The sequence below is a fragment of the Burkholderia sp. EMB26 genome (assembly GCF_024730645.1).
GTDB lineage: Bacteria > Pseudomonadota > Gammaproteobacteria > Burkholderiales > Burkholderiaceae > Burkholderia > Burkholderia cenocepacia.
This window is the reverse complement of record NZ_CP078072.1, coordinates 57,672-286,229: the sequence shown is the minus strand read 5'-3', so window position 1 is coordinate 286,229 and position 228,558 is coordinate 57,672. Positions and strand designations below refer to the sequence as shown.

The window sequence follows — 228,558 nt, the reverse complement described above, 5'->3', positions numbered from 1 at the left end:
GACGATGCGGTAGTGCACGTAGCCGAGATAGATCGCCAGTTGCGCGGCAAGCGGGCCCGGCGCGAGTTGCGCGAGCGCCAGGCCTTCCTTGTAGTCCGCGTCGGCGATCCATCGACGCGTGTCCACGAGATCGCGATGCATGTAGCCGGCGAGCGCGACCGGTCCGCCGAAACCCGTCGCGCCGAGCCACGCGAAGTACCTGATCAGTTGCCACAACGTATAAGCCGGGCGGTCGCGATGTGTGTTCATGTTCGGGCGAGCAACAAGGTCAGGGTTGGCGGTTGCCGCGGAAATGCACGTACAACGAATCGAGTACGGCGCCGATCTCCGTCAACAGCGCATCGTCGTCGGCGAGACGCTTTCGGGCACCGGCGAGAATGGCCTCGAACCCGCCGGCTTCCGGCACGGTCGCGCCGCCCACGTCCAGCGCATGCACCATGGCGCCCAGCCGGACGAGTCCGTCGTTGTCGCCGAGCCCGAAGCTGGCGACCAGTACTTCGAACGACACGCGGTCGCCCACGTGCGTGAACGGCGCGCCGTCGAAATCGAAACCGAGCGCGTCGGGCGGGCAATCGGCGAGGTTGTCCAGCCACACGAAGCGTGCATGCGGATCGATGAAACGCTGAATCAGCCACGCGCTGGCGACGCGATCCACCCACAGGTGACGGCGCGTCGCCCACAGCCTGCCCTGATACTGCGCAGGGTCGCGGCGTGGAATGCCGCGCTGGGCGGCATGCGGCTCGCCGGGCGAGCGCAACGCTTCGATCGCAGCGGTGAAATCCCGCCATTGCGCATGCGCGCGCAGCGAGGTTTCACCGGGAAAGAAATCGATGCGTCGAATCGCCTCGTACGTGCGAGCGTGGCGGCGTTGCATGCGATTGAGATCGGCTGCCGCCAGTTCTGGCAGCGTCTTGCGAGCCTCCGAAAGCTCGGCGAGCCAGTCCGTGTAATCGGCCGCGCGATCGAACAGCGCCTTGTACGCGTCTTCGTCCGCGGGGTCGTCCGCACGGACATCCAGCAACCACGCCTGCCCTTCGCCGTTACGGGCCTCGTCGGCGAGGTTACGCAACTGCGCCGCCTGCTCGGCATGCGCGGGCAACAGGTAAGCGCCGTCCCGCAGTGCGCCGCAGCCGAGCGCCTTGACGGTACGCCAGATGCGCATGCGCGCGGTCGCGCCGGCAGTCGGCAGACTGACGATCAACAGGAGCCAGGAAGTCGGGACCGGATTCATGAAGGCAGCATAATGGGCCGTCACGAACACTGCAATTCAGTAGATATCGCTACAACGTTTCGTCAGCCGGAAGCCCCACTCGACGCATGGAGCGCGCGCGCCGCACCTGACGACCGGATCGCTCTCGTCGCCGGACCGCAACGCGCACGCCGACCGAAACCGGATACGCAATCGCCCCCGCACGGGATCGTTACGATATCCTGCGAATCGAGCGGTTCAACGCATAGACTGAACACACATCACGGCGAACGCCCGTCACTCCATCGCACGCTTTCCCCGCCGCCGTTCCGAATGCAGCCGGGCGGCAAACGCAGGCCCATCTACGAAACCGCTCCAATGACAATCGATCCCGGCTCCATTCCTTACTATCTCGTCCTTCGGGCCGGCTGGCCACCGTATGTGCTGAATTCGGATCGTCAAGTGCTGCGCCGCCAGGCGAGTCCGCTATTGCTGGCATTCGCGCGCACGCGCGGCGCAATCGCGCATGTCGACGACAGCGCGTGGAACGTCTTCTCCGATAGCGAGGGGCTCACGGTAGTCGAACGTCGCGAGACCGGGTTCTTTTCGCTGGTCGCGGGCGACGAGACCGAACGTCAGTTGCATTTGCTGACGACGCTCTGACGTCGTCGCCGGGCGTGCCGCTGCGTACTTGCGGCCACCGAATAAATCGACCGCTCGGCAAACGATGCGCGTATGATGGGTCCATCCGCGCGATCAGCCGTCCTTTGGCCGTTCGCCCCTCCACCCGCCCGCTTGCTGCATCGCCCCGCCTTCGCGCTGCAACGTTGTCCCCTTCACCCACTGGCCCGTCCCACAACGGAAATACAGGCCGGATGTGTTCGCCCATGCGACTCGTCGTGGCCGAACGCCAGGAGTTCGTCATGAGCATGCACGTCTATCGTGGATTCGAGATTTATCCACTGATTTACCCTCACGTGGCCGCGCCGCATGGCTGCCCGCACAACTACGACGCCGGGTTCGACGCGGCAGTCAAGATTTGCCTGCGCGGCACCACCGATACGCTGACGCAGAGCCAGACCTTCAGACTGCGCGACACGTCCCCCTTCGACAACGCCGGTGACGCGCGTCGTGCGTCGGTCCGCTATGCCGAGAACATCATCGACGACAATCGCGGCAAACAGGGATTCTTCGCCAACGCGAGCTGACGCGGCTCGTCAATGCCATACACTTTTTCGGTATTTTGGAGGTCGAAATGATCATCGACGAACTGCTCGGCTTGATCAGACGGCGTGAAGTCACCCGGCTCGACACCGCCGTGCCCGCCGGAATCGCCGATTCAGCGATGTGCCATCAACCGGAGCTGCACATGTTCATGGCGGTACGTGCGCTATCGATCGGAGCAGGCTATTCGGAATTCGAATCCGACGAGATAGCCAGCGCCGTCATGACACGGCTCGGCTAGCCTTCCGTTCCAACCGCTTTCCAGACAGGATCTACATGACGACAATTACGCCGAAGCTCAACGAACCGATCGATGTCGCACTGCGGCGATTCCGGCGCGACATCGAGAAAACCGGGCTGATTCGCGAGCTGCGCAGTCGCACGGGCTATGAGAAGCCCACGACGGAGCGCAAGCGAAAAAAGGCCAGCGCCGTTGCCCGACAGCGCTTGCAGACGAAGCGCCTGCTTCCGCCCCGAAAAATGTACTAGGAGCCCATCGTGTACGACATGCCGGCCGACGCGCTTCCGTTCTTCCCGTTGACGAAATGCGAAGTCGATTTCGATCGGCAGAACGACATGGTGACACTGCTGCCGAGCTTCTATGCCTTCGGGTGCGAGTACACCAGCCGCGGGTTTCTGATCGCGCGCGGCGATGCGTTCAAGCTGATTGCCGCGCTCGAGAAGGCGCTCAGCGTGCAGGGGTGAGCCGGCACCGGCACGGCAGCCCGCTCGTCGGATTGCCGGTGTCGATGTCCTGCATCATCAGGCAGTCGCCGCGCGCGAGAATCCCCAGCCCGACACGCGCCGCCGACAGAAGCGCCTCGTTGTCGTTGCCGATCATGCTGCAGCCTGCGTTGATCGCATGTTGCTCGCCGTCCGGCGTCCGCTTCCCCTGCGGATACGTGTGCAGCCCGGTGACAGGATGCAGCGACCGCCCATGAAGGCCGCGGGCCGACTCGACGTCTCGTCGTCTCCGCGCAGGCACGCCCGCACATGCGATCCACGACGTCCGGTGATAAGCTCGGCATCGACGCACCGTCGCGCGTCCGTCACCCGACCGACCCCATGCCTCCCGCGAGTCCGCTCATGCCCATCGCTCCCGCTGTCGTCTCCGCCTTCACGCCCACCGGCAAGCTCCGCGCCTCGATCAACCTCGGCAATCCGATCCTCGCGAACCGCGACCCGGCGACGGGCGAACCGTTCGGCGTCTCGATCGACCTCGCCCGCGCCTTCGCCGAGCGCCTGTCGGCCGACCTGGAACTCGTGGTGTTCGACGCCGCCGGCAAATCGGTGCAGGCGCTGACCGACGAGCGCGCCGATTTCGGCTTCTTCGCGGTCGATCCGCTGCGCGGCGAAACGGTCGCGTTCACCGCGCCGTACGTGCTGATCGAAGGCTTCTATCTCGTTCCCGACGCCTCGCCGATCCGCACCAACGCGGACGTCGACCAGCCGCACAACCGCTTGGCCGTCGGCAAGGGCAGCGCCTACGACCTGTTTCTCACCCGCGAACTGAAGGCCGCGCAGATCGTGCGCGCACCGACGTCGCAGGCGGTCGTGCCGACGTTCGTCGAACAGCAACTGGAGGTGGCGGCCGGCGTGAAGCAGCAGCTCGAAGCCGACGCCGCGAAAACACCCGGCCTGCGCCTGCTCGACGAGCGCTTCATGGTGATCCGGCAGGCGATGGGCGTGCCGAAGAGCCGCGGCGACGCGGCCGCGGCGGCCCTGAACGCATTCGTGGAAGACATGAAGGCGTCCGGCTTCGTCGCCGATTCGCTGCGCCGGCACGGTATCACGGGTGCATCGGTCGCGCCGGCCGGCTGATCGAAAACCGTGGGCCGCCGCGCGCAACGCGCGCATTCGCCGACCGCCGGGATCGTCCGGTGCGTGGCGCAGGCCCGCGATTTCAGCACGAGGCAGCGGGATCTCCGTGCGCATGACCGGGGCGAAACGCGCGGCGCCGGTCGTCGCAATGCGGCGGCCTTCATACAGGCGACGTGCTGCTCCGCACAAACCGGCATCGGGTTGCACCGGCGTCGGGCACGAAGCGCGGTGCAATCGCCGTCGCCCGGACCGGCCATCACCCGGCGCTAGCGCAAACCCGAACCCGGTTGCACTGTTCATCGTCATTCTGGTCCTGTATCGTCCTTCCATCCCCCGATTGCGAAACCGCTGCATGGGAGGCTCACGATGCGCAAAAAGAATGCTGCAGCCGTCTGGATCCTGATCGCGATGGTGGCAGGCATCGCGATCGGCTACATGGTCTTCACGAGCTTTCCGGACAAGAAGGCCGCCGCCGAAGTCGCCGGGTACATCTCGCTCGTCTCCGACGTGTTCCTGCGCCTGATCAAGATGGTGATCGGGCCGCTCGTCTTCTCCACGCTGGTCGTCGGCATCGCGCACATGGGCGACGCGGCGTCGGTCGGACGCGTGTTCGCGAAATCGATCGCCTGGTTCATCACCGCGTCGCTGGTTTCGCTGCTGCTCGGGCTGCTGATGGCGAACCTGCTGCGGCCCGGCGACAATCTCGGCTTGCCGCTGCCGGACATCGGCGCCTCCGCGAACCTCGCGACGTCCAAGTTCACGCTGAAGGATTTCGTCGGCCACATGGTGCCGAAGTCGTTCGCCGAGGCGATGGCGAACAACGAGATCCTGCAGATCGTCGTGTTCTCGATGTTCTTCGGCGTCGCGCTCGCCGCACTCGGCGACCGCGGCAAGGTCCTCATCGCCGCGATCGACCAGCTGTCGCACGTGATGCTCAAGATCACCGGCTACGTGATGAAGCTCGCGCCGCTCGCGGTGATGGCCGCGATGGCCGCGACCGTCGCGGTCAACGGGCTGTCGGTACTGCTGAAGTTCGCGGTGTTCATGGGCGACTTCTACGTGAGCCTGTTCCTGCTCTGGGCACTGCTCGTCTGTGCGGGGCTCGTGTTCCTCGGGCCGCGCGTGTTCAAGCTGCTGGTGCTGATCAAGGAAGCGTTCATGCTGTCGTTCGCGACGGCCAGCTCCGAAGCCGCGTACCCGAAGATCCTCGATGCGCTCGACCGCTTCGGCGTGAAGCGCAAGATCTCGAGCTTCGTGATGCCGATGGGCTATTCGTTCAACCTCGACGGCTCGATGATGTACTGCACGTTCGCGTCGCTGTTCATCGCGCAGGCGTACAACATGCACCTGTCGCTCGGCACGCAGATCACGATGCTGCTGGTCCTGATGCTCACGTCGAAGGGGATGGCCGGCGTGCCGCGCGCATCGCTCGTCGTGATCGCGGCCACGCTGCACCAGTTCGGGCTTCCGGAGGCCGGGCTGCTGCTGATTCTCGGCGTCGACACGTTCCTCGACATGGGCCGCTCGGCCACCAATGCGGTGGGCAACTCGATCGCGAGCGCGGTGGTCGCGAAATGGGAAGGCCAGCTCCTGTCGGAAGCGGAAGCCGAAGCCAACGCGGCGCGCATCGAAGCGGAACAGGAAGCGACGATCGCACATCCGACGGAAGTCTGACGGAGGCCCGGCGATGAAGATGCAGCGATTCTGGCGTGCGCTCGCGCTCGCGGGCCTGCTGGCGACGGGCGCGACCGCGCGCGCGGAAGATGCGCCTTCGACGCTGCCGCGCGTCGAGCCGTTCGCGCCGGCCCAACTGACCGGCACGCTCGCGAAGGTGCACGGCAGCGGGACGATCGCGCTCGGCTATCGCGACGCGTCGATACCGTTTTCGTACCTGAACGCGCGCAACCAGCCGATCGGCTATTCGATCGAGCTATGCAAGGCGCTCGTGTCGTCGATCGAGGATGCGATCAACCGGAGCCTGACGATCCGCTGGGTGCCGGTCACGTCCGACACCCGCATCGACGCGGTGGTCAGCGGGAAAGTCGATCTGGAATGCGGCTCCACGACCAGCAACCTCGAGCGCCAGAAACGCGTGGCGTTCTCGCCGATCATTTTCGTGGCCGGCACGAAGGTGATGGTGAAACGCGGCGCGCCGATCCGCTCGTTCCGCGACCTCGCGGGCAAGAAAGTCGCGGTGACGGCCGGTACGACCAACGAGAAGGCGCTGCGCGACCTGAACGACAAGTTCCGGCTCGGGATCCAGCTACAGGTGGTGCCGGACCATGCGCAGGGTTTCGCGCTCGTCGCGAATGGCGGCGCCGACGCGTTCGCGACGGACGACGTGCTGCTGTACGGCCTCATTGCCGAGAATGCGGGCAAGGGTGGCCAGTACGACGTGGTCGGCGACTTTCTTTCGTACGACCCGTACGGAATCATGTTCCGCAAGGACGATCCGCAACTCGCGCAGGTCGTGAAAACCACGTTCCAGGAATTGGCCGCCGACGGCGAGATCGCGCGTCAGTACAAGCGCTGGTTCCTGCGCCCGCTTCCGTCGGGCTTGAGTCTGAACCTGCCGATGAGCCCGCAACTGGAGACCATCATCGAGACGATCGGCGTCAACGGGAGTTGAGCGCGTCGACATGAACGACGAAACACGCGCGGCTCCGATGCCTCGCCAGGCACCGGGGCCGCTCACCGGACACGATGCGTTCAGCCGACCCGCGCCGCGCCCTGCTGCTCCGCTTCATCGTCTTCGCTGGCCGTTCGTGCGAGCACCGGCTTCAACGCCTGCCCCGTATGGCTCGCGCTCACCTTCGCGAGCGCTTCCGGCGGCGCCGCCGCGACGATCGTGCCGCCGCCCACGCCGCCTTCCGGCCCAAGATCGATGATCCAGTCGGCTTCCGCGATCACGTCGAGGTCGTGCTCGATCACGACGACGCTATGCCCGGCATCGACCAGCCGATGCAGCACACGGATCAGCTTCGCGACGTCGGCCATATGCAGGCCGACCGTCGGCTCGTCGAGCACGTACAGCGTATGCGGCGCCTTCTGGCCGCGCCGCGTGATGTCGTCGCGCACCTTCGTCAGCTCGGTGACGAGCTTGATGCGCTGTGCTTCGCCGCCGGACAGCGTCGGCGACGGCTGACCGAGCGTCAGATAGCCGAGCCCGACGTCCTTCATCAATTGCAACGGATGCGCGATGTTCGAAATCGGCGCGAAGAACTCCACCGCCTCGTCGATCTCCATCGTCAACACGTCGCCGATGTTCCGGCCGCGCCACGTGACGGCAAGCGTTTCCGGATTGAAGCGCTGCCCGTGGCACACGTCGCACGGCACCTTGACGTCGGGCAGGAAGCTCATGCCGATCGTGCGCACGCCTTGCCCTTCGCAGGCAGGGCAGCGCCCGTCGCCGGTATTGAACGAGAAACGCGATGCCGTATAGCCGCGTGCGCGCGCCTCGAGCGTATCGGCGAACAGCTTGCGGATCGTGTCCCACACGCCGATATAGGTGGCCGGACACGAACGCGGCGTCTTGCCGATCGGCGTCTGGTCGACTTCGAGCACGCGATCGATCTGCTCCCAGCCGCTCAGCGATTCGCAACCCTGCCACGCGTGCGTGACGTTCAGCAACGGCCGCGGTGCGCTGCGCGCCAGGACGCTCGAACGGCGATTGGTGGCCGGCGCGTCCTGCTGCGCGGCCTTGCGCGCACGCCGCGTGGCCGGCGACGACAGCACCGAGCGGCCGACCGCATCCAGCAGGTTCGTCATCAGCACGTCGCGCGCGAGCGTCGACTTGCCCGACCCGCTGACGCCCGTGACCGCGACGAGCCGCGCAAGCGGAATGCCGACCGTGACGTCGCGCAGGTTGTGCAGCCGGGCGCCATGGACGGTCAGCCACGCTTCCGGCACGGCCGCACCGCCCTTCTTGCCCGGCAGGCTCACGCTGCGGCGCGGCTGCAACGGATGCGTCATCGGCTGCGCGAGCAGGCGCCCCGTCACCGAATCGGCCTGCGCCGCGAGGTCGGCGACGGCGCCTTGCGCGACCAGCGTGCCGCCGCGCTTGCCAGCGCCCGGGCCGACGTCGATGATGTGATCCGCGCGGCGGATCGTGTCCTCGTCATGCTCGACGACGACCAGCGTATTGCCCTTGTCGCCGAGCTTGCGCAATGCGTCGAGCAGGATCTGGTTGTCGCGCGGATGCAGGCCGATCGTCGGCTCGTCGAGCACGTAGCACACGCCCTGCAAGTTGCTGCCGAGCTGCGCGGCGAGCCGGATGCGCTGCGCTTCGCCGCCCGACAGGCTCGGCGCCGCACGATCGAGGCTCAGATAGCCGAGCCCGACCTCCTCGAGAAACGCGAGGCGGCTGCCGATCTCGCTGACGATGTCGCGCGCGATCTGCGCGTCGCGCCCGGTGAGTTCGAGCGCATCGATCCAGCGGCGCGTATCCGACACAGTCCATTGCGCGACCTCGACGATCGGATGCGCGTCGAACGTGACCGCGCGTGCGGACGGATTCAGCCGCGTGCCGTGGCAGTCCGGGCACGGCTCGTTGCCGACGCCTTCCGGTTCCTGCTCGTCCGACGGCAAGGTTTGCTCGCGGCCGCGATCGTCGCCGGCGAGCACCGTGTCGTCGTACGCGGCGCGCTGTTCGCGCGTGAGCGTGACGCCGGTGCCGACACAGGTCGTGCACCAGCCGTGCTTGCTGTTGTACGAGAACATCCGCGGGTCGAGCTCCGGATAGCTCGTGCCGCACACCGGGCACGCGCGCTTGACCGACAGCACCTTGACCGCGCCGACCTGCGCGGTCGAATGATCGTTCCGCATCGCATCGTGCAGCCCGTCGAGCGGCGCGAGCAGGTGCATCACGCCCTTGCCGAGCTCGAGCGTCTCGTCGAGCCTGCGCCGCAACTCGGCTTCGTTGTCCGGCGACACGACGATATCGGCCACCGGCAATTCGATCGTGTGCTCGCGGAAGCGGTCGAGCTTCGGCCACGGGTCGACCGTGACGAACTCGCCGTCCACCCGCAGATGCGTGCTGCCGCGCGCCTTCGCCCACTTCGCGAGATCCGTATACACACCCTTGCGGTTGACGACGAGCGGCGCGAGCAGCCCGACGTGCTCGCCGCGATGATCGCGCAGCAACTGCGCGGCGATCGATTCGACGGATTGCGACGTGACCGGCGTGCCGTCGTGGATGCAGTGCTGCAGGCCGAGCTTCACATACAGCAGCCGCAGGAAATGCCATACCTCGGACGTGGTCGCGACCGTGCTCTTGCGCCCGCCGCGCGACAGCCGCTGCTCGATCGCGACGGTCGGCGGGATGCCGTACACCGCGTCGACCTCGGGACGGCCGGCCGGCTGCACGATCGAGCGCGCATACGCGTTCAGCGATTCGAGGTAGCGGCGCTGGCCTTCGTGGAACAGGATGTCGAACGCGAGCGTCGACTTGCCGGAACCCGATACGCCGGTGATCACGTTGAACTTGCCGTGCGGGATGTCGACGTCGAGCGACTTCAGGTTGTGCTCGCGCGCGTTGACGATCCGCACGACGTCCTCGCCTTCGATCGCCCGGCGCGCGCGCGCCGCGTTCAGCACGGCCTGCAGCGGCACGCCTTCGTCGGCGCGCACCGCCTCGCCATCCATCTCGCGGTCGTACTGCAGCAGCGCCACGCCGGTATGCGATGCGGCGCAGGCCTTCACGTCGTCGGGCGTGCCCGCGCACAGCACGAGGCCGCCGCCGTCGCCGCCTTCCGGGCCGAGGTCGATCAGCCAGTCGGCCGCGCGGATCACGTCGAGGTTGTGCTCGATCACGATCAGCGAATGACCGGCCGCGAGCAGCTTGCCGAACGCCTGCATCAGCTTCGCGATGTCGTCGAAGTGCAGCCCGGTGGTCGGCTCGTCGAACATGAACAGCTTCGCACGCGCGATGCGCGCTTCTTCCGTCGCGACCCGGCGCCCGTTGGCCGCCGCCGCCGATTCGGCGAGGAAGCCGGCGAGCTTCAGGCGCTGTGCTTCCCCGCCCGACAGCGTCGGCACCGGCTGGCCGAGCTTCACGTATTCGAGGCCGACGTCGACGATCGGCTGCAGCACGCGCAGCACCTCGGCATCGGTCGCGAAGAACGCGGCTGCCTCGCTGACGGTGAGATCGAGCACGTCGGCGATGTTCAGCGCGCGGCCGTCGCGCTCGATGCGCACTTCGAGAATCTCGGCGCGGTAGCGGCTGCCGTCGCAATCCGGGCAACGCAGGTAGACGTCGCTCAGGAACTGCATTTCGATGTGTTCGAAGCCCGAGCCGCCGCAGGTCGGGCAACGGCCGTCGCCCGAGTTGAAGCTGAACGTGCCGGCGCCGTAGCCGCGCTGCAGCGCGAGCGGCGCCTTCGCGAACAGCTTGCGGATTTCGTCGAATGCGCCGACGTAGCTCGCTGGATTCGAGCGCGTGGTCTTGCCGATCGGCGACTGGTCGACGAACACGACGTCGCCGACCTGGTCGGCGCCCGTGAGGCTGCGGTACGCGCCCGGCGACTCGGTCGCCTTGCCGTGGTGCCGCGCCATCGCCGGATACAGCACGTCCTGCAGCAGCGTGGATTTGCCGGAGCCGGATACGCCCGTCACGCACACGAGCCGCTGCAGCGGAATCTCGACCGTGACGTCGCGCAGGTTGTGTTCGGTCGCGCCTTCGAGCACGATGCGCGGCGTGTTGGCGTCGACCACGCGGCGCGCCCAGTTCGACGCATGCGCGACCTGCTTGCGGCCGCCGAGATACTCGCCCGTCAGCGTGTGCGCGGACCGGATGTCGGCCGGCGTGCCGTCATAGACGATCGTGCCGCCGCGCTCGCCCGGGCCGGGGCCCATGTCGATCAAGCGATCGGCCGCGAGCATCACCGACGGATCGTGCTCGACCACGACCAGCGTATTGCCCGCGTCGCGCAGCCGCTGCATCGCCTCGACGATCCGCGTGAGGTCGCGCGGATGCAGCCCGATGCTCGGTTCGTCGAGCACGAACAGGGTTTTCGTGAGCGACGTGCCGAGCGCCGTCGTCAGGTTGATCCGCTGCACCTCGCCGCCCGACAGCGTGCGGCTTTGCCGGTCGAGCGTCAGGTAGCCGAGCCCGACGTCGCACAGATATTTCAGGCGCGTGCGCACCTCGGCGAGCAACAGCTTCAATGCGTCGTCGAGCAGCGCGCTCGGCAGGACGATGTCGTCGAAGAAGTGCCGGATGCGCTCGATCGGCAACAGCATCAGGTCGTGGACGGTCAGGCCAGGCAGCGCTTCGAGCTGCGCGCGGCTCCAGTCGACGCCGCGCGGCATGAAGCGGTCGGCCGGCGCGAGCACGGCGTCCGCGTTCTCTTTCGAGCCGAGCCGCCATTGCAGCGATTCCGTCTTCAGGCGCGCACCGCCGCACACGTCGCACGGCGTATAACTGCGGTATTTCGACAGCAGCACGCGGATGTGCATCTTGTACGCTTTCGATTCGAGATAACCGAAGAAGCGCTTCACGCCGTACCACTGGCTTTGCCACTTGCCGTTCCAGTCCGGCGACCCGTTGACGACCCAGTCGCGCTCGGCGTCCGTCAGCTCGGACCACGCCACGTCGCGCCGGATGCCGGCCTTCGCCGCGTAGCGCATCAGGTCGTCCTGGCACTCTTTCCATGCGGGCGTCTGCATCGGCTTGATCGCGCCGCCACGCAGCGTCTTGCGCGCGTCGGGAATCACGAGGCCGAGATCGACGCCGATCACGCGGCCGAAGCCGCGGCAGGTTTCGCACGCGCCGTACGCCGAGTTGAACGAGAACAGCGCGGCTTGCGGCTCCGCGTAGCGCAGGTCGCTGTCGGGATCGTGGAGCCCGGTGGAGAAGCGCCAGATCAACGGCTCGGCCGTCGCGTTTTCCGCTTCCGCCGCCAGCACGTACACGTTCACGCGGCCGCCGCCGCGCTTCAGCGACGCCTCGATCGCCTCGACCACCCGCACCTTGTCGGCCTGCTGCACGCGAAAGCGGTCGGCCACCACGTCGAGCATCTTGCGCGGCCCGGTGGGCGACGCGACTTCGCGCTGCGCCTGCACGCGCGTGTAGCCGCTCGCCGACAGCCACTGCGCGATTTCCTCGTCGGACACCGCTTCCGGCAATTCGACCGGGAACGTGACGACGACGCGCGGATCGTCCGCCTGCGTGCGTGCGACGAGCTCCGCGTAGATCGTCTCCGGCGTGTCGTGCCGCACCTGCCGCGCGGTCTTGCGGTCGAACAGCTCGGCCGCGCGCGCGTACAGCAGCTTCAGGTGGTCGTTCAGCTCGGTCATCGTGCCGACGGTCGACCGCGAGCTGCGCACCGGGTTGGTCTGGTCGATCGCGATCGCGGGCGGCACGCCGTCGACGCGCTCGACCTGCGGGCGATCCATCCGGTCGAGGAACTGCCGCGCGTACGCGCTGAAGGTTTCGACGTAGCGCCGCTGGCCTTCCGCGTACAGCGTGTCGAACACGAGACTCGACTTGCCGGAGCCCGACGGGCCGGTCACGACCGTCATTTCACCGGTGCGCAGGTCGAGATCGAGATTCTTGAGGTTGTGCTGACGTGCTCCGCGAATGCGGATCAGATTGCTGGATGACAATTTGCCTGCCCGTCTGAATGAGTTAGCCAGAGTTCACGGTGCCGGAACGCTGCGGCGGATGCCCGCAGGCGCGGCGCACGGGCCGCAAGGGTTGGACCTGCGCGGCTCGAGTTCGACGGGTACTATACTGTATATTCATACAGTTTTCCATGACGACCCTGCGGGCGTCATGGACAGGCGGCGGGGAGGGGCCCGTCCTGTCGGTTGCGCCTCCCGGGGAATCGACGAGTCGACCGGCGTTTCGCGGTGCAAGCCCGGCGGCGCACGTCGATCGCGGCGGCTCCTGCCACCTCCTGCCTCGGCAGCGCGGCTCATGTTTCCACGTGTGTCGCGCCCAGTTCCCTGTACGTCTCGGCAATCCAGTCGGCGATATAGTCGCGAACGTTCGTCACGTTGTCCGCGCTGCAGTGCTCGACGCCCCCTTCCGCCGCGGTGAAGAATTTCAACTCGCGCTTCGGGCTGTTCACCGCACCCTGATACTGCTGGATCGCGTATTCCCGCGGAATCTGCCGGTCGGCGTCCCCGTGGACGATCAGGAACGGAACCGTGACCTCGTCGATGACCGGAGCCAGCGTGATCCGCTCCGAGAAGGCCATGAATTCTTCAAGCGTGGTCTTGCCCCATACCCATCGGACATGATCCCAGTAATGCGGCACCGGATTGTCGCCCTCCCGCGCGAGACGGCGTCGCTGCAGTTCGCCCCAGTTGAAATTCGCGCCGCACGCGACACACAGCCGGAAACGCTTGTCGATCGCGACCGCGCGCGGCGCGTAGTACCCGCCGAGCGACCACGCGCACATGCCGAGCATCCGACTGTCGACGTCGTTACGTCGCGCCAGGTAGTCGGCGACGGCCCCCGCCCACACCTCCGATTCGATCAACGCGGTCAACCCGTTCACGCGCAGCGCTTCGCCGGTGCCCGGTTGATCGATCGCAAGGCTCGAAATGTTGCGCGCCGCGAGCGCCTGCTGCACGCCGCTGCCGTAAATCGTCTCCTTGAAACTGTCCAGACCGTTGGCGAACACCACGCACGGCGCGGCGGCCGATGCGTTGTCGTGCGCCGCGACGAACACGCCGGCGAGCGTGGTGCCGCGATACGGGACTTCGACCCGCTCGCAATTTTTCTCGTGAAGCTCGGCGAACCGCGCGAAACAGCGCAGCGCCTTCGCATAGGCAGCCCTGCGGGGTTCGAAAGACGGATGCGTCATGCGCTCGCCCGTCAGGTAGTACACCGCCGCACGGCCGAATTTGGCGCCGGCGCTCAATCGTCGGCCGGCAGCCAGGTCGGCTTCCGCCAGCCCACGAAGACGATCGCCCAGCCCGCACCAAGCCAGAAAGAAGGCTTCGGTTGCGCCGTCGTCGCTTCGTGTCGACGCGTCGATCAACGGACGGCACACCGCGTCGATCTCGCCGCTGTTTCCGCCCGACGCCAGTGCGATGTTGACGGACAGGTTCCATACATAGTTGGTGGGGAAATATTCGACCATTGTTTGCTCGACGGGATTCGACCGCATCCCGCATAACGTGACGACAGAAAGAAACAGCGATGCAGATGACGCGCGGCGCCATGGAATGCCGGCGTTCCGCTCGATCAGACCGACGCTCCGCCCGCCCGAATGCCCGCGGTAATGAACGTCACCAGATGCGCGGTCTTGCTCTTCAACGCGCCGGCCTTGATCTTGCCGTTCGAGATGCGCTCGATGCGGCTATCGAACGCGCTCATCACCAGCGCGCCGACGGCGAACAGGTAGGCCCAGTGGGCGTAGCTGGCGCCATGGCCGGGGAGCGCCTTTCTGATCGCGCCGACGAATTCGGCCGCAAACGGGTCGAAATATTCGGCGACGATGCCGCGCTCCGCTTCGCGCGGATCGGATGCTTCGCGTGCCACGAGCTTCGCGTACGCAAGACCGGCGTCCGTACCCTGGATCTGCATGACGGGCAGCACGAACGCGCGCACGATGTGCTCGAGCGGATCCTCCCCCGCGGCCACCGGCTCGCGCAGCATCGCCAGCCGCGCGTCGAGCACGGTTTTGCGGCGCTCGAACAACGCACGGTACAGCCCCATCTTCGTCTCGAAGTGATACACGATCAGCGGCAAGCCGACGTCTGCCGCCGACGCGATATCCCGCATCGACACCCCGTCGAACCCTCCTGCGGCGAACAGGCGCTCCGCCACGTCGAGGACGCGCTCGCGCTTGCTCGTCTGCCCCGCGTCCTGCGTTCGCCCCCCGCCCCGCGTGCCGGGCGCCTTCTTCGTGGTTTCCTTTGCTTGCATGGTCCTCCCCATTCTGTGCAGGTCTTCGCACCTGTCGTTCCGGTCATCGGGCAACGACGGTTTGCATTCGCATCAAACTGACTGTACGATCGTACAGTCAATCATAACACGAGCGAGGGCGCCCCCGGTCGTCGCGGTTGACCGCACACGCGAATGCCCGTCGCGTACCCGGACTGCAGAGCCGGCGGCCACGGTCGCACCCTCCAACCACGAGTACCCGAACATGACACGACGCTTCGTCGATCTTTCGATCTATCTGGAAAACGACGTCATTTCCGATCCGCCGGGTTACGGCCCCACGATCCAGTATCTGGCGCACGAGGAGACGGCCAAGAGCGTGACGGCCTTCTTTCCCGGGTTGCAGGAACACGACCTGCCGGACAGCGAAGGCTGGGCGATCGAGCACATCCGCTTGAGCACGCACAACGGCACCCACCTCGATGCGCCTTATCACTTTCACAGCACGATGAATGAATCGACCGGCGAGCGCGAACGTGCGATCACCATCGACGAGGTACCGCTGGACTGGTGTTTCCAGCCGGGCGTGAAGCTGGATTTCACCGACCGGGCCGATGGCTACGTCGTTACCGCCGCCGACGTCGAAGCGGAACTTGCGCGCATCGATCACGTCCTCAAGCCGCTGGAAATCGTCGTGGTCAACACCCGCGCGGGGATGCGCTACGGTCAACCCGACTACGTATCGAGCGGTTGCGGCATGGGCCTCGACGCCACCCTGTACCTGCTCGAACGAGGCGTCCGGCTGACCGGCACCGACGCGTGGAGCTGGGATGCGCCGTTCGTGCATACGGCCCGGAAATACGCCGAAACGCACGACGCGTCGCTGATCTGGGAGGGGCACAAGGCTGGCCGCCATATCGGCTATTGCCATCTGGAGAAGCTTCACAACCTCGAGGTGCTGCCGCCCCACGGTTTTTTTGTCTCGTGCTTCCCGCACAAAATTCGCGGCGCCTCCGCGGGCTGGACCCGCGCGGTCGCCATCTTCGACGATGCACTCAACGCCACGGCTTGAGACCGCATCGAACCGCTTCATGCGAGGAATATCGATGGAACTGAATCACACGCACGACGTCACCCGGCGCAGCTGGGTGGATACGGCCAACGAGGCCGGAACCGACTTTCCGTTGCAGAATCTGCCGTTGGGTATCTTTCGGCGCGCGGGACGGGACGAACCCTGGCGCGGCGGAGTCGCCATCGGCAACCAGATCGTCGATCTCGCGGCGTTGCAGCAGGCAGGCGTGCTCGACGGTCTGGCCGCCGACGCCGTTCGGACCGCCACGGCAACGACGTTGAATGCGCTGCTCGATATGGGCCCCGCCGCGTGGCAGGCGTTGCGCCATGCGCTGTTCGCATTGCTGGAAGCAGGCAGCCCGCACGAAAAAACCGTGCGTCACATGCTGGTGCCGCAGACGGAAGCCGAACATGCCGTGCCCGTGCGCATCGGCGACTACACCGACTTCTACGCCTCGCTCGATCACGCGTTGAACTGCAGTCGCCCGCTCGGGATGGCGATCAGCCCGAATTTCGACTGGCTGCCGATCGCGTATCACGGCCGCGTGTCGTCGATCGACGTGAGCGGCCAGCAGGTCTATCGGCCGGTGGGACAGTATCGGCCCGATCCGTCGTCCGCGCCCGTTCGAGGCGCGTGCCGCCAGCTCGACTACGAGCTGGAAGTCGGGGCGGTGATCGGCACCGGCAATTCGCGCGGCACCGCGATTCCGCTGGCCGATGCCCAGCAACACCTGTTCGGAATGTGCCTGCTGAACGACTGGTCCGCTCGCGATATCCAGGCGTGGGAAATGCAGCCGCTCGGGCCGTTCCTGGCGAAGAACTTCGCGACGACCCTGTCGCCGTGGCTCGTCACGGTCGAGGCGTTGTTGCCCTATCGTACGACGTGGTCACGTGTGGCCGATCGTCCGCAGCCGCTCGACTATCTGGATGCCGAGGCCAACCGGCAGGCCGGCGCGTTCGATATCCGGCTCGAGGCGTCGATCCTCAGCGCGCGGCAGCTCGCGCAAGGGCAGCCACCGCGTACGTTGACGCACACCAGTTTCCGACACCAATACTGGACGCTCGGGCAAATGATCGCGCATCACACGATGGGCGGCTGCAATCTCCAGAGCGGCGACCTGCTCGGCAGCGGCACCGTTTCGGGACCGTCGCCGGGCGAAGCCGGCGCGTTGATCGAACTCACGTCGGGGGGAACACGCCCGGTGGACATCGGCAACGGCGAAGCACGCGCGTTCCTCGAGGACGGCGATACCGTGATCTTTCGTGGCTGGTGCGAGCGTGACGGTTTTGCGCGAATCGGGTTCGGCGCCAACTATGGCACGGTACTGCCCGCGCCGGTCGCGGACAGCGGACGCTGATCGGCACGCGTCTCGCGCCGGTCAGCGCGCGGCGTGGGGGCCGGCCCGGATGTCGAGCCGTACGCGCCGATGTGCTCATGAAATCGCCGCGAGCCATGCCGCTCGCGGCGATTTCCATTCGTGACGGACGCGCAGCGCTCAAAAGAGATGCCGCGCACCAACGACGAAACTGGCGCTGCCGCCGGTCGGCGCGTAGAGCGCGCCGTTCACCGTGAACCCCGTATGCATCGACCCATGGTTGTTCACGAAGGCCGCGGCGCCATACAACGTCGTTCGCTTCGACAGGAAGTAGTACAGCCCGGCGGACGTCAGCAGCGCATGGCTGGCCGGATCGTTGCTGTCCCGCATGTACCAGACACCCGCGTCGGTGGACAGCGCGGGCGTGATCAAATACTCGCCGCCGACCGAGTACACCTTCTCGTTGAAGGAATGGGCGATCTTGTAGCTCGTATACGAGCCCTTCAACGTCGCGGCGCCCCACGTGTACGCCGCGCCGATCGTGCGGCCCGCGAATTCGACCGTCGATGGAAACGGCGTGGACGTACTCGCCGAACCGCCGGGATTGCCGCTGAAGAGCGCCGCGTTGGCCACCAAGTTTCGCCACGCGTATCTCAAGCGCGCCGCGTATTGACGGCCGGCCTGAAATTTTCCGGGATCGCCGCCCAGCGCCAGCAGCGCGCTCGCCTGGAGACCGGCCACGGTCGGGCTCGTATACGACACGGCATTGGCGACGAAGATGCCCGTCGCAAAAAAATTGCCCATGTAGATGCCGGCCTGACTGCCGAAGAACGATGCGTGCCGCGCGTCCGTGTCGACGATCGCAAGCCCGAACGGCGAGTACTGCATGCCGGCCTTGACGGTCCCGAATCGTCCCGAAAGGCCGACGAACGCCTGTCGTCCGAACAGGTTGCCGTTCGAATTGCCCAGCGCGCCGTTGTTCATGGTGAAACCGCTTTCCAGCGTAAAGATCGCCTTGGTGCCTGCGCCGAGATCTTCTACGCCGGTTATCCCGAAGTGGGAGCCGGACATCCCGCCGTCCGCCATCGAGATCCGATGGGCGCCGTTCGTCCCGGTTCCCGCGTCGAAGCTGCGACTCGTGTACATGACACCGGCATCGACGACGCCGTACAGCGTGACCGTACTTTGCGCATGCGCACTCGCGCCGACCACCAACATGGCGGCTGCCGCCTGCATCCGCATGAGCGAACCGCCTCCCCTTTTCCGATTCATGATCCGATATCTCCTTTAATTTAATAGGTATGCTTATTAATATTCTTAAAAAAACTTATGCGCGACACACGACGAAAGCCATCCTGGCGATATCGATCCGTCGTTTTATCAGTCATCCATATCGATATGCATCGATACTGCCCTGCCACTGAAAGCGTGACGAAACATGACGGCGCTGCGCTGGACTGCCCGCCCGCAACGGGCGAGCCCGCGGAAAGTCATGCGTTCACGGAAAAGGCCAACGGCATCAAGTCGTCCGGTTGCGTCCGCGTGAGGGCGTAGAGCTCGAACCAGTTGTACCACTCGACCATCAGGTGGTCCGCGTGACCGCGAATCAAGTCGTCCGGCGTGGTCGACGGCCAGAAAATTTCCAGCCGTGCATCGAACCCCGGCGACGTATCCCTGAATTGATGCAGCAGATACCCGACCGTCTCCCCGTCGATCGACTCGATTCGCCCCATCATGCGATGCGGCATATCGGGCGCCAGTTCGATCGGGACACCGCTCCAGTCGTCCAGATGTCGGAACTTCAGCAACGCGGGGAACTGCGTATGACCCGGCACTTCGAGAATGCCCACGCGCTCGCCGGGAAGCGATAGCGCGCCGAGATGTTCGGGGTGAGCGCGCAGCATCGCGGCGCTGTTCGGGCCGCGGTAGCCGTCCCAGAACCACTTGATGAACGCCGCACCGTCGCCCGCCGCGACGTGCGCCTCGGCCACCGACGAACGGAAGCGACCATTGGCGCGCCGCGACCAGTCCCGCTCGTTCGCCTCGTGTGCCGCGATCTCCTTCGCGAACACCTTTACCATGCCGTCCGCCCCGAGCTTGTCCATCAACAGGGCCATCATGTGCCGCGCCCTTTTGACTTCCATCCTGAGGATGTCTTCGCCGGTTACCTCTGTCCCGGCTTTGAAAAACGTCACCGATTTCAATTCAACCTCCTGAGCGCTATCGAACGAGACGACATGTTTTCGCATCTCGCCCGCTAATGCAAGTAAACTTGCATTAGCGTTTACCGCAAGCGAGCCCGTCCCGGCTCGGTCGGGCACGGGTTCGACATGGAACGTCCCGCCATCAGCCCTCGACGCCGCGTGTAAAATCCGCTCATGCCCAATTCCGCCGAACCACAATCGCCATCGCGTCGCCGCCGCCCTGGCGGCCGCAGCGCACGCGTCCGCGATGCCGTGGTCGCGGCAACCATCGCCCAATTGCAGGAATCCGGTTTCGAGCGGCTCAGCATCGGCGCGGTCGCCGCGCTTTCCGGCGTGAACGAGAGTTCGATCTATCGCCGCTGGAAGAGCAAGGAAGGGCTGGTGATGGAGGCCGTGTTCGAGCTTTTTGCCGAGAACATCGTGATCCCCAATCGGGGTTCGCTGCACGCGGATCTCGTCGCGCTCATGTCGGCAACCGTGCGCTACTTGCGCACCGGGGTGGGCCGGTCGGCGATCCAGTTCGTGCTCGCCACCTACAACGACGCCGGCGTCACCAGCGAGTTGCACCGGCTGTGGACCAACCGGTTTTCCGCGGTCCAGCAGATTTTCGAACGCGCGACGCAGCGGGGAGAGTGGCAAAGGGATGCGGACCCGATGCCGTTGCTTCACTGCCTCATCGGCGCGGTGTATCTGCGAACGTTCCTGCTGCGCGAACGCGTCACGGTCAATCAGCTCCGGGAATTGACGCTGTGGCTGCTGCGCGGGCAAAACGCCTGAACACGCAGATCGGTTGGACGCGAAGGAAGTCGCGGGACCGTGTTCGGGCAACCGGCTGGGCGCGACGCCGTGCTACGCGGGTTTGCGCAACGGCTCCAGCAGGTGCCGCAAGCCGTTATGGTCGATCTCGTGCATGAGCGCGAGCTGTCGGCCGAGTTCGCCGCGCGGGAACCCTTCGCGCGCCAGCCAGTTGAGGTAGGGGCCGGGCAGGTCGGCGATGAGTCGGCCCTTGTATTTTCCGAAGGGCATGGTGACGGCGACAAGGCATTCAAGATCGGGGGCTCGCATGCGCGTATTGTGCACGGCTTTCCGCCCTGCCGCGCGCATCACGGCCGCCGCTTCGCGCCCGCCGATCCACGGCTGCGAATCCGGCCCTTCACGGCGAGCCGAATCGACGAACCGGCCCCGATTGACGGCCGGAATTCGCGTCGGCCGCCGATTTCGTTGCTGCCTGCTAGACTGAAATTTCCCCCTGCAAACCCTGGAGGGAATCATGACGTCCATCTATGTCGTGAAGACCGGCGAGCAGTTCCTCTGCACCGCCGAAGACGGCGACATCGGCATGGCGCCGGCCATCGAGGATGCCGCCTCCTTTGGTTCGTATGACGAAGCGGAGAAGGCCGCGAGCGCGCATGCCGACCCGGGCTACGAGATCGTGGCCGTCTGCGTGATCAGGCACTGAGCGTCGATCCACGGCCCGGTGCGAATGGCGATCCACGTGCCGGACGCAAGGCAGCATGCGGGGCGTCGTCGCCAGGCGACGGACTCCGCATGCACACGCAGCGACGGATCTTCCCTCCCGCCGCCGTCTGCGTCGTGCATCATCGCCGCAAGCGAGCCGCCAGGCTTCGACGGCCACGCTTGCGGCAATTTTGTCGCAGCGCCCTACTTCTGCAGCGAGATTTCCACGCGACGATTGCGCGCCCGTCCTTCGACCGTATCGTTCGATGCCGCCGGATTCGCTTCGCCGTGACCGTTCGCGGCAAACGAATCCGCTTTCAGCCCGTGCTCGCGCAAATATCCGGCGACCGCATCCGCCCGGCGCTTCGACAGCGCCTGATTGTGCGCATCCGAGCCGGTCGCGTCGGTATAGCCGTCCACTTCCACGCGCGCGAAATGGCGGTCGCCTTGCTGGTTCAGCAGCTTGTCGAGCGCGGCGGTGGCCGCGGGCGTCAGCGCGGCCGAGTCGGTCGCGAAGTACGCATCGCCGGTCAGGCTCACCTTCTCGACCGGCGCGGGCGCCGGCGCGACAGCCGCGGCGGCCGGCGCGGGCGCCGCACCGCACTGGAACACGATCGAATGCGGATCGGCGCCGTCGCGGTACGGCGTGGTGGTGTCGACCAGGCGCACGGGTTCGTTGCCGCACATGCGCGTCGCGACCTTCATGCAGGTCTTCGCGGTCGACAGGATGCCGTGGCAGTCGACCTGGAACGTCCGGATGCCGTTTCGCGACTGCAGTTCGTATGCGTTGTACGTCGGCCCCGACGCACTCGAGCAGGCCGTGAGGGAAACGACGGACGCCAGCAGGACAAGATGGTGTTTTTTCACTTGATGACTCCGAGAATGCGATGAGCACGGCGCGTGCGGCGCGAGGTCGCGACGCATCCGCGCACGTTTGCGTTCGGCGCGGTCCGCTCCGGCAGCGCGTGCCGGAACGAACCGCTGCGCGCGATCACTTCCACTGATACAGCATGCCCGCGCCGACGACGCGCTGGCTGCCGGCGAAACCGCCGTTCAGCGTCGCCTTCAGGTTCTCCGTGACGCGCGCCTGCACGCCGACCGCCATGGCCTTCTGGCCCTGGAACGTCGCCGTGCCGACCCCCATCGCGAAGTTCGAATCGCGGTCCATGTGCGGAATCGACGCCATCGCGGCGGTCGCGGCGATCCCCTCGCGGGCCATCGAATCGGTCTGCTGGATCTGCTGCTGCATCTGCGTGAGCTGGTTGTTGACCGTGTTCAGCGACTGCGTGAACTGGTTCGATACCGCATTCAGCTGATTCACGTTCACAGCGTCCGTGCCCTGCGTGCCCGCCGCGACGTTCACGACCTGCCGCGCCGAATCGGCCGAGCCGACCGCGACCACGTTCGAGCGGCCGCCGTCGTTGCTGCCCGTGCCGAGCGCGGTCGAGTTGTTGCCCGATGCCGTCGAGCCCACGCCGATCGCCGTAGAACCGTTGCCCGATGCGAGCGAACTGTTGCCGACCGCCGTGCTGTTCGAGCCCGATGCCACCGCGCCCGAACCGCCCGCCGACGAGTTCGCCCCGGTCGAGCCCGGCGGCACGTTCGCGCCGTTCGGGTTCGTCGTGTACTGCCCGCCGAGGTTGGTCGTGCGCTGGTCGATCAGCGTCGTCAACTGGTTCGCGATCGAATCGAGCTGCGACACGTTCACCGCATCCGTACCGTTCTTGCCGGCCGCGAGCCCCGTGATCTGCCGGTTGCCGACGTTCACTTCGCCGGCCGACGACTGCGGGCTGCTCAGCCCGTACGCGACGTAGTTCGTCAGCGCGCCGACCGTGGTCAGCGAACCGGCGCCCAGCGCGACGCTGTTCGCGAACGTCGCCGACGCACCGGCGCCGAGCGCGAGCGCATCGGTCGCCGTGCTGCGCGCACCCGAGCCGAGCGCGACGCTACCCACGCTGACCGCCACCGCGTTGGCGCCCTGCGCGACCGACTGCGCGCCGGTCGCCGTCGCGCCGCTGCCCAGCGCGATCGCGTCGGCCTGCGCGGAACTCGCCGCCTGCCCGATCGCCACGCCGCCCGGCGCGGTCTGGTCGACGATCGCGCCGTTGCCGATGCCCACGCCGTGGTCGCCGTTGACGACCGTCGTCGGCCCCACCGCGACCGATTCCGCGCCGGCCGCGAGCGAATCCGCCGCGGTCGAATTCGCGTGGAAGTACTTCTGGCCCGTGACCGCGAACGACTGCAGCGCGCCGGTCAGCTGCCGCACCGTCACCGCGTCCTGCTGGCCGGTGCCGTCCGCGACGTTGGTGATCTGGCGGTACGTCTTGTTCGTCGCATCGCCGACCGACACCGCGCCGAGCAGCGTCTGGTCGGTCGTGTCGAACGGGATCGACGCGCTGCCGTTGCGCAGGACGCCCGACGACGGCACTACCGCGCGGTCGGCCACCGAGCCCGAGCCGAGCGCGATGCTGCCGTCGACCTTGGAAATCGCGTTCGGTCCGATCGCGACGCTGTCGACGCCCACGGCCTGGCTGTCCGGCGCGGTCGAATTCGCGTGGAAATACTTGATGCCGTGCGCGTTGATGTTGTCGATCGCCGAGCCGACGTTGTTGTTGATCGTGGTCGACCCGTCGCTGTTGTAGGTCACGTACGACGGCGCCGAGATCGTGCCGGTGGTCGGATCGTAGGTCGCGCCGCCGCCGATCGCGCCGGCCGTGCTGTTGCCGAGGTTCGTGTTGTTGTTCGCGATCGAGCTCAGGCCCGTCGACAACGAACTGATCCCGGTCGACGTGGCGGTCGACAGCGAGGTCAGGTTGCTGTTCGTCGAGCTCAGGCCGGTCGACAGCGAGCCGACGACCGTCGAGGTCGACGTGGACAGCGACGTGATCGAGCTGTTGGTCGAGCTCAAGCCGGTGGACAACGAGCCGACGACGGTCGACGTCGACGTGGACAGCGACGTCAGGTTGCTGTTCGTCGAACTGAGGCCGGTGGACAGCGAGCCGACGACGGTCGAGGTCGAGGTCGACAGCGACGTGATCGAACTGTTCGTGCTCGACAGGCCGGTGGACAGCGAGCTGATGCCCGTCGAGGTCGACGTCGACAGCGACGTCACCGTGCTGTTGGTCGAACTCAGGCCGGTCGACAACGAGCTGATGCCCGTCGACGTCGACGTGGACAACGACGTCACCGAACTGTTGGTCGAACTGAGGCCGGTGGACAACGAACCGATGCCCGTGGACGTCGACGTGGACAGCGACGTCACCGCGCTATTGGTCGAACTCAGGCCCGTCGACAACGAACCGATACCCGTGGACGTCGACGTGGACAGCGACGTGACCGCGCTGTCGGTCGAACTCAACCCGGTGGACAGCGAATTGATACCCGTCGACGTCGACGTGGACAGCGACGTCACCGCGCTGTTGGTCGAACTCAGGCCCGTCGACAACGACGAAACCCCGGTCGACAACGACGTGATGCTCGACGCCGTCGACGTCGACAGCGAATCGAGCGCCGTGTTCGTCGCGGCAAGCTGCGAACCGTTGATCGCATCCGTGCTCGCCGAATTGACGCGCCCGGCCGCGACGTTGGTGATCTGGCGCTCGGTGCCCGCCGCGCCGACGCTGACGACGCTCGTCGGATTCGTACCGTTGTAGTTGTACGTGACGCCGCCGAGCGTACCGGTCGCCGTCGGATGCGGCACGTCCGTCACTGAACCGGAGCCGAGCGCGACATCGTTTGCATTGTTCGCGACGGCCGACGCGCCGAACGCGATCGCGCCCGCGGCTGCGGCGGTCGACGTGTTGCCGAGTGCGAGCGAACCCGTGCCCTGCGCATTGTTCGTATTGCCGATCGCCACCGCGCCGTTGCCGTTCGCGGTGTTGTTCGAGCCCATCGTGACCGCACCGGTGCCGATCGCGCTGCTCGGATCGCCGATCGCGACGGCGCCGTCACCGCTCACGGTCTGGCCCTGGCCGAGCGCCACGGCGCCGGTCCCGCCCAGCACCTTCGAGTTGTTGCCGCCGGCGATCGAACCGGCGCCCGCGCCGGCCGCGACCGAGTTGGTCGCACCGATCGCGACGGTCCAGTCCGCCGCCGCCACGCTGTTGATGCCGATCGAGGTTGCCCCGACGGCGGATGCAGTCGCGCCGGGGCCTAGTGCGGTTGCCGACGTGCCGGTCGCGAGCGCGAGATTGCCGAGCGCGACGCCGAACAGCGCCGTCGCGGTCGATTGCACGCCCATCGCGATCGAGCTGACGCCCGACGCGTTCGCGTTCAGGCCGAATGCCAGCGCATTGTCCGCGCCGGCCGTCGTGTTCGAGCCCATCGCGATCGAGCTCGTACCGAGCGACTGCGTGCCCGACCCGGGTACGCCCGCGGTGCCGCCCCAGCCGATCGCAATCGACGACGTGCCCTTCGCCCCGCTGTTGACGCCCATCGCGACGCCGGAATTACCGCTCGTCAGCGCACCGCTGCCAACGGCCACGCCGGCCGCGCCCGAACTCGTCGCCTGGTTGCCGACGGCGACCGCACCGGTGTCGGTTGCATGCGTTGCATAGCCGAGCGCCACGCTCTGCGCGCCGGCCGCGCTCGCGCCGAGACCGAGCGCGGCCGCATACTGGCCGGAAGCCAGCGCGTTGTTGCCGAGCCCGACCGCGGAAACGCCGGTCGCCGCCGCGCCGCTGCCCATCGCCACCGCACCGCTTTGGGTCGCGCTCGACAGGTTGCCGATCGCGACCGAGTAGTTCCCCGATCCGATCGCCTGAACGCCGAGCGATGCACTGTTGACGCCGGTCGCTTGCGCATTGATGCCGATGGCCGTCGATCCGTCACCCATCGCGTGCGCACCCGGGCCCAGTGCCGTGGCTGATGTGCCTGCCGCCGTGGACAGGTTACCGAACGCGGTGGAATTCACCTGCGTGGCCACCGAACCGTTACCGACCGCGATCGAACTGGCGCCGCCGGTCGCGGAGCCGCCGCCCGCCGAATACTGCGCGTGCGCGCCGGCCTGAAACAGCCCGAGATACGCGGCCGCCAGCGTCATCACGATACGCCGGGGGGACAACCCTGCATGCGCGCCCGGGCGCACGGCGGCGCCCGCCTGCGCGACGTGCTCGGCCGCCCTTCTCGACGACGCCACCCGCTTCCCGCGCGCCCGGTCAAGTTCCGAAGCCGCAACCCAGGCTCCCAGTGCTTCGTTCCAGATCGACTTGAACGACTTGTTCATCTCGTGTTCCCTCGGTTCTCATGTGCTGGATGACGCAACAGCGAACGCGACATCAGGCGCGGCGCGGACCCTCTCCGCTTTCGCCTGCCCCGCGACGCTCCGCTTGCTACTTCGCATTACTAATAAAAACTACGAACAGCGTTGCTCGACACGCTCGACACCATCGCAACGGCACGGCCGATCGACGCGCGTGCCCGTTCGGCACGACACGCGATCACGATCGCCGGCTAGCGGCTCATGGAAATCGACTTCGCCGGCCCGGCGGCGACACGGTGCATGCCGCGCTGCGAGACCGCACGCGCGTCCACCGTCGCACCCGCCGACGGGCGACTTCGAATCTCATCGGAAAAGCGTCGCTCGGACGCTGGACGAACGGAGGCCGGCCCGCATCGCGGGCGGCCCGTCATGTGTCATTCAGGCGGCGAAAGGCGCCATGCTGTCCCCGGGTCTGAAGCATGCGCCGCCGGATCGCTGACGCTGACAGCCGGCACCGGATCGATCGACCCGAGGCCCTGACCTGCCATGCTTGTCGTATTCATATTTTTCGTATCCGCCTGATTCGATAGAGCGCCGCGCACGGCCTTCGGATCGATCAAACCGCCCGGCGGCCCACGCGAAACCACTCACCCCTTTCCGTCCGGCGGGCGACCCGTTTTTCCGGATTTCCGGAAAAAACCGGCTACTCGACGAACGACCCCGGCATCGAATTAATCGATCGAATTTGCTTGACGATTTCTTCTCGCTCGATGCCTTTCACCCACACCCACGCCGTCATTTCTCGATTCGCCTTGTATATCTAGCATTTCACGAATCATGACGTTTTCATTACCCTCGTGCCTGTTATTCTTTTGTCATCGCCCTCTCATCATATGAGAATGCCATCATTCAATGTGACATTGAATATCGGCTGCCATGGAGGCGACGGAAACAGCAATTTTCGTGGCAACCGGAGTCGGGGAAAGAACCGATTCCAGCCGCGTCGGGGCTAGTGTGCCGGCATTCGCTCAAACAAACCTTTTCCGCAGCGGACAAATCCTTTTCCCGAGCGGACAGCATTTACATTCATACACATTCGCAGGAAATTCGATTTTCCGGAAAGCGGAATATCCCCGCGACATCAACGAAAACTTAATCACCACGACAATGAATTAGCAGATTCAATTCAGACCGCACCATCGAATTTCGACAGCACGCTCACAAATTCATCATTCGGGCCATTTCGATTCCACCAGTCCATATGACCGGAAATAAAGACCGGAATTATCAAAATCGATTCGGCACATTTTTCCGAATCATTTCGTCGGCAGCGAACCACCTCGCCGGGCCGTTCCCGCGCCCGCCCGACAAGTCCACACGCGCCGCACGGAATCCTCACAGGCGATACTGTTGTCGGCATATAATTTTTTGCAACAATCGTGCAGATAGCGATGCCTCCGACCTGACAGGCCATTCCCTTCCAACGCGTTCGCAACCATGCCATCCCGCTTGTCCAGTTCGGCGTCGCCACGCACCACGCCGGATCTCGCTGGCGCACATATCCTCATCGTCGACGATCGCCCGAACGACCTGCGGCTCCTGACCGAAATCCTGCGCGCCGCGCAGTGCCGGATCAGCGTCGCGTTCGACGGGCTGCAGGCCTATCACCGCGCGCAGGCCATCGCGCCCGACCTGATCCTGATGGACGTGCGCATGCCGCGCATGGACGGCTTCGCCGCGAGCCGGCTGCTGGCGTCGACCCCGTCGACGCAATCCATTCCGGTGATCATCCTGACGGCCGCCGGCGATCTCGAGGATCGCATCGCGGGGCTCGAAACGGGGGCGCTCGACTACATCGTCAAGCCGTTCGAACCGGCGGAAGTCATCGCGCGCATCCGCAATCACCTGAAGCGCGGGCGGCGCAGCCAGCCGTTCGCGCATCTGCCCGAATTGCCCGACAACCCCGACGCGGCGCTCGTGCGCGCCGCGAGCGACGTGCTGCTGCGCGACCTGCGCCATCCGCCGGCGCTCGAGGAACTCGCCCGGCAGGTCGGCACGCACGAAAAGCGGCTGTCGCGCGTGTTCCGCGATCATCTCGGCCAGACCGTGTTCGAGTACCTGCGCGACACGCGGCTGCGCGCCGCGATGCACTTCCTGTCGGAAACGTCGATGGGGATCGGCGACATCGCCGAGGAAATCGGCTTCTCCACGCCCGGCAATTTCGCGACGGCGTTCCGCGAACGCTTCGGCATCACGCCGTCCGACTGGCGGCGCCAGCGCCACGCGGTCGGCGCGCCGGCCGCACCCGGGGGGCACCACGGCGATGCGTAGGCAATACGCGGCATGGGCAGCGGGATGTCGCGGATTGCTCCTGCTGCTGGCGGCGCTGGCCGTCACGTGCGCGACGGCTCGTGCCGCAACGGCGCCGAATCCCGCGCAACTCGAAGCCGTCGCGGTCTTCGAAGACGCCGGCACGACGCTGTCCGTCGCCGACGTGGCCGCCCGGCTCGACGATGCGCGCCGCGACGCGGCCACGGCATCCCGCCCGTCGTTCAACGTGACGTTTTCGCGCTCGGCGTGGTGGGTCCGCGCGACACTGATCAATCGCGACAGCGAAACGCGTCCGCTGGTGCTGGCGATTCGCGATGCGCGCGTCGACCGGGCCGACTTCTATGTCGAGCGGCACGGTCGCTGGCTGCCCGACCACAGCTTCCCGGCCGATCGCGGCGACGCGCGCGAGGCGCCGTCGCGCTACCCGACCCTCGACGTCACGCTGCACGCGGGCGAACAGCTCCCCGTGCTGATCCGCATCACGTCGCGCAAGGAAATGCGGCTCGCGCCGATCGCGTTCACCCGCGACGCGTGGATCGCGCAGGAGTTGCACGCGTCGATGTGGAACTTCGGCTTCTTCGGCGGGCTGCTTGCACTCGTCTGGTGCGCGCTGCTGATCGGCTTTTTCTCGCGCAGCGGCGTGTTCCACGTGCTGGCCGTGCTGACCCTGAACACCGCGCTGTTCGAAGCCGCGTACCGTGGCTATCTCGCGATGGCCCTGTCCCCCGCCGCCCGAGAATGGTCGACGCGCGGCGAAACGATCTTCGCGTACCTGTCGGTCGCGTGCTTCATCGTCTTCATCCTGATGGTCGCGCATCGCGAGAAGGCGAAGATTCCGATGCGCGCGGTGTACGTGGTATTTCTCGCGCTCGAATGCGCGGGAATCGCCGGCGCGGCGTTCGGCGATCTGGGGACCTTCGCACGGTTCTGCCTGTGGCTGAACACCGCGCTCGCGATCGTCAACATCAGCCTGGCGCTGATGCTCGTGATCCGGCGCACGCCGACGGGCCGCGTGATGCTGATCGCGGTCGCGTTCGCGACGTTCAACATGCTGATCCGCATGCTCGATGGCCGCGACGCGTTGCCGTCCGTGCTGTCATGGATCCGGTCCGACGTCTTTCCGAACCCCGTCATCGCGATCATCGGGCTCGCGACGCACCTGCTGGTGCTGGCCGCGTGGATTCACCACGTGGGCAAACAACGCACCGAGGCGCGCAAGCGGCTCGAACACTGGCAGCTCACCGAACAGGACCGGCTGCGCGACGAAGTCGCGCGGCGCACGGTGGCGCTCAACGATGCGTTGCAACAGTCGAAGACGCACCTGCAGCAGAAGATCGAGACGCTCGGCTATGTCAGCCACGACCTGCGCGCGCCGCTGTCGACGATCAACGGCTATGCGAAACTGCTGCTGCAAGGCGCGACGCGCGGCCAGGCGCGGCTGATCCGGTCGATCGACCGCAGCATCCGCTACCAGCTCGCGCTGATCGACGAATTGCTCGCGTTCACGAAGGCCGAACTGCAGCCGCTCGGCGTCGCGCCCGACCGCACCGACCTGCCCGGGCTGCTGGACGACATCGGCCACTACGCGCTCGCGCTGTGCGCGCAGCAGGACAACCGGTTCGTCTACCAACCGGTCACGGCGCTGCCGCGCACGGTGCTGATCGACGGCATCCGGCTGCAACAGGTGCTGTTGAACCTGCTGTCCAACGCATCGAAATTCACGCGCAGCGGCACGGTCACGCTGTCGGTTCACGCGTCGCGCGAAGGCGACGCGTGGCGCCTGCTGTTCGAGGTCGCCGATACGGGCATCGGCATCGACATCACCGCGACCACCGACATCTTCCGCGCGTACCAGCAGGTGCAGGCCGTGAACGGCGGCACCGGGCTCGGCCTGTTCATCGCGCAGCGGATCGTCGCCGCGATGGGCGGCGAGCTGGCCGTCGCGAGCCAGCCGGGCGTCGGCACGTCGTTCTCGTTCGCGGTCGTCGCGCCGGCCCTCGGCCATGCGCTCGCACCGGCGTCGGGGCTCGTCAGGCGGTTTCATCCGGCCGACGAAGCGCAGCCGGCCCGCGCCGCGCCCGCGATGCGCAGCCCGCCCGCCGATGCACTCGCGGAACTGATCGCGCTCGCCGGCGAAGGCCGGCTGACCGATATCGAGGAATGGCTCGGCCAGTATGTGGACGAGCCGGATCACGCGCCGTTCGTACACGAAATGCGCGCGCACCTCGACGCACTGGACTTGCACGCGATCGAAAAACTGGCCGGCTCGCTGAAACGCACGCGCGTCGCGGATACGTCCTTCGACACCGAGACGGACGCGACCGGGCCGGCCTGACGGCGCGAACCCGTACGCGTCATTTCACCGCGGTACGCTCGCGCTGCCGATCGGCCCGCTCGACCACGCGGGTCAGCCGAATGATGTCGGTCAGGCCGAATTCGCCGGCATCCGGGCGCGGGCGACCATGCTCGTCGGCCACGCGCATCGCGAACGCCAGCGCTTCGGAACGTTCGCGCAGCAGCACCCGCAGCGCATCGGCCACGATCCGGCAGTCGCGCGCGTCGCCCAGGTCGAGCAGCGGCCGGCGGCCGTGCTCGATAGCCAGCGTATCGGCCACGCCCGCCGTCATGTCATCACGCTTCATGCCGTTCTCCTCGCGCAAAGGGGGCGCGGTCGCACTACGACCGCCGCATCGTCGAGACCAGCGCGATGTCCTCTTCCGGCGGCGCCGGCCGCGCGGGGGCAGTATCGCGCGTCGGCCGCCGCGCGCCGAGCCCGGTGCCGCCGGTACGCCGCCGCGTCGCATGCCGCTCGATGACCCGCTGCAGCACGCAGAACACGCACAGCAGCGCGCCGATCACGATCCGCGTCCACCACGAACTCAGCGTGCCGTCGAACGTGATCAGCACCTGGATCGTGCCGAGAATGCCGACCCCGAACACCGAACCGATCACGTAGCCCACGCCGCCCGTCAGCAGCGTGCCGCCGATCACGGTCGCGGCGATCGCGTCGAGCTCCATTCCCTGCGCCTGCAACCCGTACCCCGACAGCACGTACAGCGTGAACACCACGCCGCCGAGCGCCGAACAAAAGCCGCTCAGCGCGTAGACGCCGATCTTCGTGCGCGCGACCGGCAAGCCCATCAGCAGCGCCGAGCGTTCGTTGCCGCCGACCGCATACACGTTGCGACCGAAGCGCGTGAAATGCGCGACGTAGATCGCGACGGCCAGCGTCGCGAGCGCGATCAGCGCCCCGGCGCTCAGCGTGCCGCCGCCGACCGGCACGCTGATGCCGGCGATCGCATGAAACGCCGGCTGGTTGATCGTGATCGACTGCGTCGTGATCAGGAAGCAGGCGCCGCGCGCGAGAAACATGCCGGCGAGCGTGACGATGAACGGCTGCAGCCGGAAATAGTGGATCAGCGCGCCCATCGCGGCGCCGTACAGCGCGCCGAATGCGAGCACGAGCGGCACGATCACCCATACCGGCCAGTGCAGCCGTTCGGCGCCCACCGCGCAGAAGATCGTTGTCAGCGCAACGACCGAGCCGACCGACAGGTCGATGCCGCCGGATACGATCACGAACGTCATCCCGATCGCGACGATCAGCAGGAACGCGTTGTCGACGAGCAGCCCGGTCAGCACCTGCATCGAGAAAAAGCCCGTGTACATCACGGACCCGAAACCGAACAGCGCGACGAACAGCACGATCGTCACGACGATCGGCAGCGTGCGCGGATCGGCGAGGCGGCCAAGGAAACGGGTCATCGCGGCGTCGCTCCGGTGGTGGTGGCGCGCGATCGCGCGGAAGGCAGCAGCCGCGACGCGTGCCGGACCAGCAGCGCGCGCGCCGCGTCCGACTGGATCAGCGTCACGACGATCACGACGACCGCCTTGACGACGAGCGTCGCCTCCGGCGGCACGCCGATCGAGTAGGTCGTGTAGGTGAGCGTCTGGATGATCAGCGCGCCGAGCACCGAGCCCGCGAGACTGAAGCGGCCGCCGAGCAGCGACGTGCCGCCGAGCGTCACCGCGAGGATCGCGTCGAGTTCGAGCAGCAGCCCCGCGTTGTTGCCGTCGGCGCTGCGCACGTTCGAACTGGCGAGGATGCCCGCGAGCGCCGACATCACGCCCGAGCACAGATACACGCCGAACACGACCGCGCCCGAACGCAGCCCGACGAGCCGCGTCGCGACCGGGTTCACGCCGATCGCGCGAATGAACAGCCCGAGCGCCGTGCGGTTCACCAGCAGCGCGGTCGCCCCGATCGTCGCGAGCGCGATCCACACCGCGCACGGCACGGTCGCGAGATAGCCGCCGCCGAGCGCGAGATAGCCGGGCGCGCCGATCGGGATGATCTGGCCGCCCGTCAGCAGTTGCGCGACGCCGCGCCCCGCGACCATCAGGATCAGCGTCGCGATGATCGGCTGCATCCCGACGAATGCGACCAGCAGCCCGTTCCACGCGCCGGCCAGCAGCCCGACGCCGAGCGCGGCGGCCAGCGCCATGCCGACCCGCGACGGATCCGCCTCGAGCACGATCGCGGCCGCCGCGCCGGCGATCGCGACGATCGCGCCCACCGAGATGTCGATCCCGCGCGTCGCGATCACGAGCGTCATCCCGAGCGACACGATCACGAGCGGCGCCGCGCGATTGAGGATGTCGATCGGCGCGCCGAACAGGTGGCCGTCGAGCAATGCGATCGACAGGAAGCCCGGGCGATGCGCGACGTCCAGCGCGAACAGCAGCGCGAGCGTCAGCACCGGCCACGCGAGCGGATGACGAAACAGCGTGCGTAACCGCGTCATGACTGGCCTCCCGCGATCAACCGGTAAACCTGCTCCTCGGACGCATCGGCGCCCGTCAATTCGGCGACCTTGCGGCGGTCGCGCAGCACCGCGATCCGGTGGCTCACGCGTACGACCTCGCCGATCTCCGACGAGATGAACAGGATCGCGAGCCCCTGCGCGCACAGCGCGAGCACACGCTCCATGATGTCGAATTTCGCGGCGACGTCGATGCCGCGCGTCGGCTCGTCGAGAATCAGCAGCTTCGGGTCCGTCGCGAGCCAGCGCGCGAGCAGCACCTTCTGCTGGTTGCCGCCCGACAGCAGCCCGATCGGCTGCTCCGCGTCGCGCGCCTTGATGCCGAGCCGGGCGATGTACGTGTCGGCGATCTCGCGCTGGCGCGCCCGCCCGATCAGCCGCCACCAGCCGCGCCGCGCCTGCAGCGCGAGGACGATGTTCTCGCGGATCGACAGCGCGGCGACGATGCCCTCCTTCTTGCGGTCCTCCGGGCAGTACGCGATGCCGTGGCGCACCGCATCGTGCGGCGATGCGAGCCGCGTGCGCGCGCCGCCGATCTCGATCGCACCGGTATCGGGGCGCGCGGCGGCGAACGCCAGTTGCGCGGTTTCGGTGCGGCCCGAGCCGAGCAGCCCGGCCAGCCCGACGATCTCGCCGGGGCGCATGTCCAGATCGAGCGCGCTCATCATCCCGCGCCGGCCGACCTGCTGCATCGACAGGAACGGCGCGGGGGTCGCGGTGTCGCGCTCGACCGCCGCGGCGCCCGCCTGCAGCGTCTCGGACATGCGCTCGCGGCCGGTCATCTTCGCGACCAGCAGGTCGACCGGCAGGTCGCGCGCGAGATACTCGCCTTCGCGCTCGCCGTTGCGCATCACGGTGATCCGGTCGGACACCGCATAGGTCTGCTCGAGAAAGTGCGTGACGAACAGGATCGCGATGCCCGACGCCTTCAGCCGGCGCAGCACGTCGAACAGCCGCGCGACCTCGCCGTCGTCGAGGCTCGAGGTCGGCTCGTCGAGGATCAGCACGCGTGCGTCGACCGACACCGCGCGCGCGATCGCGACCATCTGCTGCACCGCGATCGGATATGAATCGAGCGAGCGCGTGACGTCGAGCGCCAGGTCGAGTTCGGCGAGCGCGTCGCGCGAGCGCACATGGATCGTCTTCCAGTCGATCGCGCCGCGCCGCATCGGCTGCCGGCCCGCGAAGATGTTCTCGGCAACCGACAGGTTCGCGCACAGGTTCACTTCCTGATAGAGCGTCTGGATGCCAGCCGCCTCGGCCTCGCGCGGCGCGGCGAAGTTCACCGGCGCGCCGCCGACGCGAATCTCGCCCGCATCGTGCGCATGCACGCCGGTGAGCACGTTGATCAGCGTCGACTTGCCCGCGCCGTTCTGGCCCATCAGCGCGTGGATCTCACCCGGAAACAGCCGGAAGTCGACGCGCTGCAGCGCGCTGACGCCCGGAAATGACTTGTCGATGCCGATCATCTCGACCACCGGCGAACTCTGCATGCAGCCTCCCTCGAAGCGTCCCCGGACGGTGGCCGCCAGGCCGCCGTCCGGGCGGACAGGTCAGTACTTGCGGGTCGGCAGCACCTGCGCCGCGACGTTCATCGGAAACACCGTTTCGTTGGTCACGATGCGCTTGGGCAACTGCTTGCCGGCGACGACGTCCTTCACCGCGGTCATCAGCTGCGGGCCGAGCAGCGGGCTGCATTCGACGTCGACGTTGATCTTGCCCGCGACCATCGCCTGGAAGCCGCCCTTGGTCGCGTCGAACGACACGACGCTCACGTCCTTGCCGGGCTTGATGCCGGCCTCTTCCATCGCCTGGATCGCGCCGAGCGCCATGTCGTCGTTGTGCGCGTAGACGACGTTGATCTGCTTGCCGTAGGTCTTCGCGAATGCTTCCATCACCTGCTTGCCGCCGGCGAGCGTGAAGTCGCCGCTTTGCGACGCGATCACCTTGAATTTCGGATTGTTCTTGATCACTTCGAGCAGGCCCGCGCGGCGGTCGTTGGCCGGCGCGGAACCGACCGTGCCCTGCAGCTCGACGATGTTGATCGGGCCCGCGTCGTTCCTGTAGCGCTCTTCCAGCCAGTGGCCGGCGCGCCGCCCTTCCTCGAGGAAGTCGGAGCCGATCATCGTCACGTACAGCGACGGGTCCTTCACGTCGACGCCGCGGTCGGTCAGGATCACCGGGATATGCGCGGCCTTCGCTTCGGTCAGCACCGGCTCCCAGCCCGATTCGACGACCGGCGAGAACGCGATCACGTCGACCTTCTGCGCGATGAACGAGCGGATCGCGCGAATCTGGTTCTCCTGTTTCTGCTGCGCGTCGGAAAACTTCAGGTTGATGCCGGCGTCCTTCGCCGCGCTCTTCACCGACACGGTGTTCGCGGTGCGCCATGCGCTTTCCGCGCCGACCTGCGAGAACCCGAGCGTGATCGGCTTTTGCTGCGCGTGCGCGCCGCCTGCCAGCACCGTCGCCGCGGCGACGATCGCGCCGGCCGCCAGCTTCCTGATGAATGTCATGGTCCGTCTCCGATGATGTCGTTGTGTGCCGCGGCGCTGTTGTGTTTCTGCGTGGCGCTGGCGCGGATCGGGCTGCGCCGGCCGGCGTGTTCGGCCGGCGCGGTATACAGGCCCCGCATCAGTCTAGAAACAAGTCCGATAACCTTCCAATGAAATATTGGATTGAGCCGATGTCGGAATCGGCATACGTATAAACACCTAAGCGCGACACCCCGCGGGCGTGGCGTCTCGGCACGCCGGCCGCCTTGAACGGAGGCCGGATATCGACGATGACGAAAGCATCAGCGCATCACGCCCCTGGCGCGCAGTTCACGGCCGATACGCCCGATTTCGCGCTCGCCTTCCACCAACGCGGCGGCGCTCGTGTGCACCGAGTAGGCGCCCAGATGAAGATCGTGCGGATGCGGAATCGCCGTACCGACCACGAAGCGCGCGTCGGTCACGGCCTCGAATTCGATCGGCGCGTCGGACGCGTCGAACACGACCAGCTCGCCCCGCCCGACCGGGTCCGGCGTGCGCAGGCGGCCGTCCATCACGGCGGTCCAGCCGACCCGGTGGCCCTGCGGCGGCCGGCAGGTCCAGCGCTCACCCGCCTTCAACTGCACGACGACGTAGTTGATGCCCGGCGGCGCATCGACCGAGCTGACCGCGTCGCCGTGGCGGCCGAGCAGCACGCGGGCCGGCCCGTCCGTCGGGATGTCGTCGATCGACAGGTGCTGACTGAACGCCGGCGCCAGCTCGCGCCCCGGCGGCAACGCCACCCACAGCTGGAACGCCTTGACCGGCGGCACCACGGAACCCGTATGCCAGACGCCGCGCCCCGCGCTCATCCATTCGATGTCGCCGGCCCCTATCGGGCCTTCGTGGCCCGTCGATTCCACATAGGTGCCGTGCCCGTCGAGCATGAGCGTCAGCGTGGCGATGCCCGAATGCGGATGCCAGCCGAAGGCCGGCTTGCCGAGCGGCGCCCGCGTATCGATCAGGTCGAGGAACACGAACGGCTTGATCATCTCGCCCACGTCGGACGGGCTGACCATGCGGACGACCGGCCCGTGCGCGTTGCCGCGCGTGCGGAACACGACACGACGGCCGGCGACGGTGGTCGAGGGAACGGAATCGAGGGTATTCAACATCGGTTCTCCGGTGGCCGGTATCCGGCGTATTGCGTCAGGCCGCGAGGGCCGCTGCCGCTTCCTTCGCCGATGCAATCGCGCCCGTGCGCTTGTCCGCCCCCATCGCGACGCCTTCGGCACGAATGAACGTGATGTCGGTGATGCCGAGAAAACCGAACGCGTCTCTCAGATAGGTTTCCTGATGATCGAACGACGCGAACGGCGACCCGACGCTGTACACGCCACCACGTGACGACGCGATGACCAGCTTCTTGCCGCCGCACAGGCCGACCGGCCCGTTTTCGTCGTAGCGAAATGTCGTGCCGGCCACCGAGATGCGATCGACCCACGCCTTCAGTTGCGACGCGATGCCGAAGTTGTACATCGGCGCGCCGATGACAACGATGTCGGCCGCAAGGAATTCCTCAAGCGCGCGCTGGCCGATCTCGACGTCCGCCTTCAGCGCGTCGTCGACCGGCGCGCCTTGCGCGGCGGCAAGGTGTTCGGCGGCCAGATGGCCGAGCGGCGTGGCGGCGAGGTCGAGGTGCGTGACCGTGAGGCCGGGATCGCGGGCGCGGAAGCGGGCGACGATTTCCGCCGACAGTTCGCGGCTGACCGAGCCCTGGCCGAGGATGCTCGAATCGATGTGCAGCAGTTTCATGCAGATTCTCCTTGAGACGGATGGATTCGCCGGTAGCGTGAGACCAGTATGGAGATCGATTCGGCTTTACACTAGATGGATAAACAGGATTTGATTAATCCATTTCTGGAGTAATCCCATGCTCGATCTGAATGATCTCGCGCTGTTCGTCCAGGTCGTCCGCGCCGGCAGCTTTTCGGAGGCCGCACGACGCCTGCGCATGCCGGCCAATACGCTGAGTCGGCGCATCGACCAGTTCGAAGGGCACATCGGCACGCGCCTGCTGCATCGCTCGACCCGCAAGCTGGCGCCGAGCACCGAGGGCCTGGCGCTGTTCGAGCGCTACGCGCCGGCACTCGACCGGATCTTCGAGATCGAACGGCAGCATGCGGACGGGCAGGAACCGGCCGGAACCGTGCGCGTGGCGGCGATGGCCGGCCTGTTCGAAGTGATCAAGCTGGAATGGCTGGCCGAGTTCTACGCGCGCCATCCGCGCATCAGCATCGACTTCCTGCTCGACGACACGCCGTCCGACCTGATCGCCGAGCGCATCGACCTCGCACTGCGCATCGGCATCGAGACCGGCGGCAGCTTCCGCGTGCGCCGGATCGCGCCGGGCACGATGATCCTCGCCGCCAGCCCCGCTTATCTCGAACGACGCGGCACGCCCCGCACGCCGCGCGAGCTGGCCGACCACGATTGCCTCACGGTGTCGAGCCGCCAGGGACGCAGCATGTGGCGCCTGCAGGGGCCGCGCGGCACGCAGGAGATTTCGATCGACAGCCGTTTCTCGGTCAACGACATGCGCGTGGTCATGCAGGCGTGCCTCGCCGGCCTCGGCATCGCGCTGGTGCCGCGGGTGCTCGCCGCGGCGGCGATCGACGAAGGCAAGCTGGCGCGCGTGCTGCCGGCCTACCAACGCTCCGGCGCCGGGCTCGGGCTGCAGCTCGTCTATACGAGCCGCCCGCCGCTGCCGCCCGCGGTGACGGCCGTCGCCGAGTTTCTGCTGGAGAAGCTCGACCAGGGGATGTCGAGGTGTCCCGAGCCCACGGCCGGCCGATGACGTTTCGTCGTCGCCGCGAACGGCATTTCCCGGCCGCTCTGCCGTCGCGTCGTACGGCCAGCCGGCGCACGATTCTTGCTCCCGTTCCGCAACGACCGCTCATGCCGTGCTGCAGGTCGCCGTCCGCGCCCATTACGAACAAGGGAGCAAACACATGACCGCCGCCCACGAGCACGGGTCGCCATCCGTCGCCATCGCCGTCTCCATCGCCGCCAACCGGCACACGCGCGCATGAAGCAGCCCGCTTCGAGCACGGCCGCGGCGCTGCGCCACGTCGACGACCGCCAGCCCGGCTACACGCGCCGCCGCCTGCGCAACGGCTTCGCGTATTACGCGCAAGACGGCACGCGGATTCGCGATGCCGCGGAAATCGCGCGCATCAACGCGCTCGCGATCCCGCCCGCGTACACCGACGTGTGGATCTGCGCGGACCCGCTCGGCCACCTGCAGGCGACGGGCCGCGACGCGCGCGGCCGCAAGCAGTATCGCTACCACCCGCAGTGGCGGGCGACCCGCGACGCGAACAAGTACGCACGAATGGCCGCGTTCGCGCGGGCGCTGCCGCGCATCCGCGCGCGCGTCACGCGCGACCTGGCGTTGCCGGGCATGCCGCGCGACAAGGTCGTCGCGACGATCGTGCGCTTGCTCGACACGACGCTCGCGCGGATCGGCAACGCGGAATACGCACGCGAAAACGGCTCGTACGGGCTGACGACGCTGCGCAAGCGCCATTTGAAGATCCAGCCCGGCCAGGTGCGGCTGCGCTTCACCGGCAAGAGCGGGATCGAACACGACGTGACGGTCGACGATGCGCGGGTCGCGCGGATCGTGCGGCGCTGCGCGGAACTGCCCGGTCACGAGCTGTTCCAGTATGTGGACGACGACGGCGTGCGCCATCCGGTCGGGTCATCCGACGTGAACGACTACCTGCGCGAAGCCGGCGGCGCCGATTTCACCGCGAAGGATTACCGGACGTGGGCCGGCAGCGTGCACGCGCTCGGGTTGCTGCGGCGCGTGGAGCACCGCGGCGTCACGCATGCCCGCAAGCAGATCGTCGAAACCGTGCGCGCGGTGGCGGACCTGCTGCGCAACACGCCGGCCGTGTGCCGGCGCTGCTACATCCATCCGGTCGTGCTCGACGCGTTCGAGTCGGGCGCGCTCGCCACGCTGGCGGTCCGGCGCTCGCCGCGCGGCCTGCGCGCGGATGAAGCGGCGTTCGTCGCGTTGCTGGTGTCCGCGAGCCGGCGCGCGGCGAGATGACCGTCCATGCCGCGCCCCGCCCGCCGGGGTGCAATCAGGACGACGTCCCCGCGTGTCGTTTACCACCGGTTTCCGGGCGCATGACCGATAGCCGCTCGCGCCCGTTTCTCTAAACTGGTTCGCACAATACACCTGCCCGGTGTCGTCCCGCTGCGCGCGTCACGCCACCGGCATCGAGGCATCCCCGAGACATCCGCCTTCGCAGTCCGCCGGCCCGCACGACCCCGCTGCATTCCCGCCGGCCGGTTGCCAAGGCCATTCCAGGAGAGTTCATTGAGCCCGTCGCAAGCGCACCCCGCGAAAGCCCGGTCTTCGCGCAAGTCCGTCAAGCTGGATGACATCACGATCGTCGACCCTGCCGTCCTCAAGCGCGCGGTCGGCGCGATGGCGTTCGGCAATGCGATGGAATGGTTCGACTTTGGCGTCTACAGCTATATCGCCGTCACGCTCGGCAAGGTGTTCTTCCCGTCCAGCAGCCCGTCCGCGCAATTGCTCGCGACCTTCGGCACCTTCGCGGCCGCGTTCCTCGTGCGCCCGCTCGGCGGCATGGTGTTCGGCCCGCTCGGCGACCGCATCGGCCGCCAGCGCGTGCTCGCCGCGACGATGATCATGATGGCCGTCGGCACCTTCGCGATCGGCCTGATTCCGAGCTATGCGTCGATCGGCATCATGGCCCCGATCCTGTTGCTCGTCGCCCGCCTCGTGCAGGGTTTCTCGACCGGCGGCGAATACGGCGGCGCGGCAACCTTCATCGCCGAGTTCGCGACCGACAAGCGTCGCGGCTTCATGGGCAGCTTCCTCGAATTCGGCACGCTGATCGGCTATACGCTCGGCGCGGCCACGGTCGCGCTGCTGACGGCCACGCTGTCGCAGGACGCGCTGCTGTCGTGGGGCTGGCGCGTACCGTTCTTCATCGCCGGTCCGCTCGGCCTCGTCGGCCTCTACGTGCGGCTCAAGCTCGAGGAAACGCCGGCGTTCAAGAAGGAGGCGGAAGCTCGCGAAGCGGACGAACGCGCGCGGCCGAAGCAACGCTTCGCGACGCTGCTCGTCGAACAGTGGAAGCCGCTGCTGCAATGCGTCGGTCTCGTGCTGATCTTCAACGTGACCGACTACATGGCGCTGTCGTACCTGCCGAGCTACCTGTCGGCGACGCTGCACGTTCGCGAATCGCACGGGCTCTTCATGGTGCTGCTCGTGATGGTGCTGATGATGCCGATGACGCTGTACGCCGGGCACCTGTCGGACAAGGTCGGCCGCAAGCCGGTGATGATGGCCGGCTGCGTGGGCCTGCTCGCGCTGTCGGTGCCGGCGCTGATGCTGATCCGCACCGGCGGCATGCTGCCGATCTTCGGCGGGATGCTGATCTACGGCGTCCTGCTGTCGACGTTCACGGGCGTGATGCCGTCCGCGCTGCCCGCGCTGTTCCCGACGCGGATCCGCTACGGCGCGCTCGCGATCGGCTTCAACGTGTCGGTGTCGCTGTTCGGCGGCACGACGCCGCTCGTCACCGCGTGGCTGGTCGATCGCACCGGCGACCTGATGATGCCCGCGTACTACCTGATGGGCGCGTCGTTCATCGGCATCGTGTCGGTGCTTGCGCTGCGCGAGACCGCGCGCCAGCCGCTGCCCGGCTCCGGGCCGTGCGTGGCGAGCCGCGCGGAAGCGTTGAGCCTCGTGCGCGGCAGCGCCGACGAAGCGCGTGTGCGCGGCCGGAGGTTCACACCGGTCAGCGAGCGCGCGTAACGCAGGTCGATGCGACGCCGCACGGCCTGCGCGCATGTCGCCGGTCGCGCGGTCGTCAGTTCGCGTGCAGCGGCTGCGCGTCGAACCAGTCGAGCAGCGTGCGCGTGACGAACGCGGGATTTTCCAGGTTCGAAATATGGCCGGCGTCCGGCACCAGCGCATGCGCGCAGCCGATCACGCTCGCCATCTTCACGGTTTCCGACGGCGGCCGCGCCATGTCGCCCGCGCCGCACATCAGCAGCGTGCGTTCCGCGTCGAGTTCGGCCAGTGCGGACAGCGTGTCGGGCCGGCCGAAGATCAGCCGACCGAGCGGCGCGATCGATTGCCGCAACCGGTCGGCGGGCAGGTTCGCCAACGCATCGCGAAACGCGGTCGGCACCGGATCTTCCAGATTCACGTCCGGCCGGAAGAACAGCGGCACGATCGCGTCGAGCAGCGGCGGCGCGATGCGGCCCGCGGCCTCGATCGCATCGAGCATTCCGAAGTAGCGGGCGCGCGTCGCGTCCGGCTCGGCGTCGAGCGACGCGTCCATGATCACCAGCGAGCGCACGCGCTGCGGCTCGCGCAACGCGAGCCGTGCGCCCCACATGCCGCCGACGCTGAGGCCGACGACCGCGCACTGTTCGATTTCCAGCGCGTCGAGCAGCGCGCTCGCCTGCGTGGCGAGATCGTCGAGCGTGTGCGTGCCGTCCGGCAGCGCGCCCGATGCGCCATGCCCCCACAGGTCCGGCACGATCACGCGATACCGGCGCGACAGTGCGTCGATCTGCGGCGCCCACATCGTGGCATCCCACAGATAGCTGTGCCCGAGCAGCACCGGAAACCCGGTGCCGTGATCGAGGTAATGCAGGGTACTGCCTTGAATGCCGTGTGCGGGCATGCTGTCTCCGGGAGGTCAGGACTCGGCGGTGGCCCGGAACCGGGCGTCGCGGTCGGTGGCGTTCCGTGACGAACGCGAAGCGGCGCATCATCGCACAGGTTGCAGGTATTGCGCATGACGCCGCGCACGACGCATTCGCCGGGCCGCACTATCCGACGCGATACATCGGCAGCACGTTGCTGCCGGCCGTGTCCTGCTCCGGCGCGAGCGCGGGGCACGCCTGATCGAGCAGCCAGTTGGTCAGCACCGCGATATCGAATTCGTTGCACGCGTCGGGGTTCTGCACGAGCACGTAGCTGCCCGACGCAACGGTGCAATGCGGGAACAGCTCGACGAGCCGCCCCTGCTTCAGCAGCCCGTCGACCAGCGGCCGCCTGCCGATCGCGATGCCGTGCCCGTCGACCGCGGCCTGGACCAGTTGATCGTACTGGCTGAAGTGCAGCGCGCCGGCCGGCCGCAGCCGCGGCACGCCGAGCTCCTTCAGCAAATGGCTCCACCCGTGCCACGGCCATTCGCCGCGCGGGTCGTCGAGATGCAGCAGCACGTGCTTGTCGAGATCGGCCGGCTTCATCGATGCGGCGTCGCCCATCGCCGTCAACAGGCTCGGGCTGCACACCGCCACGACACGCTCGCGAAACAACACGTCCGTATCGTCGGTCGACGTATACGGGCCGGCATAACGCACCGCCAGGTGCAAACGTTTGCGTTTAAGATCTTCAATTTCGCTCGTTGCCGACACGCGCACGTCGATGTCCGGATAGCTGGCGCGGAACGAACCGAGGCGCGGAATCAGCCACAGCGCGGCGAACGAAACGGTGGTCGACAACGAAATGGCGCGCTGGCCGACGCTCGACGACAGCTTGCCGACCACCGATTCCAGATCGGACAACGCGAACGAGATCGCGTCGTACAACTCGCGCCCCTTGTCGGTCAGCGTGAGCGAACGAATGTGCCGATGAAACAGCTCGATCCGGAGCTGCTCTTCGAGCGCCTTGACCTGCCGACTCACGGCCGATTGCGTGACGTTGAGCTCCTGCCCCGCACGCGTGAAGCTCAAATGGCGCGCCGCGCATTCGAAGCCTCTCAGGAAATCCAGCGAAGGCAGACTTCTCAATCGCTTTGCCAATCTCACATTAGCCATACCGCCGCCTCAAAGTTGCACCCATCGACAGACAAGTTGCCGTTCGTCTCCCTGGATCGTCTCTCCTATTTGGATTCGGAAACGATTTTATATTGAAGCATGGATGCATATCATTCTTATTTTCAATCGTGACACTTGTATTTATCTATCAATTTTCATCGCATCGATACGCTTACACGAACATTATCAAGTAGTGATTTTGTAAATTAATATGCGAACGAATCGAGCGTACCAAAAGGGTTGATAAATTGGCGTAAAAACAGGCGATTGCCGGCAAAATTCGACGTCATCGCATCCATATCGACGTCATGACAGAGGAACCATCCGATACCTACAAATCGATTTCAATCAGCCGACTTTTCATTTTATTTTCCGGATTGCGAAAACAAACAGTCTGCAACATACATACAAAATGCCATTCAAATCCGGAATTTAGCGTTTATTAAAATATACTAAACGGATGAAATCCGGTATTTTCATGCCGCCTCGTGAAACTGACGAGCCGATTATGTCCGGAAATGCATAATCCGCCGGCCGGCAGCGCCGGTCGGTGTGCATTCGATGCGCATGTCGGGCGGAATTCGGGCCGCGCCGCGCGACGACCGTCAAGATGAATCCGCTACGGACCGTCCGCCGCGCCATTCGCGCGCGCGGTCACTTCGCGGCGATAGCGGTTCAATTCCTGAGCGGTCGCGAACGTGCGCTCGAACAGGATCGACAGGTTGTGCAGGATCCGCTCGACGACCTTCTTCTCCCACTCGCCGTCGAACCGGATCTGCTCGTCGAGCCAGCGCTCGAGCCATTCCGGATCCGGCAGACGCGACTGCACGGTGTCGCGCGGGAACAGCGCCTGGTTCACGTGCAGGTTGGTCGGGTGCAACGGCTTCTCGGTGCGGCGCGCCGACGCCATCAGCACGCCGATCTTCGCGAATGCGGCACGGGCGACGTCGCCGCAGTCGTTCAACGCCTTCTTCATGTAGCGCAGGTATGCGCCGCCATGACGCGCTTCGTCGCGCGAAATCGTTTCGTAGATCTGCTTGATGACGGGCTCGGTGTGCCAGTCGGCCGCGCAGCGGTACCAGTGGTTCAGGCGGATCTCGCCGCAGAAGTGCAGCATCAGCGTCTCGAGCGGCGGCGCCGGATCGAACTGGAAGCGCACCGCGTGCAGTTCCTCTTCGGTCGGCACCATCTCGGGCTTGAAGCGGCGCAGGTATTCCATCAGCACCAGCGAATGCTTCTGCTCCTCGAAGAACCACACGCTCATGAACGCGGAAAAGTCGCTGTCGTGCTGGTTGTCGCGCAGGAACATTTCCGTCGCGGGCAGCGCCGACCATTCGGTGATCGCGTTCATCTTGATCGTCTTCGCCTGCTCGTCGGTGAGCAGCGAAGCGTCGAACTTGTCCCACGGAATGTCCTTCTCCATGTCCCAGCGGACCGCTTCGAGCGACCTGAACAATTCCGGATAGAGCATCGTCGTCACCGTCGTCGCAACGCGTGGCGCGGTCATGCCGATTGGGTCGAGGCCGGCGCGGCCGCTTCGGCATCGGGCTCGCGATCGTCCCGGTCGTCGTCCACCGCACGCGGCGACAGCCGGCCGCGCAGCAACGCAGAGTAGAACTGCCGATACGTGCGGTGGTAATAGCGGATGCGCGGCGCGATCGCGCCATGCAGGTCGTGCAGCCGCTCGATCGGCAGGTTCGGCATCATGTGATGCTCGACGTGATAGTTGTTGCCGTTCGTGAACCACGTCATGAACGCGTTGCTCTCGATCGTCCGCGTGTTGCGGAACGGGTCGGTGCTCGTCAGGTCGCAGCGGTAGTGTTCGGGCATCTCGACCAGCGCATGCACGGGCGCCGCGACCGATACGAGCGGCACGACCCACACCCAGACGACGAACCACGTGTGCAACGCGAACGACAGCGCGGCCAGCAGCGCGATCGCGGCGGCCATCAGTAGGTAGTCGCGGCGGATCGCGCGCGACACGAGCGCATTGTCGCCGAAGCGCGCGCCCGGCACGACGAGCTTCGCGACGTTCTTCGCGAACTGGATATAGTGCGCGGCCATCGACAGCCGCCACATCCACAGCCCGACGTTGACGACGGGGCGTGCGCCGTACTGGTCGCCGTAATCGAAGAACTCCTTGTTCTCCGGTGTGCCGAGCAGCCGGTGATGCCGCAGGTGGCTGTCCTGGTACGCATGAAACGACACGAGCATCGGCATGCCGAGCAGCACGCCGAACACCATGTTCAGCCGCTTGCTGCGGAATCCCTGGTAATGCAGCGCCTGATGCTGCAGCTCGACGCCGTGCGCGTACATCGCGCCGATCAGCAGGATGCCGACGATCTTCAGGATCACGAGCGTCGACAGCGCGAACATCATCCCGTGCGCGATGAGCGCGACGTAGACCGCCAGCTTCAGCGAGAAGACCACGCCGCTCGGGCGGCTCTTCATGTCCGCAACCGGTTTCGGGCGGGCGACAAGCGATGAGGTGACGGACAAGACGCTCTCCTTGAGCCGGACTGCCCCGGCACGATGACGCGGCGACGCTGGCGCGCTGCCGGGTTGCAATTCTTCTGTGAGTCGATGTTTCGGACAAACGAATTTTCCGAACGCATTGCATGACGCCTGCGCATGAGCGCACCACATCGTGAACTAGACGACCGGTCGAATGAGACCGACCAGTCACCTCGTGGATGCGCGCTGCTCATGCATAGCCTGCATAGATTCCGTTTGTCGCCGCCGATCGATCCGGCAAGAATCCTCCTCACTCGACGAACGGCGCCGCCGGCACCGTGGCGCGAGCGGCCGTGTTCCTCAAGGGGAGAATCCTCGTGACGAAGTGCGCTTCCACCATTCACCGTCTGATCGAATCGCTCGAGGACGTCGCGGGCGCCATGCATCGCATGACGTTCGTCGACGACGCGGGCCACGAAGCGGGCATCACGTACCGGCACTTCGCGGAAGCGGTGTTTCGCCAGGCCGGCGCGCTGCGCGAGCTCGGGGTGCGCGAGAACGACCTGGTGATGCTTGCGCTGCCGGCGTCGGTCGAGCATGCGGTCGCGATGATGGCGTGCGTGATGACGGGCGCGCTGCCGTGCACCGTGCCCGTTCCCGCGCGGCGTGCCACGGCCGGGCGGCAGGTGGCGGACGTCGCGTGCGAGCTGTACCGGCCGCGCCTCGTCATCGCCGCCGACGCGCAGGCCGCGGCCTGGCGCGACGACGCGTTTCCCGCGGCCGCCACGCGCGTCGTCGATCTCGCGACGCTGTCGAGCGCGGCGGATGCCGGCGCGCGCGCGCTGATCAGTTCGAAGAGCGGCCGCGATCCGCATCATGTGCAGCTCACGTCGGGTTCGACGTCGTATCCGAAAGCCGCGGTGCTCAGTCACGAGAACGTGATCGCGAACGTGCTCGGCATCGGCGGATCGGTGCGCTTCGACATCGCGGCCGGCGACGGCACCGCGTCGTGGCTGCCGCTCTATCACGACATGGGGCTGCTCACGCTGCTGTCGAACCTGCATTACCGCGCGCCGTTGCTGATGATGCAGCCGAACAGCTTCATCCGGAATCCGCTCGGCTGGCTCAAGCGCATCGCGTCGGCGCGCGCGACGACGACGTCGGTGCCGACCTTCGCGCTGCGCTACTGCGTGCGCCGCTTCAATGCCGCCGCGATGGATGGCGTCGACCTGTCCGCGTGCCGCAACATCTTCATCGGCGGCGAACGCGTCGACGACGCGACGCTGCGCGATTTCGCCGCGACGTTCGCGCCGTACGGCCTCGCGGCGTCGGCGCTGCAACCGTGCTACGGGATGGCCGAATCGACGCTCGCGGTATCGATGCATCGTGCTTGGCACGAAGGCGCGGTCGATGGCGCGCCGTACGTGATCGCCGATACGCTCGACCGGCGCGCGCTGATCGAGCGCCGCGACGCGCAGCCGGCCGCCGCGAACGATGGCCAGGACACGGAGACCGAAACGGTGCTCGCGATGGGCACGCCGATCGACGGGATGGCGTTCCGCATCCTCGACGACGGCGACCACGCGCTGGCCAATCGCGCGGTCGGCGAAGTCGCGATCCGCGGCACGTCGGTGATGCTCGGCTACCTGAACCCCGACGACGGCACGATCGCCGCGCCGCTGACGGCCGACGGCTGGTTCCGCACCGGCGACATCGGCTACGTCGCGGACGGCCAGTTGCATATCCTCGGCCGCAAGAAGGAAGTCATCATCATTCGCGGCAGCAACTATTTCCCGCACGAGATCGAGGAAGCGTTGGCCTCGCACTGCGCGCTGCGCAAGAGCACCTGCATCGCGTTCGGCCTGCCCGATCCCGAAACCGGCACCGAGCGGCTGGTCGTCGCGATCGAGGCGCGGCCGGTCGACGCGACGCCGCAAACGCGCACCGAGTGCCAGCAACTGCTCACGTCGCGCATCGGCTTCGCCGCGCAGGATCTGTGTTTCGTCGAGCCCGGCTCGCTGCCGCGCACGACGAGCGGCAAGCTGCAGCGCCTGAAGTGCCGCGATCTCTATGCGAACGGCGCACTGCCCGTGATCGCCGCGCCGGTTGCCGCCGAAGCCGGCCAGGGAGCGTTCGCATGACGGCCGTCCCGCTCGACTCCGTGCTCGAACTGCGCGACGTCACCCGCGTGTACGAAGGCGCGGGCCGCGTCGTCGCGGTGCGCGGCGCGACGATCTCGATCGGCCGGCGCGACGTCGTCGCGCTCGTCGGACCGTCGGGCAGCGGCAAGAGCACGCTGCTCAACCTCGCCGGTTTTCTCGACGTGCCGAGCAGCGGCGAACGCTGGCTCGAAGGCCGCCGGATCGACGACGCGCCGGACACGCTCGAACGGATTCGCCGCGAGCGCATCGGCTTCGTGTTCCAGCAATTCAACCTGATTCCGGTGATGTCGGCGCTCGAGAACGTCGAGCTCGGCTGCTTCGCGTGGGGCACGCCGCGCACGCGGCGCGAACGCGCCCGCGCGATGCTCGACGCGGTGGGCCTCGCCGCGCGCGAACGGCACCGCCCCGGCGAGCTGTCCGGCGGCGAGCAACAGCGCGTCGCGCTGGCCCGCGCGCTCGCCAAGGAGCCGGCCATCGTGATCGCGGACGAGCCGACCGCGAGCCTCGACAGCGCCAACGCGCGGGCGGTCGCCGAGCTGATCCTCGACACCCAGCGCACGCTGGGCACCGCCTTTCTGATTGCGTCGCACGACGATCGTCTGTGCGCGCACCTGCCGCGCCGCATCGAGATGCGCGACGGCGTACCGGGAGTGAATCGTGAACTGGTCGACGTTTGCGTGGCGTAACCTCTGGCGCAACCGGCGCCGCACCGTGCTGACGATGGCGATGATCGGCGTCGCCGCGTTCGCGTCGAGCCTCGCGCTCGGCTACGTGATCGCGACGTTCGACGCGGTGCGCGAAGGCTCGATCGACAGCGGCGTCGGCCACGTGCAGGTGCTGCATCACGGCTATCTCGACCTGATCGGCGAACGGCCGCTGCAGTACGGGCTGAGCGCCGACGAACAGGCTGCCGCCACGCAGGCGATTGCAAAGCTGCCCGGCGTCGCGACGACCGCGCGCGGCATCGACTTCGACGGACTCGTGTCGAACGGCGATCTCAGTTACGGGTTCGTCGGCGAAGGGATCGAGCCGAACCGCGAACCGCCCGGCTTCTTCGACTATCACACGGTGCTGTCGGGCCGCTACCTGTCGCCGACGAACGCCGGCACCGAAGTCGTCGTCGGCGCCGAGCTCGCGCGCAAGCTCGGCGTGCACGTCGGCTCGGTCGTGCAGCTGATGGCGTCGACCGCGCACGGCGGGATCAACGCGACCGACGCGCAGATCGTCGGTGTGATGAGCACCGGCAACAAGGACGTCGACGAGCGGATCGTCAACGTGACGTTCGCGGCCGCGCAGGCGCTGCTGCGCACCGACCGCGCGTCGCGCATCGCGGTGTTCCTCAAGGACACCGCCGGCACGCCGGCCGCCGCCGCGACGCTGCGCGCCGCGCTGCCGACGCTCGACGTGCGGACCTGGGACCAGCTGGTGTCGCTCTATCACCAGGTCGTCGCGCTGTACAAGAACCAGTTCTCGGTATTCGGCGCGATCCTCTGCGTGACGATCCTGCTGTCGATGAGCAACTGGATCCTGATGAGCATCGTCGAGCGCCGCCGCGAGATCGCGACGCTGCGCGCGCTCGGCGTGCCGGCCGCGACGGTGCGCAGCGTACTGATCCAGGAAACCGCGCTGCTCGGCCTGCTCGGCGCGGCCGCCGGCATCGCGCTCGCGCTGCTGACGATGGTCGCGCTCAATCACGCGCAGATCCACCTGCCCGCGCCGCCCGGCCGCGTGAAACCGATCCTGCTCGAATTCACCGTGTCGCCCGTCGCCGTGGCTGCCGTCGAAGCCGCGTTCGTCGTGCTCGGCGTGGCCGCGGCGCTGCTCGCGACGCTCGGGCTCGCGAAACGCAACATCCTCGAAGGACTCGCCCCATGAATCGCATTCGTCTTACGTTCGCCGCGTTCGTCGCGTGCGTGCCGCTCGCCGCCCACGCGGCCGACGCGCCGCCGGCGCAGACCATGCTCGCCCGTGCCGATGCTTACCGCAGCACGGCCGCCGATACGCAGACCAACATCGAGATCACCAACGAAGTCGGCGGACAATCCGGCGACGCGACGCGCTATCTCGTCTACACGCGCGGCAACGGCGACACGCTCGCGCTGACGCGCAGCGGCGAGAACGACGGCCAGAAATACCTCGCGACGACGCGCGGGCACTGGTTCTACGTGCCGAACACGCGCAGCGCGGTGCGCATCAACGGAATGCAGCGGCTGCAGGGCGAAGTCGTGATCAGCGACATCACGCGCACGCACTGGGCCGACAGCTATCGCGCGACGGTCGCGCCCGGCACGACGCCGATCGCCGGCAAGCCGGCCACCGAGCTCGATCTGACCGCGACCGATCCCGACAACGTGTACCCGACGATCAAGCTGTGGGTCACGCCCGATACCGACGTGCCGCTGCGCGCGCAGTTCTTCCTCGCGAGCGGCCTGCTGTTTCGCAGTGCGGATTTCTCCGCGCCGGTCGACGCGAACGGCCGCAAGGTGATCCGCAAGATCACGTATCGCAACGAGGTCGAGAAGCAGCGCGCGAGCGTCGTCGACATCCTCGACGGCCAGCCGCGCAAGATTCCGTCGGGCTGGTTCAATCCCGACACGCTCGCCGATGGCCAGTGAGTACGACGCCGATGCCGACGCTCATCGTGACCGCCGCCGTTCATCGCCCGAGCGCGCCCGTCGCGGCTGGCCCGGTGTGGCGCTCGCCATCCCGCTCGCGCTCGGCTGCACGCTCGCGCACGGAGAATCGCTGATGGACCAGCTCGGCACGCTCAACGGGATCGGCTACGCGCGCTCCGTCGACAGCATGGACGGCCACGCGCTGCTCGGCCGCCTGATCGGCGATTCGCCGCGCAACCAGCAGGAAGCCGGGCTGCTCGCGCGCATCGACGGCGAGAACCTGTTCGTGAATGCGCGCGTGGTCGCCAGCAACCATTCGCTCGGCGCGCAGGCGAGCCGCTTCAACGAAGCCGGCGTGCGCTACGCGTTCGACAACGGCATCACGCTCACGGCCGGCAAGCGGATCGATACGCTCGACACGTCGCAGGCGTTCTTCCCGCTCGGCTTCTTCCAGAAACGGGCCGCGACGGCCGACATCTACGATCGCTACGGCGACGTCGAAGGCACACCGCTCGTCGAAGCGAAATGGGCCGGCGAGCAGACCACGCTGCAGTTCATCGCCGGCGAGAACCGCACCCTGCGCAACGACGTCGACAACCGCGACGTCGAAGGCGCGACGCAGCTGGTGCGCGGCGCGTACAACTGGTCGGGCGGCTCCGCCGCGCTGCTCGCCGGCCGTCACGCGGGCCGCGGCGGCGCGGGCGCGACGCTGTCGTTCGACGTCGCGCGCTCGAACACCGTCTACGCGAGCGCGTGGCTCGAACGCGGCACGACGCGGCCGCTGCCCGCCTTCATCGCAAACGGCACGCCGCTCGATTCGGCGGCCGCGTACGACGCCGTCGATCGCCGCAACGATCGCCAATACATGTGGCGCAGCGCGCTCGGCATGCAGAGCGCGCTGCCCGGCAACCTGTCGCTGATCGTCGAGTGGTCGCACGACGAAGCGCGTTACGACGCGAGCCAGTGGCGCCGGATGGTCGGCGCGGTGCAGGCGAACAATGCGCTGCTGCCCGTCGCGCCGGGCGCCGCGCTGGCCGGCCTCGGCGGCACGGCCAGCTTCGTGAGCGTCGACGGCAGCCTGCGCGACTACCTGTTCGCGCGGCTCGGCAAGAAGGTTGGCCGCATCGAGTATTCGCTGCGCGGCGTCTATTCGCCGCAGGACAAGGGCCTGCTCGCGATCGCGCAGGTCGTCGCCGACGTGAACACACGCGTGAGCGTCGATGTCGCGCTCACCCATGCCTTCTCCGACAGCCAGTCCGAGTACCGGATGGTCGGTCTCGGCACCCGCATCGACGCCGCCGTGCGCGTGCGTTTCTGACAGGAACCCTGCCATGTCCACGCTTTCCGCCCCCGCCCCGCTCGCACCGTCGCTGCTCTTGCGCGTGGCCGATCAGGCCGCGTATCCGGTGCTGCGCCACCTCGACGCGATCGGCACGCCGCCGCGCGCGGCCGCCCGGCTCGTCGAGGCTGCCGCCGTGCGGCTGCTCGACAGCGAGATGGTGATCGCGTTGCGCGCGTCCACGCCCGACGTGCTGCCCGACGCATCCGCGTCGACCCCGCTGCGGCACGACGAAGCGCCGCTCACCGAAGCGCTGCTCGAGCAGATCGGCCGCGAAGGGTTTCATCACCTGTTCAAGCCGTTCATGCGCGCGTTCATCCGCATCATGTTCGGGCTGTTCTTCTCGGACGACCAGAACCGCCGCGCCTGCGAGTGCATCGACGCCGGCCACAACTTCGCGTTCCTGATGAGCGACGGCGGCGGCCCGACGCTGGCCGCGTGGCGCACGGTCGTACGCAGCGACGACAACGGGCTCGCGCTGACCGTCGACAAGGTGTGGGGCATCGAGGCGCATCGCGACTGCATGGCCGTGGTCGCCGCGCGCTTGCCGGGCGTGATGTTCCCGGCCGCCTACCTCGTGTGGCCCGACGAATACCGGAAGCTGAAACGCTCGACCTGCGGCGCGCCGTTCCTCGCGGGCAACCTGCAGCTCGCGAACGTCGGCGGCCAGGTGCGCGTCGCCGCCGAGGACCGCCTGCGGATCGGCGGCCCGACCGTGTTCAACAAATACCTGACCGTCGTGCGGCCGTACTTCGTCCGCGCGCTGATGGCGCACGTCGGCTGGCTCGAGCGGACCGGCCGCGTCGAACTCGACGCCGACGCGCGCGCCGTGCACCGCTTCATCGCGGACGCCGCGCGCAGCCAGACCGACGATGCGCACTACAGCTTCGGCAAGGTGCAGCGCGTGCTCGCGATCAAGCTGCTGTCGAACGAGTTCCTGACCGCGCTCGTGCGCGACGGCAAGGTGCCGCTGTTCGACGACCAGCGCGACCTGCTGGCGTTTTCGAAGATGGAAGGCAGTTCGTACCGTTGTTATCACGAGCTTCGCAAGAGCCTGCGCTGCGAAGCCGGCAATTGATCCACGCGACAGGCCGATCGATCCCGATCCAATCCACTCAACTTCAGGAGCTCCCCTCATGACGACCCAGAACGTTCCGGCCGACGCGCTCGACATCCTGTCCCGCGAAGTCGCGAAGATCCTCAATGTCGAAACCGTCGACACCGACGCCGGCATCGGCGAACTCGGCATCGATTCGCTGAACATCGTCGAGCTGATCGTGTTCTGCGAACAGCTTTACGGCTCGATCGATCCGGAAGCGCTGAACATCACGCAGTACACGACGCTGCAGCAGCTCGACGCGCAACTGCGCAGCCAGCAGCACGCGGCCTGATCCGACCATGCTCGCGCCCCTTGCCCCCGTGGCGGCCGCCGCCGTCCAGCCGGCCCCGGCGACCGCGCTGACCGTGCAGGCGCTCGCGTACCGGCGCGTCGCGCCGTCGCGCGACGGCGCGGCCGTGCCGCTCGACGACACGGCCCGCGCGATCGGCACGCTCGCGTGCGCCGAACGCGAGCGGCTGTGCGGTGCGATCGGCGCGGACGACTACGTGGTCAGCTCGACGATCCTGTCGATGCTGCTGATGAACGATTCGCCGCAGCATCGCGTGTTCGCGCAGGCCCTTGCCGGCGCGAACGACTACACGCCCGACTGGATGACCTGCTCGTACGAATGCGCGGGCTGGGGCTACGTGCTGCGCCGCACGCTCGCGACCGCGGCGGAAACCGGGCCGCGCACGCTGCTGCTGCAGATCGTCGACATCGACGTGCACGGCTACACGTACTGGCACGGCAACCCCGCCTGGGGGCGCTCGGGCTTCGGCGTCTGCACGCTGCTCGTCGACGTCGGCCGCGAACCGGCGCAGTCGGTCATTGCGGACGCCGCGCCGCCGGCCAGCGCGGTCGTGCGGCTCGGCCGCGACATCCGCACGTTCTGCGCGGCGCGCCCCGGCCTGCACGCGGCGCTGCCGTTCTTTCCGGCCACGTCGCGCCGCGCGCTGCTCGCGTCGGTCGGCAAGACGCCGCTGCTGCCGGACGGCCACGGCGTATTCGGCCATGCGTTCGGCAGCGACCCGTGGCTGTCGGTGCTGCTCGCGCACCGCGACGGCGATACGCCGCGCCGCGCGGCCGTCTGCTCGCTCGCGCTGAACGGCTATTACGCGATCGCCGACGTCGCGTTCGCGCCGGACGCGACGTTCGCTCTCGACGGCGAGGCGTGACATGGTGCGACCCGTTCACTTCACGTACCGGATCGAGCGCGACGCGCGACAGCCTGTGGCGGTCGCGGCCAGCGCGTACCGGATGCCGCTCGACACGCCGGCCGATTACGCACGCGCCGCGCTCGCGGAAGCGGCCGGCGATGCGTACGACGCGGGCAATACGTACGACGTGGCCGGCGGCGAGCGCCGCGTGCTGCTCGATCACGTGCAGTATTTCGCGTTCCTCGCGGAAATCACCGCGCGGATTCGCGACGCCGTGCATCCGGACGCACGCCTGTTCATCGAAGTGTGCGCACCGTATTTCGGCGCGCTGCCGGCCGAACTGCTCGCGCCGCACGTGCTGCTCGGCGTGCACCTGTACGACGAAGCATTGCGCGACGCATCGCGCGGCGCGCCGGTCGTATGGATCGGCGACCGCATCCTGCGCGACGCGGAGTTCGCCGGCGACAACCGCGTGTGCTGCGCGATCTTGCCCGCGCGGCTCGCCGACGCGTTCGACGCGCAATTGCGCGGCGCGTGGCCGTCGTTCGCGATCCGCGTCCAACCGCACCCGGGCGCGTCGCGCGCCGCCACCCCGTTCACCGATTCCGCTCATCATTCCGGCGCCGCCGCGCGGCCGGGGAGACCCTGACATGAATGACACGCTTACCGTGATGCAGGACACGGCCGATATCCGCTGGTCGATGCCCGTCGACGCGCTGATGTCGAACGACTACGCACTGCGCGAAGAGGCGCTGAACCGGCTGTACGAGAAGGCGAAGGCCGCGCAGTGGGACGTCGCGACCGACGTCGACTGGCGCCACGACCTCGACCCGGCGAACCCGCTCGGCATGCCCGATCCGACGCTCTTGATCTACGGCACCGAGCTGTGGGGCAAGCTGGCCGACGCGGACAAGCGCGAGGTGCGCCATCACGCGCAGGGCTGGCTGTTGTCGCAGATCCTGCATGGCGAGCAGGCCGCGCTGATCTGCGCGTCGAAGCTCGCGTCGGCCGAGAATGGTCTGAGCGCGCGGTTGTGCGCAGCCGCGCAGATGATGGACGAAGCGCGCCACGTCGAGGCCTACGCGAAACTCGTCAACGAGAAGCTCGACGTCAGCTACCCGATGAGCCGCTCGCTGAAGGGGCTGCTGCACGACACGATCACGAGCAGCGCGCTCGACATGACGAACCTCGGGATGCAGGTGCTGGTCGAGGGCATCGCGCTGTCGATCTTCCAGAGCGTCGTCGCGTACAGCACCGATCCGTTCATCAAGGACCTGTTCCTGCGAATCCAGCGCGACGAAGCACGCCACTTCGCGGTCGGCCGGATCACGCTGTGCCGCGTGTACGCGGAGATGAGTTCGCACGAACTGCGCGAGCGCGAGGAGTTCATCTGCGAAGGCGCGGCCGTGCTGTACGACCACCTGTGCGCGGACGACATCTGGGAACCGATGGGTCTGTCCAGGCGCGAATGCAGCGCGATGGTGCGCGAATCGCCGGTGTCGAGCTCGATCCGCCGCTCGATCTTCCGGCGCCTGGTGCCGACGATCCGCGAGATGGGGCTGCTCACGCCGACCGTGCAGGCGACCTTCGAAAAGCTCGACGTCCTCGACTACGCGGCGATGCCGCTCAACTGAACCATGACGACGACCTCCTCCCAAGCGTCACGCGATTTCTGGATCGGCATCGACGCGGTGGCCTACGAGCTGCCGGGCCCGCCGGTCGATATCGAGGCCTGGGCCGCCGAACGCGACTATCCGGCGCAGCGGGCGGCCGCGATCGCGCAGTCGGGCAGCCGCTATTTCCACATGGCGCTCGACACGAGCGAGACCGATCTCGCGATCGCGGCGGTCGGCCGGCTGCTCGACACCGCGCGCGTGCATCCGTCCGACGTCGGTGCGATCGTGCACGTCCACACGCAGCAATTCAGCGTGCCGCCCGCGCCGCGCAGCCTGCCGCACGAAGTGGCCGCGCAATTCGGCATCGAGCCGCTGTGGCTCGGCTCCGTCGCGCAACTGAACTGCGTGTCGGTCGCGGCCGGCATCGAGACCGTGCGCGCGCTGATGTGCCGCCATCCGCAGCTCGACGCGGCGCTCGTCGTGTCGTCCGACCGCGTGTACGGCGAGGATTACCGGATGCGGCAGATGACGGGCGTGCAGTGCGACGGCGCGGCCGCGATGCTGATCGCGCGCAACAGCACGAAGAACCGGCTCGGCGGCATCGCGATCGAGACGCACGCGAAATGGCATCGCGGGTCGGACACCGTCGCCGCGAACGAGGCCGACCTGATCATGATGGAGTGGCCGTACACGCGCCGCGCGATCGACGCGGCCGTCGCGCTCGAGCCGCATGCGCTCGACGCGTACGACCTCGTGCTGCCGCACAATGCCGACCTGCCCGGCTGGAACGCGCTGTGCCGCGCGATGCGCGTGCCGGCCGAGCGGCTGTATGCGGACAACATCCATGCGCGCGGCCACGCGTGCTGTTCGGATTTTCCGATCAACCTGGCCGACGTCGGGCTCGACGCGGTCGCGCACGGCAAGCGCGTGCTCGGCGTGATGCAGTCGAACTGCGGCGCGTATGCGGCCGCCACGCTCCATCCGGTGGGCCGCCATGACGCCTGAGCGCCCGCTTCCATCCGCCGGCGATCACGCGTGGATCGCCGATCTGCGCACGCCGTGCTACGTGTACGAGCCGGAGGTCGCGATCGCCCGCTACCGGTCGCTGAAGGCGCGCCTCGGCACGCGGCTGATCGTGTCGCTGAAGGCGAACCCGAACCAGGACATGCTCGCGCGCTGCGCGCATGCGTACGAGGACGGCGTCGAACTCGCGAGCCGCGGCGAACTCGACGCGGTGATCGGCCGGATCAAGACGGCGCGCTACCTGAACAATCCGTCGATGGACGAGATGTTCATGCGTGCCGGGCTCGCGTCGCGCTGCCATTTCGTGCTCGACAACCCCGACGCGGTCGCCCGTTTCGTGCCGCTCGCCCGCGAAGCGGCGGCCGGCGGCAGCACGCCGGGCGCCGTCCTGCTGCGCGTGAATGCCGGCGCGCTGGCAGGCGTTCACGCCCGCGCGCAGTGGCACGACCACTTCGGGATGACGCCGAACGAGGCGCACGACGCGGTGCGCACGCTCGCCGCCGCCGGCCTGCCGGTGGCCGGGCTGCACGTGTTCTCCGGCCCGCATTCGTTCATCCGCCAGGACCCGACGCAGCCCGACACGCTCGTGCTGCCCGAGCGGCTCGCGGCGCTGGCCCGCGATCTCGCGCCCGCCAACGGCGCACCGCTCGGTTCGTTGAGCCTCGGCGGCGGGTTTGCCGACGATCATCCGGGCGATGCCGCGTTCGAACGCTATGCCGCCGCGCTCGCGCCGCTGGCCGGCCGGTATTCGCTCGCGCACGAATCGGGCCGCGCGATCTTCGCCGATGCGGGCGTGTTCGCGACGCGCGTCGTCGCGGTCAAGACGTGGCAGGACCGCACGATCGCCGTTTGCGACGGCGGCCTGTCGCATGCGTTCCTGCTCGCGCAGACCGAATCGGTGATGCGCCGCCTGGCCGCGCCGTCGCTCGTGCGCCGCATGCCCGCGCCGCCGTCGCGCGGCGTGCCGACGCTCTACGTCGGCAGCACCTGCAGCCGCGCGGACGTGATCGGCCGCGACGACGCGGGCGCGCCGCCGCAGGTCGGCGACATCGCGGTGTTCGAACGCTGCGGCGCGTATCACCGCACGTACTCGATGGCGCATTTCCTGTCCCACGAAGCCGCGCACGTGTACGTGCGGCCGGCCTGAACCCGAGGAGCCGATCATGAACGCATTGATCAGCATCGCCGACCTGCTCGAACACGGCGCCGAGCGCTGGCCGCATCATCCGGCGTATGCCGACGGCGGCGGCACCCTGACTTACGACCAGCTCGCCCGCGCGGTCCGGCGCGCCGCCGCCGTGCTCGCGGCGCGCGGCGTGCAGCCCGGCGAACGCGTCGCGATCTACGCGCCGAAGCGCGTCGAAACCGTGGTCGCGATGCTCGCGGCCAACGCACTCGGCGCGATCTTCGTACCGGTCAATCCGCAGTTGAAGGAAGCGCAGATCGAACACATCGTCGCCGACAGCGGCGCCGCGCTGTTCGTGACCGGCGCGCAACGGCTCAAGCGCCTGCCGGCGCTCGCCGCGCTCGTCGGCGCGCGCACGCTGCTGATCGAGGAGCTGGCCGATGCGATCGATTCGCCGGCCACCGACACGCCGGCGTCGGCAGCGGCCCCCGCCGGCCGGCCGGTCGACGACGATCCGGCCGCGCTGCTCTACACGTCCGGCTCCACCGGCAAGCCGAAGGGCGTCGTCGTATCGCACCGCAACCTGGTGTCGGGCGCATTCAGTGTCGCCGCGTACCAGCGGCTCGCCGCCGACGACGTCGTGCTCGGCGTGCTGCCGCTCAGCTTCGATGCGGGCCTGAGCCAGCTCACGACCGCGCTGGCGTCCGGCGCGTGCTACACGCCGCTCGACTTCCTGCAGCCGGCCGAGGTGCCGCGCCATTGCGACGCGTTCGGCGTCACGTCGATCACCGGCGTGCCGCCGCTGTGGATGCAGCTCGCGTCCGCCGGCTGGAGCGACACCGCACGCACGCGGGTCCGCCGCTTCGCGAACACCGGCGGCCATCTCGCGACGCCGCTGCTGCACCGCCTGCAGGCGCTGTTCACGCAGGCTTCGCCGTACCTGATGTACGGGCTGACCGAGGCATTCCGCTCGACCTACCTGCCGCCCGCGGATGCCGCGCTGCGCCCGACGTCGATCGGCAAGGCCGTGCCGAACGCGGAGATCCTCGTGCTGCGCGCGGATGGCAGCGAATGCGCGGCCGACGAACCCGGCGAACTCGTGCATCGCGGCGCGTTCGTCACGCTCGGCTACTGGAACCGGCCCGAGCTGACCGCGCAGCGTTTCCGCCCGCTACCGCGCCGGCACGGCGAGATTCCGCGCCCGGACGTCGCCGTGTGGTCGGGCGACATCGTGCGGCGCGACGCGGACGGCTACCTGTACTTCGTCGCACGCGGCGACGACATGATCAAGACGTCCGGCTATCGCGTGAGTCCGACCGAGGTCGAGGACGTGCTGTTCGCGCTGCCGCACATCCGCGAGGCCGCGGTGTTCAGCGTCCCGCATCCCGCACTCGGAGAAGCGATCGCCGCATGCGTCGTATCGACGCTCGACGCCGACGCGTGCCGCGCCGACATCGCCCGCGCGTGCCGCGATGCGTTGCCCACCTACATGAACCCGCTCGTCGTCGAGCCGCTGCCGGCGTTGCCGCGCAACCCGAACGGCAAGATCGACCGACCGGCGCTGAAAGCGCAGTATCGCGACGCGTTCGCGCGCCCGAACCTCGAGGAGACCGCCGCATGACCCTGTCGACGCTCGATGAAACCTGTATCGGCGCGCCGCGCGTCGCCGCGCCCGGTACGCTCGCGTTGTCCGGCGGCGTCGTGGTGCTGCCGCCCGCCGTCGTGTTCAGCGCGATCCAGGCGCAAGAGCGCCACCCCGGCTACCGGCACCTGCTGCTGCCGCAGGCGCGCTTTGCGCGGCCGCGCGGCATGGGCGCGCTGACGCCCGACGAAGGCACGCGCCTCGCGCCCGGCGGCCGGCCCGCGCTGCGCGTCGCGCCGCCCGGGCGCAGCCTCGCCGACCTCGCCGCCGACGCGGCGCTGGACCTGCGCGACCAGCTCGGCTCCGGCGCGCTGGCGCGCACCACGCACGTGATCGTCGCGAGCTGCGCGCTCAACGAAGGGATCGGCGACTCGGTCGTCGGCCGCATGCAGTACGAACTCGGGCTGCAGCGCGTGACGCCGTTCGCGCTCGGCCAGAACGGCACGCTCGGCTGGTATTCGGCGCTGATGCTGCTCGACGGGTTGCTGCTCGACGAGGGCGACCAGGCGCTCGTGATCCTCAGCGACAAGTGGCTCTACCCGTTCTTCCGCCAGTTCGGCGACCTGGTCGGCTACGGCGACGCGGCCGCCGCGCTGCTCGTATCGCGCGCGGGCCCCGCGCCGGAGCCGGCCGCGTGGGGCGGCGTGCGCGCCGTCGCGCTCGAATTCGGGCCGTCGGTCACGGATCCGTGGGCCGATGCGCCGGCCGCGCTGCGCGACACGCTCGCGCCAGTCGCGGCCCGCGCGATCCGCCGCGCGCTCGAGCAGGCGAACCTGCGCGCGAACCAGATCGACTGGTGCGTGCCGCCCGGCTTCGATCCCGGCTTCGCGGCGCGTGTGGCCGACGCCGCGTCGATTCCGGTTGCCGCGCGCATCCAGCACGACGGCTCGGGCCATCTGTCGTCGGCCGAATCGGCCGCCGCGCTGATCCGGCTCGCGGGCGCGCTCGACGAAGGCGAGCGCCGCACGGTGCTCGTCTGGGACGCGGCGCTGCATGGCGGGGCCGCCGCCGCCGTCGTCGACCTGGCCGGCGGCCTCGACGCCGCGCTCGACATCGAAGGAGACGCATGATGAGCGCATACAAGGTGAGCCTGCGCGAGCTGCGCTTCTTTCTGTGGGAACTGTTCGAGGCCGACAAGCGGTTCCTGGCGGAGCACGGCCTGTACGGCACGCACGATCGTGCATCGATCGACGCGCTGCTCGAACGCGCGCGCGACTTCGCGCTCGACCTCGGCCGCAGCTATCAGCAGGCCGACGTCGAGGGCTGCACGCTGCTCGACGACGGCCAGGTCCGGATTCCGTCGCATTTCCACGCGCTGTGGGCGCGCTTTCGCGACGAATGGTCGAACACGCTGTTCGGCACCGCGCACGGGCTGCCGCCGATCGTCACGCAGATGATCTACGAGATGTTCATGGGCGCGAATCCGTCGTTCATGACCTACGGCGGCTTCACGCGCCCCGCGATCAAGCTGCTGCAGATGCACGGCACGCCGCACCAGAAGGCGCTGATTGCGCCGCTCGAAGCGTACCGCTGGGACGCGTGCTTCTGCGCGACCGAACCGCAGGCCGGCACCGACCTCACCGCCGTGGCGCTGCGCGCGACGCCGATCGAACGCGACGTCTACGCGATCGACGGCGAGAAGGTCTACATCTCGGCCGGCATGCACGAACTGACGGAAAACACGCTGTATTTCGTGCTCGGGCGCATCGATACCGCGTCGCCGGATTCGTTCTCGCTGTCGTGCCTCGTCGTGCCGCGCTTCTGGCCCGACGACGAAACCGGCGAGCTGCAGCCGAACCATGTCGACTGCATCGGCCTGCCGCGCAAGATGGGGCTGAAGGGCTGCGCGAACACGCATCTGGTATTCGGCGCGAACGGCACGACGAAAGGCTGGCTGCTCGGCGGCCGGCGCAACGTCGGCCTGCTGCAGCTGATGCCGCTGATGAACCAGGCGCGGATGAGCACCGGGATGTTCGGCGTCGGCGTCGCGTCGAGCGCGTACCTGCACGCGGTCGAGTATGCGGGCCGCCGGCTGCAGGGCCGGCCGATCGAGCGCGCGTCGAACACCAATGCCGCGCGCGTCGCGATCGTCGAGCACGCGGACGTGCAGCGCATGCTGGTCGACATGAAAAGCCGCGTCGACGGCTGCCGCGGCCTGCTTGGCAAGCTCGCGGCGACCGCGACGCGCGCGGCGATGCTCGAGGCGACGCCCGACGCCGACCCGGCGGAGATCGAACGCCATCGCAAGCTGCAACTGCTGCTGACGCCGATCTGCAAGGCGTTCATCTCCGACCAGGCGTGGCGCATCTGCGAAACGGCGATCCAGGTGCACGGCGGGCTCGGCTATACCGACGCGAGCCCCGTCGAGCAGAACGCGCGCGACGTGAAAATCCTGTCGATCTGGGAAGGCACGAACTACATCCAGGCGCAGGATCTCGTGCGCGACAAGCTCGGCTTCGGCCGTCATTCGCGGCTGATCCAGTACTACCGCGACGAACTCGACGCGTTCCTCGCGCAGCAGCATCACACCGCCACGCATGCGGAATTGCGGCCGCTGTTCGATGCGCTGCGCGCGGGCGCCGACCGCATCGCCGCCGCGCTCGACGACATCGCGCGCGACGTGCAGGACGGCCACACGCATCGCAGCAGCCAGTTCTACACGCGCTTCCTGGAGATGTTCGGCGTGGTCACGTCGGCGTGGGTGCTGCTCGAATCGGCGACGATCGCCGCGCGCCGGCTCGATGCGCCGGAGACGGCCGACACGCCAGCCGAACTCGCGTTCTATCGCGGCAAGCTGAAAAGCGCGCGCTACTACTTCGCAAACGTGCTGCCCGTCGTCGACCAGCACGCGGCCGTGATCGCCGCGATGGCGCACGCGGCGATCAGCGTCAGCAGCGACGAACTCGCCGCGGTGGAATGACATGGATACGACACTCGACTCCAGCGTCCCCGCCGCGAAGACCGGCGATGCGCCGCGCAACCTGCTCGGCCGGCCGACGACGCGCCATCGCGGCACCGACATCGACGGCGCGACGCTCGACCCCGAAGCGCTCCGCGTGCGCGATCTCGACCTGAACGCGCTGATCGGCGCGACGACGTTCGAAGGCGCGCTCGCGCATCTGTGGTTCGACGTCGCGCCCGGCCGCGCGGACCACCGCACGCACGAGGCGACGATCGGTGCGCGGCTCGCGGCGTTCGCCGACGCGCTCGCGCCGGGCTCGGTCGCGCAGTCGATCGCAGCCGAGCTCGGTGCGGCCGGCGTCGCGCCGGTGTTCGCGGCCGCGTCCGGCCTGCTGCGCGGCCTCGACGACGTGACCGACCGCGTGCGCGGCCCGGCGCCGGACGATGCCGATCTCGACACGATGCTGCTGTGCGCGGCCGCCGCGCCGTTCCTGCTGCACGCGGCGATCGAGGGGCGGCCGTTCGCCGCCGGCCCGCACGCCCGCGGCGGCACCGCGCTCGATGCAGCGCGGACGCACGCGCAACGCATGCTCGTGCTGACCGGCGCGACACGCCACGACTCGCCGGCACAAGCGGCGATGGACATGCTGCTCGTCGCGTGGCACGCCGGCTTCGGCTACATCACGCCGACCGTGCTCGCGCCGCGCGTCGCGATCGGCACCGGCGTCACGCTGACGCAGGCGATCGCGTCCGGCTTCCTCGCGAGCGGGCCGTCGCACGTCGGGGCGGCGCTCGAAGCGATGCAGTGGCTCACGACACTCGCGCGATCCATACCGGGCAGCGCCGGCGCGCCGGCCGCCGCGCTCGACGCGGCCGGCCGCGCGGCGATCGATGCGGCGCTCGACGCGAAACGCACGCTGTACGGCTTCGGCCATCCGCTGTTCGTCGCCGATCCGCGTCCGCCGCACATGCGCGGCCGGTTCGCCGCATGCGGCTTCGACGGCGGCTACGTGACGCTGTTCGACGCGTGCTGCGCACAGGCCGACGCGCGCCGCGCACTGCGGCCGAACATCGATTTCCTGACCGCCGCGACGCTGCTCGAACTCGGCGTCGCCGCGCCGTCGTGGGGCGTCGGCGTCGGGCTCGGCGCGCGCATCGCGGCGATGGCCGCGCATGCGGTGGAACGGCGCCGCCGCCCGGCGTTCGGCGTCAACAGCGCGACCGCGCGGCGGCTCCTGGCCGCCGTGCCGGTCGGCTGGCTGTGAACCCTCACCCTTTTCGCACAAGGAACGTCATGCTGCTCAAGAACCTGCGCCCGGCGAACGACTACGATCGCTTCGCCACCGAAACGCTCGAACCGTGGGACCTGCTGTTCATCAGCCGCATCCGCCAGCTGGCGCGCGGAATGACGGCCGGCACGATCGCCGACATCGGCACGGCCACCGGCGTCGTGCCGGTGCGGCTCGCGACCGATCCGGCGATGCGCGGCTGGCGCTACGTCGGCATCGACCTCGATCCGGCGATGCTCGACGAAGGCCGCCCGCGCATCCACGAACTCGGGCTCGACGACACGATCGAGATGCGCGTCGGCGACGCGCTCGCGCTGCCGTTCGACGACGGCACGCTGACGATGGCGGTTGGCCGTGCGACGCTGCATCACCTGCCCGACAAGGCGCTCAGCCTGACCGAGATGTACCGCGTGCTGGCGCCGGGCGGCATCGCGCTCGTGCACGACATGCGCCGCGACGCGCCGCAGCACCTGCTCGACCGCTTCACCGCGATGCGTGCGGCCGCCGACTATCCGCCGACCCACGTCGAGGAAAAGATCACGCTCGACGAAGCGCATGCGCTCGTCGCCGAGGCCGGTCTGGCCGAAGTTGCGTCGATCTACAGCCCGAGCATGGGGCTCGGCGCGCTCGGCTTCGAAATCCTGCTGAAGAAACCGGCGCTGGCCTGAGCGATGACCGATCTCGCCTTCCTCGCCGCGCATGCCGCCGCGCGCCTCGGCGCCGACGACGTGCACTGCGCGGCGGTCGCGCCCGGCGCGACGCTGCCGCTGTGCGTGACGCCGCGCAGCGCCGAACTCGCGACGTCGCCGGAGATGTTCGTCGCGTGGTACCGCTCGCGACTCGACACGATCGACACGCTGCTCGACGCATGCGGCGCGCTGCTGTGGCGCGGCTTCGCGGTGCCCGACACCGCCGCGTTCGGCCGCCTCGGCGCGCTGTATCCGCCGCACGCGAACGGCTACACGGCCGGCGCCGCGCCGCGCCGGCAGATCGACGGCCAGGTCTACGAGTCGACCCGCATGCCGCCGCCGTTCAGGATCGGGCTGCATCAGGAAATGGCCTACATGCCCGCGTTTCCGCGCCTCGTCGCGTTCTACTGCCGGCTGCCGGCGGAAGCCGGCGGCGAGACGCCGATCTGCGACATGCGGCGCGTGACCGCGCGCGTGCCGGCCGCGCTGCGCGAACGATTCGCCGAACGCGGCGTGATGTACCTGCGCAATTTCGCGGCGCCGGGCGACCGCGTGGACAGTCTCGCCGCGAACCCGAACCTGCCGTTCGCCGCGTACCACCGGCCGTGGGACGACGCATTCGGGACGACCGAGCGCGACGAAGTCGAGCGGCTGTGCGTGGAACGCGGCGTCGGCTGCCGCTGGCTCGACGACGGCAGCGTGACCGTGTCGCACGTCGGCAGCGCGCTGCGCACGCATCCGCGCACCGGCGAGACGGTGTGGTTCAACCAGGCGAGCGCGCAGCACCCGAACCCGCGCTCGATGGGCGAGCTCAGCTATCGCTACCTGCAGCGCATGTACGGCGCGCGCGCCGCGTTCCCGTACGAGATCCGCTACGGCGACGGCGCGCCGATGCCGTTCGACGATCTGGTGGCGATCTACGACGCGCTCGACGACGAGGAATTCGCGTTCCCGTGGCAGGCCGGCGACGTGCTCGTCGTCGACAACATGCTGGTCGCGCACGGCCGCAACCCGTACCGGGGCGCGCGCGACACGCAGGTCATGCTGTTCGACTGAGGATGCCGACGATGAGCGTTTCGTTTCTTGCGTCCGTGCGCGCGATGTTCGGCCCGTCCCCCGCGTTCGATCGACCGCAGCGCGCGGGCACGCCGCCGCGGCCCGACGCGCATGCGCCGGGCGCGGCGCTCGGCGCGCGCGCGATCGACGTCGCGGCCGGCGATTTCCGCTTGTCCGCGCGCCACGTGCGCTTCCGGCTCGGCGCGATCACCGCGATCGTCGGGCCGAACGGCTCGGGCAAGACCACACTGCTCGAAACGCTGCTCGGCTTCCGGCGCGGCGGCAGCGACGTGCGCGTGCTCGACGTGCCGGCCGAACGCTTCATGCGCGATTCGCGCTCGCTACAGCGGCTCGGCGCGCAATTGCAGAAGGTCGAGTATCCCGATCATCTGCGTGTATCCGAAATCGTCGCGCTGCACCGCGCGATGTACGCGCACACCGATGCGGCGATCGCCGACGCGCTCGGCATCGCCGAACTGCTCGACAAGCCGTGCCGCGCGCTGTCGAAGGGGCAGCGCCAGCGCGTCGACCTGTACGTCGCGCTCGCGCACCGGCCCGAGCTGGCCGTGCTCGACGAGCCGTTCACGGGCCTCGACCGCCGCTATGCGGGCGTCGTGATCGACCTGCTGCGCCACCGCGCAAGCGGCACGAGCGTCGCGATGATCTGCCATTCCGAGGAAGAACTGAGCGTGGTCGACGATCTCGTCTGGGTGCGCGACGGCGGCGTGCGCTACCAGGGCGACCGGGACACGCTGCGCGCCGAGCTCGTCGGCGACGCGCGCGCGGTGCTGCATTGCCGCGACGAAGCCGATGCGCGCGCGCTGCGCAAGCGGCTCGCGGCGCTGCCCGGCGTGACCGGCGTGCGCGTGTCGGCCGCGCACGTGGTCGAGGCGTTCGGCGACGCGACGCTGCATCCGAACGTGCACCGGATCGTCGGCGAACGCGGCATCCAGCATCTGGCGCTCGCGCCGAGCACGCCGGGCGACCTGCTGCGCCTGTGCACCGAGGGCCCGACCCATGACTAAGGTGTTCCTGATCCTCGTGCGCAACGAGTTGCTCGGCTATCTGCGCAGCCGCTCGTCGCTGTTCTGGACGCTCGTGTTCCCGGTGTTCCTGCTGAGCGTGATGCTGTTCGCGTTCGGCGGCTCGGGCTCGCTCGGCACGGCCGACATCGCGTTCGACGTGCCCGGCGGCGCGACGCCCTACAGCCGCGCATGCGAAGCGCAGATCGTCGCCAGCCTGTCGCACAGCGACACGGTGAAGGCCACCTTCGGCGGCCGCGGCGCGCCGGCCGATCGCGTGACCGTCGTGCTCGGCGCCGACGAGCGCACGCCGGCGACGATCCGCTACGACTTCAACGGCCCGCTCGCGGTGAAGGCCGCATCGCGGGTCGTCGAGATCGCGCTTGCGCGCTGCGCCGCGCAGCGGCTCGGGCTGCCGGCCGCGCAGGCGCGCTTCGAGAATGCCGCGCCGACGCGCCGGCCGTTCGACTACGGCGCGTTCTTCGCGACCGGCATCCTCGTGATGGCGTTCATGGCAATCGGCCTCAATTCGACGACCACCGCGATCGCCGCGCTGCGCGAGCGCAATACGTTCAAGCTGTACGTGTGCTTTCCGGTGTCGCGCGGCGTGTTCCTCGCCGCGCTGATCGTCGCGCGGATGGCGATGATGGCGCTGTCGGCGCTCGTGCTGCTGACGGTCGCGCGCGTCGCGTTCGGCATCGCGCTGCCGATCGCGACGCCGGACGGGCTGCGCGCGTTGCCGATCGTGCTGCTCGGCGCGGCGATGGTGCTGAGCATCGGCGTGCTGCTGGCGAGCCGCGCCCGCTCGCTCGCCGCGGCCGAACTCGCGTGCAACGTCACCTACTACCCGCTGCTGTTCTTCAGCGACCTGACGATCCCGATGCACGACGCGCCCGCGTGGCTGAAGGCCGGGCTCGCGTTCCTGCCGACCAACCAGTTCGCGGTCGCGCTGCGCGGCGCGCTGGTCGACGGCGCGCCGTACGCGCAGCTCGCGCCGCAACTGCTCGGCATGACCGCGTGCACCGCGCTGTTCCTGTTCGCCGCCGTGCGGCTGTTCCGCTGGCACGACGCTTGACGCGTCGCCCCGCTGTTTCGACGAAGGAGAATCATCGATGAAATCGAACCATCCCATAACCGGCTACCTGCTGCACGCGAGCAATTTCCTGCCGGCGATCGTGTTCCTGTTCTACGGCCGGCTCGGCCCCGAGCAACCGGACCTGCGCTGGACCCACGCGTTCCTGATCGGCGGCGTGCTCGCGCTCGTGCACGGCGCGTGGCTGATGCGCCGCGCGGAACGCAACAGCATCGCGCTCGGCGTCGACCTGTTCCTCGTGATCGGTGCGGTGCTCGCGCTCGTCTCGCCGACAGGTAGCCGTCTGTGGGGCGAGGAACTCGGGCCGGCCGCGATGCTCGTCTGCGTGCTGGTGGTCGGCATCGTGCATACCGCGTGGTCGGACGGCGGCTTCGTCGACGGCACGTTCGTCGACCATGCGCGCGCGCGTTCGCTGTCGCTCGTGCTGCTCGCCGTCACCGTCGTCGCGCTCGCGGTGTCGATCACGATGCGCCACAGCCCGCTGTGGGGCGGCGTCGTGCCGCTGATCGCGCTGGTCGTCGTGCGCGGCCGGCTGCGCAAGCAGCTCGCGCGGGCAAGCTGACGATGAACGCGCTGCCCGCACACGCAGCCCACGCCGCGCAGCGGCACGCGCTCGCCGCGGCACTCGGCGACGGCTGGCTCGACGGCGCGGCCTGCGAGCCGTATGCGACCGACGTCGCGCGATACGGCGGCGTGCCGCTCGGCGTCGCGCGGCCGGCGTCGACCGTCGACGTGCGCGCGCTCATCCGCGTCGCCGTCGCGCACCGGATCGTGCTCGTCGCCCAGGGCGCGCGCACCGGGCTCGTCGGCGCCGCCGTGCCCGATCGCAGCGGCACGCAATGCGTGGTGTCGTTCGAGCGGATGCGCGCCGTTCGCGGGTTCGATCCTTCGAATCGCAGCATCACCGTCGACGCCGGCGTGCGGCTGTCCGACATCAATCGCGTGGCGGGCGAAGCCGGGCTCTGCGTGCCGATCGATCTCGGCAGCGATCCGGCGGCCGGCGGCCTCGTCGGCGCGAACGCGGGCGGCAGCCGCCTGATCAAGTACGGCGACGTGCGCCGTCACGTGCTCGGCGTCGAAGTGGTTCTTGCGGATGAAGCCGGCACCGTGATCGACGCGCTCGCGCCGCTGCGCAAGCGCAACGCGGGCTTCGACGTCGCGCAGTGTTTCATCGGCGCGAATGGCGCGAACGGGCTCGTGACGGCCGTGTCGTTCGCGCTCGCGCCGCTCGAGCGGTCGTCGTGCGCGGCGTTCGTCGCGTTCGCGTCGTACGACGCGGCGCTCGCCGGCCTGCTCGCATTCGAACGCGCGTTCGGCGAGATGCTGTCGGCGTTCGAATTCATGTCGGCGGCGGCGGTCGGTTGCGTCGCCGCCGCGTTTCCCGCGTTGCGCGCGCCGTTCGACGCGAGCGCTGCCGCGTGCTACGCGCTCGTCGAGATCGCGACCGGCATGCCGGGGCTCGATGCGCTGCTCGAGGAACGCACGGTCGCGACGCTCGACGCGCTCGCAAGCGAACGGCGGGTGCTCGACGCGGCGTGTGCGCCGGCGGAACGGTTCTGGCGGATTCGCGACGCATTGCCGGTCGCGGTCGCGCAGGACGGCGTGCCGCTGTCGTTCGACGTGTCGTTTCCGCGCGGCGCGCTGGCCGGATTCGTCGCCGACGCCGAGCAATGGCTCGCCGCCGCGCATCCGGCGCTGCGCTGCCATGCGTTCGGGCATTTCGGCGACGGCGGCTGCCATCTCGTCGTATCGATTCCGCATACCGAAGCAGAACGCTACGGGCCGTTGCAGCAAGTGGCGCTGCGCGGCGCGCTGTACCACCGCGTCGTGCGCGCGGGCGGCTGCTTCAGCGCGGAACATGGCGTCGGGCCGGTCAATATCGCGTACTACCGCAAGCACGTGCCGGCCGCGCACCGGCAACTCGCCGGCGCCGTCCAGCATGCGATCGATCCGCTCGGGCTGGTCGGGCGGGTCCGTTACTGATGCGCCGCTTCACGGCGCCACGGAGATTTCGCATGATGTTTCGACACCCGCCCGGCCCGGGCACGCCTTCCGAACCCGACGCCGATCCTTCGTCCTCGGGCATCCCGGCCACGCTGCCCGACTCGGGCGTGGTGGTCAACGTGCGGGGCGTCGCTTGCGTGATCCCGTTGCCGCCGCGCGACCATGCGCGCCCGGCGCTGTGGCGCGAACTGGCGGACTGGCGTGACGAACGGTCGATCGCTCGCGACCTCGAACCGGATGGACGGCAGGATTGAGCAGCCGGCTCGCGACGGCGCGGCAAGCGCGCCGCGCATGCAACCGCGGCGCCGGACCACCTCGGTCGTCCGGCGCCGCGACGGGCGAAACGCGCAACGCAATCAGAACACCGCGTGCCCGCTGATCAGGCTCGGCAGCCACGTCGAGAAGAACGGCATGTACGTGACGATGTTGATCGCGCTGAAGATCGCGAGGTAGTACGGCCACGCCATCTTCGTGGTCTCGCCGATCGATACGTTGCCGATCGCGCAGCCGACGAACTGCACCGACCCGATCGGCGGATGCACGAGGCCGAGCGAGCAGTTCAGCAGCAGCATGATCCCGAACTGCACCGGGCCGACGCCGCACGCCATCGCGATCGGCAGGAACAGCGGCGTCGTGATCAGGATATGCGCGGCCATGTCGACGAACGTGCCGAGGAACACCTGGATGATGTTGATGTACAGCAGCATCAGCCACGGCGCGGCGGTCGACTGCTTCAGCAGCCCTTCGATCGCATCCGGGATCTCCAGGTACGACATCTGGAAGCGCAGCATGTTGGACACCGCGATCAGCAGCAGCACGACGCCCGTCGTGCGCGCCGCATGCGACAGCGCGCGGCGCAGCTTCTCGGCCGTCAGCGTCCGGTAGATCACCGCGGTCAACACGAGCGAGTACACGACGGCGATCGCGGCCGCCTCGGTCGCGGTGGCGATGCCCTTCGCGACGCACACGAGGATGATCGCGATCACCATCAGCCCGGGCACCGCGCCGACGAAGCTGCGCAGCACCGCATACCAGCCGGGAAACCGCGGCAGCGCGGACGAGCCGTCCTCGCGGCGCGGATAGCCGTGACGCACGGCCTGCCAGTACGCGGCGGCGAGCACGAAGCCCATCACCCACAACACCGGCAGGAGGCCCGAGAACAGCAGGTCGCCGATCGACACGCCGCTCACCGGCTGGCCGTGCAGCATCCCGGTGATGCCCTGCGCGGCGAACGCGTAGATGATCATGTTGGTCGACGTCGGCATCAGCGCGCCGGCGAGCGACGCATGCGTGGTCACGTTGACCGCGTACGCGGCGCTGTAGCCTTCGCGCTTCATCAGCGGAATCACCACGCCGCCCATCGCCGACGTATCGGCGGTCGGCGAGCCCGACACGCCGCCGAACAGCGTGCACGCGACGACGTTCGCCATCCCGAGGCCGCCGCGGAAGTGGCCGACGGTCGCCTGCGCGAAGCGCAGGATCCGGTCCGCGATGCCGCCGTGCAGCATCAGTTCGCCGGAAAAGATGAAGAACGGCACCGCGAGGAACGAGAACGCGTTCATCCCCGAGATCATCGCCTGCATCGCGGTCGCGATCGGCAGGCCTTCGACCAGGTAGGTGAGCACGCACGCAATGCCGAGCGCGAACGACACGGGCACGCCGAGCACGAGGAAGATCAGAAAACTGACGGACAGGATCGCGAGTTCCATGGCGTTATTGTCCCGACGAAGTACGACGAAGCGCGAGCAGGTGCTCGAGCGAGAAGAAGATGATCGCAACCGCCGCGGGCATCGTGATCAGGTAGCGCACGCCTTCGGGCAGCCCGATGATCGGGATGCGGTCGCCCATCGTCTCGGCGGCCATGCTGCCGCAGCCGATCATGATCATGATCGCGAACGCGATCAGGCTCAGGTGCTGGATCGCGATGACGACCGTGCGCGCCTTCGGCGACAGCCGGCGCACCAGCGAATCGAGGCCGATATGGCCGCCGTCGCGCACCTTCATCGCCGCGCCGAACATCGCGATCACGATCACGAGCAACAGCGCGATCGGCTCGACGAAATCCGGCGCATTCTCGAACACGTAGCGCATCACGACCGCATAGAACACCAGCACCGTGAGTACCGCGAGGCATGCTGAAGCGATTCCCGCCAGCACGCGGAACAGCACGTCGTTCACGCAGCGCAGCAGCGGCGCGGCGTGCGGCCGCGCCGGCGCCGCGCCGTCGGGGGCGGCGGCCGACGCGCCCGCGGCCGCCGCGCTGTTCAGGGAAGTGCGACGCGTCACTTGGTGGCCTCGATCTCGTCGACGATCTGCTTCATCTGCGGCGTCTTTTCATACTTGGTCCACAGCGGCTGCATCGCCTTCACGAACGCCGCGCGGTCGATCTGCGCGGCCGGCAGGATCTTCGCGCCGCCCTTCGTCACCAGCTGCTGCGCGGACGCCTCGCGCGCGGTCCACAGCTTCTGGTAGTACGGCACCGAATCGGCCGCCGCCTTGCGGATCGCCGCCTGCTCCTGCGGCGACAGCGTGTCCCAGATCTTCTTCGAGAACACCAGCACTTCCGGCGTCATCGCGTGCTGCGTCTCCGAGTAATCGGGCGCAACTTCGTAGTGCTTGGTTTCCTCGTACGACGGCAGGTTGTTTTCCGCCGCATCGACGAGGCCCGTCTTCAGGCCCGTGTACACCTCGGCGAACGGCATCGGCGTCGGCGTGCCGCCCATCGCCTTGATCTCGTCGACCATCAGGTCGGACGGTTGCACGCGCACCTTCAGCCCCTTCATGTCGGCCGGCGAGCGCACCGGGCGCTTCGCGTAGATCGAGCGCGCGCCGCTCTCGTAGAACGTCAGCGCGATCATCCCCTTCGCGGTGAACGCATCGAGGATCTTCTGGCCGGCCGGCCCGTACATCGCCTTGCGGAAGTGCGCGACGTCGCGGAACAGGAACGGGAACGACGGAATCAGCGATTCCGGCACGATCTCGTTGAACGACGCGCCGTTCACGCGCGCCATGTCGATCGCGCCGATCCGCACCTGGTCGACCGTGTCCTTCTCGGAGCCGAGCGCGCTGTTGCCGAACACCTTGATCGAATCCTTGCCGCCCGTCTGCTTCGACAGTTCCTCGCCCATGAACTTCACGGCCATGTTGGTCGGGAAGGTGTCGCCGTGCACGTCCGCCGAGCGGAACACGCGCGCCTGCGCGGACATCGCGAAACCGGCCATCAGTGCGACGGCCAGGGCGGTACGGGAGCCGGTGAATCGGTGCTTCATGGTGAGTCTCCTTGATGGTCGATCGTTGTTGTGCGGCGATCCGTCGGCAGGCGCCTGCGTCGTCGGTACGCTTCCTTGAACCGCAGAGTCATACGTCGTATGACGTGTCGAGCGAATGTACGTCGGTTAACCGTTTAACTCACTTGGTGCATACCCCTATAACCGCTGCCATCAAGGGCTTTTGACGGGAATCGAGGAATCGCATTCTCTGTTTCCGCGCTTTTTCGCGAAACGTTTTCCGGAACCGGGTCGGCATGCAAACAGGATACCGACGTGGCGGTTTCCCGACATCCTGCGGCCTTGTTTCGCTTCGCTTGTCGTCGTTATAGGATGACTGACCACGATGTTGTCACGCCGCCGCGGCGCCACGAGCGCGCGCCGGCCCGCATCCCGCACGACGCGATTCGCGTCGGTGGCGCCCGGCTCGACGACCCGCGCCGGCGGCCGCTCCCGCCCGCTTCAGCGTTGCCCGCTGCCCGTCAGCCCCCGCGCTCGCGTCGCGGCGACCCGCGCCGCCCGAACGACCCGATACCAACCCGGCATCGCGCAGCCGATGCCTCTTCAGGAGATCTCCGTCATGACACTTTCCGTTGCCCGGCCACATTCCCGGCCGAATTCCCCGCCCAGCCGACGCCCGCGTGCGCTCGGCCTGCTCGCCGCGCTGCTCGCCACCGCCGCCGCGCTCACCGCGTGCGGCGGCGACGACGCGAGTACCGGCGGCGGCGCGGCGTCGACCGCACCGCCCGCGACCAGCGTGTTCCAGGTCGGCACGACGACCGTCGACCCGAACCTGCCGCCCGAACCGGCGTTGCCCGCCGACACGCAGGTGTGCAGCACGCTCGAAGCCGCCAATACGCTCGTGAGCCGCCCCGACGGCTCGCTGCCGCCGGAGGCCGATCCGTCGACGGCCGGCGTCGGCAAGGCCGTGTCGACCGCGACGGCCAACCCCGACCAGGCGCGCATCCAGGCCGCGCTCGACGCCTGCGGCGCGGCGGTCGACGCCGAAGTGGGCGCGACGATCGCGGCGGCGGACGCCGCGGCCACCGCCGCGCAGAAGACGGCCGCCGCGCCGAACGCGAACCTCGCCGGCGCGTCCGGCGAGGAACTCGCGAAGCCGAAGTACCGCGCGAGCAAGTTCGCGGTGCGGCTCGTCGTCAATCGCGCGGGGCCCGGCAACGGCTTCATCAGCGGGCCGCTGACGCTGCCGTCCGGCGTCACGCTGTGGATCGACAAGGGCGTCACGCTGTATGCGTCGCGCGACGTGAAGGCGTATTCGCCGAACGCCGCCGGCCCGTACTGCGGCAACACGGCCGTCAGCGCGACGAAAGCCGGCAGCTCGTCGAACTGCGCCGCGCTGATCACCGGCACCAACCTCGTCAACGCGGCCGTGGTCGGCGACGGCCGGATCGACGGGCGCGGCTACGCGGAGCTCGTGACGTCCGATGCGAAATACCCGCTGATGAAGGTCGACCTGACCTGCTCGAACACCTACGCGGCGTACAAGAGCGGCACCGTGGCGCCCGACGGCACCGCATGCGACGACGGCGGCACGGTCGTCGATTCGAAATCGACGGTGCGCAACATGACGTGGTGGGATCTCGCGTATCTCGGCAACATGGTGCAGAACGGCACGACCGGCTTCGGCTCGCAGTCGAATTTCCGGCTGATGGTGTTCAACTACGCGAAGAACCTCACGCTGTACCGCATCACGCTGAACAACAGCCCGAATTTCCACGTGGTGCCGAGCGGCGTCGACGGGCTGACGATCTGGAACGTGAAGGTGCAGACGCCGACGCTCGCCGCGTTCGCGAACCCGGCCGGCAACGGCAACCCGCTGTACAACGGGCAGACGTTCAACGCGGACAACGTGAAGAACACCGACGCGTTCGACCCGGGCTCCGCGTCGAAGCCGACGTCGGTGGCGCTGTCGACCGGCAGCACGACGACGTCCGCCGCCGCGATCTCGTTCGACGGCTACCTGAAGAACTTCGTGTTCGCGTACAACTACGTGAGCACCGGCGACGACGATATCGCGCTCAAGGGTAGCAACAATCCGGCGCCCGCCGGCTCGGGGCTGTTCGGCATCGACGGCAATCGCGACGTGCGCGCCGATCGCAAATGGGGCGTCGTGATCGCGCACAACCACATCTACTGGGGGCACGGCATCTCGATCGGCAGCGAGACCAACGGCGGCGTGACCAACGTTCAGGTGTACGACAATGCGTTCCGCGATTCGGAAGAAGGACTGCGCATCAAGTCCGACTATGCGCGCGGCGGCGAAGTGAGCAACATCCACTACGCGAATATCTGCATCCGCGATGCGAAGAACGCGCTGCTGTTCACGCCGTACTACAGCACCAAGGCCGTGCCCGCGAGCGGCCCGCTGTATCCGAACTTCCACGACATCTCGCTCGCGAACGTCGTGATCGAGGGCGCGGCCGGCGTGAAGCTGCAGGGCTTCGAGGCGAACACCGGCGGCTACGGCGAGCCGGCGTTCCCGCTCGTGATGTCGCTGACCGACGTGGTGGCCGATACGCCCGACGGCATCGCGACGATCGCGTCCGACGCGAACCTCACGCTGCGCAACGTGAACCTGCCGGTGTTCCCGTCGACCGCGAACCGGGTGGTCGTCAACGGCAGCGCGGTCCATGCGATCGATCCGGCCAGCGTGCTCGACTGCAGCAAGGCGTTCGTCGACTTCCCGGGCATCGACCAGTCGAACCCGTTCGGGTCGACGTGGGCGCCGGCGCTGTAACGCGCGGCCCTGCCGTCGCCGTCGCGCGTGCCGGCTCGCGGGCACGCGCGATGCTCGCCGTGACATCACGCAACGCGAAAGGAGCCTGTGATGTCGACCACGAAGCCATCAGCGACCCCCGACCCGGCTGCCTCGCCGAACGCCGGCGACGAAGGCCCGGCCGACGCGCCGGGCATCGGCGAGGACACGTGCCGCGTCTGCCGCGGCACCGGCCGGGTGGAGGGTCAGCCATGCACCGTCTGCGGCGGGACCGGCAAGATACTGCAGGGAATCGGCGGCGGATAGGTCAAAACGCCGCCGCGCGCGCGGGCATCGATCGTTCAGGTCTGCATGACGAGCGACGTCAGTTGCGCGGCGCGCGCGACGTCCGTCTTCGTGTAGATCGACTTGATCTGCGCGCGGACCGTGCCGATCGAAACGCCGCGCAGCGCCGCGCACTCCTGCGGCGAATGCCCGTCGCAGCACAGCAGCACGGCGAGATCGGCTTCGGCCGACGACAGCCCGTAGAACACCCGCAAGCGCTGCGCGCGCGCCGCCGGCGAGCGCAGGTCGGCGGCCGTCATCAGCGCCGCGACGCCGGGCCGTTCGCGCGCGAGGCGCGACTGTTCGGGAACGGGAATCAGCGCGAGCGGCAGCGGTTCGCCGGTGGTACGCCGCAGCAACAGCCCGCCGCGCGCGAACGCGTGCCGCCATTGCGCATCGTCGACGCAGCCTTCCGGCGCGAACCGGCCGTTCACGATCCGCAGCGCCGGTTCAGCGGCGATCAGCTGCTGGGCGGCGCGATTCATATAGCGCAGCTCGCGCTGCGCGCCGAGCAGGAATACCGGCACCGGCACCGCATCGAGCGCCGACTCCGCGGCGGCCACGCGCGCTTCGAGCTCGCCGATGCGTGCGTGGATGCGCAGCGCGCGGCTGATGTGGGCGCCCATGATTTCGATGGTGCGGCGCTGCGCGTCGGACAGCCCTTGCGCTTCCGGGCCGCCCTGTACGCTCAGGAACGCGCCGGCGCCTTCGCCGCGATGAATGTACAGGCCGGAGATGCTGCCGAGCCCGAACGGCTGCAGGAATTCCCGGTAGAACACGCCATGTGTGCGCTCGCGCACCGACAGGTGCTTGACGTCCTCGAACCAGCGCCCCGCCGGCCAGTCGGCGGCAACCGGCACGACCGGGTCGTACAGGTAGAACTCGGTGTTGTAGCTGTGGTGGCACGCGGCGACCCACGACGGATCGTCGCCGGCCGCCTGTTCGATCGCCGGCAGCCTCGCCGCATCATCGAACGACAGCAATGTGGCCATGCGTGCGCCGACCGACAAGCGCAGCCCGTCCAGCACCGCTTCCCATCGTTGATCGCCCAGTGCCGCGGCGTAGATGTCATCGATCCATGCCGATGGAATCAACCCGTTCATCTGCATCTGGCCACCCCGCGCCGTGCGTTTTCGTCGAACGTCGTTCGGGCATCTTACTCAATCGGCCTCATTGTTCAAATTGCCGATGCGGGTTTGATCGAAATACCACGTTTGTTACCGTTTCTCGTCTGACGTAATGGTCGTTTTTGACACGGCGGCCGTGGAATCGGCGTTGACGCAGACGGCGGATGGCGGCCTGCGCGGGTGGCGCGGGTGGCGCGGTTGGCGCGGTTAGCGCGGAACGAAAGGTTGTCGCAAGTGGCGGCGTTCGAGGCCGATCGTGATGCGATGGCACGCGGTTCGGCGCCTGCTCCCGACGATGCACTTACTTCATCGTCGCGAATCGCGCTTCCATCTCGTCGATCTTCGCGAGCACCGCTTCGCTCAGCTTTCTGACGTGACGCGGCACGTCGGGCGTCGACAGCAGTTCCTCGATGCGTCCGCGCCAGTAACTCGGATGCCTGACGCGTCCCGCGCCCGACATCGACACGTCGTCGACGTCCGTCTCGCTGTCCAGCAGCGCCACCATGCGCTGGATATGCGAGAGCTCTCGTTCCACATAGTCTCGTGCGAGCATATTGATTGAAATTCCCCGAAATACGACATCAGGCCTTCCGTCATCAACGCGCCGTCGTTCGCGGCGCCAACGACGCACCGCCTACGTTGCACGTCAGCGTACGCGACGGCTGTGACGATCGACCGTGCGGACGTTCACGGCGATCGACACGGAACGACAGGCCTGCTCGATTGTTCTGGTGATATCCGGTCCCCGGTGCCTTGTTGATCATCGTAGGCGTACCGCGCGGCGCCGGCATCCCCAAAAGTGGGGATGCCGGTTGATATCGGTCAGGTCGCGGCTTCCGGAAATGACGGGGATGAAGACAGGAGCGGGACGCTACCGCACGACGAATCGCGCGCTTTCACATCTGACGAATCGACCGCCGGGAGCGACGTGCCGCTTCGTCGCACGCGATGCCGCGCACGTCACACGTCAGTCCGGCGGCTCCAGCGCTTCCCGCCCGTCCGGACGCCCGGATGCACCACCGGGCTTCGTGATGTTCCAGCGCGCGGCATCGTTCCAGTCGTCATCCATTCGATAGGAAAGCCGAGCATTGGCGCGAAACAGCGCGCCGCGGAATTTCCTGCCGTCGCTCGCGAGCGCGTCGTGCAGAGACGGTCCGATGCGCATGACGCCGTCGATCCGATCGCGTGAATGGCGCTCGCATGAGCCTGCGTACGTCGCGACGCTGTCGCGCCCTGCATGTCGATTGGCACGCTTTGCGAGTGAAGTGGCGCGCAAAAGGCGGCATCATGGCGCATCATCTCTGCAACGGAATCCCGTCCATGAATATCGATACCGACCTGCCCGTCATGGTGACGGGCGCAACCGGCTACGTCGCGGGCTGGCTCGTGCAGCGGCTGCTCGAGGCCGGCCTGACGGTCCATGCGGCCGTGCGCGACCCCGACAGCCCCGACAAGCTCGAGCATCTGCAGCGCATCGCGGCCGGCAAGCCCGGCACGATCCGCTATTTCCGCGCCGACCTGCTCGAACCCGGGTCATATGCCGACGCGATGGCCGGTTGCGGGACCGTGTTCCATACCGCGTCGCCGTTCACCGTCACGGTCACCGATCCGCAGAAGGAGCTGGTCGATCCGGCGCTGCTGGGCACGCGCAACGTGCTCGAGACGGCCAACCGCACGCCGTCGGTGCGGCGCGTCGTGCTGACCAGCAGTTGCGCCGCGATCTACGGCGACAACGCCGATCTCGCCGCAACACCCGGTGGTGTGTTCACCGAAGCGATCTGGAACACCAGTTCGTCGCTGACCCATCAGCCCTATTCGTATTCGAAGACGGTTGCCGAGCGCGAAGCGTGGAAGATCGCCCGCCAGCAGCAACGCTGGGATCTCGTGACCGTCAACCCGTCGCTCGTGATCGGGCCCGGCATCAACCCGTATGCGACATCGGAAAGCTTCGAGATCGTGCGGCAGATGGGCAACGGCACGATGAAGGCCGGCGTGCCGGATCTCGGCCTGGGCGCCGTGGATGTCCGCGACGTGGCCGACGCGCATCTGCGTGCGGCGTTCCTGCCGAACGCCAACGGCCGCTACATCGTGTCGGCGCACGACACGAGCCTGCCGGCGATGGCCGCCACGCTGCTGGAACGGTATGGCGCCGACTACCCGATTCCGCGGCGCATCCTGCCCAAATGGCTGGTGTGGCTGGTCGGCCCGCTCGCGAACAAAAGCGTGACGCGCCGCGTGGTCGCCCGCAACATCGGGCTGCCCTGGCGCGCCGACAACAGCCGCAGCCGCAACGAACTGGGGATCCGCTATCGCCCGCTCGCCGAGTCGATGAACGATTTCTTTCAGCAACTCGTCGAAACCGGGCAATTGCGGCGATGAACCGCTTCGCGATTTCGCCGGGCTGGCAGGTCGTGATGGTCGACCTCGGCCTGCGCGCCGACGAACTGCTGCGGCACGCGCAATTGCCTGCCGATCTGTTCACGCGGCCGGAGAACGGGCTGACGACCCGCGAGTACTTCCGCATGTGGCGTGCGATGGAGGACATGGCGAACATGCCGGCCGTCGCACTGCGCATCCTCGATCTGCTCTCGGTCGAAGCCTTCGATCCGCCGCTGTTCGCCGCGTTGTGCAGCCCCAACCTGGAGATCGCGATCCGGCGGATCGGCCAGTTCAAGCCGCTGATCGGCCCGATCCGGTTGCGTGTGTCGCACGAGGCCGACGCGCTCACCCTCGCCGTCGACTTCCTGGAACGCGAGGTGCCGCCGCCCGGCATGCTGGTCGCGGCCGAACTCGGCTTCTTCGTGAAACTGGCACGGCTCGCGACCCGCACCGAGTTGCCGGCGCGCGCCGTCACGCTGCCGCGCGACGTTCGCCCGCACCCCGGCTATGCGCGCTTTTTCGGCGTGACGCCACAGTACGGCGATGCGCCTTCCGTCAGCGTGGCGCTGCAGGATGCGCGGCGTCCGTTCGTGACCGCGAACCATGCGATGTGGCAGATTTTCGAGCCCGACCTGCGCCGCCGCCTCGACGCGTTGTCGGCCGAAGCCGGCATCGTCGAGCGCGTGCGCGCGGCGCTGCTCGAATTGATTCCGGGCGGGCTCGCGACCACGGACGGCGTCGCCCGAACGCTCGCGATCAGCAAGCGGACGCTGCAGCGGCGGCTCGGCGACGAAGGCGCGAACTTCAAAACGCTGCTCGCGGAAGTTCGCGAGAAGCTCGCGTGGCATTACCTCGATCGCTCGGATCTGCCCTACAGTCAGATCGCTTTCCTGCTCGGCTACCAGGATCCGAATTCGTTCTTCCGCGCATTCAGTGAATGGACCGGAATGACGCCCGAAGCCGCCCGTTCGCGCACGGCGCGCTGATCGACGCCAGGCGGCGCGTTCCGTCGCCCAGCCACGGCGAATCAACCAGCGGCACCGCCGCGGTTCAGCCCGAAAATGAAATCCGCTTCGACCGATGCACCCTTCGGCAATTGCAGCACGCCGACCGACGAACGCGTATGGACGCCGGCGTCGCCGAGCACCGCGTACAACACGTCGGACGCGCCGTCGGCCACTTCGCTTTGCATCGTGAAGCCGGGCGCGCTGCGCACGTACACGGTCATGCGCGGCACCGTCGCGATCGCATCGAGCGTGCCGCAATGCTTGCGGATCAGCGACAGCGCACGCAGCGCCGAGATGCCGGCCGCGCGGCGGCCATCGTCCAGCGAAACGGATTCGCCCACGACGCCGACGAAATGCACCACTTCCCCGATACGCGGCACCTGGCCGGCAATGTAGGCCGTGCTTCCGTCGACCAGCACGGGCGTGTACTTTCCGCCGATCCTGATCGTTTCGTCCGGATCGAATCCGAATTCGGCTGCAACCTGTTTCAGCGTGTCATCCCTGTTCATCAGTGAATTCCCCAATCCCTCTGAAAAAAGATAAAGAATAATTGAGTCTCCGCAGCGTGTCTCGCCGGAGAAGATCGGACGCAAACGATTCAAGTCAAACCACTTCTCAGGTGTTCGAAGCAGTCGTGCATTGCCATATCGGCAATGGAATTCGTAGTCGGCGCAATTTTCTTTATCATTTCAGGTTGAAACCGCTATCATGTATGGACACAACCTGAAGAGTGATATATGGCAACTTACAAGGAACTGAAAGCTCAAATGGACGCTTTGGCCGAGAAAGCCGAAGCAGCGCGCGTCGCTGAATTCCAGGCGATCGTCGACGACATCCGCACCAAAGTCGCGGAATACGGCATTACCGAAAAAGACATTTTCGGTACGCGCCGCGGTCGGCCGGCCAAACAAGCGGGCGCTCCCGTGCAGGCAAAGTATCGCGATCCGAAGACCGGCGCGACCTGGTCGGGCCGCGGTCGCGCGCCCGCATGGATCAAGGATGCGAAGAATCGCAATCGATTCCTGATCCAGGAATAAGATTGCCGGCATGATCCGGCGCGCGATTCAACGCGCTGTCCGGCGATTTGGGCATTGAGTCGGGCATCGATACCGGCGGGTTTCCAAGGCCGTTCCGGTTGACGAGGTTTTGCCCGATCGGCGTGTCGCGCACGGGTCAATCGACCGATCGTGCCGCACGCCAATCCTTTCTTCAGCGTTCGTAATAGATCGCAAGCCAGACGGTTTGCATTTCGTCATGCGTCCACGCGACACGATGACGGCAATGCGGCTCGATCAGCACGTAATCTCCCGCGCGCATATCGAGCCGCGTTGCATCCGCTTCGAATTCGAGCACGGCCGCGCCGGACAGCAGCACGACCCATTCGGCGCGCGAGTCGTCATACCAGAACCCGTCCGGGCTCGCATGCCCCATCGATACGATTCGCTCGACGTTCACGTGCGGGCCCGTGACCAGCATGTCGATTCGCTCGTCGCCGCCGCGCCGCCCTTCGGCGCTGAATAAATTACCGGTTTGAAGTAGCATCGCCACGCCTCGTCGTGGATGGTCGGGTAAAGATGCGGGTTTAAAGGCGACGGGAAATGTTCGCTGCGGCCCGACATCGCCCGGGGTTGCACGCGCGTCGTTAAATGTTTTGTAAAAAAGATGAAGAATGAGTGCAACTTTATCCACGCTCATTCACAGGTGCGATAAAGCACATCGCAACGATCTTTTAGCGACGCGCACGCCATCATGCGCCATTTCGGCAAAGCCGGTCGAAATCTGCCACGCCCGTGCGTCTGGCCGGCTATCCGGTATTGCCCTTGCAACACTCAGGTTTGCACGCAATGGTGACGATGTCGATCTTTGCGCCAACTCTGTTCGTCGCCTGCAATGTCGATCGCGACGGCTTGTTCCCGGGAAACCCCGCGTCGCGTGCAATTGAATTCGGCAAAGACCAGTCTGGCATCTGCGTCGATCAATGCCGACGAGCGTAGCGCGGAACCACTGCGCTGCCCATTCCGGATACAGAGACAGTCGTCGCTCCCTGCCCAAGGCGACCTTGAAGCCGCTCGACGAACTTGCCACAATCCAAAAAATCCGCGAGTGCTATATCGTCGACTGAACTTTCCTTGCGCTCGGGCAGCGCGATCAAGATCGTGCATCAGCCTGTTTGACGAACGACGCGAACGTTCAGCCCCAGGCTGCAAGCCACGTGACTATCTTCGAGTGGCGGGACAGCGGCGACTACGGTATCTGATATCGGTACATCGGGAACTACCATGCGATATCCGCAAACTTCTTTCATTCTGTCGGCCATCGACGCGGATCTGCTTTACCCGTGCCTGGAAGTTCGCTTCGAAACCGACGACCTCGATACGCTGCGACGACTCGTCGATCCGGACGCACCCGAGGAGGCGGAACTCGACGACTGGTATCGCCTGACTCCGGCGCAGGTCATCGCCGTGTGCGAGGTCTTCGGGATCGAGTTCGGACATGATTCGCGCCAGGGATACCTCCGCAGGCATGTCGATACCGGCGCTCACATGCCTTACCTGGTCCATACCGGTTACGAACTGGCTTTGATGGTGCACGGGCGGAAGCCGTTCGGGTTCGTTGAATTCAACAGCGAATGGTTACCGTCGGTGGAACTGAAGGCACGTTTCGACGCGTATGTCGCTCGAGGTGTCCTGCACGCTCACGAAATCATCCAGGACGCTCCGGCTCGCCCGGATCGTCCCGCTCGTCGTATCGGGCAAATCTTCTATGCGCGCAAAGGTGAGGAGTGGCGCTTCCGCGCGCTGGAATTGATCCGGCAGCACATCAACCTGGAAGGGGACGGTTGCGAGAACATGGAACGCCTCGAGGGCGCGTTGCTCGGATACGAGCGATGGCAGAACGACTGGTGGATCGACCACCTCGCGCGCAGTGGTATCGGCCTGTACGGTGCATCCTGTATCGTCAAGGCGAACCGGACGCAATTCGAGCGGCTCGTTCATGCAGGTTTCCGGGCGCTTCCGCCAGTCGACACGCCCACGTTCACGCTGTATTGGTCACACTGGGTCGATGATGACGCGATGAAAGCGGCCATCCGGGACGACCCGGACATCGAAGCATTCGTTCAGTTCAACGTCGGGTTGGTTCATATCATGCACGTAGCCGATTTTCGAACTGCCGGCCCTCACGAGATTCCCGCCTCGCTGATTCCGACGATCAATCGCCATCTCGTGCGGGCGGTACGAGTCCTGGTTCAACGCGACGACCGGTCCGTGCCGGTCCGTTGACAGCGGCGAGGCATGCCACGCCTGCCATCGCCTGAATCACCCCGGCGCTTCGGGCACACGCTTCGCCGCCTGTTTGAAGGCCCGCTTGGCAACCGCCGTCAAACCCGTCCCCTCAACCAGCCCAGCAACGCCGCCTGCGCACTCCCGTCCGCCACCGGCGCCGGCGTCAACAGGTAGTAATCGGATCCATCCTCGACGAACCCCATCGGCGCAACCAGCACACCGCTTTCGATGTCGTCGCGCACCAGATGCCACGGCCCGATCGCCACCCCAAGCCCCGCGACGGCCGCCTGCAGACTGAAGTAGAAGTGATCGAACCGCTGCCCGCGCCCGTTCGCGGCCGGCTGCTTCGCCGCCGCCGCCCACGCGTGCCATGCGTCCGGCCGGGTCCGCGTATGCAGCAGCGCAGCGTCGGGCTTCAACGCGCGGCCGCCGCGACGCGATGCAAACCACGCGCCGACCCTGTCCGGCCGGCAAACCGGCCCCACCCGTTCGGCGAACAGACGTTCCGCGTGATACCCGGCCGGCCACGCGAGATCGTTGCGACGAATCGCCATGTCGATACCGTCGTCGAACGAGAACGGCCCGCCCGCGGCGGCCAGATGGATATCGACGCCCGCATGCCGCGCCTGGAAATCCGGCCAGCGCGGAATCAGCCAGCGCATCAGGAGCGTCGGCTCGCACGACAGGACCGGACGTCGCGCACGGGCGGCCTCGGTGCGCAATGCGTGGGCGGCGTGACGCATCAGCCCCAGGCCATCATGGACGGCCTGGGCGAGCGTGCGGCCGGCATCGGTCAGGAACACGCGACGACTGCGTCGCACGAACAGCGCCACGCCCAGGTCGTCCTCGAGCAGACGTACCGCGCGGCTGACCGCGCCATGGGTCAGGCACAGCTCGTCGGCCGCGCGGCTGAAATTCTCGTGACGCGCCGCCGCCTCGAAACAACGCAGCGCCATCAGCGACGGCAGGTTCGCCCGAATCGACTGTGATCCAGACTCACCATTCTGGTCAGAAAACATCGTTTTCCCCGATGAAGCACGATGGATACGATTGTGCCATCAACCCATTCATCGCTGGAGCAACACCATGACCGAACTGATAGTCGTAGTCACCATTACGCTGCTGGCCGTCATCAGCCCGGGGCCTGACTTCGCGATGGTCACGCGCAACAGCCTGATGCTGTCGCGTCGTTCCGGCGTGTTCACCGCATGCGGGATCGGGCTCGGCGTGACGGTCCACGTGAGCTACACGCTGCTGGGCGTCGGGCTCCTGGTCCGACAATCGCTGTGGCTCTTCAACGCCGTCAAGCTGATCGGCGCGATGTACCTGATCTACCTCGGCGCAAAGATGCTCATGACGAAAGCCGGCGACGCGCAAGCCGACACCCGCGTGGCGCCGCTGTCCGATCTCGCCGCGCTGCGCACGGGCTTTCTGACCAACGCGCTGAATCCCAAAACCACGGTGTTCATCGTCAGCCTGTTCATGCAGGCCGTGCGCCCCGACACGCCGCTGATCGTGCAGATCGGTTACGGCGCATTCATCGCGGCCGCACATGCCGGCTGGTTCAGCCTCGTGGCGATCTGTTTCTCCGCCACGGCCGTCCGCGATCGCCTGCTGGCGCTGCGGCACTGGATCGATCGCACGTTCGGATGCCTCTTGGTGGGCTTCGGCGTCGCGCTCGCCGTCGCACGCGGCGGGCGCTGACCCTCGGCTCGCACGGATGCAGCGCGCGGCGACGTCAGAACGTGCGCGCAATCGCCCGAGCTTCGTCGATCGCGCGGCTGCGGTCGACCTTCCCGTCCGGGAACAACGTGCGCTCGACGACGATCCCGGTGACGTCCGTCACGCCCACGAACCTGAGCCACGTTTCCATGTAAGGGCGCTGCAGATCGAACTCGGCAGCCGGCGTCAACGACCCCGGCGACTGATAGGCCAGCCCGCGCGCGTAGACCACCGCCGCCTTTTTGCCGATCAGCTTGCCGGCAAACCCCGCCGCATCGAACGTGAACAACACATCCTTCTGCGAGATCACGTCGATCAGGTGCTTGAGTTTGTACGGAATGCTGAAATTCCACAGCGGCACGCCGAACAGGAACTTGTCCGCTGCGTGGAACGGCGCCGCGAGCCGCTCGATCTGCCGCCACGCTGCCGCCTGCTCCGGCGTCAATGCCGTGCCGCTCAATCCCGCATATTTCGCGGCCAGCGCGGCGGCATCGAACTCGGGCATCGGCAGATCCCAGATATCGAGCTTCCGAATCTCGTGATCGGGATGCACTTGCCGGTATGTGTCGAGAAACGCGTCGCATACCTCGATGGACGCCGAATATGCCTTGTTGGGTGAGCCTTCGATATAGAGCACGCATGTCATGACGCCGGTCCTTGCCAGAAGTGACGACGGCGCGCGGGATGCGCGCTCGCCCACTGCACTTCGCAGCCTAGCGGGTCGGCCTATAATCCGGAAACGATATTAATTGATCGAATTGACCCGGATTGGTGATGAATGAACCCTCCTCTCGACACCGCGCTGCTTCATACGTTCGTTGCAGTCGCCGACGTGCGCAGCTTCACCGGCGCCGGGCGCCGGCTGAACCTCAGCCAGTCCGCGGTCAGCGCGCAGATCGTGCGCCTCGAGCAACAGGTCGGCCAGACACTGCTCGTGCGCAATACGCGCAGCGTGACGCTCACCCCACACGGCGAAACGCTGCTCGGCTACGCGCGTGCGATGCTCAACCTGAGCGCGGAAGCGCGCGCCAGGCTGGGAACGGGTAACGCGGTCGACGTCAAGCTGCGGATCGGCGTGTCGGAGGATTTCGCAGGCGGCTGGCTGCCGGACCTGATGCGCCGCCATGGCGCCGCGCGACGCGGCCTGCGGCTGGAGCTCGTCGTCGATATCGGTGACAGCCTGTTTCGACGGCATGCCGACGGCGAATTCGATCTCGTGATCGGCAGCCGGTGCTCGCACTCGGGCCATGGCGCGACGCTGTGGCAAGAGCCGCTCGTCTGGGCGTTCGCGCGGCATGAGCCGCTGCCGGAAGGCGACGTGCCGCTCGCGTGCTTCCCCGATCCATGCCCGTATCGCGGCGCCGCCATCAAGGCGCTCGCGCTGGCCGGCATGCGTTACCGGATCGCGTGCGAAAGCCCGAGCGTGACCGGCATCCGCACCTTCGCACGGGCCGGCATCGCGATCGCACCGGTGCCGCGCAGCGCGATCGACGACACGCTTCGCGAACTCGGCTTGCCCGAAGGCTTGCCGGCACTGCCGGAGATGGAATTCGTGATGATGCACGACGCGCGGATGCCGGCGGCTGTCGAATTCGCCGCAATGATCCTGGACGAAACGGCCGCCCGCGCCGGAGCAGGCACGCGCAACCGGGCATAGCGGGCAGCGCCTGCGTGCGTCCCGCCGGCGCCGGCCCCTGCATGGCGTCCCGCCCGGCTCGAATAGCGGATGGCGACTGCCTTCAAATCACCTCGAAACGCAACCCGGCATGGCGAACCAGGCGCTCGATATAGCGCTCGTCGAACATCGTCGCGGGCGTCCAGAAACCGCCGCCGCGGCCGGTCTTCACGCCGTCGCGGCGGCAATCGAGCGCGAGGCCGAGCGCGGCCTGACCGAGCATCTTGCCGGTGGAGCCGTAGCCGGGATCGCGATCGCCGGTGACTTTCACGCGCAAGATTCGCCCGTCGTCGGTGCGGCCGAAGAAGCGCAAATCGTAGCGGCCGGCCCGTTGGGCGTCGACGCTCGGCCCCTCGCCGGGTTTCGGCAGCAGGAAGCGCGCCATCAGGCCGCGCACCGGCCCGATGAGGACGCCCACCATGAATGCGCCGAGGCCCGCCACCATCGTCAGCGCGGTCACGCGTCCTTTCAGGCCCGTGCCCGTCATCACGGCCTCGTCATAGGTGAAGCGGCTGCCGTACGCATTGCCCGCCAGCGCATTGGAGCGGTGCACGACGCGCTCGTTGATCGCGGCCATCACGAACGGTGCGATCCACGCGCCGCAGTCGCGATCGAATTCGGCGGATCGCACCGCGTGCTGCCGCACCGTGAAACCATGCCGTTGCGGGCACAACGAATAAGGATCGAGCAGTTCGCGGCGCAATGCCGGATCCGCCGCCGCCTCGCGCACGACGTTGATCACGCTGGCCACGGTGCCGCCCGACGCACCGCCCTTCAGCGTTTTGACGCGCATCTTCACATGAGCGGCCGGCTCGCCCCACTGCTGCCGCGCCTGTTGCTGCAGGAAGAACACGCCCATGTCGGAAGGCACCGAATCGAAGCCGCAGCAATGCACGATGCGCGCGCCCGATTGCCGGGCCGCGGCTTCGTACCGGTCGATCATCCGCCTGATCCACTGCGTCTCGCCGGTGAGATCGCAATAGTCGGTGCCGGTTTGCGCGCAGACCCTGACCAGCGGCTCGCCGTACAGCGCGTAGGGGCCGACGGTGGACACGACCACCCGCGTTTGCGCGCACAGTGCCTGAAGCTGCGCTTCGTCGGCCGCGTCGGCGACGATGATCGGCACCGACTGCCCGGCCGCGCCGAGCGTATCCCGGACCTGCCTGAGCTTCGCGTCGGAGCGGCCCGCGATCGCCCAGCGCAACGTATCGCCGGCGCCCGCGTCCGACAGGTAGTCGGACAGATAGCGGGTCAGGATTTGCCCGACGAAACTGGTGGCGCCAAATACGACGAGATCGTAGGTCGGTTGAGGCATGGACGACTCCTTCCGTGCGCGCACGTCGCACGCATCCGTATCGTTAGCGTGGCTTTCCGGATTCGTCGAACGCCCTCAAAGGCGTCGGCAGATTCAGGACCAGTTGCGCATCCTTGACCACGTCGAGACGCATGATTGTGGATGCGCCGAGCCCGTCGAGCAACTGGCTCAGCGGCCCGCCGTGCCGCACCAGCTCGACGTTGCGCGGCAACAGGCGCTGCGCGAACGACAGCATGTTGGTCTGCACCGACGACTGATGCCATTCGCCGTCGATGCGATTGACCATCGTCGTCGTACCCATGTGCGATTGCGACGGGACGTGGGTCAGCGTCGGCAGCGGCACGCTCAGGCTCAGATCCGGCCGCCCGCCCGGGCCGGCGATACGCGCGCGCGCGGTGGCATCGATGTTCACGTCGATCTCGGCGAGCCACTTCGGCAACTGATAGCCGTGTACGCCACGTACCCGCGCAATGTCCGTCGTGACCGGCAGCGCCAGCACGTGCGCGAAGAAACTCCGGCGCCGCATCGAGTCGATCAGTTCCAGCGCGTGCGAACCTGTCGCGCCGGGCCGGCGAATGACCACCGCGACCGATACTTCGTCATACGGATCGTTGTCGCAGACCGAATACGAAAAGAACGTCAGCGCGACGAGCCCGTATCCGGGCAGCGCCCGCAGCGGTTCGAGCGGGATCGGCAGCATGGTCCGCAAGCGGTCGAGCGGTGCAAGGAACAGCAGTTGAATGCTGCTGGAACGGTAGTAGAAGTTCGGCGCCCAGGTCGGGCCCACGCGTGATGCCACCTGACGCTTCGGAATTCGCCGGAAAAAATCGATGTTCCCCGCCGCGGGATCGCGCGCCACCGCGTCCAGGTCCGGATTCATCCGGAACCGGTCGTAGTACCCGCCCTCGGGCACGTCGACCGTGTGCGGCCCGAATTCGACCTGTGTAAAACGTCTGTCCATGTTCGTCGCCTCTCGTCGATGCTCGACCGTGGCAGGCGAAATCCACAGCCTGCCGATTCACTGCCGTCAGCAAGGACTCTAAGCTTCAAGTCAGCTTCAAGGTCAAGGCGATGAGTAGAGGAAGATGTCGGACTGCGGTGGCGCGACGGCTCGACCCGTACACGGCCGGCATTCGGTCACCGTCGGCGGAACCCGCTTGGCTTATAGTGCGGAGTGCCCATTCAACGAGGAGAATGCCAATGAAACTGCAGGCCAGCGGTCCATTCGAAGTAAAGCTGAATCCGGAATCCCTGAGTCGCGTCGCCGAATCCAGCGGGCTCGGCCGCATGTCGCTGGACAAGCATTTTCACGGCGATCTGGAAGCCGTCAGCCAAGGCGAAATGCTCGCGTTTCGCAGCAGCGTTCAGGGTTCGGCCGGGTACGTGGCGATGGAAACCGTCACAGGCGTGCTCGGCGGACGCAAGGGCAGTTTTGTCCTGCAGCACAGCTCCACCATGACGCGCGGGCAGCCGGCGCAGTCGATCACGGTCGTGCCCGATTCCGGCACGGACGAGTTGCTCGGGCTGTCCGGTTCGATGCACATCGACATCGACAACGGCCGGCATGCGTACCGCTTCGACTACGCGTTGCCCGACGCACCGCAATAAGCGCGCCCGTCACGCGAGCGCCGCTTCGCGCAGACGGAACTGCGCGACCGCCGCACTCAGCCGCGCGCCCTGTTCGTCGAGCGACAGCGCCGCGGCCGCCGCCTCCTCGACCAGTGCGGCATTGCGCTGCATCATCTGCTCCATCTGGATCACCGCGGCGTTCACCTGTTCGATGCCCGACGACTGCTCGTCGAATGCCTGGCTGGTTTCGCCCATGATCGTGTTGACGCGCTCGACCGCCGCAACCAGCTCGGCCATCGCCGAGCCGGCCAGGGCGACGAGGCCGCTGCCGTCTTCGATGCGTCGCGCGGAATGGCCGATCAGATCGCGGATTTCCTTCGCCGCCGCCGCGCAACGTTGCGCGAGCCCGCGCACCTCGCTCGCGACGACCGCGAAACCGCGCCCTTGCTCACCCGCGCGCGCGGCTTCGACGGCGGCGTTCAGCGCGAGGATGTTGGTCTGGAACGCGATGCTCTCGATCACGCCGACGATGCCGGAGATGCGTGTCGAGCTGTGCGAAATTTCCGACATCGTCTCGACGACGCGCTGCATCGCTTCGCCGCCGCGCGATGCAATGCCGGCCGCGCCCTCGACGTAGGTGCGCGCATCGCGCGCGTTGTCCGCGTTCTGGCGCACGGCCGCCGTCAGTTGCTCGACGCTCGCGGCCGCCTGCTGCAGCGACACGGCCTGCTGCTCGGTGCGCGCGGACAGGTCGACGTTGCCGCTCGCGATCGTGCGCACGTCGCCGACGATCGTCTCGGTGCTCGCGCGCACCTGGCTGACGGTCTCGACGAGGCCGTCCTGCATCCGCTTCAGCGCATTCAGCAGATACGCCATCTCGTTCTCGCCCGGCACGACGACGGTGCCGGTCAGGTCGCCCTTCGAGATCTTTTCGAACTGGTCGACCGCGAGATTGATCGGCCCGATGATCGCCTTCGCGAGCACGCGCTGCGCAGCGAAGCCGACGACGAGCGCCAGCACCGCGACCGCCCCCATCCCCCATACGATCCGGTGGAAATTCGCACCGGCCGCATCGTAGCGCGCCTTCTGACGCGTGACCTGGAACGATTCGAGCGCGTCGATCGCCTCCTGGTAGGCGGCGAACAATGCCGGCGGCGCGGTGCGCTGGGTGTCGAGGAAGTTGAACGCGTCGTCGCCGTCGAGCTGCGACAGTGCCTTCAGGAACACGCGATCGAGCAGCGCGCGCCGGCGATTCTGCAGCGTGTCGAACAGCGCCTGCTCGCCGGCGTCGCGCGGATGCAGGCGCGTGTACGCGTCCAGCTCGTCGTCGCTCTGCTTGAGCAGCGTGTGGAGTTGCGCGACTTCCGCCTTCGCGGGCTGGCCGGCGCTGATGATCTGCGCGACGTCGCTCATGCGTTCGCGCAGCACCAGCATTCGCTCGGAGCTGGTCTTCAGATGCAGCAGCGACGCGGTATCGTCGCGGTACATCGCCTCGAGCGAACCGTTGCCCATATAAAGCGCCGCGATGCCTGCGCCGACCACCAGCACGAGCAGCACGGTGTAGCCGGCGATGGTCGCGACGAGTCCACCACGGATAGTGAGTTGTTTTCGCATGACGTTCCCTTGAGCCGGCCGGGCACGGCCAGCGGCGGATGTGAATTCCGGAACACGAACGACGCGCGCCGTGACGCAAGACGAGGCGCGGGGGCTGCGAACGGGTTAACGGCGCGGGGAACGGGCGGCTTTTATCCGCACGCGACGCGAATCTTGACGATTGCGACAGAGGGAAGGAGGCAGCAGCGCGGCTACCGGCAGCCGCCGAGCCTGGAACGAATCTCGTCGATCGACAGGTCGCGCTGGTGCGTGGCGATCTGCCAGACCTTTCTCCACGCAGCCTTCACCATCGGCCGCCGGTCGCGGTACGGCATGTCGGCGGGCGCTTCCAGCGGGATCGCTTGCGCCGCGAGCGCCCGCCCACAAGTCGAATCGGTGTCCTGGACATACACGTGCAAAAACGCCGGCATCGGACCGCGCAGGCCGTCTGCGCCGCCGATCACCACGACGGCGGCCGATCCGGATCTCGGCAGGCAAACCGGTACGGAATCCGCCCTCCGCGTCGAACACCGCGCGGATGAAGACGATCAGGTTGCGCGGATCCGCAACGACGATCCGCGGCGTGACGGTATGCCGTCCATCGGGCTGGAATGGGGCCATGACGTGCGACCGCCGACGAGGGTCCAGGCTGGATTGTCCTCCTCGAGCGGCAGCCTGCAAAGCGGACACCGGGTATCGACCACGCACGTCCGCGTGCATCGCCTCATGCGTCGGTCTCGTAAAACAGCCCGTATTCGCCGTGCGTTCGCCTGATGCGCGCGAAGCCGGGTTCGCCCAGATGCATGCCGGCGATCAGCAGCCCTTCCGAGCTGACCCGATCCAGCAGCCGCGAACGCGTCGTCGCCGCTTGCGACGCATCCTGATCGAATGCGATCGCGACGTCCGGTCGTTCGATCTGGATGTGCGGAAAATGCACGATATCGCCCCACACGAGCAGGCCCCGATCGCCGGATTCGAGCAGGTAGCCGGTGTGTCCGTCGGTATGTCCCGGTAGGGATATCGCAGCGATCCCCGGGAGCACCTCGCCTTCGTCGACGGTCCGGAGCGCGTCGCCGTACGCATCGAATGCGTGACGCGCGATCCGGAAATTGCCACGGGCGCGCTCGCTTGCGCGGCTCAGGTTGCCGTCGTCGCGCCAGAATCCGACCTCGCGTCGATGCGCGACGAGTTCCGCATTCGGAAACGCAACCTGTCCGGCGGCATTGAGCAGCCCGCCGACATGGTCGGGATGGGCGTGGGTGAGCAGGACGGTGTCGATCGCGGCAGCGTCGATGCCGGCCAGCCGCAAATTGTCCATCAGGCGGCCGCCCCATTGCCTGATGCCGCCGGCCCCGGCGTCGACGAGAATCGTGCGGCCCGCACCGCGCACCACGTAGCAGTTGATATGCACGGCGGACGGCTCGTGCTGCCCGGCCGCGCGCTGCATCGCGGTAGCGTCGGACACGTCGATATTCGACAGGAAATCGAGGCTGGCCGTGAGGTAGCCGTCGCTGATCGCGGTGATCGTGAAATCCCCGACACGCCGGCCGGGAAACGTAACGTTGGACATCCTGCTTCTCCGCAGCGGCTAGTTTCGGGCGTGAAGGTTCGGCGCGGCATGACCGAAACAACGGATGCGCGCCGTCAGGCCCGTGCGGCGAACGATCGCGCGATCCAGCGCTTCCATGAACGCGCTCATGACCGCGAGCGGGCGACACGACGCCTCGCGATACTGGATTTCCGCGTAAACCGGATGCCCGCATCCGTGCCGGACCGCCACGTAAATGACGTGGACGTTCCGGACTTCTGCCTGGAGAACCGCCGTACAGAGTTCGACGCAGTCGGCGGACAGTTCGGCGAGGCGCGCATCGGGCGGCATGCGGTCCGCATCGATATGGAACGTCACGTTAGGCATCGCGGGCCTGCTTCGTCAGTTGCGGCGTCATCGGCGCATACAGGTCGAGGCCGGCCGGCAGGTTCCCGGCAAGCGCGGCGTCGCGGCGCGGCAGGACCGCGAGCCAGCGACGCGCCGGGCACTGCGCCAGCGCCACGGCTTGCATGGCCAGCGGCTTCAGGCCCAGCCCGATCAGCGGATCGGGCCCGCCGGCACTCAGCGCGAGCAATTCGCCGGCATCGACCGCCGGTGCCCGACCGATATCGCCGTAGAGATTGCGGTGCCAGTCGGTGATGTGTTGCTGCCAGCGCGCGAAATTGCCGCCGCCCTTCTGCCGATATTCGTCTCCGGTCAGCACGTCGAGGCCGTCGATCGTGTGAATGGCCAGGTAGACGGGGCAGCCGTCGCTTACCGCCCTGAAACGCTGCGACGTGTGGAAGCCGGTCACCGAGATGAGGGCCGGCAGCTTGTCGGCACTGTAGAAGTCATTCCATTCGGCTTCGCTGGCAGGGTCGGCGAAGCTGCATTCCACGGTGTAGATCATCGGATTGTCCTTCGTGACGGATGTGCATCCTGGGCTTCGAATGCGGGATATTCAGTGCAGTGACGTAATGCTAATCTGCTGTTTTCCGCGCAGATATCGACTTAAAATCAGCCTTCAGTGATATTTGATCAAGCAGGCCGTCGAGCGCACTCACCAACTCGATCCCGATGCGACGCAAGATTCCGAGCAATTCCGCGCTCCTGGCCTTCGAGGCGGCGGCCCGACACGGCAGTTTCGCCCGCGCCGCCGACGAACTGGCCCGCACCGAGGGCGCCGTCAGTCGCCAGATCGGCCGGCTGGAGGCGTTTCTGGGCGTGACGCTGTTCGAGCGCGTCGGCAACCGCGTGCGGCTGGCGCCCAACGGCACGCGATACGCGGTGCAGGTGCGCGAGATTCTCGATCGGCTGGAACGGGACAGCCTGTATCTGATGGGCCAGCCCGTGGAAGGCGCGAGTCTCGATATCGCCGCGATTCCGACCTTCGCGACCCGCTGGCTGATCCCCCGGCTGAAGCGCTTTCAGGATCGGCATCCGACCATCACCGTGCACATCGCCGAACGGATGGAGCCGTTCCTCCTGGCCGGCAGCGGATTCGACGCAGCCATTCATTTCGCGCATCCGGCGTGGGCCGGCATGCATCTGCATCCGCTGCTGGAAGAGGTGCTGGTGCCCGTCTGCAGCCCGTCGCTCCTCGAAGACGCTGGCGCGAACCCGTCGCTGGATGCGCTCCCGCGCCTTCACCGGCGGCAGAATCCGGATGCGTGGCAGATCTATGCGCAGGAGGCCGGCATCGTGCTGACCAATTCGGCGGTCGGCCCGCGATACGATCTCCATTCGATGCTGATCGAGGCCGCGCTGGCCGGCCTCGGTGTCGCACTGGTGCCGCGCCTTTACATCGGGGCCGAGCTTGAGCAAGGGCGTCTGGTCGCGCCCTGGCCGGACGGCAAAGCGGTGACGAAAAACTTCTGCCTCGTGCTGCCCGAGCCGATCGAATTGAGCGCGGCGCCGGTACAGGCGTTTGCGGAATGGGTGCTTGGCGAGGCGCGGGATTCGGTACGTTGATGCCGTGCCCGAAGTTCATCACCACACGGATCAGGAACGTCATTCACACATGATGCAGACGGAAATCGAAATACCGGGGCCTGTCGGCCCGCTGAGCGGCACGCTGTCGTCTCCAGCGGCGGGCGATGCTCCGGTGGTGCTGATCGTGCCGGGATCGGGTCCGACCGACCGGAACGGCAACGGACCAAACGGCCTTCAGGCATCGACTTACCGGTTGCTCGCCGAAGGATTGCTCGGCCAAGGTATCGCGTCGGTTCGCATCGACAAGCGCGGCATGTACGGTAGCGCTTCGGCGATCGCGGAAGCGGACGACGTCACGATCGACGACTACGCGGCAGACGTCCGCGCGTGGGTGGCGGCCATCCGTGCGCGGACCGGTGCGCGCCGCGTATGGGTGCTGGGGCATAGCGAGGGAGGATGGGTCGCGTTGTCGGCGGCGCGGCAAACCGCCGACATCCGCGGCCTGATCCTCGTGTCCACGCCGGGGCGGCCGCTCGGACAGGTGTTGACGCAGCAACTGCGGTCGAACCCCGCGAATGCCGCCGTTCTGGGCAACGCGATGTCGATACTCGAATCGCTCGAAGCCGGGAAGACGGTCGACGCAGCCACGATCGATCCTGCACTGATGCCGTTGTTCAGGCCGCAGGTTCAGCGGTTCCTGATGAGCGAACTGGCCATCGATCCGGCGGCCCTTCTGGCCGGGTATGCGAAACCGGTGCTGATCGTGCAGGGCGCGCGCGATATTCAGGTGGGCGTGCAGGACGCGCAACGGTTGAAGGACGCGAGTCCAGGCGCCCGGCTGACGATCGTCGCGAATGCCAATCACGTGCTCAAGGCCGTTCACACGGATACGCTCGACGACAATCTTGCCGCGTATTCGAACCCGGATCTCCCTTTGGCAAGCGGTGTGGTGGAAGCCATTGCGGCGTTCGTTCAGGCATCGCCAGACGATCGGTGCGCGCGCCACGCGTTTCCGCAACAAAAAACCGAGCGATGATCCACACGATTCGATTCCGGGTTCGACCGGTTTATCACGGTAGCGATCTGCTGGTCGAAATACTCGACGACCATCGTGCGGCCGACTTTCCCGACGTCGCCGCCATGCTCCGGGATGCGCTGCATTCCGTCCGGCTCGCGCATCCGGACGGCCTCGACGACCCGCAGATCGCCGGGTCGCAGGACCGCTATTTCAGCTATTGGTCGTATGCCCGCGGCCACTATGAAATCGACGACGATCTCTGGGGATGGTGCGTGACCGCGCCGGTCAACAATCGGGCCATCGTCGCTGACATCGAACAGGCGCTGCTGGCGACCGGACGATTCGTCAAGGAAGCCGCGGATGTCGGCAAGTTTGCATAACGCCAACGGACCACATCCCCCGACACGTCGCCCCTACCCCGCTAATCCAGATACGGCGCCAATACGCCCCCGATCCAGTCCATGAAAGCCCGCACGCACGGCGAAAGGTTGCGCCGATGAGCGACGGCGAGCGATGCGGCGAGCGGCTCGGGCCGCCAGTCCCCGGCAACACCTCGACGAGCGCGCCGCGTCGACATAGGCGCAGCCGCACTTCATCGTGGCTTCGGCACGGGGACTTGCACTTGCAGAGCGATCTGTGTCAAAGCCGGCGTGCCTGCGATGCGCGCTTACATCCGGTAGCCCGGTTTTTTGTACAGCGTTGCGGCACGCGCCTCGATATCCGGACGATAGACTTCTTCCTTCCACCTATCCGAGGGAATTTCCTCGAAGCCGACTGACACGGACTCCTGACCATAACCGAGTATCGTCATCACGTCGCGTGTGATGGCGTCCGCCAGACGTTGCTTCTGCTCCTCGGTTTTCCCGGGCCACGCTTTGACGATGATGTGGGGCATAGCGTTCTTCTCCGACATTCGACAACGGCCGCATGCGCGCGGCCGTACTCAATAGGCCTGATTCGTGGGCCGGAACAGCACTTCGTTGATGTCCACGTCGTCGGGCTGGCTCATCGCGTATTCCACCGCGCGCGCGAACGCCGATGCCGGGATGGCCTGCTGATACACCTGGCTCATGCCCTTCGCGACGTCCGGGTCGGTAATGGTCCGGGTCAGCTCGGTCGCCACCGCCCCCGGCGACAGGATGGTCGTGCGGATGTTGTGCGGCTTGACCTCCTGCCGCAAGCCTTCGGTCAGCGCGCGCACCGCATGCTTGGTCGCCGCGTACACGGCGCCGCCCGGGCCGACCTTGTGCCCGGCCACGGACGACACGTTGATGATGTGCCCGCCCTTCTGCCGGATCATGTGCGGCAGCGCGGCGGCGATGCCATACAGCACGCCCTTGATGTTGACGTCGATCATCCGGTCCCATTCGTCGACGTGCAGGCGTTCGAGCATCGAGCTCGGCATCAGCCCCGCGTTGTTCAGCATCACGTCGATGCGGCCGTGCAGGTTGACCGCGCGGTCGACCAGGCGCTGGACTGCGTCGCGTTCGGTGACGTCCGTTTCGAGCATCGCTTGCCGTCCCGCGCCGATTTCGTCGGCGAGCCGCTCCAGCCGGTCCACGCGACGCGCGCCGAGCACCAGCTTCGCACCACGTTGCGCCAGATGCCGCGCGGTTTCTTCGCCGAGGCCGCTGCTCGCGCCCGTAATAACGACGACCTTGCCGTCGATGTTGCCGGTCATGATGTTCCTCTCTTCAGTTGCGCGCAGGTCACGCCGCGCGCCGTGAAAACACGTCCTTGAACACGGGCATCGCCGAAAAGACGTTCGGCCATCCCGCGTAGAACGCCAGTTGCGTCAACGCCTCGGATGCCTCGGCCTGCGTGAGCCCGTTGTCCATCGCGCGGTTCAGGTGATACGGGATCTGCGCCACCTGGCCGTTGGCGACGAGCGCACTCACCGTCACCAGGCTGCGGTCACGCGGCGCGAGCCCCGGGCGAAGCCACAGGTCGCGAAACAGCGCATCGGTCGTGTACTCGACCACGCCCGGCGCGACGGCGCCGAAGTTTTCCGCGACCGTCCGTGCGCGCTGCGCCTCGGCCGCCTCGTTCAGCGGCAGCGGCGTGGCGTCCGCCGGCGCAAGCTGATCGGGCCCGATGCCGCGTTCGTCATAGACGTGCTTGACGACGATCGACGCGGCGCTCGCGTTGGCCCATCCCGCGTAAAAGGCCAGGTGCGCGATCATTTCCGATATTTCCGCGGGCTTCACGCCGTGATCCAGCGCGAGGCGGACATGCAGCGGCATCTCGACGGTCTGGCCGCGGGCGATCAGCACCGACAGCGTCACGATGCTGCGATCGCGCGGCGACAGGTGCGGCCGCTTCCACAAGCCGTCGAACACGGTGTGCGTCGTGTATCGCTCGAAGGCCGGGGCGACCGCTTTCAAATCGGGGGAAGACAAGGGTTCCTGCATGGTGTCGGTCCTTTGCATGTGAGTGCACGCGGCGGCGAGCAGCGCCAGGCCCGTCGCGGCGACGAACCGCAACGGGCGACGCGTGCGATCGTCACCGTGCGCCGTATTGCACATCGGTGACGGGTTCGGGCCAGTTGACGTTGCGTCCATCGCTTTTCGCCCCGTCAACCGACGCGGCCAACGACCTCCAGCCGGCATCGGAGTCAGGGCAGCGGGCGCGTTCATTGCGGTTCGCCGCTACCGAGGTATTGCTCGTCCGTCACCTTGTCCAGCCAGTCGACGTTCTTGCCGTCGAGCGCTTCCTGAATCGCGATATGGGTCATCGCGGTGGTCGACGTCGCGCCGTGCCAGTGCTTGTGACCGGGCGGGCACCAGATCACGTCGCCCGCGCGGATCTCGACGCGCGGCTCGCCGTCGCATTGCGTCCAGCCACAGCCGGCGGTCACGAGCAGCGTCTGGCCGAGCGGATGCGTGTGCCATGCGGTGCGTGCGCCCGGCTCGAACGTCACGCTGGCGCACGACACGCGCGCCGGCGGCGGCGGTGCGTTCAGCGGGTCGATCCGGACCGTGCCGGTGAACCATTCGTCGGGGCCCTTGATCGAGGGCTGCGAGCCCGCGCGCTTCAGTTCCATGATGTCGTCCTCTACCGAAAAAGGTGCCGCATGGATCGCTCCGGCGGCCAGCCATCCCACTTTAATGACTCGCGATTCATGCGACTAGATGGCAAAATCGGCATAGGCCTATGCTGTGGTGCATGAATCAATGGAAGACTTCAACGACCTGGCGGCGTTCATGACCGTCGCGCGCGAGCGCAATTTCACGCGGGCGGCCGCGCAACTCGGCGTGTCTCAATCGGCGTTGAGCCGAACGGTGCGCGCGCTGGAGGGGCGCATGGGCATTCCGCTGCTGACGCGCACGACACGCAGCGTGTCGCCGACCGAGGCCGGCCAGCGGTTGCTGGAATCGATCGCCCCACGCTTTCAGGAAATCGAGGTGGAACTGGAATCGCTGCGCGCGATGACGGACCAGCCGGCCGGCAACGTCCGGATCACCGCGACCGACTATGCGGCGAACGAGTACGTGTGGCCACGGCTGCAACCGCTGCTGCGCCGGTATCCGGCGCTCAAGGTCGAGCTGGTGAACGACTATGGTCTGACCGACCTCATCGCGGGCCGCTACGACATCGGCATACGGCTCGGCGACCAGGTCGCCAAGGACATGGTCGCGCAGCGTATCGCGCCGGACATGACGATGTCGATCATCGGTTCTCCCGATTACCTCGCGTCCCGGCCCGCGACGAAAACGCCGCAGGACCTGACACAACACAACTGCATCAATCTGCGGTTGCCGACCAGAAACGCGCTGCTATCGTGGGAGTTGAGCAAGGGACGCCGCGAGTTGCAGGTTCGCGTCGAAGGGCAGTTGACGTTCAACAACGTCTATCAGATGGTCGACGCGGCGCTCGCCGGCTTCGGGCTCGCATATGTGCCGAAGGATCTGGTCGCGCATCACGTCGAAGCCGGCCGGCTCGGCTGGGTGCTGGAGGACTGGTTTCCGACGTTCGTCGGGCATCACGTCTATTACCCGAGCCGGCGCAAATCGTCGCGGGCGGTGGAGCTCGTGGTCGACGCGCTCAGGGCCGGGTATCAACGCAACCCGCGGCAAGGATGAGCGGTCACGCCCGTGGGTCAACAGTCGGCAGCGTCCGAAAGGCCATGCCCCATGCACGCGCTGCCGCGGGATCGAACCGAGCGGGGTTGAGTCCCGGGCAAACGTGATCGGCCATCACGACCTCGATACGCGTGGCACGTCGAACCCCGCCGTCGCGCGACAGAATCTCGCCTGACGACATCGATCCCGTGCCCCGCATCACTTCGGAAACACGCCCCTGCTCATCGCATCGAGCTGCCGGACGATTTCCGCGCGCAATTCGGCCGATATCTCGATGCTGTCGAGCAGTTCGGAAATCCACAACCCGTCGGCCGCGAGCCGGCAGATCATCAGCGTCGCGGCCTGCTCGAGCGGCACCGGGTCGGGTCGCGTCCATTCTCGCATCGGCACCGACCAGCGCGCGCGCGTGTCCTGCTCGGTGATCATCGACGCGACGAGCACACGCAGCACGTCGGTACTCGCGGCCGGATTGGCCGCATCGAGCACCGCATGCAGATACGCGCGCGCCGCCGCGCCGTCGCCGCCGGAATCCACCGCCATCCGCGCGGCCATCTGCGCGCCGAACCGCTCGGTCGCCTGCCCGAACAGCGCATCCAGCAGCCCCTGCTTGTTCGCGAAGTGATATTGCAGCGCGCCTTTCGTCACGCCGGCACGCTCGGCCACCGCATCGAGCGTCAATGCGGCCACGCCGTGATGCGTCGCGATCTCCGATGCAGCCGCCAGCAATTGCGCGCGCACCTGGTCCGGCGCTTTTTTTCGCCGCACGCCGGCCACGGCGGCAGCCGGCGGCGCCGATGATCCTTCAGGGGCCCGTGCATCGGGCGCTCCGGCCGGTTCGACGGGCGCGGACACGTCGCGCGGCGCGGGTTCGAGGCGTTTTTTCATGGTGCGGATGGTAGCACTGCACGTCTCGAGATAAACATTCCGGCTGGATGGTATGATCCGCCGCATGAACAAATCGGCCCCCTCTCCCTGGTCCACGCTCGACACTGCCATCGCCCGTGGACGCGACGCACTCGTGCGCCTTCAGCAGCCCGACGGCAGCTGGTGTTTCGAACTCGAATCCGACGCGACGATCACCGCGGAATACATCCTGATGATGCATTTCATGGACCGGATCGACGACGTGCGCCAGGAGAAGATGGCGCGCTACCTGCGTGCGAACCAGCGGCTCGACACGCACGGCGCCTGGGATCTGTACGTCGACGGCGCGCCGGACGTGTCGTGCAGCGTGAAGGCGTACTTCGCGCTGAAGGCGGCCGGCGACAGCGAACAGGCGCCGCACATGATCCGCGCGCGCGACGCGATCCTGAAGCTCGGCGGCGCGGCGCGCTCGAACGTGTTCACCCGCATCCTGCTCGCGACGTTCGGCCAGGTGCCGTGGCGCGCGGCGCCGTTCATGCCGATCGAATTCGTGCTGTTCCCGAAGTGGGTGCCGATCTCGATGTACAAGGTCGCGTACTGGGCGCGCACGACGATGGTGCCGCTGCTGGTGCTGTGCTCGCTGAAGGCGCGTGCACGCAATCCGCGCAACGTCTCGATCCGCGAGCTGTTCGTCACGCCGCCGGAACAGGAACGCCGCTACTTCCCGCCCGCGCGCGGCATGCGCCGGCTGTTCCTCGCGCTCGACCGCGCGGTGCGGCATATCGAGCCGCTGATGCCGAAGCGCCTGCGGCAGCGCGCGATCCGGCATGCGCAAGCGTGGTGCGCGGAACGGATGAACGGCGAGGACGGGCTCGGCGGCATCTTCCCGCCGATCGTCTACAGCTACCAGATGATGCAGGTGCTCGGCTACCCGGACGACCATCCGCTACGCCGCGATTGCGAAAACGCGCTGGAAAAGCTGCTGGTCACGCGGCCGGACGGCAGCGTGTATTGCCAGCCGTGCCTGTCGCCGGTCTGGGATACCGCCTGGAGCACGATGGCGCTCGAGCAGGCGCGCGGTGTCGCGGCGCCGGAAACCGGCGAGACGGCTGCCGGCACGCTGCGCGAACTCGACGAGCGCATCGCACGCGCGTACGACTGGCTGGCCGCGCGGCAGGTGAACGACGTGCGCGGCGACTGGATCGAGAACGTCCCGGCCGACGTCGAACCGGGCGGCTGGGCGTTCCAGTACGCGAACCCGTACTACCCGGACATCGACGACAGCGCGCTCGTCACCGCGATGCTCGATCGCCGCGGCCGCACGCATCGCCACGCGGACGGCACGAATCCGTACGCGCCGCGCGTCGCACGCGCGCTCGACTGGATGCGCGGGCTGCAATCGCGCAACGGCGGCTTCGCGGCGTTCGACGCCGACTGCGACCGCATGTATCTGAACGCGATCCCGTTCGCCGATCACGGCGCGCTGCTCGACCCGCCCACCGAGGACGTATCGGGCCGCGTACTGCTGTGCTTCGGCGTGACGAAGCGCGCGGAAGACCGCGCGTCGCTCGCGCGCTGCATCGACTACGTGAAGCGCACGCAGCAGCCCGACGGCAGTTGGTGGGGGCGCTGGGGCACGAACTACCTCTATGGCACGTGGAGCGTGCTGGCCGGTCTCGCGCTCGCGGGCGAGGACAAGTCGCAGCCCTATATCGCCCGCGCGCTCGACTGGCTGCGCGCGCGGCAGCACGCGGACGGCGGCTGGGGCGAGACGAACGACAGCTACCTCGACCCGACGCTGGCCGGCACGAACGGCGGCGAGAGCACGTCGAACTGCACCGCGTGGGCGCTGCTCGCGCAGATGGCGTTCGGCGACTGCGAATCCGATTCGGTGAAGCGCGGCATCGCGTATCTGCAGTCGGTGCAGCAGGAAGACGGCTTCTGGTGGCACCGCTCGCACAATGCGCCGGGCTTCCCGCGCATCTTCTACCTGAAGTATCACGGCTATACCGCGTACTTCCCGCTGTGGGCGCTCGCGCGTTATCGGCGGCTGGCGGGTGCTGCCGCGGCGCCCCCGGCCGCGGTGGCGGCCGCCGACACGGCGCTCGCCTGAGCGGTCGCGCGCCGGGGTGCGCCGACGCCCCCGGCGCGACCGCCGCGGCCATTCCTTCCCGGCCGGATCACCCGGCCCCCTGCTCCCGCATCCTGGCGAACGCGTCGCGCAAATCCGCGCAGAACGCGTCGCCGATCATCGACAGCGGCTGCGACGCGGACGTCACCAGATAGAAGTGATCGGGCACGGCCGGCTCGAACGGCTTGACGGCCACGCGCTGGCCCGCATACGCGGCCGTCACCGGATCGATCAGCGCGACGCCCGCGCCGTTCGCGACGAACGCGACGATCGTCTGCGACAGTTGCGCCTCGATCGACAGCACGCGCGACACGCCGGCTTCCACGAATACGCGATCGATCGCGCTGCGCGCCTCGAAGCTCGGCGGAAACGAGATGAACGCTTCGTCGCGCAGGTCGGCCGGCTGCACGACGCGCTTGCGCGCGAGCCGGTGCCCGCGCGGCACGATGCAGCACATCGCGGCTTCCGCGAGCCGCTCGCCACGCACCGCCGGGTGCGGGACGGGTTCCGCGATCAGCCCCACATCGCATTGCCCGGACGCGACCTTGTCGACGACGGTGGACGCGCTGTGCGCGAGCAGCGTGATGTCGACCCCCGGATGCGCGTGCGAGAAACGCGTGACGAGTTCGGGCAGCAGATCGAGCGCGACGGCGGGCGAGCCGGCCACGCGCAGCGTGCCGCGCCGCATCGCGCGGATCTGCTCGGCGGCCTGCGCGACGCGGTCGAGCCCGACGAACGCGCGTTCGACCTCCTCGTACAGCACGCGCGCCTGCGCGGTCGGCGTGAAACGCCCCTGCTGCCGCTCGAACAGCACGAAGCCGATCCGGTCCTCGAGATCGGCGATCAGCCGGCTCACGGCCGGCTGCGAGATATGGAGATCGCGTGCCGCGCGTGTGACGGTATGGCGCTGCATCACCGCGCGAAACGCTTCGATCTGACGAATCCTGAGCGAGGGCGTGGTCATAACACTGGATTATGGAGCGTTGATCAAGCTGTATTGGACAGCACATTTTGCCTGTCCGAACATCGGTTCCGCAACGTACTGAAAGCAAGGAGCCGCGCCGCCATGGGATATAACACGCAACCGCCTCACCCGCGACACCGGAGCCGCGCATGACCGTGCGCCGCTTCGACGTCGTCGTGGCCGGCGGCGGTCTCGTCGGCATGGCCATCGCGTGGGGCATCGCGCGTCTCGGCCAGCGCGTCGCGGTGTGCGACGGCGACGACATCGCGTTTCGCGCGGCGCGCGGCAATTTCGGGCTCGTGTGGGTGCAGGGCAAAGGCGGCCGCTGCGTGCCCTATGCGCGCTGGTCGCGCGAATCGTCCGAGCGCTGGCATGCGTTCGCCGCGCAGTTGCAGCGCGAAACCGGCGTGGATTGCGCGTTCGAACGCCCGGGCGGCATCGAGCTGTTCGAACACCGCGCGGAACTCGACGGCGCGACCGACCTGCTCGAATCGCTGCGCCGGCAGGAAGCCGCGCTGTCGTACGAAGTCCTCGATCCGGCGGCGCTGCGCCGGCGCATTCCGTCGGCGTCGCCGTCGCTGGCCGGCGCGCTGTGGTCGCCGAACGACGGTCACGCGAATCCGCTCTATACGCTGCGCGCGATGCTGCAGGCGTTTCAGCGGTGCGGCGGTGTCTATCTGCCGCGCAGCGAGGTCAGCGAAATCCGCCCGCACGCGGGGCGCTTCGAGATCGACACGCGCCACGCACGGCTCGAAGCCGGGCGCGTGGTGCTCGCGGCCGGCCTCGACAACGCGCGGCTCGCGCCGATGGTCGACCTGCGCGCACCGATCTCGCCGTTGCGCGGCCAGATCATGGTCACCGAACGGCTCGCGCCGTTTCTCGACTATCCGACGCTCGTCGTCCGGCAGACGCCGGAAGGCTCGGTGCTGCTCGGCGACTCGGCCGAAGACGTCGGCTTCGACGACGGCCAGACGCGCCCGGCGATGGTCGACATCGCGCGTCGCGCACGCACCGCCTTCCCCGCGCTCGCGCATGCACGCATCGTGCGCGCGTGGGGCGCGCTGCGCATCATGACGCCCGACGGCCTGCCCGTCTACGAGGCGTCGACCACGCATCCCGGCGCGTTCATCGCGATCTGCCACAGCGGCGTGACGCTCGCGGCAACCCACGCCGATCTCGTCGCGCCGTGGATCGCCGGCGGCGCCGCGCCGGCCGACCTGTCCGCCTTTACCACTGCGCGCTTTGACGCGCCCACGGAAGCCCGGCATGTTTGAATCCCTCGTCCCCGCCGCCGCGACGCTCGAACGCGTGCGCATCCATATCGACGGCACGCCGCACGACGTGCCCGCGCAATACAGCGTCGCGGCCGCGATGCTCGCCGCCGGTTCGGCCGCGTGCCGCACGAGCGCCGTGAGCGGCGCGCCGCGCGGCCCGTTCTGCATGATGGGCGTGTGCTTCGACTGCCTCGTCGAAATCGACGGCGTCCCGAACGTGCAAGGCTGCATGACGCCCGTCGCCGACGGCATGCAGGTGCGCGCGATGCACGGCAAGGCGAGGCTCGCATGACGCGCCGCCAGTGCGACCTGCTGATCGTTGGCGCCGGGCCGGCCGGGATGGCGGCAGCCATCGCCGCGCGCACGGCCGGCTTGTCGGTCGTCGTCGCGGACGAAGGCCGCGCGCCCGGCGGCCAGATCTACCGCAACGTGGCCGATGCGCCGGCGCCGCTCGCGCAATGGCTTGGCGCCGACTATGCGGCCGGCCGGCCGCTCGTCGACGGCCTGCTCGCCAGCGGCGCGCATTACCTGCCGCGCAGCGTCGTGTGGCAGGTCGCATTCGAACCGACACCCGTCGCGATGCTCACGCAGAGCGGCCCGTCGCGCGGCACGCTCGAAATCGGCCCGCGCGCGGTGCTGATCGCGACCGGCGCGCAGGAGCGGCCGTGGCCGGTGCCCGGCTGGACGTTGCCCGGCGTGATGGGCGTCGGCGCCGCGCAAACGCTGCTGAAAGCGTCCGGCCTCGCGCCGTCGGCCGACGCCGTGCTCGCGGGCAGCGGCCCGCTGCTGTGGCTGTTCGCCGCGCAATTGCTGAATGCGGGCCGGCGCGTGCGCGCGCTGGTCGATACGACACCGCGCGACGCGTGGCGCCGCGCGCTTCCCCATGCGCTGCCGGCACTGCGCGGCGTCGACTATCTGCTCAAGGGCTGGCGCATGCTGCGTGCGGTGCGCGACGCCGGGATTCCCGTCCATCGCGGCGCGACCGACATCCGCATCGACGGCGACGATCGCGCCGAACGCATCCGCTTTCGCGACGCGAAAGGCGTCGTGCAAGCGCTCGACACGTCCCTCGTGCTGCTGCATCAGGGCGTCATTCCGTCGACGCAGCTCGCGCGCGCGTTCGGCTGCGCGCATGAATGGGACGAAGCGTCGGCATGCTGGCGCCCGCAGCGCGACGCGCGCGGCCGCAGCAGCGTGCCGCACGTCTGGATCGCGGGCGACGGCGCAGGGATCGGCGGCGCACAGGCGGCGGCACTCGCCGGCGAAGTGGCGGCGCTCGACATCGCCCGGCAACTCGGTGCGCTCGACGCGCAACGGCAGGCCGCACGCGAACGCCCGGTGCTGCGTGCATGGCGCCGCCATCTCGCGGTGCGCCCGCTGCTCGACGCGCTGTATACGCCGCCCGCCGCGCTGCGCCGCCCCGACGACGACACGATCGTGTGCCGCTGCGAGGAAGTCACGGCCGGCGAGATTCGCCAGCTCGCGGCGCTCGGCTGCCAGGGGCCGAACCAGATGAAGGCGTTTACGCGCTGCGGAATGGGTCCGTGCCAGGGGCGCTGGTGCGGCACGACGGTCGGCGAACTGATCGCCGACGTGCAGCAGCGCGGCATCGGCGACGTCGGTCACTACCGGATCCGCGCGCCGATCAAGCCGGTCACCGTCGGCGAGATGGCCGACGCCCTCGAACTGTCGAACGATTTTCAGCGCGGCGAATTCCCGAGCTGACGCGCACGCCCACTCTTCCCCACACGAACGGAGCCAGACCATGAAGACGCGCCTCACGATTCTCCTTTCCGCCGCCGCGATGGCTGTCGCGTCGCTGGCGTCGGCGAAGGAATGGACGACCATCCGCATCGGCGTCGACCCGACCTACCCGCCGTTCGAGTCGACCGCGACCGACGGCAGCGTGAAGGGCTTCGACATCGATCTCGGCAACGCGCTGTGCGCGAAGCTGAATGCGAAATGCGTGTGGGTGTCGAGCAGCTTCGACGGGCTGATTCCGGGGCTGCAGGCGCGCAAGTTCGACGTGATCCTGTCGTCGATGGCCGCGACCGAACAGCGGCGCCAGCAGATCGACTTCACCGACCGCCTGTACCGCAACCAGACGCGGCTGATCGCGCGTACCGGGTCGGGGCTGCTGCCGGACGCGGCAAAGCTCGCCGGCAAGCGCGTCGCGGTCGAACAGGGCACGGTCCAGGAAACCTATGCGCGCGAGAAGTGGGCGGCCGCGAAGGTCGAGGTCGTGCCGTATCCGAGCTACGACCAGGCGTATGCGGATCTGGTCACCGGGCGCGTCGACGGCGTGCTGATGGATGCCGTGCAGGGCCAGCTCGGGTTCCTGGCGACGCCGCGCGGCAAGGGCTTCTCGTTCGCGGGCGGCGTGGTGTACGACGCGAAGATCATGGGCAACGGCGATGCGGCCGGCGTGCGCAAGGCCGACACCGACCTGCGTGACGCACTGAATCGCGCCATCGCGCAGATTCGCGGCGACGGCACGTACAACGCGATCCAGTCGAAGTATTTCGACTTCGACATGTACGGAAATTGACCGCATGCGCGGGTGATCCGAAGGCCGGAAAACCCGCGATTTCTTGGCGATCCTCAGGATCGTTTATGGGCCGGACGGGCTATAATGCGCGCTTTCGGTTTGGTCGTTGCCATGAAGCCGCTGGCCGTTCCCTCCCTCGCCAATATCGCGTCGCGCCTTCGCCTCAAGCAGCTCAAACTGCTGATCGCGCTCGAAAACCACGGTTCGCTGCACAAGGCCGCCGAAGAGATCGCGATCTCGCAGCCCGGCGCCACCAAGGTGCTGCGCGAGATCGAGGACATCCTCGGCATGCCGCTGTTCGAGCGGCAACCGAAGGGCCTCGTCGCGAACGACCTCGGCCGCTGCGTCACGCGCTACGCGCGCCTCATCTACAGCGACCTCGAACACCTGCACACCGAAGTCCTCGCGCTCACGCAGGGGCATGGCGGCCATCTCGCGGTCGGCGTGATCATGGGCGCGGTGCCGCTGCTCACGCGCGCGCTCACCGACCTGCGCCGCCGCCAGCCGAACCTGTCGGTCGAGATCGTCGAAGGCACCAGCGCGAGCCTGCTCGCGCTGATCGACGACGGCCGCATCGACCTCGCGATCTGCCGCAACGGCAACAGCCGCCGCCCGGAAGCGTACGACTACCTGCCGCTGAAATCCGAACCGCTCGCGGTCGTGACCGCGCGCACGCATGCGCTCGCCGGGCGCGACACGCTGACGCTGCGCGATCTCACCGATGCGGAATGGGTCGCGTATCCGGTCAACACGCCGATGCGGCTCGCGCTCGAACGCGCACTGGCCGACGCCGGCATCGAGGTGCCGCGCTATCCGATCGAAACCGCGTCGACGTTCGCGACGCTCACGCTGCTGCAGGCAGACCCCGAGCTGGTGGCCGTGATCCCGCGCGAAGTCGCCGAGTTCGGCGAGCGCTTCGGCCTGATTGCGTGCCTGCCCGTCGCGATCCCGGCGCTCGACGAGCCGTACGGCGTCGTCGCCCGTACCTTCGCGCACCTGTCGCCGGGTGCGCGCCTGCTCGTCGAAACGCTGCAAGGTCCCCTGCTTACCTGATCGGCGAGAACGCGGCCGGGCGCAGCAGCTTCGACTCCATCTTCTCGAGCATCGGGAACGCCTTCGGCACGAACTTCTCGAGCCAGTCCGGATCCTCGTACAGCGCGGTACGGCGCTTGATGCGATCGTCGAGGCTTTCGTATGCCCAGATGTGGACGACCTGGTTCAGTTCGCCGATTTCCGTGTACCACCAGCCGACCAGCGTCGCATAGCGGGAGATCACCGGCAGCCCTTCCTTCTCGAAGTGCCGCAGGTATTCGTTCATCTTGCCGATCTGGACCGTGTAGGTCCGCATTTCGTAATACATGACTGCTCCTGGTTGAATCGATTCGGGTAATCGCACTTCGCGCGGGTCGCGCGATCAGAGTTCGCCGCCGTACGCGGCGCGGATGATGCCTTCGACGTCGCGCGCGGTCGTCAGCCGCGGGTTGACCAGCACGTTGCCGCTGCGCATCGAGTCGGCCACCATCTGCGGCAGGTGCGCGAGATCGACGCCGAGCTCGCGGATGTTCGACGGAATCGCGAGCGCGCGATTGAGTTCGACGATCTGCTCGACCAGTGCGCGCGCGGCCGTTTCCGCATCGACGCCGGTCACGTCGCCGCCGAGCGCTGCCGCGATGTCGCGATACAGCGCCGGGCAGGCCGGCCGGTTGAATTCGATCACGTACGGCAGCAGCGCCGCGTTCGCGATGCCGTGCGCGATGTTGAACACGCCGCCCATCGTGTGCGAGATCGCGTGCACGTTGCCGAGCTTCGACTGCGAAAACGCGACGCCGGCCAGGAACGAGCCGAGCAGCATGTCCTCGCGCGCCGCGAGATCGGAGCCGACGTAGAACGCGTTGCGCAGGCTGCGCCCGATCAGGCGGATCGCGCCCAGCGCGAGCGACTGGCTCACCGGGTTCGCCTGCTTCGACACATACGATTCGATCGCATGCGTCAGCGCGTCCATGCCGGTGGCCGCGGTGATCGCGGCCGGCAGCTTCAGCGTGAGCTCCGCGTCGAGGATCGCGAGCTTCGGGAACAGCTTGTGGCTGACGATCACGGTCTTGAACAGCGTTTCCTGGTTCGTGAACACCGTCGACGCCGTGCATTCGCTGCCGGTGCCCGACGTGGTCGGGATCGCGAAGATCGGCAGCGGTTCGTCCGGGATCTTGTTGTAGCCCTCGTAGTCGAGAATCGTGCCGCCGTTGGTGGCCATCGCGGCCACACCCTTCGCCGTGTCGATGCTGCTGCCACCGCCGACGCCGATCACGGCGGTGCAGCGATGCTCCTTCAGGAACGTCAGCGCGCTGTCGAGCACGGCCGTGCTCGGGTTCGCCTCGACGCCCGAGAAGATTTCGTAGGCGACGTCCGCGTCGCGCAGCGATGCGAAGAATCCTTCGAGCACGCCGCTCTTGATCAGGCCTTCGTCGGTCACGACCAGCAGCTTGCCGCTGAACAGCGGCTTCAGCAGTTCGCCGGCCTGCCGCGCGAGGCCGTTGCCGAATTTCAGCGTGGTGGGAAAGAAATATTGGAATGGGCTCATGGTGCTTTCTCCGTGTGAAGTCTCCGCACCGAACACTACAAGCGGCCGATTGCCGCCGGTAATGAAAAAACCGGATCGCCCGATAACGTCCGCTTATTCCCCGCGCGCCGCGCCGTTTGGTTATCACGCGATCACGAAGCGTCATTAGGCAAGACGCGGCCATGCCCCTACAGTCGCTGCACGGCGACGATGCCATCGCCCCCGCAACCATAACGACGGAGACACGCATGCCCCCCTCGACTTCCCCCGCCGTCCCGGCCGCCGCGCCGACTTCGCTCGACGCGGCGGCGCGGCCGACCAACGTCCGCTGGCGCATCTTCCTGCTCATGCTGCTGCTGGTCGCGATCAACTACATCGACCGCGCGTCGCTGTCGGTCGCGATGCCGCTGATCGCACCGGAATTCAACCTGTCGCCGGCGCTCGAAGGCCTGATGCTGAGCGCGTTCTTCTGGTCGTACGCGCTGATGCAGATCCCGGTCGGCGTGATGCTCGACCGCTATCACACGCGCGGCATCATCGCGACCGCGACGCTCGCATGGGGCGCGTTCCAGGCGCTCGGCGCGGCATCGCACAACTGGATCCTGCTGATGCTCACGCGCATGGGCCTCGGCTTCTCCGAATCGCCGGTGTTCCCGGCCGGCGCGAAGCTGATCGGCACGTGGCTGACGCCGCACGAACGCGGCCGCGGCGCGGTGCTGGTCGACGGCGGCGCGCCGCTCGGCAGCGCGCTCGGTGCGATCCTGATTTCCGGGCTGATCGCGTGGTTCGGATCGTGGCGCATCGCGTTCGTGATCGCGGGCGTCGGCACGATGCTGGTGGGCGTGCTCGTATGGCGCTACATCCGCAACCATCCGTCCGAGCATCCGGGCGTGAATGCGGCCGAGCTCGAACACATCACGCGCGCGAATGCGCCGACGCAAACCACGGGCGAACGCGTGCCGCTGCGCGAACTGGTGAAGGATCGCTCGGTGCTCGCGATGTTCGCCGGCTACAGCTGCATCCTCGCGGTGTTCTACGGGCTGCTGACGTGGATGCCGAGCTACCTGCACAAGACCTACGGCTTCAACATCGCGACGACGGGCGGCGCGACCTTCATCATCTTCATGTCGGGCTTCGTCGGCGAACTGATCGGCGGCACCATCGGCGATCGCTGGAAGGCGTCGGGCGCGTCGCCGAACCTGGTGATGCGCACGATGTTCAGCGGCTCGTCGCTGATCGCGGCCGCGTGCATCCTCGCGGCGGCCTATATCGCGAACGCAAACGCCGTGGTGCTGCTGCTGAGCATCGCGATGTTCTTCATCCGCTTCTGCGGGATGTACTGGAGCCTGCCGGCGATCGTCGGCGGCCCGGAACGCGCCGGCGTGCTCGGCGGCACGATGAACTTCTGCGGCAGCATGGTCGGCGTCGTGGTGCCGATCCTGATCGGCGTGATCGTCCAGTGGTCGGGCTCGTACTTCCTCGCGCTGCTGTTCTTCGTCGCGATGGCCGTGCTGATCGCGGTGTTCTCCAGCCTGATCGATTACCGGCCGCGCACGCACGGCTGACGGTCACGCAGCCGAGCTTTCCTTCTGCCGAAACGACGAGGCCCGCGCGAGCGGGCCTCGTCGCGTCGTCAGCGGCCAGACGGACTCGGCGGCGCTGACCGAATCAACGATCGATCGGCAGCGGCGCATCGGCCGCGACGAGCTGCTGCTCGCGCATCTCGCGCCAGAAATCGGCGGGGATCTCGAACGTCAGCGCCGCGGCATCTTCCGCGATGCGCTCCGGGCGGCTCGCGCCCGGAATCACCGCGGCCGTCGCCGGATGCGCGAGCACGAACTGCAGCGCGGCGGCCTTGACCGGCACGTCGTGGCGCGCGGCGATCGCGTTGATCCGCTCGACCTTCGCGACGACCTCGGGCGGCGCCTTCCGGTATTCGAAGTGCGCGCCGCCGACGAGCACGCCCGAGCTGTACGGGCCGCCGACGACGATCCCGACGTGACGGGCCGCGGCGGCCGGCATCACGCGCTGCAGCGCGCGTTCGTGATCGAGCAGCGTGTAGCGGCCGGCCAGCAGCATGCCGTCCGGTTGCGGTTCGGCGAGGTCGAGCAGCAACTCGATCGGCTCGACACGGTTCACGCCGAGGCCCCACGCGCCGATCACGCCTTCCTCGCGCAGCTTGCCCAGTACGCGAAATGCGCCCTTGCGCGCCACCTCGAACTGCGCGAGCCATTCGTCGCCGTAGATGTCCTGCGCGACGTCGTGCACCCACACGATGTCGAGACGATCGGTGCGCAGCCGCTTCAGGCTGTCCTCGATCGAGCGCAGCGTCGCGTCGGCCGAGTAGTCGCTCACCAGCCGGTTCGCGCGGCCGTGCGCGAAGATCCCGCTCTTCTCGCCGTAGTCGCGGGTGGCCGCTTCCTCCAGATCGTCGAGCACGATGCGGCCCACCTTCGTGCTGATGAAGTAGTCGTCGCGGCGCCGGCCGGCCAGCGCGTCGCCGAGACGCGCTTCCGCGAGCCCCGCGCCATACGACGGCGCGGTGTCGAAGTAGCGGATGCCGCGTGCCCACGCGGCTTCGACGGTCGCGTGCGCTTCCGCGTCGGGAATGTCGCGGAACATGTTGCCGAGCGGCGCCGCGCCGAAACCGAGCCGGTTGTCGGCGGGCAGCGTGTCGTTGAGAGCCATGCGTTTCTCCGGATGGGACAGGAAAGTGCGCCCAGTCTAGGTTGCATGAATAAGTCTGTCCAAGACATAATTCATCACACTTGAGTCCCATAAGGTCTTACATGCTCGACATCCGCCAGCTTCAATATTTCATCGCGGTCGCGGAAGAGGAACACGTCGGCCGCGCGGCCGAACGCCTGCACATTTCGCAGTCGCCGCTCAGCCGCCAGATCGCGCAGCTCGAGGAAAAGCTCGGCCTGACGCTGTTCGAACGCAGCCAGCAGCGCATTCGTCTGACGCGTGACGGGCGCACGTTCCTCAGCGAAGCGCATGCGTTCCTGCGCCATGCGAACCGGCTCGAATCGCTCGCGCGCCGGCTCGGTCGCGGCGACGAAGGCGGTCTGTGCATCGGCTATCTGGAAACGGCCACGCACTCGGGCGTGCTGCCGCGCGCGCTGAAAACGCTGCGCGCGGAGCGCCCGTCGGTGCATATCGCGCTGTACAACTATCCCTGCGCCGCGCAGCTCGAAGGCCTGCGCGAGCGCAGCCTCGACATCGCGCTCGTGACCGAGCCGCCCGCACCGGACGATCCCGAACTCGATTCGACGATGGTGCTGAACGATCCGATGCTGCTCGCGCTGCCCGACGGGCATCCGCTCGCGAAGAAGAAGACGCTGGTCGCCGACGATCTTGCCGCGCAGGCGTGGATCGGCGTCACGCAGCAGGAAAGCGCGCCGCGGCACGGCGCGTTCGTCGCGGCCTGTGCGAAGGCCGGTTTTTCGCCGGACATCTCGGTGGAAGCGACCGAGCCGCTCGCCGCGCTCGGGCTCGTCGCCGCCGGGCTCGGCGTGACGATGATCCAGCAAAGCCTGCGTCACCAGGTGCCGGAAGGCGTCGTGCTGCGCGAGCTGCCGTGGTTCAGCTACCGCACGCCGCTGTGGGCCGCGTGGCACAAGGTCAACCTGCGCCCGCTGGTGGGCATCTTCCGCGAGATCCTGACCGGCGAGGAGGTCGTCGCGGCAGTCGGCAAATAAGGCCGTGAAAACGCCGGGCGCCGGTGCGTCGCGACGCCCCGCCTGCCATTCGCTCGCCGCTTACCGCGCGAGCGTGAGCTTGCCGTCGAGCAGGCGGTTCAGCGCCCACGGGTTGCTCGTTCGCAATGCGTCGGGAAGCAGCGCATCCGGCATGTCCTGATAGCTGACCGGCCGCAGGAAGCGGCGGATCGCGAGGCTGCCGACCGACGTCGAACGCCCGTCCGCGGTAGACGGATACGGGCCGCCGTGCACCATCGCATGCGCGACCTCGACGCCGGTGCCGAAGCCGTTGACCAGCACGCGGCCCGCGCGCCGCTCCAGCGCCGGGAGGAATCGGCGCGCGTCCGCGTAATCGGCTTCGTCGAGATGAATCGCCGCCGTCAGCTGCCCTTCCAGCGACTCGACCAGCGCGAGCATCGTGTTCAGGTCCGGACACCGAACGATCAGCGACGCCGCGCCGAAAATCTCCTCGTGCAATGCCTTCGATTCGCGGAATGCGTCGGCGCTCGTCACGAACAGCGCGCCCTGCCCCTGGTTCGCACCGGCAGGCGCCTGGGCGCGCGCGACGGTCCGCACCTGAGGATGCTGCGCGAACACCGCGACCGCACGCTCGAACGCCTGGTGAATACCGGGCGTGAGCATCGTCGCGGCCGGCGCCTGCGCGAGCCGCCCGGCCGCCGCCGCGATGAAGCGTTCGAGCGCCGGCCCTTCCACCGCGAAGATCAGCCCGGGGTTCGTGCAGAACTGGCCGGCACCGAGCGTCAGCGACTGCACGAATGCCTGCGCGATCGCGTCGCCGCGTTGTTCCAGCGCGTGCGGGAACAACAGCACGGGGTTGATGCTGCTCATCTCCGCATAGACGGGGATCGGTTCGGGCCGCGCGTTCGCGATCGCGATCAGTTCGGTCCCCGCATGGCGCGAACCGGTGAAGCCGACCGCCTTGATGCGGCGGTCGCGCACGAGCCCCTGGCCGATTTCAAGGCCGCTGCCGAACAGCAGCGAGAACGTGCCTTCCGGCATCCCGCATGCTTTCACGGCCTGCTGCACGGCCATCCCGACGAGTTCCGACGTGCCGGGGTGCGCCGAGTGCGCCTTCACGATCACCGGGCAGCCGGCCGCGAGCGCGGACGCCGTATCGCCGCCCGCCACCGAGAACGCGAGCGGGAAGTTGCTCGCGCCGAATACCGCGACCGGGCCGACGCCGATATGACGCAGGCGCAGATCGGGGCGCGGCGCGGGTTGGCGTTCCGGCTGCGCCGGATCGATGCGCGCTTCGAGGTAGTCGCCCGCGCGCACCACGCCGGCGAACAGGCGCAACTGGCCGACCGTGCGGCCGCGCTCGCCTTCGACACGCGCGCGCGGCAGGCCCGATTCGGCGACGCAGCGCTCGACCAGCGCATCGCCGAGCGCGAGGATGTTCGCCGCGATCGCTTCGAGAAACTGCGCGCGTGCTTCGGGCGGGGTCTCGCGATACGCGTCGAAGGCCGCCCAGGCCAGCGCGCACGCTTCGTCGAGATCGACGACGGTCGCGCCGCCGAAAGCCGGCTCCATGCGTTCGCCGCTCGCCGCGTCGATCGCATACGTGACGCCCTGGGTGCCGCGCCGCGCGCGCTGACCGATCAGCAAGTTGCCTGCGATGTTCATTTCCGTTTCCTGTGTGGATCAATCGACTGGATGCGTTGGCGTCGACGCGCATGCAGCGCCGCCACGATCGACCACGATGGTTTCAAACCCGCCCGACCCGCGTCAATACTTCGCGCATGACAGCTTTTCATAGCGCTATGAGCGGCTCTCAATACCGGATGGGCGGCGCGATTTCTATACTGGCCCGACGTCGCGCCGCACCGGGCGCGCCCGTCCGATGCCGAATGCCCGCACGGCAAATCGCCCCCGGGTTCGCGTCGATCACAACGATGGAGACGAACATGTGTGTGCAGAAACCGGCCGATGGCCCCGACGTCAAGCGCCTGCTCGACGGCCTGCCGACCAACTGGGGCAAGTGGGGCCCCGACGATGAAGTCGGCGCGCTGAATTATCTCCAATCCGAACAGGTGATGCGCGGCATCGCCGCCGTGCGCCAGGGCCGCACCTTCACGCTGCAGGTGGACATCGGCCACGCGAAGGGCGAGCCGCTGTTTCCGGGCCGGCGCCCGTCGATGCGGATGAACGTGCTCGACAAGGGCCATTTCCTCGCGGGCAAGGCGCACTTCGACGGCAACGTCGAATACGCGGACGACGTGATCTTCATGCACGTGCAGGGCTCGACGCAGTGCGACGCGCTCGGGCACGTGTGGTACGACGATACGCTGTGGAACGGCTACGACGCGCTGAGCACGGTCGGCGGCCTCGAACGCGCGAGCATCCTGCCGATCGCCGAGCGCGGTATCGCGGGCCGCGCGGTGCTGATCGACATCGCGCGCCATCGCAACAAGCGCGTGCTCGACAAGGGCGAGACGTTCGATCATCACGACCTGCTCGACGCGGCGCGCGCGCAGAACGTGACGGTCGAGCCGCGCGACATCCTGCTGATCCGCACCGGCTGGATCGGATCGTTCTACGAGCGCGACGAAGCCGAGTTCTATCGCGACTACGTCGAGCCGGGGCTCACGTTCAGCCGCGAGCTCGTCGAATGGTTCCGCGAGATGGAGATTCCGAACCTCGTCACCGATACGATGGGCAACGAAGTGACGGTCGACCCCGTGTCGGGCGTGATGATTCCGCTGCACAACGCGCTGATGCGCAACCTCGGCGTCGTGTTCACCGAGGTCGTGCTGCTCGATGCGCTCGCGGAAGATTGCGCGCGCGACGGCCAGTGGCAATTCCTGTACACGGCCGCGCCGCTGAAGATCGTCGGCGGCACCGGTGCGCCGGTCAATCCGCTGGTGATCAAGTAACGCGGGCAAGCCATGCCCGGGCGCACCGTGCGGCCCGGGCATCCCGCGACGAACGCCGCGCGATCAGAACGTGCCCGGATATGCGCCGCCGTCGAGCAGCACGTTCTGCCCGGTCAGGTAACCGGCGTGCGCGCTGCACAGGAACGCGCAGACCGCGCCGAATTCGTCGGCCGTGCCGAAACGCCCGGCCGGCACGTTGCGGCGCTTCGCTTCACGCGTCGCTTCGTAGTCCGCCCCTTCTGCCCGCGCGGACGCTTCGGTCGCCTTCTTCAGACGGTCGGTATCGAACAGCCCCGGCAGCAGGTTGTTGATCGTCACGTTGCGCGCCGCGATGCGCTTCTGCCGCGCGATGCCCGCGATGAAGCCGGTCAGCCCCGTGCGGGCGCCGTTCGACAGGCCGAGCACGTCGATCGGCGCTTTCACGGCGCTCGACGTGATGTTGACGATGCGCCCGAAGCCGCGCTCGGTCATCCCGTCGACGGTCGCCTTGATCAGCTCGATCGCCGTCAGCATGTTCGCGTCGAGCGCCGCGATCCAGTCGTCGCGCGTCCATTCGCGGAAATCGCCCGGCGGCGGGCCGCCCGCGTTGTTCACGAGGATGTCGACTTGCGGCGCGGCCGCGAGCGCCGCCGTGCGGCCCGCGCTCGTCGTGATGTCGCCGGCCACGGCCACCACCGTGACGGCCGGGTTGAGCGCGCGCAGTTCGCGGGCGGTCGCGTCGAGCGCGTCGCTGCCGCGCGCGGTGATCACGACGTTCACGCCCTCGGCGACGAGCGCCTGCGCGCACCCCTTGCCCAGCCCCTTGCTGGCCGCGCAAACCAGCGCCCAGCGGCCTTCGATGTTCAGATCCATGTGTGCTTCGCTCCTGGCATCCAGCGCGTGTCGTCCGGGTGCGACCGCAATCGACACGGCAATAAGTTCAAGTTATAGTGAGTGCACCCGCTTTCCGCCGCACGTCGGCGGCATCCCGGTTCACCCATCCAAAAACAGCTTGATAAAAAGGCTCGACGGGCCAGCATAAGGAATCGCAATCGTCGAGACAATTGACGGGACGTGATACCGGTATAACTTTTCGTCACATCCATGACCCCGCCGCTTCACTCCATCATTTCCCGCCTTCACCTGAAGCAGCTGCGCCTGCTGATCGCGCTCGCCGACCAGGGCTCGCTGCTCAAGGCCGCGCAGCAGGTCGCGCTCACGCAGCCGGGCGCGAGCAAGGCGCTGCAGGAGATCGAGACGACCTTCGGCACGCCGCTTTTCAATCGCACCAACCGCGGGCTCGAACCGACCGAGGTCGGCGATTGCGTGATCCGCTACGCGCGGCTGATTCATACCGATCTCGCACATCTGCGCGAGGAAATCGTCGGCATCCTGCGCGGACATGGCGGGCGCGTGAGCGTCGGCGTGATCATGGGCGCGGTGCCGCGGCTGACCGATGCGATCTCGACGCTCGTCGCACGCCATCCGGAGATGTCCGTCGAGATCGTCGAGGACACCAGCGAAGCGCTGCTGAGCGAGATCGACGCAGGCCGGCTCGATCTTGCAATCTGCCGCACGACGATCAGCCGCACGCCACAGCTCTACGACAGCGTGAAGCTGCAGGACGAGACGCTCGCGGTGGTCGCGAACGTGCGCCATCCGCTCAAGGGCGCAAAGAAGCTCGCGCTGCGCGACCTCGCCGAATACAGGTGGGTCGTGTATCGCGCGAACATGCCGATGCGGCTGCTCCTGGAACGCGAATTCCTCGAAGCCGACATCCGCTTTCCGCCGCATCTGCTCGAAACGACGTCGGCATTCGCGACGCTCGCGCTGTTGCAGGGCAATCCGTCGTTCGTCGCGCTGGTGTCGATCGACGTCGCCGAATTCTTCGCGCGGCACGACATGACGCGCATCCTGCCGCTGCGGATCGGTTCGCGCAGCGAGCCTTACGAACTCGTCACGCGCAAGGGCGCGCCGATCTCGCCGGGCGCGCGGCTGCTGATCGACGAGCTGCACGCCGATGGCGGCGGCCCGTCGGTGTAGAACCACGCCGACGCGCTCACACCTGCACCCACGCCCACGCCTTCGCCGCAGGCGACACCCGCGGCGAAGGCGTGGCGGGAGCCGGACGCCCCGCCTCCATCACACGATGCGACGTGTCGCCGTCAGGCCACCGCGAAGCGCTTCGCCAGTTCCGCGAGGCCGTCTTCGTAGATGCCGCGAAACAGCCGGACGGTTTCGTCGTCGGTCGCGCCGTGCGGCGTGAACGTGCCGGACCACTCGACCTTCGACGCGTTCGGGCCGTTCTCGCGCACGCGCAGCGTGGAGCGATAGTTCACGACCGGGAACGGTGCTTCGAGGATCGCGTACGTATAGCTGCGCTCCGCTTCGTCGAACGCAACCAGCCGCTCGACGATCGCATCGCCCGCCGGATTCGCGAGACGCCGCACGCGCCCGCCCTCGCTCAGCTCGCTGGCCGGAATGTACGAAAGCCAGTCGGGCAGCGACCCGAAGCCGCCGATCAGTTGCCAGACCGTGTCGGCCGAAGCCGCGATCTCGATACTTGCATGTGCCTGTGCCATGTCATCACCTTTCAGGATCAACGATCGGTCGGCAGCGGCGCATTGGCCGCGATCAGGCCTTGTTCACGCATCTCGCGCCAGAAGTCGGCCGGAATCGCCACGTTCAGCGCGGCCTGGTCTTCCGCGATCCGCTCCGGACGGCTCGCGCCCGGGATCACCGCGACGGTCGCCGGATGCGACATCGAGAACTGCAGCGCGGCGGCCTTGATCGGCACGTCGTAGCGCGCGGCGATCGCCTTGATCCGGTCGACCTTCGCGAGGATTTCCGGCGACGCCTTCTGGTATTCGAAGTGCGTGCCGCCCGCGAGCACGCCCGAGCTGTACGGGCCGCCGACGACGATCCCGACGTTCTGCGCGGCCGCCGCCGGCATCACGCGTTGCAGCGCGCGCTCATGATCGAGCAGCGTGTAGCGGCCGGCCAGCAGCATGCCGTCCGGTTGAGGTTCGGCGAGGTCGAGCACCAGTTCGATCGGTTCGACGCGGTTCACGCCGAGGCCCCACGCCTTGATCACGCCTTCCTCGCGCAGCTTGCTCAGCACGCGGAATGCGCCCTTGCGCGCCACTTCGAATTGCGCGAGCCATTCGTCGCCGTAGAAGTCCTGCGCGATGTCGTGCACCCACACGATATCGAGGCGGTCGGTGCGCAGACGCTTCAGGCTGTCCTCGATCGAGCGCAGCGTCGCGTCGGCCGAGTAGTCGTTGACGATGCGGTTCGGCCGGCCGTGTTCGAACAGGCCGCCCTTTTCGCCGAGATCGCGCGCCGACACGTCTTCGATTTCGTCGAGGATCACGCGGCCGACCTTCGTGCTCAGCACGTACTCGTCACGCGGATGGTTCGCGAGCGCGTCGCCGAGGCGGATTTCCGCCAGGCCGGCGCCGTAGAACGGGGCCGAATCGAAATAGCGGATGCCGTGTTGCCACGCGGCTTCGACGGTGGCCGCGGCTTCCGCGTCGGGGATGTCGCGGAACATGTTGCCGAGCGGGGCGGTACCGAAACCGAGGATCTTGTTGCCGGGCAGCTTGTCTTTGAGACTCATGATTTTCTCCAGGGAGTAAAGGAAAGCGAGTTCAGTCTAGGGAGACCGGTTAAGTCTGTCCAAGACGGAATTCGACACACTTGAGTCCCGCGAGGTCTAATGGGCCGATTGGCGGCCTGTTTCGATCACCGGCCCCTAGCCACTGTTCGGGCCAGACGCCCGGCCGGCAAGGCTGCCGACCGAATTCACGTTCGATTCGTGACTCAGAATCAAAAATGATTTGGTCCGGCAGCCGTTTTTCCCGGGCGTCGGCGTACCTATATTGGCTGCACGCGCAACGACATCGACGTGGTCGACGTTGGTTGCGGCTCACTCAACCACACAGGTACCCATGATGAAAACGCTCGTTTCTTCCACCCTTGCCGCCCTGATCCTTGCCGCACCGGCGCTGTCGTTCGCGCAGCAGGCCGACCATCAGCTGACCCGCGCCGAAGTGAAGGCCGAGATGGCCCGCCTCGCGGCCGTCGGCTATACCCCGGCGCTGGACCACAACCAGTATCCGGCCGCGATCCTCGCCGCCGAACAGCGTGTGCGCGAAAACGCCGTCGCGCAATCCGCCCCGAACGCCATCCCGGCCGCGAACACGACCGGTTACGGCAGCGAAACCCGCACGACCGGCGAATCCGGCCGCGCGATGTCGGTCAACGGCCGCGACTCGATCTATCGCGGGCATTGAGCCACGTCGGCGTGCAAGCAAGCACGCCTTCCGATACGCGCAATCGCGCGTCCGCCCCCTCCGCATGGCCGGCCCGAATCGCCTGAACAGGCATTCGGGCCGCGCGTCGTCGCTGCCCTTCCGCTTGCTCGCCGTGCTCCGCGAAACCGGCTCGCCGGTCGCCGATGCAGGCAGCGATTCGTGACTGCGCAGTACAAGTTCTTATGCCGCTTCGTCCGTTTATCCGCCGCGCGCCGCGCCCGATACTTCGCACCGTCCGGCGCCACGCGCCCCACTCGACATCTCGTACGCATATGAACCGATATCCAGGATTGAAACGCATCGCGCGATCGGCCGTGCTGGCCGCCGTTCCGCTCGCCGCGCTCTTCGCGTTGGCCGGCTGCCAGTCGGACGACAAGGCCCCGGCCGCGACGCCCAACGTGATCGTCAGTGCGCCCGTCGTGCGCGACGTCCACGACGTCGACGTCTACACCGGCCGCTTCGAAGCGGTCGACACCGTCGACGTGCGTCCGCGCGTGAGCGGTTATCTCGACAAGGTCGCGTTCCAGGACGGCGCGACCGTCCGCAAGGGCGACCTGCTGTTCGTCATCGACCCGCGCCCGTACCAGGCGGCCGTCACCGCCGCGCAGGGCGCGCTCGAACGCGCGCAGTCGCAACTGAAGCTGAGCCGGCAGGATTTCGAGCGCGCGAGCATCCTGATCAAGACCGATACGATCGCGCAGAGCCTCTACGACCAGCGCAGGCAGGCCGTGCAAGGCGCGCAGGCCGAGGTGACGAGCGCACAAGGCGCACTCGAACGCGCGCGCCTCGACCTGTCGTTCACGCGCATCGTCGCGCCGATGTCCGGCCGCATCAGCCGCAAACTCGTGAGCGAAGGCAATCTCGTGAAAGGCGGCGACAGCGACGCGACCGTGCTGACGACGATCGTGTCGCAGGATCCGATCGACATCTACTTCGACGTCGACGAGGAAAGTTACCTGCGCTATACGCGCGAAGCGCGGACAAGCGGCGGCAACGCGTCGTCGCGGCAGGTCGCGATCGCGCTGCCGGGCGATGCCCGGCCGTCGCTGACGGGGACGATGGATTTCGTCGACAACCGCCTCGACGACTCGACCGGCACGCTGCGCCAGCGCGCACGCGTCGCGAATCCGGACCGGCGCCTGAGCCCCGGCCAGTTCGGCCGCGTGTACCTGTCGAGCCGCGTCGCGCACCACGCGCTGCTCGTGCCCGATGCGGCCGTCGCGACCGATGCGACGCGCCGCGTGCTGTACTTCGTCGACGCGAACGGCACCGTCGCGATCCGCCCGGTGACGCCCGGCCGCCTGTACGACAACCTGCGCGAGATCGATGCGGGGTTGAAGGCGGGCGATACCGTGATCGTCGACGGCTTCCAGCGCGTGCAGGCCGGCGACAAGGTCAAGGCCGTGCCGCGCGCGATCGAAGCGGCCACGGTGGCCCACGCGGCGAGCGGCACGATGGGGAGCGCGCAATGAACCTCGGCCGCCTGTCCGTCCAGCAGCCGGTGCTCGCGATCGTCCTGTCGATCGTGTTGACGATCGCCGGTGCGCTGGCCTATTTCTCGCTCGCGGTGTCCGAGTATCCGGACATCGCGCCGCCGACCGTCGTGATCCAGGCGACCTATCCGGGCGCCTCCGCGGAAACGGTCTCGCAAACGGTATCGACGCCGATCGAACTGGAAGTGAACGGCGTGGAAGACATGCTGTACATGTACAGTCAGGCGACGTCGGACGGCAGCCTGACCATTACCGCGACGTTCAAGCCCGGCACCGACGTCGACAAGGCGCAGGTGCTGGTGCAGAACCGCGTCGCGCTCGCGACGCCGCGCCTGCCCGAACCGGTGCAGCGCAGCGGCGTGTCGGTACGCAAGTCGTCGCCGACGCAGCTCGGCACGATCTTCCTGTACTCGCCGGACCAGCGCTACGATCCGCTGTACGTATCGAACTATGCGATCCGCAACGTCGCGGACGTGCTCAAGCGGATCGAAGGCGTCGGCGACATCAACGCGCTCGGCGCGCGCGAATACTCGATGCGCATCTGGCTCGACCCCGAGCGCGTCGCGTCGTTCGGCCTGAGCCCGGCCGACCTGATCGCCGCGGTACGCGCGCAGAACACGCAGCTCGCGGGCGGCGTGGTCGCGCAGGCGCCGATCACGAACCAGGCATTCCAGCCGAACCTGATCTTCGAGGGGCGGCTCAAGCGCCCCGAGGATTTCAGCGACATCGTCGTCAAGCAGGGCAAGGATGGCAGGCTCGTGCGGCTGAAGGACGTCGCACGCGTCGAAATCGGCGCCCTCGCGTATGCGACCGACAGCTACATGCTGCGCCACCCGACGATCGCGCTGCAGGTGCTGCAGCAGCCCGGCGCGAACGCGGTCGCGACGATGGCCGCGGTCGAGAAGAAGATGGCCGAACTGTCCAGGGACTTCCCGAAAGGCATCGTCTACAACATCGGCTACAACCCGACCGCGTTCATCGGCGACAGCATCCACGAACTCGTCAAGACGATCTACGAGGCCGTCGTGCTCGTCGTGTTCGTCGTGCTGCTGTTCCTGCAGGGCTGGCGGCCGTCGATCATCCCGATCCTGTCGATTCCGGTGTCGCTCGTCGGCACGTTCGCGGCGATGGCCGTGCTCGGCTACTCGATCAACAACCTGACGCTGTTCGGCCTCGTGCTCGCGGTGGGGATCGTCGTCGACAATGCGATCGTCGTGGTCGAAAACGTCGAGCGGCACCTGTCGGCCGGTGCGGGGCCGCGCGACGCGACACTGCTGACGATGAAGGAAGTCGGCGGCGCGCTGTTCGCGATCACGCTCGTGCTGTGCGCGGTGTTCGTGCCGACCTCGTTCATTCCCGGCATCTCGGGCCAGTTCTTCCGCCAGTTCGGCGTGACGATCGCCGTGTCGACCGCGATCTCGTTCTTCACGTCGGTAACGCTCGCGCCCGCGCTGTCCGCGATGATGCTGAAAGCGCACGCCGGTGACCATGACGCACCGACGCCGACATCCCGCATGGCCGCGCCGTTCGCGCCGGCGATGCGCGTCGCGCGACGCTTCTCGAACGCGTTCAACCGCCTGTTCCAGCGGCTGTCCGATGCGTATGGCCGGCTGGTCCGGAAAGTCGTCCGGATCATTCCCGCCATGGCCGCACTGTACGTGGTACTGATCGCCGCGACCGGCTACCTGCTCGTGTCGAGCCCGAAGGGCTTCATTCCCGCTCAGGATCGCGGCTACCTCGTCGTGCTCGTGCGGATGCCCGACGGCGCGACGCTCGAACGCACCAGCGCGATCGCGCGCAAGATCGAGGACATCGCGCTGTCGGTGCCCGGTGTCGCGCGCGTGCCGGTGTTCTCCGGCGTCAACGCGGCGACCGGCACGAACTCGGCGAACAGCGCGGGCCTGTTCCCGGTGTTCCAGCCCTGGCCGGAACGCAAGGCGCGCGGCCTGACGATCGACACGATTGCCGCCGAGATGCGCAAGCGGCTCGCGACCATCACCGAAGCGTCGATCGTCGTCGCGATGCCGCCGCCGGTGCAGGGTCTCGGCAGCACGGGCGGCTTCGCGATGCGGCTCGAAGACCGCAACGGCCTCGGCACCGCCGCGCTCGCGAAGGCCACGCAGGATCTCGTCGCGGCCGCGAACCGCACGCCCGGCATGGTCGGCGTCTACACGCCCTACTCCGCGACGAGCCCGCAGGTGCACGTCGAACTCGACCGCGAGAAGGCCGAGATGCTCGGCGTGCCGAGCCAGGCGATCAACGACGCGGTCGAGACGTATTTCGGTTCGACCTATATCAACGACTTCAACATCGTCGGGCGCACCTATCGCGTGACCGCGCAGGCGGACCTGCCGTTCCGCGTCGGCGCGTCGGATCTCGCGCGGCTGAAGGTGCGCAATCGCGACGGCGAGATGGTGCCGATTGGCAGCGTGACGCGTATCGACGACATGCTCGGCGTCGATCGCGCACCGCGCTACAACCTGTATCCGGCCACCGAAATCAACGGCGATACCGCGCCGGGCCTCGGCTCGGGCTTCGCGATCAAGACGATGGAAACACTGGCGAAACAGGTGCTGCCGCCCGGCATCTCGTTCGAGTGGACCGATCTGTCCTATCAGCAGACCACGGCCGGCAACACGGGGCTGCTCGTGTTCCCGCTGTGCGTGCTGCTCGTCTATCTGGTGCTCGCCGCGCAGTACGGCAGCTGGAGCCTGCCGGTATCGATCCTGCTGATCGTGCCGATGTGCCTGCTTGCCGCCTCGCTCGGCGTGCGCGCGCTCGGCCAGGACGTGAACATCCTCACGCAGATCGGCTTCATCGTGCTGGTCGGGCTCGCCGCGAAGAACGCGATCCTGATCGTCGAGGTTGCAAGACAGCTGGAGGCCGACGGCGCCGAGCTCGTCGAGGCCGTCGTCGAAGCATGCGTGCAGCGGCTGCGCCCGATCGTGATGACGTCGCTCGCGTTCATCCTCGGCGTGCTGCCGCTCGTGATCTCCGAAGGCGCGGGCGCGGAAATGCGCCAGGCCGTCGGCGCGGCGGTGTTCTTCGGGATGATCGGCGTGACATTCTTCGGGCTGCTGTTTACGCCCGTGTTCTATGTGATGGTTCGCCGGCTCGCGATGCGCAAGACCGCTGTCGCAGCCGTCGCGACGGAGGCTGTGCAATGAAGTTCGTTCGACTCGTGGCCGCGCTGTCCGCAGCGGCCGTCCTGACCGCCTGCACGAGCGCGCCGGTCGCCACCGTCACGCCGCCGCCGCTGGCCGCGACCTTTGCGAACGCGGATCTCGCGGCCAGCGGCCCGGCCGCCGACACCGGCGCGTGGTGGCATGGCTTCCACGATCCGATCCTCGACCGGCTGGTCGACACTGCGCTCGCGAACAACCTGGACCTGCAGGCGGCCGTCGCGCGCATCGATGCGGCCCGCGCGGTGCGGATCGGCGCGGCGTCGTCATGGTTCCCGTCCGTCGACCTGAATGCCGGCGCCAGCCGTCAGCGGCTTTCCGCATCGCAGGCGTTCCCGACCGATACGCCGACGACCGGCAACGCGTTCGACCTGAATGCGAGCCTCGCATGGGAAATCGACATCTTCGGCCGCATCCGCCAGGGGGTGTCGGCAGCCGACGCGGATATCGCATCGGCGCAAAACGATGCGACGGCCGTGCGGATCGCGACGATCGACGAAACCGTGCGCACCTACGTGACGGTGCGCGGCCTCGAACAGCGGCTCGCGCTGGTCGAGGCCAACGCGTTGAGCCAGCGCAGCACCGAGGAATCGACACGGCGCCTGTTCGACGCCGGCGTCGTGCCGGCCGCCGACGTCGACCGCGCCACCGCGCAGACGGAAACGACGCTGGCCGAGCTGCCCGCGCTGCAACTGCAGCGGCAAGCCGCGATCCATAGGCTGTCGATCATCACCGCGTCGACGCCGCAGGCGATCTATGCGCGGCTCGACCCGCCCGCGCCCGCGCCGGTGTGGACCGCCGCCGCGCCGGGCATCGGCACGCCGGCCGACCTGCTGCGCCGGCGGCCCGACGTGCGCGCGGCCGAGGCGCGCGTCGTCGCGGCCTATGCGCGCATCGGCGTCGCCGAGGCCGACCTGAAGCCGCACCTGCAACTGATCGGCGTGATCGGCGCGGCGATCGACGGTTTCTCGGGCGCGTCGCTCGCGCGTTCGCTCGCGTGGATGGCCGGCGCCGGCGCGAGCGCGCCGTTGTTCGACGGCGGCCGGCGCCGCAGCGTCGTCGCGTTGCGGCGCGCACAGGCCGACCAGGCACTCGCCGCCTATCGCACGGCGGTGCTGACGGCCGTCGGCGACGTCGAGACATCGGCGGCCGCGACCGCCCGGAATCACGGCCGGACCGAGCGCCTCGAGCGCGCGGTGTCGAATGCGCGTGATGCGTATACGCAGATCAACCGCTCGTGGCGCAGCGGCGAATCGGCGTTCATCGATACGCTGGAGGTGCAGCGTGCGCTGCTCGCGGCCGAGGATTCGCTCGCCCAGGCGCGCACCGAGGAAACGTTGAGCCGGGTCAGGCTGATGAGTGCGCTGGGGCAGTAAGCACGCGGTTCGCTTCGAGCGATGCGCAAAGGGCGACGGGTTCGATGTCATGCGAACCCGTCGCCCTTTTTACGTCGCGTGAACCCGTGCGGGCGGCATCGACGTCAATCGATGTCGCCGCCTGCCTTCAACTGCGCGCTCACATAGTCGAGAAAGCTGACGATGCGCGACGACAGCGTCGTGTTGCGATAGAACACCGCGTGAATCGGCTGGCGAAACTCGATGGTGTCGTCGACGAGCAGTTCGACGAGGCTGCCATCGCGGCGATGCGTGCCCGTCATGTAGTCGGCGAGGCATACGATGCCCGCGCCATTGAGCGCGAGCGTCAGCAACGTCTCGCCGCTCGACGCCTGCAGCGCCGGATGAATGCGGTACACGTCGCCGTCCGCGGTGCGCAGCGGCCAGTGGTTCAGCGTCTCCGGCTGCACGAAACCGAGCAGCGTATGGTTCGCGAGATCGGCGACACGCGTCGGCACGCCGGCTTTCTCCAGATAGGCCGGACTCGCCAGAATGCGCAGCCGGCTGCTGCCGAGCCGGCGTGCATGCAGCGTCGAATCGCGCAGCTCGCCGATCCGGATCGCGACGTCGGTGCGCTGTTCGAGCAGGTCGATGATCTCGTCGCTCGTATGCAGTTCGACCTCGATCGCCGGGTACGCGTCGCGAAAGCCCGGCATCATCGGCGCGATCACGTGCTGCATGAACGGCATCGCCGCATTGATCCGCAGCCGCCCGGCCGGCGTCTCGCGCTGGCTGACGATCTGTTCCTCGGCGAATTCGACCGACGCGATGATTTCGCGCGCGTAGTCGAGAAAGAGCTTGCCCTCCTCGGTCACTTCGAGGCGGCGCGTGGTGCGGCGGATCAGCGTGGTATCGAGCTTTTCCTCGAGGCGTCGCAGGATCCGGCTCATCACCGAGGTCGGCTGGTGCAGTTTGTCCGCCGCCCCCGTCAACGAACCGGTATCGGCGATGGTCACGAACGCGAGCATCTCGTCGAGGGTCGTCTTCATGGTCGGCAGTCGTCAGCGGTGTCAGGAACCGCCACGATAGTGCCGCCGCGCCGGTTTGATAAGCGGGCGCGCGTGCGAATCACAGTTGATTTCGATTCAATAATTCGCGGCGAATATTGTCCGAACAATCGGGTGTGAAGCGGGAAACCGGCCACGCCAACACGCGCAGCTTTTCGTCAGACGACGCGAAGCGGCCGCGTCAGGCCGCGACGGGCATCTCGTCGCGAATCCAGTCCAGCATCGCGCCGTGCTTCGGCGCCCATCCGAGTTCCCGCCGCGCACGCAGCGCCTTCACGCGGCTGTTCGACGCGAGCGAGAAATGCGCACGCGAGTGACCGAGCGCCTGCGCGGCATCGGCGACGTCCCATTCGACGACCGAGCGCAACCCGAGCCGCGCGGCGAGCGCACGGCCGATCTGCGCGAACGACGCTTCGCCGTTTTCCGCGTAGTAGAACCCACCCGGTGGCGCCGCATGGACCGCACGCAGATACAGATCGGCGACGTCGGCGACGTGCACGTTCGACCAGCGGTTCAGCCCCTTGCCGATCACGCGCACCGCGCCGGCATCGCGCGCGATGGCCGCGAGCAGCGGCAGTTGCGCGCTGTCGCGACGCAGGCCGAGGCCGTCGCCGTAGATCATGCTGTTGCAGATCACGGCCGAGCGGATGCCGAGGGACGCGGCCGACATCACGAGCCGGTCGATCGCGCGGCGCTCGGCCTTCGCAGGCTCGACGATCGGCGTCGTTTCGTCGAACACGATCGCGTCGCCGTGTGCGCCTTGCGCATCGTCCGCGATCACGCTCGTGCCGCTCGTGTGCAGGAACGTCTTGCCCGAGCCGCTCAGCGCCGCGATGATCGTTTCGACGGCCTCGCGGTGATCGCTGCTCGCCGCGTTGACGACGCAGTCCGCGTCGCGCGCGAACGCGTACAGCAGCGCCGTGTCGTCGAGCGTGCCGACGACCGGCATGATGCCGGCCGCCGCGAGCTTCGCGGCGTGGCTGCCATCGCGCGTGAGCCCGGTGACGACGTGCCCTGCCGCGACGAGCCGCGCGGCCACCGAGCCGCCGATGTAGCCGGTCGCGCCCGTCACGAATATCCTGATGCCTTTCATCCGCTGCTCCGGAGGCGAAACGGGCCATGCGGCACCCGTCCCGCGAAATGTCGTGCGTCGCAGTATCGACGGCCGGTGCCGACGGCGGAAGGCGTGAATCGCTAAAACAGTTTTGCGCGCGGCGGGATGATGGGCCGCGTCAGGCGAAGCCCGCTTCGACCGGCGTGCAGCCGTCGGCCGCGATCTCGTGCCGCCGGCCCGAGCCGCCGACCACGGGCTCGCCCGCCCGTCATGAACGCTTCCCGACGGGCGGGCGCGACAACGTTACCGCGCGTCGCCGAGCGACCCGAGAATCCGGTAGGCGGCCTTCACGCGCTCCTCGATCGGCACGTTGCCGTTCGCGAGCATCACGATCCCGATCCGCTTCGCGGGAACGAACGCGACGTACGTGCTGAAACCGCCGGTCGAGCCCGTCTTGTTGATCCAGGTCGCCGGGTTCGGCGCGAGCGGCGGCTGGATCGCGCTGGCCGGCACCGCATCGAACAGCATCTTCGGCGCGTTGCCCGCCAGCAGCGTCGGCAGCGCGACCGGGTACGGGTACTGTTCCCAGATCAGGTCCTGCGTCAGCGGCCCCGCGCGGAAGTAGCCGGTGTGCGTGCGTTCGATCGCGCGCTGCAAGCGCGGCGCGGTGTGGATCATCCCCATGCTCGCCTGCACGAAGCGCAGCAGGTCGGCCGCCGTGGTCCGCACGCCGTAAGCCGGTTGCCACAGCATGCCTTCCGTCATCCGCACCGGCTTGCCGTCCTTCGTGTAGCCCTGCGCATAGTCGGCCATGCGCGCGGCGGGCACGTTGATGTACGTATGCGTCATCCCGATCGCGGGAAAGAGCCGCTGCTCCATCAGCGTCGCGAAATCCTGGTGCATCGCCTTCGCGGTGAGCCAGCCGAGCATGCCGATCGCGACGTTCGAATACTTGCGGTGCGTGCCCGGCGCATACGCGGGCCGCCACGCGTCGAGATAGCGGATCAGGCCCGCGTCGTCGCGGATGCTGTCCGGCACCTGCAGGGGCGTTCCGCCGGGCGTGTGCGTGCCGAGCTGGAGCAGCGTCACGACGCCGAACGGCTTGCCCTGCAGCTCGGGCAGATATTTGCCTGCAGGGTCCGCGAGCGACAGTTCGCCGCCCTCCTGCGCGTCCGACGCCAATGTCGCGGTCAGCGTCTTGCTGACCGAGCCGATCTCGAACAGCGTGTCGCCGGTCACCGGCTTGCCGGTTTGCTTGGACATCACACCGTAGTCGAACACGTACGGCTTGCCGTCGGCGACGATGCCGATCGCCATGCCGGGAATCGCGTACTGCTTCATCAGCGGCGCGATCTGGCGCGTGACGGTGTCGCGGAGGTCGTCCTGCGTGACGGCGGCCGCGCGACCGGCCGTGGCGGTCGCGCATGCGGCGACCAACAGGGTCGCGGCGAAGCGTGTCGCATTGAATCGCATGGGGGCGGTTCCTTCTCTTTCCGATGGTTGCATGGACAACAGATCCGGCCGCGCCGCGCGAAAAAGGTGGCGACCGGCCTGTCGAAGCAGGACTATCCGCTACCGCCCGGCCGCCAACAATCGACGATATGTTGCGCGAGCCGAAAGAAAAACTTATGAGATAAGTGGAAGGCGGGAACGAGGCCGCCGTCATGGCCGGGCTACTCACCCGTTTTCCGGGAAAACCTGCCGGTTTTAACAACATCGAATCCGGCGGCCGGGTGGCGCCGCGTCGAAAATCGATGAAAAAGAGATAAGTCTTGTCAGATCCAGCGGCGCCGGCCAGCCGCGTGATTGATTCATCCGCACGGATCGAAGTAGACTCGCGAAAGCCAAAAATAAAATCCGACCTGAGAGAATCCATGAATCGCCCTATCCCGCTCGCCCGCTCCCGTGTCATCGGCTCCCGCGCGCTCGCGTGACGTTCACGCACCGATCGACCTGAACCGGAATACGCGACGCCAGCGCGTTCTTGCGCGCGCACGTTCGCCGTTTCGCCGTTGAGCCAAAACAACCGCCAGGGTCCTGCGCGCACCGCCCGCGCACGCCCTGCCCGACCGGAGAGTGAGCCCGTGACCGAAACCGTGGCCGCGTCGGCCTATCGGCCGCGCGACGTCGTCAATGCACCCGACATCAAGGCGGCGATCGCCCGCCGCAGCACCGAGCGCGACGATCCCGCCGAGATCCGTGCGTGGCTCGGCAACCATTTCTTCCGCTGGGTCGTCGGTGCGTTCGAGCAGGCGCAGCCGCTCGATTCGCTCGCCGATTACCGCGCACTCGCCGGCGCCGACCGGCCGGCGCCCGAATGGCTCGTGCGCCGGTTTCGCGCGCAACCGGCGTCCGCGGCGTCTGCCGCTCCCGGCCCGGCGGCCAACGCTGTGCCGCTACCCGCCGCCGAGCCCGCGCCGCTCTACTTCATCGATCCCGAGCACATGCTGCTGATCGACCGCGAACGCGTGCTGGTCGAATTCCTGCGCTCGCGCGCCGGCACGCGGCTCGCGCAGAAACTGCAGCGCATTACCTGCGCGATGGCGCTCGACATGTGGGAACGCGAGCACCAGCGGATGCAGGCGCGCCGCGACAAGGGCTGGGTGCCGAGCAGCGGCCTCGCGCTGCGCGAGGTGCTGCGCACGCCGAACGGAATCGTGTTCGAATTCGTCGGCAGCCATGCGGCGCTGCGCGAGGAGCTCGCGTACGAGTCGTACTACATGCAGCACTGCCTCGGCCAGTTCGCGGATCGCCGCCGGTTGCGCGGCGGCTACGGCGAGCAGTACGCGCAAGCCGCGCAGGACGGCCGGCTGCGCCTGTTCACGCTGCGCGGCGCGGGCAACCAGCCGCACGTGACGATCAGCCTGCAGGTCAGCGGCGACGGCCTGCGCATCGACCAGATCAAGGGCAAGCAGAATCGTCATCCGGTGCGCCGCTATGCCGACGACGTCCGCCAGTTCCTGCGCGCGCTCGCGCCGCGCGGCGAGCGCCATCCGGATTGCGAGGGCATGGGCCTCGTGTTCGAGCCGGACGCGCCGGGCGCGGCCACCGGCGCCTGGACCTTCGTCACCGACGTGCGCTCGCCCGACCATCTGCTGAGCGTGATGAGCGACAACTTCCACCTGATCGAGCATTTCGAGCAGCCGCCGGCCGTGCTGCAATGGCTGCTGCTGCGCAACGCGCCCTATGCGCTCGGCCAGCTGCGGCAGATCGATCCGGCCGTCGCGGCGGCCGCGCGCCACGCATTGCCGGCCGATGCGCTGCCGGCCGCGCGCGCACCGAATGCACCACCGGCCACGACCGCATTCGAGATCGAAGGCATCGCGATCGATCCCGCGCTGTGCGCGGCGTTCGCGTTGCCCGTGCCGGCGGACGGGAGCCCGTCATGCTGAAACTGCTGCTCGGCGCGGTCGCGCTGTGGCTCGTGTGGTACGTGTGTCGCTCGTTCCGGGTCGCCGCGCGGATGGTGCGCGAAGTCGACGCCGACCAGGCCGCGGGCGCCGACAGCGCGGTGCCGGTACGGCAAACCACGGCCGTTCGTCTCGCGCATGCGCAGGCCGAGCAGGCGCCGCCGAACCGCCGTCGCTGGGCGCTCGCGCTGGCCGACATCCTGTTGATCCGCAACGGGCTGCGCTGCGATTGCGACGATCTCGTCCATGCGCTGCCCGATTCGCAGCGCGAACGGCTCGCACGCCAGGTCAGGCGCGAACTCGACCTGCCGGCCGACCTGCCCGAGTGGCAGATCGTGCAGCGCGTGCCGTCGATCCTTGCGGGCTGGATCCGCGGCGTCGGCCGCTCGCACGACGGCTTCTACGAACAACTCGCCGCCGTCGGGCGCGTGCGCGACGCACTCGCGTTCGACTGCGCGCGCACCGCATTTCTCGTGCGCTGCATCGCGCTGCTCGGCTGGACGTCCGAACAGCACGCGTGGGTCGTGCTGCTGCTCAACGCCCAGCGCGCGCAGGACAGCTTCGACAGCTGGGAAGACTTCGGACTCGCGTATGCGCGGGCGCGCCAGCAGTGGCTGCGCGGCAGCGGCCAGGACGGCCCCGCGTCGTCGCGCGCCACGCAGGAAGTGCGCGAGTACCTGCGCAATCCGTCCGGAAACTGGCTTTCGCTGCCGTGGAAGCGCTACCGCATCTTCGATCCTCAACCCGTTTCGTCATGACCGCCGATACCGACATGTCCTCCGCCTCCGCCGACCTGATTCCGCCCGCGACATCCCGCTGGTTCATTTGCGACGTCGACGCGCTGCTGCGCGCGGGCGAGTTCGCCGCGCTCGACGCGCAACTCGATGCCGCGCTCGCCGCGAGCGTCGACGATCGCATCGCCGAAGGGCGGTACGTCGACGCGCTGCCGGCCGACGTGCAGTCGTGCCTCGACGCCGGCGCCGAGGGCCTCGCGCGCCTGCGCGCGTGGCAGGCCGCGAACCCGCGCTCCGCGCACGCGTGGCTGTGCGAAGCGCATTACTGGCACCACTGGGCCTACGAATACCGCGGCGGCGGCTGGGCCGAAACGGTGACCGAAGCCGGCTGGATCGGCGCGCATGCGTGCGCGACGTTGACGCTCGTCGCCGCGCTGCGCGCGCTGGCGCTCGCGCCGACGATGTGGAGCGCGCCAATGGTGATCTTCACGAGCGTGTCGTCGTTCGGCGAACCCGAGTGGCTGGCGCAGCTCGTGCGCGAGCGCCGCTGGCCCGTCACCGAACTGCAGCTGAACGCCGGCGCCGACGACGAAGCCACGCACGCCGAACTGCAGCAGATGTTCGCGCGTTCGGGGCTGAATCCCGACGTGCCGGTCGCCTGCCCGCCGGCATTTCCGGACGCGTTGCCGGGCCCGGTCCAGGGCAAGAAGCTGCGTAAGGAGAAGTGGTACTGGATGGAGGCGACGCTGCACGTCCACCCGAAGCTGTTCTTCCCGATGCGCACGTTCATCTGGTACATGCAGCCGCGCTGGGGCGGCTCGCACGATCACATCCGCGCGTTCGTCGCGTCCGACGCGTGCGCGCACCTCGATGCGGTCGAAAAGGACCGGCTGCTGCACGAGATCTGGCGCGACGACTACGCCGGCAACACGCTCGATGCGAACGACGACGAAGACGACGCACGCCACGCGATGACCGCGACGCTCGCGCGTGCGCAGGCCGCGCTGCATCCGTATCACCGCTGGGAAACGCTGCACTGGCTCGCGTACAGCCACTTCAAGCGCAGCGAGTACGAACAAGCCTACGCGCGGCTGCAGGAAGCCGAACGCAACGAGCCGATCGACGACAACCGCGCGATGGCGATGGGCTTGCGGCTGGCGCTCGGCCTCGATCCACAGGGCGACTGGCTGCCCCGCGCGATCGAACGTGCATCGGACGCGCGCGCCTGCACGTCGGCGATGATCCTGCGCGGCTATGCGCATCGCACCGGCACGTTCGGCTTCGCGCGGGACGACGCGCGCGGCGACGCCTGGCTCGAAGCCGCGCGCGAGAACGAGCCCGGCTCGCTCGCATGGAACCAGATCGCCACCGCGTTCGAGTATGAGAACCGGCGCCCCGCCGATGCCCTCGCCATCTGCAAGCTCGGCTACGAGGCGGGCGGCGATTCGTGCGGCTACCTGCTCGGCTGCTTCTACAAGGACGGCACGCATGTCGAGCCCGACCCGTACCGCGCCGCCCACTACTTCCGCGAATCGATGGAGGCCGGCGGCAACATGGCTGCGTACCGGCTCGGCTACACGTACCATCACATCGGGCAGACCAGCACGGACCGTGCCGAACGCGTGCGCATGCAGGCCGAGGCCGTCGAGGCCGCGCGCAAGGCGCACGAGATGGGGCATACGGACGGCCTCGAGTGCATGCTGATGTTCATCGGCGACATCGAGGATTATCCGTCGCGCCATCGCTACGTCGACGAACTGCGCCGACATGCCGAAGGCGGTCACCCTGCCGCGATGGCCGCGCTGTCGTTCTTCCTTGCGGACATCAACGACAAGTCGCTGTACGACTATCGCGAAAGCGTGCGATGGATCATGGGCGCGCAGGCCATCGCACCGGACGACGAATACGTGCAGAACATCACGCGCGTCAGCCACGAGGACGGCATGCTCGGGAAGCTGCGCTACAAGCTGCAGCGCAAGCAGATCAAGGCGCACGAAATTCCGGGCGCCGACAACGCGATGGTCTGAACCCGGGCCGACGCACGCGCCCGCTCGCCGGCGGGCCGTGCGCGCATCATCCCGGCAGCCGCTCGAGAAACGCCAGCATCGCCGCGTTGAACCGTTCGGGCCGCTGCAGCGGCGCGAAATGGCTCACGCCGGGCAGGATCGTCAGCGTCGCGCCGGGGATCGTGCGTGCCAAGTACGCCGCATGCTCGGGCCGGATGAATTCGTCGTGCTCGCCCTGCACGATCGCCACCGGCACGGCGATCGCCGCGAGGTCCTGCGCGGTGTAATCGGGTTGCGTGCGCATCATTTCGCTGACGGCCGCGACGAACGCATCGAACTGGTCCGGTGTCGCGGACAGTCGCGCATAGTCCTTGCGATGCCGCGCGAAACAGCGGTCGATCAGCGGGCTCGGCACCATCTCCTTCGTGCCGCCCGGATCCATGTTGCACGCGAAGAAGAACACGCCGGCCGCGCGTTCCGGTGCGCGGGCGGCCAGCACGAGCGCGATGCACGCGCCGTCGCTCCAGCCGACGAAGCGTGCACGGTCGACGTGCAGCGCGTCGAGCACGGCCAGCACGTCCGATGCCATGCGTTCGTACGAATAGGGTCGGTCGTCGCGCGTGCTGCGACCGTGCCCACGGCTGTCGATCACGATCGCGTGGTAGCCGGCCGCGAGCAGCGCCGGCACCTGGTTGCCCCAGTTGCCGCCGTGGCCAAGGCCGCCGTGCAGCAGCACGACCGCCGGCCCCTGGCCGAACGACGCGTGCCACATGCGCGCGCCGTCGTGGTCGAGCCATCCTTCCGCGTCGGCCGCCGGCAGCGGCGTGCCGCCGTGCGCGTCGAAGCGAACGAGTTCGTCGTCGGGTTCCGCATGCATCGTTCAGCCGTCCTCGAGAGGGAGACGAGCTTGCGATTGTAATGCGGGCGGCCGACGTGCCGCCGCGGGCGCTCAGGCCTGCGTCGACACCAGCCCGCCCGACGGCGAGCCGCCGGATTTTTCGAGCGCCGCCGCGAGTTGCGAGATGGCCGTCGCGAGCGCAGCCGAAATCGCGCTGGCTTCCGCGCTCAGCGACTGCTGTTCGACGGCCGCGGCCGGGTCGTCCTTCGCGCGCTGCGCCGCGGTGGCCATCTGCCGCTCCAGCGTCGCGAGCTGCTTCTGCAGCCGCTCGATCAGCGCCTTCAACTGCGCGACCGCCGGGTCTTCCGACGATGCGCCCGCCGCGCCGAGCGTTTCGCCGGTGGCGCCGGTCGAATCCTTCGTGCCGGTGGTACGGGTCGTGTCGGTCGCGCCCGTGGCGCCGGTCGTGCCCGTCGTGCCCGTCGTGCTCGCTGCATCCGCCGTGCCGCCGCTGGACGACGTCGCAGCGGGTGCGTTCGCGGTCACGCCGCTGTCCGCGAGCGGGGATCGCGCGGTCGTGGAGAAATCGATCTGCATCGTGTCGGTCCGTGTGTCGGTAAACGAAGTGACAAGGGCGAAAATCGCCTTCCAGTTCGTTTACGGCATTCGTCACACGAAACTTGAATATCGGGGCCGGGTGGATTGCCCCGCGCGCACTTCAATCGACCGCGAAAGGGCCAGATTGGCAGGCGGGCGGCGCTGGTAGAATCGCTGCTTCGCCGGCAGGATACGCACGTCGACCGCCTCCGTCGGGCCCGAACGCGCCACGGCCGCCGGCTTCGACTCTCCGCCTCGTTGCACGCGGCATGCAACCTGTGCCGACGCCGCCATCGCGGCTTTCCGGGTCGCCTTTTTCGTTCGTCTGCCCTGCGTACCCCGCTTGTCCACGCGAGCGGCGAACGCCGTGCGGCATGCATTCGCTTCATCACGCATTCGAGGAACACACGATGGCCCGCATCGGCGCCTTCTGCATCACGACGTGGCTTGCCGCCGCGATTCTCTACTTCGGCCAGCACTCCGTCGCGATGATCGTGCTCAGCGGTGTCGTGGTCTTCGGCGGGTTCGATCTGCTGCGTCCCTGACGCACGTCGCGACGCGGGCACTCGCGAACGTCGCCACCGCCTGATCGACCGTCAGCGCGCGCTCGTTGAACCCGACCGGCACACCGCCGAGCCCGAGCCTGCAGTTCGGCCGATCGAGTCGCCACCCGTCGATCCGCAACGCGACGCGCGATATCGGGGCGCGTTCGCATGCGGCAGGTCGATCGTGATCTGCCGCTTCGCGCCCGGCATCAGGTTCAGATAGTTGTCGCTGCAGAACGCCGGCAGGATTGTAGTTGTCCTCCATGATGGCATCGTCTCCGCGGATGCGCGCAGCGCAGCTGCCCTGCGCGCATCCCTGCCTTTATCGCGCGCCGACCTGGCGCTGCGTGCGCATCGCAGTCGACGCGCCGCCGGCGGTCATCTGCGTATAGTCCGCGTTCGGCCCGGACGGCGGCGTCAGGTTATCGGCGGCCGCCCATTGCGTCGGCGTCGCGGACAGCGCATAGCGCATCGTCCCGCCGTTGGCGATCTTGCCGAGCGGCAGCCACGAGCCCGCATAGTCCCCGCCGTTGAGCTTCAGCGACTGGATGTACGGGAACGCGGCACGGCCGGTATCGTCCGCCGCGACCTGCTGATCGCTTTCGAGCCGCAGCGTCTTGCCGTTGCCGAGCCAGACCGTGATGCCGCTGAATTGCGGCGTGGACAACGCAAGACCCGCTTCCGACGGAATGACCGGGAACATGCCGAGCGTCGCCCACACGTACCAGCTCGACGTCGCGCCCATGTCGTCGTTGCCCGGCAGGCCGTCGCGGCCGGTGCCGAACGTCTGCGCCATGATGATCGGCAGGATGTACTGCGCCCCGCTCGGTTGCCCGGCCCAGTTGTAGCCCCATGGCGACTGGAACGACGGTTCGTTGCCGATATAGAGGCCGTTCGACGATTCGCCGCCGTTCAGGCTGCCGGAAGTCGGCACCGTCGAATACGGCGTCGTGATCGCGAACAGCTTGTTCAGCCGCGCGACGGCCGCCTGCTTGCCACCGATCGCATCGATCAGCGCGGACCAGTCCTGCGCGAAGGACCAGAAGTAGTTCGGCTCCGTCGATTCGTGGAACGAACCCGGCACGAGCGCGCCCAGCGTGCCGGGCGCCGCACCGGCCGGCGGCGCGTTACGCGCGGCGATCACCTTGTTCGGGTAGTCGAAGATGTTGCGCCACCACGATGCGCGCGTGTACAGCGTGCCGATGTTGTCCGCCGTCACGCCGACCGACGGCGCGTTCAGCACGCTGGCAGGCAGCGCCTGCAGGAACGCGGCCGCCGAGCGGTCGCTCAGCACGCGCTCGATGGTCGCCGACGACGAGTGGCCGTCGTCGCTCTGCGACAGATAATGGGCCGTCAGGAAATTGGCGAGCCCCGGCGCGCTCGCGCGGTCGTTGCACGCGCTCGACGGATCGAACACCGACTGCTTCGTCAGGCGCGCGGCCGACACCAGATCGAAATCGGTCGCGCCGAATTTGTAGGAACCGGCAATCACGTTCAGCGCGTTGTCGCCCGCCATCGGCGTCGAATCGTCACTGCCGTCGACCCAGTGCGGAAACGCGCCGCACTGCAGCCCGTCGACGACGAGCGACTGCATCATGTCGCTCGCTTCCTGCGGCGCGAGCATCGCAAGCAGCTGCGCCTGGGAACGATACGTATCCCACAGCGAGAAACCCGTGTAGTGATTGGCGCCGCCGCCTTGCGAGCCGTCCGGACGTTTGTACGCATAGTCCTTGACGTTCGCGGTGGCACGCTGCGGGACGGTGCCGGTCCGGTCCACCGAGGTCGGATAGCTGCCGTTCGCGTTCTTCGGCTGACGCATGCTGCGGAACTCGCCATTCGTGTCGCTGTAGAGCGTCGGCGCGCTGAACACGTGATACAGCGCCGTGTAGAACTTCGTGAGATTCGCCTTCTGCGTGGCGTTCAGCGCAGCCGGGTCCTTCGCCTGATCGATCTGGATCGTGTTGAGCCGGTCGTTCCACGCCGCGGAGGCCTTCGTCCGCGCATCGTCGAACGCCAGTTTTTCGCCCTCGGCCGCGAGGTTGGCCTGCGCGTTCGACACGCTGACGGACGAGATGCCGACCTTCACGGTCACGGTCTTGTCCGCATCGGTCAGGTCGAACTGCAGTGTCGCTGCACCGTTGCTCGCGGTATTCACCGACGACGTACCCGTTTGCTTGCGCAGCGGCTTGTCGAAGGTCGCATAGAAATACACGGGAGCATTCCAGATCGTGCCGTACGGCGTGCAGAACGCCGGCGCGACCGCCTGCCCGCTCATCGACCGGCCGTCGCTGGCGAGCGCGAGCGCCACGTTGTTCGCGGTGATGCTCGTGCTGCCCGAATCGCTGTTGCCGTTCAGCTTCGCATCGATCGAGAAAAAGCCCTTGTTCTTGTCCGTATACGTGAAGCGCGCGAGGCCGGAACGCGCGGTCGCGCTCAGTTCCGTCGTGATGCCGTTCGCGAGGCGCACCTTGTAGTAGCCCGGTTGAGCCACTTCATCCGCATAGCTGTATCCGATGCCGGCCGGTCTGCCGCCCGGCGCGATGGCGTTCGCCCCGTCGGTGGGCAGCATCGCGACTGCGCCCTGCCCCGGGCAGCCGACGCCGCTCAGGTGCGTGACGCTGAAGAAATCGATCGTACCGGTCGATCCGCCCGACGACAGGTAGCCGCCCGACCCGTTGAAGTTGTAGCGCGGCGTGTTCGGCCCGAAATCGACCATCCCGAACGGCACCGTGGCGCCCGGGTTCACGTTGCCCGCGTAGCCGGAGTCGCCATTGACCTGCGTGCCGATCAGCGGATTGACGAACTGCGTCAATTGCATGTTGGTGCGCGTGGGCGTCGGCGTGGACGGCTGGCCCGGTTGCGCTGGCTGCCCCGGTTGTCCCGGTTGCGATGGCCCCGATGTCGATGGCCCGTCCGTGCCGCCGTTGCCGGCGGTCGACGTACCGTTCACGTCATCGCCGCCACACGCGGCGAGCGCCGCACACGTCAGTGCAGCGACGATCAAGAGTCGTGGATTTTTCATTTTCGTTTAGTACCATTAATTAAACGAATCATCCGGCGTCGACGATGTTCCGATGCGCCGCCAGGCTTGCCACCTTGCGCGGCGCGACGCCGGCTGCCCCCCAATCGGCGCCGCGCAGACTTCCGCTTGCGAATTTCCGGCGCCTGCCGCTATCGCGGCAGGCGCGGGCGTGCTGCCCACCGAATCGGCACCGCATCCGGCGCTCCCTTCCCGGGGACTTAACAGTGCCGTAACGACTGTTTATTCACCACAAGAAGTTTCCCGAATTTTCAGTTTGTTTAACTAAACAATTGTGAGTTAAGTGGCTTTGAGCACAAATTTCCCGCGTTTGTTGCGTTGCAACCAGCCGGAGCGGGATGTGCGGCGACGGGCGCCCGGCGACTCCGGGCGCCCCGTTCACTCAGGGATGCGAAAGAATTGACGAAGCGCGCGGCGGCGCGTCAGCGCGGCAACGTCCTCAGCGAAGACGGGCCGCCGGTCAGCGCGATCCGCTTGCCCGTATCGCGCAGCTTGCCGCCGTCGACCGCATACAGCGCAAGCTGCCGTTCGACGTTGAACTGCACGATCACGTGCCGGCTGTCGGCGGTAAACACGATGCCCTGCGCGGCTTCGCCGCCGGGCGCCTCGCTCACCTTCACGGCCTGCCCGTCGCGGATCTCGAACAGCAGCACCTTGCCGAGTTTGTGGCGGCCCGGGTTGTCGGCCGTCAGGTTCGAACCGTCCATCGCCTGCACGGCGATCCACTTGCCGTTCGGCGAAATCGCGACGCCTTCCGGCAGCGACGGCACCGTCAGGTACTGGACCGTGCGGAACGGCACGCGCGACACGTCGATCAGCGCGACCGAATCGGCGTCGCCCGCGAGCGTGCCGGAGTAACCGGGCAGCCCCGCGAGCCCGACGTTGCTGACGACGGCCCAGCGGTTGTCGCTCGACACGTCGATCGTATACGGCGCGACGCCGGTGCTCAGGCGCGTGCCGCTGTCGGTCACCTTGCCGTCGTCGACGTTCAGTACCGCGATGCCCTGCTCGTCGCGCAGCGACACGAGCGCATGCTTGCCGTCGTGCGTGAAGCTGATCCCGGCCAGCCGCTTCTTGCCGATTTTCAGGTTGCCGTCGAGCGTCATGTGGGTGCCGTCGATACGCACGATCGACACGCTGCCGTCGACGTTGGCGACGAGCGCGAGCCGGCCCGAGCGGTCGATCGCGATCCCTTGCGGATGCGTGCCGAGCTCGATGCGCGTGATCGCCGGCGGCGCGCTGTCGAGATTCACGACTTGTAGAAACGTGTCGAATACGAGCTGCTTCGCGGCCGTGTCGTAGCGCGTCGGCGCACCGACGAGCGCGAGCTTCGCATCGGGCGTGATCGCGACGGCCTGCGGCGGCCCCTGGATACCGTTCTCGACGTCGACCTGCAGTGCGACCTTCGGCGGGAACGTGCTGGCGTCGAGCAGCGTCAGCGTGTCGGCGGGCGGGGCAGGCAGATAGGTGTCGCGGCCCTCGACGCGCTGGTACTTGCCGTCGTTGCCGGACACGATCCAGTCGGCGGCGTGCACGGCAACGGCCGTCGTGGCGAGGGTCAGCGCGGCGAGCAGGCGCGCGCTGCGCAGGCGGAAAGGATTCGAATGCATGGCGGTCGGTTCTCCGGATCGGTTGCGGACGCAATGGATTGCCCGGCCCTGCTGCTCGACCGGCCGGCGCTATCGGATGATGCCCGAAAGCGGGCCGACCCGGCGTCTCGCGCCCGGTCCGGTTCCGTCAATCCGTGCGTCGCGTCCCCGATGACCACTCGACGACGTCGTCGAGCGGATACACCGGCCGCGCGAGCCGCGCGTAGCGAAACAGCCCGAAGTCCGAGCCCGTCACGCCGCGGCTGTCGCATTCGACCAGCGCGGACGAAATCGGCACGAACACCGGCCGGCAATACATCCGCGACTTCAGCAGCAGGAAGCGCGCGCGCCGCGGATCGACACCCACGCTCTCGAACACGCCGAGATCCCACGGCTCCTGCGTGCGCTCGGTGACGACGAGCGTGGCCGTGCCGATGTCGAGCACCGCCGCGCGGCCCATGTACGCACGCTGCCCGGTGTACGTCGGCCCCGTGATCACGTACTCGCCGTCGGTGATCGCGCGCACGATGCCCGTCGCGCGGAACGGTTCGCGCCGCACGCCGCCGTGCGACGGCAGACGGTTGCCGACCGGCACCGTGACGGTAGCGCCGACGCCCGCGTCGATCAGCGCCGCGACGGCTTCGGGGTCGCACAACGGCCCGCTGACGATCCCGTCGAGCCCGTGCGCGAGCGCGGCTTCGAGCAGGTCCATCGTGTCGCACGGGCCGCCCGACATGCAGTTGTCGCCGTGATCGAGCATCAGCACCGGGCGGTCCGCACCGTCGGCGAGCGCCGCGGCCTGCGCGACCGATTCGGTGAGCGGCGCGCTGCGATAGACGAATTCGTCGCGCGCATCCCAGATCTGCCGCGCGATGCGTTCGGCGACGGCGTCGGCCGCGGCGCGGTCGCCGTCGGCTACCACGACCACGCTGATGCACGGCGCGGGAATATCCGCGAGCGAGAAACCGGGCAGCACCGAGACCGCGAGCATGCCGTCCGCCTCGGCCGCGCATGCGGCTTCCACCGCGCGCCGCATCGCGCCTTCGGCGCTCGCGCTGCGCAGCGTCGACGTCATCAGCGGCGGCTGCCGCCACGCGAGCACGGGCCGCGCGCGGCCGTGCAGTCGGTCCAGCAGCAGCCGCGCCGCATGCTCGCCGGTCTCGTACATGTCGACGTGCGGATACGTCTTGAAACTGACGATCACGTCCGCGTTGTCGATCATCTTCTGCGTGACGTTCGCATGCAGGTCGAGCGCGACCGCGATCGGCGCAGCCGGCAGCGCCGCACGCACCCGCGCGAGCAGGTCGCCCTCGCCGTCCGCGCTCTGCTCGGCGACCATCGCGCCGTGCAGGTCGAGCATCACCGCGTCGCAGCCCGGCGCGGCGGCGACGATCGCATCGCAGATCGCCGCATACGCGTCGGCCGCGACCGGCCCGCTCGGGTTCGCGGCGGCCGACACCGGCGTCACGATATCGGCGCCTTCGCGCTCGGCCGCGTCGATGAACGCGGCCATCGCGGTGCGCATCCCGCGATTCGCGCGATACGCATCGTCGCCCCAGTCGGGGCCGTTACGGCCGAACGCGGCGAGCGGCGTCGGCACCGGCGAGAACGTATTGGTCTCGTGGTTCATCCGGGCGATCAGGATCTTCATCGTGCACGGCCCTCCGCAATCCCGGCCGCGCCGAGCATCGCATGCAGCAGCACGTTGCAGCCGGCTTCCAGATGTGCCGGATCGGCGTCCTCGATCTCGTTGTGGCTGATCCCGTCCTTGCACGGCACGAAGATCATCGCGGTCGGCGCCACGCGCGCGAGATACACCGCATCGTGGCCCGCGCCGCTGATCACGTTCATCGAGGACAGCCCGAGCGCGCGCGCGCCGGCGCGGACCTGCTCGACCAGCGCCGGATCGAACGGCTGCGGCGGAAAATACACGACCGGCTCGATGTCGATCCGCATCCCGGCCGCCGCGCCCAGGTCGGCGCATGCCGCGCGCAGTTGCGCGTCCATCGCCGTCAGCGTCGCGTCGTCGGCCGCGCGCAGGTCGACGGTCAGCGTCACGCGGCCGGGAATCACGTTGCGCGAATTCGGGTGCACGTCGACCCAGCCGACCGTGCCGCGTCCGTGCGGCGGATGCGCGCGCGCGATGCCGTTCACCGCGCGCACGAGATCGGCCGCGACCAGCAGCGCATCGCGGCGCAGTTCCATCGGCGTGGGGCCGGCATGCGCCTCCATCCCGTGCACGGTCACGTCGTACCAGCGTTGTCCGAGCGCGCCCTCGACCACGCCGATCGTCGTGTCGTGCGCCTCCAGCACCGGCCCCTGCTCGATATGCGCTTCGAAATACGCGCCGACGGGATGCGCGCCGCGCTCGTCGTCCGCACTGCCCGCGTACCCGATCGCGGCCAGCGCATCGCGCACCGACACGCCGTCGCGATCGCATTGCGCGAGCGCATGGTCGAGCGTGAACGCGCCCGCGAATACGCCGGAGCCCATCATCACCGGGACGAAGCGCGACCCTTCTTCGTTGGTCCAGACGGCCACCTCGAGCGGCGCGCGCGTGCGCACCCCGGCGGCGTCGAGCGTACGCAGCACCTCGAGGCCGGCCAGCACGCCGTAGTTGCCGTCGAACTTGCCGCCGGTCGGCTGCGTGTCGATATGGCTGCCCGTCGCCACGGGCGGCAGGTCGTCCCGCTCGCCCGCGCGCCGCGCGAAGATATTGCCGATCGCATCGACGCGCACCGTGCAACCGATGTCCTTCGCCCACGCGACGAACAGGTCGCGCGCCTGGCGATCGAGGTCCGTGAGCGCGAGGCGGCACACGCCGCCCTTGTCGGTCGCGCCGATCCGCGCGAGCCGCATCAGGCTGTCCCACAGCCGCGCGCCATCGACGCGCAAGCCGGACGCCGCGACGCCCGGAGTCACATCCTGTACTTGCATCGTTGCCATTCCTCGCATTGAAAGGGCCCGGCGCTCATGCGACACCGACGCCCAGGTAGCGGTCCTTCACGTCATGGTCGGCCGCGAACGCCGCGTTGCTGCCTTCGTAGACGATCACGCCCTGTTCGATCACGAAGTGGCGATCCGCGAGCTGCGTGCACACTTCGAGGTTCTGTTCGACGAGCAGGATCGCGACACCGGCCGCCTTGATCTGCTTCAACTGCGCGACGATCTCCTCGACGATCACCGGCGCAAGCCCCTCGACCGGTTCGTCGAGCATCAGCAGCCGCGGATGATTCATCAGCGCGCGGCCGATCGCGAGCATCTGCTGCTCGCCGCCGGACAACTGCGCGCCGCCGTTGCGGCGACGCTCCTTCAGCCGCGGAAAGATCCGGTAGATGTCGTCGAGCTGCCACGGCGAATCGCGACGCGCGCCGAGCCGCAGGTTTTCCTCGACCGACAGCAGCCGGAAAATCCCGCGATGCTCGGGCACGAAGCACAGGCCGCGCGCGGCGATCCGGTGCGCCGGCTGCCCGGACACCGGCCGGCCCGCGAACGTCACCGTGCCGCCGGTCGGCGCGACGACGCCGGCGATCGTCTTGAGCGTCGTCGACTTGCCCGCGCCGTTGCGGCCGAGCAGCGTCACCGTCTCGCCTTCGTTCACGTTCAGCGAAATGCCCTGCAGCACGTGGCTCTTGCCGTAGCACGCGTGCACCTCCTTCACGTCGAGCATCATGCGCGGCCTCCGGTGATCATGTTGCCGAGATACGCACTGCGCACGCGCGCGTCGCCGCGAATCGCATCGGGTCGGCCTTCGACCAGCACGCGTCCCTGCTGCATCACCGTGATCGTGTCCGAGATGTCCATCACGATGCCCATGTTGTGTTCGATCAGCACGACCGTGTAGTCGTCGCGCAGGCCGCGGATCAGCGCCTTCATGTCGTCGAGATCGTCGATGCCCATGCCCGACGTCGGCTCGTCGAGAAAGATCGCGCGCGGCCGCGCCGCCAGCGCCATGCCGACCTCGAGCCGGCGCTGCTGCCCATGCGACAGCACGCCGGACGCCGTGTCGGCGAAGCGCTGCAGGCCGAGCCGCTCGAGTACGTCGTCGATGATGCCGTCGTGCGCGAGCGCCCCGCGCGGCGGCGTCCACGGATTGAGCGCCCGCCGCGATTCGACGCCCTGCGCGGCGACGCGCAGGTTTTCGCGCACGCTCAGGTTCGGAAACAGGCTCGTCACCTGGAACGAGCGGGCGATGCCGCGCCGCACGCGCTTGTGATCGGGTTCGTGCGACACGTCGTGCCCGTCGAACAGGATCGAGCCCGACGTGATCGGCAGCGTGCCGGTCAGCGTATGGAACAGCGTCGTCTTGCCCGCGCCGTTCGGGCCGATCACCGAATGCACGGTGCGCGGCATGATGCGCAGATCGACGCCGCCCAGCGCGGTGAACTTGCCGTAGCGCTTGACGATGCCGCGCGCTTCGAGAATCGCTTCGCTCATTGCCGCTCCTTGACCGTGACCGCCGTGCGATCGCCACGCCGCAGCGACGCCACGACGCGTTCGCCCAGCCCCCACAACCCGCGCTGCATGAACAGGCTGACCGCGATCAGCACGAGGCCGAGCAGCAGCAGCCAGCGCGGCCACAGCGTCGACAGCCAGTCCGCGAACAGCACGTAGAACGCCGCGCCGAGCACCGACGCGAACAGGTTGCCCGTGCCGCCGATCACCGTCATCACGAGGATCATCTCGCTCGTGTGATAGTCGATGTTCGACAGCGGCGCGATGCCCGTCATCAGCGCGTGCAGCGCGCCCGCGAGGCCCGTGACCGCGCCCGAGATCACGAACGCCGCGAGCTTGAAGCGCTTCACGTCGTAGCCGGCCGCCGCCGCGCGCGCCTCGTTGTCGCGAATCGCGAGCAGCGTCCGGCCGAATACCGAGCGCGACACGCGCAGCAGCAGCCAGAACACCGCGACGAACAGCACCGCGACGAAGCCGTAGTAGCGCCACGGTGAATCGAGCGACACGAGCGGATGGCCGAACGCGGACAGCGCCGGACGCGGGATGTCGAGCAACCCGTTGTCGCCGCCCGTCACATCCGGCGTCGTATACGCGAGGAAGTAGAACAGTTGCCCGAACGCGAGCGTCAGCATCACGAAGTACGTACCGCGCTGCCGGATCGAGAACCAGCCGACGAGTGCGGCCGCGATCGCGCCGAGCACCGCGGCCGCGACCAGCGCGGCCGTCACGGACGCGACGCCGCGCGTCAGCACCAGCCCCGCCGTGTAACTGCCGAGCCCGAAGAAGATGCCCTGCCCGAACGAAAGCAGCCCCGTGTAGCCGAGCAGCAGGTTGCAGCCGAGCGCGGCGAGCGCGAACACCAGCACTTCGGTCGCGAGCGAGCCCGAACTCAACACGAGCGGCAACACGCACGCGGCCACCACCGCGAGCCAGCCTTCCGGCCGCTGCAGCGCTCCGCGCCACGGCCGCGGGCGTTGCGACGCCGCCGCGCCCGGCGGCAGCGGTTTCGACGATTCGATCATGCGGCCCTCCCCAGCAAACCGTTCGGACGCAGCAGCAGCACGGCCGCCATCGCGACATAGATCATCAGCCGCGCGCCTTCCGGCCACAGCGTGCTCATCAGGCTCTGCACGATGCCGACCAGCAGCCCGCCGACGAGCGCGCCGAGAAAATTCCCCATTCCGCCGACGACCACCACGACGAATGCAACGCCGAGCGCCTCGATCCCCATGAACGGATCGACGCCGCGGATCGGCGCGGCGAGCACGCCGGCCAGCGCGGCCGTCGCCGCGCCGAGCGCGAACACGAGGCTGAACACGCGCGTCACGTTGATGCCGAGCAGCGACACCATCTCCGTCGACTCGCTGCCCGCGCGCACCGTACTGCCGAGCCGCGTGCCGTCGAGCACCCACCACAGCAGCGCGGCGAGCACGGCCGTGAACCCGATCACGAACAGCCGGTACTTCGGATAGACGAAGCCGCCCCAGATCACGACGCCGTTCAGTGCGTCGGGCGGCGGCACGTTGTCACCGAGCGGCCCCCACGCGAGGATCGCGCACTCCTGCAGCACGAGCGCGAGCCCCACCGTCGCGAGGATGTGGAATTCGTGCTGCTGCGCGTACACGTGGCGCAGCACGAGTTTTTCGACGCCCCACGCGAACGCGCCGACCACGAGCGGCACGATCGCGAGCGCGACCCAGAAATTCGCCGACCATTGCAGCGCCTGGTAGCAGAGATACGCCCCGAGCAGGTAGAACGCGCCGTGAGCGAAATTCACGAAGCGCAGCAGGCCGAACACGATCGACAGGCCGACGGCGAGCAGGAAATACAGCATGCCCACGCCGATGCCGTTGACGATCTGCAGCAGATAGACGTTCATGGCTTCCGTGTCGGAAAGGAAGGTAACGGACGCCCGCGGCGCGCGATGCGCCGCGAACGCATGCACGGCGTCAAGCGAGCTTGCAGCCCGTCTTGTCGAGCGGCAGGAACGACTGGCCCGAGCTGACGATGTCCGCATAGTCGTCCGCGTTCTTCATCCGGGCCTTCGGCTTGCCTTTCAGCAGGTAGTAGTTCTTCAGCACCTGGTGGTCGCCCTTGCGGATTTCCTCCGGCCCCGTGAGGCCGTCGTACTTCATCCCTTCCATCGCGGCGACGACCCTCTTCGGATCGGCGCTGCCGGCCTTCACCATCGCGTCGATCAGGATCTTCGAGCAGATGTACGAACCCGCGAGGCTGTAGTTCGGGTTCGCCTTGAACGCGGCGTTCGCGCGCTTCACCAGATCGCGGTTCAGCGGCGAATCGATGCCGTGCCAGTACTGCGCGCCGAAATACACGCCGTCGCAGATGTCCGGCCCGAGCGCCTCGAACTGTTCGAGGCCCGACGCCCACGCGAGCAGGATCGTGCAGTTGCGCTTCATCCCGAAGCTGACGGCCTGGCGCAGCGTGTCCGACGATTGCGAGCCGAAGTTCAGGATCAGCAGCACGTCGGGCTGCGCGGCGGCCGCGTTCGTCAGGTAGCCGCTGAACTCCTTCTCGGCGAGCGAGTGGTAGCTGTTGCCGACGTGCTCGATGCCCTTTTCCTTGAAGATCGCCTTCGCGGCCGACAGCAGCCCGTCGCCGAACACGTATTGCGGCGTGATCGTGTACCAGCGCTTCGCCTTCGGCAGCATCTGGATCAACGGGCGCACCGTCTGCTCGATCGCGCCGAAGGTCGGCACCGACCAGCGGAAGGTCGCCGCGTTGCAATCCTTGCCGGTGATCTCGTCCGCGCCGGCCGTCGTGATGAACACGCCGCCCGCCTTCTGGACTTCCTTGCCCATCGCCAGCGATTCGGACGACAGGATGCCGCCCGCGAAGAATCGCACGCCCTTCTGCTGCGCGATCTCCTGCACGCGCCGCACGGCGGTCGCGGGCTTGCCCTCGGTATCGAGCGCCGTATAGGCGAGCGGCGCGCCGAGCACCTTGCCGTATTGCTTGACGACCAGTTGCATGCCGAGATCGGCGTACTTGCCGTTGGCGGCGAACGGGCCGGACATCGGCACCGGGCAGGCGAGCTGGATGGGCGAGCCCTGCGCGAACGCGACACGGGACGACATGCTGCCGAGCGCGCCCGGCACGGCCGACAGCGCGGCCAGTTTCAACAGTTCTCGGCGATTCAAGTTGACGCTCCTCATGATGGGGGACACACGCGATACGACCGACTGCCAAACCGTGCCCACGCCACTCCTGGATGCGCGCCGCCGGTTCATTCTATTTATCATGATAAATAGAATGAACCTGATGCTAGAGTTGATCAAAATTGGTGTCAATCAGGCAAAATTCCGTACCCGCGCCGGGACCGATCGTCGACGATGACGCGGCGCGCGGTCAGACAAAGGAGTCGTGAAGATGGTCATGGACCGAGCCAGGGCGGGCCTCGCGGTCGAAATCAAGCAGCCGAAGCGGGCCGACCTCGTCGCCGAGGAGATCAAGCGGCTGATCACCGAGAAGGACCTGAAGCCGGGCGACCGCCTGCCGCGCGAAGCCGAGCTGCAGCAGCTCTATGCGGTGAGCAAGAGCACGATCCGGGAAGCGCTGAAGTCGCTCGAGGTGCAGGGGCTCATCAAGGTCACCACGGGGCCGTCGGGCGGCGGGATGGTCGTCGAGGTGCCGCTCGACCGCACGCTTCAGTTGTTGCAGAACTACCTGTTCTTCAAGGACGTGACGATCGACGACATCTATACGGTGCGCAAGCTGCTCGAACCCGAGCTGGCCGCCGGCGCCGTGCCGCACCTGACGGAGCGCGACTTCGCGGCGCTGGAAGCGAACATCGCGTGCTGCGACGGCGCGTCGGGCGTGCACGATCGCGGCCACATGCTGCGTCAGCGGCAGGAGGACACGACGTTCCACGATATCCTCGCGGCCGCGAATCCGAATCCGTTCCTGCGCTTCAGTTGCGAACTGATCAACGAGATGATCCGGCAGTTGATCGAGTTCCGGAACGATACGCCGCTCGTCGAGCACAAGCGCTTCGGCGAAGCGAACGTGTCGATTCACAAGGCGATCCTGCAGGCCGCGCGCGAGCGCGACGCCGAGCGCGTCCGGGCGCTGATGGTCGAGCACATGACCGAGGCGCCCAAGCATGTGAAGCGGATGAAAGGGAAGCTGCGCGGGCGGTTGATCCTCGATTCCGAGATTCGCCGGCGGGCCGCCGCCGCGCCGGTTGCGGGACCCGATGCGGCCGAGGCGGACGCGGAAGAGCGCTGAGCGGCGGCACCGGCGGCGTGGCGTCGGGGCCGGCCGCTGCGCGGCGGCCCCGCGGACTTCCTCCGCGCGCTCAGGCCATCATCGCGCGTCGCCTTCCGTGTACCCGGTCGTGCCCTTCGTTTCCAGATACTCGACGAGGCCGAACTCCGCGTACTCGCGCCCGTTCCCCGAGCGCTTGTAGCCGCCGAACGGCGCGGCCGGGTTCCATGCCGGGTAGTTGATGTGGACGTTGCCGACGCGCAACCGCGCGGCGATCCGGCGCGCGCGCTCGAGATCCTTCGACTGCACGTATGCCGCGAGCCCGTAGACCGAATCGTTCGCGAGCGCGACGGCCTCGTCCTCGGTCCGGTAGGTCATGATCGACAGCACCGGTCCGAAGATTTCCTCCGTGGCGATCGTCATGCCCGGCGTGACGTTCGAAAACACCGTCGGCCGCACGTAGAACCCGTCCGCGAGCCCCTCCGGCCGGCCGGGGCCGCCCGCGACGAGCGTCGCGCCCTCTTCGATCCCGAGCCGGATGAAGTGCTGGATGCGCTCGAACTGCGTGCGGCTGACCACCGGCCCGATGCCGGTTTCCGTCGAACGCGGATCGCCGACGACGGTGCGTTCCGCTTCCCGGCGCGCCGCCTGCTCGGCCCGCGCCAGATGATCGACGTGCACCAGCATGCGCGTCGGCGCGTTGCACGACTGGCCGCTGTTGCTGAAGCAGCTGCGCGCGCCGCGCGTGACGGCATCCTCGATGTCGGCATCGGGCAGGATCAGGTTCGGGCTCTTGCTGCCGAGCTCCTGGTGCACGCGCTTCACGGTATCGGCCGCCGCCTTCGCGACCTCGACGCCCGCGCGCGTCGAGCCCGTGAACGACACCATGTCGACGTCCGGATGCCGCGACAGCGCGTCGCCCACTTCCTGTCCGTAGCCGTGCACGAGGTTGAACACGCCGGCCGGCACACCGGCTTCGTGCAGGATCTCCGCAAACAGGATCGCGCTGAACGGCGCGATCTCGCTCGGCTTGAGCACCATCGTGCAGCCGGCCGCGAGCGCCGGCGCGACCTTGCACACGATCTGGTTGATCGGCCAGTTCCACGGCGTGATCAGCGCGCACACGCCGATCGGCTCGTGCGACACCAGCAGCGAGCCGGTCTGCGTGCTGAAGCGGAACGACTGCAGCGCGCGGATCGTCTGTTCGAGATGCGCGGTGCCGACCGCCGCCTGCATCGCCCGCGCGAACGCGATCGGCGCGCCCATCTCCTGGCTGATCGTCTGCGCGACTTCTTCGTAGCGGCGCTGGTAGATCTCGAGGACGCGCTTCAGCAACGCGACGCGCTCGTCCACCGACCAGCGCGAATACGTGTCGAACGCGTGCTTCGCCGCGCCGACCGCACGGTCGACCTCGGCCGCGTCGCCGATCGCGAGCCGTGCATACGGCCGCGCGGTGGCCGGATCGATCACGTCGATCGATCGCGCCTCGGCCGGATCGCGCCACTGGCCGTCGATATAGGACTGCTGTGAGGTTCGCATCGAATGCTCCTGGAATGACGGATGCCGCGCTCAGCGCGTCGCCCGCGCGTAGGTCTCGACGAGGATGTCGCGGATCTGCGCGACGAACCATGCGATCTCGTCGCGCAACATCACCAGCGGCGGCGAAAACTGCACGATCGGCGTGCCTTCGTGATCCACGCCCGCGCGGCACAGCAGCCCCGCGTCGAAGATCGCCGGCGCGAGCAGCGTCGACACGAACGCCTGCGCGCTGATGCCGGCCGCCCAGCGGCGCGCGACCTTGTCGGTCACGAGTTCGAGCGAATAGTGATAGCCGTCGCCGCGCACGTCGCCGACGCACGGCAGTTCGAGCAGCCCGTCGAGCGTCCGGCGAAACACCGCTTCGTTGTCGCGAACGTTCGCGAGCACCCCTTCGCGCTCCATGATCGCGAGGTTCGCGAGCGCGGCCGTGCACGCGACCGGATGGCCGCCGTAGGTCGCGCCGTGCAGGAACATCTGCTGCGGCCCGTCGAGCACCGTGTCGACGACCGCGTCGCTCGCGATCACGCCGCCGAGCGGCACGTAGCCCGACGCGATGCCCTTCGCGAACGTGATGATGTCCGGCTTCAGCCCGTAGCGCGCCGACCCGAAATACTCGCCGAGCCGGCCGAACCCGCAGATCACCTCGTCGGCGACGAGCAGCACGCCGTGCCGGTCGCAGATGTCGCGCAGCCCGGCCGCGTAGCCGGCCGGCGGCGTCAGGCTGCCGCCCGCGTTCTGCAGCGGCTCGACGACGATCGCGGCGACCGTGTCCGGCCCCTCCTGCACGATCAGCGATTCGATTTCGTCGAGCAGATGGCGCGTGAACTGCGCCTCCGTCTCGCCCGCCGGGCGGCCGTAGCGTTTCGTGTTGCCCACGTGCCGCACGCCCGACATCAGCGGCTCGAAATGCTTGCGGAAGTTCGTCATCCCGTTCAGCGCGAGCGCGCCGAACGACGTGCCGTGATACGCGACGCGCCGCGCGATGAACTTGCGCCGCTGCGGCTCGCCGCGCGACTGGTGATACTGGCGCACCAGCTTGATCGCCGATTCGTTCGACTCCGAGCCGCTCGACGTGAAGAACACGCGGTTCAGGCCCTCGGGCGCGAGCGCCGCGAGCCGGTGCGCGAGCCGGATCGCCGGTTCGTGCCCGTAGCCCCAGTTGGTCGCGAATGGCAGCCGCACCATCTGCTCGCGAATCGCATCGCCGATCTCCGCGCCGTGGCTGTAGCCGACCTGCACGCAGTACAGCCCGGCCAGCCCGTCGAAATAGCGCTTGCCGCTGCGGTCGACGAGCCAGCAGCCTTCGCCGCGGTCGAACACGGTCAGCGCGTTCTCGCGGTATGCATCGGCATGCGTGAAGTGCATCAGCAGATGGCGCTTGCCGAGCGCCTGCAGGTCCGCATCGAGATTGACGTCAACAGCGTGCATGGATCACTCCTCCTTCAGGGTTTCAAAACCGGCATCGCGCAGCCGGTCCTTCAATTCATCGACAGCGTCGGCGCCGGCCGCGTGAAACCGCGCGTCAGCCAGACGAGCTGGCAGAGCCCGACCACGAGCCAGCCGATGCCGACGTAGAACGTCTGGCGCGACAGCCCCGACCAGAGCCACACGTTCATCGCGAAGCCGATCGCCGGCATCAGGCCGTATGCAATCCAGCCCGCTGCGTGGCGATGCTCGGGCCGGCTCAGATAGCTGCGCATCACGCACAGGTTCACGATCGCGAACGCGACGAGCGCGCCGAAACTGATCATCGTCGACGCGAGATCGAGCGTGATGAACAGCGCGGACAGCGACACGACGCCGACCGCGAGCGTCGCCCGCACCGGCGTATGCAACCGCGCATGCAGATGGCCGAACACGCATTCGGGCAGCACGCGGTCGCGGCCCATCGCGAACAGCACGCGCGTCACGCTCGCCTGGCCCGCCATCGCGCTCGCGAAGCAGCCGGCCACGTACACCGCGACGAAGAACGCCGACAGCGTGCGGCCGCCGACCCGCCGCATCAGTTCGAGGCTCGCCGAATCGAGATCCTTGAACGCATGCCAGTCGGGAAACACCACTTGACCGACATACGCGATCAGCATGAACAGCAGGCCGCTCGCGAGCGTGCAGAGCAGGATCGCGCGCGGCACCGTGCGCCGCGGCTCGCGCGTTTCCTCCGACAGCGTGGTGACCGCATCGAAGCCGAGGAACGACAGGCACAAAATCGCAGCGCCGGCGAAGATCGCGCGCGCATCGCCGGACGACGGCAACGCGATGGCCATCGACAGCCCTTCGCCCGCCGCGACGTGCGCCGACGCGATCACGAAGACCGCGATGAACACGAGCTGGCTCGCGATCAGGATCAGGTTCACGCGATTGACGAGCCGGATGCCGACGATGTTCAGCCCGGTGATCAGCGCGATGCTGCCGATGATCCACACGCTGGCCGGCACCGTCGGAAAAATCTGTTTCATGTAGATGCCGATCGCGAGATAGCTGATCATCGGAATGAACAGGTAATCCATCAGCAACGCCCAGCCGACCATGAAACCGGCCGACGTGCCGAAGTTGCGGCTCGCGAACGTGTAGGCCGAGCCGGCGCTCGGCATCAGCCGCGCCATGTGGCCGTAGCTGCGCGCGGTAAACAGCATCGCGATCAGCGTGACCGCGTACGCGGCCGTCAGATGCCCGTTCGTCTCGCTCGTGACGAGGCCGTAGGTCGTGAACACCGTCATCGGCAGCATGTACGCGAGGCCGAAGATCACCAGCGTCGAGAGTCCGAGCAGGTGCGGCTTGCGTGCGTCGGTGTCGCCGCGCGGCGCGTACGCCTCGAACTCGTGCATCGCGGCGGCTGATGCGGTTCGACCTGGCCTGTCGTTGTCCATGCTGTCCTCACGTGGGTGGCGTCCATGACTTCAACACGCGTGCGTCCGGCGCTGCCGGCGGGGCACGACTGGAAGAAAGTGTGGTGCGCCAAAAAATCGACGACGAATGAGAAAAGCGGACGTAATCGAGGGATATTTCCGGACACAGGGTCGGGCATGGTGCCCTGCCGCCCTGCATGCTGCTGTGCGGCACTGGCGTTTTGCGGACATTCCGGCTATGTTCTGTGCGACCCCGTCACCGCATCGGCACCATGGACAGCCGTTCCCAACGAAACCAGAGCCGGGCCGAACGCAGCCTGCGTTCGGCGCTCGGCCTCGCGCGTCCGGCCGGACGCCAGGAGGATATTCCCGCCACGGTTCACGCGATCGCTGTCGCGCTGGACGAGTGCCGCGTGCGGCGCATCGACGGCGCCGCACTGCTCGAAGGCACGGGGCTCGGCGCGGACGAAGTCGCATCGCCGAACCTGCACGTGAATCGCGGCCAGGAGCAACGTTGCTTTCGCAACCTGCTGCGCTGCAGCGGCGTGCCGTCGATCGGGCTGTCGATCGGCGCGCGGCTGCATGTGTCGACGCTGGGTCTCGCCGGCTACGCGATGCTGATCAGCGGCTCGGTGATGCAGGCGTTCCGCTGCATGGGCCAGTTTCCGCTGTTCATGGGGCTGTATTTCGACGTGCGTATCGACGCGCATGCCGGCGGCATGAGCGTGACCATCGGCCGCTACAACGGCGAGCCCGATCTCGAGGTGTTCCAGGCCGACATGTGCCTGTCGAGCCTGCGCCTGATCGTGTCCGACCTCGTCGGCAAGCCGGTGTGGCCCGAGCAGGTGCAGCTCGCGCGCCGCACGCCGCGCAACGCGGCCGACTACGCGCGCCACTTCGGCTGCCCGGTCGTCTTCAATGCGGCCGACAACCGGCTCGTGTTCACGTCGGTGAACGGCACGGAAGCGCCGCGCCTCGCGAACGAAGTCAGCTTCAATGCGCTGCACGGCCAGTGCGAGGTGCTCGAACGGCAGTGGGCCGCGTCGGTCGGCACGCGCTTCGCCGATCGCGCGAAGGAATTGATGGCGCGCGACCTCGTGCGGTTCAAGTCGATGACGGCGCTCGCCGGCGCGCTGCACCTGACCGAACGCACGCTGCGCCGGCGGCTCGACAAGGACGGCATCACGTTCCAGTCGTTGCTCGACGACGTGCGTCGCGACGAAGCCGTGCGGTTGCTCGACGATCATGCGTTGAGCGTCGCCGCGATCGCCGAGCGGCTCGGTTACAGCGAACCGCGCAGCTTCCGTCACGCGTACCGGCGCTGGACCGGCAAGACGCCGCGCTCGGCGTCGGACACCGACGCGTGACGCGGATGCGTTACCCCTTCGCCCTGACGCGCCGCCGGCTCGCGCACCGGCGCGTCATGTCGACCTGAAGTCGCTTCGCCTGGCTTTCGAGGATCCGGCAGAACGCTTCGGTGAACGCACTACCCGGCCGCAGCGACGGGCGCAGCATCGCGATACGGCGCGGCGGAATCGTGTCGATCGGCACGAACGCGAGGCCGGCCGCATCGATCGACGCGGCGGTCAGGCTGTCGACGATCGCGCGCCGCCCGGCCAGTTGCACCATCCGGCACGCGAGCGCCGAACTCGACACGCGCGCGTGAATCGTGTGCCGGTTCTCGGACGCCGACAGCAGCGCCTCCAGTTCGGGGATGCCTTCCAGCGCATCGACGCTCGTCAGCCCGCCGGCTTCGAGATCGGCGAGCGTCACCGTCTGCTGCACGACCAGCGGATCGTCGGCGCGCATCGCGCAGACGATCGTCGAATCGAGCAGATGCTGTTCGGTGACGTTGCGCATCGCGCGAAACGGCGCGCAGATGCCGAGATCCACTTGCTGGCTCTCGACGAGATCGAGCATCCGCTCCGCGTTCTCGATCGCGACTTCGACGAACACCTTCGGGTACTTCGCCTGGAACACGGTGATCGCTTCCGGCAGCAGCCGTTCGGTGACCGCCGGATACGCGCAGATGCCGAGGCGGCCGAGCGTGCCCGCGCGCAAGCCGTCCGCGAGTTCGTTGAGCGCATGCAGGCTCGCGTTGGTCCGCTCGGTCTGCTCGAACAGCAGGATCGCTTCGGCCGTCGGCAGCAACCGGCCTTTCTCGCGCTTGAACAGCTCGACGCCGAGGCTTTCTTCCAGCACCTTCAACTGCTTCGTGACCGCCGGCTGAGAGATGTGCAGATTGCGCGCCGCCGCCGTCAGCGTCCGGCACCGGACCACCTCGTACAGCAGTTCGACCTGGTGATAGTTCAGCGTTCGCCTTGCCATGTTCCCCCTCCTTTCGACGCCGCGCGATCGCGAGAGCATAACCCACGGTTATAGGTCGCGGTCCGACAATGTATTGGCGGAACAGGCCGGAATTCGATGAAATCACGGCTTTGAACACAAAAGCGGCCGCAACGGGCAGGTCAGGGGACACAACGATGCAGACAATGTCGAGCTCACGGGCGCACAAGCCCACCAAATTCCGCTGGTTCATGGTGTTCCTCGCGTTTCTCGCGATCGTCACCAACTACATGGACCGCGCCAACCTGGCGGTCGCGCTGCCGTACATGAATACGGAGCTGCACCTGTCGTCCGCCGAATCGGGCCTGATCCTCGGCGCGTTCTTCTGGACTTATGCGGCCTGCCAGATCCCGGCCGGCATGCTCGTCGACCGGTTCGGCGCGAAACTCGTGTTCGCGGGCGCGGTCGTGTGGTGGTCGGCATTCACGATGGCGACGAGCCTCGCGCGCGGCGGCGCGTCGCTGCTCGGCCTGCGTTTCCTGCTCGGCGTCGGCGAAGCCGGCGCGTTCCCGTCCGCGACGAAATTCGTCGAGCGCTGGTTCCCGCCGACCGAACGCGGCCTCGCGTCCGGCATCTACGATTGCGGCGCGCGCGGCGGCACACTGATCGCGCTGCCGATCTGCACCGCGATCATCACCGCGTACGGCTGGCGCGCGTCGTTCATCTTCACCGGCGCGATCGGCCTCGTGTGGGTCGTCGTCTGGCTGCTAGTCGCGAGCGAGTTTCCGTCGCAGAACCGCTTCGTCAACGCGGCCGAAGCCAAGCACGTCGACCAGGACGCACCCACCGAAAAGCACGCACCGGTCCGCATCAAGTGGGGCCGGCTGTTCACGTCGCGTGTGGTGTGGGCAATGTCGCTCGGCTTCGCCTGCCAGGGCTACGTCGTCTACTTCTTCATCACGTGGTACCCGACCTACCTCGTGAAGGAACGCGGTTTCAGCCTGCTGCAGCTCGGTTTCTACGGCATCCTGCCGGGCCTCGCGGGGCTGGTCGGCTCGTGGGTCGGCGGCTGGATCTCCGACCGCATCGCGGCAAGCCACTACGGCCTGAACTTTGCGCGCAAGTTCTGCATCGTCGTCGGGATGGCGCTGAGCGCGACGATCGGTCTGGCGGGGCTCGCGTCGCAGGCTTGGCTCGCGCTGCTGCTCCTGTCGATCGCGTTCTTCGGCGTGTCGGTCGCCACGTCGAGCATTCTCGCGCTGCCGGCCGACGTGTCCGCACGCGGCGAACGCTCGGTGGCCGGCACGGTCGCCGGGTTCCAGAACTGCATCTCCAATCTCGCGGGCATCGCGAGCCCGGCCGTGATCGGCCTGCTGAAGGACGCGACCGGCTCGTTCACGCCCGGCCTGATCTCGGCGTCGATCATGGCGATCATCGGATGCCTGATCTACATCTTCATGCTCGGGCCGATCCGCTCCGACGTGCTCGAACACGTGGTCGCCGACTGACGGTCACACGTTCACACGCGTTCGGCCCGCTTATTCAACGAGGAAAACATGCTTTGCGATTCACCGAAGGTGCCGTTTCTTGCTCAGGGTTGCGAGCCGGATACGGAGCGAGTCTCCGCCACGTTCGCCGTCCTCGGCGCGCCGTACGGCGTGCCGTACGGCCCGGCGCTGCTGCACTGCGACGCGTCCAACGCGCCCGACAAGGTGCGCGAGCGCAGCTTCCGCTACGGGCGCCAGATCGGACACTATGACTTCGACCTGCAAGGCACGCTGTTCGGCGACACGGGCGCGACCTGCGTCGATTGCGGCAACCTGCCCGGCACGCTGGACGTCGCGCGCAACGCGGCGGCCGTGACGTCCGCCGTCGCGTCGCTGCTCGAGCGCGGCGCGATTCCGGTGGTGCTCGGCGGCGACGATTCGATTCCGGCGCTGTGCGTGCGCGCGTTCGAGGCGTACGGACCGCTGAACGTGCTGCAGTTCGACGCGCATCTCGACTTCCGCGACGAGGTGAACGGCGAACGGCACGGCTATTCGAGCCCGATCCGGCGCATCCGCGAGATGCCGTTCGTCAGGCGGATCGTCCAGGTCGGCCTGCGCGGCAGCGGCAGCGCGCGCCCGAGCGACGTGGAGGACGCGCTGCGCTCGGGCAACGTGCTCGTGCCGGCCGACGTCGTGCACGATGAAGGCATCGAAGCCGTCACGCGGCACCTCGTGGACGACGCGCCGTGGTTCGTGACCGTCGACATCGACGGCCTCGACCCGAGCATCGCGCCGGGCGTGGTCGCGCCGATGCCGGGCGGCCTGACGTTCCACCAGACGCGCGGCGTACTGCGGCACCTGTGCGCGAACACGCGCCTCGCGGGAATCGACGTCGTCGAATATCACCCGGCGCTCGATGTGCGCGAGATGACCGCGCTGACGATCGTGCGGCTGCTGACCAACGTGATCGGCACCACCGCGCGCCGCATCGCGCGGTAACGATTTCATGCGGCGAGACCGCTCGCGCATCGCCCGTCGCCACGCCGGTCTCGTCCACTGATTCGGGCTTCGAATCAATTTTCACGCACCCTGCTCGTGGCCCTCGCACGACCGGCCACGCATCGCCGCGATCGCTCCCCACGGTAGACGCGTTCGATCGATTGTTCTATACTCGCCTCAACTTCATCACAAAACGCATGATCTCGTGCGCAACGTGATGTCATTTCGCACTTCGTTGCGCATGCATCCGTTTCGCCACGTCAAAGGGGCCTCCGGCCCCAGCGGTCGGCGCCAAGCCGCCCGCATCCATGCCGTCTTCACAGGACGGTGCCCTGCTCGAACGCGCCTCGCCGTTACGGCGCCGCCGGGCTGAACCTGACAATCAGACGAACGCGTCGTCGCGTTCAACCGACCGCCAGCCGCACCTCGGTGCAGCCGGCAGCACTGTTTCCGTCAGTTCAATCGCGGCCATGCCGGGATCACGAACTTCCATCGCGACGCCATGCGGCGTCATCGCGGCGTGCGCCTGCGCGCGCCGCACCGAATCGAGGAGGCGTATCTTCATGACTCGACGCACTGTCCAGCTGGTGGGCAGCCTGGTGGCCATCATCGCCGTGGGATGGGCATTGGCGCGCGGCATCGGCGCCGAGACGTTCAAGCAGCGCTCGGACGATCTCGCCTACTACGCGGGCCAGCACATGCTGCTGGTCGTCTATTCGATGACACTGGCCATCGCCGTGGGCGTGCCGGCCGGCGTACTGCTGAGCCGGCCGCGATTCCAGCGCCAGGCCGAGCGCTTCATGCAGGTCTTCAACATCGGCAATACGATCCCGTCGCTCGCGGTGCTCGCCATCGCGCTCGGCATCTTCGGCATCGGCAACGTGCCGGCGATCGTCGCGCTGTTTCTCGCCTCGCTGCTGCCCGTCACGCGTAACGCCTACGAAGGGATGAAGAACGTACCGGCCGCGCTGCGCGAAGCCGCCAAGGGCATCGGCATGACGGGCTGGCAATCGCTGGTTCGCGTGGAATTGCCCAACGCCTTGCCGATCATCGTCGGCGGCGTGCGCACCGCGCTCGCGATCAACGTCGGCACGGCGCCGCTCGCGTACCTGATCGGCGCGGACAGTCTCGGCTCGCTGATCTTCCCCGGCATCTACCTCGACAACCAGCCGCTGCTGCTGCTCGGCGCATCGCTCACCGCGATCCTGGCACTGGTGCTGGACGGCATCGTCGCGGCCGGCAGCCGTCACTGGCTGGCACGCCACGGAGGTGCCGCATGACGCTTCATCGCATCCTTCGATCGTTCGCACGCCTGTGCACCGTCGGCGCGCTGTGCGTCGCCGCGAGCACGCCGGCGTTCGCCGCGAAGCTCGTGCTGGGCGCGAAGAACTTCACCGAGCAGTACGTGCTGGCGGAACTCACGTCGCAATACCTGCGCTCGCGCGGCTACGACGTCGAAGTCCGCGCCGGGCTCGGCAGCACGCTCGCGCGCAGCGCGCTGGAGAACGGCCAGTTCGACCTGATGTGGGACTACACGGGCACGGCGGCGCTCGTCTACAACAAGATCCAGGACAAGCTGTCGCCCGAGGAGATGTACCGGCGCGTCAAGGCGCTCGACGTGCCGCGCGGGCTCGTGTGGCTCGATGCGTCGCCGCTCAACGACACCTACGCGATCGGCCTGCCGAGCGAACTCGCGCAGGCCACCGGCATCCGCACGGTGTCGCAGCTCGCCGAGCACCTGAAGAACGATCCCGCCGCGAAGCATTACGTATTCGGCATGGATGCGGAATTCGCGAATCGCCCCGACGGCCTGAAGCCGCTGCTCGCCGCCTACGGCATGCAGTTCAGCCGCGCGCAACTGAAGCAGATGGATCCGGGGCTCGTCTATACGGCCCTGCACAACAATCAGTTGAAGATCGGCCTCGTCTACACGACCGACGGCCGCGTGAAGGGCTTCGGCATCGTGCCGCTCGAGGACGACAAGCACTTCTTCCCGCCGTACAACGCGACGCCCGTGGTCCGCAAGGGCACGCTTGAAAGCAATCCGAAGCTCGCGACGCAGCTCAACGCGCTGTCGGCCGCGCTCGACAACGACGCGATGCAGGCGATGGCCAAGGCCGTCGATCTCGACGGCAAGTCGCCGCGCGACGTCGCCGATGCGTTCCTGCGCACCCACCCGCTGCCCTGAAGGAGGACCGATGAGCGTATTCGACTATCTCGCTTCGAGCTGGCCCGAGTTGCTGCAGCTCACGCTGCAGCACGTGTGGCTCGTCGCGATCGCCGTAGGTTGCGCGATCGTCGCCGGCGTACCGCTCGGCATCCTGATCAATCGCCACGAATGGCTCGCCGGGCCGCTGCTCGGCATCGCCACGCTCGTGCTCACGCTGCCGTCCATCGCGCTGTTCGGCCTGATGATCCCGTTCTTCTCGCGCTTCGGCCAGGGCATCGGCGCCGCGCCCGCGATCACGGCCGTATTCCTCTACTCGCTGCTGCCGATCATGCGCAATACGTACCTGGCCTTGCACAACGTGGATGCAGGGATCAAGGAAGCCGGCACCGGCATCGGGATGACCTCGTGGCAGCGCCTGCGTCTCGTCGACTTGCCGCTCGCGGTGCCGGTGATTCTCGCGGGCGTGCGCACCGCGGTCGTGATGAACATCGGCGTGATGACGATCGCCGCCGTGATCGGCGCGGGCGGCCTCGGCACGCTGATCCTGCGTGCGATCGGGCAGAGCAGCATGATGAAACTGCTGGTGGGCGCGGTGCTCGTGAGCCTGCTCGCGATCGTCGCCGACCGGCTGCTGCAGATGCTGCAACGTGCATTGACACCGAAGGGAGTGCAGAAGACATGATCGAACTCGACCAACTGACCAAGACCTTCACGCGCAAGGACGGCCAGGCCGTGCGCGCGGTCGACTCCGTGAGCCTGTCGGTGCCCGAAGGGGAAATCTGCGTGTTCCTCGGCCCGTCGGGCTGCGGCAAGACCACCACGCTGAAGATGATCAACCGGCTCATCGCCGCCACGTCGGGCCGCGTGCTCATCAACGGCGAGGACACGGCACAGCTGAACGAAGTCGACCTGCGGCGCCACATCGGCTACGTGATCCAGCAGATCGGCCTGTTCCCGAACATGACGATCGAGGAAAACATCACCGTCGTGCCGCGCCTGCTCGGCTGGGACAAGAAGCGCTGCGCCGAACGCGCGCGCGACCTGATGTCGATGGTCGCGCTCGATCCGAAGCTGTACCTGAAGCGCTATCCGCGCGAGCTGTCGGGCGGGCAGCAGCAGCGCATCGGCGTGATTCGCGCGCTGGCCGCCGATCCGCCCGTGCTGCTGATGGACGAGCCGTTCGGCGCGGTCGATCCGATCAATCGCGAATCGATCCAGAACGAGTTCTTCCAGATGCAGCGGCAACTGAACAAGACCGTGATCATGGTGAGCCACGACATCGACGAAGCGATCAAGCTCGGCGATCGCATCGCCGTGTTCCGGCGCGGCCAGCTCGTTCAGTACGATCACCCCGACACGCTGCTCGCCCGCCCGCGCGACGAATTCGTCGCGCAGTTCGTCGGCCAGGACAGCACGCTCAAGCGCCTGCTGCTCGTGAAGGCCGGCGACGCCGCCACGCAACCCGAAACCGCGCGCGTCGATACGCCGCTCGCACACGCACTGGCGGTGATGGACGAAACCGACTGCCGCTACCTGACCGTGCTCGACGACGCGGGCCGGGCGCTCGGCTACGTGACGCGCCGCGCGGCACGCACCGACGGCGGCGTGTGCGGCGAACGCGTGACGCCGTTCCCGGCCGGCGTCGCGGCGGATGACAACCTGCGCATCGTGCTGTCGAAGATGTACCAGTACAGCGCGTCGTGGATGCCGGTGCTCGACCCCGACGGTGCGTGGCTCGGCGAGATCACGCAGGACTCGATCGCCGCGTACCTCAGCTCGGGCCGCTCGCGCCGGCAAACCGGCCAGCCGCCTGGCAGCCCGGCCGAGACGGTCGTCTCGGTCGCCTCGGTCGCCACGTCCTGAGTCGCGCCCGGGCCGGTGCTTCGTTGCACCGGCTTCGGGAAGTGAATCGACATCGCGCGTTGCAGAAAACAACCAGACGCATCAGCGCAGCGGCGCGCGCGTTTTTCCGTCGACCTTCAATGTGCGCCGATCGCGCGCGACTTCGTATTCGACGGTCTGCGCGGGCGTGACGGCACCATACGATCGGCCGTTCACATAGACGACGCCGTCGCGCAACTCCACCCTGTCGCCGTTGACGGTCGCCGTGGCCCGGTCGCCCTGCAAAACCGCACCCGAACAACCGGCGGTCGAGAAGCTGCGGACCGACGTGCCCGGCATCGCGGCGTTCCCGCCGCGCTGATCCGCCGCATGCGCGGCGCTGCACGGCGCCGCATCCATCACGCCGGCCGCATGGAGCGGCGCCGCGCCGAGGCCACTCCCGGCCAGCAACGCGATCGTCATCGGCAACAGCTTGTTCATGGTGATCTCCGTGGTCCGCGGTCGTCGATCGTCGGCCGATGCCCCTGCTCGCAGTTCGGCCAGCGCCGCCCAGTATGCAGTCACTTCGCCGCGCCCGGCCATCCGCTTCAGTACCCGTCGCGGTGGCGGCCGCACGGATGCGCCGCCCCGAAGCAATCGATTACGTGAAAATCCGCCTTGATAAAGTTGCGACCCGCAACTATTATCGATTGCGATACGCAACCTTTCAGGGGCAGACCATGGACCTCATCGACGCGCCGGCCAAGCCGCGCGACGCGACCATCCTCGAATTGCGCGACTTCTCGCGCAAACTGGTACGCGAGCTCGGCTTCATGCGCGCGACGCTGGCCGACAGCGACTGGGCGCCGTCGGCCGTGCACGCGATCCTCGAGATCGGGATGGCGCCCGGCATCAACGCGAAGGATCTGGGCGCCATCCTGCGGCTCGACAAATCGAACACGAGCCGGCAACTCGCGCGGCTCGAAGCCGCCGGTATCGTGGAACGGCGCGTGTCCAGCGAGGACGCGCGGGCGATCGAGCTGTACCTGACCGCCGAAGGCAAAAAGCTCCGAAAAAGAATCGATACGTTCGCGACCGATCAGGTGTCGAACGCGCTGCGCCGGATGATTCCGGCCGACCAGCAGGCGCTGCTGCGTTCGCTCGCGCTGTATGCCGATGCACTCGCCCAGGACAACGCGGCCCGCGCGCCCGTCGCACCCGCCGACGCGCCGTCGATTCGCGAAGGCTATCAGCCGGGCTGCATCGGCGACATCGCGAGCCTGCATGCGCGCTTCTATGCGGAACACTGGGGTTTCGGCGCCTTCTTCGAACAGCGGGTGGCGACCGAGCTGGCCGCCTTCGCGGGCACGCTGCCGGCCGCCGGCAAGGCGCTGTGGCTGTGCCAGGAAGACGGCCGGACACTCGCGTCGCTCGCGATCGACGGCGACCCGGCGACGGGCGTCGCGCACCTGCGCTGGTTCATCGTCAACGACGCGTTGCGCGGCTCGGGCGTCGGGCGTCAATTGATGACGCTGGCGATGCGTTTCGTCGACGAACACCGGTTTCGCGAAACCTACCTGTGGACCTTCAAGGGGCTCGATGCGGCGCGCCATCTGTACGAGTCGTTCGGCTTTGCGCTGACGAACGAGTCGGCAGGCACGCACTGGGGAACCAAGGTCGTCGAGCAGCGCTTCAGCCGGCCCGGGCCGTCCGGCGATTGATATCGGCGGACAGCTTCGCCGTGCGTGGGGGGCAGCAGCCCGGCGTTAGCTGTCGCACGCCGCCCGATGCACGACGCGCGCGAAATCCGGATAATGTCTGCCCCGAACATTCGCCCGACAATGGATCCGCTCATGACTCCCGGTGTCCTCGTGACCGGCCGCACGCTGGATCGCGCCGAATTGATGCAGCTCATCGAAGGCTCACCTGCGCCCCTCCACCTGGAGGATTGCGACCTCGAAAGCGCCGATCTGTCGCGCCTGGATCTGCGCGGCGCGCGATTCGAGCGCTGCGCGCTCGCGGAAGCGTCGTTCGTCGGCGCCACGCTCGCGCACACCACGTGGATTCGCTGCCGGGCCCGCCAAACCGACTTTGCGTCGTCGGATCTCGAGGACGCCGCGTTCCGGTCGTGCGACCTCAACAATACGAGCTGGCGGCGCAGCAAGCTCGGATCGGTCCGCTTCAACGAATGCCGGCTGACCGGTGCCGATTTTGAGGAATGCAAATCGCTTGGGCTCGAATTCGCCAGCACGCTGCTGGTCGGTGCGAGCCTGCGGCGCTTTTCGTTCCGTAAAACCCGGCTCGTGGCGCTCGATTTCTCGGACGCCGATCTCGCCGGCGCGGACTTCCGCGATGCCGTGTTCGAAGGCGGCAGCCTGCGCAACGCACATCTGAACGACGCCCGCTTCGAGGGTGCCGACCTGCGCGACGTGGATCTGGGCGGCACGCCCAGGCTGCTCGCGTCCGGCGTGCTGCGCGGCGCGACCGTCTCCTACGATCAGGCGGCCATGCTGATCGAGAACTTCGGGATTCGGGTCGCATAACGCGCCGCCACACCCGCGCCCGCTTCGTCGTCGCGAGACGGCGCGGGCTATCCAGCCGTCTAATATTCTCATCACTTCGACCGCATTCCGGCCACCGCCAGTACGCTCGCAAGCGCGATGTGCACGCTGCCGCACCGCGTCGCCACCCTGCCCATCACTAGGGAAAATCCGGAGACATCCTTACAGCGATTTATCCGATGATTCACGGGAGCGTCATGTTTCGGCGATTTCGCTGAATGCCAAGCTTTCAGTCCGCGCCATGCAGCCGATGCCGCCCCGCGGCAATCGCGATGACCGCAGCCTGAAACGGTAGCCGTTGGCGAAGCGTCGGGTGTTCAATACTTTCAACAACCCGGTCGAGAGTAATCGTGAGAATCCGTGGCCCGCTGGTGCGATGGAGACGAGGCGATGCGCGAAACCTGCGCGCCGCGCCGCCGTCCCTCGACGACCGTGACGGCTGGCGAAGTCCTCGCCTGTCTCTGTCGATCTACACCATCCTGTCCCGCCGTTCCGTTCGCCGTCACAACGCCGTCGCCGCCCGTGCGTCCGTCGCGATCCATACCGACGACGTGGCGTCGCTGCTGCCTTAGCGCGCCTTTCCCCTTCTTCGTTCCGTTCGACCTGCGCATCGTGTCGCCTGAGCGGCGACGGGATCGGCTCGCGCCGCGTTTGGCCGCAAGCCCGCGCGACATCGAACGCACTCCTGATTGCATTGCACTGCCCGTGCTCGTCGACAGCACGGATCACGCACGCCTGTTCCATCCGATGAACCGTCGCGCGACGGCCCGTACGCCGGGCTCGACGCGCTCCGCCAGGAAAGACTTCGTCATGCGAATCCGCCCGCTCCACCGTACCCTTTCAGCCGCCGCCATCCTGTCGATCGCCGCCGCCGGCACTGCCGCCCACGCAGCCGGCGAACTGAACATCTACAACTGGTCCGACTACATCGCGCCGGACACGATCCCGAACTTCCAGAAACAGACCGGCCTTCACGTTCGCTACGACAACTACGACAGCGACGACACGCTGCAGGCGAAGCTGCTGTCCGGCAACTCCGGCTACGACATCGTCGTGCCGACGTCGAACTACATGGCCAAGCAGATTCAGGCGAGCGTCTACCAGCCGCTCGACAAATCGAAGCTGCCGAACCTGTCGAATCTCGACCCGCTGCTGATGAAGATGGTCGCCGACGCCGACCCGGGCAACCAGTACGGCGTGCCGTGGGCCTACGGCACCGACGGCATCGGCTACAACGTGCGGGCCGTGAAGAAGGCGCTCGGCGACAAGGCGCCGGTCGACAGCTGGGCGCTGGTGTTCGATCCGGCCAACATGGCGAAGCTGAAGGGGTGCGGCGTGTCGTTCCTCGACCAGGCCGTCGATGTGTTCGCCGCGACGCTGCAGTACATGGGCAAGGACCCGAACAGCACGAACCCGGCCGACTACCGCGCCGCCTACGACGTGCTGAAGAAGGTGCGCCCGTACATCACGCAGTTCAACTCGTCGGGCTACATCAACGATCTCGCGAACAACGACCTGTGCGTGTCGTTCGGCTACTCGGGCGACGTCGGCATCGCGCACCGCCGCGCGGCCGAAGCGAAACGCCCGTACGAGATCCGCTTCGCGAATCCGAAGGAAGGCGGCCTGCTGTGGTTCGACATGATGGTGATCCCGAAGGACGCGCCGAACCGCGATGCCGCGCTGAAGTGGATCAACTACCTGCAGGACCCGAAGGTCAATGCGGGCATCACCAACGCGGTGTTCTACCCGACCGCGAACAAGGCCGCGCGTCAGTACGTGAAGCCCGCGATCGCGCGCGATCCGTCGGTGTATCCGTCCGACGAGGTATTGAGCAGGATGACGTTGCTCAAGCCGATGCCGCCCGAGATTCGCCGGCTGCAGAACCGGTTGTGGGCGCAGTTGAAAACGGGGCGGTGAGCGCGGGGCGACGCGCTTGAACCCTGCCTGCGGCGGCGCGAGCCGCAGGCACGCCATCGAACGTCGAGCGACCTACCGCAACGCCTGCCCCCGCTCCGCCGCAAACGCATCGCCAACGAACCGGATCACGTCGTCGAGCGACGACGTGCACACCGCGTCCGCGGCAAGCGACCGAAACGCACCGTCCGGCCCGAAGCAGACGAGCGGCTTGCGCCAGCGCTGCGCGAGCGCGATCTCTTCCGCCGTCCCGTGCCCGCCCGGCAGGGCCACGATCAGGTCGCTGCTCAGCACGTTCACGTAGTTGCGGTTGATCGTGTCCGGAGCCGCGCCCGGCTCGCGGCGCGGCAGCGGCGTGAGGACCGGAATGTCGACGAACGGATGCGGATAGCCGTCGAGCGGCACGAAGCCCGCGACCGGATCGGCCTGCGTCGGCACGATGCCGATCGATCGTCCGGCTCGACCGGGCACGCCGACGAACGCGCGCGCGACCGCCAGCATCACGCCCTGCCCGCCGCCCGTCAGCAGATTGAACCCGGCCTGCGCGAGCCACGCGCCGAGCGGTTCCGAAAATGCGGCCCACGGCTCCTTGCCCGAGCCCATCACGCCAATCGTCCTGGTTTTCCGTTGCATCGTGGTTTCCGGTGAAATCGTGGCGGCGCGTACGCGCGCCGCGCTCATTCGAGCTCGACGCCCTTGAGCTCGGGGATCAGGAACAGCGTCGCGATCATGTCGAGCACGTACAGGCCGGCGAGCAGCGCGATGGCCGTCTGGAACCCGTAGTGCGCGGCGAGCGCGCCGACCGCGACCGGGCCGAAGCCGCCGACCGCGCGGCCGATGTTCCACAGCACGTTCTGCGCGGTCGCGCGTGCGGCCGTCGGATAGCCTTCCGACATCAGCGTCCCGTAGCCGCCGACCATCCCGTTGACGAACATCCCCATCAGCGCGCCGGCCCACAGCATCGTCGTCGGGTCCGACAGCCGCGCATACGCGATGACCGTCACGACCGAGCCGAGCTGATACAGCAGGAACGTCGGCTTGCGGCCGATGCGATCGGCCAGTTGGCCGAACACCCAGACACCGATCATCATCCCGACGACGGTCGCCGCCGTCCACAGCCCCGATTTCGTCAACGAGAAGCCCATCTGCTTCGACAGGAAGGTCGGCAGCCAGATCATGATCCCGTAGTAGCCGAAATTCTGGACCGAACACAGGATCACGATGCCGAGGCTCGTGCGCGCGGTGCGGCCGTCGGCGACGAGCATGCGGAACGCGTTGGACGTGGGCTGCGTCGCGCGCTGCACGAACGCTTCCGGCTCGTGCAGCTTGTTGCGCATCACCCACGCGAGCAGCGCGGGCAGCACGCCGACCACGAACATGCCGCGCCAGCCGATATGGAGCAGCAGAAACGGCGTCAGCAGCGCGGCCAACAGCACGCCGGCCTGCCAGCCGAGCGCGACGTAGCACGACACGCGGGCGCGCTTGGCTGCAGGCCACGCTTCGGCCGCGAGGGCCATCCCGATCCCAAATTCGCCGCCGAGGCCGATGCCCGCGATGGTGCGATAGACGAGCAGATCCTCGAAGCCGCGCGCGAATGCGCACAGGCCCGTGAAGATCGCGAACAGCAGGATCGTCCAGGTCAGCACGCGCACGCGCCCGTAGCGATCGCTCAGCGCGCCGAACACGATGCCGCCCGCAACCGCGCCGATCAATGTCCACGTGACCAGCGCGCCGCCCTGTCCGGGCGTCAGGTGCAGCGCCGCCGTGATCGCCGGCAGCATGAAGCCGAGGATCAGCAGGTCGAAGCCGTCCATCGCGTAGCCGATCGCCGATCCGGCCAGCGCTTTCCACGCGTACGCGCCGACCTGCTCCACGCGCGGGGCCGACGGGCCGCCGAGCGTCGAAGATTTCATGTTTGCTGCCATGGTGTCCTGCCACGAATGTCCGGCGACATTCTAAGGCCTGTGCCGGCGAACGACGGCGGCGGACGCGCGTCGCGCCCGCGCTGGCCGGACGGCGCGCGGGCAACGGAGGCAACGAGCGGGAAAAGGAAAAGAAAAGGGAAAACGTCGATCCGGTGTCGGCGGCGAGGCCGGCGATGTCGCGATCAGGCCGGACACCGAATGAAAGACGGCGGGCGGGCGGCGGATTGCCGGCCGGCCCGCCTGCGCGAACCGGACGGCGCCCGGTCGCCTTGCGGCGCGCCGGGATTCAGCCCTGATCGTCCCCGGGCCACCAGGTCTTGGCCTCGCGATCGACCGCCAGCGTTTCGAGATCCTTGCCTTCGAGCCATTTCGGCCGCGGGCCGCGCCCCGACCACGAGCGGCCGGTCGACGGATCGTAGTACTTGGCAGGCGCCTTGCGCTTGCGCTGGACGATGTAGCCGAGCGCGCTCAGCACTTCCTGCTGCGAAATTCCCAAAAGCTCGACCTGTTCCTTGAAGGCCGCGAGCGCGGCTTGCTTCTCCTTCTGCTTCGCCTCTGACAGCTTGATGTTCAGGTCCCGAAGTTGTGCTTCGAGTTCCTGCAGGGCCTGGGTCATGTATTCATCCTCTTTGGGCATGTTTTTGCAAAAAGCTCCGATGGCCGAACCTACCACGAAGTTCCGCCGATCGGGGCTGTCAAATAGGTGAATCGTCCACCTGAGCCGGCATGATTTGCGCGATGCGCACTAAACGACGTCGTGCGTCACTGGCAGCTTGAACCAAGCCGGCAACGGGCGGCACGCCGCGTACGCATGCATGAAGCGAACGGCGGCGGCAAGTGATTCGCCGCCCCTGGCACGGGCGCGGCATGGCGCGAATGATAGCAGTGCGCGGCGTCGTGTTGCAGAAGTCTGCCGACCGGCGTCGACGCGGGCCGACGGGTCAGCGGCCCGCGCCGCCGGCGTCCCACACGATCCGGTCGAACAGCGCGCGCAGCTTCGCGCCGCGCGCCGCATTCAGCGCCGTCGCATGCGCGACGCGCCCGGCCAGATGCGCACGGAAATCCGGATGCGCATCGCGATTCTGCGACGCCGGGCCGCGCCGGATGCAGTTGGTCAGGATCGCTTTCAGTCGATCGAATGCGTCGCGCGACAGGTTCGGATGCCGGTTGACGACCACGCCGGCCAGTTGCTGCCGCGTGCCCCGCCGCATCACGCGGGTCTTGCGCAATTGCAGCGCGAACCCTTCCTCGAGCGCGATCGCGGCGACCCGGACTTGCAGCCGCGCGACGTCGCGCGCGAGCGCGCCGCCGCCGGAAAACGCGAGATCGTCCGCATAGCGCGTATAGGTCGCATCGACCGAACGCGCGAGCGCGGCGAGCCGCAGGTCGAGCCGGAACGCGCACAGGTTCGCGAGCGCCGGCGACGTCGGCGCGCCCTGCGGCAGATGCCGTTCGCGATAGCGCTGACGGCCGATCCAGTCGAACCGGTCGCGCAGGTCCGGCTCGAGCAGCCGCGCCGACGGCACGCGATTGGTGCAGAGCCCGGTGAGGATCCGCGCGACTTCGGCCGGATAGCCGAGCGTCGCGAACAGCGCATGGACGCGCGCGGCGCGCACCGACACGAAGAAGTCCGCGAGATCGAAACGCACGACGACATCGCGATCCGCATGCGGCGTCGCGAACGACACGATCCCGTGCCCCTTGCGAAAACCGTGGACCGCGCCATGCGGCGCAATGCGATCAAGCAGCCCGTGCAGGATGCGGCGCTGCGCTTCGCGCAGCCGCCCCTTCGGGATTTCGACGAGGCGGCACCCGCCGCTGCGCTTGTCGACCGCGACGTATGTGTAGTGATGCAGCGGCGTGGCGCCGCTGCGCGCGTCGACGCGCCAGTGGTCGGACAGCCAGTCGAGTTCCGGCGCGCTCACCCCGAGCCAGCCGGCGAGATCGCCGGGCGTCGGCCATTGCGGCACATCGCAGCCCGCGAGCGGCGCCGGCAACGGTCGCTGGACCAGCGGCCGCCGCACGATTCGGATCACCAGCGGCCGACGCTCGCCATACCATGCGCGCACGAACGCGGGCGCCTCGGCCAGGAGCGCCGCGAGCGCGTCGGTGTCGGTATCGGCCCAGTTCGCGCCGAAGCGGGCGAGCGCGGTGCCCGCGCATTCGGGCGTCCACGGCTGTGCCTCGCCGAGCACGGCGGCCATCCGCGCGACGACGCCGTCGCGTTCGGGCGGACCGGCGAGCATCGCCTCGGCAATCGTGCGGGTGGTATCGCGCAGGGATGAGTGCATGGGAAAAGGAAGGCGGGACGATGAGCCAACGTGGCTGGTGCTGCGAGAGCGGTCGTTGCGCAACGCGCAACTTGCGCACTTGCGACGCATCGGCGTATCGATCTGATCCACGGGGTAGCCCCGTAGTCCTGGAACATCGGCTGCCTGTTCCGGGCGTGTGCTTGACCCACCGCCCCGCGTCGCGACTTTAATGGGCGGCGACGCCAGGTGTCAAATCGAGCCGGACGATGCGCGCTGCGCGGCGGCGGCGCGCTTATGCGCGCCGGGCGAACAGTTCGCTGAACGCGATCGGTGCCACGCCGATGCCGGCCATGCCGTTCAGTATCGTCGCCCAGCTCGCGTCGGCCACGCTGACGGGAAACGACCGCACGCGATGGGCGAGCAGCCAGAAGGTGCGCGTCATGCCGTCGCTCATCGCGACCTCGTAGCCGCTTGCCGCCGCCCAGTAGCCGACCGACGGCAGCGTCACAGGTGCGTCGCGGCCGCCCCTGAACGCGGTGGCCGCTACCGCGAACTTGCTGTCGAGCGACATGGCCCGGCGCGGTACGCAATCCTGCGAATTCTGTTTCGGGAACGTGGGGCTCGTCTCGAGCCAGCGGCGATAGAACGTCTCCGCGTCGATATGGACGACAAACCGCTCGGGTCCACCCGGCTCGGCCTTCAGATAGCAGTCCGCCTGATTCGGCACGGGGACGCGCCACGTCGCGCGCTTCGCGCTCAGCTCGACCAGTTCGCACGCCATCGACGGGCGCTGGGTGGGTGAAGCGGCTCCGGATTCACGCAGGTCCTGTGCACGAAGGATGCCGTTACGAAGACGTGTCAGCATGGGCCCTCTCTTTCTCTCGATTTTTTCGAATGAGTCCGGGCCCGTGGCGTGCTCCGCGCGGGTGCCGCGATGCGGTCGCCCGGTTCCCCGACGCTCCCGACCGGATCGGGAACCCGCGCAGTGTATCGCCTTTCGATGCAGGTGCGACATCGCGCCATCACGACCCATACGGGTACATCGCCAGCGCCGGCCGAAGCGGCAAATGTGCGCCCCGCCCAGGGCCACCGCACGTCCCTACATCTTGCCCGCCAGATGAAACCGCGACGCCGGATGCCACAGCCTGACCGACGTGGCGACATGCTCGCCGACCCACGTGCGGCGTCGTAGCAGCAAACACGGTTCACCGATTTCCATCACGAGATGCCGACGCACCTGCGCGTTGGGCTTCTCCGCGTAGATCCGGAACTCCGCCCGCTGGATCGGCGCGAGTCTCACCATGTAATGATTCGGCGTCTCGAGCGTGAAGTCCTGCTCCAGATACGCGGGAAACAAGGCCGGATTGACGTAGCGATCCTCGAACTGGATCGGCTCGTCTTCCTCGTAATGCACGATACGCGAATGAAACACGGGCCCGGCGCGCAGTCCGAGCGCATCGATCGCGTCCGGCTCGACGCTGCGCTCGATCAGCAGCACACGCGCACTGTGCCGATGGCCGCGCTCGGCGATCTCGTCCGCGATGTTGCGGATCTCCAGCACCGTCGACTCGTAATGCCGACGCTCGACGAACGTGCCGGCCCCCTGGATGCGGGTCAGCACGCGCTCGGCCGTCAGTTCGCGCAGCGCACGCGACACCGTCATCCGGGCCACGCCGAATTCCTTGACCAGTTCGGCCTCGGTCGGGATCGCGGCGCCGGGCTTCCAGTCGCCCTTCGCGATCCGCTCGACGACGTAGCGCTTGATCTGCTGATAGGCCGGCAGTGCCCGCGCCGGCACGGTGTCGGCCGACGCCTGCGCCGGCCGTGCGAAAAGCTTGCGTTCCGTTTCGCTCATGCGCCCTCGACCGAATGAATGTTGGGTAATCGGCCCGTCCTCGCCTGTCGTCACTGCAACGAAGGCGGCACGCCTGCGACGATGCCGGCCGCGATCGCGATATCTTCCGCGAGCGGCCGGTCGTCGCGATAGACCGGCACGCGCGTGCGTACATGCCGCCACAGCGCGTCCGTCGATGCGGCCCGCGCGGTGTCGCCCGGCTGCAGGTCGTACGCCTGCGCGGCGGCCAATAGCTCGATCGCGAGCACGCGCGTCGTATTCTCGATGATGTCGAGCGTCTTCAGCGCGGCCGGCGTCGCATGACACAGGTGATCTTCCTGCAGCCCCGACGTGATGCCGCCGTCGAGACTCGCCGGCGCGGCAAGCCGCTGATTCTGCGCGACCAGCGCGACCGCCGTGTACTGCGCGATCATGAAACCCGAACAGCTGCCGCCCGGCGCGGCAAGAAACGCCGGCAGCCCGCTGACGAGCGGATTCACGAGCCGGTCGAGACGCCGCTCGGCGATCGCGGCGACTTGCGCCATCGCCGCCGCGAGGCTGTCCATCGCGAGCGCGATGCCGGCGCCGACCGCGTGCGCCTGCGAATGCACGGCCGGCGCGTCTCGCGTGCCGGCCACGACCGGATTGTCGGTCACGGATGCGAGTTCGCGATCGACGACCTCCGCCGTGACGTCGAACACGTCGCGCGCCGCGCCATGCACGTGCGGAATCGTGCGCAGGCTGAGCGGATCCTGCGTATGCCGGCCGCTCGCCGCGGCAAGCATGCCGCTGTCCGCCAGCAGCGCACGCACACGGGCGCCGACCTGCCCGATACCGGGGGAAATCCGCAGCGCGAGCGAAGCCGGATCGAATGCGGCGAGTTGCCCGCCCAGGTTCTCGAAGCTCATCGCCGCGATCCAGTCGGCCCAGTCGAGCAACCGTTCGGCGCGGGCGAGCGCGAGCGCAGCCAGCCCCGTGACGCACGGCGTTCCGTTGACCAGGCTCAACCCCTCCTTCGCGCCGAGCACCAGCGGTTCGCGGCCGATACGCCGCAGCGCCTCGTCGCCGCGCATGCGTTCGCCGCGATGGCGCGCATGGCCGTGCCCGACGCACACGAGCGCGACATGCGCCATGTGGGTCAAATATCCGACCGAGCCGTGCGCCGGCACTTCCGGCAGGCAATCGTGCTCGAGCAGCGCGACGAGCTGTTCGACGACATCGGGACGGACGCCCGAATGCCCGTGCGCATAGTTGTTGATCGCGGCCGCGATGATCGCGCGGGTTTCGGCTGCGCCGAGCGGCATGCCGACGCCCACCGCGTGACTCATCAGGATGTTGTGCGACAGCGTGCTCTGCTGCGCCGGCGACACGATCACGTCGCACAGCGCACCGACGCCGGTATTGACGCCGTAGGCGCGAATGCCGCGCGCGACGATCTCGTCGACGAGTTCGCGAGCGGCCACGACGCGCGCGCGCGTATCGTCGGCCAACGCCAGCGGCGCGCCGGCCGCCACCGCCGCAACCTGCCGCCAGTCAAGCGGCCGAGCCGCACGGAATACGGTCATGGCAGCCTCAGTTCGCGGTGCGGTCGTGGTGGCTCGACACGAATTGCCGGAAGCGCTCGGACGTCTGGCCGCCGAAGACTTCGTCGGGTGTGCCGTCCGTATCGACCTCGCCCTGATGCAGGAACATCACGCGATTCGACACGTGGCGCGCGAATCCCATTTCATGCGTGACGACCAGCATCGTGCGCCCCTCCTCCGCGAGCGAGCGCATCACGCGCAGCACCTCGCCCACCAGTTCCGGGTCCAGCGCCGACGTCGGTTCGTCGAACAGCATCACTTTCGGATGCATCGCGAGCGCGCGTGCAATCGCGACCCGCTGCTGCTGGCCGCCCGACAGGTGCGCGGGATAGTAGCCACGCTTGTCCGCGAGGCCCACGCGCGCCAGCAGCGCCTCGGCCTCCTCCACCGCTTCCGCGCGACTGCGCTTCTGCACGCGCAGCGGCCCCTCGACGAGGTTGTCGAGCACCGTCATGTGGGACCACAGGTTGAAGTTCTGGAACACCATCCCGAGCTGCGAGCGGATCCGGTCGACCTGGCGCCGGTCGCGCGGATGCAGCTTGCCGTCGCGCGCGCGCTTCATCGCCAGTTCCTCCCCGGCCAGGGCGACGGAACCGTCATTGGGGGTCTCGAGCAGGTTCAGGCAACGCAGGAACGTACTCTTGCCCGATCCGCTCGCGCCGAGGATCGAGATGACGTCGCCCTCGTGCGCGTCGAGCGAAATGCCCTTCAGCACATGATGATCGCCGAACGACTTGTGGATGTTTCTGACCGACAGCGCAACGGGAGCAGCGGTGTTCATCGGATTCTCCTGGAAGGAATGGCGCGCTCAGGACGCGACGCGCCGGGCATTTCGGGTCGCGGCGGCTGGCGCACCGGACGGCTTCGGCGCACGCAGGTGCCCCGAGAGCCGCCATTCGAGCGCGCCGAGCAGGCGCACGACGATGAAGTTCAGGCCCAGATAGATGACGGCCGCGCAGACGAACACTTCGGTCGTCCGGTAGGTTTGCTGGATGATCTGCTGCGCGACGCCCGTCACTTCCCATACGGTGACGAGGCTCGCCAGCGCGGTCGACTTGACCAGCAGCACGGCTTCGGTCGAATACGCGGGCAGACACTGGCGCAGCGCGATCGGGCCGATCACGCGCCGCAGCAGCGCGAAGCCCGACAGGCCGATCGAATAACCGGCCTCGATCTGCCCGATCGGCACGGCCATCAGCCCGCCGCGCAGGATTTCGGCCGTGTAGCCGGCCGTGCACAGCGCGAGCGACAATACCGCGCAAACGTACGGCTCGCGCAGCAGCGGCCACATGAAGCTCTCGCGGATCACGCCGAACTGGCCGAGCCCGTAATACACGAGGAACATCTGGATCAGCAGCGGCGAGCCGCGAAACACGAGGATGTAGGCACGCGCGAAACGGTTCGGCAACCAGCGCGGCGATACGCGCATCGTGACGATCACGAGCGACAGCAGGCCGCCGAGCACGAGCGACGCGAAGAACAGGCCGAGCGTGGTCGGCACGGCCGCGAGCAACTGGCGCAGCGTATCGACGAGAAAAGCGAAATCGATGGACATGCCCGTTCTCCGTCAGTTGCGCGCGAAATTGCGGCGGAACGACCGGCCGACGATCGCTTCCGCCCGGTTGAACACGCGGTTCGACAAGCCCGTCATCAGCAGATACAACGCACCGCCCGCGACGAAGAACACGAAGTACTGGTGCGTCGAATTGGCCGCGATCTGGCTCGTGCGGAGCAACTCGGCAAGACCGGTGACCGAGATCAGTGCGGAATCCTTCAGGCTCAGTTGCCACACGTTGCCGATCCCGGGCAACGCGAAGCGCAGCACCTGGGGAACCAGGATGCGCCGCAGCACCATGCTGCGCGGCATGCCGATCGAGCGCGCCGCCTCGAGCTCGCCTTTCGACACGGCGAGCACCGCCGCGCGATAGACCTCTGCCTGATAGGCGCCCGAGATCATCCCGACCGCGAGCGCACCGATCACGAACGGCGGCACGCCGATGAAGCCTTCCGCGCCGAACCACTGGCCGACGGCCGTCACGAGCGTCGAGCCGCCGAAGTAGAACAGATAGATGACGAGCAGTTCGGGCACGCCGCGAAATACCGTCGTATACAGATCGCCGAGCAGGCGGAGGGTGCGGTAGCGCGACAGCTTCGCGGCCGCGATCGCCGCGCCGATCACCGCCCCGACCGCGAGCGCGGCAAGCGTCAGCGCGACCGTCATCAGTGCGGCGAGCAGCAGCACACCGCCCCAGCCTTCGGTACCGAAACCGAGCATTTCAAGAATCGCCATGCGTGCCTCCCGGCATGCGTTGGGTGAAGCCACTGGATGCGTGCCGCCGTGCGCCGTTCGACCGGCTCACGCGGCGGCAGCCGAACACGCGCTTACGGCGTGACGTCGGTCTTGAACCACTTGTCGGCGAGCTTCTTCACGGTGCCGTCCGCGAGCGCCGCGGCGATCGCCGTATCGAACTTCGTCTTCAGGTCGGCATCCTGCTTGCGGAACGCGAGCCCCTCGCCCGGCCCCCAGATCGGGCCGCCGAGCTTCGGCCCCGCGAGCACGATCGACGCGTTGTCCTTCTTCGCGTTGTTCGCCGCGTAGTACGTGACGTCGTCGAACGATGCGTCGATGCGCCCGGCGACCAGATCGAGATCGCGTTCGGGCGACGTCTTGTATACGCGAATCGACGCGATGTCCTTGAAGCTGTCGTTGATGAATTTCGTGTAGACGGTGCCCGACTGGATGCCGATCGTCTTGCCCTTCAGCTGCTTGCGCAGCGTGTCGACGGTCGGCTTGTCCGCGTTGGCGTCACCCGTCAGCTTGACGATCGGCGCGCCGGGCGCGGCCTTCGGCAGGATCTTCGTATCGGTGACGGCGAACGTCGCCGGCGTCGCCGCATACGGGCGCGAGAACAGCAGGATCTTTTCGCGCTCCGGCGTGATGGAAATCGCATCCATCAGGACATCGAACTTGCCGGCTTGCAGGCCGGGGATCATCCCGTCCCAGTCCTGCGCGACCATGTTGCACTGCACCTTGATGCGCTCGCACACGTTGGCGAGCAGCTCCGGTTCGAAACCGCCCAGCTTGCCGCCCGGCAGCGTGATGTTCCACGGCGCGTAGCCGCCTTCGAGCGCGACCGTCACCGTCTTCCATTCCTTTGCCTGCACCGGCGCCGCGAGCGTGGCCGCCGCAGCCGCGATGATGCCGATCGTCCTGATTGCCCACTTGATGCGCTTGCCGTTCACGAGATTTCTCCTTGCGTTGAAGTTCGCCATCCCTTCGGTGCAGCAAGCCGCCTCAGGAATTTGTCTATACAAGCATGCAAGAAGAAAAACAGCGCGACAAGCAGCGATCAATAAAAACGAAGCAAACGCGGGAAATCCCCTAATTACAGGCATCCGGCGTGCGCCGTCGCGGGGAATTCCGGCACATGTTTGGTGCAGTTCGGGTGGCCGAATCGCAAGGATGACTAGACAAATTCCGAATTCGATCGTCAGGCCACGCCCCTCCGGCCGCTTTTTGGCCCGACGACAAATGCGCGCTTGCCGGAAGCATCGCAAGCGCTGCATTGCAGCATGTCGACACGGGCCGACGCCGATCCGACCCGCCCGGCTCAGCGTTCGAGCAGGCGCCCGAGCCGCATCATCGTGACGTTCACGCCGAGATGGCGCATCGACGGCTGCACGATCACGCAGTCGTCGTACGGCGTGACGATCACGTCGTCGCCGTCGCGGGCGATCTCGGTGCCCGCCTTCGCGATCACTTCGAGCCCGGTGAACGGCTGCGAGAACCGGAAATCCATCGAGCGCGCGACGACCGGCTGCGTGATCTCGATGAACTTCTGCCGCACCGGCGCGGCCTGCGTCAGGAACGCCGCGACGTCGTCGCGTGCGACGACGTCCGCGTGCAGCAGGAAGCGCGCGGCGCTGTCGAGCGCGACCGCGCGCGCGCTCGCCGCGAAGTGCTGGCCCGTCTCGATCAGCAGCGCGTTCTTCGCGCTCGCCGGATCGCCGAAGCCGCCGTAGTCGCGCAGCCGCGTGCCGTTCGCATGGCCGCGATCGACGATCACGTGCTCCGGCGTGCCGAGCGCGGCGGCCAGCGCGATCGCCTTGTCGAGCGGCCCCGTCATCATCAGCGGCGCGGATGCTTCGTGCATCGAATGAATGTCGAGCAGCAGGTCGACCGTATCGAGCAGCGGCCGCATCGCCCGCGCCCGCGCGAGCTCGCGGCTGTCGCGCGTGCCGTCGAGCGCGGCCGGCGTCCATACGCGGTTCATGTCTTCGTCGAGGTAGCGCGTCGCGTCGGCATTCTCCGCGCTGAAATGCTCGTACGCGCCGACGTTGCCGAAGCCGAGCGACAGCCGGCCCGCGACCGGCCGCAGGCCGGCCGTCAGCAGCGCGTCCACCGCGATCGCGCCGCTGACTTCGTTGCCGTGCGTCAGCGCGAGGATCATCACGTGCTTGCCGGGCTTGCCGCTGTCGAACGTGTGCAGATAGTCGATGCCCGTGTTGCCCGCGCGCCAGCGCGAGATGTCCGGGAACGTCACTTCGATCGGATAGGCCGGCAGCGCGGCGCGGATGGCTTCAAGCGTGGTCATGTCGGAAGTGTCGGAAGGATTCGTCAGGGTTCGGGAAAGGCGCGACCGGCGTCGGCCGGCTGCGCCGGAATCGGGTTCGGGCGTGACGGATCACGCCTCGGTCGCGCGCGTCGCCGCCGCGGAACCGGCCGCCGCGCCGCGCATCCGGCGGCCGAGCGAGATCACCGACGTGATGCCGAGCACGGCCGTCGCCATCACGTAGAAACTCGGCGCCAGCTTGTCGTGCGTCGCGTCGATCAGCCAGGTCACGATCAGCGGCGCGAAGCCGCCGAACAGCGTCACCGAGAAGTTGTACGACAGCGCGAGGCCCGTGCCGCGCGTGCTGGTCGGGAAGATGTCCGCGAGCAGCGCCGGCAGCGGCGCCAGGCTCACCGCGATCAGCAGTCCGACCAGCGCCTGCACCGCGAGCAGCGTTTCGACCGTCGGATAGCGGTTCAGCAGGACGAACAGCGGCCACGTCGTCACGCCCACGAGAATCAGCGCGATCAGCATCACGCGAATACGGCCGAACCGATCCGACAGATGCCCGACGACCGGCGCCGCGATCATCAGCATCGCGCCCGTGACGACCGCGCCGAGATACGACGACGTAGCCGGGATATGCAGCTGCTTCACCGCGTACGTCGGCATGTACAGCTTGTGCACGTAGTTGAACGCCGTGGCCGTCGCGACCACGCCCGCGCCGAGCAGCATGTTCGCGCGGTCGCGCACGAACACGTCGCGCAGCGGCGACTTCGCGCGCCCCGCCTCGCCGAGCCGGCGGAAATCGGCCGGTTCGTCGATGTTGCGGCGGATATACAGCCCGACCGGGCCGATCAGCAGCCCGACCGCGAACGCGACGCGCCAGCCCCACGCATGCAGCTGGTCGGTGGTCAGCAGCAGGCTCAGCAGCGCGGACACGCCGGCCGCGAGCACCGTCGCGAGCCCCTGCGTCGACATCTGCCAGCTCGCGAAGAAGCCGCGCCGCTTCGCGTCGGCCTGCTCGACCATGAACGCGGTCGCCGCGCCGAATTCGCCGCCCGTCGAGAAGCCTTGCAGCATCCGCGCGACGATGATCAGCAGCGGCGACGCGATGCCGATCTGCGCATACGTCGGCGCGAACGCGATCATCGCGGTGCCGAGCATCATCAGCCCGATCGAAATCGTCAGCGATGCCTTGCGGCCCGCGCGATCCGCATAGCTGCCGAGCACGATCGAGCCGAGCGGCCGCGTGACGAACGAGATGCCGAACGTGCCGACCGACAGCAGCAGCGAGGTGGTCGCGTCGTGCGTCGGGAAAAACAGTTGACCGATGACGATCGCGAAATAGCCGTAGATCAGCAGATCGTAGAATTCCAGCGCGTTGCCGATGCTCGCGGCGCAGATCTCGCGCCACGGATTGTGCGGGGCCGGCTGCGCGGCGTGCGGGTTGCGGGTCATGCCTGTGCTCCTCCGTTGATGCTGGCCGTCAGGATTGTGAAAGACGGCGCGCGGCGGTTGCCGGCGTGCGTCCGGGCCAGTCAAGCGCGGAGTGTAGGCACCGCGGCGCGTGCGTTCGTGCCGTTTCGGCACGCGATCGTGCTGATCGGTGCATCGCGCGCCGGGGCGACCCGGGCCGCGGGTTCAGCCGGCCGGCGCTCCGCCGTCGTCGCGGGACGGCGCGGTGCGCCAGATCGCGTCGAGGACCGGATGCGATTCGTTCCGGCGGCGATACAGCGCGACGTCGAAACCGATCTGCCAGTCCGCGCCGCCGACGATCGCGAGTTCGCCGCGCCGCACGTCGTCCGCGACGAGCCGCTGCGGCAGCCACGCGAGGCCGAGCCCGCGCCGCGCCATCGCGAGGATCGCTTCGTAGGAGTCGGCCTGGTACACCGGGCGCAACGTCGGCCGGTTCGGCATTTCGGCGAGATGGCGCGCGAGCACCGCGCGCAGCGTCAGCGTACGGGCGAACGCGAGCCACGGCACCGGCGCCTGCCCGGCCGGCAGCCGGTAGCGCGCGCTGCCGCGCGCATCGAGCGCGCTGACGGGCACCAGCACCTCGCGCGCCACCGACAGCCAGTCGAAGCGGTCGCGGTCGATCAGCAGCCGCGTGTGCGGGCTCGAATAGACGATCAGCATGTCGGCCTCGCCGGCCGTCAGCTGCAGGATCGCCTCCTCCGCGCTGCCGGTCGACACGGTCGCCGTGAAAAAGCCTGCGCGCGCAACCGTCTCGTCGTACCAGTCGGGGAAGAAGGTGGCCGACAGCGTGCGGCCGGTCGCGATCCGGAGGGTGTTTTCCGGCACCGGCGACGCTTCCTGCAGTTGCGTGCGCGCACCGTGCAGGATGTCGAGCGCGTTCGATGCGGCATCGAGGAACACGGTGCCGGCCGCCGTCAGTTCGAGCGGCTTCGTGCGCGCGATCAGGCGCGTGCCGACCCATTCCTCGAGCGAACGGATGCGGCGGCCGAACGCCGGGTGCGTGACGAAGCGGTTTTCCGCTGCACGCGTGAAGCTGCGCGTGCGCGCGAGTTCGACGAAGTCTTCGAGCCATTTCAGTTGCATGGCAGGGCTCCTGCAGTCAACGGCACGGGGCGACGCTGAATCATCGGCATGCGCGTCGCATCAGCCGGCCGTCACGACCCGCACGCGCGGCGAATCGAGCCGCACGCTCAGCCAGCGCTCGATTCGCTGCCGGTCGGTGCGCGGCAGCGGCTTCGCGGTCGACACCACGAAGGTCACGAGCGGCTCGGCGTCCGGCGCGCTTGCGCCGCTGTCCCACGCATCGGTCGCGCCATACAGGATCTCGCGGATCTGCGGATACTGCGTGCGCAGTTCGCGCGCGACGCGCGCCAGTTCGGCCTGCTGCGCCGCCCGGCCGTCGATTTCGTGCTGCAGGCGCGCGATGGTCTGGTCCTTCACGTCCATCTCGGTGCGCGTGGCATGGTTCGCGGCGATCAGGTCCTGCGCGATGCTCGCCTTCAGCGACGACGCGAGCGCCCCGGTGTCGATGCGTTCGTCGCCGGCCTGCCGCACGACGAGCCGGCTGTTCGGCAAACCGTAGGCCGGCAGTTTGTCCGCCAGCCGGTCGAGCATCGCCTGGTCGACACGCCGGCCGACCAGCATCGCCTCGATCACACGGCCGCGCGGATCGATATGCCGGCTCGCGACCACCGACAACGGCAGCGACAGCTCGGCCTTGATGAACTGGTCGGCGCGCGCGTTGAACACTTCCTGCGTGACGAGCCGGTACGCGAGGATCACGCTCGGCACGGCGGTCAGGACGACCGCCGCGAGCACGAAGCGCCGCACGCGCCGCTGCATCGCCTCGTCCACGCGCGCGGCCGGCTTCGCGCGAATCACCCACGTGACCACCACGGTCGCGAACGCGATGAACACGCAGTTGATCGAGAACAGGTAGAACGCGCCCGCGAAATACGCGAGGCTGCCATGCGCGAGCCCGTAGCCGGCCGTGCACAACGGCGGCATCAGCGCGGTCGCGATCGCGACGCCGGGGATCACGTTGGTCTTTTCGCTGCGCGTCGCGCCGACCATCCCGACGAGCCCGCCGAACAGCGCGATCAACACGTCCCAGATGCTCGGCGACGTGCGCGCGAGAAGTTCGGAGTGTTCACCCGTCAGCGGACTCAGCGAGAAATACAGCGCCGAAGTCGCAAGGCTGATCAGCGTGGCGACGGCCAGTGTCTTCAGCGAGCGCCGGATCAACGCGAAGTCGTAGATGCCGATCCCGTAGCCCAGGCCCATGATCGGCCCCATGAGCGGAGAGATCAGCATCGCGCCGATGATAACGGCCGTCGAGTTCACGTCGAGGCCGATCGACGCGATGAAAATCGCGGACATCAGGATCCACAGGTTGGTCCCGCGCAATCCGACGCCGCCGCGGATGTCCTGATCGATCGTTTCCCGGTCGGCCTGGCCTTCGCGCAGGCTGAAGTACTGGCGAAACGTGGTACGCACACGCGCCAGCGTGCGCGTCGTCGGACGGGGGGATACGGTGGTCATGGTTGTTGTTCGTTGAGCCGTGGGAACGGCGCGGGTATCGCGTCATCCTGCGTCGCGCGACCCGCGGGAACCCGCGCGCGCAGCGCGACAAGCATCGCATAGGGGCGGCGTTCGCACAATCGGCCGCCCGCGTGCGGCTTTACGGCATCGGGCGGCCGTCGTGCAGGATCGCGTGCAGCGCCGTATCGAACGGCGTCGCGTAATCGATCCCGAGCGCGCGCACGCGTGTCGCGTCGAGATGGCAGTCGTACGGACGCGGCGTCGCGTCGGTCGGCTGGGTGATCGGCGTGAGCGACGCCTCGATGCCGAGCGCGGCCGCGATTCGCTGCGCGATGGCGTACTTCGTCATCGGCTCCTCGCTCGACCAATGGCGAATGCCGGTGACCGTGTCACCCGCGAGATGGCGCAGCGTCAGATCGCGGATGACCTGCGCGACGTCGGGCGTGTAGGTCGGGTAACGGATCGCCCATGCGTCCATGCCGACCGCGTCGGCGCCCGGGCGCGCCGACGCGACGACGGCCGGAACGAGGCTCGTGACGGCCGATTCGCTCCAGTCGACGATCGGACCGAACAGCAACGGCAGGCGCAGCACGCACGACAGCGGCGAGGCGGCGAGCAGCGCGGCCTCGCCTTCCAGCTTGGTGCGACCGTAGATGTTCAGCGGGTTCGGGGTGGCGTCCTCGCTGTAGGGGGCGGCCTTGCCGTCGAAGACGTAGTCGGTCGAAATGCCGAGCGTCCATGCGCCGTATCGCGCGGCGAGTGCGCCGATGCGGGCCGGCGCCGTGACGTTGATGGCGCGGGCGGCGGCCGGGTCGCGTTCGCAGACGTCGGGGCGGCGTTCGGCGGCGCAAAGAATCACCGCTGCCGGCTTGTGGATTTCAAAAAGGCGTTCGAGGGACGGCTGGTCGAGGACGTCGAGTTCGGCGATGTTGTCCGGCGGCAATGCGAGCCGTTTCGCACCGGCGCCTTGCGGGTTCCGGATGGTCGCGAGCAGCGTCAGCGACGGTTCGCGGGACAAGGACGCGGCGACCGCGCGGCCGAGCAGGCCGGAGGCGCCGACGAGGAGGATGGTGGGGAGAGAAGTCGACGAATCGATTGCTGTCATTGAGTGCATTCGTGTAAAAGCCGCGCGGATCAACGCACCTTCGTGGTCGGTACATTGGCCGTGCGCCGGTTCGGCAGGATACGGAACGAGGTGTCCAGCGGCGTCGCGACCGCCAACGTCAACGCTCGATCCGGAATGGTTTCGTCTTCGCCTGAGGCGTATCCACTGTAACAGCCCCGGCCTGCCCCTTCGGTAGGGCCAACTGGCACTTTTCCCCTATTGGTCCGGATATGTGACAGCCTGAAATGCTTCATGTGCGTCCTTGGCGATGAATCCCGGTGCACGCCCAAAAACAACGCTAATCCCACCCACTAATACCGCTCCGACGCTCACCGCTTCGTTGACCTTGCGTTGGAGAGCCACCACCGTTTCACCCGCGGTTTTGGTCGGGCCACCACTCAACACCTCGTATCGCATTCTTTACGCTCCTTGTCCTGCGGGTCACACTCGGTCACTCGACGCCAGCGAAGAAAAAGTACCCCAGTGGGTCGAACCACGATGAAATATTTTTGATAAAAAATCCATATGATTCAAAGACGACGGATACCTCGAATCCGAGAGCGTATCGGATACTCGCAAGAAATGACTCCCCTTCAGCACACCGCCCATCCGCGTGCTGTTTAGCAAAATCGACGAAAAACATGTCATCGAACATTCATGTTTCCGGCAGGTTTTAAAATCCGGCGAAATTCCTTGATAAATACAAACATAATCATGCACTTGGACTGAAACGCCGCTCGTTTTCGCCGAACCCGCACCAACCTTTCCCCCAGCCACACTTTCCGCAAGAATCATTACAAAAAATTACCAACCAATACCGATTTAAGAATACGATAGCGCACCGATTCATTCTTACGTTTTCCCGACACCCCAGCCATCCGCGGCGCGCGAGAAGCGGCATGCACGCGGATCGCCACGCACCCGCCCGGATCGCCGCCGGCCGGCTGGACCGCCGTTCGCGACTGGATCGCCTTTCAACCCGGAGCCCACCCATGCCAACGAACACGCCCGTCAACAGCAGCGCGAACGCGAACAGCCTGATGCAACAGGCGGCGCAATCGATCATCAACGGCTCGACCGGCAATCCGGCGATGGACGTCGGCGCGCTCGTCAAGACGCTGGTGAACGCGAAAACGGCTGGCCGGGTCGCGACGCTGGCCGCTTCGCAAGCGAGCGGCAACACGCGGATTTCCGCGTTCGGCGCGTTGTCGTCGGCGCTCGGCGCGCTCGAGGCGGGCCTGACGTCGCTGAAGAACGGCGCACTGCAGTCGACGTTCAATGCCGTCGCGAGCGGCAAGGGGTTGACCGCGACGGCGGGCGCGGGCGCGGTGGCCGGCACCTACACGGTCGGCGTCACGCAGATCGCGACCGCGCAGGCGCTGTCGTCCGCGGGCTTCAACGGCAGCAAGGCGCTCGGCACCGGCACGCTGATGCTGTCGCTCGGCAGCCAGTCGTTCAAGGTCGAGGTCGGCAGCACCAACAACACGCTGGCGGGCATCGCGGCGGCGATCAACGGCGCGTCGGGCAACCCGGGAATCAGCGCGACGGTCATCAACGGCACGGACGGCGCGCACCTCGTGCTCGCGTCGTCGAAGACGGGCTCGGCGAACGCGATCAGCGTCGCCGTGGCCAACGTTGCCAACGACAGCGGCCTGTCGAACCTCGGCGTCACGTCGACGGCCGATCCGTCGGGTGGCGCGTCGAAGATCGATTCGGCAAACGGCGTGGCCGCCTGGCGGCAGAGCGCGGTCGCGCAGGATGCGAAATTCACGCTCAACGGGATCGCATCGACCAGCGCGAGCAACACGGTGTCGGGCGTGCTGACCGGCATCACGCTGAACCTGTCGGCGGCCGCGGTCAGCGCGACCGATACGCAGACGCTGACGGTCAGCACCGACACGAAATCGCAGGCCGCCACGATCACGAATTTCGTGAGCCTGTACAACACGGTCGTCAAGACGATGGGCGCACTGTCGAGCTACACGGCCGGCGCGAGCTCGCAAGGCGCGCTGATCGGCGATTCGACGCTGAACACGATCCGCAACGCGCTGGCGTCGATCGTCGCGCGCGGCGTCGACGGCGGCGGCGCCACCGAAAAGGGCAACGGACACGTGAACCTGTTGTCGATCGGCATCAAGCTCGAGCGGGACGGCACGCTGAACGTCGACAGCGCAAAGCTCGATAGCGCGCTATCCGCCAATCCGTCGGGCGTCGCGCGCCTGTTCAATCCGGAGAACGGGATCGGCACGCGCCTGGCCGACCAGATCACGCAGTTCACGAAGAAGAACGGAATGATCGACGTGCGCACGACCGCGCTGAACGCCGATCTGAAACGTGTCGCGCAGCAGCAGTCGGATCTGTCCGACTATGCCGCGCAATTGACCAAGCAGTATCAGGCCCAGTTCACCGCGCTCAATACGCTGATGACCCGGATGAATACCAACTCGCAATACCTGACGCGTTTGTTTGGTGGTGCGAACAGTAACGGTACGCTGTCCAAGAGGTGAACGGCCGGGTCGCGGTACGCGGCCCCGCAGACGTCGCCCATGCCCGGCGGCGCGCCAGCGCCCGCCGGATCGACGTCACCGCGGCCGGCAGCCGGCCCGCAGTCGTCCTCGACGCAGGCGCGCGTCAGCCGAGACCTTCGACGCGATCGGCGAACCAATCGATCGCGCGCGACACCTGACGCCCGAAATAGCCGGGCCGTTCGTGCTCGTACGCACGCAGCAGCGACGTGCATTCGCGCTCGGCCCAGCGCCACACCGGGCCCTGCTTCGCGAATACCGGATGGTCGCGCAACTCGGCAGGTACCGCGTGCTCATCCTCCCAGCCCCAGAAATAGGCCTGGTAGGCACGGGCGAACGGCATGCCCAGCTGTTGCGCGACGGTCTCGTCATGGCGCAGCGTGAAGTCGACGATCTCCTTGCGCGTGCGGCCGCTCACGCCGTCGTGGCGCGCCTCGATCCAGCAGTGATACCGCGCGAGTTGCGACAGATGCCGCGCGGTGCGGCGCCGCTCGCGCGTCGTGCACAGCGCGTACAGGTTGCCGCCGCCGAAATCCATCACTTCACCGCCGGCGAACGGCCGATAAGACTGGCCGGTCAACAGCGTCAGCACCCGCGCGCCGACGATCGCATAGTCGGCGCAGCGCATGTAGCCGCTACGCGTCGTCGCTTCCGACACGCTCCGGTGGACGACTTCATCGATCACGGCGTGCAGCATGGGATCAACCGGCGCCGCCAGGATCGGCGGCTGGCTTGTCGTCGTCACGTGTTGCATGGGCGAATGCGGCTTCAGCGGTTCATCGGCAAAAATCACTCCGGAGCATGGTATGACGAACCGTTACAACGCACGGCCGCGGAATTGCGCAGATTTGTGCGCTTTCGTCGCCTCGCGCAAGACATGTCGACAGTTCGTCGGACACGGCAAATGCGCGGCGTGGCGGATGGACGAGACGAACGTCGACAGCGCGCTCGCGGACCGCGGACGGTTCGAGTTCGTGATGTCGTGACTGACGGCGGGAGGGGCGCGGCGGCAGGCGTTGCCGCCATCGACGGAAGGGGATCGCAACGAGTGCGCCGCGATTGCGGCGCATCGCGCAAAGCGGCTCGTGCTTGCAGGCACCGAGCGTGCCGCCGCATGCACGGCACGCGATGCGATCACGCGCCGCGCGGCTGGCGCGGCACGCGCCCTCCGTTATGACGCGGCAATCCGCCGGCGGAAATGTTCGGTGCCGGCCACGATCTTGTCGAGCACCGCGTCGAGCGCCCAGAAGCGTTCGCGCACGTCGTAGTCGATCGCACGGCATTTGATCGACCCGAACGTACCGATCCGCTGGTGATAGAGCTTCGCGAGCGCCGGGTAGCCCAGCGCCTCCGATACCGCCGAGACGACCAGGAACGCCGACAGTTCGTCGGCCAGCGCCGGATTCGACTCGCCCCGCGTGCGCAGCCACTGGTAGAGATCGGGATGGAAGTTGGTGAACACGCCGTTGAAACCGGCCGACCCGGCCTTCATCGCGTCCCAGGCAATCGCGGCGTTCGCGTTCAGGATCTTCAGCGGCGATCCTGCGGCGAGCGCGACGCGACGCTTCACCGTCGCGAGATCGCAGCTCACGTCCTTGAGCATCACGAACCGGCCCGTGTCGATGCACGCGCGCAGTTCGTCATCCGACAGAAGCCGCCGGTACGGCGCCGGACATTCGTACAGACCGAGCGGGAGATCCGACGGTAACCGCGCGAGCAGCCGGTGCAGATGGTCGAGCAATGCGGCGCTGCCCTTGCGTTGCGGATCGAGCCGGTTGGTCACGAGCACGACGCCCTGCGCGCCCGATTCGGCCGCCGCGCACAGTTCGGCGACCTGCGCATCGAGATCGTCGCTGATGTGCCCGGACGCGACGACCGGCACACGCCCGCCCACCCGTTCGACCACGAAGCGCGCGAGTGCCGCGCGTTCGGCCAGGCTCAGGAACTGCATCTCGCTCGACTGCGCGACCGCGAACAATGCGTCGGATCCGTGCGCCAGATACCATTCGATGAGCCGCTCGAGTCCGGCGTAGTCGATCGCACCGGCGTCGTCGAACGGCGTCAGCATCACCGGCACGATCCCTTCGATGGTCACGTTCGATTGCTGCGGGTGTTGCATCTGTTTCTCCTTGCTTCAATGAATGCGGATGCAGGCGGCATGCTCAAGCCGGCAACGGCCCGGGCGCGGCGTTCGCGGCCTGTTCGGGAATCGGCTTGCGCACGAGCAGCAGGTACGCCATCGCACCGGTGAACGCGATCGCGGCCGCGGTGAGCAACGCGGGCACGAACGACCACCTCTGCGCGATGATGCCGGTCAGGATCGGTGCCAGCGCGCCGCCGATGAAGCCGCCGAAATTCTGGATCGCGCCGAGCGACGCGATGCGGCTCGGCGGCGCGGCCGCCGTCGCGAGCGCCCACGAGCACGCCGACGCCGCGTTGGCGAGAAAGATCACGACCGAAATGCATGCGAGCGCAACCGTATTGCTCTGCACGAGCGCGGCCGGAATCGTGAACGCGACCATCCCGAGCATCGCGGCGACGACCGCATTGCGCCGGCTCGCGACCGGCGACCGGCTGCGGCGCGTGACGAAATCCGACAGCCAGCCCGCGACCAGCGAACCGACGAACCCGCACAGGAACGGCACCGATGCGGCAAACCCCGTGCGAACCAGGCTCATGTGCCGCTCCATCGTCAGGTAGCCCGGCAGCCAGGTCAGGTAGACCCAGTTCAGGTACACGGAGCCGAAGAAGCCGATCAGCATGCCCCAGGTCGTGCCGTGCGAGAACAGGCTGCGCCATTCGACGAAGGTCAGTTTCGGCGCGGCGACGACGCTTTGCGCATCGGCATCGAGATAACCGCGTTCGGCGACGGACAGTTCCGCGCGCACCGGGTCGCGATACAGCGCGAACCACACGACGGCGACGACGAGACCGAGCGCACCGGTCACGATGAACGCCCAGCGCCAGTCGAACGAGGCGACGAGAACCGACAGCAGCAGCGGCGCAAGCGCGGTACCGAGCGGCGACGCGGCATTGAAAATGCCGGTCGGCGTGCCGCGCGCGCGCAGCGGAAACCAGTTGCTCACCACGCGCGCGGCCGACGGGAATTGCGGCGCCTCGCCGATGCCGAGCACGATGCGCGCGACGATGAACCAGCCGAAGGTGGACACGATGCCGCCCGCCGCCTGCGCGAACGACCAGACGATCAGCCCGACGCCGAGCAGCCGGCGCGGGCCGATGCGGTCGACCAGCCCGCCGACCGGAAACTGGCACAGCGCATAGCTCCACGAGAAGGCCGACAGCAGCAGCCCCATCTGCGCGAGCGACAGGCCGAGATCGCCGCGGATCGCCGAACTCGCGACGGCCAGCGTGCCGCGATCGAGATAGTTGACGATCCCGCTCGCCATCAACAGCGCGAGCGCGATGCGTTGACCGCGCCGAATCCGTGGCGGCGCGTGCGGAACAGGTGGGTTGTCGTTCATGTCGATTGTCTCCATGTCACTGGTTTCGGCCGGGTTCGGCCGTTCCGTCGCATGCGGAATTCAGCTCTCCATACGGTCGACTTCGTCGCGCGTCGGAATCGACGTCTGCGCGCCGTGGCGCGTGACGCTGATCGCGGCCGCACGCTGGCCGAAGCCGATCGCGTCGTCCATCGACGCGCCGCCGGCTCGCGCGGCCGCGAACCCGCCGACGAACGTGTCGCCGGCCGCGGTCGTATCGACGGCCGCCACCGCGATCGCCGGATGGCGGCCGCTGCCTGCGCTGCCGCGCCAGCAGACGCCGCGCGCGCCGAGCGTGACGAGCACGTTGCCGACGCCCTTCGCGCACAGCGCCTCGGCGGCGCGCGCGGCCGACGCGTCGTCGCCGACCGCGATGCCGGTCAGCGACTCGGCCTCGGTTTCGTTGACGACCAGATAGTCGACCCGCGCCAGCAACGCATCGAAGAGCGGCCGTGCGGGGGCGGGATTCAGCAGCACCTGCGTGTGGTGCGCGCTTGCACAGGCAATCGCGCACGCCACGGTGGCGACCGGCACCTCCAGCTGACACACGAGCAGCGCGGCCCCGGCGATCGCGTCGCGCGCCGCATCGATCCGGTCGGCATCGACGCATGCATTCGCGCCGGGCACGACGACGATGCTGTTCGCGCCGTCGTCGTCGACCGTGATCGTCGCGACCCCGGTCGCCGTGCCGCCGATCCGGTGCAGGTGCGTCACGTCGATGCGCTCTGCCGCCAGCGCGCCGTGCAGGCGCGCACCGAACGCGTCGTCGCCGACGCACCCGATCATCGTGACCGATGCACCGAGGCGCGCGGCCGCGACCGCCTGGTTCGCGCCCTTGCCGCCGTGGACGGTCTCGAACGTCGTGCCGAGCAGCGTTTCGCCCGGCACCGGCAGGCGCGGCGCGCGCGTGACGAGGTCGATGTTGACGCTGCCGACGACGGCGATACGCGGTGACGTGGTGTCGCTCATGCTCGAATGTAACCGCTTACATTTACAGCCGACAAAATGGCCGGACAGGCCGTCGCCTCCGAAAATTCCGCGATGCGGGTGAAATCCATGTCTGACATAATGTGGAGCAGCAACAAGATAGCGCTTACATTCTCACAGGATCGAATGGAGATGCAAGCGGGACCACCATGAATCGAGGGTAAACAATGACGCGACTGGCAACGCACCGCGCCGGCAGGCCCATGCCGCCGGGAGACCGCCGATGAGCTCGCCCCCGTCCCGCGGTGGCGCGTCGCGGGCACGCCGCGGCAGCGGCCGCTCGGTACTCGGCGACGTCGCGAAACTGGCCGGCGTGTCGACCGCGACCGTCTCGCGCGTGTACAACGATCCCGGCAAGGTCTCGGCCGACGTGCAACAGCGCGTGCGCGACGCGGCGCTCGCGCTGAACTGGATTCCGAATGCGGCCGGCCGCGCGCTGGCGTCCACGCGCACCCACATCACCGGCGCGATCATCCCGACGCTGGACGACCAGGTGTTCGCATCGCAGGTCGCCGGCATGCAGACGGTCATGGCCGAGCACGGCATCACGCTGTTCCTCGGTTGCTCGAACTACGACCCCGCGCAGGCGCTCTCGCAGGTGCGCGCGATGCTGTCGCGCGGCGTGGAGGCCGTGTCGCTGGTCGGCGAAGCGTATCCGCCGGAACTGTTCGAACTCCTGGCGATGCATCGCGTACCGTACGTCGTCACGTATGCGTATCGCGACGACAGCCCGCACTGCTGCATCGGCTTCGACAACCGCGCGGCATTCGCGCAGCTCACCGCCCATCTGCTCGACCTCGGCCACCGCGATTTCGCGATCATCATGCAGCCGTCGACGGACAACGACCGCGTCCAGGCTCGCCTGCGCGGCATTCACGACACGCTTGCCGCGCATGGGCTCGCGGTGCGCCCCGTGCATCAGCACGAAGGCGCGGCCACGATCGCGTTCGGGCGGGCGAGCCTGCGTGCGATCGTCGGCAGCGACGCGGCGACGCGGCCGACCGCGGCGATCTGCGGCAACGACGCGCTCGCGCTCGGCGCGTTGCTCGAAGCACAGGCGCTCGGCATCGACGTGCCCGCGCAGTTGTCGATCACCGGATTCGACGACATCGCGCTCGCGCGCGAGATCCAGCCGCCGCTGACGACGATGTGGGTCGACACCGACGCGATCGGGCGCCAGGCCGCGCATGCGTTGCTCGATGCGCTCGAGAACGGCGCTACGGGGCCCGGCCATGCGGTCCAGCCCGAGTTGCGCATCCGGGCATCCGCGGCGGCGCCGGCGCAGACCCGCACGCGTGCGGCACGCAAGAAATAGCGAAGCAGCGCGTGCTTACTGCATCACGTCGATCGGCAGTGTCTTGTCGAGACGGTCGTGCCACGCGTTGATCGTCTTCGGCACGGTTTTCTTCCACGCCGGCACGTTCGAGTAATAACGCATCCGGACGTTGTTCTTCGCATCGAACACCAGCAGCCCGATCCACAGATCGGTGCCGCGGCGCATCACGATCGCCGCGTTCGTCGTCGCGATGCCGCGCACCCAGTACGACGTCACCTGTGCGTTGAGGCCGTCGAGATCCTTTTCGTCCGCGCTGAGATTGACCACGTCGACGAGCGTCTGATAGTCGGCGCCGAGCAGCTTGTGCGCGGTCGCGTTCTGCTGTGCATCGGCGACGATCTTGAGGCTCAGCAGGTCGGCCGGCGGCTTTGACTGCGACTGCGCGGCGGTCACATAGTCGCCTGCGTACATGACGCCCATGCCTGCGCCGCAATCGATATCGGCACCCTGCTGCGTGACGCGGATGCGTCCGCCCTTCCGGTCGAAATCGAGCCGGCACTTGTCCCGGCGATAGGTGCCGCTGTCGCCGTGCAGCACGATGTCGCCGTCGAGCCCGCCATCGTGCGCGCCGTTGTTGGCGCTCAACGCGAAATGCAGGCGCGGCGCCGTGCCGGTGAACGTCAGCACACCGCCGAACGATGGGTTGTCGCTGTCGAGATACCACGTCTGCTGCCAGCGATCGGCCGCGAGCGGCGTGCCGTTCAGGCTCGCAAGCCGTTCGCGATAACGGTCGCGCAGGCACGGCGCATCACCGCCGCACTGGTCGCGCTGCTTGAGCCACGTCAATTGCGCCTGCTTCAGCGCGGCCGTATCGCCGCCCTGCGCGAGCGCCCGCTTCCACGCCGTCGACAGCTCGCCGTCGAGCTTCGACAGCGCGGGGTTCGCGCAGATCGTCTTCTCGGTGGGCGACGCGGCCTTCGCGCAGTCGAAGCCGGCCGCATGCGCGGCGACCGGCAGCAGCATCAGCAGCGCGGCCGCCGCGACGGATGGCCAGTGCGGACGCTGCGTTTCACATGCGGGAATCGCGACTTGCCCGCGCACATTCGATCGGTTGTGGATGGTCATCGGCTTGATCGTCGCTGGGTCGCGCGCCCGTAGAAGCTACCGGTGCGCGACATTCGAGGTAAAAACACCCGGCCCGGCATGCAGCGCATGCGGCCGCCCCGCCGAAGCGTAACCCGAATGCGCGACGCCGATCAATCGACGTTCGATGCCGTCGCAACCGCTTCGTCAGCCACGCCGCAGTGCGCGATGCCGTCGCGCAACGCCGCTTCCGTCGCGGGGTCGATGAACCCGATGAACACCATCACGCCGTCGCCGTCGCGCGCGGTCAAGCCTTCGTCTTCCAGCGATGCAAACCGGATGCGCCGCGCGGCGACCTGACACGCGCGCGTGGCGATCGCCCCGTCTGCATCGGCCACGCGCACGATGCCCTTCGCGCGCAGGATCGTGCGTGGCAACGCCTTCAGCCATGCGCGCAGTCGCGCCTTGTCGAGCACGGCCCGCACGGTGACGGTGAGACTCGCGAACGCCGGCATCGCGTGATGCCCGATCGCCCGGTGCGAACGCGCGAGGTCGGTCGTCGCGCGACGATCCGGCACGGCCCCATCGAACAGCAACGCGAGCGGAATCTCGCCATGTCGTGCCGCAACGACGATGTCGGTCGACGCATGGGCGCGCACGTCGTCGAGCACCGCATCGCGCCGCTCGGGCGCCACGAGATCGAGCTTGGTCACGACGATCGCGCCCGCGCCGTCGAGCTGGCGCTGCGCCATCGCGCCGACCAGCGGGTCGGCCAGCGTGTCGCGCCACGCGAGCGCGTCGGCGACGACGAGCACCGACGTCAGCCGGAACGCACCGTTCAGCAGTCCGATCTGTGCGATCTTCGCGGGATCCGCCACGCCGCTCGCTTCGACGAGCAGCAGGTCGGGCCGCACGTCGCGCGTCGCGACGCGCGTCAGCGCATCGACGAGCGCGCCGCCGATCGTGCAGCAGATGCAGCCGTTGTCGAGTTCGATCACGTCGTCGCCGCGGGCTCGCACGAGACGCGCGTCGATGTTCACCGCACCGAAATCGTTGACGAGCACCGCGATGCGCCGGCCGTGCGGCGCCTGCAGGATCGCGTTGACGACCGTCGTCTTGCCCGCGCCGAGATAACCGCCGATCACCGCGAGGTCGATCGGCGTACGAGCAGTCACCCCGGCTGCATCGGCGTGCGCATTCATCGCGGCGACCGGAACACGCGCCCGCCGAGCACGGTGCCCCACACCGCGAGTTCCTTGAGGCGGGCGGGCGCGCACACCGACGGATCGTCGTCGAGCACCGCGAAATCCGCGAATTTGCCGACCTCGATGCTGCCGACGAGATGATCCATCCGCAACGTATAAGCCGCGCCGAGCGTGATCGCATGCAGCGCGTCGTCCACCGACAGCCGTTCGCCTTCGCCGAGCACGCGCCCGGACGCCGTCTCGCGCTGCACCGCGCACCACGCGGTGAACAGCGGGTTCAGCGGCGTGATCGGCGCATCCGAGTGCAGCGCGAACGGAATGCCGAGCCGCCGCGCGGAGCCGGCCGCGTCCATCCGGTTCGCGCGATCGGGGCCGATGGTCTGGCTGTAGTGCGCGTCGCCCCAGTAGTACAGGTGATTCGCGAAGAAGTTCACGCACATCCCGAGCGCGCGCACGCGCTTGAGCTGCGCGGCGTCCGCCATCTGGCAATGCTGCAGCGTATGGCGATGGTCGGGGCGCGGATGGCGGGCGAGCAGCGTCGTCATCGCATCGAGCACGACGTCGGTCGCCTCGTCGCCGTTGGTGTGCACGTGCAGTTGCAGCCCGGCGCGATGAAACGGCTCGAACACGTCGACGAGCTGCGCGGGCGGGATCAGCCACAGCCCGTTCGGTTGCCCGCCCGCGTAGCCGGGCCAGCGCACGCGCGCGGTGAAGCCCTGGATCGAGCCGTCGACGATGAACTTCACCGGCCCGACATGCAGCTTGTCGGTGTTGCGTTCGATCTCCGCGAGCACGCTGTCGACGGAGCGCGCCGGATTGCGCTGCGGCGCGAACGCCGGCACGATCCGCACCGGGTAGTCGGGATCGGCGGTCACCTCGTGCAGCGTGCGATTGCCGTCGGGCGACAGGTCGTTGACGAGATCCGTGGCCGTCGTCACGCCCGCGAGCTGCGCGACGCGCCCGAAATTCCAGACCGCGTGCGGCTTCTCGCTCGCGGAAATCGCGAGCTTGCCGCCGATCGTCTGATACACCGGCAGCATCGCCGCGAACTCCTGCAGCTCGCCGGTCGGGCGACCGTCGGCGTCGCGCGACACGCCATCGATGTCGGTATCCTCGTCGATGCCCGCACGCGCGAGCATCGCGCCGTTCACGTTCATCAGGTGCACGCTCGCATGCAGGATCGCGATCGGCCGTGCCGCCGACACGCGATCGAGTTCGCGCACCGTCAGCCGCGCGGTACCGAAGAAGATCGGATCGAAACCCCATGCGAGCAGCGGACCGTCGTCGGTGATCGCGCGTTCGGCTTCCATGAGCCGGTCGAGCACCGCGTCGAGCGAGCGCAGGCCCGGCCACAGCGTGCCGTCGGGGCCGCGCCGGTCGTAGTAGCCGACGTACACGGCGTCCCACATCGCGCCTTCCATCAAATGACAGTGCCCTTCGACGAGCCCCGGCATCAGCACCTTGTCGCGCAGCGTGTCGTCCGCCGCGCAGGCGCCGAAGCGCGTGGGCCATGCAGCCGCGTCGGCGGCGTCGCCGACCGCGAGAATGCGACCGTCGCGCACGGCGACGTGCGTGGCCGACGGTTGCGCCGGGTTCATCGTCAGGATGCGGCGCGCCGTGAAGATCGTCACGAGCGCGGCCGAAGTTGCGGATGCGTGCATGGGGCGCGTTTCTCCTTTGCGTCAGGATACGGCGTATTGCTTGACGGGGCGGCCATGCAGCATCGCATGCACGGCCACGACGACGAGCACGTTGACGGCGAGGCACACGAGCCCGAGGTTGATGCCGCCGAAATCGACATGGAACACGTAGAACACCATCGCGAGCACCTGGCCGCAGATCATCCCGGCGCCCACCGCGACCGGCCGCACCTGGCGCCGCGCGAGCAGGATCAGCACGCCCGGCAGGAACTGCGTGACGCCGTAGTACGTGGTGTTGATCAGCGTGAGCATCAGGTTCGGCGTGAGCAGCGTGGTCGCGATCGACAGCAGCAGGTAACCGACGATCACGTATTTCGCCGCGCGCTTCTGGCGCGACTCGGGCAGGTTCGGCATCAGGTTGCGCGTGACGATCGGCCCGATCGCGAGGCAGATGCCGGCCAGCACCAGCAATCCCGACAGCGCGGCGCCGGCCGCGACGAGGCCGATCAGCCAGCCGGGCAACAGGTGCGTGACGGCCGCGAAGAACGCGTCGTTCGGCGACGCGAGCGTCAGGTTCGCGGTGATCGCGTAGTACGACGCGATCACGAGGAACGGATACATCAGCATGTACAGCGGCATCACGACCTGCGTGCGCCGGATCGCGTTCGGCCCGCGCGCGGTGAAGAAATTCTGCGCGGCGAACGGCATCAGGTAGAAACCGAGCGACTGGAACAGCATCGTGCTCATCGAGAAGCGCAGCTGCGAGCCGCTCATCGTGTTGCTGACCTGCCGGCTCGCGGCGTCGAACACCGGATGCACGCCGCCGACCTGCCACGCGACGGCGATGCCCGTCACGACGATCGCGAGCAGCATCAGGATGTCCTTCAGGATCGCGATATAGGCCGACGCGCGCACGCCGGAAATCGCGATGTACGTGAAAGCCAGCGCCGCGCACACGAGGATCAGGTACAGCGGCTCGACGTGCCAGCCGAGCCCCTTGAGCGCCGCGACCAGCCCCGTGAACTGCAGTTGCCCCCACGGAATCAGGAACAGGATCGATGCGCACGCAACCACTAGTTCGAGCCCGCGGCTGCGATAGTGGCCCTTGAACAGATCGGGCAGCGTGATCGCGTTGTGGCGCTTGCCGGCCTCCCAGATCTTCGGGCCGACGAAATACCCGATCGGGTAGGCCAGCAGGATGTAGCCGAGGAACCACACGCCGTAGGTCGGGCCTTTCGCGTAGATGCCGCCGGGGAAGCCGACCATCGTGCCGATGCTGTAGATCTCGCCGGCGGTCAGGAAGAACACGAGCGCCGTGCCGAACTGGCGCGACGCGACGAAGAAGTCATGCACGCTCTGCTGGCCGCGGCCGCGGCCGGATCGAACGGCGAGATAGAGCGACAGCGCGATCAGCGCGGCGAAGACGACCGTTGACATGCGCACCTCTGCGAAAGGACGGAAAGCACGGGGAGCGGCCGGCGGACCGCGACACGACGAGCGCTACGCTGCGCCGCCCGCGCGGCGGTCGAACAGCATCCAGCATGCGAACAGGCAGCCGGACGTCAGCACGAACCACGCGAAGATCCACATGAAGATGAACGGCACGCCCAGCACGTAGCGATCCTGCGCGGCCACCCACGGCAGCACGCCCATCACGCCGAGATACGGAATACCGATGCCGATCAGATACCTGAGCATGCGTGTCTCCTCGAATGCGGGTTCGTACGGAAAGCCGGTGCGCGGACGCGGCAGGCGGCGCCTGCGCGACATCCGGCGGCGAACCCAGTATTCGAAGACAAAAAGGCGCGCGATAGTGCCAGACGCGGGCAATCGCTTGGGCCAGCGACGGGCCGCCGGCGCGGCGCGGGAGCGATCGGCGGCACACCGCCACGGCAGGCCACCTCGGCCGGTGCGAGCCGCCGCGACGACGTCAGCCGTCGAACGGCACCCGTTCGTAGCTCGTGCTCCGGCCGCCGGACGACGAGCGACGCAGCATGCCGCGCTCGACGAGCTCCGTGATGTCGCGCAGCGCCGTGTCTTGCGAACATTTCGCGAGGGCGGCCCACTTGGTGGTCGTCAGCTTCCCTTCGAAGCCGTCGAGCAGGCGATTCATGACCTTGATCTGGCGTTCGTTCATCGCGACGCCGGCGTATCGCTGCCAGAAACGCGCCTTGATCAGCACCGCGTCGAGCGTCGTGTGCGCGTGATCGATCGCCCGGCCCAGCGTATTCAGAAACCACGCGAGCCACTCGGTGACGTCGAGCGAGCCGCGCTGGGTACGCTCCAGCACGTCGTAATACGCATTGCGCTCGCGCTGGATCTGCGCGGACAGGCTATAGAAACGCTGCGGACTGCGATCGGCGCGCGCCAGGACCAGATCGCCGAGCGCACGCGCGATACGACCATTGCCGTCGTCGAACGGGTGGAGCGTGACGAACCACAGATGGGCGAGCCCGGCCCGGATCAGCAACGGCTCGGCCGGCGGCGCATTGAGCCACGCGAGAAAGCGCCCGATCTCGTGCGTCAACCGCGCGGCCGGCGGCGCCTCGAAATGCACGCGCTGCCGGCCGATCGGCCCGGAAACCACCTGCATCGGCCCGCTCGCGTCCGAGCGCCAGCCGCCGACCGTGATCCGCGACAGCCCCGAATAGCCGGTCGGGAACAGCGCGGCATGCCATCCGAACAGCCGCGCCTCGGTGACCGGCGCGGCCGAGTGGGTCGTCGCATCCAGCACCATGTCGACGACGCCTTCGACGTGGCGATCGACCGGCGCCAGCGCGCCGATGTCGACGCCGAGCCGGCGCGCGATCGACGACCGGACCGAGGCGACATTCAGGTTCTCGCCCTCGATCGCGCTGGTCTTGACGACGTCATCCGTGAGCGCGGCGAGGCTCGCTTCGTCGCGCAGCGCCAGGCCGATATCCGCCAGTCGCCCGGCCAGCATGCCTTGCGCACGGCTGACGTCGGCGAGCGGCGTGGCGAGGGCCGCGAGGTCGAAGCGCCATGCCGGCCAGTCGGCCGATTCCCAGATAAAGGTGTAATCTCCGCTCATCATGCGGAGATTATCCGCGCATTCACCGCATGACTCAACAATATCCGCATATTTTGCGGTGATTAACCACCCTATTCACCGCAACGCGGCCCGCTACCGTACCCGGCCTGCCCCGCTCGCCCCCGTCGGCGCCGGCTCCGCGAGCCGCTCCGCGAGAAAGCCGATGAACGTGCGCAGCGTGACGAACCCTTCCCGATGCTGCGGAAACACCGCATTGAGCGTGATGGGCGGCGGCACGTAGGCGTCGAGCACCGGCACGAGCGCGCCGCTGTCGAGCGCCGCGCCGACGATGAAGTGCGGCAGCAGCGCGATGCCGAGCCCCGCGATCGCCGCATCGCACACCACTTCGCCGTTGTTCGCGACGAGCGGCCCCTGCACGTCGAACGTCCGCACCGCGCCGTCGACGCGGAATTCCCAGCCGACCCGCCGCTCGCGCCCGTACAGCACGCACGTGTGGCCAGCGAGATCGGCCGGCGTCTGCGGCGTGCCGTGCCGCTTCAGGTACGCGGGGCTCGCGCACGCGATCATCCGCCATGCACCCAGCGGACGCGCGATCAGCGTCGAATCCTCGAGCGAGCCGATCCGCAGCACGAGGTCGAAGCCCTCGCCGATCAGGTCGACGCGCCGATCGGTCAGATCGAGGTTCAGCCGCACGGCCGGGTGCGCGGACAGGAATTCGGCGATCAGCGGCGACACGTGCGTGATCCCGAACGACAGCGGCGCGCTGATCTTCAGCGAACCATGCAGCTCGGTGCTGCGTACCGACATCGCCTGCTCGGCGTCGGCGATCTCCGCGAGGATGCGCTGCGCGCGCACGTAAAACTCCTGCCCCGATTCGGTCACCGCGAGATTGCGCGTATTCCGGTGCAGCAGCCGCACACCGAGCGACGCCTCCAGCGCCATCGTGCGCCGGCTGACGAACTGCTTGGACAGCATCAGCTGGTCGGCCGCCGCCGTGAAGCTGCCCGCATCGACGGTCGCGACGAAGATCCTCAGGTCGTTGAGTTCCATATTGTCCACTCCATAGCGACAGTCATTATCTTCACGGCGATTTATTTGTCAAATCGATTGACCTAAGATTCATCTCAACGAACGGCCGGGCCCACTTCCGAGGTCCGGCGACTTAAGGAAAAAATCATGATCGAAGTCCGTGCAGCAAACCAACGTGGCCGTGCGGAGCATGGCTGGCTCAGTTCCCGTCATACGTTTTCGTTCGCGAATTACTACGATCCGAAGCAAGTCGGCTTCTCCGACCTGCTCGTGATCAACGACGACCGGGTCGCCCCGGGCCGCGGCTTCGGCACGCACCCGCACCGCGACATGGAAATCCTGTCGTACGTGCTCGACGGCGCGCTCGAACACAAGGACTCGATGGGCACCGGTTCGGTGATCGTGCCGGGCGACGTGCAACTGATGAGCGCGGGCACGGGCGTGCGCCACAGCGAGTTCAACCACTCGCCGGACGCGCCGGTCCACTTCCTGCAGATCTGGGTCGGGCCGGCCGAAAAGGGTGCCGAGCCGCGTTATCAGCAGACGAATGTCGCGGCCGACGACAAGCGCGGCAAGCTCGCGCTCGTGGTATCGCCGAACGGTGACGCCGGTTCGCTGAAGATCCGGCAGGACACCCGGATTTACGCGGGCCTGTTCGATGGCGACGAAAGCACTACGCTGGAACTGGATCCGAGCCGTTTTGCTTACGTGCACGTGGCACGCGGCAGCGTGACGGTCAACGGCGTGACGCTCGGCGAAGGCGACGGCGCGCGCATCCGCGGCGAACAGGCGCTGACGATCGCCGACGGCAAGGATGCCGAAGTGCTGGTGTTCGACCTGCGTCCGGTCGAAGTGACGGCCGAATGGGCGTGACGCCCGTTCGGGAAACCGGGCCCCGCTGAGTGCGGGGCCCTTTTAATCGGAGATTCGCAACATGGCCAAGGTTCTCGTTCTTTACTACTCGTCCTACGGGCACGTCGAAACGATGGCGCAGCACATCGTGGAGGGCGCGAAATCGGTGCCCGGCGTCGAGGTCACGCTCAAGCGCGTGCCGGAAACGATCCCCGTCGACCAGGCCCGCGCGATCGGCGTGAAGGTCGACCAGGCCGCGCCGGTCGCCACGGTGGACGAACTCGCCGACTACGATGCGATCATCTTCGGCACGCCGACCCGCTTCGGCAACATGGCCGGCCAGATGCGCACGTTCCTCGACCAGACCGGCGGCCTGTGGATGAAAGGCGCGCTCGTCGGCAAGATCGGCAGCGTGTTCGCGTCGACCGGCACGCAGCACGGCGGCCAGGAAACGACGATCACGTCGTTCCATACGACGCTGCTGCATCACGGGATGGTGATCGTGGGCGTGCCGTATGCGTGCAGCGGCCTCGTCAACATGAACGAAATCACCGGCGGCACGCCGTACGGCGCGACCACGCTCGCCGGTGCGGACGGCAGCCGCCAGCCGAGCGCGAACGAGCTCGACATCGCGCGCTACCAGGGCAAGCACGTGGCGGAACTCGCGAACAAGCTCGCGTCGTAACGCGGCGGCCTCGCGGCCCCCCCTTTCCGTCGCGCTGCAGTTCGCAGATGAACGAACGGCGCCGGTTCGACCGGCGCCGTTCGTCCTGTGCAACGCGTTCAGCCGTTACTGGCCCGAAGCCGGCACGGCCGGCGCCGCCTTCGTCGCGGGCGCCTGCTGCACGGCGTTCTGCGGATAGTTGCTCTGGTCGTTGGTCAGCCGGTAACCGCTGCCGGTGCCGATCGCCTTCAGGTCCGACGCATGCCGCGCGCGGGCCGCCTTGCGCGCCGCTTTCTTCTGCGCCTTGTCGAGCTGCTTCTGCGCCGGCGCGGACGCCGGGTCCTGCGCATAAGCCGCCGGCGCGGCGGTCAACGACAGACCGAACGACGCCGCTACTGCTACTGCCACCGAAACCACGCGAGACTGCTTCATGGCCGGATCTCCTTGTCGATTGTTGAATGTGGGTCGGACACCGGCGCGCACGCGACGGCTTGCGACAAACGGCGCCGATGCAACGTTAGCCGATCGCTACGCAAATGTCCCCGCGGATTCCTGAATTCTCCTGATAACGCCTACGATACATGCGCGCCGTATGCGCCGTCCTTTCGGCCTGTCGTGCGCGCCATCAGGGAAACCGATACCCCGCGGCCGGCCGGCGCCCTCAGATCCAGCGCGACAGCACCGGCAGCAGGATCGGCACGACGAATGCCGTCAGCACGCCGTTCAAGCCCATCCCGAGCCCCGCGAACGCGCCGGCTTCCTCGCTGACCTGGAACGCGCGCGCGGTGCCGATGCCGTGCGACGCGACGCCGAGTGCGAAACCGCGCACGGCCGGCTCGTCGATCCGCAGCAGATTGAGAATCCCGCGTGCGCACACCGCGCCGAAGATCCCGGTCGAGATCACCAGCACGGCCGTGAGCGACGGAATGCCGCCGATCTCGGCGGCGACGGCCATCGCGATCGGCGTCGTCGCCGATTTCGGCGCGAGCGACGCGATCGTCTGGTGCGACGCTCCGAACAGCGCGGCGATGCCGACCGCCGACACGATCGCGGTCAGCGAGCCCGCGAGCAGGCCGACGAGCAGCGGCAGCGCGGTACGCCGCAGCTTCGACCACTGGCGGTACAGCGGCAGCGCGAGCGCGACGGTCGCCGGGCCGAGCAGGAAGTGGACGAACTGCGCGCCTTCGAAATACGTCGGATACGGCGTATGCGTGAGCGTCAGCAGCACGACGATCACCGCGACCGCGATCAGCACCGGATTCGCCAGCGGATTGAAACGTGCCCGCGCATAGACGGCCTGTGCGAACAGATACGCGACCAGCGTGATCGTCAGGCCAAGCAACGGGCTCGCGGCGAGATAGACCCAGATCGCGCCGAGCTTCGGGAAGGCCGTCATTGCGCGCCCTCCGCGGTGTCGCCCGCGCGGCGCTGGCGCCGCAGCAGCGCGCGCGTGACGAGCGCCGTCACCGCGATCGCGAGCGTGGTGCTGACGGCCAGCGCGACGACGACCGCGACCGCGTCGCCGCGCACGCGGTCGGCCGACACCATGATGCCGACGCCGGCCGGCACGAACAGCAGCGACAGGTGACGCAGCAGCTCGAGCGCGGTCGGCTCGATCGCATCGGCCACCTGCGGGCGCAGCATCACGAAGCCGAACAGCAACAGCATGCCGATCACCGGGCCCGGCACCGGCAGGCCGAACAGATAGGACGCGCCTTCCCCGAGACACTGGAAGATCAGCAAGACCGCGAACGCCTGCAACATGAACCGCTTCTCCCGAACGTGGCCGCGCGACCGTGCGGCCGATGAGCCGGCGGCGTGCGACGCCGGCGTGAACGATACGCGCGATCGTACCAACAATGACGGCGGCGCGGGCCTTCGCTGTCGCCCGATTTCCCGATCGCCATTCCACCGTTGCGCGCGACACGCTGCGGGCAGGGATGAAACGCCCACATACAGAAAAACGGCGGGCAGATGCCCGCCGTCCCGCCGTTCAGGTTCGAACGACCACCGGTCGCGTTACTTCAACCGCGTCGCGATTTCGTTGGCCATCGCCTTCGTCGCGGCCTTCGTCGGCGCATCGTCGGCCAGCGCGTTCAGCAAGCCGAAATCGTGGATCGTGCCGTCGTAGCGCGTGGTCGTCGCCTCCACGCCGGCCGCGTCGAGCTTGCGGCCGTACGCTTCGCCTTCGTCACGCAGCACGTCGAACTGCGCGACCTGGATCAGCGCGGGCGGCAAGCCCTTCAACTGCGCGATGCTCGCGCGCAGCGGCGACGCATAGATCTCGTTGCGTTGCGCTTCGTTCTTCGTATAGGCGTCCCAGAACCACTTCATCATCGGCCGCGTCAGGAAGTGGCCCTGCTGATACGCGTTGTACGAACCGGTGTTGAAGTCGTGGTCCGTGACCGGCCACATCAGCCCCTGGAAGCGGATCGCGGGACCGCCCTTGTCCTTCGCCATCAGCGCGACGACAGCCGACATGTTCCCGCCGACGCTGTTGCCGACCACCGCGAGGCGGCTGCCGTCGACGCCGATCTCCGCGCCGTGCGCGGCCACCCACTTGGTCGCCGCATACGCCTGGTTGATCGCGACCGGGTAACGCGCTTCCGGCGACGGCGTGTAGTTCACGAACACCGCGACGGCGCCCGACTGCACGACGAGATCGCGCACGAGCCGCTCGTGCGTCGGGAAATCGCCGAGCACCCAGCCGCCGCCGTGGATGAACACGAATACCGGCGGCGTACCCGTCACGCCTTGCGGGCGCACGATCGTGACCGGCACCGACAGGCCGTCCTGCTCGATCGTGCGGTTCGACACGTCGATGCCGGACAGATCGACCTTCACGCCGTTTTGCGCGTCGACCAGCACCTGGCGCGCCTTCGCGGGGCTCAGCGTTTCGAGACCCGGGCCCTTCTGGCCGTTCAGCGCGGCGAGGAACGCGCTCGTCTTCGTATCGGGACGGACGGCGTCGGCGCCCGCGGCGAACGCGGCAGGTGCGGTGGACAACGCGGCTGCAACGGCGGCGGCGATCAGCAGCGGTTTGACGATCTTCATGGTGCAACTCCTTGGTTGATGCTTCGAATGGCGATGAATGTTTGGTACTGCGATCGATCAGACGAGCGTGAGCGTGACGTCGATGTTGCCGCGCGTCGCGTTCGAGTACGGGCAGACGACGTGCGCGCGGTCGATCAGCGTTTGCGCGATATCGCGATCGAGGCCGGGCAGCGAGATCTTCAGTTCGACTTCGATGCCGAACCCGTTCGGGATCGCGCCGATGCCGACGCTGCCCTCGATCGCCGCGTCCGCGGGGATCGCGATCTTGTCGCGCGCCGCAACGAACTTCATCGCGCCGATGAAGCACGCGCTATAGCCGGCGGCGAACAGTTGCTCGGGGTTCGCGCCCGCCCCGCCCGCGCCGCCGAGTTCGCGCGGCGTGGTCAGCTTCAGGTCCAGACCGCTTTCGGGCACCGTCGCACGGCCGTCACGGCCGCCGGTGGCTTTTGCATGGGCGCGGTACAGCACTTTTTCGATCGACATGACAGACTCCTTTTTCAGCAAATGAATGAAACAGCCTTCGAACCGGGGACCGCGTGCCGGCGGGTTCTCGCCGACATCGCGTTATTTATCTACCCATAGATAGACAAATATCCCCAAAAAAATGCAGATGGTCGATCCACCTGCGTCAGTCATCTATCTACTACATGATAGATAACGAGATCCAATAAAAGGCGGCGAGCCGCCTGACTGCTGGCGCCGTCCGTCAGGACCGCGTTTTCCAGACGGCCTCGACATCCTCGAGACGCGCCCGCGTGTGAAACAGCCGGCTGGCCAGCACGCTGCCCTGGAACGCCGCGTACAACGTGCGCGCCGCCGTGTCGGGCTCGCCGCTGAACTGCAGCGTGCCTTCCTTCGCGCCTTGCGCCAGCAATTCCGCGAGCCAGCGCTCGTTGGCGCTGAAGAACGCCTGCACGGCCTGCCGCACGTTGTCCGGCAACGTCTCGATGTCGGCCGCGAGCATCCCGCACAGGCAGATCAGGTGGCCGTCGCCGAGCGTGCGGCCGAACATCTTCGTGTACAGGCTCAGCTTCACGTCGGCCGGCAACGCCGGATCGATCGCCCGCATGGCCGCGAGGACTTCGTCGCTATAAGCCGCCACCGCTTCCAGCACGAGATCGTCCTTCGACGGGAAGTAGTAGTGGATGCTCGACGTCTTCACGCCCACCAGGTCGGACAGGTCTCGATAGCTGAAGCCGTTGTAACCCCGCTGCATCATCAGCGTGATCGCGTGGTCGAGAATCTGTTCGCGGACGGTCGGTTTCGTTTCCATGGGTTGAACTTTATCTACTCATAGATAGATAGTCAAGGACTTTTTTACGGCCCCGGCGGAATGCGTGTCGATGGCTGCCGGTGGGCCGTGTCCCGCGCAAATCGGGCCCGGGCCGCGCCCTTCCGCTCACTGCGGCTTCAACATCCGCCGAATGATCGTCCGCAGCATCGCGCGATGCGCGCGCGGCTTGAATCCCGGCTCGAACACGACGCGCCCGACCGCCCCTTCCGCCAGCGCGAGTAGCCAGGTCGCGACGAGATCCGGCTTCAGGCTCCCGTCGATCCTCCCTTGCGCGACACCCCGCTTGATCAGCGCGACCATGCGCCCCTTCACCTGCGCCTCGTTCGCCGCGAACAACGCGGCGACGTCGGGATTGCGCGTCGCCTCCGCCGCGGTCTCGACGCAGATGCGCGCATAGACGGGATCGCTCGACAGTTCCATCAACGTCAGTGCGATCTCCTCGATCGCGGCCAGCGCATCGTCGGCGTCCGCATGCTTCGCGAACAGCTCGGCCATCTCGCGCTGGTCGTCCTGCGCGATCGCCTCGATGATCGCCGCCTTGGTCGGGAAATAGTGAAACAGGTTGCCCGGGCTCATCCCGGCCGCCTTGCAGATCGCGGCCGTGGACGTCGCATGGAAGCCGTCGCGCGCAAAACAGTCGATCGCGGCATCCAGGATCTGGCGCCGCTTCGCTTCCACTCTTTCAGGATCGATCTTTCTCAACGGGAACTCCGTGCTCGACGATGGCTCAAATATTTATTAGACTGATCAGTCGATCTATTATCTCTGCGAGATCTCGGAACCGTCAAGGCAGCGTGCGCTTCGCATGCGTCGCTCACGACATCCGCTCACACGAACAATCAGAGGGCCCATGAAACGCATCGTCATCGTCGGTATCGCGCTCGTCGCGTTCGCTTGCGTCGCGGCGGGCGCGCTTGCGCTGCGCGGCCTGTCCGACTTCGAGCTGAAGGGCGCGACCGTGTCGACGCTGACATTCCATGCGGGCGACGCCCACCTCGTCGGCACGCTTGCGCTGCCGGCGCACGCCCCCGACGCGCCGATCGCGCTGCTCGTGCACGGCGACGGGCCGCGCACGCGCTTCGCGGACGACGCGATGCTGCCGCTCGTCAACAGCCTGCTCGACGCCGGCATCGGCGTATTCGCGTGGGACAAGCAGGGTACCGGCCGCAGCAGCGGCGACTGGCTCGCGCAATCGATGCAGGACCGCGCGAACGAAACGGTCGCCGCGATGGCGCGCGTGCGCGCCGCGGCCGGCCCCCCGCACAAGATCGGCCTGCTCGGCTTCTCGCAGGGCGGCTGGGTGATTCCGCGCGTGGCGAACGCGGTGCGGCCCGCGTTCTCGGTGATCGTCGGCGGCGCCGTCAACTGGCGCCGCCAAGGCACCTACCTGACGCGCCAGCAACTCGCGGCAACGGGCCTGCAGCCGGATCGAATCGATGCGACACTGGCCGCCGAGCGACGCGAGAACGACGCCATCTTCGGCCGGGCGGACGCGCCGGCCGATCCGGCCCGGCGCCCGGACATCGAGCCGCGCCGCTTCGGTTTCATCGCGCTCAACTACCTGGAAGACGCATCGCAGGCGCTGGCGACGATGCAAGGGCCGGTGCTGGCCGTGTGGGGCGCACTGGACCGCAACGTCGATCCGGCCGACGAGGCGAATGCCTATGCGCACGCATTCGGGAACCGGCCCGACCGGCGCGTCGTCGTGGTGCCGGGCGCGACGCATGCGTTGCTGCGCGGCCGCTGGTTCGACTATCAGCTCGAGTCCGACTGGCCGAAATGGAAGACGTGGCTGTACATGGCGCTCGGGCGCCACGCGTACGCGCCGGACACGCTCGGTCCGATCGAAGCGTGGATCCGGTCGCAGTGAACGCGTGCGCCGCGCGCGCCGCCGCACATGGAACAGGCATCAGGCAATATCGGTCGCGCCCGCTCGCGCGATCGCATCAAGGAGAGGTTTTCAATGTATTCGTGGTTTGAACGGCGCCTGCCGACTTTCCCGCTCGAAGATCCCGTCACGCCGCCGAAGGGATTCTTCTCGTTCGTCTGGGCGTGCACGAAAGGCGCGCGCGGCTGGCTCCTGCTGATCGCGCTGACGTCGGCCGCGCTGGCCGCGTACGAAGCCGCGCTGTTCGCGATGATGGGGCACGTGGTCGACTGGTTGTCGTCGTCGACGCCGGCCGAATTCGGCGGTCGCCACTTCGGCGCGCTCGCGGGCTTCGCGGCGATCCTCGCCGGCAGCGCGCTGTTGATCGCACTGCACACGATGGTCAAGCACCAGGTGCTCGCGATCAACTTCCCGATGCGGTTGCGCTGGCTGTTTCACCGGCTGATGCTCGACCAGAGCCTGTCGTTCTATGCGAACGAGTTCGCGGGCCGCGTGACGACCAAGATCATGCAGACCGCGCTCGCGGTGCGCGACGCGCTGTTCATGTCGGTCGACGTCGTGATCGGCGTCACCGCCTACCTGATCGGCATCCTCGTGCTCGCCGCCAGCTTCGACTGGCGGCTGATGATTCCGCTCGCGCTGTGGGCGCTCGGCTACGGCGCGGCGTGCGCGTATTTCGTGCCGCGTCTCGGTGCGGTCGGCAGCCGGCAGGCCGACGCGCGCGCGCTGATGACGGGCCGCATCACCGACGCGTATTCGAACATCACGACCGTGAAGCTGTTCTCGCATACGCGGCGCGAAGCCGACCACGCGCGGCGCGCGATGGAAGCGTTCAAGGCGACCGGCGACGCGCAGATGCGGCTCGTCAGCGCGTTCGAGATCGTCAACCACCTGCTGTCGACGCTGCTGCTGATCGGCTCGGCCGGCCTCGCCCTCGTGCTGTGGATGCACGGCGAGGCGAGCGCGGGCGTGGTCGCGGCCGTGATCGCGATGGCGCTGCGCCTGTCGAGCTATTCGCACTGGATCATGTGGGAAATGACCGAGCTGTTCGAGAACGTCGGCACGATCCAGGACGGCATCAACACGCTGACGAAGGTGCGCAGCGTGGTCGACGCGCCCGATGCGAAGCCGCTCGTGGTGCAGCGCGGCGAAATCGTGTTCGACAACGTGCAGTTCGCGCACGAGGACAACGATCGCGCGGTATTCGACGGGCTGAACCTGACGATCCGGCCGGGCGAGCGCATCGGCCTGATCGGCCGCTCGGGCGCCGGCAAGTCGACGCTCGTGAACCTGCTGCTGCGTTTCTACGACGTCGGCGGCGGCGCGATCCGGATCGACGGGCAGGACATCGCGCACGTGACGCAGGACAGCCTGCGCGGCGCGATCGGGATGGTCACGCAGGATACGTCGCTGCTGCACCGGACGATGCGCGAGAACCTGCTGTACGGCCGCCCCGACGCGACCGAGCGCGAGATGCGGGACGCGGCCGTGCGCGCGGAAGCGTCCGAGTTCATCGACCGGCTGCGCGACCGCCACGGCCGCAGCGGCTACGACGTCGAGGTCGGCGAGCGCGGCGTGAAGCTGTCGGGCGGCCAGCGGCAACGCGTCGCGATCGCGCGCGTGATGCTCAAGGACGCGCCGATCCTCGTGCTCGACGAAGCGACCAGCGCGCTCGATTCCGAGGTCGAAGTCGCGATCCAGCGCAGCCTCGACAGCCTGATGAGCGGCAAGACGGTGATCGCGATCGCGCACCGGCTGTCGACGATCGCCGCGATGGACCGGCTGATCGTGCTCGACGAAGGGCGCATCGTCGAGGAAGGCACGCACCAGCAGTTGCTGCAGGCGGGTGGCATTTACGCCGCGCTGTGGGCGCACCAGAGCGGTGGGTTCCTCGGGGAGACGGCGGAAGCGGAAAGCGTCGAGCAGTAGCCGGAACCGCTGTGGCAACATGGCGGCACGGCGATCGCGGGTGGGCTTCACCGCGATCGCCTACCCGCCGGCAGGACGCCATCGCTGCTTGCCGCCGCCCGACCCGGAATCTAGGAACCTCCGTGAACACACGGCCGGATATCGCCACTGCGCTCGACGCGCCCGATTCGGTGCTCGACGAAGACGAGCAGCGCTTCGTGCATCAAATCCGCCAGCACGGGTGGTTCCGCACGGAAGTGTTCGCGGAAGACGACCAACCGGGCTTCTCGTTCACGACCGGACTGTGGGTCAACCACGGCTTTCCGGAAATCATCGTGTTCTCGCTGCCGGCGCGCCTCGTCCATGACGTGCTGTGGGGCGTCTACCGAAAAGTCGCGGCCGGCACGCCGCCGCCGGTCGGGGAAGTCACGTCCGCCGTCTACGGCAACGCGAACGCGCTGCTGATGCGGGTCGAGCCAGCGCATTACGAAGCCCATCTCGGCTGGAACCGCTGGTTCTACGGCAACGACGCGTTCCCGTGCGTCCAGTTGCTGTGGCCCGACCGCAACGGGATTTTTCCGTGGCAACCGGAAGCGGACGATGCATTGAACGCGGCGCAGCCGCGCCTGTTCGCATCGGGCGACGAGCGCCACTGACCCGCGGCGCCGGATCGCACCGCACGGCCGCGATGCACGAGCCCTCCGCGCGCCGCTCGTCAATCCGTTGCGCACGCACCCATCGCCGCGCCGCCTCATAACGATCCGACAATTTATTGGTTCCCTTGACGATGCGCCGTCCGTATCGTTCACCGATTCGTCAGACCAATCGACCAACGGGGGAATTCAACAATGAAACAGATCCGGTCATTCGCGTTGCTCGCGCTGCCGGCCGCGCTCTTCGTCGCGGGCGCCCACGCACAAAGCAGCGTCACGTTGTACGGCATCGCCGACGCGGGCATCGCGTACGTCCACAACGCGCAGAACGCGAACGGCAGCAACGCGTCGAACCTCGTCAAGTTCGGCAGCGGCAACCTGTCGGGCAGCCGCTGGGGACTGCGCGGCATCGAGGATCTCGGCAGCGGCCTGTCCGCGCTGTTCCAGCTCGAGAACGGCTTCAACATCGGCACCGGCGCGCTCGGCCAGGGCCAGCGCGAATTCGGCCGCAAGGCCGTCGTCGGCCTCGCGAGCAGCACCTACGGCACCGTGACGCTCGGCCGCCAGTACGATCCGATCGTCGATCTCGTACAGGGCCTCACCGAAGACAACTACTTCGGCGGCGTGTTCGCGACGCCGGGCGACCTCGACAACTACGACAACAGCCTGCGCGTCAGCAACTCGGTGAAATACACGAGCCCGCTGATCTCCGGCTTCCAGTTCGCCGCGCTGTACGGCTTCGGCGGCGTCGCGGGCGCGACCGGCAGCGGCCGCACCTACAGCTTCGGCGCGAGCTACGCGAACGGCCCGCTGTCGCTCGGCGCCGGCTACTTCTACGCGAACGGCGGCACGACGGTCGCGGGTGGCGTGCGGACGTGGTCGAGCAGCTCCGACACGCTGTTCAACACCGTGATCAACCAGGGCTTCTCGAGCGCGAAGTCGATCCAGATCGTGCGCGTGGCTGGGCAGTACGTGGCCGGGCCGGCGACCTTCGGCCTCGCGTATTCGAACACGCAGTACGGCGCGGACACGCTGTCGGCGTTCAACCGGAACGCGAAGTTCAACAACGGCTCGGCGTTCTTCAACTGGCAGTTCACGCCGGCGCTGCGCGCGGGCGTCGGCTACAACTACACGTCGCTGACGGGCCCGGCTTCCGCGCACTACAACCAGGTCAACCTCGGCGCGGACTACGCGCTGTCGAAGCGCACCGACCTGTATGCGCTGTTCGGCTACCAGAAGGCGAGCGGCAACACGCTCGACGCGAGCGGCGCGACCGTGAAGGCCGCCGCATCGGTCGGCGCGTACGGCGTGAACTCCGGCACCGATACGCAGGAACTCGCGATCGTCGGCATTCGCCACAAGTTCTGATCGTCCCGGCGCACGACGATCGCCGCAGGCGCGCACCACGAGGCGCGCCTGCGGCGTTTACACTGTCCGCTTTTACGTTCGTCGCGACACGAGGAGCCCGGCATGCTAACGGTATGGGGACGACGCAATGCGTTCAATGTCCAGAAGGTGATGTGGCTCGTCGACGAGCTCGCGCTCGCGCATCACCACGTGCCGGCCGGCGGCCGGTTCGGCGTGCTCGACACGCCCGAATTTCTCGCGATGAACCCGCACGGGCGCATCCCGATGATCGACGACGACGGAACCGTCGTCTGGGAATCGCACAGCATCCTGCGCTACCTCGCCGCGCGTCACGGGCGCCCGGGCTTCTGGCGCGACGATCCCGCCGAACAGTCGCGCGCCGACCGCTGGATGGACTGGGCGCAAACGACCCTGCAGCCGGCGTTCCTCAACGGCGTGTTCCGCGGCTACTACCGCACGCCGCCCGAGCAACGCGACACCGTGCGCGTCGAACACAGCATCGCGCAATGCGCGCAGTATTTCCGGCTGCTCGACACCGTGCTGGCCGGGCAGCCGTTTCTCGCGGGCGACGCGATCACGCTCGCCGACATCGCGGTCGGCACGCACCTCTACCGGTATTTCGAGCTCGATATCGCGCGACCCGACGTGCCGCACGTCACGGCGTGGTATGAACGATTGAAGGCGCGGCCTGCGTATCGCGCGCACGTGATGATCCCGTTCGACGAGCTGCGCGGCAAGCTCGACTGAGCGGGTGCGAGGCCGGTCGCATCGGCATGTCGCGTACTGCCTGATTTCCCGCCTCTCGCTTCGGCAGGTCGGGACACCGATGAAGATGGCTGACGCCCGCGGCGGTCGATGCCGGGATCAGCGCGTAGCGTGGCGCTGGGCAACGCAATAAACGGCCGCCGCCGTGATCCCGAACATCAGATGAGCGATCAGCGTGATCGTGTCGCGAACCGCGATGAACCACGGAAAGATCGTCGTGAACCCGTACAGGTTCACGCCGTACAGAAGGAGCCCGAACACGCCGCCGGCGAGTAACGCGGGCCCGAGCGACAGGCGCCGGATGACACGTACCAGCACGGCCGCATAGGCCACCGAAAGCACCGCATGCACGAGCGTCGCCACGCCCATGACCAGCGGATCGAACCCGCCCGGCGCACCGAGCACGCGCGGCCCCATCACGATCGCGGCCGTGAGGCGCGCGTCGCGCAACAGGTTCCGGACGGCGTCATCGCCGGCGATCGCCCAGAGCAGCAACTCGATGACGGTCGATCCGACCGCCGCGCCGAACGCCGCCCAGAGCATCGGGACCACACTCGCTCGTTTCACTGGTCGTCCTCGTGGCGGCCGGTTGATGCGCGGAACGAACCGCCGTGCAACGCGGTTTACGACGCCCCTTCGCAGTCCGACCAGTACGCGAACGGATCGCGATGTTTCGGATAGTGCTCGTCGAGCCATTTCAGCAGCGTCGCCCGCGCATTGTCGATGTCGGCCTTCAACGACGACGTCGTCAGTTCGTGCAGTTCGATGGACTTTTCCCGATCCATCACGAAGCAGTTCCAGTCCGGGCCGTCGAGATCCGGATCGTCGGATGCCTTCGACGACTTGCTCCAGCCGAAACGCTTGCGCGCATCGATGTAGTAGCGCGGATGCACCTTCAGATACGACATCTCGCCGCCCTGCAGGCTGCTCTCCGCGCGCAGCACGTCGCGCTCGTCGACGATCTGCGTGACTTCCGGAAGCCGGCGCGAGCGCCATCCGGCGGGTAGCGTCGCCACCGCACGGACGCTGTCGTAGGTGCCCCACTCGAGGCCCCACGCTTCGGCCATGCGCTTCATGAACGCGTCGGCGCTCGGATAACCGCGCAGCTGGATGCGGGTCGACAGCGTGACTTCCACCCCGCCGCGACCGCCGGATGCGCTCGACACCTCGTCGTCCGCTTCGAACGGATTGCCCGGACGCGGCGATTCGCGCTTCGCGTCCGCAGGCGCCAGGCCGGAAAAAAGCTGATCCAGCGCCGCACGCGCCTTCGACGATTTGTCTGGTCTATTCATCGGTTCCCTTTTGTGCAAATTTGAACCCGTACTGCAATGGTTGGTGATTGCCCTGCCGTCGGGCAAAGGCTCGATTCCGCTTCGCTGCGGTCATCTCGCCGTTTTCCGCGGCTGCATTGTAACGATTTGGCGGTAGCGGCAGAACGAACGGGACACGCGGGCCGCGGCGCCCGCCTGCGCGAACCGCAACGGACGCGCTACCGCAGCGCCTTCACCATGCGCTCCATCAACGCGAGGACCTCCGGCCGATTCTCGCCCTTCGCATGCACGAAGTGATAGCTGAGCAACGAATCGACCTCGTGACGGCTCACGCGCACGAGTGCGCTGCGCTGCAGATACGCATCAGCAAGCGGCGTGCGCGCGAGCGCCACGCCGAGCCCGGCTTCGGCCGCCGCCAGCACGAGGTTGTAATCCTCGAACCGGCGATCCTGCGCACGCGGCTTGAACGGAATGCCGAGCGCATCGAACCACGTACGCCACCCGGTCACGTCGGAATCGTGCAGCAACGGCATGTCGAGCAACGCCGCGTCGCCTGTTCCTCGGCGCATCCTTGCCAGTTGCGCGGCGAGCCGCGGATGCGCGACCGGATACAGCCGTTCCGGCATGAACGGGTGGGTTTCGAGCTGACGCCAGTTGCCGCGACCGTAACGGATCGACAGATCCGCTTCGCCGCCGGCGATATCCACGTTGCGCAGCTCGATGCCGAGTTCGATGCGCAGCGCGGGCGCTTCGCTTTCGAGCGCGGGTTGCCGCTCGAACAGCCACAGCTGCGCGAATGCGGGCACCACACTCATCCGGACGAGTCGCGGCGTGCGCGGCGAACGCCACTGATCGGCCGCGCTGTCGATGATCGCGAACGCCTGCTCGATCCGGCCGACGAAGCGCTGCCCGTCCGGCGTCAGGCGCACGCCGCGCGCATGCCGCTCGAACAGCGCCATCCCGAGCCAGTTTTCGACGGCGGCCACCCGTCGGCTGATCGCACCGTGCGTGACGCCGGAGACGTCGGCAGCCGCGAGAAACGACCCTTCGCGCGCCACCGTGCAGACCGTCTCCAGGCTCGCGAGCGGCGGCCGCGGGACCGGCATCGACGCGGCGGCCGCCAGCCCGCCGGCCATCTGGCGCACCCGCGCCGGACCGCCGGCGCGCCGCGCGCCCGAGCTGTGAGCCATATTCATATCCGGGTGTTGATCTGTGCGCTAGCTTAGCATCTCGGCACACCGCACCATTGCCGCATGAATACCGTTTCGTCACCGACGTCGCGCAGCGCGCGACAACCGCTCGTCGCGGCAGCCGCGGTTGCGTTCACGATCGTCTCGTGGGCGTCCGCGTTCCCGTTCATCCGCATCGGCCTGCACGGCCTCGCACCGCTGCAGCTCGCGGCGGCGCGCTTCGCGACCGCCGCGTTGCTCGTGATCGCATGGCTCGCGTGGCGACGGCCACCGCGGCCGACGAAAGCCGATGCGTGGCGCTTTCTCGCGTGCGGCCTGCTCGGCATCGCACTCTACAACGCGCTGCTCAATACCGGCGAACAGACCGTGTCGGCCGGCGCCGCGAGTTTCATCGTGAATACGCTGCCGATCTTCACCGCGCTGCTGGCCGCCGTGTTCCTGCGCGAGCGCTTCAATCGCTGGGGCTGGCTCGGTTCGCTGGTCAGCCTGGCCGGCATCGCGGTGATCGCGCAAGGGCAGCCCGGCGGCCTCGTCCTCGGCTCGGGAAGCACGCTGATCCTCGGCGCGGCGCTGTGTTCGGCCAGCTATTTCGTGCTGCAGCGGCGGCTGATCCCCGTGTACGGCGCGCTGCCGTGCACCGCGTACACGCTGCTGGCCGGCGCGGTCCTGCTCGCGCCCTGGCTGCCCGGCGCACTCGTGTCGCTCGGCGGCGGATCGCGCGATACGGCGCTGGCCGTCGTCGTACTCGGCGTCTTTCCCGCCGCGCTCGGTTACGCCACCTGGACCTTCGCGCTCGGCTACTTCGGCGCGGCGCGCGCGGCCAGCTTTCTCTACCTGACGCCGGCGGTCGCGACGCTCCTGTCGGTGGTGCTGACGGGCGAGCGGCCGGGCATCGCGACGGCGTGCGGCGGCCTGCTCGCGATTGCGGGAGTGATCGTCGTCGCGTTGCGCGGACGTGCCTAGCTGAAGTCGAGCCGGCAGCGAATTGCGCGGCTGACGCGACGATCCGACGGCAGAAGCGAGCCGGTCCCAAAACGCCTCCGCTTCTGCCGATCCGGATGAACGGTTCGGCCCGTGGAATCGGCACCCACTCGTGGGCGCGCGCCGAACTTGACCGTTAGTTGCATAAAGACGGACATCGCGCTCGATGCTGCACGACGGATGAAATGGGATACACGATTCTCGCGTGACCAAACTGTGCAGACAAATCGACCGAACAGTTCCCGATTGACCGCGCGTCAGTGTCCATGGCTTCGCCCCGGCGACCGGCCGAATAATGGATGCGGCCGTAAGGCCGACGACAGCGAATCGCAGCCTTCGGGCCGCCGCGGCGCACGATTTCCGGCATCCGGCACCTTCGGTCTCCGGGCGCCGACCCGTGTCGCGCCGGCCCGCTACGGGATTCGCCGCAGCGCGCAAAACCGGCTTCAGATATATTCATATGAATTGCACCGCGTCGGGTACCGGCCTGCCCGCTCGCCCCGGGCGGCACGTCATGCGGCCCGGCGCGATGCAAGTGAAGCCCGCGAGGGTATGGAGACTCGTCCGATCGCCCCGGCCCCGCAGCCGGCCGGTCGAGACGTCAATAGAAAGACATTCAATTCGGAGATGGCAGATGGAACGAAGCACTGTCGGCATGCGCTGCAAACCCCTGATCACCGTTGCACTGGCCGCCGCCGCGTTCGCGGCCGCGTCGGCCGCGCTGGCCGACCAGGTCGTGAAGATCGGCAGCGTCGAACCGACGACGGGTGGCATCTCGCACCTCGGCAAGGACAACGAGAACGGCGCGCGCCTCGCGGTCGAGGAAATCAATGCGAAGGGCCTGACGATCGGCGGCAAGAAGGTCACGCTGCAACTCGACGCGCAGGATGACGCGGCCGACCCGCGCCAGGCCACGCAGGTGGCGCAGAAGCTGGTCGACGACAAGGTCGTCGCCGTGATCGGCCACCTGAACTCGGGCACGTCGATCCCGGCGTCGAAGATCTACAGCGACGCGGGCATCGTGCAGATCTCGCCGTCGGCCACGAACCCGACCTACACGCAGCAAGGCTTCAAGACGACCTACCGCGTCGTCGCGACCGACGCGCAGCAGGGCCCGGCGCTCGCGAGCTATGCGCAGTCGAAGGGCGTGAAGAGCGTCGCGGTGATCGACGATTCGACCGCGTACGGCCAGGGCCTCGCGAACGAATTCGAGAAGAAGGCGAAGGCGCTCGGCCTGAAGGTGCTGTCGCACGACGCGACCAACGACAAGGCGGTCGACTTCCGCGCGATCCTGACGAAGATCAAGGGCGAGAACCCCGACGCGATCATGTACGGCGGCATGGACGCCACCGGCGGCCCGCTCGCGAAGCAGGCGAAGCAGCTCGGCCTGCGCGCGAAGATCCTGTCCGGCGACGGCGTGTGCACCGACTCGCTGGCCGAGTTGGCCGGCCCGGCGGCCGACAACGTGCTGTGCTCGCAGGCAGGCGCTGCGCTCGAGAAGATGCCGGGCGGCGCGGACTTCCTCGCGAAGTACCAGAAGCGCTTCAACCAGGGCATCAAGTTCGATGCGCCGTTCGCGTATGACGCGGTCTACATCGCGGTCGACGCGATGAAGCGCGCGAATTCGACCGACCCGGCGAAGATCCTCGCGGCGATGCCGGCGACCAAGTACGACGGCGTGATCGGCACGACGACGTTCGACGCGAAGGGCGACCTGACGCACGGGATCATCTCGATCTACGGCTACAAGAGCGGCAAGAAGACCTTCCTCGACCAGGTGAAGATGTAACCCGACGCGGCGTCGGCACGACGGGAACGCCACCCGTCGGCGCCGGCGCCGCGCGGGCCGGATTCTGATTCACGGAGACGAAGCATCATGTGTGCAATGGCGTATGCGGAATTCCAACAGGAGTTGAAGAAGGCGCAGTTGACGGCGCGCGAGTTCGCCCGCCTGATCCGGATGAACGAAAGTTCGATCACCAACTATTCGAGCAAGGGCACCGTTCCTTCCCACCTCGCGGTCATCGCGAAACTGATCGGCACGCTGGCCGCGCACGAGATCGACTTCCGGCGCGTGATCCGGCAAATGCGGATCGAGCCGAAACGGCCGCGCGGCGTCGGCGTGTTTCCCGCCGCGGAAAAACCGCGTCCGCGGAAAGCGGCGAAAGCCGACGCCTGACCCGCGCCGGCCCAGGTCGAAAGCGGCACGGGGATGGCCGCTCTACGAACGATCGACGCGCCCTGACGGGCCGCACCGCTACAACATCACCCTACCGCGCGCACATGATCGAGCAGCGCCTGCAACGGATGGCGCACCTGCTTCGACGACAGGCGTTTCACCTGGCTGCGACACGAATACCCGGTCGCCAGCGCCTCGCCCTCCTGCTCCGGCCCGTCGACGTGCACGGCCCACGACTGCGCATAGATCGTCTTCGACGTCGCGAGATTACGCGCCTCGTGCCCGTACGTGCCCGACATCCCGCAACACCCGGTCGCCTGAACCTGCAAGCGCAACCCGCGACGCGCGAACACCTGCGCCCATTGCTTGCCGCTGTCCGGCGCATTGGTCTTCTCGGTGCAGTGCGGCAGCAACCGATATGAAACCGTCGCCCTGCCCGCACCGGCTTCCGGCAACGCGCCCAGCAGCCACTCCTGCGGCAGCGCGACGGTCGGCACATCGGCGAGTCCCGTCACCTTCAGGTATTCCTGCCGATACGTCAGCGTCATCGCCGGATCGAGACCGACCAGCGCGACGCCCGAGCGCGCCAGTGCGGCCAGTTGTGTCGCGTTGCGGATCGCCGCCTTCGCGAATGCGTGAAGAAAGCCCTGCACGTGCAGCGCCTTGCCGTTCGGCGCGAGCGGCGCGAGCCACACCTGGAAACCGACGCGCGCCGCCAGCTCGATCAGCGTCGCCAGTTGCTCGGTATCGAAATAGCGCGTGAACGTGTCCTGCACGATGACGACGCTGCGCGCGCGCTGCGCCTCGCTCAGCGCGGCGAGCGCATGCGGATCGGCCGGCTTCACGTTCCATGCGCGGATCACGGCCGCGAGATCGAAGCGGCTCAGCAGCGGGCTGTCGACCATGCCGACCTGGCGCTCGAGCAGCGTCCTTACCCAGTTGGCGCCCATCAACCCGTTGTACAGCGCGGGCACGCGCGCCATCCACGGCATCGTGAATTCGAGCGAGCCGATCAGGTAATCGCGCAGCGGTCGCAGGTAGCGCTGGTGATACAGCTCGAGAAAGCGCGAGCGAAACTCGGGTACGTTCACCTTGACCGGGCACTGCCCCGCGCACGATTTGCATGCGAGACATCCGGCCATCGCGTCGTACACCTCGTGCGAGAAATCCGCGTCGCGACGACGCGCGTTGCGGCTGTTGCGCCAGCGCTCGGCCAGACCGCGCAGCAACGGCTGCCGCGTGCGCGCCGCCGCGACGACGTCGACGCCGGCCTGCCCTTGCAGGCGCAACCATTCGCGCATCAGCGACGCGCGCCCCTTCGGCGACTGCACGCGTTCGCGCGTCGCCTTCCACGACGGGCACATCGCGTCGTCGGGATCGAAGTTGTAGCACGCACCGTTGCCGTTGCAATGCATCGCGGTGCCGTAGCTCTGCCACACGCGCTCGTCGATCTGCCGGTCGTGGTCGCCGCGCGTCGGCACCTCGTCGATCTTCAGCAGCCGCAGCGTGGGGTCCGGCGGCGTCGCGATCTTGCCCGGGTTGAACTGGTTGTGCGGATCGAACGCGGCCTTCAACTGCTGCAGCGACGGATACAGCTCGCCGAAAAACGCCGGCGCATATTCGGAGCGCACGCCCTTGCCGTGCTCGCCCCACAGCAGGCCGCCGTGACGCTGCGTGAGTTCGGCCACCGCATCCGACACCGGCCGCACCAGCGCCGCCTGCTTCGGGTCCTTCATGTCGAGCGCCGGGCGCACGTGCAGCACGCCCGCGTCGACGTGGCCGAACATCCCGTACTGCAGCCCGTGGCCGTCGAGCAGCGCGCGAAATTCGGCGATGTACGCGGCGAGGTTCTCGGGCGGCACCGCGGTGTCCTCGACGAACGGTTGCGGACGCGCTTCGCCCTGCACGTTGCCGAGCAGGCCGACCGCGCGCTTGCGCATCGCGTACACGCGCTTCACCGCATCGTCGCCGGCCGCCAGCGTATGGCCGAGACGCTCCACGCTCGTATCGGTGCGCAGATGCTCGACGAACGCGCGCACCTGCGCATCGACGTCGTGTTCGTCGTCGCCGCTGAATTCGATCAGGTTGATGCCGAGCGTCGGACGCGCGTCGTCCTGCGGGAAATACTCGGCCACGCTGCTCCACACGAAGTCCTTCATCGCGAGCATCAGCACCTTCGAGTCGACCGTCTCGATCGACAGCGGCCGGTGTTCGAGCAGCGCGCGCGCGTCGCGCAGCGCGTCCATGAAGCCCGCGTAACGCACGTTGACCAGCACCGAAAACTTCGGGATCGGCAGCACGTTGAGCTTCGCCTCGACGACGAAGCCGAGCGACCCTTCCGCGCCGCACAGTACGCTGTTCAGATTGAAGCGGCCGTCCGCTTCGCGCAGGTGCGCGAGGTCGTAGCCGGTCAGGCAGCGGTTGAGTTTCGGAAACTTCGCGTCGATCAACGCGGCCTTGTCGTCGCGGATGCGCCGCGCGGTGCGATATACCTTGCCGACGCGGTCCTGCCGCGCGCAGCGGCGCTCCAGTTCTGCTTCGTCGAGCGCGTCGCTGTGCAGCCGCTCGCCGCCCATCAGCACGAAATCGAGTTCGAGCACGTGGTCGCGCGTCTTGCCGTACGTGCAGCTGCCCTGCCCGCTCGCGTCGGTGTTGATCATCCCGCCGACGGTCGCGCGGTTCGACGTGGACAGCTCCGGCGCGAAGAACAGCCCGTGCGGCTTCAGCGCCGCATTGAGCTGATCCTTGACGACGCCCGCCTCCACGCGCACCCAGCGCGCTTGCGCATTGATTTCGAGGATCCGGTTCATGTTGCGCGACAGGTCGACGACGATGCCGTCGGTCAGCGACTGCCCGTTGGTGCCGGTGCCGCCGCCGCGCGCGGCCACCGCGACGTCGCGGTGCGCGGGCTCGGCCAGCAGCCGGGCCAGCAGCTGGACGTCATCCGCGTGCGCGGGGCAGATCACCGCTTGCGGCAGGCGCTGGTAGATCGAGTTGTCGGTGGCCTGCACGGTCCGGTTCGCGTGGTCCGCGCGGATTTCCCCGGCGAAGCCGGCGGCCTGCAGCGCGACGAGAAAATCGCGGTAAACGGTCGTGGACGGGCTGGCGGGACGGGGCAACGGGACGATCGACATGGGGCAAAGGCGCAATGTGGGTGGGGCCGGCCGGTTCGCGCACGCCAAAACATGATTTTTTGGCAAGTTTCCGCTCAACCGGGAATTCCAGTATCTTTGGATATTCCGTCAGAAACAAACGAATTCTTATCCGGCGAAGCTTGCATAAAACTCATGAATTACCGCCGCCTCACCCCATCGATGTCGCTGCTGCTCGTGTTCGAGGCCGCCGCCCGGCATGAAAGCTATACGCGCGCGGCCGACGAGCTGTCGCTGAGCCAGAGCGCGATCAGCCGGCAGGTCCAGACGCTCGAGGATCAGCTCGGCGTGCCGCTGTTCCGGCGTGAAGGCCGTTCGGTCAAGCTCACCGAAGTCGGCCGCCGCTACTTCGCCGAGCTGAGCGGCGCGCTCGGGCGCATTCGCGGCGCGACGCTGCAGGCGATGTCGCATCAGGCCGGCGCCGGCACGCTGCGGCTGGCCACCCTGCCGACGTTCGGGTCGAAATGGCTGCTGCCGCACCTGCACGGCTTCTACGCCGCGCATCCGGGCGTGACCGTGCACCTTCATTCGCGGATCGGCGCGCTCGATTTCCTCAACGACGACCTCGACGCGGCGATCACCGTCGGCGCGGGTGACTGGCCGGGCCTGCACGCGCACCGGCTGTACAACGAGTTCCTGATCGCGATCGCGCCGCCCGACGCCGGCGGCCGCCGCAAGGCCGACGCGCGCACGCCGGCATGGGCGGCGAAGCAGACGCTGCTGGGCGTGACGAGCAATCAGCAGGCCTGGGCCGAGTGGTTCTCGCACTATCGGCTCGATCATCGCCAGATGCGGATCGGTCCGAGTTTCGAGCTGACGTCGCACCTGATCCAGGCCGTGCGCGCCGGAATGGGGATCGGGCTGGTGCCGAAGGTGCTGGTGGAGGATGAATTGAGCCGCGGCGAACTCGACTCGATCGGCGACGCGATCACCAGCCAGCGCAGCTATTACCTCGTCTATCCGCCGGGCAACGAGACGCTGCCGTCGCTCGTCGCGTTCCGCGAATGGCTGCTGACGTCGTGCTGACGTGCCGCCCGTAGCGGGCTTCAGGCACGCCACTCGCCGAGAATCTGCTCGGCCAGGTAGTCGCACGGCGGGCGCGCGGACTGCGCGCTGCGCGCGAGCACGACCTCGAGTTCACCGAGCGACGGCAGCCCGTGGCTCTCCGACAGCTGCAACAGGTGATCGGGCACGCAGCAGCGCGCGAGCGGCGCGATGGCGAGGCCGGCCTCGACCATGCTGAGCAGCCCGAGAAAGCTCGGGCTTTCGTATGACATCCGGTACGGAATCTTCCGCCGGTTCAGCGCCTTGATCGCATGATCGCGCGCCATGCTGCCGTGCGAGAACAGTGCAACCGGCAGCGGCCGCTCTTCCCACACGTTGCGCTTCGCCGATCCGGTCCAGACGATCGGTTCGAGCCGGATCAACTCGCCGGACACGCCCTTGACGCGGGTCAGGCACGCGAGGTCGACCGTGTTGTCCTTCAGCATCGGCACGAGCGCGCTGCTCGGCTGGCCGATCACGCGCACTTCCACACGCGGATGCATCGCGGCGAACTTGCCGAGCACCTGCGGCAGCAGCGACGAGATGTAGTCGTCGGGCACGCCGATCGTCACGCGGCCGCGGATCTCCGGGCGCACGACCGACGCCCACGCCTCGTCGCGCATCGCGAGCATCCGGCGGCCGTAGTCGGCGAGCATCCTGCCGTCGTCGGTCGCCGTCACGTTGCGCGTGTCGCGGATGAACAGCGGCTTGCCGAGCGCGTCTTCCAGCGTCCTGATCTGCATGCTCACCGCCGACGGCGACCGATGCACGGCCTGCGCGCCCTGCGCGAACGATCCGGAATCCGCGACGGCGACCACCATCGCGAGCACATCGAGGTCGAGCTTCTTCATGTCGATTCAGAAAAACTGATCAATCGATTCAGTTTATCCCGTTTTACTGTTCATCTCCATCGCCGGACAATGCATTCCGTCGGCACTCACTCGATGCAGGAAGCAGAAAACATGCATACGTCCGGATCGCTCTACGGGTTTCTCGTCATCGGCGGCATGCTCGCGGTGACGCCGGGGCCGAACATGGTCTACGTGATGTCGCGCTCGATCGCGCAAGGGCGGGCGGCCGGACTCATTTCGCTCGCCGGCGTGATGATCGGCTACCTGTTCTACATGTTCGCCGCGGCGTTCGGCATCACGACGCTGTTCATGAGCGTGCCCTATGCGGGCAGCGTGCTGGGCGCGGTCGGGGCGACCTATCTGCTGTACCTCGCATGGCAGGCGGTGCGGCCCGGCGGCCGCTCGCCGTTCGAGGTGAAGACGCTGCCGAACGAGCAGCCGCTGCGGCTGCTCGCGATGGGCGCGACGACCAGCGTGCTGAACCCGAAGCTCGCGATGCTGTTCGTGTCGCTGTTGCCGCAGTTCATCGACTACGGGCATGGCAGCGTGTTCGGCCAGTCGCTGTTTCTCGGCTCGCTGCTGATTGCCGCATTCGCGTCGGCCAACGGGCTGGTGGCGATCTGCTCGAGCCGCCTCGCGAAGTTCCTGCACGGCCGCCCGGCGCTGCTGCTCGCGCAGCGCTGGGTGATGGGCATCATCCTCGGCAGCCTCGGCGTGCAGATGGTGATCGAAGCATCGAAGCTCGCGGGCGTCGCGTGAGCGTCACGCCGCCGCACGCTCCCGCACGGTCGCGGGCCGCGCGCGTGCGGCGGACAAGCAGCGTAAGCGTCACGCGGCGATGGCCTGCCGCTGCGCCTCCAGTTCGCGCACGAGCGGCAGCACGCGCTTGCCGAAGTATTCGACTTCCTCGATGAAGTGCAGGAACCCGGCCAGCACGAGATCGACGCCGATTGCCTTCAGGGCGACGATCCGCTCGGCGATCTGCTGCGGCGTGCCGATCAGGTTCGTGCGGAAGCCGTCGTTGTACTGCACCAGATCCTCGAACGTCGACTTCGCCCAGTTGCCCTCGCCTTCGGGCGACGCCTTGCCGGCCTGCTTCACCGCATCGCCGAACGCGTGCACGGCCTCGACGTGCGCATGCCGGATGATGTCGTCGAGCACGGCCTGCGCTTCTTCCTCGGTGTCGCGCGCGATCACGAACGCGTTGACGCCGATTCGCACGCGATGGTTGTTCGCGGCCGCCTTCGCGCGGATGTCGTCGATCTGCGCCTTCAGGTTCTCCGGCGTATTGCCGTTCGTGAAATACCAGTCGGACACGCTCGCCGCGTTGTCGCGCGCCGCGCGCGAGCTGCCGCCCTGGAAGATTTCCGGATGCGGCTTCTGCACCGGCTTCGGGCTCAGCGTGTAATCGTTGAAGCGATAGAAGTCGCCCTTGAACGTGAAGTTGTCCTGGGTCCAGATACCCTTGAGCGCCTGGATGAATTCCTTCGAGCGCCGATAGCGTTCGTCGTGCTCGAGCCACGGCTCGCCGATCGCGGTGAATTCGCCCTTGAACCAGCCGCTCACGACGTTGATCGCGATGCGCCCGTTCGAGATGTGGTCGATCGTCGCGAGCTGTTTCGCGACCACGGCCGGATGCCACGGCCCCGGCAGGATCGCGGCGAGCACCTTGAGCTTCGTCGTCGCATGCAGCAGCGCCTGGCTGAACGACACCGACTCGTGCTGGTATTCGGCGCCGTAGCCGGCCGTGAAGCGGATCTGGCTCAGCGCGTAGTCGAAGCCGGCCGCCTCGGCCGTGCGCGCGAGTGTCTGGTTGTACTCGAGGCTCCAGTCGGTGCGCTGCTCGATCGTGCTGACGACGAGGCCGCCGCTGACGTTCGGCACCCAGTACGCGAATTTGACGCCATCGGCGGAAGGGTCGGGAAGGCTCATGAAGGTGTCCTGGTCGAAGGGGAAACGAAAAAGCGGCTTACGCGGCCGCGACGGAAGGCGCGGGCGCGCGCAGTTGCGGCACCGCGCGGTCCACGGCGAGCGCGATGCGCTCGCGCAACGCCGCACTGGCGATCTGGTACTGGTCGAAATCGCTTTCGGACGCGTACACGCCGATCGGCAGCGTGCGCGCCTGGAAGAAGCTGAACAGCGGGCGCAGTTGATGGTCGATCACGAGCGCATGCCGCTCGCTGCCGCCGGTAGCCGCGAGCAGCACCGGCACGTCGACGAGCGCGTCGTGGCGCACGAGATCGAACAGGTGCTTGAAGAGGCCCGTGTACGACGCGCGATACACCGGGCTCGCGACGACCAGCGCATCGGCGCCGTCTCGATCGTGCGGATCAGCGCGTCGAGATCGGCCGGTACCTGCGCACGCGTCAGCGCGCCGGCCAGCCGGCTGCCGATCTCACCGAGTTCGATCAGCCGCGTCTCGATCGGCAGCGCGGCGCCCAGCGCCGTGACGATCGCGTCGGTCAGCGCCAGCGTGCGCGACGGCCGCTGCAGGCTGCCCGATATCGCGACGACGTTGAGGGTGTGGCTCATGCAATGCGTTCCCGTGGTGAAGCCGCGTGTCGATGCGGCGATACCGGTTCGGGTCAGCAAGGAGCGTGCCATCGGCATGGATGCGCGAAAGAAATCTCGTCCGGACAACGAAATTTCTTGTCATCGCCCGCCGGCACTGGCGCGCCGCCAAATGCGCGATGGTGGCAAGCATTGCGACGCGCGTGCCACATCGATATTCCGCGACGCGATGAACGGGATGCAGCGGATCTGCTGATGTGCTGCTGATCAGACAGCAACGCATCACGCGCGATAGCGTCGAATTCGACGT

The 228,558-nt window shown here is 67.7% G+C and carries 214 protein-coding genes and 2 pseudogenes (2 of these 216 running past the window's edge); 98 read left to right on the top strand and 118 right to left on the bottom strand.

The features are described from left to right. Positions 1-249, bottom strand: partial view of a chromate transporter gene (locus KU887_RS31675; protein ID WP_258258778.1) — the 5' portion only. Its footprint begins 924 nt before the window's first position; the window shows 249 of its 1,173 coding nt (coding positions 1-249); it begins with the start codon at positions 247-249; the stop codon falls past the left edge of the window. A gap of 19 nt (positions 250-268) precedes the next feature. After that, complete coding sequence (locus tag KU887_RS31670; protein WP_077189528.1) at positions 269-1,231, bottom strand: chromate resistance protein ChrB domain-containing protein; 963 nt, start codon at positions 1,229-1,231, stop codon at positions 269-271. Positions 1,232-1,567: 336 nt separating this feature from the next. Here KU887_RS31670 and KU887_RS31665 point away from each other — a divergent pair, with 336 nt between their 5' ends. From KU887_RS31665 to KU887_RS31645, 5 genes are all read left to right on the top strand, one after another. Beyond that, positions 1,568-1,852, top strand: coding sequence for a hypothetical protein (locus tag KU887_RS31665; RefSeq protein WP_006485538.1), 285 nt, complete (start codon positions 1,568-1,570; stop codon positions 1,850-1,852). Between the two features lie 260 nt (positions 1,853-2,112). Beyond that, complete coding sequence (locus KU887_RS31660; RefSeq protein ID WP_034204103.1) at positions 2,113-2,397, top strand: hypothetical protein; 285 nt, start codon at positions 2,113-2,115, stop codon at positions 2,395-2,397. Positions 2,398-2,444: 47 nt separating this feature from the next. Continuing rightward, on the top strand, positions 2,445-2,654 hold the full coding sequence (locus KU887_RS31655) for a hypothetical protein (protein ID WP_006485579.1): 210 nt from the start codon (positions 2,445-2,447) through the stop codon (positions 2,652-2,654). Between the two features lie 35 nt (positions 2,655-2,689). Continuing rightward, positions 2,690-2,902 (top strand): 30S ribosomal protein S21, encoded by a 213-nt coding sequence (gene rpsU / locus KU887_RS31650; RefSeq protein WP_048985949.1) that lies wholly within the window; start codon positions 2,690-2,692, stop codon positions 2,900-2,902. A gap of 9 nt (positions 2,903-2,911) precedes the next feature. Beyond that, positions 2,912-3,118, top strand: a complete 207-nt coding sequence (locus KU887_RS31645; protein ID WP_080353644.1) for a hypothetical protein — start codon at positions 2,912-2,914, stop codon at positions 3,116-3,118. Here the strand turns inward: KU887_RS31645 and KU887_RS31640 are convergent. Then, complete coding sequence (locus tag KU887_RS31640; protein WP_006485535.1) at positions 3,102-3,254, bottom strand: hypothetical protein; 153 nt, start codon at positions 3,252-3,254, stop codon at positions 3,102-3,104. The two genes, KU887_RS31645 and KU887_RS31640, sit on opposite strands and share 17 nt — an antisense overlap. A gap of 245 nt (positions 3,255-3,499) precedes the next feature. Here KU887_RS31640 and KU887_RS31635 point away from each other — a divergent pair, with 245 nt between their 5' ends. The 3 genes from KU887_RS31635 to KU887_RS31625 all read left to right on the top strand — a co-directional run bounded on the left by KU887_RS31635 (position 3,500) and on the right by KU887_RS31625 (position 6,863). Continuing rightward, positions 3,500-4,234 carry an ABC transporter substrate-binding protein gene (locus tag KU887_RS31635; protein WP_258258776.1) on the top strand — a complete coding sequence of 245 codons (735 nt, stop codon included), beginning with the start codon at positions 3,500-3,502 and terminating at the stop codon, positions 4,232-4,234. Positions 4,235-4,600: 366 nt separating this feature from the next. After that, positions 4,601-5,908 (top strand): dicarboxylate/amino acid:cation symporter, encoded by a 1,308-nt coding sequence (locus tag KU887_RS31630; protein WP_006485551.1) that lies wholly within the window; start codon positions 4,601-4,603, stop codon positions 5,906-5,908. Between the two features lie 13 nt (positions 5,909-5,921). Then, positions 5,922-6,863 carry an amino acid ABC transporter substrate-binding protein gene (locus KU887_RS31625; RefSeq protein WP_258258775.1) on the top strand — a complete coding sequence of 314 codons (942 nt, stop codon included), beginning with the start codon at positions 5,922-5,924 and terminating at the stop codon, positions 6,861-6,863. 80 nt (positions 6,864-6,943) lie between these two features. Here KU887_RS31625 and uvrA read toward each other — a convergent pair whose 3' ends face one another. From uvrA to KU887_RS31610, 3 genes are all read right to left on the bottom strand, one after another. After that, on the bottom strand, positions 6,944-12,838 hold the full coding sequence (uvrA, locus tag KU887_RS31620; protein ID WP_258258774.1) for an excinuclease ABC subunit UvrA: 5,895 nt from the start codon (positions 12,836-12,838) through the stop codon (positions 6,944-6,946). A 311-nt stretch (positions 12,839-13,149) separates the two neighbouring features. Further along, positions 13,150-14,352: a S9 family peptidase gene (locus KU887_RS31615; protein ID WP_258258773.1), complete on the bottom strand. Its 1,203-nt coding sequence runs from the start codon at positions 14,350-14,352 to the stop codon at positions 13,150-13,152. Positions 14,353-14,429: 77 nt separating this feature from the next. Beyond that, positions 14,430-15,113, bottom strand: coding sequence for a TetR/AcrR family transcriptional regulator (locus KU887_RS31610; protein ID WP_059723876.1), 684 nt, complete (start codon positions 15,111-15,113; stop codon positions 14,430-14,432). A 223-nt stretch (positions 15,114-15,336) separates the two neighbouring features. Here KU887_RS31610 and KU887_RS31605 point away from each other — a divergent pair, with 223 nt between their 5' ends. Together KU887_RS31605 and fahA are read left to right on the top strand one after the other, a co-directional pair. Beyond that, the gene (locus tag KU887_RS31605; protein ID WP_258258772.1) at positions 15,337-16,143 is read left to right on the top strand and encodes a cyclase family protein; all 807 of its coding nucleotides are present in this window, start codon (positions 15,337-15,339) and stop codon (positions 16,141-16,143) included. Between the two features lie 34 nt (positions 16,144-16,177). Beyond that, positions 16,178-17,500 (top strand): fumarylacetoacetase, encoded by a 1,323-nt coding sequence (fahA, locus tag KU887_RS31600; RefSeq protein WP_059723877.1) that lies wholly within the window; start codon positions 16,178-16,180, stop codon positions 17,498-17,500. 138 nt (positions 17,501-17,638) lie between these two features. On the opposite strand, the gene KU887_RS31595 is transcribed toward fahA, so the two are convergent. Then, positions 17,639-18,700: a porin gene (locus tag KU887_RS31595; RefSeq protein ID WP_058903872.1), complete on the bottom strand. Its 1,062-nt coding sequence runs from the start codon at positions 18,698-18,700 to the stop codon at positions 17,639-17,641. A gap of 248 nt (positions 18,701-18,948) precedes the next feature. Continuing rightward, positions 18,949-19,653: a hypothetical protein gene (locus tag KU887_RS31590; RefSeq protein WP_230204669.1), complete on the bottom strand. Its 705-nt coding sequence runs from the start codon at positions 19,651-19,653 to the stop codon at positions 18,949-18,951. Between the two features lie 183 nt (positions 19,654-19,836). On the opposite strand from KU887_RS31590, the gene KU887_RS31585 reads away from it, so the two are divergent. Then, the gene (locus KU887_RS31585) at positions 19,837-20,439 is read left to right on the top strand and encodes a TetR/AcrR family transcriptional regulator (protein ID WP_058903870.1); all 603 of its coding nucleotides are present in this window, start codon (positions 19,837-19,839) and stop codon (positions 20,437-20,439) included. A gap of 72 nt (positions 20,440-20,511) precedes the next feature. Here KU887_RS31585 and KU887_RS31580 read toward each other — a convergent pair whose 3' ends face one another. Beyond that, complete coding sequence (locus KU887_RS31580; RefSeq protein WP_058903869.1) at positions 20,512-20,727, bottom strand: DUF3820 family protein; 216 nt, start codon at positions 20,725-20,727, stop codon at positions 20,512-20,514. Positions 20,728-20,932: 205 nt separating this feature from the next. Between KU887_RS31580 and KU887_RS31575 the strand changes: the two genes are divergently transcribed. Beyond that, positions 20,933-21,121 carry a hypothetical protein gene (locus KU887_RS31575; RefSeq protein ID WP_006498035.1) on the top strand — a complete coding sequence of 63 codons (189 nt, stop codon included), beginning with the start codon at positions 20,933-20,935 and terminating at the stop codon, positions 21,119-21,121. Between the two features lie 203 nt (positions 21,122-21,324). On the opposite strand, the gene KU887_RS31570 is transcribed toward KU887_RS31575, so the two are convergent. The 3 genes from KU887_RS31570 to KU887_RS31560 all read right to left on the bottom strand — a co-directional run bounded on the left by KU887_RS31570 (position 21,325) and on the right by KU887_RS31560 (position 27,794). Next, entirely contained in the window at positions 21,325-21,987 is a 663-nt protein-coding gene (locus tag KU887_RS31570; RefSeq protein WP_006498034.1) for an OmpA family protein, read from the bottom strand. A 124-nt stretch (positions 21,988-22,111) separates the two neighbouring features. Continuing rightward, positions 22,112-26,344, bottom strand: a complete 4,233-nt coding sequence (locus KU887_RS31565; protein WP_258258770.1) for a YadA-like family protein — start codon at positions 26,342-26,344, stop codon at positions 22,112-22,114. Positions 26,345-27,506: 1,162 nt separating this feature from the next. After that, positions 27,507-27,794 carry a hypothetical protein gene (locus tag KU887_RS31560; RefSeq protein ID WP_143280891.1) on the bottom strand — a complete coding sequence of 96 codons (288 nt, stop codon included), beginning with the start codon at positions 27,792-27,794 and terminating at the stop codon, positions 27,507-27,509. 23 nt (positions 27,795-27,817) lie between these two features. Between KU887_RS31560 and KU887_RS31555 the strand changes: the two genes are divergently transcribed. Continuing rightward, positions 27,818-28,651, top strand: a complete 834-nt coding sequence (locus tag KU887_RS31555) for a response regulator (protein ID WP_006498031.1) — start codon at positions 27,818-27,820, stop codon at positions 28,649-28,651. Continuing rightward, the gene (locus KU887_RS31550) at positions 28,644-30,986 is read left to right on the top strand and encodes a sensor histidine kinase (protein ID WP_196432737.1); all 2,343 of its coding nucleotides are present in this window, start codon (positions 28,644-28,646) and stop codon (positions 30,984-30,986) included. Before KU887_RS31555 ends, KU887_RS31550 begins: the two co-directional genes overlap by 8 nt. A gap of 19 nt (positions 30,987-31,005) precedes the next feature. Here KU887_RS31550 and KU887_RS31545 read toward each other — a convergent pair whose 3' ends face one another. The 7 genes from KU887_RS31545 to KU887_RS31515 all read right to left on the bottom strand — a co-directional run bounded on the left by KU887_RS31545 (position 31,006) and on the right by KU887_RS31515 (position 37,763). Then, positions 31,006-31,311: a hypothetical protein gene (locus tag KU887_RS31545; RefSeq protein ID WP_226244984.1), complete on the bottom strand. Its 306-nt coding sequence runs from the start codon at positions 31,309-31,311 to the stop codon at positions 31,006-31,008. 16 nt (positions 31,312-31,327) lie between these two features. Continuing rightward, positions 31,328-32,416 carry a galactofuranose ABC transporter, permease protein YjfF gene (gene yjfF / locus KU887_RS31540; RefSeq protein WP_258258767.1) on the bottom strand — a complete coding sequence of 363 codons (1,089 nt, stop codon included), beginning with the start codon at positions 32,414-32,416 and terminating at the stop codon, positions 31,328-31,330. Then, positions 32,413-33,456, bottom strand: coding sequence for an ABC transporter permease (locus KU887_RS31535; RefSeq protein ID WP_062911490.1), 1,044 nt, complete (start codon positions 33,454-33,456; stop codon positions 32,413-32,415). Before KU887_RS31535 ends, yjfF begins: the two co-directional genes overlap by 4 nt. After that, the gene (locus KU887_RS31530) at positions 33,453-34,967 is read right to left on the bottom strand and encodes a sugar ABC transporter ATP-binding protein (protein ID WP_258258766.1); all 1,515 of its coding nucleotides are present in this window, start codon (positions 34,965-34,967) and stop codon (positions 33,453-33,455) included. Before KU887_RS31530 ends, KU887_RS31535 begins: the two co-directional genes overlap by 4 nt. 60 nt (positions 34,968-35,027) lie before the next feature. Beyond that, complete coding sequence (locus tag KU887_RS31525; RefSeq protein ID WP_258258763.1) at positions 35,028-35,990, bottom strand: ABC transporter substrate-binding protein; 963 nt, start codon at positions 35,988-35,990, stop codon at positions 35,028-35,030. Between the two features lie 281 nt (positions 35,991-36,271). Continuing rightward, positions 36,272-37,123, bottom strand: coding sequence for a pirin family protein (locus KU887_RS31520; protein ID WP_034203973.1), 852 nt, complete (start codon positions 37,121-37,123; stop codon positions 36,272-36,274). A gap of 34 nt (positions 37,124-37,157) precedes the next feature. Further along, positions 37,158-37,763: an FMN-dependent NADH-azoreductase gene (locus KU887_RS31515; protein ID WP_006498024.1), complete on the bottom strand. Its 606-nt coding sequence runs from the start codon at positions 37,761-37,763 to the stop codon at positions 37,158-37,160. A 118-nt stretch (positions 37,764-37,881) separates the two neighbouring features. On the opposite strand from KU887_RS31515, the gene KU887_RS31510 reads away from it, so the two are divergent. The 3 genes from KU887_RS31510 to proP all read left to right on the top strand — a co-directional run bounded on the left by KU887_RS31510 (position 37,882) and on the right by proP (position 41,808). Further along, positions 37,882-38,805 (top strand): LysR family transcriptional regulator, encoded by a 924-nt coding sequence (locus KU887_RS31510; protein WP_006498023.1) that lies wholly within the window; start codon positions 37,882-37,884, stop codon positions 38,803-38,805. Between the two features lie 231 nt (positions 38,806-39,036). Then, entirely contained in the window at positions 39,037-40,065 is a 1,029-nt protein-coding gene (locus KU887_RS31505) for a DNA topoisomerase IB (RefSeq protein WP_109342262.1), read from the top strand. A gap of 273 nt (positions 40,066-40,338) precedes the next feature. Further along, a complete protein-coding gene (gene proP, locus KU887_RS31500) occupies positions 40,339-41,808 on the top strand; it encodes a glycine betaine/L-proline transporter ProP (protein ID WP_059723887.1) in 1,470 nt (489 codons plus the stop codon). A gap of 55 nt (positions 41,809-41,863) precedes the next feature. Here proP and KU887_RS31495 read toward each other — a convergent pair whose 3' ends face one another. The 4 genes from KU887_RS31495 to KU887_RS31480 form a co-directional block, all read right to left on the bottom strand. After that, complete coding sequence (locus tag KU887_RS31495; RefSeq protein WP_006482236.1) at positions 41,864-42,688, bottom strand: alpha/beta fold hydrolase; 825 nt, start codon at positions 42,686-42,688, stop codon at positions 41,864-41,866. 148 nt (positions 42,689-42,836) lie between these two features. Continuing rightward, positions 42,837-43,829 carry a LysR substrate-binding domain-containing protein gene (locus KU887_RS31490; RefSeq protein WP_006482230.1) on the bottom strand — a complete coding sequence of 331 codons (993 nt, stop codon included), beginning with the start codon at positions 43,827-43,829 and terminating at the stop codon, positions 42,837-42,839. 619 nt (positions 43,830-44,448) lie between these two features. Continuing rightward, a complete protein-coding gene (locus KU887_RS31485) occupies positions 44,449-45,309 on the bottom strand; it encodes a ferritin (protein WP_077057127.1) in 861 nt (286 codons plus the stop codon). Positions 45,310-45,332: 23 nt separating this feature from the next. Then, on the bottom strand, positions 45,333-46,280 hold the full coding sequence (locus KU887_RS31480; RefSeq protein ID WP_034203968.1) for a fatty acid desaturase: 948 nt from the start codon (positions 46,278-46,280) through the stop codon (positions 45,333-45,335). Positions 46,281-46,660: 380 nt separating this feature from the next. Between KU887_RS31480 and KU887_RS31475 the strand changes: the two genes are divergently transcribed. From KU887_RS31475 to KU887_RS31365, 23 genes are read left to right on the top strand one after another with little or no spacing between them, the layout of a single operon-like run. Beyond that, positions 46,661-48,424 carry a fatty acyl-AMP ligase gene (locus KU887_RS31475; RefSeq protein ID WP_241308518.1) on the top strand — a complete coding sequence of 588 codons (1,764 nt, stop codon included), beginning with the start codon at positions 46,661-46,663 and terminating at the stop codon, positions 48,422-48,424. After that, positions 48,421-49,131, top strand: a complete 711-nt coding sequence (locus KU887_RS31470; protein ID WP_058903861.1) for an ABC transporter ATP-binding protein — start codon at positions 48,421-48,423, stop codon at positions 49,129-49,131. The genes KU887_RS31475 and KU887_RS31470 overlap by 4 nt, the downstream gene beginning before the upstream one ends. Beyond that, positions 49,103-50,320 carry an ABC transporter permease gene (locus tag KU887_RS31465; protein ID WP_006482237.1) on the top strand — a complete coding sequence of 406 codons (1,218 nt, stop codon included), beginning with the start codon at positions 49,103-49,105 and terminating at the stop codon, positions 50,318-50,320. The genes KU887_RS31470 and KU887_RS31465 overlap by 29 nt, the downstream gene beginning before the upstream one ends. Beyond that, on the top strand, positions 50,317-51,060 hold the full coding sequence (locus KU887_RS31460; RefSeq protein WP_006482245.1) for an outer membrane lipoprotein-sorting protein: 744 nt from the start codon (positions 50,317-50,319) through the stop codon (positions 51,058-51,060). Before KU887_RS31465 ends, KU887_RS31460 begins: the two co-directional genes overlap by 4 nt. Continuing rightward, positions 51,050-52,378 carry a hypothetical protein gene (locus KU887_RS31455; RefSeq protein ID WP_111441964.1) on the top strand — a complete coding sequence of 443 codons (1,329 nt, stop codon included), beginning with the start codon at positions 51,050-51,052 and terminating at the stop codon, positions 52,376-52,378. Before KU887_RS31460 ends, KU887_RS31455 begins: the two co-directional genes overlap by 11 nt. 13 nt (positions 52,379-52,391) lie before the next feature. Further along, positions 52,392-53,477 (top strand): hypothetical protein, encoded by a 1,086-nt coding sequence (locus KU887_RS31450; protein ID WP_258258762.1) that lies wholly within the window; start codon positions 52,392-52,394, stop codon positions 53,475-53,477. Positions 53,478-53,535: 58 nt separating this feature from the next. Beyond that, positions 53,536-53,790: an acyl carrier protein gene (locus tag KU887_RS31445; RefSeq protein ID WP_006481176.1), complete on the top strand. Its 255-nt coding sequence runs from the start codon at positions 53,536-53,538 to the stop codon at positions 53,788-53,790. Between the two features lie 7 nt (positions 53,791-53,797). Continuing rightward, a complete protein-coding gene (locus tag KU887_RS31440) occupies positions 53,798-54,673 on the top strand; it encodes a hypothetical protein (RefSeq protein ID WP_048988599.1) in 876 nt (291 codons plus the stop codon). A 1-nt stretch (position 54,674) separates the two neighbouring features. Beyond that, entirely contained in the window at positions 54,675-55,304 is a 630-nt protein-coding gene (locus KU887_RS31435; RefSeq protein WP_258258753.1) for a hypothetical protein, read from the top strand. A 1-nt stretch (position 55,305) separates the two neighbouring features. Next, positions 55,306-56,289: a ferritin-like domain-containing protein gene (locus KU887_RS31430; RefSeq protein WP_258258750.1), complete on the top strand. Its 984-nt coding sequence runs from the start codon at positions 55,306-55,308 to the stop codon at positions 56,287-56,289. A 3-nt stretch (positions 56,290-56,292) separates the two neighbouring features. Continuing rightward, positions 56,293-57,276 carry a 3-oxoacyl-ACP synthase gene (locus KU887_RS31425; RefSeq protein ID WP_006487266.1) on the top strand — a complete coding sequence of 328 codons (984 nt, stop codon included), beginning with the start codon at positions 56,293-56,295 and terminating at the stop codon, positions 57,274-57,276. Beyond that, positions 57,266-58,441 carry a PLP-dependent decarboxylase gene (locus KU887_RS31420; RefSeq protein WP_006493646.1) on the top strand — a complete coding sequence of 392 codons (1,176 nt, stop codon included), beginning with the start codon at positions 57,266-57,268 and terminating at the stop codon, positions 58,439-58,441. Before KU887_RS31425 ends, KU887_RS31420 begins: the two co-directional genes overlap by 11 nt. A gap of 16 nt (positions 58,442-58,457) precedes the next feature. Next, positions 58,458-60,041 carry an acyl-CoA ligase (AMP-forming), exosortase A system-associated gene (locus KU887_RS31415; protein ID WP_059721433.1) on the top strand — a complete coding sequence of 528 codons (1,584 nt, stop codon included), beginning with the start codon at positions 58,458-58,460 and terminating at the stop codon, positions 60,039-60,041. After that, positions 60,038-61,132, top strand: coding sequence for a hypothetical protein (locus KU887_RS31410; protein WP_080322817.1), 1,095 nt, complete (start codon positions 60,038-60,040; stop codon positions 61,130-61,132). Before KU887_RS31415 ends, KU887_RS31410 begins: the two co-directional genes overlap by 4 nt. Then, positions 61,132-62,982 carry an acyl-CoA dehydrogenase gene (locus tag KU887_RS31405; RefSeq protein ID WP_166677919.1) on the top strand — a complete coding sequence of 617 codons (1,851 nt, stop codon included), beginning with the start codon at positions 61,132-61,134 and terminating at the stop codon, positions 62,980-62,982. Before KU887_RS31410 ends, KU887_RS31405 begins: the two co-directional genes overlap by 1 nt. A 1-nt stretch (position 62,983) precedes the next feature. After that, positions 62,984-64,228 (top strand): citrate/2-methylcitrate synthase, encoded by a 1,245-nt coding sequence (locus KU887_RS31400; RefSeq protein ID WP_258258747.1) that lies wholly within the window; start codon positions 62,984-62,986, stop codon positions 64,226-64,228. A gap of 29 nt (positions 64,229-64,257) precedes the next feature. Continuing rightward, positions 64,258-64,920, top strand: a complete 663-nt coding sequence (locus KU887_RS31395) for a class I SAM-dependent methyltransferase (RefSeq protein WP_006490905.1) — start codon at positions 64,258-64,260, stop codon at positions 64,918-64,920. Positions 64,921-64,923: 3 nt separating this feature from the next. Further along, the gene (locus KU887_RS31390; RefSeq protein WP_212246746.1) at positions 64,924-65,997 is read left to right on the top strand and encodes a TauD/TfdA family dioxygenase; all 1,074 of its coding nucleotides are present in this window, start codon (positions 64,924-64,926) and stop codon (positions 65,995-65,997) included. Between the two features lie 11 nt (positions 65,998-66,008). After that, positions 66,009-67,022 (top strand): ATP-binding cassette domain-containing protein, encoded by a 1,014-nt coding sequence (locus tag KU887_RS31385; protein WP_034204100.1) that lies wholly within the window; start codon positions 66,009-66,011, stop codon positions 67,020-67,022. Continuing rightward, positions 67,015-68,094 carry an ABC transporter permease gene (locus KU887_RS31380; RefSeq protein WP_006497999.1) on the top strand — a complete coding sequence of 360 codons (1,080 nt, stop codon included), beginning with the start codon at positions 67,015-67,017 and terminating at the stop codon, positions 68,092-68,094. The genes KU887_RS31385 and KU887_RS31380 overlap by 8 nt, the downstream gene beginning before the upstream one ends. A gap of 37 nt (positions 68,095-68,131) precedes the next feature. After that, positions 68,132-68,674, top strand: a complete 543-nt coding sequence (locus KU887_RS31375; protein ID WP_006491295.1) for a hypothetical protein — start codon at positions 68,132-68,134, stop codon at positions 68,672-68,674. 2 nt (positions 68,675-68,676) lie between these two features. After that, a complete protein-coding gene (locus tag KU887_RS31370) occupies positions 68,677-70,095 on the top strand; it encodes an FAD-binding oxidoreductase (RefSeq protein ID WP_258258744.1) in 1,419 nt (472 codons plus the stop codon). 32 nt (positions 70,096-70,127) lie between these two features. Further along, a complete protein-coding gene (locus tag KU887_RS31365; protein WP_006482540.1) occupies positions 70,128-70,370 on the top strand; it encodes a hypothetical protein in 243 nt (80 codons plus the stop codon). A gap of 102 nt (positions 70,371-70,472) precedes the next feature. Here the strand turns inward: KU887_RS31365 and KU887_RS31360 are convergent, their stop codons facing one another. From KU887_RS31360 to KU887_RS31350, 3 genes are read right to left on the bottom strand one after another with little or no spacing between them, the layout of a single operon-like run. Next, positions 70,473-71,825: a TRAP transporter large permease gene (locus KU887_RS31360; RefSeq protein WP_258258743.1), complete on the bottom strand. Its 1,353-nt coding sequence runs from the start codon at positions 71,823-71,825 to the stop codon at positions 70,473-70,475. 4 nt (positions 71,826-71,829) lie between these two features. Beyond that, positions 71,830-72,402: a TRAP transporter small permease gene (locus tag KU887_RS31355; RefSeq protein ID WP_012493692.1), complete on the bottom strand. Its 573-nt coding sequence runs from the start codon at positions 72,400-72,402 to the stop codon at positions 71,830-71,832. Then, positions 72,399-73,385, bottom strand: coding sequence for a TRAP transporter substrate-binding protein (locus tag KU887_RS31350; RefSeq protein ID WP_006481984.1), 987 nt, complete (start codon positions 73,383-73,385; stop codon positions 72,399-72,401). The genes KU887_RS31355 and KU887_RS31350 overlap by 4 nt, the downstream gene beginning before the upstream one ends. 577 nt (positions 73,386-73,962) lie before the next feature. Here KU887_RS31350 and KU887_RS31345 point away from each other — a divergent pair. Continuing rightward, positions 73,963-76,140, top strand: a complete 2,178-nt coding sequence (locus KU887_RS31345) for a glycoside hydrolase family 28 protein (RefSeq protein WP_111441973.1) — start codon at positions 73,963-73,965, stop codon at positions 76,138-76,140. Between the two features lie 90 nt (positions 76,141-76,230). After that, positions 76,231-76,425 (top strand): hypothetical protein, encoded by a 195-nt coding sequence (locus KU887_RS31340; RefSeq protein WP_006483370.1) that lies wholly within the window; start codon positions 76,231-76,233, stop codon positions 76,423-76,425. Positions 76,426-76,460: 35 nt separating this feature from the next. Here the strand turns inward: KU887_RS31340 and KU887_RS31335 are convergent, their stop codons facing one another. The 3 genes from KU887_RS31335 to KU887_RS31325 all read right to left on the bottom strand — a co-directional run bounded on the left by KU887_RS31335 (position 76,461) and on the right by KU887_RS31325 (position 78,735). Next, a complete protein-coding gene (locus KU887_RS31335; protein WP_227746376.1) occupies positions 76,461-77,546 on the bottom strand; it encodes a helix-turn-helix transcriptional regulator in 1,086 nt (361 codons plus the stop codon). A 325-nt stretch (positions 77,547-77,871) separates the two neighbouring features. Beyond that, positions 77,872-78,123: a hypothetical protein gene (locus KU887_RS31330; protein WP_006483379.1), complete on the bottom strand. Its 252-nt coding sequence runs from the start codon at positions 78,121-78,123 to the stop codon at positions 77,872-77,874. A gap of 414 nt (positions 78,124-78,537) precedes the next feature. Then, positions 78,538-78,735 (bottom strand): hypothetical protein, encoded by a 198-nt coding sequence (locus KU887_RS31325; protein ID WP_227746377.1) that lies wholly within the window; start codon positions 78,733-78,735, stop codon positions 78,538-78,540. A gap of 155 nt (positions 78,736-78,890) precedes the next feature. On the opposite strand from KU887_RS31325, the gene KU887_RS31320 reads away from it, so the two are divergent. Together KU887_RS31320 and KU887_RS31315 are read left to right on the top strand one after the other, a co-directional pair. Beyond that, positions 78,891-79,949: an NAD-dependent epimerase/dehydratase family protein gene (locus tag KU887_RS31320; RefSeq protein WP_006497990.1), complete on the top strand. Its 1,059-nt coding sequence runs from the start codon at positions 78,891-78,893 to the stop codon at positions 79,947-79,949. Next, the gene (locus KU887_RS31315; protein WP_058903851.1) at positions 79,946-80,935 is read left to right on the top strand and encodes an AraC family transcriptional regulator; all 990 of its coding nucleotides are present in this window, start codon (positions 79,946-79,948) and stop codon (positions 80,933-80,935) included. Before KU887_RS31320 ends, KU887_RS31315 begins: the two co-directional genes overlap by 4 nt. A 41-nt stretch (positions 80,936-80,976) precedes the next feature. Here KU887_RS31315 and KU887_RS31310 read toward each other — a convergent pair whose 3' ends face one another. Continuing rightward, positions 80,977-81,465 (bottom strand): RidA family protein, encoded by a 489-nt coding sequence (locus KU887_RS31310; protein ID WP_006483369.1) that lies wholly within the window; start codon positions 81,463-81,465, stop codon positions 80,977-80,979. Between the two features lie 228 nt (positions 81,466-81,693). Here KU887_RS31310 and KU887_RS31305 point away from each other — a divergent pair, with 228 nt between their 5' ends. Further along, positions 81,694-81,993: an H-NS family nucleoid-associated regulatory protein gene (locus KU887_RS31305; RefSeq protein ID WP_006483375.1), complete on the top strand. Its 300-nt coding sequence runs from the start codon at positions 81,694-81,696 to the stop codon at positions 81,991-81,993. A gap of 172 nt (positions 81,994-82,165) precedes the next feature. On the opposite strand, the gene KU887_RS31300 is transcribed toward KU887_RS31305, so the two are convergent. After that, a complete protein-coding gene (locus tag KU887_RS31300) occupies positions 82,166-82,498 on the bottom strand; it encodes a cupin domain-containing protein (protein ID WP_006483368.1) in 333 nt (110 codons plus the stop codon). A 737-nt stretch (positions 82,499-83,235) separates the two neighbouring features. On the opposite strand from KU887_RS31300, the gene KU887_RS31295 reads away from it, so the two are divergent. Further along, positions 83,236-84,237: a hypothetical protein gene (locus KU887_RS31295; RefSeq protein WP_230878135.1), complete on the top strand. Its 1,002-nt coding sequence runs from the start codon at positions 83,236-83,238 to the stop codon at positions 84,235-84,237. A gap of 98 nt (positions 84,238-84,335) precedes the next feature. On the opposite strand, the gene KU887_RS31290 is transcribed toward KU887_RS31295, so the two are convergent. After that, positions 84,336-85,259 carry a LysR family transcriptional regulator gene (locus KU887_RS31290; RefSeq protein ID WP_258258740.1) on the bottom strand — a complete coding sequence of 308 codons (924 nt, stop codon included), beginning with the start codon at positions 85,257-85,259 and terminating at the stop codon, positions 84,336-84,338. A gap of 67 nt (positions 85,260-85,326) precedes the next feature. On the opposite strand from KU887_RS31290, the gene KU887_RS31285 reads away from it, so the two are divergent. After that, on the top strand, positions 85,327-85,944 hold the full coding sequence (locus KU887_RS31285; RefSeq protein ID WP_258258739.1) for a LysE family translocator: 618 nt from the start codon (positions 85,327-85,329) through the stop codon (positions 85,942-85,944). A gap of 34 nt (positions 85,945-85,978) precedes the next feature. Here KU887_RS31285 and KU887_RS31280 read toward each other — a convergent pair whose 3' ends face one another. Beyond that, positions 85,979-86,608 (bottom strand): FMN-dependent NADH-azoreductase, encoded by a 630-nt coding sequence (locus KU887_RS31280; RefSeq protein ID WP_062911508.1) that lies wholly within the window; start codon positions 86,606-86,608, stop codon positions 85,979-85,981. A 132-nt stretch (positions 86,609-86,740) separates the two neighbouring features. Between KU887_RS31280 and KU887_RS31275 the strand changes: the two genes are divergently transcribed. Beyond that, complete coding sequence (locus KU887_RS31275; RefSeq protein ID WP_062911509.1) at positions 86,741-87,619, top strand: LysR substrate-binding domain-containing protein; 879 nt, start codon at positions 86,741-86,743, stop codon at positions 87,617-87,619. An 82-nt stretch (positions 87,620-87,701) separates the two neighbouring features. Here the strand turns inward: KU887_RS31275 and KU887_RS31270 are convergent, their stop codons facing one another. Further along, positions 87,702-88,952, bottom strand: a complete 1,251-nt coding sequence (locus tag KU887_RS31270; RefSeq protein ID WP_034203942.1) for a trans-acting enoyl reductase family protein — start codon at positions 88,950-88,952, stop codon at positions 87,702-87,704. Positions 88,953-88,995: 43 nt separating this feature from the next. Beyond that, positions 88,996-89,913 (bottom strand): acetoacetate decarboxylase family protein, encoded by a 918-nt coding sequence (locus KU887_RS31265; RefSeq protein WP_006483364.1) that lies wholly within the window; start codon positions 89,911-89,913, stop codon positions 88,996-88,998. Positions 89,914-90,152: 239 nt separating this feature from the next. On the opposite strand from KU887_RS31265, the gene KU887_RS31260 reads away from it, so the two are divergent. After that, positions 90,153-90,560 (top strand): DUF3224 domain-containing protein, encoded by a 408-nt coding sequence (locus tag KU887_RS31260; RefSeq protein ID WP_034203941.1) that lies wholly within the window; start codon positions 90,153-90,155, stop codon positions 90,558-90,560. A 9-nt stretch (positions 90,561-90,569) separates the two neighbouring features. Here KU887_RS31260 and KU887_RS31255 read toward each other — a convergent pair whose 3' ends face one another. From KU887_RS31255 to KU887_RS31235, 5 genes are all read right to left on the bottom strand, one after another. Beyond that, the gene (locus KU887_RS31255) at positions 90,570-92,135 is read right to left on the bottom strand and encodes a methyl-accepting chemotaxis protein (protein WP_258258735.1); all 1,566 of its coding nucleotides are present in this window, start codon (positions 92,133-92,135) and stop codon (positions 90,570-90,572) included. Between the two features lie 191 nt (positions 92,136-92,326). Beyond that, positions 92,327-92,581 carry a glyoxalase gene (locus KU887_RS31250; RefSeq protein WP_258258734.1) on the bottom strand — a complete coding sequence of 85 codons (255 nt, stop codon included), beginning with the start codon at positions 92,579-92,581 and terminating at the stop codon, positions 92,327-92,329. A gap of 257 nt (positions 92,582-92,838) precedes the next feature. Beyond that, positions 92,839-93,684: an MBL fold metallo-hydrolase gene (locus KU887_RS31245; RefSeq protein ID WP_006483377.1), complete on the bottom strand. Its 846-nt coding sequence runs from the start codon at positions 93,682-93,684 to the stop codon at positions 92,839-92,841. Positions 93,685-93,702: 18 nt separating this feature from the next. Beyond that, a complete protein-coding gene (locus tag KU887_RS31240) occupies positions 93,703-94,029 on the bottom strand; it encodes a hypothetical protein (protein ID WP_006483371.1) in 327 nt (108 codons plus the stop codon). Continuing rightward, positions 94,022-94,552, bottom strand: coding sequence for a hypothetical protein (locus KU887_RS31235; protein WP_006483378.1), 531 nt, complete (start codon positions 94,550-94,552; stop codon positions 94,022-94,024). Before KU887_RS31235 ends, KU887_RS31240 begins: the two co-directional genes overlap by 8 nt. A gap of 167 nt (positions 94,553-94,719) precedes the next feature. Between KU887_RS31235 and KU887_RS31230 the strand changes: the two genes are divergently transcribed. From KU887_RS31230 to KU887_RS31220, 3 genes are read left to right on the top strand one after another with little or no spacing between them, the layout of a single operon-like run. After that, on the top strand, positions 94,720-95,613 hold the full coding sequence (locus tag KU887_RS31230) for a LysR substrate-binding domain-containing protein (protein WP_006491561.1): 894 nt from the start codon (positions 94,720-94,722) through the stop codon (positions 95,611-95,613). Positions 95,614-95,662: 49 nt separating this feature from the next. Continuing rightward, entirely contained in the window at positions 95,663-96,610 is a 948-nt protein-coding gene (locus KU887_RS31225) for an alpha/beta hydrolase (RefSeq protein ID WP_109343065.1), read from the top strand. Then, positions 96,607-96,972 (top strand): hypothetical protein, encoded by a 366-nt coding sequence (locus KU887_RS31220; protein WP_006483389.1) that lies wholly within the window; start codon positions 96,607-96,609, stop codon positions 96,970-96,972. The genes KU887_RS31225 and KU887_RS31220 overlap by 4 nt, the downstream gene beginning before the upstream one ends. A gap of 41 nt (positions 96,973-97,013) precedes the next feature. On the opposite strand, the pseudogene KU887_RS34620 reads toward KU887_RS31220, so the two are convergent. The 5 genes and pseudogenes from KU887_RS34620 to KU887_RS31200 all read right to left on the bottom strand — a co-directional run. Then, positions 97,014-97,159, bottom strand: a pseudogene (locus tag KU887_RS34620) (LysR family transcriptional regulator); the annotation flags it as partial. A 100-nt stretch (positions 97,160-97,259) separates the two neighbouring features. Continuing rightward, positions 97,260-97,487, bottom strand: a complete 228-nt coding sequence (locus KU887_RS31215; protein WP_006483372.1) for a tautomerase family protein — start codon at positions 97,485-97,487, stop codon at positions 97,260-97,262. Positions 97,488-97,535: 48 nt separating this feature from the next. Further along, the gene (locus KU887_RS31210) at positions 97,536-98,273 is read right to left on the bottom strand and encodes an SDR family oxidoreductase (RefSeq protein WP_258258730.1); all 738 of its coding nucleotides are present in this window, start codon (positions 98,271-98,273) and stop codon (positions 97,536-97,538) included. Positions 98,274-98,301: 28 nt separating this feature from the next. Beyond that, positions 98,302-99,228, bottom strand: coding sequence for a carboxymuconolactone decarboxylase family protein (locus tag KU887_RS31205; protein ID WP_354142603.1), 927 nt, complete (start codon positions 99,226-99,228; stop codon positions 98,302-98,304). Continuing rightward, positions 99,225-99,635, bottom strand: a complete 411-nt coding sequence (locus KU887_RS31200) for a cupin domain-containing protein (RefSeq protein WP_006497975.1) — start codon at positions 99,633-99,635, stop codon at positions 99,225-99,227. Before KU887_RS31200 ends, KU887_RS31205 begins: the two co-directional genes overlap by 4 nt. Positions 99,636-99,765: 130 nt before the next feature. Between KU887_RS31200 and KU887_RS31195 the strand changes: the two genes are divergently transcribed. Next, positions 99,766-100,674: a LysR family transcriptional regulator gene (locus KU887_RS31195; RefSeq protein WP_006497974.1), complete on the top strand. Its 909-nt coding sequence runs from the start codon at positions 99,766-99,768 to the stop codon at positions 100,672-100,674. A gap of 198 nt (positions 100,675-100,872) precedes the next feature. On the opposite strand, the gene KU887_RS31190 is transcribed toward KU887_RS31195, so the two are convergent. After that, positions 100,873-101,559, bottom strand: coding sequence for a TetR/AcrR family transcriptional regulator (locus tag KU887_RS31190; protein ID WP_034203937.1), 687 nt, complete (start codon positions 101,557-101,559; stop codon positions 100,873-100,875). A gap of 52 nt (positions 101,560-101,611) precedes the next feature. On the opposite strand from KU887_RS31190, the gene shc reads away from it, so the two are divergent. Next, entirely contained in the window at positions 101,612-103,651 is a 2,040-nt protein-coding gene (gene shc / locus KU887_RS31185) for a squalene--hopene cyclase (protein ID WP_080331942.1), read from the top strand. 67 nt (positions 103,652-103,718) lie between these two features. Here the strand turns inward: shc and KU887_RS31180 are convergent, their stop codons facing one another. Continuing rightward, positions 103,719-104,633 carry a LysR substrate-binding domain-containing protein gene (locus KU887_RS31180; protein WP_006497971.1) on the bottom strand — a complete coding sequence of 305 codons (915 nt, stop codon included), beginning with the start codon at positions 104,631-104,633 and terminating at the stop codon, positions 103,719-103,721. 149 nt (positions 104,634-104,782) lie between these two features. Between KU887_RS31180 and KU887_RS31175 the strand changes: the two genes are divergently transcribed. The 5 genes from KU887_RS31175 (at position 104,783) to KU887_RS31155 (ending at position 109,508) form a co-directional block, all read left to right on the top strand. Then, complete coding sequence (locus tag KU887_RS31175; protein WP_006497970.1) at positions 104,783-105,907, top strand: FAD-binding oxidoreductase; 1,125 nt, start codon at positions 104,783-104,785, stop codon at positions 105,905-105,907. Continuing rightward, positions 105,900-106,199 (top strand): (2Fe-2S)-binding protein, encoded by a 300-nt coding sequence (locus KU887_RS31170; RefSeq protein ID WP_006485198.1) that lies wholly within the window; start codon positions 105,900-105,902, stop codon positions 106,197-106,199. Before KU887_RS31175 ends, KU887_RS31170 begins: the two co-directional genes overlap by 8 nt. Further along, complete coding sequence (locus tag KU887_RS31165) at positions 106,196-107,632, top strand: NAD(P)/FAD-dependent oxidoreductase (protein ID WP_258258723.1); 1,437 nt, start codon at positions 106,196-106,198, stop codon at positions 107,630-107,632. The genes KU887_RS31170 and KU887_RS31165 overlap by 4 nt, the downstream gene beginning before the upstream one ends. A gap of 40 nt (positions 107,633-107,672) precedes the next feature. Further along, positions 107,673-108,455 (top strand): ABC transporter substrate-binding protein, encoded by a 783-nt coding sequence (locus KU887_RS31160; RefSeq protein ID WP_006485210.1) that lies wholly within the window; start codon positions 107,673-107,675, stop codon positions 108,453-108,455. A 111-nt stretch (positions 108,456-108,566) separates the two neighbouring features. After that, a complete protein-coding gene (locus KU887_RS31155) occupies positions 108,567-109,508 on the top strand; it encodes a LysR family transcriptional regulator (protein ID WP_006497968.1) in 942 nt (313 codons plus the stop codon). Here KU887_RS31155 and KU887_RS31150 read toward each other — a convergent pair. Next, on the bottom strand, positions 109,501-109,815 hold the full coding sequence (locus KU887_RS31150; RefSeq protein WP_006497967.1) for an NIPSNAP family protein: 315 nt from the start codon (positions 109,813-109,815) through the stop codon (positions 109,501-109,503). The genes KU887_RS31155 and KU887_RS31150 overlap by 8 nt on opposite strands. 54 nt (positions 109,816-109,869) lie before the next feature. Continuing rightward, a complete protein-coding gene (locus KU887_RS31145) occupies positions 109,870-111,033 on the bottom strand; it encodes an iron-containing alcohol dehydrogenase (RefSeq protein WP_034203934.1) in 1,164 nt (387 codons plus the stop codon). Positions 111,034-111,260: 227 nt separating this feature from the next. On the opposite strand from KU887_RS31145, the gene KU887_RS31140 reads away from it, so the two are divergent. After that, on the top strand, positions 111,261-112,577 hold the full coding sequence (locus tag KU887_RS31140; protein ID WP_006497965.1) for an MFS transporter: 1,317 nt from the start codon (positions 111,261-111,263) through the stop codon (positions 112,575-112,577). 103 nt (positions 112,578-112,680) lie between these two features. Here KU887_RS31140 and KU887_RS31135 read toward each other — a convergent pair whose 3' ends face one another. Beyond that, complete coding sequence (locus KU887_RS31135) at positions 112,681-113,700, bottom strand: aldo/keto reductase (protein WP_048988556.1); 1,020 nt, start codon at positions 113,698-113,700, stop codon at positions 112,681-112,683. Between the two features lie 101 nt (positions 113,701-113,801). Between KU887_RS31135 and KU887_RS31130 the strand changes: the two genes are divergently transcribed. Next, positions 113,802-114,713, top strand: a complete 912-nt coding sequence (locus KU887_RS31130; protein WP_006497963.1) for a LysR family transcriptional regulator — start codon at positions 113,802-113,804, stop codon at positions 114,711-114,713. A 60-nt stretch (positions 114,714-114,773) separates the two neighbouring features. Here KU887_RS31130 and KU887_RS31125 read toward each other — a convergent pair whose 3' ends face one another. Next, the gene (locus tag KU887_RS31125) at positions 114,774-116,357 is read right to left on the bottom strand and encodes an aldehyde dehydrogenase (NADP(+)) (RefSeq protein WP_077190586.1); all 1,584 of its coding nucleotides are present in this window, start codon (positions 116,355-116,357) and stop codon (positions 114,774-114,776) included. A 281-nt stretch (positions 116,358-116,638) separates the two neighbouring features. Between KU887_RS31125 and KU887_RS31120 the strand changes: the two genes are divergently transcribed. Next, the gene (locus KU887_RS31120) at positions 116,639-117,607 is read left to right on the top strand and encodes a cyclase family protein (RefSeq protein ID WP_258258720.1); all 969 of its coding nucleotides are present in this window, start codon (positions 116,639-116,641) and stop codon (positions 117,605-117,607) included. Between the two features lie 63 nt (positions 117,608-117,670). Here KU887_RS31120 and KU887_RS31115 read toward each other — a convergent pair whose 3' ends face one another. Further along, positions 117,671-118,459, bottom strand: coding sequence for an SDR family oxidoreductase (locus KU887_RS31115; protein WP_080331938.1), 789 nt, complete (start codon positions 118,457-118,459; stop codon positions 117,671-117,673). 231 nt (positions 118,460-118,690) lie between these two features. Here KU887_RS31115 and KU887_RS31110 point away from each other — a divergent pair, with 231 nt between their 5' ends. Then, positions 118,691-119,629 (top strand): LysR family transcriptional regulator, encoded by a 939-nt coding sequence (locus KU887_RS31110; protein ID WP_006497959.1) that lies wholly within the window; start codon positions 118,691-118,693, stop codon positions 119,627-119,629. A gap of 122 nt (positions 119,630-119,751) precedes the next feature. Here the strand turns inward: KU887_RS31110 and KU887_RS31105 are convergent, their stop codons facing one another. Beyond that, the gene (locus tag KU887_RS31105; RefSeq protein WP_069352164.1) at positions 119,752-120,168 is read right to left on the bottom strand and encodes an SRPBCC family protein; all 417 of its coding nucleotides are present in this window, start codon (positions 120,166-120,168) and stop codon (positions 119,752-119,754) included. Positions 120,169-120,185: 17 nt separating this feature from the next. After that, on the bottom strand, positions 120,186-121,205 hold the full coding sequence (locus KU887_RS31100) for an aldo/keto reductase (RefSeq protein WP_006485206.1): 1,020 nt from the start codon (positions 121,203-121,205) through the stop codon (positions 120,186-120,188). A 331-nt stretch (positions 121,206-121,536) separates the two neighbouring features. Here KU887_RS31100 and KU887_RS31095 point away from each other — a divergent pair, with 331 nt between their 5' ends. The 4 genes from KU887_RS31095 to KU887_RS31080 all read left to right on the top strand — a co-directional run bounded on the left by KU887_RS31095 (position 121,537) and on the right by KU887_RS31080 (position 127,953). After that, positions 121,537-121,881, top strand: coding sequence for a DUF4148 domain-containing protein (locus tag KU887_RS31095; RefSeq protein WP_309138196.1), 345 nt, complete (start codon positions 121,537-121,539; stop codon positions 121,879-121,881). Positions 121,882-122,192: 311 nt separating this feature from the next. Next, complete coding sequence (locus KU887_RS31090; RefSeq protein WP_258258714.1) at positions 122,193-123,374, top strand: efflux RND transporter periplasmic adaptor subunit; 1,182 nt, start codon at positions 122,193-122,195, stop codon at positions 123,372-123,374. After that, entirely contained in the window at positions 123,371-126,562 is a 3,192-nt protein-coding gene (locus KU887_RS31085) for an efflux RND transporter permease subunit (protein WP_258258712.1), read from the top strand. Before KU887_RS31090 ends, KU887_RS31085 begins: the two co-directional genes overlap by 4 nt. Then, a complete protein-coding gene (locus tag KU887_RS31080; RefSeq protein ID WP_060265068.1) occupies positions 126,559-127,953 on the top strand; it encodes an efflux transporter outer membrane subunit in 1,395 nt (464 codons plus the stop codon). Before KU887_RS31085 ends, KU887_RS31080 begins: the two co-directional genes overlap by 4 nt. A 104-nt stretch (positions 127,954-128,057) precedes the next feature. Here KU887_RS31080 and KU887_RS31075 read toward each other — a convergent pair whose 3' ends face one another. The 3 genes from KU887_RS31075 to ampC form a co-directional block, all read right to left on the bottom strand. Then, positions 128,058-128,960, bottom strand: a complete 903-nt coding sequence (locus KU887_RS31075) for a LysR substrate-binding domain-containing protein (protein ID WP_048988543.1) — start codon at positions 128,958-128,960, stop codon at positions 128,058-128,060. A 199-nt stretch (positions 128,961-129,159) separates the two neighbouring features. After that, positions 129,160-130,071 (bottom strand): NAD-dependent epimerase/dehydratase family protein, encoded by a 912-nt coding sequence (locus tag KU887_RS31070; protein ID WP_006497951.1) that lies wholly within the window; start codon positions 130,069-130,071, stop codon positions 129,160-129,162. A 264-nt stretch (positions 130,072-130,335) separates the two neighbouring features. Continuing rightward, entirely contained in the window at positions 130,336-131,505 is a 1,170-nt protein-coding gene (gene ampC / locus KU887_RS31065) for a class C beta-lactamase (RefSeq protein WP_258258706.1), read from the bottom strand. A 611-nt stretch (positions 131,506-132,116) separates the two neighbouring features. On the opposite strand from ampC, the gene KU887_RS31060 reads away from it, so the two are divergent. The 3 genes from KU887_RS31060 to KU887_RS31050 are packed head-to-tail and all read left to right on the top strand — an operon-like array spanning position 132,117 to position 136,203. After that, the gene (locus tag KU887_RS31060) at positions 132,117-133,424 is read left to right on the top strand and encodes a hypothetical protein (RefSeq protein WP_163122446.1); all 1,308 of its coding nucleotides are present in this window, start codon (positions 132,117-132,119) and stop codon (positions 133,422-133,424) included. After that, a complete protein-coding gene (locus tag KU887_RS31055) occupies positions 133,418-134,200 on the top strand; it encodes a DUF1266 domain-containing protein (protein ID WP_006497948.1) in 783 nt (260 codons plus the stop codon). The genes KU887_RS31060 and KU887_RS31055 overlap by 7 nt, the downstream gene beginning before the upstream one ends. 14 nt (positions 134,201-134,214) lie before the next feature. Further along, positions 134,215-136,203: a DUF4034 domain-containing protein gene (locus KU887_RS31050; protein ID WP_258258704.1), complete on the top strand. Its 1,989-nt coding sequence runs from the start codon at positions 134,215-134,217 to the stop codon at positions 136,201-136,203. Positions 136,204-136,249: 46 nt separating this feature from the next. On the opposite strand, the gene KU887_RS31045 is transcribed toward KU887_RS31050, so the two are convergent. Then, positions 136,250-137,059, bottom strand: coding sequence for an alpha/beta fold hydrolase (locus tag KU887_RS31045; protein ID WP_258258703.1), 810 nt, complete (start codon positions 137,057-137,059; stop codon positions 136,250-136,252). A 72-nt stretch (positions 137,060-137,131) separates the two neighbouring features. Continuing rightward, the gene (locus KU887_RS31040; RefSeq protein ID WP_058903835.1) at positions 137,132-137,617 is read right to left on the bottom strand and encodes a hypothetical protein; all 486 of its coding nucleotides are present in this window, start codon (positions 137,615-137,617) and stop codon (positions 137,132-137,134) included. 410 nt (positions 137,618-138,027) lie between these two features. Here KU887_RS31040 and KU887_RS31035 point away from each other — a divergent pair, with 410 nt between their 5' ends. Next, the gene (locus KU887_RS31035) at positions 138,028-138,162 is read left to right on the top strand and encodes a hypothetical protein (RefSeq protein ID WP_006767081.1); all 135 of its coding nucleotides are present in this window, start codon (positions 138,028-138,030) and stop codon (positions 138,160-138,162) included. Positions 138,163-138,213: 51 nt separating this feature from the next. On the opposite strand, the gene KU887_RS31030 is transcribed toward KU887_RS31035, so the two are convergent. The 10 genes from KU887_RS31030 to KU887_RS30985 all read right to left on the bottom strand — a co-directional run bounded on the left by KU887_RS31030 (position 138,214) and on the right by KU887_RS30985 (position 150,404). Continuing rightward, entirely contained in the window at positions 138,214-138,435 is a 222-nt protein-coding gene (locus KU887_RS31030; RefSeq protein ID WP_241284919.1) for a hypothetical protein, read from the bottom strand. Between the two features lie 49 nt (positions 138,436-138,484). After that, positions 138,485-140,980: a glycoside hydrolase domain-containing protein gene (locus tag KU887_RS31025; RefSeq protein WP_258258702.1), complete on the bottom strand. Its 2,496-nt coding sequence runs from the start codon at positions 140,978-140,980 to the stop codon at positions 138,485-138,487. Between the two features lie 644 nt (positions 140,981-141,624). Next, positions 141,625-142,812 (bottom strand): beta-propeller fold lactonase family protein, encoded by a 1,188-nt coding sequence (locus KU887_RS31020; protein ID WP_258258701.1) that lies wholly within the window; start codon positions 142,810-142,812, stop codon positions 141,625-141,627. Between the two features lie 127 nt (positions 142,813-142,939). Then, positions 142,940-144,442 (bottom strand): M81 family metallopeptidase, encoded by a 1,503-nt coding sequence (locus tag KU887_RS31015; RefSeq protein WP_080322379.1) that lies wholly within the window; start codon positions 144,440-144,442, stop codon positions 142,940-142,942. After that, entirely contained in the window at positions 144,439-145,728 is a 1,290-nt protein-coding gene (locus KU887_RS31010; RefSeq protein ID WP_034204094.1) for a Zn-dependent hydrolase, read from the bottom strand. Before KU887_RS31010 ends, KU887_RS31015 begins: the two co-directional genes overlap by 4 nt. A gap of 34 nt (positions 145,729-145,762) precedes the next feature. Further along, the gene (locus tag KU887_RS31005) at positions 145,763-146,464 is read right to left on the bottom strand and encodes an ABC transporter ATP-binding protein (RefSeq protein WP_006485194.1); all 702 of its coding nucleotides are present in this window, start codon (positions 146,462-146,464) and stop codon (positions 145,763-145,765) included. Further along, positions 146,461-147,228, bottom strand: a complete 768-nt coding sequence (locus KU887_RS31000) for an ABC transporter ATP-binding protein (protein WP_006485184.1) — start codon at positions 147,226-147,228, stop codon at positions 146,461-146,463. The genes KU887_RS31005 and KU887_RS31000 overlap by 4 nt, the downstream gene beginning before the upstream one ends. Beyond that, complete coding sequence (locus KU887_RS30995; RefSeq protein WP_058903831.1) at positions 147,225-148,268, bottom strand: branched-chain amino acid ABC transporter permease; 1,044 nt, start codon at positions 148,266-148,268, stop codon at positions 147,225-147,227. The genes KU887_RS31000 and KU887_RS30995 overlap by 4 nt, the downstream gene beginning before the upstream one ends. Further along, the gene (locus KU887_RS30990; protein ID WP_006497936.1) at positions 148,265-149,125 is read right to left on the bottom strand and encodes a branched-chain amino acid ABC transporter permease; all 861 of its coding nucleotides are present in this window, start codon (positions 149,123-149,125) and stop codon (positions 148,265-148,267) included. The genes KU887_RS30995 and KU887_RS30990 overlap by 4 nt, the downstream gene beginning before the upstream one ends. A gap of 70 nt (positions 149,126-149,195) precedes the next feature. Beyond that, positions 149,196-150,404 carry an ABC transporter substrate-binding protein gene (locus tag KU887_RS30985; RefSeq protein WP_258258700.1) on the bottom strand — a complete coding sequence of 403 codons (1,209 nt, stop codon included), beginning with the start codon at positions 150,402-150,404 and terminating at the stop codon, positions 149,196-149,198. Between the two features lie 229 nt (positions 150,405-150,633). Here KU887_RS30985 and KU887_RS30980 point away from each other — a divergent pair, with 229 nt between their 5' ends. Further along, a complete protein-coding gene (locus KU887_RS30980; RefSeq protein ID WP_006497935.1) occupies positions 150,634-151,491 on the top strand; it encodes a FadR/GntR family transcriptional regulator in 858 nt (285 codons plus the stop codon). A gap of 78 nt (positions 151,492-151,569) precedes the next feature. Here the strand turns inward: KU887_RS30980 and KU887_RS30975 are convergent, their stop codons facing one another. From KU887_RS30975 to KU887_RS30965, 3 genes are read right to left on the bottom strand one after another with little or no spacing between them, the layout of a single operon-like run. Continuing rightward, positions 151,570-153,009: an aldehyde dehydrogenase family protein gene (locus KU887_RS30975; RefSeq protein ID WP_034203917.1), complete on the bottom strand. Its 1,440-nt coding sequence runs from the start codon at positions 153,007-153,009 to the stop codon at positions 151,570-151,572. 30 nt (positions 153,010-153,039) lie between these two features. Beyond that, positions 153,040-154,437 carry an aspartate aminotransferase family protein gene (locus tag KU887_RS30970; protein WP_258258699.1) on the bottom strand — a complete coding sequence of 466 codons (1,398 nt, stop codon included), beginning with the start codon at positions 154,435-154,437 and terminating at the stop codon, positions 153,040-153,042. 50 nt (positions 154,438-154,487) lie between these two features. Further along, the gene (locus tag KU887_RS30965) at positions 154,488-155,834 is read right to left on the bottom strand and encodes an APC family permease (protein ID WP_375167913.1); all 1,347 of its coding nucleotides are present in this window, start codon (positions 155,832-155,834) and stop codon (positions 154,488-154,490) included. Positions 155,835-156,127: 293 nt separating this feature from the next. Here KU887_RS30965 and KU887_RS30960 point away from each other — a divergent pair, with 293 nt between their 5' ends. Beyond that, the gene (locus tag KU887_RS30960; RefSeq protein WP_006484842.1) at positions 156,128-157,222 is read left to right on the top strand and encodes an AraC family transcriptional regulator; all 1,095 of its coding nucleotides are present in this window, start codon (positions 156,128-156,130) and stop codon (positions 157,220-157,222) included. A 10-nt stretch (positions 157,223-157,232) separates the two neighbouring features. Here KU887_RS30960 and KU887_RS30955 read toward each other — a convergent pair whose 3' ends face one another. Then, the gene (locus KU887_RS30955) at positions 157,233-158,183 is read right to left on the bottom strand and encodes a LysR family transcriptional regulator (RefSeq protein ID WP_196432708.1); all 951 of its coding nucleotides are present in this window, start codon (positions 158,181-158,183) and stop codon (positions 157,233-157,235) included. A 164-nt stretch (positions 158,184-158,347) separates the two neighbouring features. Between KU887_RS30955 and KU887_RS30950 the strand changes: the two genes are divergently transcribed. Both KU887_RS30950 and KU887_RS30945 read left to right on the top strand, forming a co-directional pair. Continuing rightward, a complete protein-coding gene (locus KU887_RS30950) occupies positions 158,348-159,649 on the top strand; it encodes an MFS transporter (protein ID WP_006484820.1) in 1,302 nt (433 codons plus the stop codon). A gap of 48 nt (positions 159,650-159,697) precedes the next feature. Further along, positions 159,698-160,627, top strand: coding sequence for an agmatinase (locus KU887_RS30945; protein ID WP_006497931.1), 930 nt, complete (start codon positions 159,698-159,700; stop codon positions 160,625-160,627). A gap of 382 nt (positions 160,628-161,009) precedes the next feature. On the opposite strand, the gene KU887_RS30940 is transcribed toward KU887_RS30945, so the two are convergent. Further along, positions 161,010-161,192 (bottom strand): hypothetical protein, encoded by a 183-nt coding sequence (locus KU887_RS30940; protein WP_006484836.1) that lies wholly within the window; start codon positions 161,190-161,192, stop codon positions 161,010-161,012. Here KU887_RS30940 and KU887_RS30935 point away from each other — a divergent pair. The 4 genes from KU887_RS30935 to KU887_RS30920 are packed head-to-tail and all read left to right on the top strand — an operon-like array spanning position 161,191 to position 164,660. After that, positions 161,191-161,907, top strand: coding sequence for an ABC transporter permease (locus KU887_RS30935; RefSeq protein WP_006484827.1), 717 nt, complete (start codon positions 161,191-161,193; stop codon positions 161,905-161,907). The genes KU887_RS30940 and KU887_RS30935 overlap by 2 nt on opposite strands. Further along, a complete protein-coding gene (locus KU887_RS30930; protein ID WP_006484838.1) occupies positions 161,904-162,815 on the top strand; it encodes a glycine betaine ABC transporter substrate-binding protein in 912 nt (303 codons plus the stop codon). Before KU887_RS30935 ends, KU887_RS30930 begins: the two co-directional genes overlap by 4 nt. A 10-nt stretch (positions 162,816-162,825) precedes the next feature. Continuing rightward, the gene (locus KU887_RS30925; protein WP_059721462.1) at positions 162,826-163,479 is read left to right on the top strand and encodes an ABC transporter permease; all 654 of its coding nucleotides are present in this window, start codon (positions 162,826-162,828) and stop codon (positions 163,477-163,479) included. Beyond that, the gene (locus KU887_RS30920) at positions 163,476-164,660 is read left to right on the top strand and encodes an ABC transporter ATP-binding protein (RefSeq protein WP_058903826.1); all 1,185 of its coding nucleotides are present in this window, start codon (positions 163,476-163,478) and stop codon (positions 164,658-164,660) included. Before KU887_RS30925 ends, KU887_RS30920 begins: the two co-directional genes overlap by 4 nt. Positions 164,661-164,741: 81 nt before the next feature. Here the strand turns inward: KU887_RS30920 and KU887_RS30915 are convergent, their stop codons facing one another. Beyond that, complete coding sequence (locus tag KU887_RS30915) at positions 164,742-165,221, bottom strand: sugar ABC transporter ATPase (RefSeq protein WP_227746381.1); 480 nt, start codon at positions 165,219-165,221, stop codon at positions 164,742-164,744. A 137-nt stretch (positions 165,222-165,358) separates the two neighbouring features. Between KU887_RS30915 and KU887_RS30910 the strand changes: the two genes are divergently transcribed. The 4 genes from KU887_RS30910 to KU887_RS30895 all read left to right on the top strand — a co-directional run bounded on the left by KU887_RS30910 (position 165,359) and on the right by KU887_RS30895 (position 169,096). Then, positions 165,359-166,339 carry a helix-turn-helix domain-containing GNAT family N-acetyltransferase gene (locus KU887_RS30910; RefSeq protein WP_043205865.1) on the top strand — a complete coding sequence of 327 codons (981 nt, stop codon included), beginning with the start codon at positions 165,359-165,361 and terminating at the stop codon, positions 166,337-166,339. A gap of 132 nt (positions 166,340-166,471) precedes the next feature. Beyond that, positions 166,472-167,161, top strand: a complete 690-nt coding sequence (locus KU887_RS30905; RefSeq protein WP_006497926.1) for a pentapeptide repeat-containing protein — start codon at positions 166,472-166,474, stop codon at positions 167,159-167,161. A gap of 368 nt (positions 167,162-167,529) precedes the next feature. Next, a complete protein-coding gene (locus tag KU887_RS30900) occupies positions 167,530-167,751 on the top strand; it encodes a hypothetical protein (protein WP_077057161.1) in 222 nt (73 codons plus the stop codon). Positions 167,752-167,989: 238 nt separating this feature from the next. Beyond that, positions 167,990-169,096 carry a polyamine ABC transporter substrate-binding protein gene (locus KU887_RS30895; RefSeq protein ID WP_124633449.1) on the top strand — a complete coding sequence of 369 codons (1,107 nt, stop codon included), beginning with the start codon at positions 167,990-167,992 and terminating at the stop codon, positions 169,094-169,096. Positions 169,097-169,168: 72 nt separating this feature from the next. On the opposite strand, the gene KU887_RS30890 is transcribed toward KU887_RS30895, so the two are convergent. The 17 genes from KU887_RS30890 to KU887_RS30810 form a co-directional block, all read right to left on the bottom strand. After that, positions 169,169-169,774 (bottom strand): DNA-binding protein, encoded by a 606-nt coding sequence (locus KU887_RS30890; protein ID WP_258258697.1) that lies wholly within the window; start codon positions 169,772-169,774, stop codon positions 169,169-169,171. Beyond that, a complete protein-coding gene (locus KU887_RS30885) occupies positions 169,771-171,018 on the bottom strand; it encodes an MFS transporter (protein WP_034203911.1) in 1,248 nt (415 codons plus the stop codon). The genes KU887_RS30890 and KU887_RS30885 overlap by 4 nt, the downstream gene beginning before the upstream one ends. A 286-nt stretch (positions 171,019-171,304) precedes the next feature. Beyond that, entirely contained in the window at positions 171,305-171,634 is a 330-nt protein-coding gene (locus KU887_RS30880) for an H-NS family nucleoid-associated regulatory protein (RefSeq protein ID WP_011549287.1), read from the bottom strand. A 325-nt stretch (positions 171,635-171,959) separates the two neighbouring features. Further along, positions 171,960-173,309 carry a reverse transcriptase family protein gene (locus KU887_RS30875; protein ID WP_112751442.1) on the bottom strand — a complete coding sequence of 450 codons (1,350 nt, stop codon included), beginning with the start codon at positions 173,307-173,309 and terminating at the stop codon, positions 171,960-171,962. Positions 173,310-173,562: 253 nt separating this feature from the next. Next, positions 173,563-174,135, bottom strand: coding sequence for a hypothetical protein (locus KU887_RS30870; RefSeq protein ID WP_034203909.1), 573 nt, complete (start codon positions 174,133-174,135; stop codon positions 173,563-173,565). A 234-nt stretch (positions 174,136-174,369) separates the two neighbouring features. Further along, positions 174,370-175,125 carry a histidine utilization repressor gene (gene hutC / locus KU887_RS30865; RefSeq protein ID WP_006497918.1) on the bottom strand — a complete coding sequence of 252 codons (756 nt, stop codon included), beginning with the start codon at positions 175,123-175,125 and terminating at the stop codon, positions 174,370-174,372. Positions 175,126-175,175: 50 nt separating this feature from the next. Next, positions 175,176-176,669, bottom strand: a complete 1,494-nt coding sequence (gene hutH / locus KU887_RS30860; protein ID WP_062911527.1) for a histidine ammonia-lyase — start codon at positions 176,667-176,669, stop codon at positions 175,176-175,178. 7 nt (positions 176,670-176,676) lie between these two features. Then, a complete protein-coding gene (locus KU887_RS30855) occupies positions 176,677-177,468 on the bottom strand; it encodes an ABC transporter ATP-binding protein (RefSeq protein ID WP_258258696.1) in 792 nt (263 codons plus the stop codon). A gap of 27 nt (positions 177,469-177,495) precedes the next feature. Continuing rightward, entirely contained in the window at positions 177,496-178,242 is a 747-nt protein-coding gene (locus KU887_RS30850; RefSeq protein ID WP_006484844.1) for an ABC transporter permease, read from the bottom strand. Between the two features lie 12 nt (positions 178,243-178,254). Next, positions 178,255-178,977, bottom strand: a complete 723-nt coding sequence (locus KU887_RS30845; RefSeq protein ID WP_006481063.1) for an ABC transporter permease — start codon at positions 178,975-178,977, stop codon at positions 178,255-178,257. A gap of 92 nt (positions 178,978-179,069) precedes the next feature. Beyond that, entirely contained in the window at positions 179,070-179,930 is an 861-nt protein-coding gene (locus KU887_RS30840; protein ID WP_062886110.1) for a transporter substrate-binding domain-containing protein, read from the bottom strand. A 368-nt stretch (positions 179,931-180,298) separates the two neighbouring features. Further along, positions 180,299-181,282, bottom strand: coding sequence for a succinylglutamate desuccinylase/aspartoacylase family protein (locus tag KU887_RS30835; RefSeq protein ID WP_048988515.1), 984 nt, complete (start codon positions 181,280-181,282; stop codon positions 180,299-180,301). Between the two features lie 90 nt (positions 181,283-181,372). After that, the gene (locus KU887_RS30830) at positions 181,373-182,701 is read right to left on the bottom strand and encodes an MFS transporter (RefSeq protein ID WP_258258695.1); all 1,329 of its coding nucleotides are present in this window, start codon (positions 182,699-182,701) and stop codon (positions 181,373-181,375) included. Between the two features lie 183 nt (positions 182,702-182,884). Further along, entirely contained in the window at positions 182,885-183,802 is a 918-nt protein-coding gene (locus KU887_RS30825) for a LysR family transcriptional regulator (RefSeq protein WP_006497915.1), read from the bottom strand. Between the two features lie 60 nt (positions 183,803-183,862). Further along, positions 183,863-185,260 (bottom strand): DUF389 domain-containing protein, encoded by a 1,398-nt coding sequence (locus KU887_RS30820; protein ID WP_006485862.1) that lies wholly within the window; start codon positions 185,258-185,260, stop codon positions 183,863-183,865. A 139-nt stretch (positions 185,261-185,399) separates the two neighbouring features. Then, complete coding sequence (locus KU887_RS30815) at positions 185,400-186,365, bottom strand: SDR family oxidoreductase (RefSeq protein WP_058903820.1); 966 nt, start codon at positions 186,363-186,365, stop codon at positions 185,400-185,402. Between the two features lie 216 nt (positions 186,366-186,581). Then, complete coding sequence (locus tag KU887_RS30810; protein WP_134163157.1) at positions 186,582-186,782, bottom strand: hypothetical protein; 201 nt, start codon at positions 186,780-186,782, stop codon at positions 186,582-186,584. 575 nt (positions 186,783-187,357) lie between these two features. Between KU887_RS30810 and fliD the strand changes: the two genes are divergently transcribed. Continuing rightward, positions 187,358-188,872 (top strand): flagellar filament capping protein FliD, encoded by a 1,515-nt coding sequence (fliD, locus tag KU887_RS30805; RefSeq protein WP_034203903.1) that lies wholly within the window; start codon positions 187,358-187,360, stop codon positions 188,870-188,872. A gap of 124 nt (positions 188,873-188,996) precedes the next feature. Here fliD and KU887_RS30800 read toward each other — a convergent pair whose 3' ends face one another. After that, positions 188,997-189,644, bottom strand: coding sequence for a hypothetical protein (locus KU887_RS30800; protein ID WP_034204093.1), 648 nt, complete (start codon positions 189,642-189,644; stop codon positions 188,997-188,999). On the opposite strand from KU887_RS30800, the gene KU887_RS30795 reads away from it, so the two are divergent. Next, entirely contained in the window at positions 189,586-189,876 is a 291-nt protein-coding gene (locus tag KU887_RS30795) for a hypothetical protein (RefSeq protein WP_226245005.1), read from the top strand. The genes KU887_RS30800 and KU887_RS30795 overlap by 59 nt on opposite strands. Before the next feature lie 185 nt (positions 189,877-190,061). Here the strand turns inward: KU887_RS30795 and KU887_RS30790 are convergent, their stop codons facing one another. Genes KU887_RS30790 through rbsK form a run of 3 tightly spaced genes read right to left on the bottom strand, consistent with a single transcriptional unit; the run spans position 190,062 to position 193,359 of the window. Continuing rightward, positions 190,062-191,009, bottom strand: coding sequence for a dihydrodipicolinate synthase family protein (locus KU887_RS30790; RefSeq protein ID WP_196432704.1), 948 nt, complete (start codon positions 191,007-191,009; stop codon positions 190,062-190,064). A gap of 43 nt (positions 191,010-191,052) precedes the next feature. Further along, positions 191,053-192,372: an MFS transporter gene (locus KU887_RS30785; RefSeq protein ID WP_077057125.1), complete on the bottom strand. Its 1,320-nt coding sequence runs from the start codon at positions 192,370-192,372 to the stop codon at positions 191,053-191,055. Between the two features lie 60 nt (positions 192,373-192,432). After that, a complete protein-coding gene (rbsK, locus tag KU887_RS30780; RefSeq protein WP_048988509.1) occupies positions 192,433-193,359 on the bottom strand; it encodes a ribokinase in 927 nt (308 codons plus the stop codon). Between the two features lie 241 nt (positions 193,360-193,600). On the opposite strand from rbsK, the gene KU887_RS30775 reads away from it, so the two are divergent. After that, complete coding sequence (locus KU887_RS30775) at positions 193,601-194,692, top strand: LacI family DNA-binding transcriptional regulator (RefSeq protein ID WP_077056916.1); 1,092 nt, start codon at positions 193,601-193,603, stop codon at positions 194,690-194,692. Between the two features lie 15 nt (positions 194,693-194,707). Here the strand turns inward: KU887_RS30775 and KU887_RS30770 are convergent, their stop codons facing one another. The 7 genes from KU887_RS30770 to KU887_RS30740 all read right to left on the bottom strand — a co-directional run bounded on the left by KU887_RS30770 (position 194,708) and on the right by KU887_RS30740 (position 202,644). Next, positions 194,708-195,778 carry a lysozyme inhibitor LprI family protein gene (locus KU887_RS30770; protein WP_080322368.1) on the bottom strand — a complete coding sequence of 357 codons (1,071 nt, stop codon included), beginning with the start codon at positions 195,776-195,778 and terminating at the stop codon, positions 194,708-194,710. Positions 195,779-195,909: 131 nt separating this feature from the next. Continuing rightward, positions 195,910-196,938 (bottom strand): GTP-binding protein, encoded by a 1,029-nt coding sequence (locus tag KU887_RS30765; RefSeq protein WP_080331732.1) that lies wholly within the window; start codon positions 196,936-196,938, stop codon positions 195,910-195,912. Beyond that, the gene (locus KU887_RS30760) at positions 196,935-198,602 is read right to left on the bottom strand and encodes an amidohydrolase (RefSeq protein ID WP_058903815.1); all 1,668 of its coding nucleotides are present in this window, start codon (positions 198,600-198,602) and stop codon (positions 196,935-196,937) included. The genes KU887_RS30765 and KU887_RS30760 overlap by 4 nt, the downstream gene beginning before the upstream one ends. A gap of 21 nt (positions 198,603-198,623) precedes the next feature. Further along, the gene (locus KU887_RS30755) at positions 198,624-200,018 is read right to left on the bottom strand and encodes a sodium:solute symporter (protein WP_058903814.1); all 1,395 of its coding nucleotides are present in this window, start codon (positions 200,016-200,018) and stop codon (positions 198,624-198,626) included. Between the two features lie 63 nt (positions 200,019-200,081). Then, positions 200,082-200,279, bottom strand: coding sequence for a DUF3311 domain-containing protein (locus tag KU887_RS30750; RefSeq protein ID WP_006490947.1), 198 nt, complete (start codon positions 200,277-200,279; stop codon positions 200,082-200,084). 232 nt (positions 200,280-200,511) lie between these two features. Beyond that, complete coding sequence (locus KU887_RS30745; RefSeq protein WP_012493668.1) at positions 200,512-201,636, bottom strand: Fic family protein; 1,125 nt, start codon at positions 201,634-201,636, stop codon at positions 200,512-200,514. Positions 201,637-201,726: 90 nt separating this feature from the next. After that, positions 201,727-202,644 carry a LysR family transcriptional regulator gene (locus KU887_RS30740; RefSeq protein ID WP_062911533.1) on the bottom strand — a complete coding sequence of 306 codons (918 nt, stop codon included), beginning with the start codon at positions 202,642-202,644 and terminating at the stop codon, positions 201,727-201,729. 126 nt (positions 202,645-202,770) lie between these two features. Between KU887_RS30740 and KU887_RS30735 the strand changes: the two genes are divergently transcribed. Both KU887_RS30735 and wrbA read left to right on the top strand, forming a co-directional pair. Beyond that, positions 202,771-203,496, top strand: coding sequence for a pirin family protein (locus KU887_RS30735; protein WP_062911534.1), 726 nt, complete (start codon positions 202,771-202,773; stop codon positions 203,494-203,496). Between the two features lie 61 nt (positions 203,497-203,557). Beyond that, positions 203,558-204,160 carry an NAD(P)H:quinone oxidoreductase gene (gene wrbA, locus KU887_RS30730; protein WP_006490964.1) on the top strand — a complete coding sequence of 201 codons (603 nt, stop codon included), beginning with the start codon at positions 203,558-203,560 and terminating at the stop codon, positions 204,158-204,160. A 105-nt stretch (positions 204,161-204,265) separates the two neighbouring features. Here wrbA and KU887_RS30725 read toward each other — a convergent pair whose 3' ends face one another. The 7 genes from KU887_RS30725 to KU887_RS30695 form a co-directional block, all read right to left on the bottom strand. Next, complete coding sequence (locus tag KU887_RS30725) at positions 204,266-204,571, bottom strand: hypothetical protein (protein ID WP_048988500.1); 306 nt, start codon at positions 204,569-204,571, stop codon at positions 204,266-204,268. Between the two features lie 229 nt (positions 204,572-204,800). Then, the gene (locus tag KU887_RS30720) at positions 204,801-205,535 is read right to left on the bottom strand and encodes an LrgB family protein (protein ID WP_006490940.1); all 735 of its coding nucleotides are present in this window, start codon (positions 205,533-205,535) and stop codon (positions 204,801-204,803) included. Then, positions 205,532-205,903, bottom strand: a complete 372-nt coding sequence (locus KU887_RS30715; protein WP_006497900.1) for a CidA/LrgA family protein — start codon at positions 205,901-205,903, stop codon at positions 205,532-205,534. The genes KU887_RS30720 and KU887_RS30715 overlap by 4 nt, the downstream gene beginning before the upstream one ends. Positions 205,904-206,158: 255 nt before the next feature. Beyond that, positions 206,159-207,193 carry an alpha/beta hydrolase gene (locus KU887_RS30710; protein WP_006490920.1) on the bottom strand — a complete coding sequence of 345 codons (1,035 nt, stop codon included), beginning with the start codon at positions 207,191-207,193 and terminating at the stop codon, positions 206,159-206,161. Positions 207,194-207,250: 57 nt separating this feature from the next. Next, complete coding sequence (locus tag KU887_RS30705) at positions 207,251-207,676, bottom strand: organic hydroperoxide resistance protein (protein ID WP_006481042.1); 426 nt, start codon at positions 207,674-207,676, stop codon at positions 207,251-207,253. Between the two features lie 223 nt (positions 207,677-207,899). Beyond that, positions 207,900-208,466 (bottom strand): TetR/AcrR family transcriptional regulator, encoded by a 567-nt coding sequence (locus tag KU887_RS30700; RefSeq protein ID WP_006490955.1) that lies wholly within the window; start codon positions 208,464-208,466, stop codon positions 207,900-207,902. A 126-nt stretch (positions 208,467-208,592) separates the two neighbouring features. Continuing rightward, positions 208,593-209,189 (bottom strand): TetR/AcrR family transcriptional regulator, encoded by a 597-nt coding sequence (locus KU887_RS30695; RefSeq protein WP_006490952.1) that lies wholly within the window; start codon positions 209,187-209,189, stop codon positions 208,593-208,595. Between the two features lie 148 nt (positions 209,190-209,337). On the opposite strand from KU887_RS30695, the gene KU887_RS30690 reads away from it, so the two are divergent. The 5 genes from KU887_RS30690 (at position 209,338) to KU887_RS30670 (ending at position 215,051) form a co-directional block, all read left to right on the top strand. Next, on the top strand, positions 209,338-210,357 hold the full coding sequence (locus KU887_RS30690) for a S9 family peptidase (RefSeq protein WP_258258694.1): 1,020 nt from the start codon (positions 209,338-209,340) through the stop codon (positions 210,355-210,357). A gap of 93 nt (positions 210,358-210,450) precedes the next feature. Then, positions 210,451-212,304: an ABC transporter ATP-binding protein gene (locus KU887_RS30685; protein WP_034203892.1), complete on the top strand. Its 1,854-nt coding sequence runs from the start codon at positions 210,451-210,453 to the stop codon at positions 212,302-212,304. 122 nt (positions 212,305-212,426) lie between these two features. After that, a complete protein-coding gene (locus tag KU887_RS30680) occupies positions 212,427-212,939 on the top strand; it encodes a DUF4262 domain-containing protein (protein ID WP_258258693.1) in 513 nt (170 codons plus the stop codon). 192 nt (positions 212,940-213,131) lie between these two features. Continuing rightward, a complete protein-coding gene (locus KU887_RS30675) occupies positions 213,132-214,304 on the top strand; it encodes a porin (protein WP_125333352.1) in 1,173 nt (390 codons plus the stop codon). A gap of 102 nt (positions 214,305-214,406) precedes the next feature. Further along, positions 214,407-215,051 carry a glutathione S-transferase family protein gene (locus tag KU887_RS30670; protein ID WP_258258692.1) on the top strand — a complete coding sequence of 215 codons (645 nt, stop codon included), beginning with the start codon at positions 214,407-214,409 and terminating at the stop codon, positions 215,049-215,051. A 117-nt stretch (positions 215,052-215,168) separates the two neighbouring features. On the opposite strand, the gene KU887_RS30665 is transcribed toward KU887_RS30670, so the two are convergent. The 3 genes from KU887_RS30665 to KU887_RS30655 form a co-directional block, all read right to left on the bottom strand. Next, entirely contained in the window at positions 215,169-215,636 is a 468-nt protein-coding gene (locus KU887_RS30665; RefSeq protein WP_034203882.1) for a hypothetical protein, read from the bottom strand. A 56-nt stretch (positions 215,637-215,692) separates the two neighbouring features. Continuing rightward, a complete protein-coding gene (locus KU887_RS30660) occupies positions 215,693-216,361 on the bottom strand; it encodes a hypothetical protein (protein WP_034203881.1) in 669 nt (222 codons plus the stop codon). Positions 216,362-216,558: 197 nt separating this feature from the next. Next, a complete protein-coding gene (locus KU887_RS30655; protein ID WP_258258691.1) occupies positions 216,559-217,536 on the bottom strand; it encodes a LysR substrate-binding domain-containing protein in 978 nt (325 codons plus the stop codon). A gap of 57 nt (positions 217,537-217,593) precedes the next feature. Between KU887_RS30655 and KU887_RS30650 the strand changes: the two genes are divergently transcribed. The 3 genes from KU887_RS30650 to KU887_RS30640 all read left to right on the top strand — a co-directional run bounded on the left by KU887_RS30650 (position 217,594) and on the right by KU887_RS30640 (position 220,690). Beyond that, the gene (locus tag KU887_RS30650; RefSeq protein WP_006490937.1) at positions 217,594-218,493 is read left to right on the top strand and encodes a DMT family transporter; all 900 of its coding nucleotides are present in this window, start codon (positions 217,594-217,596) and stop codon (positions 218,491-218,493) included. Positions 218,494-219,145: 652 nt separating this feature from the next. Beyond that, the gene (locus KU887_RS30645) at positions 219,146-220,300 is read left to right on the top strand and encodes a branched-chain amino acid ABC transporter substrate-binding protein (protein WP_258258690.1); all 1,155 of its coding nucleotides are present in this window, start codon (positions 219,146-219,148) and stop codon (positions 220,298-220,300) included. An 87-nt stretch (positions 220,301-220,387) separates the two neighbouring features. After that, a complete protein-coding gene (locus tag KU887_RS30640) occupies positions 220,388-220,690 on the top strand; it encodes a hypothetical protein (protein ID WP_006490931.1) in 303 nt (100 codons plus the stop codon). Positions 220,691-220,776: 86 nt separating this feature from the next. Here KU887_RS30640 and KU887_RS30635 read toward each other — a convergent pair whose 3' ends face one another. Further along, a complete protein-coding gene (locus KU887_RS30635) occupies positions 220,777-223,824 on the bottom strand; it encodes an FAD-binding and (Fe-S)-binding domain-containing protein (protein ID WP_258258689.1) in 3,048 nt (1,015 codons plus the stop codon). A gap of 153 nt (positions 223,825-223,977) precedes the next feature. Between KU887_RS30635 and KU887_RS30630 the strand changes: the two genes are divergently transcribed. After that, a complete protein-coding gene (locus KU887_RS30630; RefSeq protein ID WP_006492443.1) occupies positions 223,978-224,868 on the top strand; it encodes a LysR substrate-binding domain-containing protein in 891 nt (296 codons plus the stop codon). A gap of 20 nt (positions 224,869-224,888) precedes the next feature. Here the strand turns inward: KU887_RS30630 and KU887_RS30625 are convergent, their stop codons facing one another. Beyond that, positions 224,889-225,737, bottom strand: a complete 849-nt coding sequence (locus KU887_RS30625; protein ID WP_006490930.1) for a LysR substrate-binding domain-containing protein — start codon at positions 225,735-225,737, stop codon at positions 224,889-224,891. A gap of 111 nt (positions 225,738-225,848) precedes the next feature. Here KU887_RS30625 and KU887_RS30620 point away from each other — a divergent pair, with 111 nt between their 5' ends. Beyond that, positions 225,849-226,496, top strand: a complete 648-nt coding sequence (locus KU887_RS30620; protein WP_258258688.1) for a LysE family translocator — start codon at positions 225,849-225,851, stop codon at positions 226,494-226,496. Positions 226,497-226,565: 69 nt separating this feature from the next. On the opposite strand, the gene sfnG is transcribed toward KU887_RS30620, so the two are convergent. The 3 genes and pseudogenes from sfnG to KU887_RS30605 form a co-directional block, all read right to left on the bottom strand. Then, the gene (sfnG, locus tag KU887_RS30615; protein WP_006490941.1) at positions 226,566-227,669 is read right to left on the bottom strand and encodes a dimethylsulfone monooxygenase SfnG; all 1,104 of its coding nucleotides are present in this window, start codon (positions 227,667-227,669) and stop codon (positions 226,566-226,568) included. A 37-nt stretch (positions 227,670-227,706) separates the two neighbouring features. Then, a pseudogene (gene msuE / locus KU887_RS30610) lies at positions 227,707-228,269 on the bottom strand (FMN reductase). Positions 228,270-228,322: 53 nt separating this feature from the next. Then, positions 228,323-228,558 carry the 3' portion of a hypothetical protein gene (locus KU887_RS30605; RefSeq protein ID WP_258258687.1) on the bottom strand. The gene runs 190 nt beyond the window's last position, so only the last 236 of its 426 coding nucleotides appear in the window; the start codon falls outside the window, past its right edge; its stop codon occupies positions 228,323-228,325.

Coding starts and splice junctions, on each gene's coding strand:
- KU887_RS31670 (WP_077189528.1), bottom strand. CDS start 1,231: ATGAATCCGGTCCCGACTTCCTGGCTCCTGTTGATCGTCAGTCTGCCG.
- KU887_RS31665 (WP_006485538.1), top strand. CDS start 1,568: ATGACAATCGATCCCGGCTCCATTCCTTACTATCTCGTCCTTCGGGCC.
- KU887_RS31660 (WP_034204103.1), top strand. CDS start 2,113: ATGAGCATGCACGTCTATCGTGGATTCGAGATTTATCCACTGATTTAC.
- KU887_RS31655 (WP_006485579.1), top strand. CDS start 2,445: ATGATCATCGACGAACTGCTCGGCTTGATCAGACGGCGTGAAGTCACC.
- rpsU (WP_048985949.1), top strand. CDS start 2,690: ATGACGACAATTACGCCGAAGCTCAACGAACCGATCGATGTCGCACTG.
- KU887_RS31640 (WP_006485535.1), bottom strand. CDS start 3,254: ATGATCGGCAACGACAACGAGGCGCTTCTGTCGGCGGCGCGTGTCGGG.
- KU887_RS31635 (WP_258258776.1), top strand. CDS start 3,500: ATGCCCATCGCTCCCGCTGTCGTCTCCGCCTTCACGCCCACCGGCAAG.
- KU887_RS31630 (WP_006485551.1), top strand. CDS start 4,601: ATGCGCAAAAAGAATGCTGCAGCCGTCTGGATCCTGATCGCGATGGTG.
- KU887_RS31625 (WP_258258775.1), top strand. CDS start 5,922: ATGAAGATGCAGCGATTCTGGCGTGCGCTCGCGCTCGCGGGCCTGCTG.
- KU887_RS31615 (WP_258258773.1), bottom strand. CDS start 14,352: ATGCGGTCGAATCCCGTCGAGCAAACAATGGTCGAATATTTCCCCACC.
- KU887_RS31610 (WP_059723876.1), bottom strand. CDS start 15,113: ATGCAAGCAAAGGAAACCACGAAGAAGGCGCCCGGCACGCGGGGCGGG.
- KU887_RS31605 (WP_258258772.1), top strand. CDS start 15,337: ATGACACGACGCTTCGTCGATCTTTCGATCTATCTGGAAAACGACGTC.
- fahA (WP_059723877.1), top strand. CDS start 16,178: ATGGAACTGAATCACACGCACGACGTCACCCGGCGCAGCTGGGTGGAT.
- KU887_RS31595 (WP_058903872.1), bottom strand. CDS start 18,700: ATGCGGATGCAGGCGGCAGCCGCCATGTTGGTGGTCGGCGCGAGTGCG.
- KU887_RS31585 (WP_058903870.1), top strand. CDS start 19,837: ATGCCCAATTCCGCCGAACCACAATCGCCATCGCGTCGCCGCCGCCCT.
- KU887_RS31580 (WP_058903869.1), bottom strand. CDS start 20,727: ATGCGAGCCCCCGATCTTGAATGCCTTGTCGCCGTCACCATGCCCTTC.
- KU887_RS31575 (WP_006498035.1), top strand. CDS start 20,933: ATGACGTCCATCTATGTCGTGAAGACCGGCGAGCAGTTCCTCTGCACC.
- KU887_RS31565 (WP_258258770.1), bottom strand. CDS start 26,344: ATGAACAAGTCGTTCAAGTCGATCTGGAACGAAGCACTGGGAGCCTGG.
- KU887_RS31560 (WP_143280891.1), bottom strand. CDS start 27,794: ATGGCCTGTCAGGTCGGAGGCATCGCTATCTGCACGATTGTTGCAAAA.
- KU887_RS31555 (WP_006498031.1), top strand. CDS start 27,818: ATGCCATCCCGCTTGTCCAGTTCGGCGTCGCCACGCACCACGCCGGAT.
- KU887_RS31550 (WP_196432737.1), top strand. CDS start 28,644: ATGCGTAGGCAATACGCGGCATGGGCAGCGGGATGTCGCGGATTGCTC.
- yjfF (WP_258258767.1), bottom strand. CDS start 32,416: ATGACCCGTTTCCTTGGCCGCCTCGCCGATCCGCGCACGCTGCCGATC.
- KU887_RS31535 (WP_062911490.1), bottom strand. CDS start 33,456: ATGACGCGGTTACGCACGCTGTTTCGTCATCCGCTCGCGTGGCCGGTG.
- KU887_RS31530 (WP_258258766.1), bottom strand. CDS start 34,967: ATGCAGAGTTCGCCGGTGGTCGAGATGATCGGCATCGACAAGTCATTT.
- KU887_RS31525 (WP_258258763.1), bottom strand. CDS start 35,990: ATGACATTCATCAGGAAGCTGGCGGCCGGCGCGATCGTCGCCGCGGCG.
- KU887_RS31520 (WP_034203973.1), bottom strand. CDS start 37,123: ATGTTGAATACCCTCGATTCCGTTCCCTCGACCACCGTCGCCGGCCGT.
- KU887_RS31515 (WP_006498024.1), bottom strand. CDS start 37,763: ATGAAACTGCTGCACATCGATTCGAGCATCCTCGGCCAGGGCTCGGTC.
- KU887_RS31510 (WP_006498023.1), top strand. CDS start 37,882: ATGCTCGATCTGAATGATCTCGCGCTGTTCGTCCAGGTCGTCCGCGCC.
- KU887_RS31505 (WP_109342262.1), top strand. CDS start 39,037: ATGAAGCAGCCCGCTTCGAGCACGGCCGCGGCGCTGCGCCACGTCGAC.
- KU887_RS31495 (WP_006482236.1), bottom strand. CDS start 42,688: ATGCCCGCACACGGCATTCAAGGCAGTACCCTGCATTACCTCGATCAC.
- KU887_RS31490 (WP_006482230.1), bottom strand. CDS start 43,829: ATGGCTAATGTGAGATTGGCAAAGCGATTGAGAAGTCTGCCTTCGCTG.
- KU887_RS31480 (WP_034203968.1), bottom strand. CDS start 46,280: ATGAAGAGCCGCCCGAGCGGCGTGGTCTTCTCGCTGAAGCTGGCGGTC.
- KU887_RS31470 (WP_058903861.1), top strand. CDS start 48,421: ATGACGGCCGTCCCGCTCGACTCCGTGCTCGAACTGCGCGACGTCACC.
- KU887_RS31460 (WP_006482245.1), top strand. CDS start 50,317: ATGAATCGCATTCGTCTTACGTTCGCCGCGTTCGTCGCGTGCGTGCCG.
- KU887_RS31455 (WP_111441964.1), top strand. CDS start 51,050: ATGGCCAGTGAGTACGACGCCGATGCCGACGCTCATCGTGACCGCCGC.
- KU887_RS31450 (WP_258258762.1), top strand. CDS start 52,392: ATGTCCACGCTTTCCGCCCCCGCCCCGCTCGCACCGTCGCTGCTCTTG.
- KU887_RS31445 (WP_006481176.1), top strand. CDS start 53,536: ATGACGACCCAGAACGTTCCGGCCGACGCGCTCGACATCCTGTCCCGC.
- KU887_RS31440 (WP_048988599.1), top strand. CDS start 53,798: ATGCTCGCGCCCCTTGCCCCCGTGGCGGCCGCCGCCGTCCAGCCGGCC.
- KU887_RS31435 (WP_258258753.1), top strand. CDS start 54,675: ATGGTGCGACCCGTTCACTTCACGTACCGGATCGAGCGCGACGCGCGA.
- KU887_RS31430 (WP_258258750.1), top strand. CDS start 55,306: ATGAATGACACGCTTACCGTGATGCAGGACACGGCCGATATCCGCTGG.
- KU887_RS31425 (WP_006487266.1), top strand. CDS start 56,293: ATGACGACGACCTCCTCCCAAGCGTCACGCGATTTCTGGATCGGCATC.
- KU887_RS31420 (WP_006493646.1), top strand. CDS start 57,266: ATGACGCCTGAGCGCCCGCTTCCATCCGCCGGCGATCACGCGTGGATC.
- KU887_RS31415 (WP_059721433.1), top strand. CDS start 58,458: ATGAACGCATTGATCAGCATCGCCGACCTGCTCGAACACGGCGCCGAG.
- KU887_RS31410 (WP_080322817.1), top strand. CDS start 60,038: ATGACCCTGTCGACGCTCGATGAAACCTGTATCGGCGCGCCGCGCGTC.
- KU887_RS31405 (WP_166677919.1), top strand. CDS start 61,132: ATGAGCGCATACAAGGTGAGCCTGCGCGAGCTGCGCTTCTTTCTGTGG.
- KU887_RS31400 (WP_258258747.1), top strand. CDS start 62,984: ATGGATACGACACTCGACTCCAGCGTCCCCGCCGCGAAGACCGGCGAT.
- KU887_RS31395 (WP_006490905.1), top strand. CDS start 64,258: ATGCTGCTCAAGAACCTGCGCCCGGCGAACGACTACGATCGCTTCGCC.
- KU887_RS31390 (WP_212246746.1), top strand. CDS start 64,924: ATGACCGATCTCGCCTTCCTCGCCGCGCATGCCGCCGCGCGCCTCGGC.
- KU887_RS31385 (WP_034204100.1), top strand. CDS start 66,009: ATGAGCGTTTCGTTTCTTGCGTCCGTGCGCGCGATGTTCGGCCCGTCC.
- KU887_RS31380 (WP_006497999.1), top strand. CDS start 67,015: ATGACTAAGGTGTTCCTGATCCTCGTGCGCAACGAGTTGCTCGGCTAT.
- KU887_RS31375 (WP_006491295.1), top strand. CDS start 68,132: ATGAAATCGAACCATCCCATAACCGGCTACCTGCTGCACGCGAGCAAT.
- KU887_RS31370 (WP_258258744.1), top strand. CDS start 68,677: ATGAACGCGCTGCCCGCACACGCAGCCCACGCCGCGCAGCGGCACGCG.
- KU887_RS31365 (WP_006482540.1), top strand. CDS start 70,128: ATGATGTTTCGACACCCGCCCGGCCCGGGCACGCCTTCCGAACCCGAC.
- KU887_RS31360 (WP_258258743.1), bottom strand. CDS start 71,825: ATGGAACTCGCGATCCTGTCCGTCAGTTTTCTGATCTTCCTCGTGCTC.
- KU887_RS31350 (WP_006481984.1), bottom strand. CDS start 73,385: ATGAAGCACCGATTCACCGGCTCCCGTACCGCCCTGGCCGTCGCACTG.
- KU887_RS31345 (WP_111441973.1), top strand. CDS start 73,963: ATGACACTTTCCGTTGCCCGGCCACATTCCCGGCCGAATTCCCCGCCC.
- KU887_RS31340 (WP_006483370.1), top strand. CDS start 76,231: ATGTCGACCACGAAGCCATCAGCGACCCCCGACCCGGCTGCCTCGCCG.
- KU887_RS31335 (WP_227746376.1), bottom strand. CDS start 77,546: ATGAACGGGTTGATTCCATCGGCATGGATCGATGACATCTACGCCGCG.
- KU887_RS31330 (WP_006483379.1), bottom strand. CDS start 78,123: ATGCTCGCACGAGACTATGTGGAACGAGAGCTCTCGCATATCCAGCGC.
- KU887_RS31325 (WP_227746377.1), bottom strand. CDS start 78,735: ATGCGCATCGGACCGTCTCTGCACGACGCGCTCGCGAGCGACGGCAGG.
- KU887_RS31320 (WP_006497990.1), top strand. CDS start 78,891: ATGAATATCGATACCGACCTGCCCGTCATGGTGACGGGCGCAACCGGC.
- KU887_RS31315 (WP_058903851.1), top strand. CDS start 79,946: ATGAACCGCTTCGCGATTTCGCCGGGCTGGCAGGTCGTGATGGTCGAC.
- KU887_RS31310 (WP_006483369.1), bottom strand. CDS start 81,465: ATGAACAGGGATGACACGCTGAAACAGGTTGCAGCCGAATTCGGATTC.
- KU887_RS31305 (WP_006483375.1), top strand. CDS start 81,694: ATGGCAACTTACAAGGAACTGAAAGCTCAAATGGACGCTTTGGCCGAG.
- KU887_RS31300 (WP_006483368.1), bottom strand. CDS start 82,498: ATGCTACTTCAAACCGGTAATTTATTCAGCGCCGAAGGGCGGCGCGGC.
- KU887_RS31295 (WP_230878135.1), top strand. CDS start 83,236: ATGCGATATCCGCAAACTTCTTTCATTCTGTCGGCCATCGACGCGGAT.
- KU887_RS31290 (WP_258258740.1), bottom strand. CDS start 85,259: ATGTTTTCTGACCAGAATGGTGAGTCTGGATCACAGTCGATTCGGGCG.
- KU887_RS31285 (WP_258258739.1), top strand. CDS start 85,327: ATGACCGAACTGATAGTCGTAGTCACCATTACGCTGCTGGCCGTCATC.
- KU887_RS31280 (WP_062911508.1), bottom strand. CDS start 86,608: ATGACATGCGTGCTCTATATCGAAGGCTCACCCAACAAGGCATATTCG.
- KU887_RS31275 (WP_062911509.1), top strand. CDS start 86,741: ATGAACCCTCCTCTCGACACCGCGCTGCTTCATACGTTCGTTGCAGTC.
- KU887_RS31270 (WP_034203942.1), bottom strand. CDS start 88,952: ATGCCTCAACCGACCTACGATCTCGTCGTATTTGGCGCCACCAGTTTC.
- KU887_RS31265 (WP_006483364.1), bottom strand. CDS start 89,913: ATGGACAGACGTTTTACACAGGTCGAATTCGGGCCGCACACGGTCGAC.
- KU887_RS31260 (WP_034203941.1), top strand. CDS start 90,153: ATGAAACTGCAGGCCAGCGGTCCATTCGAAGTAAAGCTGAATCCGGAA.
- KU887_RS31255 (WP_258258735.1), bottom strand. CDS start 92,135: ATGCGAAAACAACTCACTATCCGTGGTGGACTCGTCGCGACCATCGCC.
- KU887_RS31245 (WP_006483377.1), bottom strand. CDS start 93,684: ATGTCCAACGTTACGTTTCCCGGCCGGCGTGTCGGGGATTTCACGATC.
- KU887_RS31240 (WP_006483371.1), bottom strand. CDS start 94,029: ATGCCTAACGTGACGTTCCATATCGATGCGGACCGCATGCCGCCCGAT.
- KU887_RS31235 (WP_006483378.1), bottom strand. CDS start 94,552: ATGATCTACACCGTGGAATGCAGCTTCGCCGACCCTGCCAGCGAAGCC.
- KU887_RS31230 (WP_006491561.1), top strand. CDS start 94,720: ATGCGACGCAAGATTCCGAGCAATTCCGCGCTCCTGGCCTTCGAGGCG.
- KU887_RS31225 (WP_109343065.1), top strand. CDS start 95,663: ATGATGCAGACGGAAATCGAAATACCGGGGCCTGTCGGCCCGCTGAGC.
- KU887_RS31220 (WP_006483389.1), top strand. CDS start 96,607: ATGATCCACACGATTCGATTCCGGGTTCGACCGGTTTATCACGGTAGC.
- KU887_RS31215 (WP_006483372.1), bottom strand. CDS start 97,487: ATGCCCCACATCATCGTCAAAGCGTGGCCCGGGAAAACCGAGGAGCAG.
- KU887_RS31210 (WP_258258730.1), bottom strand. CDS start 98,273: ATGACCGGCAACATCGACGGCAAGGTCGTCGTTATTACGGGCGCGAGC.
- KU887_RS31205 (WP_354142603.1), bottom strand. CDS start 99,228: ATGAACGCGCCCGCTGCCCTGACTCCGATGCCGGCTGGAGGTCGTTGG.
- KU887_RS31200 (WP_006497975.1), bottom strand. CDS start 99,635: ATGGAACTGAAGCGCGCGGGCTCGCAGCCCTCGATCAAGGGCCCCGAC.
- KU887_RS31195 (WP_006497974.1), top strand. CDS start 99,766: ATGGAAGACTTCAACGACCTGGCGGCGTTCATGACCGTCGCGCGCGAG.
- KU887_RS31190 (WP_034203937.1), bottom strand. CDS start 101,559: ATGAAAAAACGCCTCGAACCCGCGCCGCGCGACGTGTCCGCGCCCGTC.
- shc (WP_080331942.1), top strand. CDS start 101,612: ATGATCCGCCGCATGAACAAATCGGCCCCCTCTCCCTGGTCCACGCTC.
- KU887_RS31180 (WP_006497971.1), bottom strand. CDS start 104,633: ATGACCACGCCCTCGCTCAGGATTCGTCAGATCGAAGCGTTTCGCGCG.
- KU887_RS31175 (WP_006497970.1), top strand. CDS start 104,783: ATGACCGTGCGCCGCTTCGACGTCGTCGTGGCCGGCGGCGGTCTCGTC.
- KU887_RS31170 (WP_006485198.1), top strand. CDS start 105,900: ATGTTTGAATCCCTCGTCCCCGCCGCCGCGACGCTCGAACGCGTGCGC.
- KU887_RS31165 (WP_258258723.1), top strand. CDS start 106,196: ATGACGCGCCGCCAGTGCGACCTGCTGATCGTTGGCGCCGGGCCGGCC.
- KU887_RS31160 (WP_006485210.1), top strand. CDS start 107,673: ATGAAGACGCGCCTCACGATTCTCCTTTCCGCCGCCGCGATGGCTGTC.
- KU887_RS31155 (WP_006497968.1), top strand. CDS start 108,567: ATGAAGCCGCTGGCCGTTCCCTCCCTCGCCAATATCGCGTCGCGCCTT.
- KU887_RS31150 (WP_006497967.1), bottom strand. CDS start 109,815: ATGTATTACGAAATGCGGACCTACACGGTCCAGATCGGCAAGATGAAC.
- KU887_RS31145 (WP_034203934.1), bottom strand. CDS start 111,033: ATGAGCCCATTCCAATATTTCTTTCCCACCACGCTGAAATTCGGCAAC.
- KU887_RS31140 (WP_006497965.1), top strand. CDS start 111,261: ATGCCCCCCTCGACTTCCCCCGCCGTCCCGGCCGCCGCGCCGACTTCG.
- KU887_RS31135 (WP_048988556.1), bottom strand. CDS start 113,700: ATGGCTCTCAACGACACGCTGCCCGCCGACAACCGGCTCGGTTTCGGC.
- KU887_RS31130 (WP_006497963.1), top strand. CDS start 113,802: ATGCTCGACATCCGCCAGCTTCAATATTTCATCGCGGTCGCGGAAGAG.
- KU887_RS31125 (WP_077190586.1), bottom strand. CDS start 116,357: ATGAACATCGCAGGCAACTTGCTGATCGGTCAGCGCGCGCGGCGCGGC.
- KU887_RS31120 (WP_258258720.1), top strand. CDS start 116,639: ATGTGTGTGCAGAAACCGGCCGATGGCCCCGACGTCAAGCGCCTGCTC.
- KU887_RS31115 (WP_080331938.1), bottom strand. CDS start 118,459: ATGGATCTGAACATCGAAGGCCGCTGGGCGCTGGTTTGCGCGGCCAGC.
- KU887_RS31110 (WP_006497959.1), top strand. CDS start 118,691: ATGACCCCGCCGCTTCACTCCATCATTTCCCGCCTTCACCTGAAGCAG.
- KU887_RS31105 (WP_069352164.1), bottom strand. CDS start 120,168: ATGGCACAGGCACATGCAAGTATCGAGATCGCGGCTTCGGCCGACACG.
- KU887_RS31100 (WP_006485206.1), bottom strand. CDS start 121,205: ATGAGTCTCAAAGACAAGCTGCCCGGCAACAAGATCCTCGGTTTCGGT.
- KU887_RS31095 (WP_309138196.1), top strand. CDS start 121,537: ATGATGAAAACGCTCGTTTCTTCCACCCTTGCCGCCCTGATCCTTGCC.
- KU887_RS31085 (WP_258258712.1), top strand. CDS start 123,371: ATGAACCTCGGCCGCCTGTCCGTCCAGCAGCCGGTGCTCGCGATCGTC.
- KU887_RS31080 (WP_060265068.1), top strand. CDS start 126,559: ATGAAGTTCGTTCGACTCGTGGCCGCGCTGTCCGCAGCGGCCGTCCTG.
- KU887_RS31075 (WP_048988543.1), bottom strand. CDS start 128,960: ATGAAGACGACCCTCGACGAGATGCTCGCGTTCGTGACCATCGCCGAT.
- KU887_RS31070 (WP_006497951.1), bottom strand. CDS start 130,071: ATGAAAGGCATCAGGATATTCGTGACGGGCGCGACCGGCTACATCGGC.
- ampC (WP_258258706.1), bottom strand. CDS start 131,505: ATGCGATTCAATGCGACACGCTTCGCCGCGACCCTGTTGGTCGCCGCA.
- KU887_RS31055 (WP_006497948.1), top strand. CDS start 133,418: ATGCTGAAACTGCTGCTCGGCGCGGTCGCGCTGTGGCTCGTGTGGTAC.
- KU887_RS31050 (WP_258258704.1), top strand. CDS start 134,215: ATGTCCTCCGCCTCCGCCGACCTGATTCCGCCCGCGACATCCCGCTGG.
- KU887_RS31045 (WP_258258703.1), bottom strand. CDS start 137,059: ATGCATGCGGAACCCGACGACGAACTCGTTCGCTTCGACGCGCACGGC.
- KU887_RS31040 (WP_058903835.1), bottom strand. CDS start 137,617: ATGCAGATCGATTTCTCCACGACCGCGCGATCCCCGCTCGCGGACAGC.
- KU887_RS31035 (WP_006767081.1), top strand. CDS start 138,028: ATGGCCCGCATCGGCGCCTTCTGCATCACGACGTGGCTTGCCGCCGCG.
- KU887_RS31030 (WP_241284919.1), bottom strand. CDS start 138,435: ATGCCATCATGGAGGACAACTACAATCCTGCCGGCGTTCTGCAGCGAC.
- KU887_RS31025 (WP_258258702.1), bottom strand. CDS start 140,980: ATGCAATTGACGCAGTTCGTCAATCCGCTGATCGGCACGCAGGTCAAT.
- KU887_RS31020 (WP_258258701.1), bottom strand. CDS start 142,812: ATGCATTCGAATCCTTTCCGCCTGCGCAGCGCGCGCCTGCTCGCCGCG.
- KU887_RS31015 (WP_080322379.1), bottom strand. CDS start 144,442: ATGAAGATCCTGATCGCCCGGATGAACCACGAGACCAATACGTTCTCG.
- KU887_RS31010 (WP_034204094.1), bottom strand. CDS start 145,728: ATGCAAGTACAGGATGTGACTCCGGGCGTCGCGGCGTCCGGCTTGCGC.
- KU887_RS31005 (WP_006485194.1), bottom strand. CDS start 146,464: ATGATGCTCGACGTGAAGGAGGTGCACGCGTGCTACGGCAAGAGCCAC.
- KU887_RS31000 (WP_006485184.1), bottom strand. CDS start 147,228: ATGAGCGAAGCGATTCTCGAAGCGCGCGGCATCGTCAAGCGCTACGGC.
- KU887_RS30995 (WP_058903831.1), bottom strand. CDS start 148,268: ATGATCGAATCGTCGAAACCGCTGCCGCCGGGCGCGGCGGCGTCGCAA.
- KU887_RS30990 (WP_006497936.1), bottom strand. CDS start 149,125: ATGAACGTCTATCTGCTGCAGATCGTCAACGGCATCGGCGTGGGCATG.
- KU887_RS30980 (WP_006497935.1), top strand. CDS start 150,634: ATGGTCATGGACCGAGCCAGGGCGGGCCTCGCGGTCGAAATCAAGCAG.
- KU887_RS30975 (WP_034203917.1), bottom strand. CDS start 153,009: ATGCGAACCTCACAGCAGTCCTATATCGACGGCCAGTGGCGCGATCCG.
- KU887_RS30970 (WP_258258699.1), bottom strand. CDS start 154,437: ATGCACGCTGTTGACGTCAATCTCGATGCGGACCTGCAGGCGCTCGGC.
- KU887_RS30965 (WP_375167913.1), bottom strand. CDS start 155,834: ATGCACGAGTTCGAGGCGTACGCGCCGCGCGGCGACACCGACGCACGC.
- KU887_RS30960 (WP_006484842.1), top strand. CDS start 156,128: ATGGACAGCCGTTCCCAACGAAACCAGAGCCGGGCCGAACGCAGCCTG.
- KU887_RS30955 (WP_196432708.1), bottom strand. CDS start 158,183: ATGGCAAGGCGAACGCTGAACTATCACCAGGTCGAACTGCTGTACGAG.
- KU887_RS30950 (WP_006484820.1), top strand. CDS start 158,348: ATGTCGAGCTCACGGGCGCACAAGCCCACCAAATTCCGCTGGTTCATG.
- KU887_RS30945 (WP_006497931.1), top strand. CDS start 159,698: ATGCTTTGCGATTCACCGAAGGTGCCGTTTCTTGCTCAGGGTTGCGAG.
- KU887_RS30935 (WP_006484827.1), top strand. CDS start 161,191: ATGACTCGACGCACTGTCCAGCTGGTGGGCAGCCTGGTGGCCATCATC.
- KU887_RS30940 (WP_006484836.1), bottom strand. CDS start 161,192: ATGAAGATACGCCTCCTCGATTCGGTGCGGCGCGCGCAGGCGCACGCC.
- KU887_RS30930 (WP_006484838.1), top strand. CDS start 161,904: ATGACGCTTCATCGCATCCTTCGATCGTTCGCACGCCTGTGCACCGTC.
- KU887_RS30925 (WP_059721462.1), top strand. CDS start 162,826: ATGAGCGTATTCGACTATCTCGCTTCGAGCTGGCCCGAGTTGCTGCAG.
- KU887_RS30920 (WP_058903826.1), top strand. CDS start 163,476: ATGATCGAACTCGACCAACTGACCAAGACCTTCACGCGCAAGGACGGC.
- KU887_RS30915 (WP_227746381.1), bottom strand. CDS start 165,221: ATGGCCGGGCGCGGCGAAGTGACTGCATACTGGGCGGCGCTGGCCGAA.
- KU887_RS30910 (WP_043205865.1), top strand. CDS start 165,359: ATGGACCTCATCGACGCGCCGGCCAAGCCGCGCGACGCGACCATCCTC.
- KU887_RS30905 (WP_006497926.1), top strand. CDS start 166,472: ATGACTCCCGGTGTCCTCGTGACCGGCCGCACGCTGGATCGCGCCGAA.
- KU887_RS30895 (WP_124633449.1), top strand. CDS start 167,990: ATGCGAATCCGCCCGCTCCACCGTACCCTTTCAGCCGCCGCCATCCTG.
- KU887_RS30890 (WP_258258697.1), bottom strand. CDS start 169,774: ATGAGCGCGGCGCGCGTACGCGCCGCCACGATTTCACCGGAAACCACG.
- KU887_RS30885 (WP_034203911.1), bottom strand. CDS start 171,018: ATGGCAGCAAACATGAAATCTTCGACGCTCGGCGGCCCGTCGGCCCCG.
- KU887_RS30880 (WP_011549287.1), bottom strand. CDS start 171,634: ATGACCCAGGCCCTGCAGGAACTCGAAGCACAACTTCGGGACCTGAAC.
- KU887_RS30875 (WP_112751442.1), bottom strand. CDS start 173,309: ATGCACTCATCCCTGCGCGATACCACCCGCACGATTGCCGAGGCGATG.
- KU887_RS30870 (WP_034203909.1), bottom strand. CDS start 174,135: ATGCTGACACGTCTTCGTAACGGCATCCTTCGTGCACAGGACCTGCGT.
- hutC (WP_006497918.1), bottom strand. CDS start 175,125: ATGAGCGAAACGGAACGCAAGCTTTTCGCACGGCCGGCGCAGGCGTCG.
- hutH (WP_062911527.1), bottom strand. CDS start 176,669: ATGACCGTATTCCGTGCGGCTCGGCCGCTTGACTGGCGGCAGGTTGCG.
- KU887_RS30855 (WP_258258696.1), bottom strand. CDS start 177,468: ATGAACACCGCTGCTCCCGTTGCGCTGTCGGTCAGAAACATCCACAAG.
- KU887_RS30850 (WP_006484844.1), bottom strand. CDS start 178,242: ATGTCCATCGATTTCGCTTTTCTCGTCGATACGCTGCGCCAGTTGCTC.
- KU887_RS30845 (WP_006481063.1), bottom strand. CDS start 178,977: ATGGCGATTCTTGAAATGCTCGGTTTCGGTACCGAAGGCTGGGGCGGT.
- KU887_RS30835 (WP_048988515.1), bottom strand. CDS start 181,282: ATGACCACGCTTGAAGCCATCCGCGCCGCGCTGCCGGCCTATCCGATC.
- KU887_RS30830 (WP_258258695.1), bottom strand. CDS start 182,701: ATGACCCGCAACCCGCACGCCGCGCAGCCGGCCCCGCACAATCCGTGG.
- KU887_RS30825 (WP_006497915.1), bottom strand. CDS start 183,802: ATGCAACTGAAATGGCTCGAAGACTTCGTCGAACTCGCGCGCACGCGC.
- KU887_RS30820 (WP_006485862.1), bottom strand. CDS start 185,260: ATGACCACCGTATCCCCCCGTCCGACGACGCGCACGCTGGCGCGTGTG.
- KU887_RS30815 (WP_058903820.1), bottom strand. CDS start 186,365: ATGACAGCAATCGATTCGTCGACTTCTCTCCCCACCATCCTCCTCGTC.
- KU887_RS30810 (WP_134163157.1), bottom strand. CDS start 186,782: ATGCGATACGAGGTGTTGAGTGGTGGCCCGACCAAAACCGCGGGTGAA.
- fliD (WP_034203903.1), top strand. CDS start 187,358: ATGCCAACGAACACGCCCGTCAACAGCAGCGCGAACGCGAACAGCCTG.
- KU887_RS30795 (WP_226245005.1), top strand. CDS start 189,586: ATGGGATCAACCGGCGCCGCCAGGATCGGCGGCTGGCTTGTCGTCGTC.
- KU887_RS30800 (WP_034204093.1), bottom strand. CDS start 189,644: ATGCAACACGTGACGACGACAAGCCAGCCGCCGATCCTGGCGGCGCCG.
- KU887_RS30790 (WP_196432704.1), bottom strand. CDS start 191,009: ATGCAACACCCGCAGCAATCGAACGTGACCATCGAAGGGATCGTGCCG.
- KU887_RS30785 (WP_077057125.1), bottom strand. CDS start 192,372: ATGAACGACAACCCACCTGTTCCGCACGCGCCGCCACGGATTCGGCGC.
- rbsK (WP_048988509.1), bottom strand. CDS start 193,359: ATGAGCGACACCACGTCACCGCGTATCGCCGTCGTCGGCAGCGTCAAC.
- KU887_RS30775 (WP_077056916.1), top strand. CDS start 193,601: ATGAGCTCGCCCCCGTCCCGCGGTGGCGCGTCGCGGGCACGCCGCGGC.
- KU887_RS30770 (WP_080322368.1), bottom strand. CDS start 195,778: ATGACCATCCACAACCGATCGAATGTGCGCGGGCAAGTCGCGATTCCC.
- KU887_RS30765 (WP_080331732.1), bottom strand. CDS start 196,938: ATGAATGCGCACGCCGATGCAGCCGGGGTGACTGCTCGTACGCCGATC.
- KU887_RS30760 (WP_058903815.1), bottom strand. CDS start 198,602: ATGCACGCATCCGCAACTTCGGCCGCGCTCGTGACGATCTTCACGGCG.
- KU887_RS30755 (WP_058903814.1), bottom strand. CDS start 200,018: ATGTCAACGGTCGTCTTCGCCGCGCTGATCGCGCTGTCGCTCTATCTC.
- KU887_RS30750 (WP_006490947.1), bottom strand. CDS start 200,279: ATGCTCAGGTATCTGATCGGCATCGGTATTCCGTATCTCGGCGTGATG.
- KU887_RS30745 (WP_012493668.1), bottom strand. CDS start 201,636: ATGATGAGCGGAGATTACACCTTTATCTGGGAATCGGCCGACTGGCCG.
- KU887_RS30740 (WP_062911533.1), bottom strand. CDS start 202,644: ATGGAACTCAACGACCTGAGGATCTTCGTCGCGACCGTCGATGCGGGC.
- KU887_RS30735 (WP_062911534.1), top strand. CDS start 202,771: ATGATCGAAGTCCGTGCAGCAAACCAACGTGGCCGTGCGGAGCATGGC.
- wrbA (WP_006490964.1), top strand. CDS start 203,558: ATGGCCAAGGTTCTCGTTCTTTACTACTCGTCCTACGGGCACGTCGAA.
- KU887_RS30725 (WP_048988500.1), bottom strand. CDS start 204,571: ATGAAGCAGTCTCGCGTGGTTTCGGTGGCAGTAGCAGTAGCGGCGTCG.
- KU887_RS30720 (WP_006490940.1), bottom strand. CDS start 205,535: ATGACGGCCTTCCCGAAGCTCGGCGCGATCTGGGTCTATCTCGCCGCG.
- KU887_RS30715 (WP_006497900.1), bottom strand. CDS start 205,903: ATGTTGCAGGCGTTCGCGGTCTTGCTGATCTTCCAGTGTCTCGGGGAA.
- KU887_RS30710 (WP_006490920.1), bottom strand. CDS start 207,193: ATGAAGATCGTCAAACCGCTGCTGATCGCCGCCGCCGTTGCAGCCGCG.
- KU887_RS30705 (WP_006481042.1), bottom strand. CDS start 207,676: ATGTCGATCGAAAAAGTGCTGTACCGCGCCCATGCAAAAGCCACCGGC.
- KU887_RS30700 (WP_006490955.1), bottom strand. CDS start 208,466: ATGGAAACGAAACCGACCGTCCGCGAACAGATTCTCGACCACGCGATC.
- KU887_RS30690 (WP_258258694.1), top strand. CDS start 209,338: ATGAAACGCATCGTCATCGTCGGTATCGCGCTCGTCGCGTTCGCTTGC.
- KU887_RS30685 (WP_034203892.1), top strand. CDS start 210,451: ATGTATTCGTGGTTTGAACGGCGCCTGCCGACTTTCCCGCTCGAAGAT.
- KU887_RS30675 (WP_125333352.1), top strand. CDS start 213,132: ATGAAACAGATCCGGTCATTCGCGTTGCTCGCGCTGCCGGCCGCGCTC.
- KU887_RS30670 (WP_258258692.1), top strand. CDS start 214,407: ATGCTAACGGTATGGGGACGACGCAATGCGTTCAATGTCCAGAAGGTG.
- KU887_RS30660 (WP_034203881.1), bottom strand. CDS start 216,361: ATGAATAGACCAGACAAATCGTCGAAGGCGCGTGCGGCGCTGGATCAG.
- KU887_RS30655 (WP_258258691.1), bottom strand. CDS start 217,536: ATGAATATGGCTCACAGCTCGGGCGCGCGGCGCGCCGGCGGTCCGGCG.
- KU887_RS30650 (WP_006490937.1), top strand. CDS start 217,594: ATGAATACCGTTTCGTCACCGACGTCGCGCAGCGCGCGACAACCGCTC.
- KU887_RS30645 (WP_258258690.1), top strand. CDS start 219,146: ATGGAACGAAGCACTGTCGGCATGCGCTGCAAACCCCTGATCACCGTT.
- KU887_RS30640 (WP_006490931.1), top strand. CDS start 220,388: ATGTGTGCAATGGCGTATGCGGAATTCCAACAGGAGTTGAAGAAGGCG.
- KU887_RS30635 (WP_258258689.1), bottom strand. CDS start 223,824: ATGTCGATCGTCCCGTTGCCCCGTCCCGCCAGCCCGTCCACGACCGTT.
- KU887_RS30630 (WP_006492443.1), top strand. CDS start 223,978: ATGAATTACCGCCGCCTCACCCCATCGATGTCGCTGCTGCTCGTGTTC.
- KU887_RS30625 (WP_006490930.1), bottom strand. CDS start 225,737: ATGAAGAAGCTCGACCTCGATGTGCTCGCGATGGTGGTCGCCGTCGCG.
- KU887_RS30620 (WP_258258688.1), top strand. CDS start 225,849: ATGCATACGTCCGGATCGCTCTACGGGTTTCTCGTCATCGGCGGCATG.
- sfnG (WP_006490941.1), bottom strand. CDS start 227,669: ATGAGCCTTCCCGACCCTTCCGCCGATGGCGTCAAATTCGCGTACTGG.